Raw genomic sequence first — 224,924 nt, forward strand, 5'->3', positions numbered from 1 at the left:
GGCAAGGGCGGCGGCTTCTGCCTCGCCCGTCCGGCAAACGAAATCGCCATTGGCAATATCATTCGTGCGCTGGACGGCGCCCTCGCCCCCATCGCCTGCGCCAGCAAGACCGATTACCATCCTTGCGAGGATTGCGATGAAGACGAATGCGAAGTGCGGCAGATGATGCTGGATGTGCGTGAGGCCATCGCCAGCGTTCTGGATCATAGAACGCTGGCTGACAGCAAGACAACGGATATGGCTTTGCTATCGAAATAGGCGTCAGGCGGCTGCCGCCGACCATGCCGGGAACGGATCGGTCAATCCCGACCAGCGTTCGGGCATAAAGTCCTCTTCCGCAACGAGACACTGATCCAGTTCGTTAATGAGCGTATCTTCGCGCATCGGATCGACGCCGATGAACACGATTTCCTGTCGCCTGTCGCCCCAGACCTCATGGAAATAGGGTTTCATCGCATCGTGCCAGGCCGGATCCGCGGGCCAATATGGTTTGGGCACCGCCGACCACCAGCGGCCCCTTTTTTCGGTGCGCACCAGCGCGCCTGCCTGACTGATTTCACCGACGAAATCCGGCCGTGTCGCAAGCCAGAAGAAGCCCTTTGCCCGCACGACCCCCGGCCAATCCTTATCGATGAATGCCTGGAACCGCTCAGGATCGAAGGGGCGGCGCGCGCGATAGACGAAAGAACGAACACCATATTCTTCAGTTTCCGGCGTGTGCGAAGCAAAGCCGTAGAGTTCCTTATACCAAAGCGGATGTTCATGCGCCTTGTTGAAATCGAACAGCTTCGTATCGAGAATCGCATCAAGCGATACCTTGCCGAAGTCCACCTCCTTGATGCGGGCATCGGGATTGAGCGAGCGGATGATCTTGCGGGCCAGATCGCGCTCTTCTTTTGAAGCGGCCGAAATCTTGTTCAGCACGACCACGTCGGCGAATTCGATTTGCTCGACCAGAAGATCGACAAGTGTGCGCTCATCCTCCTCGCCAAGCGATTCGCCACGCTCATACAGAAAATCACTCGACGCATAGTCCTTGAGCAGATTGGCGGCATCCACAACCGTCACCATCGTATCGAGCCGCGCAACATCCGAAAGGCTTTTACCCTTCTCGTCGCGAAACTCGAACGTGGCGGCTACGGGCAAAGGTTCGGAAATGCCGGTCGATTCGATCAGCAGATAATCGAATCGACCCTGCGCCGCCAGTAGGGAAATTTCTTTCAGGAGATCATCGCGCAATGTACAGCAGATGCAGCCATTGGTCATTTCGACGAGCTGCTCATCCGTGCGCGAAAGATTGGCGCCGCCGTCACGTATAAGAGCGGCATCTATATTCACCTCACTCATATCATTGACGATCACCGCAACGCGCCGGTTCTCGCGATTATTAAGCACATGATTGAGAAGTGTCGTCTTCCCGGCCCCGAGGAAGCCGGACAAGACGGTAACGGGCAATCTCTTCTTCATAAATCCATTCCTCATGCATATTTGGCGGGATCAGATGGGGCGCGCCTGTCTGGAATGCTTCATGCGCGCTTAATATTTAATGTTATATCATTACATTTTTACTGCTGAAAACAGGCGGACGAAGCCGCCTTGAATTCGCTGGCCCTTGAGAATCAGCCTCAATGCACAAGCTGGGTGCCAATCCGCTCATTCTGGTCTCAAAGTACCGGGCTGGTCTTGAAGTGCCAAGCCCGTCTCGAAGTGCCGGGCCGTTGGCAGGTCGCAGCTCGTGCAATTATTTCGACAGGCAATCTTTCAGCGAAGTGGCAAGATTGCGGATAAGCTGCGGATAAAGGTCAGGACCATCGGTAAGTTCCGCGCCCAGAGGATCGAGAACACCGGTTTTGGCTTCCGTCCCCTCGATAACGGTATTTACAAGCTTCGGCTCGAACTGCGGTTCGGAAAATACGCAGGTTGCACCAAGCGATTTGATCTTATCGTGGATTTCCTTGATGCGGGCCGCGCCGGGGGTCTTTTCCGGACTGACCGTGATCGATCCAGCCGCGCTTATGCCGAATCGGTTTTCAAAATACTGATAGGCATCGTGGAAGACGATAAAGGGCTTGTCTTTGACCGCTTCCAACTCGGTGGCAATATCTTTGGTCAGCGCATCGAGTTTTTCGCCAAGGTCCCGGGCATTTTTCTGATATTGCGCCGCATGTTCGGGGTCGCTCTCGCTCAGCGTCCTGGCAATGTCTGCCGCCAGAACCTTACCGTTCTGCGGATCAAGCCAGAAGTGCAGGTCATATTCGCCATGATCATGATCGTGATCATGGCTATGGTCATGAGAGTGGTTATGTGCGTCGTCGTGCCCGCCCTCTTCATGAGCATGATCATGCGCTTCAAACGGGCCACCTTCACGAAATTTCAGTCTGGTCAGCCCGTCCACATCACCGAGAGCGACAATCTTCGCGCCATCGCCCAACGTATCGAGAGGCTTGTCGAGGAAGGTCTCCATCGATGGTCCGGCCCAGAAGATCACCTTGGCGTTCTCGATCGCTTCTGCATCGGACGGCTTCAGGCTATAGACATGTTCGGAACCCGCGCCCTGAACGATCAGTCTGGGCTCGCCCGCGCCCTGCATGTCCACCCCCTGCATGACTGCGGAAACGATCGAATGAAGCGGCTTGATCGATACGACGACGCCTTCGCGCTCAGCGGCAAACGAGGCATTTGCCATACCGGCTAAACCAGCCATAAGTGCTGAAGCGAGAAGCAGGGAGCGCAGATGTTTCATGGTCTCTCTCTTGTATGATTGGGCCGAAGGCATTATTTAAGTGATATGTTATTTTATTACATAAGTTGCGTTATGCTATAACGTCTGCCATAAGGTGAGGCAACCCCCATTTTGGAAAATTCATACCCGCGACCTTGCAACGAGATGGCGTCGCAACGAACGCTCCAAAAAGCCACCAGCCGTTTCTGGCAAAAATTCGGAGCGGTTTTGCATTAAATAAGGCGTCAAACAAAGAGCTAGATCGGTTCCATGATTCCGCTTTAACTGAAACCGCTCTGGAAAAATCCCGAATCGGCGGATGACCCTGACATCGGGGAAGAACAAACAAGCAGTGAAAGCCGCAAGCAGATGAGCAGGAAAACCGCCCTCCCCGCCAGAACGGCGCGGGAAAAATTGATCGAACTCAAAGATGCCGGCGTCTATCGCGGCGGGCGATGGCTGGTTCGCAATGTCGATCTTTCTCTGCATCGCGGTGAGATCGTAACGCTTATCGGCCCGAATGGCGCGGGAAAAAGCACCACCGCCAAGATGGCGCTGCGTATTCTCAAGCCCGATGAAGGCAATGTGGTCCATGCGCCGGGGCTGCGCATCGGCTATGTGCCGCAGAAAATCAATATCGACCGCACATTGCCGCTTTCGGTCGAACGCCTGATCTCGCTGACCGCCCCTCTCGCCCGCAGGGATATTTACGCGGCCCTGGAAGTGGTCGGCATCCCCCATCTTGCAAAAGCCGAGATCGCAAATCTCTCCGGCGGAGAATTCCAGCGCGCCCTGATGGCGCGCGCCCTTGCGCGCAAACCCGATATTATGGTGCTTGATGAGCCGGTGCAGGGCGTCGACTTTTCCGGAGAAGCCGCCCTTTACGAACTGATTGCAAAGCTGCGCGATGATACCGGCTGCGGTGTTCTGCTGATTTCGCATGACCTGCATCTGGTCATGGCTGCGACCGACCGGGTGATCTGCCTCAACGGGCATGTTTGCTGTAGCGGAAGCCCGCGCGATGTGACCGCCAGCCCTGAATATATGCGGCTGTTCGGCAGCCGGGCGGTCGGCCCCCTTGCCGTTTATGAGCATCACCACGATCATACCCATCTTCCCGACGGGCGGGTGCTGCATGCGGACGGCTCCATCACCGATCATTGTCATGCCGATGACGGTCATCATCACGAAGGAAGCGCGCCCCATGCTTGACGATTTTTTCTCACGCGCGCTTATTGCAGGGATCGGGCTGGCACTGACCACGGGCCCGCTTGGCTGCTTCATCGTCTGGCGGCGCATGGCCTATTTCGGCGATACCATGGCGCATTCGGCGCTTCTTGGCGTTGCATTGGCGCTCATTTTCGACATCAACCTGATGGTGGGCGTATTCGCGGTTGCAGTTGCGATTTCAGCCATTCTGCTGCTCCTGCAACGCCGCCATACATTATCGGCCGACTCCCTGCTGGGCATCCTGTCCCATGCCACGCTCGCGCTCGGCCTTGTGCTGGTCGCCTTCATGACATGGGTGCGTGTCGATCTGTTGTCATTCCTGTTCGGCGACATCCTGGCTGTCTCGCGCGTGGATATTGCCTTCGTCTATGGCGGCGGTGCGCTCGTGCTGGCAATTCTCGCTTGGCTGTGGCGTCCATTTCTTGCTGCAACCGTCAGCGAGGATATTGCCCGCGCGGAGGGAATGAACCCTGCCCTGTCGCGTATCGTCTTCATGCTGCTTCTGGCCATCGTCATCGCCATCGCAATGAAGATTGTCGGGATTTTATTGATAACCTCGCTGCTCATCATTCCGGCAGCAACCGCGCGGCGCTTTGCGGCGACGCCGGAACAGATGGCCATTCTGGCATCCCTGATCGGCGTTTTCGGCGTCATTGGCGGGCTTTACGGCTCCATCCATTTCGACTCGCCATCAGGTCCGTCAATCGTGGTCGCCGCACTGGCTATTTTCATATTGAGCCTTCTGCCCTTACATAGAGGCAATCGTGAACGCCTCTCGACAGAACAAGACATGCAGGCTTCATCCAAACGGAGCATCGGAAAATGAGCAACCATCACCATCATCACGAACCACGCGACCTGACCCGTAATCAGGCTCTCGTTTTCGATGTCCTGTCCAAAGCCGAAGGCCCGGTCAGTGCCTATACGATCCTCGACCAGCTGCGCGAGGACGGTTTTCGCGCACCATTGCAGGTCTACCGCGCGCTGGACAAGCTCCTCGATTACGGGATGATCCATCGTCTCGAAAGCCTGAATGCTTTCGTTGCCTGCGCCCATCCGCAGTGCCACCAGCATGATCTCATTGCCTTTGCCATTTGTGAGAAATGCGGACAGGTCACCGAATTCTCCGATCCGGCAATCGAAAACCTCGTCAGCGCATGGGGGCTGCAAAACGGTTTCAAATCAAAAAAGACCACGCTGGAACTGCGCGGCCTGTGCGAAAAATGTGGAGAACACTAAAGCATGTCGCCCGAAAGTGGGAACCGGTTTCGGGATAACGACATGCGGGGAAAATCTAAAGCGGTAACACTTACGAAAGCGAAACACGCTTAGACCTCATGCAAGGGGAATAGCAGGTAGAGTTTCGCATGGCACGCCACAAATCGTCTAAAGACCGACGCGCAGAGGAAAGACATCGCACAAGGCTACGCTCGGGCAAGATTATCGGCCTTGACGGACGTTTTCTCGTCGAATGCCAATTCAGCGATATAGCGCCACATGGCGCAAAACTAAGAACCGTCGAGGCTTCCAGAGTGCCGGAGCGCTTCTGGCTTTTCGACGATTTTTATGTGCGAGCGCTGCTTGCCCGGATCGTCTGGCGCGGCGGGGCCGAACTGGGTGTGCAATTCATCAGCGATCCCTCGATCCCCCCGCTCGATGACGAGCGCCTGCGCCAGCTTGCAGGAAAATATTATTCCTTATGAATCATGATCGGGCACGGACTCCTTTTCGGTCGCACTCACCCTTTCGCCGCGCCGCATGTTCATGTGGCGAATTTCTTCAGCAGAAATGTAATTGAACTGCTCGACCAAAAGATCCTTGATAAGGGGCGCCGGAAAACGTGCATTAATATCAGCGATCACCGAGGCGCGCACATCCTCGAAACTCACTTTTTCAACCGCCTTCGTGTCTGAATAATTGCCATAGAAGGTGCGGAATATCTCGTCGCTGATGAAATATTCGAGTGGCACGGTAAGCTTGCTGTGTATCTTCGTATCGACCGTATAAACCAGTTGCGCCACGATATAGCCGGCCACCGCGCCTTTGGCGATGATCGGCACGCTCATGACATCGGTTTTCACATAATCCACGCCGCCAAAGCCGCCTGTTACCGCCGCTTCGCCCGATGACGCAGTGTTCTGACGCATGGCAAAATACAGCGAGCCGAACGCGACAGCACATATCCACAGACCTATGGCAATAATGCGGATCATCGGGCGTGACCGAGCCTCGCGCTTTGCATACTATAGGTTCCGTCGGCTTCTTGCGTTTCAAGCGCACCGCGGATGAGATCGGCCAATTCGCCGACCGCGCGCAAATGCAGTTGCAGCGCTTCGCAGTTCTTTTCAAGCTTGTGCTTCAATCCGTCGAGCAAGGGCTGCAAACCCTTCATCGCCGCAGGATCCGCAAGACCGGTTGCCTTCCTGATCGCCTTGTTGAAATCATAAAGGCCGCGACTTTTACGCGTATTGATGTCAACAAGATCCGGATTGCCGCCTTCCAGCAGCAGGCGTGTTTCCGTATCGATAACGTCTTCAAGACGCTGGATTGCCCGCAGGACCGGCCTGAGTGCCGGCTCCTGTTCCAGTTCCCCCACCGGATCAATCGCCTGTGCGATTACCGGCATTTCAGGCTGCGGGCCGGTTTCGGAGCTTGTATCGGTCATTATCAGGTTCCTCGATTATACTCAGTGCGTATCCTCAGCTATGCGAGTCCGCACTGTTGTTATCTTCCAATTGTTGCCGAATGAGCCTTCGTTCGAAGCCGTGGACGATATCCCTGGAAACCGTATCCGCGTGCGCTCCGCTCTCCAGACTGGTCATTACCTCTCCCAAAGCGACCGTTGCCGGCGCGTCAGCCCCCTTGTTTCGCGCGGCCTGTTCTTCGAGCATTCTGGCAACACCGACGCCGCCGGTATCCGCCATTTTATTTGCCATGGCTTCCGCCATCATCGATTTCCAGTATTCGCCAGAAATACCTTTGCCAAAACTCGCCGTCGTATCGCTGGTGAACATCGACTGGACGAAGGACTGCAACATGAAAGCTTCAAACTTACGATAGGCTGGACTGGCAGCACTCCCGCCTTCCGGCCTGACGCTGACACCCGCCGCCAGTTTTTCCGAAAAACTGGCGAAATTATCCCTTGTCAGTCCGGTGCCCGCCGCAGTCGTCCCCATACCGCCCGATATGGATTTCAGACGTTCCGCCGCCGCACGATAAGCGTGCGGATCAGCCGCCCGCGCTACATCCATTACCAGATCTGACGGCGGGTTGATCGCCATGCAATTCCTTCCTTTTCATCTCTTGATTGCACAATAGCGAACCAAACTTGACTGAAGCTTGTGAGTGGAACTGCGTTATTTTACAGAAGGTTCGACATTTTTCCGGCTAATAAATTCCTCTATCAGACCTGCCAGTTCCCGCCTCTCGCGATCATCGTGCAGCATCTTCAGCCTGTCTTCGAGCAATTCCACGCGGCGCTGTTCTTTCAAAAGCGCGCCGCGCTCCGTTTCGAGCCTTTGCTCTATATGCTGCGTTTTCGTTGCGTTCATTCCGAGCCGCTTGATGAGCAGCGATGGATCGATAGTGAAAGCGCAACCATCGTAACGCCGGTCCTGCATGCCAAGAAGTGCTGCGCGTTCCTCGTCCAGTGCCGCCTTGCGGATATTCGTCGAAGCAAGAGCCGATTCAAGCCGGGCTGTGCCGAGCTTTTGCAGTTCGATCAGTTTGTTCAGATTACGAACGTTCGATCGGGTCATGAGAACCTCAGAACAGATTGCGCATTTGCGTTGCCGTTTCACCGATGAAAAAGCGCAGCAGTTCCGGCAAGATGAAATAGGCCAGCAGAAGCCCGCCGCCGAGCACAAACGGCATCGACACGAAATAGACCGGAATAGTCGGCGTCAGCTTGTTGACCAGACCGATGGCGAAATTGACCAGAATGGCAAAGACGATAAAGGGTGCAGCGATGCGCAAGCTCGCAAGGAAGGCCGCAGAAAGCGCATCCGCAAAATCGATCATCGCAGCATCGGGCCGGAACTGCCCGTCGAGCGGTATCGCGGCATAGGAGGTGAGAAGCGCGCGCAGGATTTCCAGATGCAGATCGGAAACGAAGAACAGCAGCAGCGCTCCGAATGTCACGATGGTCGCAAGCGTGGCCTGCGGCTCGGTTTCGGTAATGGCGTCCGCTGGCGCGCCCGAATAGCCCACCGCCATCGCCATCATATTGGCCATGAACTGCAAGGCCCAGAAATAGATTTGCGCCAATATGCCGATCATCGCACCGATGAACATCTCGCTTGCCATAAGCCGCAACAGCGTCCATGGCTGCCCCCCATCAATGAGCGGCGCAATCCTCTCTATCACCAGCGGCAGCACGGCAAAGGAGCAGGCAAGCGCAATGAACAGCCGCACCTGCAAGGGTATGCGTGCACTCGACAGGCCCGGCATCAGCATCAGGCAGGCACCGACGCGGCAGACTGCCAGCATGGCGGCGAACACGATTTCGTTGAGCGGCAATTGCGCGATGGGCAACCGGCTATCCTTTAATCAGGAAATTGCACCAAGCGATTTCACCTCGACACCGCGCGCAATCTCGACATGGGAAAGCACCGGCAGCGTGGCGAAAAGCCGTTCGATAATCATGCGGATATAGGGACGGGCTTCCGGCGAGGAAACGAGCACGAACCGTTCGCCATTGTCGAAATGCTGGCGAATTGCATTCGTCGCCTCGGTGCCGAATTGCTCCAAAAGGCGCGGATCAATGTCGAATTCGACGATCTCGCCCTTGCTGTCACGCTTGAGGCTCTGATGGAACACCAGATCCCACCGGTTGCCCAGACGCAGCACATTCAGCACGCCATTTTCCGAAAGATCGCCGCATATTTGCTGTGCCATGCGCATCCGCACATGTTCGGTAATCATTTCAGGACGCCGCACCAGAGGGGCGATCTCCGCAATGGCTTCGAGGATCAGGTGCAGATTGCGGATGGAAACACGCTCGGCCAGAAGCAGCTTGAGCACGGCCTGCATGCCCGAGTAGGAAATATGCGCGGGGCAGATGTCTTCGAGAAGCTTGCGATATTCCGGTCCGAGGCGGTCGAGAAGAATGCGCATATCCTTGTAGGAAAGAAGCTGCGCCAGATTATTGCGCACGATTTCGCTCAAATGGGTGAGCAGTACAGACAGATTATCGACGGTCATGTAACCTTCGCGGCGCAGATCGGCGGCAAAGGTCTCCGGCACCGAATAGGCGCGCATGCCGAAGGCCGGTTCGCGCACTTCCTCACCCGGAATTGCCGGGATCGGACGCTCGCCCAGCACGACGAGAGTTTCGCCGACGCGCAATTCATGGCTTGCTACGGCAGTACCATGTATCTTTATGCGATAGCTCTTCGGCGGAAGCGAAATATCGTCCGTCACCTTGATTTCAGGAATGACGAACCCGTATTCCTGCGCGAATTTGCGGCGCATCTTGTTGACGCGGTGCGCAAGTTCCTGCTGCGAGGCGATGAGACGCGCCGAAAGCTGCTTGCCCAGGCACAATTCGATCTGCGCCGTTTCAAGCGATGCCTTGACAGAATTACGCTCCTGCTCCGCCGCGTCGCGCAGCTTCGTTTCTTCCGCTGCCGCTTCCGTCTCCCGCTGGCGCGCCTGCCGGCGCGGCACCGCGACGCCGACGAAAGCCATGGCACTGCCAAGCAGGAAGAACGGAAACGCCGGAAGCCCCGGCATGATGCCCAGAACGAACATGAGAAATGAAGCGATGAGAAGCGCTTTCGGATAAGCGCCAAGCTGACCGAAAATCGCCTGATCGGCAGAGCCGCGCGTACCACCCTTGGACACCAGAAGGCCCGCAGCCAGCGAGACGATCAGGGCGGGAATCTGCGTGACGAGGCCGTCGCCGACCGACAGTTTCGTAAAAATATCGGCAGCTTGCGAAATATCCATACCATGGCGGGTCACACCAATAATGATACCGCCGAAAATATTGACGGCAGTAATGATCAGGCCCGCAATCGCATCGCCGCGCACAAATTTTGAAGCGCCGTCCATCGAACCGAAGAAGGAGCTTTCCTCCTCCAGTTCGCGGCGGCGGTGCTGCGCCTGTTTCTCATCGATCAAGCCAGACGAAAGATCAGCATCGATCGCCATCTGTTTTCCGGGAATCGCATCAAGCGTGAAGCGTGCGCCCACTTCCGCAATACGGGTGGCACCCTTGGTGATGACGAGGAAATTGACGATGATGAGGATCGTGAAAACGACAAGCCCGATGACGAAATCGCCGCCCATCACGAATTGCGAAAAGCCATGGATAACATGCCCGGCAGCGAGATAACCTTCATTGCCATGGGTGAGAATCACGCGCGTCGTCGCGATGTTGAGCGACAGGCGCATCATCGTCGCAATCAGCAGGACGGTGGGAAAGGCGGAGAAATCGAGCGGCCGCTGGATCCATAGCGAAACCATCAGGATAAGGACGGAGAACGCAATCGAGAATGCAAGCCCAATGTCGAGAACAACGGCTGGAACCGGCAGGAAAAGCACCGTCAAAATGATAACGATGCCTGCGGCCAGACCGAGATCACTGCCGGTCAGAAGTCCGTTTTTCGCCAATGGCCTGGCTGTCGCCTGCTGCACGCCCGTCTCCCGAAGCGGCCCGTTTGACACAAACACCGCTCTATTATTTGTTTCGAGTATTCGAAGACGGATATTAAATGGCGAAGCTTGCGCGAAGGCTTCGTATCAAAAGCCCTTTTCGATGCGCGAATAGGCAAGCAGCGTGAAAGAATTGATCTGCGCGCCGACGAAGGGTGCTGTAAAGGCCAGCACGACGAAAATGACGATGATCTTCGGCACGAAAGTCAGCGTCATTTCCTGAATTTGCGTCAGCGCCTGAAAAAGCGCAATGCCGATGCCCGCAAGCATCGCGGCCAGCACGGCGGGACCACTGGCCATAAGTACGGTCCAGATGGCCGAATTTATCATGTCGAGCGCATCGGCCTCGTTCACAGGCGTATCCTCAACTGATTTTGACGCCTTCGCCGATCAGCATCGTCTGGCCGTTGTCGAGTTCGGCCAGCATTCCTGATTGCTGAATGGTTACGGATTTGACGATGCCGGTAACACTGCCGTCCGCATTGGTCAGCGTGCGCCCGATCCAGCCCTCCGCCTGCGTCAGCGACGAATTGGCGATCAGCGTTTCGAGCTTGCTGTTTATCTGCACCGATTGTTCGACATTGGAGAAGGTCGCAAGCTGCGCCACATATTGCGTGGCGTCCATCGGTTCCGTCGGGTCCTGATTCTTCATCTGGGCGACAAGAAGCTTGAGAAACGAATCGTAATCGACATTGGCCTTCGCCGCTGCCGCACTGGCACCGGATGTATCGGCTGTCGTATTGGTGGTTGCAGCACCGCCTACCATGGATGTTGTGGTCACAGGCTCGCCTCCGTAGCATTTTGGGTCTTGGCGGACGGCACGGCCATGCCGCGTTCACCCATCAGTTCGGCCTCGCGCGGATAGAGCGCGCGTATCATCTTGAGGGCCTCGAAAACCCGCCCGCAATGCACAAGCTCATCGATGATCTTGAGGGCATTGAGAATTTCCGCATCGGAAAAAGCGGTGATCATGCCCTTGAGCATTTTCATGAAAGTGCTTCTGGCCTGCTCGTGCATCGCCGGCTCAATAAGCATCATCTGGGCGGCAAAATAGAGCTGGCGCAAAGGGGTCGTCGTGTCTTCTGGCTGCAAAACATGGTTTTCAAGCAGGAAGGTCGCATCGTTGAGAAGTTCGAGCGACACTTTCCGGTCAGCCTTCAGGACAGCGCCATTGATATAAATTTTTTCGCCTGCGCGAAGAGAGAGGCGCATGGCCGGCTTGCTGCTGGCGGTCATTTCACAGACCGTCCCGGATAGACTGGGTGACCTCGATAACTGTGTCGTAATCGTCGCTCTCGCCCTGACGAATGCGCTCAATTTCTTTCAGCACGAAAATGCCCACCGAAATGATCGCCGCCTTGAGTTCTTTTGGCAGCGCATTTTCTTCAGAGCCCAGATCATCGATGATCGTGGTCCACAGCTTGGTGGTAAAATAGGCCGCGTCGATCCCCTCGCGCGAATCCGATCCATTTATTTTTGCGGCAGCGAGCATATCGAGCGAGCGGTCGAAAAGCATCCGCTCGCGTTCCTTGGCGCTCGCCATATCGTCGGTCATGACATCCTGATAGCGCAACTGGTACATGAAGTCTCCGCTTTCCGGCACCACAGGTTCAGATAGCCTCATGCTTCCGCCGTGGCGCCGTTTCATCATCGGGGCGGATAGCCGCCCATCCCTGTCCCTGCCAAATTATCGAAGATAGTTGAGCAGGCTCATATTCTGTAACTGAACCGTCAGCGCATAGGAGGTTTCCATCTGCGTCATCAGCGTATTCACGCGCGTCGCCGCTTCATATGGATCGACTTCCTCAAGATTGAGCACGGACTGGTTCAGGATTTTCTGCTGTGCCGTAATCCGGGTCGTGGCATCCGTCGTGCGCGATTGGACAAGGCCGAGCGTCGTCTGCTCCCCGGTAATCTGCGTGATCGCCTGAGTCGTCGTCTGAATAGCGTGACCGGCAAGAGCTTGAAATGCCGAAGCATTCAGACCGATCGTGGCGATTTCGCTCATCATCACATATGACATTGCAGCCGTGCGGAAACCGTCCGCATTGGCACTGATGGAGGTGGCAGCTGTCTCGGTAGGCGAAATACGGCTTTTAACGAGCGTATCGGAAGCATTCGACCAGTTGGCGCTCCAATTCGCATCATTGAACTGATCGGTGAAATCCCCTTCGAGAAAGGCTTGCATCTCGTCGCCGGTGATGTTCGCTACTTGCGGATCGTCGATGCCAAAACCGAAATGATCCTGAAAAGCATTACGAAGCGCGGTCTGCGCGCTGCCGCCTTGCGTATAATCGGCTATCGGCTTCACATCAGTATTCACGCCAGCGAAGATATATTCGCCATTATAGCTGCTGTTGAGAAGCCCGGTTACGGAATCGAGCATCGATTGCGCCGACTTTGCAACTGTGGCGGCGCTATCAGCAGTGTTGTTGGCGCCGGTCAGACTGCCCAGAAAATCCTGCATGTTTTCGATGATCGCGCTTGTTGCAGTCTGCGTCGTCGCCATGCGCTGCTGAACCAGCTTGTTCATGTCCGTCAGGACGGTCAGGCGATCATATTCCTTGCGAAGTGAAATGGTCTGGCCGGACTTGGCGCCGAGCGAAAGCCCCACGTCGAAAACCGTGCCGGTCGTCGCTTCCTGCTGGGCTTTGATAAGCTCCGCCTTGGTCTTTGCAACGAGCGCCTTAAGGGCGGAAGCTGAACCGTAAGTGGAAACCGATTGCGCTTTCATAAGTCTCATACCGCGTTGAGCAAGTCATCGAGCATGGCGTTGACGGTCATCAACACCCGGCTTGATGCTTGAAAGGAATGTTCAAGATCGAGAAGCAGCGCCATTTCCGTGTCCATATCGACACCATTGGCGTTAGAAAGCGCCTGATCAGCCTGCACGGCGACCGTCTGATTATAGGAGAACCCGCTGCTGGCAACCTGCCGTTTGCCTTCGAGCCAGCCTATAGATGAGGTGCTGTAATCCAGAAGGCTCACATTGCTATTGAGCCCAGCCAGTGCTGCAAACCCCATCGGCATCGAGAAAGCTTCGTTCAGCGCCCGCAGGCGGTCGCTGAAGCCTCCTGCATTCTCCGTATTGTAGTTATATTGCGACCCATCGCGCAAAAGAAGCGAACTGCCGCCCTCCGATGCAATGAAATCCGAAGATACCCTGATCGTCCCGGCAATACCCGGCGATGTAGCAGCGCCCGGAACATCTGGTGAGCCGGAATAGCCAAACAGTCCCGTCATATCCGGCCCCGCGCCTGCCGGGTCGCTTTCCGCGAACATAGTCACCAGCCCGCGCGCGATCTCGTCAAGCTGCATCTGATATTGCGGCGCGATCTGGTCGCGCAATTGCAGAAGGCCGCTCAAACGGCCCGTACCATACGGCTGGTCGAACGTATCGTGCGTAAGCGGCACCCCATCCACCAGCACCGGATTGCCGGCAATGCCAGCGGCCAGTCCGCCCGAAGGCTGAAAGCTGACCTGCCGCGGTGCCGTCTCAAAAAGCGTCACGCCGTTTTCGGCGAAGATGACCATGTCATTATCGCCACGTACCATGGTGGTGATGCCGATTTCACCGGAAAGCTGCTTTAAAAGCGCGTCGCGTTGATCAAGCAATTCCGAAACATCATTGCCTGAACGTGTGCCCCCGACAATCTGCTGGTTGACCTTCTCGAACTTCGACAGGACATCGTTGATATTGGCGACAGATGCCGCAATCTCATTATCCGCATCGTCGCGCAGGGCCTGCACCTGCTTCGTGCCCTCATTGAGAGCATTGGCGAGTGCGTCGGCTTTTGAAACAACACTGTCGCCAAGGGACGAATTCGACGGCGCTGCAGCAAAGGTCTGAAGCGCATCGCGCAGATCTGCGATCAGTCCCGAAGGCGAAGCGGAATAATTATCCGCCGAATAGAGCGATGAAAGGCGGTCCAGCCCGCCTGCGAGAACTGACGAAGATGACGCGACGCTGTTGGCCTGTATATAGCGGTTGAACAGCGCCTCATCCGCAGAGCGGCTGATGCCCACATAGAGAGAGCCATAAGGCCCGGATACAAGCGATGCGGTGCGCCGCGAATAATTGGGATCGTTGACCCCCGCAATATTGCGAGAGACAACCGACGTCTGCTTGGACGTTGCCGCAAGCGAGCTTTTGGCCGTCAAGAGAGCAGAACTAAGAGACATCTTTACCCCACCTTCGGATCGTCTTTGTTGCGAAGACGACCCCCATTTTGAGTTCCGCAACTCCCAAAAGGTGGCTGCCTTATGGGAGATGCTGTCTAATTACCTCTTCAAATTGACCAGAACATCCATGAGTTCGGAGCCGGTCTGGAAGACTTTTGAATTGGCCGTATAGCTGCGCTGCGCTTCGATCATGTCGGTAAGTTCCTGCGCAATGTCGGCGTTGGATTCTTCGAGCGCACCAGCGGAAATCTTGCCCATGGACCCGCTTTCAGGAAAACCGAGTTGAATATTGCCGGATTCCGCGCTTGGCGAGAACACATTGCCGCTGATGACCGACATGCGGTCAGGACTGGCGACAGTGCCCAGCGGAAGACGGTAGAGCAGCTTCTGCGAACCGTTCTCGTAGCGGGCGATAACGGAACCGTCATTGCCGATGTCCACCCGTTCGATCGAGGACGGTGCCTGACCATTAATGACCGCTTCCGAAATCGTGTATTCCTTGGCCAACTGTTTGGATGCGCCAAGATCAAGCTCCAGCATCTGCCCGTTATGGGCCTGAAGATTGACAGAAATATTGCCGCCCGACACCAATCCACCGGTCGTCTCGTCAAAAATCAGCGTCGAACCCCCGACTTGCGTACCGTCTGCGGCGTTCCGGATGGAAACGTTCCATTGGTCATAGCCATCCAGCGGCACCATCGGGCTTGTCGGATCATTGGGATCCGACAGGGTCATATCGGCAGCTCTGGTGAAATAGACGTCGAGCGTGATCTTGCCGCCAAGATTGTCATAGGCGATCAGCGATGTCTTGTGATTGAAATCACCTGCCGCCGGAATCTCATCCGTCGAAGGCAGATTGACCGTGAAATTGCCTGCGTCGCTGGGGGTTGCCACCAGATCGGACGGAGTGACGTTGACCTTCTCCAGCCCGTCAAAATCATTAGCGACCGTATTGACGTTGCCATTGGCATCCGCCGGATAGCCCATCAGGTAATAACCAGCTGTGTTGACGAGATTGCCGAACTGGTCGGGCACAAACGAGCCCGCCCGCGTCAGATAGGGCGTGCCATCGGCATTACCCACGACGAAATAGCCGTTGCCGTCGATGGCAAGATCGGTCGCCGACGATGTCGAACGGATGCCGCCCTGATCGGAAATGCCATAGCGGATATTGGTTGTCACGCTGCCGGAATTGTACTGGCCGGAGGTATTTGGCAGAACCAGCGAGGAGAACTGCGCATCGGCGCGCTTGTAGCCCACCGTGCTTGCATTGGCGATATTATCCGCCACCGCTGACAAGCGATTTGCCTGAGCATTCATGCCCGAAATACCGGTCCGCATCATACCGTAAAGGCTCATTGGCAACTCCTGAGAATTTAAGAATCCGCAGATAAGCTAACGAACCACGCTTGCGTGAAACTGTAGCCCTGGAATTTTACACTTTTACAGAGGGACGCGGACAGCTTCTTCGGGAAGGGAATGATACGAATGATCGTATGAAACCGTAAATACCCAAGGGGGAAGCAATCGAACTAAAAGGCGAGGCAGAAACGTCATTCTATATTGATGCAATAGCCAAGAAAACGCTTGGAATCGACAGGATCGAAGCCAAGACGCTCGCGCAGTTTCTTGCGCAATTTGCTGATATGGCTTTCCACGACATTCTCTTCGACTTCGCTATCGAAAATGCCGTAAATGGCGCTGAATATCTGCCCCTTATTGAGACGGCGTCCGCGATTGGCGATCAAATATTCCAAAATGCGACGCTCACGGCGCGGGAGCGGAAAGTCAACGCCATTGATCTGCGGATCGCGCCCATCGGAAAAAACACGAATCGGGCCAAGTTCCGTACCGCTTTCGGTAACACCGACCGATACACCCGCCCGGCGGCGGATTGCATTGATCCGTGCGAGGATTTCACGCACGTGCACGGGCTTGCGCACGACATCGTCAACTCCCGATTGAAACAATTCCAGCGTATGCTCAAGAGTCGGGCGATCATTGACAGCAATCACAGGCGCTTTGCAGCGTTCACGAATTCGCGCGGGAAGACTGTTCTGGGTTGCACATTCGCCGATGAGGAATGCCTCTACAGCCATGACATCCTGCTGCGAGACACTTTCCATCCACTCACCAAAATCGGCAGGCGTGAAACCCGTCGTCGTGATGCCTTCACGACCGAACAAGGACGTATATCCTTCGATCACAATATCCCTGTCATCCACGACGATAATCAACGGCCCGCCTTCCGAATCAATGAGTTAACCCAAGCAAGCAAAGTGGTAACTGGCCGAATGACTCGCAGACAATGGCAAGAAGTTGCTACCAATTAATTGGGAGGCATTTTAGGTATCTCTAAACTATGGGGAATCGCATTGATTGTATTGCGTGTATAACTTTTTATATAGAAACCTTAACTTTCGGTTAACAGATCACGGAGTTTTACGATTCATTACAAGGGCTTAAAAAGCCAACACGAAAAATATCCCTTATGGAAAACACAACTCAAGCGTGTTTACATGATTGTCACGTGCAATCAGTTGCGGGTTGCAACCCGCCATATTCGGAACATATTTGTTCAGCCGAAACAGAAGCTGCGAGCCTGTGGCGTCCAGTTTCCGAAGCCGGTAGCGACCATATTCGTCATGACGCGGCATACATATCGCTTCTGGGCCGGATCGTTATTCGGCCCGGCATGGTAGCGGGCAACCGCCATGGTCCAGTTGCCTTCCCGCTCGCGCAGACGCCTGAGAAAACGGGCGGCATAGTCCACATTCAGGCTCGGCGTGAGCATTGCCGCGACGGAGGAAAATTCCTGGTTGTGGTAATAGTAATTAATCTGCATGCAGCCCAGATCGATCAATCGGGCACCCTCGGCTCGCACCTCTGTAAAACGGCGGAGCGCCTCCACGGGTGAAGACAGGAATTCGGCCCTGCCTTCGATATTCATCGCATAAGGTTGCAACGAATTCTTGCGCCCCGTTTCGGTAAGACCGACCGCATAAAGAATGCCGAGCGGTACATCATGACGGATCGACGCCCTGTGCATCTCCCTTTCACAGATATTTTCGGCCCGAGCCGCCTGCGGATCAGACGACAATGCCGCGATTGCGGCCAGTAACACCAGCAACGGTTTCACGCTCGCCAGCCTCAGCAGCAAGGCGTTCACCGGCATTGTTGCGTCCTGTGTGGCCGGATTCACCATTCTGCCCACCCTCTCCGCTCGTAAATTGCATCTGCGGCTGGTTACGGCCACCGGAATTGTCCTGCATATTGAATGTTTGCTGGCCCGGTTGCTGGCCGCTCGCCTGCTGATGCCCCGCATTCTGGCTCGCTGACGTATATTGTGCGGGATTGGCGGCACCTCGTTCCGTCACCGTGACGCTAATCCGGCCTTCATCCCCGATGCCCGCACTTTTCAACGCCTTCTCAATGACCGTCCGATCAGCAGCAAGTGCCTCAGCCCCATGGGTCTTTTCTGCCACCAGATGCACTTCCACCCCGTCCCCCACCAGACGAATACGCGCGGTTACGGAGCCAAGCTCCACCGGGTCCAGCCGAATTTGCAGGGTTTTCACGCTGCCAAAGCTGCGTTCGGAAACAATCTGCACATCGGCAATACGCGCAGGGGCCGAAGGCTGCGCCGAGGTGGGACCGGGATTGGCCAGGTCAGCATTCCTTGCTCCCTGCTGTGACGGCTGCAAGATAGCACGGCTGGGCTCACCACCATCGACCACCGGCTGGGCGCTTGCAGGCGCATCAGCTTTCAGCAGATTGGCAATATCTGGCTGGACGCCATCAGGCGACGCGCTATTCAATGCGGGGGGCGTGTCATGGCGCGAAGCCGCTTCCGGCTTCGCCACCATAGCGACATTGAGCGCAACAGCGGCACTTACCTTCGGCTTTGGCTGCGGCTCACCATTTTTTGCAGGCATGGCATCATCGGCCAAAGGCTCTACTTCGGCAATAATCTCATCCGTATTTGCCGTTTTGCTTTTCACAGGAACAGGACCGCTGTCTTCCGCCGTCTGATCTGGCTGGTTGGTCGCCAAGGCAAGGAAGCTTTGCGGCAGAACATAGGCTGTCGCATGCTGGGGCGCTGGATTTTCGGTCTTGTCACCCTCGGCAGGCTGTTGCTCTTCCGGCTCCTCGCCTTTTGTGGCTATTTTACCTTGCGGCTTTTCCACAAGTGCGCCGAAAAGCTTTACAGGATCGGAATTTTCCTGCCCCTCATGGGTGGCCTTCACTGCAATATTACCCTGCTGCAGGCGAGAATTTTTGGCGAGAGAGGCCAGCCGCCCGGCGGAATTCAGTAAAATCTCCACGCTCATTGAATGGCCTTTCCCAGCAAAGCATCAATTTCTGCAAGTTTACGGTGCGCCCCGTCTATCGCCTTCTGTAAATCATCATCCGGCAGCGTATAGGCGGGTTTCCAGCGCGCAGATGACGACACCGGCGCAGACCCGGCGGGCATGGAGGACGCATCGGCAACCGGCATGGGAGGAAGGTCTGTTTCCCTTTGCTCTTTTTTGGCTGGCTGCACTGCTTTCGGCTTGCGTGTCACCACGAAACCAACGGCCTCCGCTGCATTGAGAAGCTGCAAGTCACGCTCATGCAAGCGATCGCGGGAAATGCGCGACAGTTCCTGTAGGGCGTTGCCTGCCGCATCGGACGCCACATCGCTTGCTGCAGCATAAAGATTGGCGAGGGTCGGATCGGTTTTCAGCCGCTCGGCAAGTTTTTTCGCTTCCTCCGACATGAAGCGGGCGCGGTCGGTTTCCCCGTTTACAAGCGCTCCGCGCGCGATCTGCAAATAGAGCGAATATTGCATGGCCGGATCGGCAAGGCCGATCAGCGCCGCCAGTTCCGCATTGCCGATACGGTCATTGAGCTTCAGGGCGGCACTTACGAAGTGCTGCATGAAATCGCGCGTGTAGGGCGAGCGCAAGAAACGTTGCAGATAGTTGCGCGAAAGCATCCGCACTTTATCGGCATCGCCCAGCCTCGCGGCAATCGGCAGCGAGCGGCGGATCGCTGCTTCCTCAAAAAGCGTACCCGGCGCCTCAAGCCGCACCTGATCAAGCCGCAGCAACGCGGTGGCAGGATCGAAAGCCGTCATCTGGCCCGCCGTCACCAGAACGATGGACGACTTCAATTCTGCTGGAACCTCCGCCGAAAGCGGCACTGAAAAGAGCTTCACCACTTCCACGCTCCGCCCGGAAGCATAAGCGAGAGCACCTTTGACAAGCTCCTGCGGCACAATATCTGCCTTCAGGCCTGTGAGCACATTGCGCACGGAATCGGGATTGCCTCCATTGAAAAGATAGATGATCGCCGCGTAAATATTCTCCGGCCTGTCCCAGAATTCCTTTGGCGCGCGCTCCATATCCGCACTGACAAAACCAAGAAGCCTGTTCAGCATCACAACCGCTTCCGGCTTTCCCGCGACCACCCGGTCCTGCAACATGCGCAGCGAACGCACGAGCTTATAGGGTTCGAGCACCGGCAAGCTACGGCTTTCCACGTCCGTTTGCGTCTGCGCATGGGCAACGCCTGCCCCGCCCGCCAGGGTGAGGCTTGCTGCAAATGCCAGAAAGGATCGGGCAAGCAAGCGCATCATGGATCGGACTTTAAGAAAATGTCGATGCGACGGTTTTCTGCGGCATTCGGATCGTCAGGATTCTTCGGCTGGCGCTCGGCATAGCCTTCCACACGCAATACGCGCTTTTCATCCAGCCCGCCACGCACCAGCATATAATAAGCCATCTGCGCGCGCGCCGAAGAAAGCCGCCAATTATCATAGGTCGCGCTCCTGAACGGGCGCGCATCCGTGTGCCCGCTGATGATGACCTCGCCCGGCTGGCGGGAAATCACCTGAGCAATGCGCTCAAGCATCTGGACCACGCGCGCGTCCGGCTTGGCCGAACCAATCGCAAACATACCGAAATCCGCCTTGTCGGTGAGCTGGATCATCACCCCGCCCTCAACGGGAACCACCGTGACGTCGGGCATAGGCTCCGCCTTTGCGGCCTTGCCGTCATCCTTTGCCGCTTCGCCTTCCGCAGCCTTTTTGAGTTCGGAAACAAGCTGTTGCTGATTGTCGGCAGGTTTTTCCGCTTCCTCCGGCTTCACTTCCATTTTGGCTTCCGCCGCTTGCGGTTGTGGCGGGGTGGTAGGTGCGGCCACCGGCGGCATCAGCTCTTCAGATGCTTTGCTCGACCAGTAATCCGGGCTGAACGGATCGCGATAGGCATCCCCCCCGTCGGCACCGGTCTGAGGCCCTGCGTCTGAAACACCGCCATCCCCCTTCGATGACAGGTTTTGCAAAACGCCTGTCTCATGTGCAATTTCCGACAGAACCGCATAGGGCTCGCGAAACATCTGCCGTTCTTCCTGTTCGCTTGGCGGAACGACAGTATCGTCATTGATGACTTTGGTGCCGTTTTCCACTGATTGGTCGCTCTCATAGCGAACCTTGCCGTTGTTTGAGTCAATATCCTCCACACCCTTGGGGCTGGAGTGCCGGTCCATCAGCTTGATGGGATTGAAATAACTGGCGACCGCGGCCTTCGTCTCCTCGTTGGCGGCGTTGATAAGCCACATGACAAGGAAGAAAGCCATCATGGCAGTCATGAAATCCGCATAGGCGATCTTCCAGACGCCGCCATGGTGACTGTCATGCTCGCCATGCCCGCCGCGCCGGACGATAATGATTTCGCGCTTGCTTTCCGGATCGACGCTCATTGAACCGCTGCCCTCAATTCTTCCAGAAGCGGCGCAATCCGCGTTTCAAGAACCCGCTCACCAAAGGAAAACGAAAGCTCATCGGATGACGTTTCAACAAAGCGGCAGCCGGATGGCAAGCGATCCGCATGATCACGCAAAGGCTGCAAAAGCTGCGCCGGTCCTGAAATTTCGGGCGCTTCGCCATCAAGGACAAGCGCACCAATCCGCGCCGCAAACTCAGATGCAGCATCGCCCTGCATTTTGCCGGCAAGAAGCGGTGCAAGAATATCCGCGATCTGGGCAGAAAAGTTGCGCTCCAGCGCACCAAGCCCATCGCTCAAGGCACTGGCGAGCAAGACCGCCTGCTCGCGTGAAAATGCGGCACGCAAATTCTCGATTTCAGCCTCATGTTCGCGCTGCAATCTTGCTTTCTCGGCTTCATATAAAGCCTCTGCTTCCCTATGGCCTTCCTCACGCCCTGCTTCGAAGGCCAGGCGCTTTTCTTCTTCCAGCGCAACCATCCGTGCAATCTCGGCCTGCTCATCCGAAGCGGTTTTTTCCGCCTCGGTGCCGGTGTTCGGCTCTGCCTGCGCACGCAAGGGACGCGGCGAAAGCGGCGCAGCGATGATTTCGACCGCATCATCGGCAATGCGATGGGTGGAAAAATCGGGAAGATGGCGGCTAAGGGCAAATGTGCTCATGGTCAGGCCGCTTCAAGCTCCGGCGTGGCGGAACGCTCGGCTGACCCGGTTTCCTGCTTCACCGCGGTTTCGTGAATCCATTGCTTGAGGACGGCGGCGACGCGCTCCTCATCCATCTCGATCATCTGCTCCAGACGCAGTTTGGCCGGCATGCGCATGCGCTGGCGCAGATCGCTGAGGCTCGTCTTCATCTGGTCGGCATAAGCTTCCGGTCCGCCGATCACAGCTTGCGTGCCTTCGCCAGCCGCTTGCGCACCGTCAACGAAATTCGGTGCCGTCACTTCGCCCGCTTCGCGAACCGCCACTTCGGTTCCTGTCTGCCGGGCATTGGGATCGCGCATCAACGGGCGCAGCCCGAACCAGATCAGCAGAGCCACCGCGCCAAGGATCGCCAAGGCGTTGATATAGCTGCCGCTCTGGCGCAGGATCGTTTCAGACCATGGCGTCGAGACTGGCTCCATATCCGTGCCCGCAGGATCAAGGAAATTCACCGCAGTCACGTTGATGACGTCGCCGCGAGCCGTATTCAGCCCGGCGGCGGTTGAGACCAGATCGCGGATTTTGGTGATCTGCTGGTCGACGAAATTGGCAGGCGCGGGTGTCGTGCCTGCGGTTTCGAGCAAGCGCGCCTGATCGATCACCACGGCGATGGACAGCCGTTTGACGGCATAGCCATCGCTGATAGTGGAAACCGTCTTGCTGTTCATTTCGTAATTGGTGAGTTCCTCGCGACGGTCGGTCTTTTCCGTGGAGCTTTCACCATTACGATTCTGGATTTCTTCCTGCGGAATATTCTGTTCGACGCCCGTAGCATTATCATTGCGCGCATTGCGTGAATCGCCGCTCTCCCGCACCACACGAACCGAACGCTCAACGCGCGATTCAGGATCGAATGTGGTTTCATTGATCTGGCGGCGGTCGGTATCGAGGCTCGCCTGAACACTGGTCTGAAAATGGCCCATGCCCAGATAGGGTGCCAGCGCCTTGCGGATGCTCTCATCCACATTATCCGCGACCTGCTGTTCAAGCGAAGCCGTCATGAGGGCTGCGCCATTGGCGGCTTCGCCAGCGGAAGCAAGCAGGCGGCCATTGGTATCGAGAACGGTAACTGCGGAAGCATCAAGCGACGGGACGGCTGCGGCAACGAGCTGGCGGATCGACTGGGCCGATTCAGCAGCAAAGCCGCCTTCAGCGCGAACCACCACCGAGGCCGAAGGCTTCTGGTCGCCGCGGCGGAACGAGCCTTTTTCCGCCAGCACGATATGCACGCGTGCAGCTTTGACGCCGCGAATGGCCTGAATCGTGCGCGCAATTTCGCCTTCAAGCGCACGAACGCGGGTAATTTCCTGCATAAAGGAAGTGAGCCCCAGCGAGCCCATATTGTCGAAAAGCTCGTAACCGGCATTGTTGGAGGTCGGCAGTCCCTTTTCCGCGAGATACATGCGCGACTGCTCGGCCTTGCCGATAGGCACAAGAATGGACGAACCATCGGATTTGACATCGAAGGGGATGCCCGCTTCGCCCAGCGCCAGCCCCATGCGGTTCACATCATCGCGCGAAAGACCGACATAAAGCGTCTCATAGGTCGGGCGGCTCAGATAAAAACTGGAAGAAAGGATCACCGCCATCAGCGCTGCCCCGACAAGCCCCAGAGCAATCAGCTTGCGCGTACCAAGCTTGCCCAGAGTTCCTGAAAGCTGTTCCAGTAATTGCCGAATATTCTGCTGCATCGAGACCACCGCCATCATGATGCGGGCAAAATAGACCGCGAAGCTTGCGCGAGGGTGGCGGCGGCAGGGTTTTTCAAAAAAGAAGGGCGCGGAATGAACCGCGCCCAGACTATTGTCGAAGCATGTCGCCCGATGTCCGGGCTGGCTGCTCGCGCCGCTATTAACGGAACAGCGACAGGATGTTCTGGTTCGACGAGTTGGCGATCGAGAGAGCCTGAACGCCGAGCTGCTGCTGAACCTGGAGAGCCGACAGACGTGCCGATTCCTTGTTCATGTCAGCGTCGATCAACTGGCCAACGCCCTTTTCGATGGAGTCGGACAGACCCGAAAGGAAGCTCTTCTGGCTGTCGATCTGCGACTTGGCCGCACCAAGCGTCGCTGCTCCATTCACGAGTTCTGCAAGAGCCGCTTCCACGGTGTCGAGAAGACCGTTCGAACGTGCGCCGGTGGTCGGATCTGGTGCACCCGCAATCGTATCGTCATCCATAGTCGATGCAAAGAAGCCATCAGCGACGATGGTCGCAACCATGGCGCTCGCATCGGTGTCATCCTTAACGACTTTGATCATATCGATGGTGACGGCCTGTTCCGACCGGTTGTACGACGAGACGATTTCGAGGTCGCCAGCCGCCGAACCATCCAAAAGGTTGGAACCTGCATAATTGGCATTGCTGATCGCCGAATTGATATTCGACACGATCGACTTGATTTCGGCCTCGATCTTAACTTTGTCGTCGGTGCTGGCACCGATCGCCGTCACCAGCTTTTCTTTAATCTGATCAACCGAATCCTTGATCTTGTTGATCGCGGAGTAAGCGGTGTCGACTTTACCGGCACCGAGGCCAAGGGCGTCCTGAACAGCCGAATTGGCCTTGTTGTCAGACTTCATCGAGGTCGCAATCGACCAGTAGGAAGCATTGTCCGAAGCTTCGCCAATACGAAGGCCGGTCGAAATACGGTTCTGCGTCGTTTCCAGCGACTTGTTGGTCGAGGAAAGCGTCTGGAGAGCGGTCAGAGCCGAAGAGTTTGTAAGAATGCTAGCCATTATTTTGCCCCTTGGGAAAAATCAAATGAGGGACAGGCCGGGCTATATACCGGCATAGCGGAGCGGCATCATGCCTGTTTCGTAGAAACCCGCTATAGCAAGTCCTTCTAGGGCCCAATTGTTAACAAATTATTAACGTGCAGAGCGGCTTCCAGATTTCCATCACGCAAATGACCGGATCAGGCTTCCCACAAGGATGTTCCAGCCATCGATCAGCACGAAAAACAAAATCTTGAACGGCAGGGAAATGACCGTGGGCGGCAGCATCATCATGCCCATCGACATGGTGAGCGTCGCAACAACAAGATCAATCACCAGAAACGGCAGCACGATCAGAAAGCCGATCTCGAAACCACGCCGCAATTCCGAAATCATGAAGGCAGGCACCAGCACGCGAAAATCGACGATGCCGTCCTCGCCGGTACGAAAGGCAGGATCGGCCAGATCCTCGAACAGGCGCAAATCCTTGTCGCGCACCTGCCCCATCATGAATTCACGGAAGGGCTGCGAAATTTCGTCAAGGGCCGCGTCCTGCGCGATTTCGTTGCGCATCAAAGGCTGCACGCCATTGTTCCATGCGCGGTCGAATACCGGCGCCATGACATAGAAGGTCATGAAAAGCGCGAGCGAAATCATCACCATGCTGGCAGGCGCGGTCTGCAACCCCAGCCCCGAACGCAACAGCGAGAAAGCAATGGCAAAGCGCGTGAAGCTCGTCACCATGATGAGAAGCCCCGGTGCAATCGACAGCACCGTGAGCAGGCCGAAAAGCTGCACGATCTGCCCGCTTGCGGCCCCGCCGCCCGCAGGCAGCAGGCTGTCGAGCGACAGGGCCTGCGCATTCGCGGCGCTCGTGAAGGCGAGCATCAGGAAAAGGCCGGGACCAAAAGTCTTTTTCATTCCACCACCAGCGCCGAAATGAAAACCCGGTCCACCGCGCCTTCCGAGCGCAGGCGCGCGCGTTCTTCAAGGTCGGCGCGCAGATAGGCAAGCCCGGCCGCACCCTGCAACTGCATGAGATTGACACTGCGCAGGAAGCTCAGGAAATCGTCGGTCACGTTTGCAGCCATTGCCGGAAGGATTTCATGGCCCGGCTTTGCAACCAGCGCAGCTTCAAGCCGCACCCATGTCGTTTGTGGAATGCCCAGATTGGTGATGATGGGTTGCAATAGCACGACATCACCTATAGCGCGCGATTCAAAACTTCCTCGCTTCGGCTTGTCTTCCTTGCCGCTCGCGCTGGCGGATTCCTGTCGCTCAACAGGGATCATTCCACCAAAGTACCAGCCCCCGCCCCCGGCGATGACGGTGAGGATGGCGACAGCAGCCAGCATATCCCTGATGGAGCCTTTTGCCTTGTCGCTCTTGTCTGATGCCGTATCGCTCATGCCTGTCACTCTGAAGCGCATCCCGAAAAGTGTGGAACGGTTTTCGGAAAAGATGCGCGTTAAAACAAAAACCTAAAGTGCAGATATGCTCCTTAGAAAGGAGAAACCTGATCGAGAATCTGCTGGCCATAAGGCGGCTGCTGAACCTCGCTCAGACGCCCGCGACCGCCATAGGAAATACGCGCCTCGGCGATCTTGTCATAGGAAATCGTATTGTTGCCCGAAATGTCGCGCGGGCGAACCACGCCCACCACATTGAGAACCCGCAACTCGTTGTTCACGCGCACTTCCTGCGAGCCGCGAATGACCATATTGCCGTTGGGCAACGTGTCGGTCACGATGGCTGCGACCTGCAGACGGATTTCCTCGCTGCGCTCGATCGTGCCCTTGCCCTTCGACTTGCTGTCTGAATGGGTGTTGACCGATGCATCCATGTCGCCGCCTGCTCCGGCACCGGAAAAGCTGCTGGTCGAAAATGCGCCGCCCGCTCCGTAAATGCCTTTTGAAACGCGCTCGCGATCCGTCTTGTTGTCCAGATTGGCCCGGTCGTTGATCGAGATCACGACCGTCAGCACATCGCCGGGTTCCGCCGCGCGCGGATCCTTGAAAAAATTGGTCGAACGCTGGTTCCACAATGAATAGGAAGCCTGGCCGGGATTGGCGGGATAGCCGCTATATCGCGAATTGTTCTCCAGCCCGAGATTGGCCGCGACCGGCGAAAGCGCGGGCGCACGGCCGATTTCTTCCGGGTGCGTGGCACAGCCTGCGAGAAGAGCCAGCGCTGCGACAGCAAGAAGGGATTTGTCGATATTTTTGCTCATTGCACCGTATTCCCGGTTTCTGCCTGTGCACGCTGGTCTTGATTGGTTGCGGGCCTTGCGGCCGTTCGCTGCGAGCCGACGATGACGCGGGCAAGCCTTGCTGCCTCTTCGGGCGGCATTTCATTGAGAATAACGCTGGAGACGCGAGGATTGAGCTTGAGCAGTAGTGCTGCCGCCGCCTCGTCACCGATAAGGGTCATCTGTGCGGCTGCCGCATCCGGTTTCATCTTGGAAATAATATCGACCAGCGAATCGCGCGCCTTGCTGACGAACTCATCGCGGCGCTTCAGCCAGATCTCATATTCCTTGCGCTTTTCTTCCAGCGCCTGCATCCGCTTCTCGACCTCGACCTTGAGATCGGCAAGCTGCTTGGCCTGAAGCGAATAGCGGGCATCGGCGGCCTGATCGTCGATATTGCCGCAAAAGGTGCGGATTTCATCGAGATTGCCCAATGGGGCAGATGTAGCGCCCCCTTGCGCAAGAGCCGGAAAACCCGTGCACACAAGAAGCGCAAGCACTGAACCGCAACGGATAATTGCTTTGGCTCTCATCATTGCACCACCAGTTCCGCGTGAAGCGCGCCCGATGTCTTGATTGCCTGAAGAATGGCGATGATGCCGGTGGGCTTCACACCGATCTGGTTAAGACCCTTCACCAAATTTTCCAGATTGGCCCCGGTCAATATACCGATCTTGGCATTCTGCTCGGCAATTCCAATCTCGGTATTGGGTTCCATGGCGGTCACGCCATCGCTGAACGGCTCGGGCTGCACGACCATCGGCGTTTCCGTCACCCGCACCGTCAGGCTGCCATGGCTGATCGCGACTTTGGAAATGCGTACTTTTTCTCCGATGACCACGGTGCCGGTGCGCTCGTCCACCACGACGCGCGCCACTTCGTCGGTGGTGATCGGCAGGCCCTCAAGCTCCGCAAGAAAGCGGGCGGCGGAAATGTTATTGGGCTTCACGAGACGGATCGTCTTGGCATCGCGTTCTCTGGCGACACCCTTGCCGTAACGGCGCTTGGCAAAAATATTGATCGTATCGGCCACGCGAACGGCAGTGGTGAAATCGGGATCGCGCAATTCGACTACCAATTCGTTTTTCTTGCCGAAATTGCCTGCAACCTCACGCTCCACCAACGCGCCATTGGGGATGCGCCCCGAAGTGGGCACGCCCTGCGTGACGCTTGCGGCATCACCTTCAGCGGCGAAACCCGAAACGATCATATTGCCCTGCGCCACCGCATAGACCTGATTGTCAGCACCCATCAAGGGCGTCATGACCAGCGTGCCGCCTTGCAGCGATGTTGCATCGCCAAGCGACGAAACCGTAATATCGATGCGCGAACCCGCACCTGCGAACGCAGGCAGATTGGCGGTAACGATGACGGCGGCGGTGTTTTTGGAGCGGGTGGCGTTGCGCGGCGCGCTGATGCCCAGATTATCGAGCATGGCGCGCATGGACTGTTCGGTGAAGGGCGAATTGCGCAGGCTGTCGCCCGTCCCCTTGAGGCCGATCACCAGACCATAGCCGACAAGCTGGTTTTCACGCACGCCCTGAATGGTGGCTATATCCTTGAGGCGCGCGACCGCGCTGCCCCTGCCAAGCTCTGCATAGGCCATTTTGGAAGGATCACCGCCAGCGCCCAGCCAATCGGCATCCGCTTCCACGGCAGAACTGAATTCCTTCGCGTTTTTCGACGACTCGTCGGCAAACCCCGTCACAGGCGAAAGAACGAGGGCCAGAAGAGCAACCAGTGTGACGCATGTTTTTTTCACTGCATCCCCACCTGAATCCGTCCATCGGCCAGCACGGTGCCGGACACGATAATGCCGCTGTCGATGTTGCGTATCTTGATGAAATCGCCCGCAGCACCCGATTCAAGCGGCGTCCCCATGGCGGTAATGGTCAACATGCCCGACGTGAAAACCAGCGGCGCGGGTACGCCGCGCTTGACCAGTGACGGCTCGGCAAGGGCTGAAACGAGGATGGGCTTGCCGGGCAGCAGCGTCTTGCGCGCGACCTTGCCTGCGGCCTGATCGGGCGAGAGCACATATTGGTTTGCCGCTGGCGCATTTATATAGAAGTTCTTTTCCAAAAGCGCGGTATCGCTCACCACCTGCCCCGGATAAACGGTTGCCGAAGGCACGACGAAAGCGATGCGGTCGGCAGCGCCCGCTCCCGAAACCGCAGACAGGACAAGAACAGCGACAAGCGCCCAGCCTTTTTTGTGCAGCAATGGTTTCGCCCGTTTCATCACCATCACCGTCAGCGCAGGTTCTTCGACACGGTAGCGGCCATTTCATCAGCAGCCTGAATGACCTTGGAATTCATCTCGTAGGCGCGCTGCGCCGTGATGAGATCGGTGATCTCCTTGACCGGATCGACATTGGACGCTTCGAGATAGCCCTGTTTGATCGCGCCATAGCCGGGATCGCCCGGCACGCCGACAAGTGGCCCGCCCGACGCTTCGGTTTCGCGGTAAAGATTGCCGCCGAGCGGCTCAAGGCCCGCTTCATTGGTGAAATTGGCAAGAGTAAGCTGCCCCAGATCGACCTGATTGATCTCATCTTGCAACTTGGCGAAAACCTGACCGGTTTCTGTGACTGTCACTTCGATTGCCTCGGGCGGAATAGTGATCGCAGGCTCCACCGGATTGCCATCAAGCGTCACGAGTTGGCCGTCAGCATTCTTGTTGAATGCACCGGCGCGCGTGTAAAGCGTCTCGCCCGTGGGGCTCTGGATCTGGAACCAGCCCCGCCCCGTCAGCGCCACATCGAAGGGATTGCCGGTCTGGTTGAAGCTGCCCTGAAGATGCACGTTGCGTACTGCCGCCGTCTGCACGCCAAGCCCCACCAGCGCGCCTTCCGGAACGATGCTCTGATTGGCCCGATTGGGCACGCCTGCGGTGCGTTCGGACTGATAGAGCAGATCGGTGAACTCCGCGCGCGCGCGCTTGAAGCCGGTGGTGTTGATATTGGCAATATTATTGGCAATCACTTCCAGATTGAGCTGCTGGGCGTTCATGCCGGTGGCGGCGATGGTGAGGGCTTTCATGATGCATCCTTGAACAGTTCAATCAATCAGGCGAACGGTCTGGAATCCTCAGATCGACATGCGGCTGATTTCGAGATAGGCCTGCACGATCTTGTCGCGGATCGCGATTGCCGTCTGGAGCGATTGCTCTGCTTCCATGACGGAGCTGACCACATCACGCACCGGCGCGTCGCCCTTGATGCCCTGAATTGAAGTGGCTTCCGCCGCTTGCAGCTTCTGCCCCACCGAATCCGTCATCTGCGACAGCACTTCGCCAAACGAAGCGCCGGGAGCAGCAGGAACCGCCTGCGGCGCAGCAGTGGAACCCACGCCCTTTTCAGCGACGGTTTCAGACAGACGCGACAGGGCATTGCGCGCCGAAATGCTCATGATCGAGTCGTACATTATGTGCTCCTCAGCATATCGATGGTCATGGAAATCAACTCGCGCGCCTGTTTGACGACCTGCAAATTGGCTTCATAAGAACGGTTTGCTTCGCGCATATCCGCCATTTCAACAATCGTGTTGACGTTGGGATATTTGACATAGCCGCGCTCGTCCGCTGCCGGATGGCTCGGCTCATATTGCTCGATGAAGGGCGCTATATCCTTGCCGACTTCCGCCACCCGCACCTGTGCCGCGCCGGTGGCCTGCTCGACCTCGGTGCGAAACGACACCGTCTTGCGCTGATAGGGATCGGCATCCGCCGTCTTGGCGGTGGATTGGGCATTGGCAAGGTTTTCAGAAACAATGCGCAAGCGGGTCGACTGGGCCGAAAGGCCGGAAGCCGCAATTTTCAACGCGCTTTGCAAAGCGTCAGAAGACATGGCTATCCCTTTGCGACCGACATCATCATGCGGTGAAACGACTTGATGATGCTTGTGTTGAGCGAATATTCGCGGGCAATCTCGCCAGCCTTCATCATCTCCTGCTCCACATCCACCGTATTGCCGGAATGGGTCTGCTCGCTGATGTCTTCGGGGCGCATTCGCACACCGGCAATGCCGTTCGCCTCCGCTTCCAGATGCTGCGGATTGGTCGCCGCCATAGTGAGCTGCGTCTTGTCCAGCACATCCGCAAAGGGCTGGACATCGCGCGCCCTGAAATCGGGCGTATTCGCATTGGCGACATTGCCTGCGACGGTGGCCTGTCTCACCGACAACCACTGCGCCTGCCTTGCAGCCAGATCGAAAAGATGAATGGAGCTCATTGAGTATCCCGCCTTTACACCGGTGAAGCTAAAGGATGGAACTTGCGTCAAGCTTGCGAAGCTGTCCTATCTGCGCATCTCGATCACATCGCCTGACGAGGTTGTGAGCTGCCAAGAGCCTGCTTTGTGCGCAATGGACACCAGATGGCTCCCATCGGGCAGAAGCGAACCCTTTTCCACGAACCAGTAACCGGACGTATCCTCGATCATGGCCATGCCGCCCACCACATCGCGCAGCGCAAAGACCGGCTTTGGAAGAGGCTGGCCATCGCCGCCACCTTCGCTGTCCTTGCCAGCGCCGCTTCCTGGCAGGCCCTCGCCGTTCGACATGACCGATCCGGTCATGGTGTTGTCGATATCCTCGGTTTGGGCCGCCTGATCATTTGGCCGGAACGAAGGAAAGCGCCGCATCGTCTTCTGCTCCGAGCGATCAAGTGGATCTGTGACGCGGCTTTCGCTTTTCTCCACCGGATTGAGATCGACGCGCTGGAGATAGGCGATGAAGGGCAGCATCGCCGAACCCGCAGCCAGCGTGATCGCAGCGGCTTTCAGATAGCGATCTATCTTGCTTTGCGGCTTTTTTTCGCTCGCCACTGCCTCCACCTCGGCGGCCAGTTCGGCAAGAAGCTTCTTCTCGTCCGTCTGATGCGAAGCTTTCCTCATGGGTTTCATGCCTGTTTTTCTCCGCGCAGCGCTACAGCCAGATCATGATAGGGGTCTTCCGAAAGGCCGGTTTCCGGAGACTGTTGCAGGGCGTTATAAATGCGCGGCACAAGGTCAACCGCCTGATCCAGCAACTCGTCATGCCCTCGTTGATAGGCTCCGATGGCGCGCAGGTCGCGCGTCTCCTCGAAACGCGCGATCATGGCCCGCAACTGACCGGCGAGCTTGCGCTGGTCCGCCGTCCAGTTGTGCCGGGCCAGACGCGACACGGAGGCCGGAATATCGACGGCAGGAAAGCGGCCTTGAGCTGCAATGGCGCGATCAAGCACGATATGGCCATCCAATGTGCCGCGAATAGTGTCGGATACCGGGTCGTTATGATCGTCGCCATCGACAAGCACCGAGTAGATGCCAGTAATGCTGCCGCCAGCCTCCGTTATGCCCGGACCGGCGCGTTCAAGCAGGCGCGGCAACTGGCTGAAAACGCTTGGCGGATAACCACGCGAAACCGGCGGCTCCTCGGCGGCAATCGCCACCTCGCGCGCGGCATGGGCAAAGCGGGTCACTGAATCGACGATCAAAAGCACATTCTGGCCAAGATCGCGAAAATATTCAGCAATGGCAGTTGCCGTATTGGGCGCAAGCCGCCGCATCATCGGGCTTTCGTCACCGGTCGCAACCACGGTAACGGTCTTGTCGAGATGCCCTGCCAAAGTCTCTTCGAGCATCTCGCGCACTTCGCGCCCGCGCTCGCCCGTCAGCGCCAGCACCACCGTATCGAAATCGGCGGCGCGCGTCATCATGGCAAGCAGCGTCGATTTTCCCACGCCCGAGCCTGCAAAAATGCCGATGCGCTGCCCGAAGCAAAGCGGCGTGAAAATATCGATCACATTGACGCCGGTGCGCAGGCCCTTGTCCACGCGCGCGCGCCGCAGCGCCGCCGGAGCGAGATTTTCGGAAGCCATCGGCTTTGTTCCGGGCTGCAAGGCGCCCTTGCCATCGACCGCCTGACCGAGCGCATTGATGACCCGCCCTTTCCATTGCGGAGCAGGGCGGATGCGTAACAACCCTTCCTCGAAAACGGCAGCGCCCAGCGATGGAATGATGCGGTCATCGAACGGTTTTACCAGCACCTGATTGTCGGCGACCCGGATGATTTCGGCCAGACTCTGCCGATCTTCGGCCCGGATCGCCACAACATCGCCCAGCCGCGCGTCACGCGACAGCCCGCGCACGGCAATTGCCGAACGCGAGACGTCGCAAACCGTCCCGCCAACGCCCACAATGGGTTTTGGGGCCACTGATTGCTGCCGCGCAAAAGCAGCAAGTCGCGCGAGGGGCAGATCAGGCGTCATCCGTTTCTGGAGCCCAGCGTCTTGATCGCTTCAGCGAGCGTATTTTCCTGCTGTGTCAGCAGATTATTGACCTGCTCGAAGGCGCGGCTGACGCTTATGAGCCGGGTCATCTCGGTCATGCCATCGACATTCGAGCCTTCGATTGCTCCCTGCACGACACCGGCGCTCATATCATCCACCACAGGCATGACGGGCTTGTCGGAGACGACGCCGGAATTACCGGCATAAGTCAGTTCCGCATCGGCGGGGATCGAATAAAGCCCGATTGCGCCGATCTGATTGCCGTTCTGATAGACCGCGCCATCAGAAGAAATTTTGGGCGCACCGCCATCAGGATCGAGCACGATGGGCGCGCCGCCGACATCGAGGATGGCGTTTCCGGAGACAGATACCAGTTCGCCCGTCGGCATCATCTTCATGCGGCCATCGCGCGTATAGACCTGCCCCTGCGGCGTTGCCACGGACATCCAGACATCCCCCTTGACGGCCACATCGAGCGGGTTGCCCGTCTCGATCAGCGGTCCTGCTTCAGTACGGATGAAACTTTTTCCGGCGCTGGCGAAATTCACATTCTCGCTGGCCTTGCCGGAGACGATCGTATCGAACTTGGTTCCTTCGCCGCGAAAGCCGGGCGTGGAAATATTCGCGACATTATGGGCGATCGCATTCATCCGCCGTTCCAGTGTGACCAGCGAGGAAAGCCCTACATAGATGGAATTATTCTGCATCTTTCGCTCAACGTCCGCCCGGCTTGAAATTCTGCAATGTCATCAGGATATTGTCGGAAATGCCCACGCTCGACGCACCGCCCAGCAGCAGCGATGCAATCGAAGAGGGGCTGCTGGCATTCGGATTGTTCATCTCGTACATGGCCGTGAAGCGCGAAATGAGCTTGGACACATAATCGGGATCGGACATCTTGGAAAAATCGATCTTGTCCTCGATCATCTTGGCCTGCTTGTCGATATCGGCATTCGAGATGGAGGATGGCCAGCCGAAAGTCGTCTGCACCATGGCCAGAAGAGCCCTGTCACCCAAGATCTCGTAGGCATTGCTCAGCGTGGATGCCTTGCGCTCGAAATAAAGCGCCAGACGCACGCCTTCATTCTGGCTACCAGCATCAGCCTCAAGCGTCTGGCGAAGATATTTATCGACCACACCCTGCTGCACGGCACTACTTTGCGTGGCTTCCGCGCCTTTGCCGGTAAAGTCGAAGACGGTTGCGAATTCCTTGTAGCGCTTGTCGGCCAGCTTATTTGCCATGGCGTCGTCGCTTGTGACGCCTTCGGTCAGGACCTTGCGGACGAATGCCTTGGCAAAGGCCATATCTTCAAGGCCGAATGCCTTCATCGCATAATTATAAAGCCGCGTATCGGCCATGAAATCATCGACGGATTTCACATTGCCGATATTCTCCTTGTAATAGGCGGTTTCCCGTTCGACCAGCGGCTCCTTCGAGACACGCTGCAACGATCGCGCCATATCGGACGCGATCAGACGATAGCTCGTCATTGTATCGACCATGCGCATAACCCCGCTATTCTTCTGCTTCCTTATGCCGGGCCAAGCTTGTCCGAAGCTGATGCTCCTGCCAGTTCACAGCCATTGCGCCGTGCAAGCTTCGCGCAAGCCGCAGTCTCTAAATGTGCTCAAAGAAATTCTATCCACGGGAGTCTTGCGCTTTGGGCATTATCATCGGCCTCGCCATTACACTGGGCTGCATGCTGGGTGGTTTCATCGCCATGGGCGGCAATGTCAGCGTGCTTATCCAGCCGTGGGAATTCGTCATCATTCTGGGTGCAGCGCTGGGCACGTTTTTCATCGCCAATCCCTTCTCGCTCGTGAAAGATACGGGCCGCGCATGTGTGGAAGCTTTCACCAATGCCGTGCCCAAGCAGCGCGATTATCTCGACGTGCTGGGCCTGCTCTACAGCCTGATGCGCGAATTGCGCGCCAAGTCGCGCAACGAGGTGGAAATCCATATCGACAACCCGACCGAATCTCCAATCTTCCAAGCCTATCCAAGCATCCTCAAAAACGAAGACCTCATGCATTTCATCTGCGATTATTGCCGCCTCATCATCGTCGGCAATGTGCGCCCCTATGAGATCGAGGCGCTGATGGATGAGGAAATCCACACGATTTCGCGCGACAAGCTGAAGCCCTATCAGGCGATGAACACCATCGCCGAAGCCCTGCCCGCGCTTGGCATCGTGGCCGCCGTTCTCGGCGTCATCAAGGCCATGGGCGCGCTCGACCAGTCGCCGGAAGTGCTGGGCCACCTGATCGGGGCCGCGCTGGTCGGCACTTTCGCCGGTATTTTCTTCTCCTATGGCGTGGTGGGCCCCATCGCCGCCAAGATCAAATCCACGCGTGACAAGAAGAACCGTCTCTATGTCGTCGTGAAGCAAACCCTGCTTGCTTATATGAACGGATCGCTGCCGCAGATCGCGCTCGAATATGGCCGCAAGACCATCTCCGCCTATGATCGACCCAGCATCGATGTGGTCGAGCAGGAGACCATGGCGACGACGCCGATCCAGCAGGCAGCCTGACATGGCGAATTTAGAGCAAAACCGTAAGAATGATGTCCTTGCAGAAAACCTGCTGCGGGCAGCCGGGCTTTCCGGCGACGACCTGAAGTCGCTGGCCCATGTCTTCAAGGATGCATCGGCTCATTTTTGCGAGCGGCTCAAACATGGCTGCGCGGCGGCATTCGACGTCGAGGCCGGCGCGGTTGAAAGTGCAGACGACCACGCATTCCAGACAGTTCTCGAACAGGCTGCGATCATCGCGCCGCTCAAGGCCGAACGCTGGGGATGTGCTCTTTATCTGACCGCAGACGCAACGCTGGTCTTTTCTGTGATCGAAGCCATGTTCGGCGCACAGGGAAATCTTGGAAGCGTCGATACGGAACGGCCTTTCGGCATGCTTGAACGCAAGGTTTCAGCGCTTCTGGCCTCCAATCTTGCCCATGCACTGGATCAGGCATTCACCGGCGGCGGACAGGCGCTGTTCACGCCAGATGAATGTGCCGACATGGCCGATTTCGACACGGAATCCTTCGAGCGCTCGCGGCTTTTCATCTGCCGGATCAATGTAATGGCGGCAGGCAAGACGGGTGCTGTCCACCTCCTTTTGCCGCGCAGCAGCCACAAGCCCATGCAGGACGCCGTTGCGGCATTCCTGCGCCGCCCGATGAATCAAACCGATCCGGCCTGGACGAAGAAGCTGCGTCAGGAAGTGAGCCGCGCCCGCATCGAGCTCGAAGGCTTCATCCAGCAGGGCACGATGACACTGGAAGCCCTGTCCAGACTGGAAGTGGGGCAAGTACTTACGCTGCCCGTCGATGCGATGGATCAGGTTCGCCTTCGTGCAGGCCAACAGCAGCTTTTCAAATGCACGCTCGGCAAATCGGGCATCCATTTTACCGTCAAGGTCGGCGATCCGGTCAATCAGGAAGAGGATTTTATCGATGAGCTTGTTGCTGGCTAATGTTCTTTCCACGTTGATGGCCCTCGCCTCGCTTGGCGCGCTGGTGGTGGTGGGCCGCAAGGCCAATGAGACGATCAGGCTTGGCAAGGTTCTGACGCTGCGCGTTGCCGCCGCTTCCAACGGGCTGGAACGGGTGGTCAAGGCGCTGCAAAGCGAGCGTACCGACCTTTCTGACGAAACCATCAGGCTGGAAGCGCGTCTGGCTGAAACCGCGCGCGTCAGGCGCGAGGTGGATGAGGCAGTCGAAGAACTGAACCGTCTGCGCAAGGCGCTGACGCGCGATATGCGTCAGGCGCGCAACATCACGGAAAGCACGGTTCATATCGCCAATAATACGCTCGCTCTCAGCAAAGAGCCCTTGCCACAGGAAAAAAGCGCCTTGCCGGTCTTTGTGCGCCGGACCGTCAAGAAGGCAAATGTTGAAATGGCAGGGCAGGCATGAGCGCCGAAAACGAGGATAATGACATGCAGCATGAGCTGGACGAAGCCATCGAAGAACTGCGCGAAGAGCAGCCGCGCAGTGCACCGAAAGGAGCTTCAAAACCCAATCTCGAACTCATCATGGGCATTCCGGTCGATGTGCAGGTCGTGCTCGGCGGCACGACCATGCCGGTGGCCAACCTGATGAAACTGGGCCGCGGTGCTGTCATCACGCTCGACAAACAGATCGGCGATCCCGTCGACATCGTCGTCAATGGACGGGTGATCGCGCGCGGCGAAGTAATCGTTCTCGAAGACGATTCCTCGCGCTTTGGCGTCAGCCTCACCGAAATTATCGGCAAGTAACGGAGCCGACATGACGGACAGCGCGCAGCAAACCCTCCCTGACGACAATAATTCCGACGAACTGATCGATACGCTCACCGGCCCGCAGAAGGCGGCTGCGATCCTCGTCGCCATAGGCCGTCCATCTGCCGCGCGTCTTCTCAAGCATTTCAACTCGGACGATTTGCGCAAGCTTGCCGGTCATGCGCGCACGCTGGAGCCCATTTCGCCGCTCGATTTCGAGCAACTCGTCAAACAGTTCGAGGATTCCTTCGCTGAAGGCGCGCCTGTTTCGGAAGCTGCCCAGCGTTTCGAGGGCCTGCTGCGCGAAGCGCTGCCGCAGGATGAAGCAGATGCGGTATTTGAAGAGCGCATCCAGCCGCAACTGGTACAGGAATCGGTCTGGGTGCAGATTGCCCGCCTGCCTGTCGATAGCCTGCAAGCCTATCTCGCCGACCAGCATCCACAGATCATTGCCTTTATCGTCTCCAAACTGCCTTCCGATCTCGCCGCGCGCATTTTCGTGGTATTGCCGCCTCAATTGCGCAGCGCGGTCGTCCAGCGCTCGCTGCATATCGGAAATGTCGCCCCGGTCGCAGCCGAACTTCTGGAAGATGTATTGCGGCGCGATCTGCTTGGACGCAGCGATGCGGGTCCGGTCAAGGCGCATCACAGCCAGATCGCCAATATTTTCAACCAGCTCGACAAGCACGAGATGGAAGAACTCATGGGCAGTCTTCAGGATCTCAACCGCGACGACATTGCGCGCATCAAGGCCAAGCTCTTCACGTTCGAGGATATTGGGCGGCTGTCCCAGCGCGCGCGACTGTTGCTTTTTGATGAAGTACAGACCGAACAGATCGCAACCGCCTTGCGCAGTGCCGATGCAACATTACAGGAAATGGTGCTCGCGTCGCTTTCGACACGTGGACGGCGTATGGTCGAAAGCGAACTTGGCGCTGAACAGGGCAACATCACCAGCCAGAACATCACGGACGCTCGCCGCGCCATCGCCCGCATTGCCATCGACCTTGCGGAACGCGGCATTATCAGCCTCGATGCAGGCGAAGCTTCCAGCTAGGTTGTCGGTGAAGCATGTCCGATGATGCTGACAAAGAGAGCAAAACAGAAGACGCGACCGAGAAGAAGATCAGCGATGCTCTCGACAAGGGCAATATGCCCTTCTCCCGTGAAGCGCCGATTCTGGCCGGTGTTGTCTCTTTTCTGGTCATAGCCGTTTTTGCCGCAGCACCTTCGGCAAGCAGGCTCGCGGTTTTTCTGCGCGAACTGATCGACCGACCGGAAGACTGGCTGCTCAACAGCGCCGAGGATGCCAGCCGGCTGTTCGGCGTGCTGGCATTAGCAGTGGGCGCGGCACTGGTGCCGATCTTCATCATCATTCCGCTTGCGGGTATTGCGGCTTCGGTCTTGCAAAATGCACCGCGCATCGTCGGCGAACGCATCCGGCCGCAAGCCTCGCGCATATCACCCTTAAAAGGCTGGCAGCGCATATTCGGCCGCGCCGGTCAGGTCGAATTCCTCAAATCGCTCGCGAAATTCATTGCCGCCAGCATCATCGTGTTTTTCGTATTTTTTCGGGGCAACAGCCTTTTCACCGACGCCATCTCGACCGACCCAAGCGCCCTGCCCGAATTCCTGCGCGAAAACATGGTCCGGCTTCTGGTCGCCAATGTGCTTGCCATCGCGGTCATTGCCGGGTTCGACCTTGTATGGTCGCGTTTCCACTGGCGACAGGAATTGCGCATGACCAAGCAGGAAATAAAGGACGAACACAAGCAGTCCGAAGGCGACCCGCTGGTGAAGGCGCGCCTGCGCTCGCTCGGGCGCGATCGCGCCCGCAGGCGCATGATCGCAGCCGTACCGACCGCGACGCTCATCGTCGCAAATCCGACACATTTTTCCGTGGCACTACGCTATCGACCCAATAAAGACGCGGCTCCAATAGTAGTTGCAAAAGGACAGGATTTGATCGCTCTCAAAATAAAAGAAATCGCCGCTGCCAATTCGATTCCAATCTTCGAAGACGTACAATTGGCGCGTGCGCTCTATAAGCAAGTGAATGTCGACCAGATGATCGCACCGGAATTCTATCAGGCCGTCGCAGAACTTATCCGCGTCATCAATTCACGGCATTCGTCACATTGATAGATTTTACAGTCGTTTTGATCTATTCTGAAATATTATTATCCTGTTCTTCCGGATCGGCGGTGACACGATGAAGAGCCTGCAATTTTCGAACGAACGAGAGGCGATCATTGCCGAGAATATACGCGAAGTCGCGACCGATCTCCGGCTCGTCGACCCTGCCGATTATATCGCCTTCATCCGCTGCGAACTTTTCGCCAATATTGCCGACATCGTCAGTTCCGCCACAGAACTGCACTTTTTCCCCGGCACACTGGAATTCGGGCACGGCGGCGATTTTCACTGCGACTGGCACACCCTGCCATCCATCGTCCTCGACATGGAATTTCGCAACAAGGGCGTTTACGCCTATTTCCGTCTCACGCTCGGCGACAAAACGGCAGGGGTGGAGCTAAACCACATCGTTTTCGAAAATGCCGACGAAGACCCGGCAAAGAATACCGCCCGGCTTGTTGACGCTTTCAACGATGCCCGGCTGCCCCTGCGCAAGATCGCATAGGCTGTGCCTGCCGGAAGCGGAAGGCATCCGGCGGGATTGGCAATTACATAAGATGCTGGACTTCGGGCATATCGATAATGCCAAGCGAAAGCGCCGTCGCCACTGCGGATGTGCGATTGGAGCAGTTGAGTTTGATCTTGGCGTTCTGGAGATAGGTTACGACGGTCCAGCGGGCGATGCTCAGGATTTCGGCGATCTCCCCGTCTGTCTTGCCATTGGCTGCCCAGCGCAGGCAATCGATCTCGCGCGGTGTCAGAAGGGATGCGACGGCGCTCGAATCCTTGCAGCCGCACAGCGTCCCGTGAATGAGGCCGGATATGCTCAGCAGGCGGGGACGCAGCCTGGCGATGAACTGCTCGCGGTCTTCATTCTCGGCGACTTCGAAGCTGAACAGGGTGCAGCCCGGCACGGCTTTCGAATTGCGCGCCGATACGCCGACAAAAAGATTACCCAGGCCGTGTTTTTCGGCATCCTGCAACAGTTCCGCGATTGCGGGGCATTGTTTGGCATCTTCGCCAAGATCACGCACGATACTGCCGGAATCGCTGCGAAAATAGGGGGTGTCTTCTTGAAAGATCGGGTCAACGACAAAATAGTTCTTATGCGCGTAGCGGGTCGCCCAATTGGTGGGCGCCGTCATGACCACAGTCAGATCGGAGGAACCTGCTTTCGTGCATTCACCCACACGTCCGCGAAAAGCATGCAAGATATGGCGGCAGCCGATTTCATCACGAATACGGGTCAGGAGCGCCAGCGTATCGCCCTGAAAGGCGGTTCCGAAGAAAGTTTTCTTGAAATTTGGAAAATGGATCAGATCAAGACTCATTAGAGCAATATCCTTAATAATAAAGTCAGGTGGACCCTGCTTCGTGCCGAAAAAACAGCAGCGAATCGACTTCCATCCGGCTTTCAATCGTTTTTAAGTCACATAAAAAATGGGTACTCTGACAACCCGCAATTAATTGATCGCGGCGACTTACACACAAAAACAGCACGAAATGTGACTTTTCAAAGAAAAACTCAACGGGAATGTGAAATTGAGCGGTTTATGCCCACTGCTGCAAGGCCAGTTGTTCCCTTTAAGAACAACTCACCGCTTCTTCCTTTAAATTGAAACAAAATCATTCACCGATTCTGTCTCCGAGATTCTCCCGGACCTGAAATGAGTGTCGGGCAAGTGATCAAGAACGCTTTAGTTTCAGCCTGACGATCGCCCTGCCGCCACACGATTGCGTACTGTCGCATTGTGACAAGGCGATAATCGCAGTCATATTCACTGTCACAAAATACAAATCCCGTAAACGGATTAATTGCTAAGCTACTGAAAACGTGGTTCACTTCGCGGTGGCGTCATTTATGACAGCGCAGAACTGTCATCCATTCGTCATTGACGGTCGCTAACGGGAACAGACGGACACCGGAATCGGCCGGAGACGTTCGTCCGACTTAAAACAGGGGAGTCAAACAATGCTCACTCATACTGCGCGACTGCTGTCTCTATCGACCGCAATCGCCCTCGCAAGCGTTTCCATTGCTTCCGCGGAACCCTCAGCCGAACTCATCGCGGCGGCTAAAGCGGAAGGCGAACTGACCACGATCGCTCTGCCGCACGACTGGTGCGGCTATGGCGAAATCATCCAGAGCTTCAAGGACAAATACGGCCTGAAGGTGAATGAGCTGAACCCTGATGCGGGTTCGGGCGATGAAATTGAGGCCATCAAGGCCAATAAGGATAATAAAGGCCCGCAGGCGCCTGACGTCATCGACGTGGGCTTCGCCTTCGGCACATCCGCTCAGAAGGAAGGGCTGGTTCAGCCTTACAAGGTTTCGACCTGGGACGAAATTCCCGATAGCGCCAAGGATGCGGACGGCCATTGGTATGGCGACTATTACGGCGTTCTGGCATTTGAAGTGAACAAGGACATCGTCAAGGATATTCCGCAGGATTGGGAAGATCTTCTCAAGAGCGATTACGCCAATGCAGTGGCGCTGGCAGGCGATCCGCGCGTATCGGCGCAGGCCATTCTGAGCGTCCATGCGGCTGGCATTGCCCGCGGCGGTGAGCCGGGCGCGGATGCAGCGAAGAAGGGCCTTGAATTCTACAAGGAACTCAATGCCAACGGCAATTTCGTACCGGTCATCGGCAAGGCCGCATCGCTGGCGCAGGGCTCAACCCCGATCGTCATTCGCTGGGACTATAATTCCCTTGCCGACCGCGATACGCTCAATGGCAATCCGGAAGTCGAGACCGTCATCCCGAAGACGGGCGTGTTCGCTGGCGTCTACGTGCAGGCGATCAGTGCTTACGCCCCGCATCCAAACGCTGCCAAGCTCTGGATGGAGCATCTTTATTCGGATGAAGGCCAGTTGGGCTACCTGAAAGGCTATTGCCACCCGATCCGCTTCAACGCGATGGCGAAGGCCGGCAAGATTCCGCAGGATCTGCTCGACAAGCTGCCTCCGGCTGAAGCCTATGAAAAGGCGATCTTCCCGACGCTTGAACAGATCGAAGCCGCACAGGAAGAGATCACCAAGAATTGGGATAGCGTCGTCGGCGCAAACGTCCAATAAGCGTTTGACCTGACATCCCTGTTTGGGCCTGCGGCGACCAGAAACGGTCGTCGCGGTTCCTGTTCAAGCCAATTGCTGAAGAAAAACGTATGAATTCACCAACAGACACAGCTGCGCCAGACAGCGGGATGCGCAAACGCAGATTGCCGCTATCCTGGCTTGGTGTTGCTCCGTTTTTTCTATTCGCGATTCTTTTTCTTCTATGGCCGACCATGTATCTCGTCGTCGGCGCATTTCAGGATTCATCTGGCAATTTCACACTCCAGAACATCCACGACCTGTTCCAGCCGCAGATTCTGAGCGCTTACTGGGTTTCGATCAAGGTAAGCTTTGCCTCCGCCGTTGGCGGCGCAATCATCGGCTTTTTTCTGGCGTGGTCCGTGGTGCTCGGCAATCTCCCGCGCTGGCTGCGCCCCACGGTGCTGACCTTTTCCGGGGTGGCTTCGAACTTTGCCGGCGTTCCGCTGGCTTTTGCCTTTCTGGCCACTCTGGGCCGCACTGGCTTTGTCACGATCTTGCTGCGCGACTGGTTCGACTTCAATCTCTATTCAACTGGCTTCAACCTGCTCAGCTTCTTCGGGCTGACGATCACCTATCTGTTTTTCCAGATACCGCTGATGGTGCTGATCCTCACGCCCGCGCTCGACGGCCTTAAAAAAGAATGGCGGGAAGCCTCTTCCATTCTGGGCGCGACCACCCTGCAATATTGGCGCATGGTGGCTTTCCCGATCCTCTGGCCAAGCCTGCTGGGTACTACCCTGCTTCTTTTTGCCAATTCATTTGGCGCTGTCGCCACGGCCTATGCGCTGACCGGCTCCTCGCTCAATATTGTGCCGATCCTGCTTTATGCGCAGATTCGCGGCGATGTCCTGCATAACCAGAACCTCGGCTATGCCCTGGCACTGGGCATGATCGTCATCACCGGCCTGTCCAATTTTATCTATATCTGGCTGCGTGCACGCGCCGAAAGGTGGCAGCAATGATAAAGGGCCTAACCGCGCAAAAGATCGGCGCCTGGATCGCATTCCTGATCGGCGCGATTTATTTCATTGTACCGCTGATCGGCACTTTCGAGTTTTCGCTGCGCATGCGGCGCGGAGAATATTCCTTTGACGCCTATCGGGTGGTCTTCAGCGATCCCAATTTTCAGGCAACCTTCGGCTATTCGATCATTCTGGGCTTTCTGACTATCATATTCGGCGTTCTTCTGGTCGTCCCGACCGCTTACTGGGTTCGCCTGCGCCTGCCCCGTCTGCGGCCCGTCATCGAATTCATCACGCTGATGCCGCTGGTCATCCCGGCCATCGTGATCGTGTTTGGCTATTTGCGGATTTATAATTCGTCATCATGGCTGCCGTTTACCTCTTCGACACGGGCGACAGACCTCCTGCTGATGTTCGGCTATGTGACATTGTCGCTGCCCTATATGTATCGCGCTATCGATACGGCCATGCGCACCATTGATGTCCGCACCCTGACGGAAGCAGCGCAAAGTCTTGGCGCAAACTGGGCCACCATCATGTTTCGGGTGATTTTCCCAAATGTAATGTCAGGCGTCATGAGCGGCGCATTCATCACTTTCGCCATTGTCATGGGTGAATTCACCCTCGCATCCTTGCTCAATCGGCCGGCTTTCGGGCCCTATCTTCAGCTCATCGGCGCAAATCGCGCTTATGAACCGTCCGCGCTGGCGATCATCGCCTTTGGCATAACATGGCTGAGCATCATCATGTTGCAGCTTTTCTCGCGTCTCAATAAATTCAAGATAGTGGCCGGGTAAGATTCATGGCATTTCTAAACCTCAGAAACCTGAAAAAAAGCTTCGGCGCAAATACCGTCGTGCATGACTTCGACCTCGCCGTCGAAAAAGGTGAATTCGTCTCCTTTCTCGGGCCTTCGGGCTGCGGCAAGACCACTGTGCTGCGCATGATCGCCGGTTTCGAAACGCCCGACAGCGGCGCCATCGAAATCAACGGCAAGGATATTGTCGATCTCAAGCCCAACCAGCGCAATATCGGCATGGTGTTTCAGGCCTATGCACTGTTTCCCAATATGACGGTTGCGCAGAATGTCTCGTTTGGCCTGCGCGTTTCCGGCAGGCCGAAGGCGGAAATCGATGCCACCGTCAAGGAAATGCTCAGCCTGATCCGGCTGGAACATCTCGAAGACCGCTACCCCTATCAGATGTCGGGCGGCCAGCAGCAGCGCGTGGCGCTGGCTCGCGCGCTGGCCACCAAGCCGCAGGTGCTCCTGCTTGATGAGCCGCTATCGGCTCTCGATGCCAAGATCCGCATTTCCTTGCGACAGGAAATCCGCGCCATTCAGCAAAAACTTGGCATAACCACGGTTTTCGTGACCCACGATCAGGAAGAGGCTCTGTCGATCTCCGACCGCGTGGTGGTGATGCATGAAGGCCGCGCCGACCAGATCGGCACGCCATTCGACATTTACAACCGCCCGGCCTCGCGCTTTGTCGCGTCTTTCGTCGGTACGCTCAATATGCTCGAAGCCGCGGTCAGCGAACCGGAGCAAAACCGCATCGTCCTCGACGGGCACACCATCACCGTACACGAAGAACTCGGTCAATATGCCAAAGGCAAGCCGCTTACGCTGGCTCTGCGCCCTGAAGCGGTGAGCCTCGAAGCGCGCAAAAGCCACGATACGGCGCTGGATGCGACCATCGAAGATGTGCATTTTCTTGGTTCGGTGATCCGTACCCGCGTGGCGCTGGGCAAAAACCGGCTTTCATTCGATGCCTTTAACGACCCGACCCAGCCGCCGCCGCAGCGCGGCGACAAGGTGACGGTGCATTTTGCATCGCACGATCTTCTGGTGCTTATGGATTAGTTCCAGGGACCGTGGAAATCGCCTTCCCGGTCGGTGCGCTTGAAGCCGTGCGAGCCGAAGAAATCGCGCTGGCCCTGAATGAGATTGGCGGTTCCCAGCGACTGGGTGAAGCTGTCGAAATAGCTCAGTGCCGAGCCAAGTGCTGGAAGCGGCAGGCCAGCCAGTGCTGCCTGCGCCACGACTCTGCGCAGCCCCTTTGAAGCCGTGCTCATGCGTTCGACGAAAGCAGGCACCAGCAGAAGGTTTTCAATCTCCTGCCCCTCGAAGGCGCGTGCAATATCATCGAGGAATTGCGAGCGGATGATGCAGCCTTCGCGCCAGATGCGGGCGGTGGTCGCCAGCGGAATGTTCCAGCCATGCTCTTTCGATGCCGCCGCCATGACGGCAAAACCCTGCGCATAGGCTGCGATCTTGCCAGCCAGAAGCCCCTGTTCAAGATCGGCAAGAAAGCCCGCCTGATCATCGATGTGAAGGCGGCGCGGCGCGGGCTGATATGCCTTTTCGGCAGCCAGCCGTTCGCTCTTGAGCGATGAAATCGAGCGGGCGGCAACAGCCGCTTCCATTGCTGTGGCGGGAACGCCGAGCATCTGCGCTTCGATTGCAGCCCAGCGCCCAGTCCCCTTTTGCCCGGCTTCGTCGAGAATCATATCGACCATCGCCTTGCCGGTGTCAGGATCGCTTGCCTTGAGCACCTTTGCCGTGATCTCGATCAGATAGGAATTGAGCGGACCTGAATTCCATTTCTCGAAAACATCGCCGATGGCAGGTGCGGACAGGCCAAGGCCATCGCGCAAAATGCCATAGATTTCAGCAATCATCTGCATATCGGCATATTCGATGCCATTATGGATGGTCTTGACGAAATGACCCGCGCCATCCGGACCCACCAGCGCACAGCAGGGTTCACCCTTGTATTTTGCGGACGCAGCCAGCAGGATCGGCGCGATGCGCTCATAGGCTTCCTGCGTGCCGCCGACCATCATGGACGGGCCGTGACGCGCACCTTCCGCACCGCCTGAAACGCCCATGCCCACGAAGGTCGGATCATTGGGACCGAGCGCCTTGAGACGGCGCATCGTGTCGCGATAATCGGAATTGCCCGCATCGATCATAATATCGCCCTTCTCAAGGAAAGGCTTCAGGCGCGCGGTTTCCGTATCGACCGGGGCACCGGCCTTGATAAGAAAAATGATGGGGCGAGGCGCGCGAATATTGGCTGCGAGGTCTTCAAAGGTCGGGCAGGGAATGATGCGCTCGCGCAGCGCGCCGGCATTTTCAACAAAAGCTTTCAGAACAGGCTCATCGCGATCATAGACGGCTACCCTGTAGCCTTTCTCGGCAATGTTGAGCGCAAGGTTTGAACCCATGACGCCGAGTCCAACCATTCCGATATCCGCTTTTTCCATTTTGCAACCTTGTCATATAAAAGGGGCGGGCAGACGGGCCTGTCGCCGGACAGCGCCAGCTATAGTCTGCGTCCTGTTGTAGATGATCTAGGGCACATGGCGTAATTTTGATAGGGCTCCGGCATGAAAATCCCGTGAATGAAGGGGAAAAACCAATCGCGCCGGGCCGCTCCGCCCAAACCGGCAAGTGCGGCTTTAAACGGATCGTTTGGGGATCGTGGTTCTGGCCGTCAGTTGCAGGCCGAAGGCGGCAAGAACGAGCATGAGCCAGACCGGATCCATACGGCGAAAGAAAAAGCTCTCCAGCATCGCGTTGAGCGTACCGAAAAACATGAACATCAGGAAGAAATCCGCCAGCAGCAGGTTCTCGCGCGTGGGCCTGCACCGCGTATAATTGACAAGCGGCATGACGATGATGACCGCGATTGCACAGATCAGGGCCGGGATCCCCATCGACATTGCCACATCGAGATAACCATTATGGCCGTGTACGATGCCGCGCACGTCCCAATCCAGATGGTAGGGATTGGCGGCTTCTTTGGCCAGGCCCGTGCTCCAGAAGCTTTCATAACCAAAGCCGGTCCATGGGCGGTTTTGCAGCGCATCAATGGCGAAGGACCAGATCGATGTGCGGCCGGTAAAGGTTGAATCAATGCCCAGTTGAAGCACAAACTGGTGCAGCGGTTCAAACAGCACCGTGCCTATCGTAAACAAAGCAAACAGCACCTGAATAGTGAATATCATCAAGGGAGCGAGGGAGCGAAGGCCAAAAATCCCCGGCCCGATCACCATAAGTATTGCAAAGGGAACGAGCGCCACCGTTGTCTTCGATCCGGTATGCGCTACGAAAAACAGCGCCGACAGGGCGATGAGCGCGCCGCTGATGCGCCAGCCGCGCCGCCACAGATAAACGCCTGCGAATGCAAAAGCGGCCATGACAGGCCCGGCAATATTCTTGTGGGTGAAAAGACCCCGCCATAAAAACGAATTCAATGGCTCCACCGCATCGAACCCATGCGTGCCCAGATTGGGTAGCAGAAGCACGCCTGCATAAGACACAATGATGACGATTGCCGCCGTGACAAGCAGCATGGCCGAATAGCTGTCGCCATCCTGCGGCAAGGCAAGAACCGCGAAAATCGCCAGCACGCCGATCAGGGTGAGCATGACGCCGCGTATGGCGACGGATGGATCGGGAGCGCTGAAAACGGATGCCAGCAGAAAGCCGAACATCAACAGCCAGCCCGGACTGATCATGCGCATTACCTTGCGCGGTTCCGCCAGCAGTGCCATTGCGACCAGCGCAATCACCCCGACAAGACCGAAGCCAAGCTGGTTCACCATATCGCCCGTCTGCTGCGCATCAGCGGGAGCCTGCGGCGCGAAGGGGCGAAAGGAAATCAGCAAAATACAAAAAATGATCGTCGCAGCGGCAAGCGCGATCTGCCGCATCAGCGCTTTCCGAGACTTGGACCAGCCGGTATCAGTTTTTGTCCGGATCGCGATATTGTTCATTCAGATAGCCAAAATGGGCCATGACACGGCCCAGCCCGATATGGATGAAATAGGTGCCGACGGGAAAGAAACCGGCAGCAAAGCCTTTCCGCACCGCCTTGATCGGTGAATAGGCCAGCAGCGCCAGACTTTTGAGAAAGACGCGGAGCTGGCCAAAAGGTTCATCCCGGCGCTTGCGCTGTTCGACCAGCGTCGAGAGCGCGCCATTGCGCAAGCCCCGCGCGGTGATCCAGTCGCGCTCCAGCCTGCGCGCGGGCACGGTTTCGCGCACAATGCCTTCCGCGCACCAGGCGATCTTGAAGCCCTTTGCCTTGGAACGGCTGATGAAATCGGCATCGCCGCCGCCGGTGAAGTTGAACTTCACATCCAGAAAAGGATATTCTGCCGCTTCGAGAACCGGACGGGCTATCAGAAGATTACCCGACGAATATATGATCGGGACCACGCCTGTTTTTGTGTAAAAGGGCAGGAATACCGGATGTCGCGCCCATTTTTCAGCACCGGGCTTTTCAAAGACCGGATGCTGCGGGCCTCCCACCAGATCGACATTGAAGCGCTCGGCGGTGGAAACCATATTCTCGATCCAGTCCGGATCGGCCAGTTCATCATCATCGATGACGATGATATATTTGAAATTGAGGAAATATGTCATCGCGGTCAGCCAGCCCGCATTATAGGCATTACAATTTCCGCGCTGTGTTTCGACGATCAGAATGCCCGGATATTTGCCGCTTTCAAACAGCGGTGCGGCCACTTTGGCCCCTTCCCGCTCGCTGGCCTCATTTTCAATGACGACAATGGCAAAGCGCCGTCCGGTCGTCTGCGCATTCAGCGTATCAAGCGTGCGCAGCAAATGTTCGGGCCGGCGAAAGGTTGGCAGTGTAACCACAACCTCAATATCTTCAAAATGAAGATCAGGTGTATTAGCGATTACTTCAATATGCCCTGGTAGTGGCGACATACCTGCCCCGATTTATTGAAAGAATTTATATTACAGGGCGTATATATAAACGTTTAAAGAAAAGTTCACCGCATGACTGTAAACGATGAACAATATCAATCGCCGGTAATGTCAGGAAGCCCGTTGCAGCCATTACATCTTGTCTTCGTAACATCGCTCGTCCCCCACGCGGTTGCATCGACGGGCTATGAGGTGGCCAATGCGGCCGTGATCGATGGCCTGCGCCGCGCAGGCGCGCGCGTTACCGTCATCGGCTTCACCTGGCCCGGCCATCAGGCGGCAGGCGACAGGGACATGGTGGTGCTTGGCGAGGTCGAAGTGCGCACGGACGGCGCGAGCCTGCGGCGCAAGATCGGCTGGGTTCTGAAATCTTTCCTCACCGGGTTGACCGTATCGTCAGTCAAGCTGCGCGTCATCAGCGCTGCCGGCTTGCGCAAGGCGATTGCCGGAATTGGCGATTTCGACGCCTATATCCTCAATGGCGTAACCCTTCCCGGAGCCTTTGAAGAGGTTTTTCGCAACAAGCCGTCGCTGTTCGTCGCCCATAATGTCGAGCATCGCTCTGCCGCAGAAAATGCATTGGACGCGAAAAGCATCGTGCAGAAGCTGCTGTTTCGCCGCGAAGCGCACATATTGCGCAAGCTCGAAAACCGGCTCTGCGCACAGGCGGATTTCATCTTTACCTTTGCGGAAGATGACGGCCCCGCGCTCGGCCTCAATGCCAGCCGCTTTGCCACCGTGCCGCTTGTCATGCCCGGCAGCGCGGCGGATATTGAGCCGCAGAAGGTCGAATATGACCTTGCCCTGATCGGTACATGGACATGGCATCCCAACCGGATCGGCCTTGAATGGTTCTTGCGCGAGGTGAAGCCTCTGCTGCCGCAGGATATTTCGATAGCCATTGCAGGCAGCGCCCCGGCCGATCTCCAGAACGCATGGCCCGGCGTGAATTTCGTGGGCAGGGTCGCCGATGCAACGGCTTTCGTGGAAAGCGGGCGGCTCGTGCCGCTTGTCAGCCGCGCAGGCACTGGCGTGCAGCTCAAGACAATCGAGACATTCGAGCTTGGAATGCCAAGTGTCGCCACCACCCATTCCATCCGCGGCATCGCTAATATTCCTGCCAACTGCACCATTGCCGACAGGCCAGCGGAATTTGCACAGGCAATCCGCCAGCGGATCGAAGCAATTCGCAGCGGAGACGCCCAACGGCTGGAGGGCGAGGCTTTCAGGCAATCGCAGATAGCGGGCATGGATGCGGCCATCGGCAAGGGTCTGGGCGCACTTGCAGCGGCGCTTGGGAGAACGGCGGAGCGGTAATGGATCAGCGGATCGGAAAAGAAGTCGCATATCGAAATATTCTCGGCGTGCGGGTCGCCTGTTTCGACTGGGACGGAGCCTTTGCGTTTTTCGAGAAATGCATCGATGAGCGCCGGTTTCTCAAACTGGGCTGGCTCAACGCCCATGTCGCCAATATCGCCTATACGGATCATGCCTTTAAGACCAGGCTGGAAAATTTCCTGATCCTCCCCGACGGGATCGGCGTCGATATTGCCAGCAAGGCGGCTTACGGAACGAAATTTCCGGCCAATCTCAACGGCACGGATTTCATTCCCGGCCTGTTGCACCATATCAAGCGGCCATTGCGGATCGGGCTTCTGGGCGGCAAGCCCGGCGTGGCGGATGAGGCGCTCGCAACTTTCCGGACGCAATCTCCGCAGCATGATTATCACGTGATTTCAGATGGTTATTTCAAGCCCGGAGACGTTGAGGCCCTGCTGGATCGGCTGGCAGCGCTTCGCCCCGACATATTGCTGGTCGCTATGGGTGTCCCGCGGCAGGAACTGTTCATCGATGAACATATCACGGCGCAGCATTGCACCATTGCAAGCGCTGTCGGAGCATTGCTGGACTTTCAATCCGGGCGCGTCGAGCGCGCGCCGCAATGGGTGCGCATGATGCGCATGGAATGGGTCTATCGCCTGTGGCTTGAACCTGCACGTCTGGCAAAACGCTATCTCGTCGGCAATCCGCTGTTTCTCTGGCGCGTCATCAAACATCGGCTATCGGGAGCGAAAACTTGAAAACCGCTATCGTCACCGCAAGCTACGACAAGGATTTTGAGCGCTGCAAGCTGTTGTGTGAAACCATCGATACCTATGCCAGCGGTTTTACCAACCATTATATTCTTGTCGAAGCACGCGATGTCGCCCTGTTCCGCCAACTTGCGGGGCCGCGCCGCATCATCGTGGACGAGCGGGAATTGCTGCCTTCATGGCTGCGTGCGTTCCCCGATCCAACCACATGGGGCCGCCGCCGCATATGGCTGTCGTTGAAAACGAAACCGTTGCGCGGCTGGCATGTGCAGCAATTGCGCCGCATCGCCATCGCTAACCATGTGCAGGAGGACGCCTTTTTCTATATTGATTCCGATGTGGCCTTCGTCCGCCCGTTCGATTGCAATTCATTATGGCAGAAAGACCGCCTGCGCCTTCTCGTGCGTCCCGGTGCGCTTGGCGGTTCCCAAGCGAGGCAGGAGCATCTCATATGGTCAGCCAATACGGCCCGGCTCCTCGGCCTTGAGGCCAGCACCCATGCGCTTGATGATTATATCGGCACGCTGATCGGCTGGCGCCGGGATGCGATTCTTGGCATGTGCGAGCGCATCGAACAGCAAAACCATATGCATTGGGTTGCCGCCCTCGGCAGGACGCGCCGTTTTTCCGAATGTATGCTTTATGGACGCTATGTCGACGATGTGCTCAAAGGTGCAGGCCATTTTCACGCCACATCCGACCTTTGCCGGGTTTACTGGGTGGCGCCACCACCGACAGAAGATGAATTCCGCACCTTTATCGCCGAACTCGAACCCGAACAGGTCGCCATCGGCATGCAATCTTTTCTCGGATTTCCGCCAGCCGATATACGCCGCATCATCGGCGCGCAGAAATAATATCAGATGCGTTTTGCGGGCAGTCTGATGCTCACATAGGTAAAGGCGGTGGAAAGAAGATAAAGACCGGTAAAGACGGGATTGAGGCCCAACAACCAGTCATTGCTGTCGCCATAATAAAGCAGCAGCAGCCAGACAAGAAGCGCCTTGGCCACAGCCATCAGCAACACGCTCAATGTGCGCAGGCCCGACTGGCCGCGCGCATAAAGAATCTCCGCCTGATATTCGATCAGATTGCGCAGTCCCGGCACGAACAGCACCAGCGGCAGCAATCCGGCAATGACCGCGACATTGGTTCCAAGCGCATTGGGGAAAAATTGCAGGAAGATTATCATAGCGCCCAGACCGGCCACCGAAACCGCGAAAACCGCAAGCTCAAGCCCCGCGCGGATGCGCAGCGATGCCAGCATATCAGGCGTTCGCATGAGCTTTTGCACCAGCATCATATTGAAGGAGCGCACCGGGAGGGCGGTGAGATCGACAAGACGCATAATGATCGCATAAAGACCGGCATTGGCTGGTCCGCCAATACTTAGAACAAGCAGTTTGTCGAGTTCGCTCTGAATATAAAAAAGCAGTTCTGCGCCTGTCACTGCGATGGAATCGGCAATACGACGCAGATAAAGACGCGGCTCGAAACGCAATCTCACACGCGGATAAAAGCGCAGGCTCACAATCAGCGCCACAGCATTGGCCACAGCATACCACCATGCCCAATGCGCAAGATCATGCGCCGATGCGAGCCACATGAACAGGATCGCCGCAATCGCACGGGTCAAGGTTCCGAAGATCACCAGCCCGGCAGCAATTCCAAACCGGCGCAGGCCGTTATTGACGATGATAACGACTTCCGTGCACCGCCACAGCAACGCCTCCGCCACCACCGCGACTATAGCAAAGGGCACAAAGGAAATATCGCGGCTAAAAAAGGCGAAATAAACCAGCCACGATCCGAGCGCCAGCAAGGGCAATGACAGCACCAGAGCGCTCAAATAACCCGCCGTATAAGTACCCAGAAGGCGCGGCTTGACGGTGGCGATCCGATAAAGCGGCGAAGTGAAGCCCAACGAAACGAGGCGAGAGAGCACGACGCCCGCCCCGGAAGCTGTGGCGAAAATGCCAAAATCACTGGTGGGCAAAGTATTGGCGAGCGCAACGAAATAAGCCAGCGAAACAACCAGCCGGCCCACGGAGCCGGAAATCAGCGAAAGATAGTCGCGCAGCACTCCGGCCTTGTCGCCAGCCAGTTTCTGAAGCGCATTCGCCATCACCGGGAGAGCCTCTTTTCGTCGTGCCTGTTGCCTGAAGCGCCATGTTTCATGGCCATAAGCGAAAAGCTAGCCAAAAAGACTTAATTAAAAGCATCGTCCCGTCTATCAGCGCATATTTTAACCATTTGTTCTGCATAAAAAATTATACTCGTAAAAATAGAAGAACTTTCAATTACGGACAGCTTTGACGATGAGCGGCGAAAACAAGCGCAGTAAAGGAAGAGAGGACAAGCCTCTTCTTGCATTTTCAGATGCGCGTGATCGCGACCGCACGCAATCGGGCACGCCGCCATGGACGCCCCCGGCCACGCCGGAAGAGCGAGCCGCGTTTTTTCGCGACCATAAAGCCACCATGCCGCCGCATGACGATCATGACATTCAGGAACTGAACCGGCGTATCGCCTCCGTCAGAAGAGAGCTGGAACGCAAGCTGGAGGAACAGGAACACGCACACTGGCGGCAGAACCGCGACGAGCGCCGGTTTGAGGAAGAAGATGTCGCGCCGCAGCCGGAAGTCGCGCGCAACAGGCATGTCAGCCCCGCAAGCGTGACACATCCCGATACGCAGAACGAGTGGAAGCCCTTGATAGACCCTCGCGTGGTGGTCGACGTCCTCAAGGGATCGCGCCGACTGTTGATCGCAACGACACTTCTGGGCGGCATAGCGGCGGCGGCCTACGCAATGACATTGCCGAAAACCTACGAGGCAACGACCGATCTTCTTGTCGATCCGCGCAATATCAAGACAGTCGGCACGGAACTGACGCCGGGGCCGCTCCCGACCGACGCATCGCTGGCAATTGCCGAAAGTCAGGCGCGCATGATCGATTCGAGCAGCGTTCTGCTCAAGGTCATAGAACAGTCAGAACTGACCAAAGATCCCGAATTCAACGGCAGTCTCGCCCCGGTCGGCATAGCCGGACTGATTGCGCAGATCAGAAGCCTGTTCAAACCGCAAACCGCCGCCGATGAACAGGCGCTTGAGACCCGCGTTCTTTATAATCTCCATAAGAATCTTTTCATCGGGCGGGACGCCAAGACATTCATCTATTCCATCGGGGTGAAGACTTTAGACCCGCAAAAGTCGGCCGATCTCGCCAATACCATCAGCACGGTGTTTCAATCCGAACTTGCTTCTCTGAATTCGGATGCAGCGCGCCGCAATTCTGAAGAACTTGCGCAGCGGCTGAGCGAAATGCGCAGCGGCGTCGAGCAGGCAGAAAAAGCCGTCGCCGATTTTCGCGCCACACATGATCTTGTCGATGTGGATGGCAAGCTCATCAGCGATAATGAGCTGACCCGTCTCAATGATCAGCTGACCAACCAGCGCAATGAAACCATGCGCCTTCAGGCGCGGGTGCAGGTGCTCAACTCCGCTACGCGCGACAGCGTGGTTTCGGGTACGATGCCTGAAGACATGCGCTCCAATACATTGACCGCATTGCGTTCACAATTTGCCGCAGCCAATCAGGCCGCGAATGGAATGGCGACCCGCCTCGGCCCGCGCCACCCTCAACTGATGCAGTTGCAGTCGCAAAAACAGACGCTTCTCAACGATATAGATGCGGAATTGCGGCGCATTCGCGCATCCTTGCAGGTCGAAGTACAGCGCTCTGACCAGCAGGAAAAAGATCTCTCCGCCCGCCTGGCTCAACTCAAGTCACAGCAAGCCAACAGCAATGACGACCGGGTCAGGCTGCGCGAGCTGCAACGCGAGGCGGAAACGCAGCGCTCCGTCTATGAGGCTTTCCTGCTGCGCGCGCGCGAAACAGAGGAGCAGGAGGGAATCACGACGACCAATATTCGTGTGCTTTCCGAGGCCCGCCCCCCGCTTGATCCCTCCGGCCCCCCGCGCAAGTTGATCGTCCTGATGGGACTTGTTCTCGGCCTGCTAACCGGCCTTGGCATCGCAGTCGTCCGCAATTTCGGACGACTGGTCCGCTTTTGAGCGTATCCGATGCGGGCGGGCTTTTCCTGAAGCGCGCAATATACCATGCGCGCCGTCGAGATGGCCGGGCATGATTTCGAGCGCCAGCAGGCGGTGTTTTTCATAGGGGCCGGGCATGGCCAGTTCGCCGGTCTTTTCCGCCGAAAAGCCGAAACGCGCATAATATTCCGGATCGCCGACCAGCAAAATGGCGGCGTGGCCAAGGCGCGCAGCCTCAGCAATGGCATGGCGCATCAAGGCGGAGCCGATGCCGCAACCTTCCATCGAGGGATCGACCGCGAGCGGGCCGAGCAGCAGCGCTGCCACCGGAGAACCCGACGCATCAAGCCCTGCCTGAATGTTCCATAGCCGCACCGTGCCCACAAGCAAGCCTTCGGCACTTTGAGCAATCAGGGCAAGCCCTTTGGCGGGAAGGCGTCCACGGCGCAGTTTTTCGGATGACTTGCGCCGCCGCCCGTCGCCCATGGCGCGGTCGAGCAGAGCTTCACGCGCACCCACATGGCGCGCATTTTCATCGGCAATCGCAAAAAGCGGTGCGAAGGCCGGCGCAATATTGTTCTCAATACCCAGAATTGCATTCATAACGTCTGTCCCTGCAACCATGCAGCCGCAAATCCCGTCCGGCCCTTGCGGCGCCGGACGGATTGAGAATATCTCTTCGTTACGACGAAAAGATCAGATGACGTAGGATCGCAGCGGCTCGAAGCCATTGAAGGCCACCGCCGAATAGGTCGTGGTGTAGGCACCCGTGCCTTCAATGAGCAGTTCGTCGCCAATGGTCAGCGAGATCGGCAGCGGATAGGGCGTCTTTTCATAAAGAACGTCCGCGCTATCGCAGGTCGGGCCAGCCAGAACGCAAGGCTCGGTTTCGCCGCCATCATGCGGCGTGACGATCTGGTAGCGGATCGCCTCATCCATGGTTTCGGCAAGACCGCCGAATTTGCCGATGTCGAGATAGACCCAGCGCACATTGTCATTATCGGCCTTGCGCGAAACCAGCACGACTTCCGTCTTGATCACGCCCGCATTGCCGACCATGCCGCGGCCCGGCTCGATGATGGTTTCGGGAATGCGGTTGCCGAAATGCTTTGACAGCGCATCGAAGATCGACATGCCATAGGCCTGTGCGGTCGGCACATCCTTGAGATAGCGGGTCGGGAAACCGCCGCCCATATTGACCATGCGCAGCATGATGCCTTCGTCAGCCAGCGTGCGGAATACCGAAGCAGCATCGCCCAGCGCGCGATCCCAGGCGCTGAGGTCCGTCTGCTGCGAACCGACATGGAACGACACGCCATAGGCATCGAGGCCGAATACTTTTGCATGGCGCAGCACATCGACAGCCATCGCGGGAACGCAGCCGAATTTGCGCGACAGCGGCCATTCAGCGCCTTCACCATCGGTCAGAACGCGGCAGAACACGCGGGCGCCGGGGGCCGCACGGGCGACTTTTTCGACTTCCTCGACGCAATCAACCGCATAAAGGCGAATGCCCAGTTCGAAAGCGCGCGCAATATCGCGCTCTTTCTTGATGGTGTTGCCATAGGAGATGCGGTCGGGCGTGGCACCGGCGTCCAGCGCCATCTCGATTTCAGCCACCGAAGCCGTATCGAAGCAGGAGCCGAGCGAAGCCAGCAGACGCAGGATTTCCGGTGCCGGATTTGCTTTCACCGCATAGAAGATGCGCGAGTAAGGCAGGGCCTTCTCAAAATTCTGATAGTTTTCGCGCACGACATCGGTATCGACGACGAGGCAAGGGCCATCGGGACGGCGGGTGTTGAGGAAATCAATAATGCGCTGCGTTGCCATGGTCGTTCTCCCACACGGCCTTTATCTGCCGTTTTTCAAAGGGGACAAAGTATGCACGAACGCCTTCGCCGTAAGACCAGCCTTTGGAGATGCTGAAATCACGCGAAAACTCATGCGGCGATGGAACGACGCTTCACTCGCGTCATCCCGCTTTGTCTGCCTTGGATTGGAATTGGAGAACCGCATCCGCACTGCCGGCAATGAAGGTGTGCCTCTTCAGTAATCCCGACTTTTGGACAGCCGGAAGACACTAGAAAGGCCCGCACCGTCGTTGCTTCAAGATGTCCTCGATCTGGCGGTTGGCCAACAGATCGACTGGAGCGGTTAGGTCCAGGTACCGTACCGGGTTCCTCACCATTCGAGGACCGGCGGACACCCACAGGCACGTGCGACTTTGGGCAAGCGTGATATAAGCGCAAACGCCGATCCGTTCAATAAGAAATCCGGCCCCTCGCATGTTTATTTTTTTACGCGGGTTTTAGCACTGCAAGCTTGCCATTGTTCATTAGAAATGAAACAATTTCTGCTAAATCGGCCCTTTCCATGCGGCTTGATGGCGTAAACCTGGAGCAAGACGTGAACAATGAGTTTCTCTGCTTCCTGCGGCACCCTTGCCGCCAAGGCTGAAATATCCTTGCGCGCGCAGCCGAAGTACCCACGCGGGCGCTTTTATCATCCTGGTGATGCACCGGGCGCTGGCATCCATCCTCGTTAAACGAATCACTCCCTACCCGAAAATAACCTCCCATATGCAAGGCTAGATCATGGACACACTGACACGCATGCGCGCATTCATCGATGTGGTCGAAGCGGAAGGCTTCTCTGCCGCCGCGCGCAAGATCGGACGCTCGAAGGCGCTGCTCTCCAAATATGTGCGTGAGCTCGAAGACGAACTGGGTGCGCGACTTCTCAACCGGACGACGCGGCAATTTTCGCTGACCGAAGCGGGCCATACCTATTATCACCGCGCCATCGAAATTATCCGCGATATTGACGCATTGCAGGATGCGGTCAGCGAGACGAGCGCCAATGCACGCGGGCGCGTCAAGCTCTCCGCACCGCGCACTTTTGCCGATGCGGTCATCGGGCAATCGCTGGTCGATTTCTGCCTCGCCCATCCGGAAATCGTATTGGATGTGCGCCTTGACGACCGTTTCGTCGATCTGGTCGAGGAAGGCTTCGATCTGGCGATACGCATAACGCGCCTTCAGGATTCCTCCCTGATCGCCAAGCGGCTTGCTCCGTTCCATACGGTGCTATGCGGAGCGCCGGAACTGATCGCCCGCGTCGGAAAGCCAGAACGCCCCGAAGAATTGTCAGACAAGCCCTGCATCATCGACACCAATTCGCGCTCACGCAATAACTGGCATTTCCGCAACAGCGATGGTTCCATGATGACCGTCAATGTGCGCGGCCCCATCGAGATCAACAGTCCTGTCGCCACCAAACAGGCCGCGATTGCCGGGCTTGGCTTCAGTTCACTTCCCGCCTTCATCGCCGAGGAAGAAATCGCGCGTGGCAGGCTGGTTTCCTGTCTGGAAGATTTCATCGTGAAAGACGGCGGGATCTATGTGGTTTATCCCCATCGCCGCTATCTGCCCGCCAAGACCCGCGCTTTGGTCGATTTCCTCACCAAATGGTTCAAGGAACGGGAAAAAGAGTAGGAACGGCATCGGGCATCCCATTTTTGCCGCCTTCGCGGCTATGGCTTGAATCCTGTCACCTGGGGATCGGACGCATGCGGAATTCGCCGTCACAACTGAAAATTCTTTCTCTGCTGCTTGGCGGCATTCTGGCAGCAATGGCGCCAACGGCAGCCAATGCGCATCCGCATGTTTTCGCCGATGCCCGGCTTGAGCTTACGGTCGCGCCGGATGGTACGGTTGAACAACTCGCCCATGTCTGGCGTTTTGACGATATTTTCTCTTCCACCGTGCTGATGGAATTCGACAAGAACGGCGATCTTCAACTCGACAAGAATGAATTGATCGACCTTTCGCATGTCATCAACAGTTCCATCGCCGAGTTCAAATATTTCCAGAGCGTGCTTGCCGATGGTCAGGAAGTGAAAATGGTCCGCCCCACCGATCTGGCGGCTGACTTCATCGACAATCGCCTGCTGATCGTCTTTTCCAGCAAGCCGGAAGAGCCGATCAAGCTTGAACCCGGCCACACGGTCAGCTTCGGCGTATATGATCCGACCTTCTATACCGCCATCGACTATGTGCATGACAGCGATATGGTCGTCACCGGCTTGCCCAAACAATGTGCCCCGAAAGTGGTGCGTCCTGATCCCGATGAAGCCATAGCGCAAAATCAGGGAACGCTTACGGAAGCGTTTTTCAGCGATCCGACCGGCAATGACATGTCGAAGATTTTCGCCACCCGTCTGGAGATAAATTGCACAGCCAAGGAATAGTCAGATTGATGAGAAGATCAGCCTGTTTCATTTTAACCGCCTGTCTTGTGATGCTGGCCGCCAATGCACTGGCGCAATCATCGCTCGGCATCGGGGCCAATGAAGTGGCCATGAAGCCGACCGGCCCGTTCGCCCATCTCATTTTATGGATCAACGAACAGCAGCGCAGCTTCTATCTCGCCATGACCAATGCTCTCAGGGCAATGCGCGAGGATTCGTGGCAGGCGTGGGGTCTGATCAGCCTGTCTTTCATTTACGGGATTTTTCATGCTGCCGGTCCCGGCCACGGAAAGGCTGTCATATCGTCCTATATGATCGCCAATGAGACGGCCCTGCGCCGCGGCATCATGCTCTCCTTCGTCTCGTCCATGTTGCAGGCCGTCGTCGCTATTGCCATTGTGGGCCTTGCATGGCTGGTGCTGCGCGGCACCGGCATTTCCATGAACCAGACCGCGCGCTATATGGAAATTGCAAGCTTCGCGCTGGTGCTGTTTTTCGGCCTGTGGCTGCTTGTGCGCAAATTGCCGCTCCTGTTCAAAAAGCCGCAACCCGTCGCTGCCGTGGCTTTCACGACCGCGACCCCTGCAATTGCTTTTGCGGGCGAAAGCAGCATTTCACAGACAACACGCGCTGCCGCATCCAAAGGTACGGCACGGCTTCAATACAAACCTGCAAGCGCTGGCACCGACCATGTTTTTATTGGCGACGGTGAAGTCTGCACCGCCTGCGGCAGTGCACATATTGCCGACCCTTCGGCCCTTTCGGGGGAGTTTAGCTGGAAAGCCGCCTGGTCAGCCATTCTGGCGGTCGGCCTGCGGCCCTGTTCGGGCGCGCTGATCGTGCTCACCTTTTCGCTTCTCAACGGGATATTGATCGGCGGGCTGCTCTCGACCTTCGCAATGGCGTTCGGCACCTTCCTGACGGTGGCAGCCCTCGCCACATTGGCGGTGACGGCAAAAAATGCCGCTTTGCGATTTGCCGGACACAATGCTGCATCCGGCAGGCTCAAGGCGGCGATTGAAGTGGCGGCAGCACTTTTCATCACCTTGACCGGCGCATTGCTGCTCAGCGCGGCGTTGAGCTTTTAATCGCGCTTTTTCTGGCTACGGGCGCGCAGCCAGAAAATGGCGAAAAAACCAAGCACGAAGATAATGGGGAAAATGATGGCAAGCACCTGCGAATAACCACCCAGCGCCAGCATGATGGTGGGTACGAAATAACCCAGCACGCCAAAGCCCAGCAGGATAATGAATGCGGCCAGCGCGGCATTACCGCTTTTTTTCGTCTCAACCATGGGTGAAAAATTCCTCAAGCCGTTTGATCTGCTGCCCGTCTTCGGCAAAATTTTCCGGCGCAAGCCATGCCTGATAGGCTTTCTTCAGCGCAGGCCACTCGCTGTCGATGATGGAAAACCACGCCGTGTCACGGTTTTTGCCCTTGGCCACCATATGCTGGCGGAAAACGCCCTCGAACTGAAATCCGAAACGCTCCGCCGCGCGCTTTGATGGCGCATTATCATTATGGCACTTCCATTCATAGCGGCGATAGCCCAACCCATCAAAAACATATTGCATGAACAGAAATTGCGCTTCAGTGGCAGCAGGCTTGCGCGAGACGAGCGGCCCCCAATAGATGCTGCCGATCTCGATGACGCCATGCACCGGATCAATGCGCATGAGTGCCTGACGGCCAGCCACCTTGCCGCTCGCCTTGTCGATGACGGCAAAAAACAGCGGGTCGTTGCTTGCGGCGGCTTTTTCCAGCCATGGCTCAAGTTCTGCGCGGGTTGCAGGCGCAGGCTCAAAAAGCCAGGTAAAGCGCTGATCTGCATCCGCTACCGAAGACGCTGCGAAAAGACCATCGCCGTGTTTTTCCGCATCCAGCGGCTCCAGCCGCACATAGCGGCCTTCCAGCACTTTGCGTTCCGGTCGGGGGCGCGGCGTCCAGTCTTGCAAATCACTCATATACATCTCCCATGTTCTCAAGACAGGAGCATAAAACCGCGCGAGCGGAAACCGGAAAGTTTTGCTTTTCAGCCTTCTCTGATCGCCGCGCGGTCCACCGACACCGCCTTGACAAGAGCAAAGACCTTTTCACCTTCGCGCAAGCCCAGTTCGTCAACCGAACGCCGCGTCAGCCGCGCGCCGAGCCGCCGCCCCTTGAAATCGAGCGCCACGAGAGCATTCGGCCCCCCATCGGCCTCGATTGCCTTAATGGTTACAGGCAGGATATTGCGAATGCTGATCGTATCGGGCACGGCGCGGGCGATGGAGACATCGCGCGCCCGCACGCGCAGGCGCACATGCATATTCTTGCGCAACCCCATATCGCCAAGCTGGAAAATCGCGCCGTCCAGATCGATTTCCGCCAGTTGATAGGCGCTATCATAGGCACAAACCATGCCTTCCAGAAGCACGCCGCCGCGCTCGCCATCCGCATCGATTATCGGGAAGATTTCCGCAGCCGGTCCACTCGCCTGAACCTTACCGCCCGAAAGCAGCACGATTTCATCGGCAAGCCGCGCCACTTCATCGGTCTCATGGCTGACATAGACGATCGGCACATGGCTTTCATCGCGTAGCCGCTCGATGAAGGGCAATATTTCCTGCCGCCTTGCATGATCGAGTGAAGAGAGCGGCTCATCAAGCAATAAAAGCGCAGGATCGGACAAAAGCGCGCGCCCGATGGCAACGCGCTGGCGCTCGCCGCCCGAAAGTGTCGATGGACGCCGCTCAAGCAGATGTTTTATGCCGAGCAGGTCTAGCACTTCGCTAAAATTGCGCCTCGCCTCGCGCCGCCCCGCCCAGCGCGCATAGGTAAGATTGCTTTTGACATTCATATGGGGAAACAGCCGCGCTTCCTGAAAGACATAGCCGATGCGCCGTTTTTCGGGCGGCAGGTTGATGCTTTTCTGTGCGTCGAAAAATGTGAAATCGCCCACGGCAATGCGCCCGCTTTCGGGCCGCAATGTGCCCGCAATCATCTTCAAAAGCGTGGTTTTGCCTGCACCCGAATGACCGAAGAGAGCAGTCACGCCCCAATCGGCGGCAAAATCGGCCTCGACGGCGAATTTACCGTTGCGGCCTGCAATGGAAACCTCAAGCCTGCTCATTTTGCCTCTCCTGCAAGCCTGCGCTGCAACCATTCAGACAGCACCACCGCGAGAATGGAGATGACTGCGCAAATGATAATCAGCCGGAAAGCCTCGGCGTCGCCGGAGGGCGTTTGCAGCAGCGCATAGATGGCCAGCGAAAGGGTCTGCGTTTCGCCCGGAATATTGGAAACGAAAGTGATGGTTGCGCCGAATTCGCCCAGCGCCTTGGCAAAGCCCAGAACGGCCCCGGCCAGAATTCCCGGCAGCAAGGGCGGCAATATCACCGTGCAGAATGCGACGAGCCGACTTGCGCCCAGCGTGCGCGCTGCTTCCTCCAACCCCCGATCCAGCCCCTCGATGGAAAGGCGAATAGGACGAACCAGCAGCGGAAAAGCCATGACGCCGGCGGCAAGTGCGGCCCCCGTCCAGCGAAAGGCAAAGGAAAGCCCCAGCCATTCCTGTAACGGCGCGCCCAGCGCACCCCGTGCGCCAAATGCGACCAGCAGCAAATAGCCCGTGACGACGGGAGGCAGCACCAGCGGCATGGTGACGATAGCCTGCATGAGCGACTTTCCCGGAAATTCAAACCGGGCCAGCACCCACGCAACCGCAAAGGCGACCGGCAGAGCAATGATGATAGCCACTCCGGCAACGCGGAGCGACAGCAGAACGATCTGCCAGACGCCTGCTTCCATCATTACTGCGCGGTCTCCCCGGCTCCGACAAAGCCCTTATCCTTGATGATCGCCTGTCCTGCATCGCTTTCTAGGAAGGCGAGGAATGCCTTGGCCGCATCCGATTCGTTGCTCGCAATCAGAGCCGCCGGATAAAGGATCGGCGCATGGCTCGAAGCCGGGAAGCGATAGGCTTCGGCAAGTTCAGGCGCGGCCATGCGGTCGGAGGCATAGACGATAGACGCCTTCACCTCGCCCCGACTGACATATTGCAGGGCCACGCGCACATTTTCCGTGAAAACGGCATTTTTTTCGACTTCCCTCCAGAGATCGAGTTTTTCGAGCGCCGCCTTGCCATATTTGCCCGCTGGCACATTGGACGGATCGCCCATGGCAAAACGACCAGCACCCAGAAGCGCCTTGGCGTCACCCTGTGGCGTATCTTTTTGTGCTGCGATCACCAGCGCATTGCCTGCAATCACCTTGCGCGAATCCTTGTCGATCAGATTGCGCTCATCGATATAGTCCATCCAGTCGAGATCAGCGGAAATGAAAATCTGCGCCGGTGCACCCGCTTCGATCTGCTTGGCAAGCACGGACGAGGACGCAAATGATGCCACGATTTCCGTGCCGTCCCTGGCGTTGAATTCTTTGGCGGCTTCTTCGATCACGTCTTTCATGCTGGCAGCGGCAAAAACCGTAACCTTTTCGGCAGCATAGGCGACCGAAGCGCCTGCCGTGGCCACGAGCACGAGAAAGGCTGCGACTAATTTCTTCATCTGTTTCTCCATCCCGTCCGCAAAGTGCGGACAAACCTCATCATCCGCCGGAAAATCCGGCGTTGTCACCTGCGATGATGGGTGTGATGGAGGCAAACGCGACCCGGATGCCGTCAGACCCTTGGCTAACAGGGGCGTCCATGCAAGCCGCCCGGAATTTGCAACGAATCCAGATCGTTCCAAAAACGCGGTCACGATAATGCGGCCCGGCTGCTTTGGCTAGCCCTTGTGCGGCATCAGCGCGCCGTCAGCTTCCGATATGTTTATGCGTGCCGCGCTGTTGTGCGAGCTTCACCTGTTTCTGCCGTTCCGCATAACGGGCGCGATCTTCGGGCGTGCGTTCATCATAGCAGCCAGCACAGGAAACGCCTTCCTCATAAAATTGCGAAAGCTTGTCTTCTGCCGTGATCGGGCGGCGGCAGGCGCGGCATAATTCTATATCGCTTTCGATCAGGCCGTGTCCGACCGCCACGCGCTCATCAAAGACGAAACATTCGCCGTTCCAGAGGCTGTTTTCGCGCGGCGTTTCTTCAAGGTATTTCAGGATACCGCCCTTGAGGTGGTAAACATCGTCAAAGCCCAATCCCTTGACGAAGGCAGTGGCCTTTTCGCAGCGGATGCCGCCGGTGCAGAACATCGCGATCTTCTTGCCTTCCAGCTTGTCGCGGTTCTGCTCCACCCATTCCGGAAATTCGCGAAATGTTCTGGTGTTGGGGTCCAGCGCGCGCTCGAAAGTTCCGATCGCCACTTCATAATCGTTGCGCGTATCGACCACGACCGTATTCTCGTCGGCAATCAGTGCATTCCATTCCTGCGGCGCAACATAGGTGCCGACGCTTTTGAGCGGGTCGATCCCTTCCACACCCATGGTGACGATTTCGCGTTTCAGCCGCACCTTCATGCGGTGGAACGGCATCTCACTGGCATAGGAATATTTGAGTTCCGGGTCGGCGAGTTCGGGAATGGCGGTGATAAAGGCAACCAGTTTTTCAATGGCCGCAGCATTTCCCGCCACTGTGCCGTTGATCCCTTCGGCAGCCAGCAGCAGCGTTCCCTTGATGCCATTGGCGCAGCAAAGTTTGGCCAGCGGCTCGCGCAGGCTTTCATATTGCGGCAGCGGCGCAAAGCAATAAAGCGCGGCAACGGTGAAAGGCAGATTACTCATCGGTTCCATCTCTTGCAAATTTACGCCCGAACTATTCTTCCCAAGTGGCAAATTCAAGTCATTTATCCCCCGCTTCGCGAGAGCGGCGATAATCGCGTCTCGACGAGCATTTATGAAAGGAGAAATAATGTTCGATCATGAGACCCGCAATGCACTGATCACCATGGCAATGGATTCCGCCATCGAACCTGCGGCCCTCCTGGCCGTAGCCGAAGTGGAAAGCGGCGGCCACGCGCTGTTCGATGTGGGTGGCCTCAAGGAACCCGCGATCCGCTTTGAGGGGCATTATTTCGACCGCAGACTTTCGGGCCGCCTGCGCGAGCATGCCCGTAAGGCCGGGCTTGCAGCACCGGAAGCCGGAAGAATACCCAATCCCAAATCGCAAAGCGGACGCTGGCTTCTGCTCTCACGCGCCATGGATATTCATCGCAGGGCTGCGCTTGAATCCACCTCATGGGGGCTGGGGCAAGTGATGGGAGCGCATTGGGAATGGCTCGGTTATGAAGGCGTGGAGGCGCTTGTGGAAGAAGCGCGCGGTTCCATCGCCGGTCAGGTGCGGCTGATGCTGCGCTTTATCGAGAAGGCCGGATTGAAAGAGGTTCTTCAGGCGCAGGACTGGCGAAACTTTGCCCGCCGCTATAATGGGCTGGCATTTGCGCGCAACCAGTATGACAGCCGCATGGCTAGCGCCTTTGAAAGATGGAGCAGCGTCCTGAACCGCCTGCCCAAGGCCGCGTGACCCCATCCCTGCGTCGGTTTTGACGCAAAAAGCGGCGGTGGACAAATGGTCAGCGGCATTCTAAACCGATTTATCCTTTCAACATTCAGCAAACGAGCCTCCCATGCCGCAGAAAACCGATCTTCTTGTTCCCGTCCTGCAAGGACAGCCCGTCATTCCGGTTTTGCTGATCGACAAGGCCGAACACGCGGTTCCGCTGGCGCGCGCGCTGGCAAAAGGCGGTCTGCCCGCAATCGAAATCACATTGCGCACCGCAGCCGCACTCGATGCCATCCGCGCGGTCGCGGCGGAAGTTCCGGAAGCCATCGTCGGTGCAGGCACGATCCTCAACGCAAAACACTATGAAGATGCTGCCAAGGCAGGCTCGCGCTTTATCGTCAGCCCCGGCGTGACCAGAAACATACTGGCCGCAGCCGATGATAGCGACGTGCCGCTTCTGCCAGCCGCCATCACGCCGGGCGAAATGCTCTCGCTTCGCGACGAAGGCTATACGCATCTGAAATTCTTCCCCGCCGAACAGGCAGGTGGCGCAGCTTTCCTCAAGGCGCTTTCCTCGCCGCTGGCCGGAACCATCTTCTGCCCCACCGGCGGCATCAGCCTTGCCAATGCCAAGACCTATCTTGCGCTGCCCAATGTGATCTGCGTCGGCGGATCGTGGGTTGCGCCGAAAGAGCTGGTCGAGGCTGCGGACTGGGACGGCATCACCACGCTTGCTCGTGAGGCCGCAAGCCTGAAAGGCTGATCAGCGGTCGCCGCAGGTTTGATACGGATAAGATAAAGGGGCCATTACGGCCCCTTTTTATCAGTTCGTCTCGGAAAACTTGGCGACAGCCAGGAAGGTCACGGCATTGCCGCTAAATTTATGCAGCCGCTCGCGTGGCAGTTCCTGCTGCTGGAAGCCGGTCATATAGACCATGGTCGGCGCGGTGCGCAGCGCATCATTGCGCAGATTAGGATTGGTCGGCGGCACCGTACGCGCAACCGATTGCGTCGACATGGCGATCTCCGAGGCGGGAAGAACAGCAGGCTGCACCACCGGACGCGGACGCGACGGGGCCTTGGCGACATGACGCGCGCCCTTGGCAGTGGTCCGCACACCCGTCTTGACGCCGTTACCGACGGCCTTGATCTGTTGGCGCCTTGCCGGCTCGTTGGCTACGGTTTTCGCCTTTTCCGCAGCGCTGGCATCGGCTGGATCAAGAGAAGCGGTCATTACCGGGGCCAGTTCTTCGGGCTGGACCCTGGCCGGTGCGGACACCGTTGCCGCAACGGGCTGCATATCATAATCATCTTCCGGCGGCCCGATCAGCTCACCGATCTCATCCTTGGGCGATAGCATTGCAAGCTGGGCCTGCGCGCGCGGTGCAGGGGCAGGCGCTGAAGAGATTTCAGCATCCTGAGGCGGTGTTATCGCCGCATCAGCATCAGCCACAACGCTCGCGCCCTCCTCCGCCTGACCGACGATTTCAGCGATTGCATCCTGGGCGCTGGCATTCGCACCCTCACCTTCGGGTCGGGCGGAAGGAACGGCCACGGCCGCCAGCTGGATATTATCCGCCTCATGCTGCGGACGGGTAGCGGGAACCGGGACGAAACCTGTCAGAAGCTGCGCGGTGCCTGCATCTGCGACCTGCGCTGCATCGCCGTCGGAGCCAGCCGCAGCCACGGTTTCCTCCGCCAACTGACCCGCGCTCGCCAAGGCAACCGGATCCTGCGCTGCCACAGCGGGCTTGCTGGCAGGAATTGGAACAGCAAGAGCGACCACAGATGCTTCCGCCGGGGCGGATTGCGCGAGGAGCTGCTGCGCTTCGGCAAGTGCAATTTCAGGACGCGGAGCCGCCATCGGACGAGGCACATCGCGCGTCGGAAGGGCCGCGATCAAGGTTTCAGGCTGCTGGACCGGCGCAGGCGGCGTTGCCGCAGGCGCCTGACGGGCCGGAGCCGCACGGGCAGGACGCGGCGCTGCAGGCGCGACATCATTATTGTCTTCTTCTTCATCCGCACCGCCGCCGAACAGGGCACCGAACAGCGTCTTGCTCTTGCGTGAGGATGAAGAATTGCTGGCCATCAAGACTTCGCCGCCGCCGGCCTTGCGCTTTTCAATCATGGCCAGCGCCTGCTTGTAGCCCGGCAAGGGCTTGCCATCGCTTGGAATATGCGCCGTCTGCCCATCGGGGAACAGGGCCAGCAGTTCACGGCGGCTCATACGCGGCCACGAACGCACATTACCCACATCCATATGCACGAAAGGCGATCCGGAACGCGGATAATAGCCGACACCGCCGATCTGATAACGCATGCCGATGCTGCGCAGCTTGGCGAGCGGAACGCCCGGAATGAAGAAATCCATGGCCCGGCCCAGCGTATGCTGGCTTTTCTTGGCCACACCGCTCGATTTGGAGCGCAACATGTTGTTGGTCGCAGGAGAACGATAAGCGGAAACGACGGTGATATACTGGCTGGAACCAGAGGAGCGATAGACCTGCCAGACCAGGTCGAAAAGGCGCGGATCCATTTTCGTCGGTTCATTGCGGCGCCAGTCGCGCAAGAACACGTTCAGGCGTTTCAGCCCATCGGGAAGAAACCGGCCATTCTTCTTGAACGCGATTTCAGCCTTCTCTCCGGTATGCACATAGTAAAGCTTGAGCGAACGGGTTTCGGCAGCCGCCTGAGAGGATGAAAACGCCGTGATCGCCATGGCCGCGACAAGCGTAGCGACAGTACAGGCCCCCATTCGACCGAGATTGGCAGATATTGCAGTCCGGGCTTTCGCAAAGCGCTCTTTGAGGGTCAATATGCTGCTCATTGAATCGTATCGCCTTACCGTTGTCTGCCCGAGGGCCTCATCAAAGATCATGCATCCGAATATGCTTGAACTCTGATTGTCCGATTTAATGGTTAATGGACGCTTAGTGAACAACAATTGCGGAAACACCATGGCAAAAAAGCCACATATGCGCATCTATTTTCGTTATGGTGAAAAAATTATTAACAATCTTCGAAGCTGCTAACCAACTGCCAAGGCAAACAGGGTTTAGGAAATTTTTATTTGTTTTCAAATATTTAAGTAAATTTTAGCCCTTGGAAACACCCTTCGGCGATGCTGTATGGCGGGATTCGCTTGTCCCCCGACCTCTCCCTTCGGACAGCGCCATATCGATGCCATATTCTTTGAGCTTGCGATAAAGCGTGGTCCTTCCGATGCCCAAACGGCGCGCGACCTCGCTGATCTGCCCATCATAATGAGCAATCGCAAAGCGGATCATTTCTTCTTCTGCTGCCGCGAGCGTCTTGACTTCACCGTCATTGTCAATGCTGCTGAATGCGCCCTTGCCAAACTCTTTCAGGCATTGCGATCCGCATTCCGCATCTTCCGCCCGGATAGGCTCGGCATATTGACTGCCATAAACAAGGCCCGCATGACGGAAATCTCGCGCCGTCAGCGCGTCTTTTTCGCATAAAAGAACCGCCTGATAGATGGCGTTTTTCAGTTCGCGCACATTGCCGGGCCAGTGGTGGTTTTTCAGGAGTTCCAGCGCAAACGGCTTAATTCCCGTTATATGACTCAGGCGTTCTTCTCCGGCAAACTGCACCATGAAGCGATGCGCCAGAATCGGAATATCTTCGGTGCGATGGCGCAATGGCGGAATCTTTATCAGGAAAGATGCAAGCCAGTGATATAATCCGGCATGAAAGCGCCCCAGCTGGACGAGTTCGGACAGGCACTCACTGCTGGACGCAATAATGCGCACATCTGACAGCAGCGATGCACAAGCGCCCTTGATCGCCTTGAAGAGCCGAAGCTGAACGCGATAGGGCATATCCCCGACCTCGTTCAAGAACAGCGTGCCGCCACGCGCCTGCATCAGCTTTCCGGCCGTCTTCGCTGGATCATTTCCAGAATCAGGCACGGACATCGCCGGACAGCCGAAAAGTTCCTCTTCCGCGCTTTGTGGCGTCAAAGACCGACAATCGACCGCGACAAAGGATGCCTGCCAGCGATCGCTGCCGCAGGAAATAGCCCGCGCCAGCGTTTCTTTCCCCGCCCCCGGCTCGCCTTCAATCAGAAGCGGCGCATCAAGAGCGGCGGCGCGGCGCGCAAGAATGGCGACTTTTTCCATTTCGGGGCTTTTGGCGGCCATATCCGAAAGCTGAATATGCCGCTTCAAGGGAAAACGGGTGCGCTGGAGCTCCTGCGTCAATGCATCGAGCTTGAAGGCATTGGCGACAGAAAGCTGCAAACGCTCAAAAGCGGCTGGCTTGGTCAGGAAATCGACAGCGCCGAGCCTGATCGCCCGCATCGCGCCTTGCATATCGTCATTCTGAACCAGCGCAATCACCGGCGGCGTGGCATTTACATGCTGCAATCGGGCAAGAACGCTAAATCCGTCCAGATCCGGCATGGCAAGATCAAGCAGAACGAGGCTTATGTCCTTGCGGCTTCGGATGAAGCCATATGCGCTCAAGCCGCCATCGGCAAGAAGGGTACGGTAGCCCATGCGCAAGATCGACGCCTCAAGATTGCGGCGCTGTACCGGATCGTCATCCGCTATGAGAATACGCGTACCCATGAACCGCTTCATTTACCAGTGGGATCGATGTTCGAACACCCCAATATCTTGCGCATAAGCCTGTATCGGGCTGGACATTTGGAACATGAGCGCTTCCTAAAGCAAGCCCTATTCTTTCGTCTTCATTCCGCATGGCGCGGATGAACCCCTGCCGCTATGCGATCCCTCAACCCCCTTGGCGAGCTTCAAAAGACGTGCGAGAAGAAGGCCAACAGGAGAATGTCATGCACCGTTTTTCACAATCTGTTTCGTCGAGCGCCGCTCTTTTAACGCCTGCCGGAGAGACAGGCGCGGTTTTGAAGACCGATCCGGGCCTTCTGCCCGAATGGGATCTGAGCGATCTCTATCCTTCTGCCGACAGCCCCGCGCTGGCCGCGGATATGGAAAAAGCCGCAAGGGACGCAGTAGATTTTGAAGCGCGCTGGAAAGGCAGGCTCGGCGAGGAAGCGGCAAAAGCCAATGGCGGAAACCTTGCCGAAGCCATCAGGGAATATGAGGCTCTCGCTGAACTCATGGGCCGCATCGGGTCGTTTGCGGGGCTTTATTATTATGGCGATACGACCGATCCCAAACGCATGAAGCTTTTTGGCGACGTGCAGCAGAAACTGACCGATGCCAACACGCCGCTCATTTTCTTCGGCCTTGAGATCAACCGCATCAACGACACCGTTCTGGAAAAGGCAATGACGGCCAACCCGGCCATCGGCCATTATCGGCCATGGCTGGAAGATTTGCGCATGGACAAGCCATATCAGCTTGATGACAAGCTGGAGCAGCTTTTCCACGAAAAATCCGTCACCGGATACAGCGCATGGAACCGGCTGTTCGACGAAACCATGTCCAGTCTGCGTTTTGAAATCGACGGCGAGGAACTGGCCATCGAGCCGACGCTCAATCTATTGCAGGATGCAGACAGCGCGGTGCGCAAAAAAGCTTCCGATGCCCTTGCCAAGACCTTCGGCGCCAATCTGCGTACCTTCACGCTGATCACCAATACGCTGGCCAAGGACAAGGAAATCTCCGACCGCTGGCGCGGCTTTGAAGACATCGCCGACAGCCGCCACCTCGCCAATCGCGTCGAACGCGAGGTGGTGGATGCGCTGGCCAAGGCCGTCGAGGATGCCTATCCGCGCCTGTCACATCGCTATTACGCATTGAAAGCCAAATGGCTCGGTCTGGACAAGCTTGAAAACTGGGATCGCAACGCGCCGCTGCCCGAAACGCCGCAGGCGCTGATTTCGTGGGATGAAGCACGCGAGACCGTGCTTTCAGCCTATGGCAATTTCGCACCCGAAATGGCCGATATTGCAAAGCGCTTCTTCGACAGGAACTGGATCGACGCTCCGGTTCGTCCGGGCAAGGCGCCGGGCGCTTTTGCGCATCCCACCGTGCCTTCAGCCCATCCCTATGTGCTGCTCAACTATATGGGCAAGCCGCGCGACGTGATGACACTCGCCCATGAGCTGGGCCATGGCGTGCATCAGGTATTGGCAGGCGAGCAAGGCGCGCTGATGGCCTCGACGCCATTGACGCTTGCTGAAACCGCTTCTGTGTTTGGCGAAATGCTGACCTTCCGTTCGCTGCTTGAGCGCACGAAGGACAAGCGCGAGCGCAAGGCAATGCTGGCGCAGAAGGCAGAGGACATGATCAATACGGTCGTGCGCCAGATCGCCTTCTACCAGTTTGAACGCCGCGTCCACACCGAACGCCGCGAGGGCGAACTGACCTCGGAGCGCATCGGCGAAATCTGGATGGATGTGCAGCGCGAAAGCCTTGGCGATGCCGTGCGCCTCAACCCCGGCTACGAGACCTTCTGGACCTATATTCCGCACTTCATCCATTCGCCGTTCTATGTCTATGCCTATGCATTCGGCGATTGTCTGGTGAACTCGCTCTATGCGGTCTACCAGAATTCGGAACAGGGCTTTCAGCAGAAATATTTCGACATGCTGAAGGCCGGCGGCACCAGACATCACAAGGAATTGCTCGCCCCCTTCGGCCTCGATGCATCGGATCCAGATTTCTGGAGCAAGGGCCTGTCGGTGATTGAAGGCATCATCGACGAACTGGAAGCCATGGAAGACTGAGACTACTGTGAGACAGCCGTGAGCCTGCCGGGCAAAGACCAGCCGCTTATCCTGTTCCGTGATGACAAGGCGGGCCGTGAAGTGCTTTTCACGGCCCCTTCAACCATTATTCGTGCCGATAATCCGCAGGATTTCGAAGCGGCGTGGATTGCCTTGCAGCAGGCGCATGAAGCTGGAAAATGGCTGGCGGGTTTTTTGTCCTATGAGGCGGGCTATTTGCTTGAAGCCAAGCTTCAGCCGCTTTTGCCGGAAAAGCGTAAAATTCCGCTTTTGTGCTTCGGGGTTTTCGACAGCCCATCGGATGGGAGCCTGCATCACCGCTGCGATGATGAGGCAACATTTCTGCGCAACCCTGTCGCGCAATGGTCGTTCGATGAGTACCAGACGCGGTTTTCGCGATTGCACCGGCATTTACGTGAAGGCGATTGCTATCAGGGCAATCTGACATTTCCGATCCATGCCGAATGGGGCGGCGATCCCTTGACCTTGTTCAACGCCCTCACCAGACGCCAGCCGGTGCGCTACGCCAGTTTCTGCAATCTGGGCGGGCCGGTCGTGCTCTCGCGCTCGCCTGAACTGTTCTTTGAAGTCAATGACGAGGGCTGGATCGAAACGCACCCGATGAAAGGCACCATGCCGCGCGGGGCAACGCCGCAGGAGGACGAGCAGAACCGCGAATTCCTGATGAACGACCCCAAAAATCAGGCCGAAAACCGCATGATCGTCGATCTGTTGCGCAATGACATATCGCTCATCAGCGAGGTCGGAACGCTCGATGTACCGGAGCTTTTCCGGGTGGAAAGCTACCCCACCGTTCATCAGATGATCAGCCGCGTGCGGGCAAAACTCAAATCCGGCCTTTCCCTGCATTCCATATTCCGCGCGCTTTTTCCCTGCGGTTCAATCACCGGCGCGCCGAAAATCAGCGCTATGGAAATCCTGCGTGCTCTGGAAAGCGGTCCGCGCGACATCTATTGCGGTTCGCTGGGCTGGATAGAACCGAACGGGCGCATGCGCTTCAACGTTGCTATCCGCACCATCTCGCTTCATGATGATAATCGTGCGATTTTCAATGTCGGAGGCGGCGTGGTTTTCGATTCCACGGCGCGGGCGGAGTATGACGAATGTCTTCTGAAAGCACGGTTCGCGACGGGAGAAAAACCCGTAGCGAAGAACTGAAACAGCAGCCTGATTATCAGCTTATCGAAACCATGCGCTGGGAGCCCTTTTCGGGCATATTGCGCCTTGGCCTGCATCTGGCGCGGCTTGAAAACTCGGCCCGCACGCTCGGCTTTCATTACGATATGGACACCATCCGCCAAAGCCTTGCCGAAACTGCGACCGGTGAAGACCCGCTTCGCCTGCGTCTCACCCTTGCACCCGACGGCATCGTGGACATCACAACCGCAAGCTACCCGCCGCTTGCGCCCGACAGCATCTGGCGGATTGCCATTGCGCGCACGCGCCTTCGCCATGATGATCGGTTGCTGCGCCACAAGACCACGCAGCGCCAGGCCTATATTGCAGCGCGCGAGGAATATGCCATATCCGAAGTGGACGAAGTGATCCTGCTCAATGAGCGCGACGAGGTCTGCGAAGGCACGATCACCTCGGTTTTCGTGGATATGGACCATCGCGGCTACATAACGCCCGCACTTTCCTGCGGCCTGCTCGATGGCGTGTTGCGTCGGGAGTTTCTCAATAATAATACGGCAGCCGAAGGCATAATCACGCTAGATGATCTGCATAAGGCCCGCGATATTCTTGTCGGCAATTCGCTGCGCGGTACGATCCGCGCCCGCCTCGTGTCGCTATAGTTATATAGGCGCTAAAAGCAGAACGTTTTTTTCTGTTCATCTTTCAGTATTATTATACAGCTTCAGGCAATGCCGGTGACTGCGCTTTTGCAGCGAAAGAGAGAGAAAATGGCGAAAAAGAATTGGCCCGTATATGGCGAGATTACCGGCCCTCTTATCATGATCGGATTCGGATCGATCGGGAGCGGCACCCTGCCGCTGATCGAGCGTCACTTCAAATTCGACAAAGCCCGCATGGTCGTGATCGATCCCAGCGAGAAAAATCGCAAGCTCCTCGATGAGCGCGGCATTCAATTTATACAGCAGGCGATCACAAGGGAAAACTACAAGGATGTCCTCGGGCCGCTGCTGGAAGGCGCTGAAGGACAGCCATTCGTCGTCAATCTCTCCGTCGATACCGGCTCTCTCGATCTGATGCGTTTTTGCCGGGAGCACGACGCGCTTTATATCGATACGGTCGTAGAGCCATGGCTGGGCTTTTATTTCGACGCAACCGCCGATAATGCCGCGCGCACCAATTATGCGCTGCGCGAAACGGTGCGGGCGGAAAAGCGCAAGAACCCCAGCGGGACGACGGCTGTTTCCTGCTGCGGGGCCAATCCGGGCATGGTGTCATGGTTCGTCAAGAAGGCATTGCTGGATCTTGCGCAGGAACTTGAGCTGGATTTCGAAGAGCCTGCTCCCGATGACCGGCGCGGCTGGGCCAAGCTCATGAAGAAAGCAGGCGTCAAGGGCATCCACATTGCCGAGCGCGACACGCAGCGCGCAAAGGCCCCCAAGCCCTTCAACACATTCTGGAACACATGGTCGGTCGAAGGCTTTATCGCCGAGGGGCTGCAACCGGCGGAGCTTGGCTGGGGCAGCCATGAAAAATGGAAGCCCAAAAATGCGCGCAAGCAAAAGAAAGGCAACAAGGCGGCCATTTTCCTCGAACAGCCGGGCGGCAACACGCGCATCCGCACATGGTGTCCGACCCATGGCGCGCAATATGGCCTGCTCGTCACCCATAATGAAGCCATTTCGATTGCCGATTTCTTCACGCTGCGCAACAAGAAGGGCAAGCTGGAATACCGCCCGACCTGCAACTATGCCTATCATCCCTGCAACGACGCCATGCTGGCGCTCGATGAAATGTTTGGCGCTGGCGGCAAGGCGCAAACCGTACAGCATGTGCTCGAAGAATCAGAAATACTCGATGGCATGGATGAACTGGGCGTCCTGCTTTATGGCCATGGCAAAAACGCCTATTGGTACGGCTCGCATCTGAGCATCGAAGAAGCTCGCAAACTCGCGCCCTATCAGAACGCCACCGGCCTGCAGGTTTCCTCCGCCGTGCTTGCGGGCATGGTCTGGGCGCTTGAAAACCCGCAAAGCGGCATCGTTGAAACCGATGAGATGGATTATCGCCGCTGCCTTGAAGTGCAGGCTCCTTATCTGGGCGGTATGGAAGGCCATTACACGGACTGGACGCCGCTTGAAGGCCGCGGCGAACTCTTTGCCGAAGACATCGATACCAATGATCCATGGCAGTTCCGCAATATTCTGGTCCGCTGATGGCAACCGGCAATTGCGGCAGTTTCGCAACAGTTTTGTTATCCTCGCCAAAAGGGCTTGTTTTCGTGTAAATTTCCATACATCACATAAGAAACATTTTATGGAGACGAGCACATGAAACGCTTGCGCATCATTGGCCCCATGGTAGTCGTGCCGCTCGTGCTGGCGGCCTGCGTTGCAACCGGCCCGGGCGGCGGCGGCAACGTCCCGGTCGTATCGCGCGCACCTTCGGGCATCGACGGAAGCTGGGTCGATGCGAACGGCATCTTGTCCTCCTTCAATAATGGCATTTTCGAAACGCGCACGACCGACACCAATGAACGGCTGGCGGAAGGCAATTACCGTTACCGCTCGCCGCAGCTCGTTGAGATCGACCTGCGGTCGATCGTGCGCGGCACCACGTCAAAAGTTAACTGCGCGCTGGTCTCTCCGTCGCAGCTTAATTGCACGACATCCGACGGCTCGCATTTCTCGCTGAATCGCCGCGCGGCAGGTTAAACCGCTACGGAAGGCCGCGCGCTCATTTGTCAGGATTGTAATTTGTCTTTTTTACTCTAGTTTCCGCCTATCAGGAGTCGGACAATGAGTGAGATGGATAAAGCACAGGCTATAAACAGCGCGGTACAGAGTAATATCCCGGCGGCAAAACTGCCGAAAGTCGGCGTTCTTCTGGTCAATCTGGGAACACCGGATGGCACCAGCTATGCGCCGATGCGGCGTTATTTGTCGGAGTTTCTGTCCGATCGCCGTGTCATCGAATGGCCGCGCCTGATCTGGTATCCGATTTTGCAAGGCATCGTGCTGAGCACGCGCCCCTCGCGTTCGGGCAAGCTCTATGACCGTATCTGGAACCATGAGCAGAACGAATCGCCCCTGCGCACCTATACCCGCTCACAAGGCGAAAAGCTGGCGCAGGCGCTCAAGGACCATCCCAATGTGGTTGTGGACTGGGCCATGCGTTACGGCCAGCCGTCAATTGAAACGGTGACTGACCGCCTTTTGCAGCAGGGCTGCGAACGGATCGTGATGTTTCCGCTCTATCCGCAATATTCCGCCACCACCACGGCAACCGTCAATGACAAGTTCTTTGAGGCGCTGATGAAAAAGCGCTTCATGCCCGCCGTGCGTACAGTGCCGTCCTATGAGGTGGAGCCGGTCTATATCGAGGCGCTGGCACGTTCTATCGAGCGGCATCTGGCGACGCTGGATTTCAAGCCGGAAGTCATTCTGGCGTCTTATCACGGCATTCCAAAAAGCTATTCCGACAAGGGCGATCCATACCGCGCCCAATGCCTTGAGACCTCGCGCCTGCTGCGCGCGCGCCTTGGCATGGATGACAAGCAGTTCCGCTCCACATTCCAGTCGCGCTTCGGCCCGGAAGAATGGCTGCAACCCTATACTGACGACACGGTAGAAGAACTCGCGCGGCAGGGCGTGAAATCCATGGCTGTGCTCAATCCGGGGTTCGTGGTTGATTGCCTCGAAACCGTCGATGAAATCGGCAATGAAGCAGCTGAAATATTCCATGAACATGGCGGTGAAAATTTAAGCCATATTCCCTGTCTCAACGATGGTGAAGATGGCATGAAGGTTATCGAAACGCTGGTGCGCCGCGAATTGCAGGGATGGGTATAAGGAAATAGGGGAGCAGGCGAAAACCGCAAAAAAACTTGCTCCCACACTCCCCTACTGCCATGCTCCCCTCTCTCCTGCTAAAGCGGTTGCCTTACCGAAGGGACGCAATCAATGACAGGTTTCGACATCACGCTACTCATTCTTGCGGCACTGGTGCTGGCGACGCTTTTCGCCGGTATCAAGACGGTGCCGCAGGGCTATAATTATACGGTCGAACGCTTTGGCCGTTATACACGCACGCTGATGCCCGGCCTCAATCTGATCGTGCCTTTTTTCGACCGCATCGGCGCACGGCTCAACATGATGGAGCAGGTGCTCGACGTGCCGACACAGGAGGTCATCACCCGCGACAATGCCATTGTCGGCGTCGATGGCGTGGCCTTCTATCAGGTGCTCAATGCAGCACAGGCCGCCTATCAGGTTTCCAATCTGCAATATGCGCTTCTCAACCTGACCATGACAAATATCCGTACCGTCATGGGATCAATGGACCTTGATGAACTGCTTTCCAACCGCGATGCGATCAATGACCGCCTGCTGCGCGTTGTCGATGAAGCCGCGCATCCATGGGGGCTCAAGATGACCCGCGTGGAGATCAAGGACATCAACCCGCCCGAAGACATCGTCAATTCCATGGCCCGCCAGATGAAGGCGGAGCGCGACAAGCGCGCGCAGGTTCTGGAAGCCGAAGGCGACCGCAATGCGCAGATCCTGCGCGCGGAAGGCCAGAAGCAATCACAAATTCTGGAAGCGGAAGGCAAGCTGGAAGCGGCCAAGCGCGAAGCAGAAGCCCGCGAACGACTGGCGGAAGCAGAAGCCAAGGCCACCACCATGGTTTCGGACGCGGTGGCCAATGGCAATGTGCAGGCGCTCAATTATTTCGTGGCACAGAAATATACCGAGGCTATCGGCAATATCGCCAGCGCGAAGAACCAGAAAGTCATCCTCATGCCGCTTGAAGCCAGTTCGCTGATCGGATCGCTTGGCGGCATCGGGGCGATTGCCCGGGAAGTGTTCGGCGATGGCGGCAAACCCGCCGATCCTGCGCCCGACACACCCCCGACGCGCCCGCGCAGCGTGCCTCCGACCAATCGCAATTGACAGGACGCCCGGCATGATCGTGGATTTCCTTTATGAGCTGGGCATCTGGAACTGGATCGTATTCGGGCTGGTTTTGCTCATGCTTGAAATTCTTGCGCCGGGCTTCTTCTTCATCTGGTTCGCGCTTGCGGCATTGGTCACAGGGGCCCTCGCCTTCCTGCTGGGCACGGCTGCGGGTTTCGGCTGGCAGTTGCAGACCGTCATATTCCTCATCCTCGCCGTCATCTTCGTGCTGGCGGGACGCCGCTTTTTCGGCGTAAAGGGCAAGCAGGACGAACCCCTGCTCAATCAGCGCGGCGAACAATTGGTAGGGCAGCGCGCGACCTTGAGCGAACCCATCGTCAATGGCCGCGGCCGCATTCGCATCAATGATACGATGTGGCGCGCCAGAGGGCCGGACCTGCCTGCGGGAACGCAAGTGCGTGTGGTATCCTTCGATCCCGTCAATATGGAAGTCGAAGTCGCGGTTTAGAGCATTTCCAGCAAAAGTGTGAAACGGTTTTGCGTGGGATAATGCGATAAAACAAAGGCTTGAGGCGCGGTTCCGATTCCGTGTTAACCGGAACCGCTCTAGGTAAGCTTCAAGCCGCGCCGATCCGCAGCAGGTCGTGGAAATGCACCAGCCCGACAGGCTTGCCCTCCTCGACCACGATCAGCGCGCTGATGTGATGCTCTTCAAGCAGGCTCATGGCCGCGCCGACCAGCATCTGCGGCGAAATGGTCTTGGGGTTATGCGTCATCACCTCATCGACGGAGAGTTCCGCGAGATTGCGGTGCAGATTGCGCGCCAGATCGCCATCGGTGATGATGCCCGCCAGCTTGCCCTGATCGTCCACGATGCCCACGCAGCCAAAGCGCTTATGGGACTGGACTTTCATGGCCTCCGGCATGGATGTGCCGGTTTTCACCAGCGGCACGCTATCACCGCGATGCATGATCTCGCGAATATGCGTGAGGCTCGCGCCCAGCGATCCGCCGGGATGGAACGTGCGGAAGTCCGTCGGCGTAAAGCCGCGCGCTTCCAGCAATGCGATGGCGAGAGCGTCGCCGATGGCAAGCTGCATCATCGTCGAAGTGGTGGGAGCGAGGCCGTGCGGGCAGGCTTCGGCAGAGCGCGGCAGGATCAGTGCAACGGTTGCAGCGCGCCCCAGAGCGGAACCCTCGCGCGAGGTGATTGCGATCAGCGGAATGCGAAAGCGTTGCGAATAATTGACGATCCCGCGCAATTCGGCTGTTTCACCGGACCATGACAGCGCGACGATCACATCATTGTCGCCGATCATGCCCAGATCGCCATGATTGGCCTCGGCGGCATGAACGAAGAAGGCCGACGTGCCGGTCGAAGCGAAAGTCGCGGCAAGCTTCGCCCCCACATGGCCGCTTTTGCCCAGTCCCGTCAGGATGACCCGCCCCTTTGAAGCGGCAATCACCTTCACAGCTTCCACAAAGGAAGCAGAGAGGTCGTTCTGAAGCGCTTGCTCAAGCGCCAGAAGCCCCGTGTTTTCGGTTTTGATCGTGCGCAGGGCCGAAGCAATCGCCGCTTCCGCACCTTCCGCAGTAAGGGTCTCATCGAGCTTTATCATGGCGCACAGGGTTAGCGCCTTCGGGCCGGGTTGTCCAAACATTTATTGCCCCGGCAAGGGCTGCGTCGAGACCTGTGGCAACCAAGAATTAACCATATCCTTTTACGGTTTATCCACCACGTTGCAACCAATTGAAGAACATATGTTTTTTGCCAGGATCGCTAATAGCGTATCAGCGCCCCTTACCCGCAGGCTGCGCAGCCTTTTGCTGGCGGGTGTGGTTGTGGTTATCGGCACCTGTCCCCTTCATGCACAGGATGCGGAATTGCGCGGCAGCGTTGCCGAGGATGTGCTTGCCGTATCGTCGCCGGAAACACTTGAAAATCACAGGCTTGCGGGAAACGATAGCAATGCGTTACCGGAAAACGAGATACAGGACGAGGATTTCACGCCACCTGTAGAAGAAAATACCGCGCCGCCTGAAAATGACAGGGTTAAACCCGCGACTATCGTTTCAGAGCCGCAATCATCGGTGCATTCATCTTCGGATAATGCGCGCGCCGAAGCGATCAGCCCCGAATCCGAAGGCGGAAACGGACGCGCACGCAGTGAAAACCCGCGTGCACCTGCCGAGCAGGGAGGGCGCATCACAACGCAAAGCGATCCTTTTGCTCCGGTCGGAATTCGTGCAGGCACATTCATCCTGCGGCCTTCGCTTGAACAGGGCATTCGCGCGACTTCAAATGGCGACAACAGTTCGAGCGGCTCAAGCGCGGTGCTTTCGGAAACCACCCTGCGCCTTAATGCCCAGTCTGACTGGTCGCGCCATCAGGCTACGATCGACGCATCCGGCACGCTGAGCAAATCCATCTCCGGCCAGGATGTTTCCGAGCCGCGTCTCGATATTCAGGGCGATCTTCGCTTGGACCTCGACGCGCTCACGACGGTCAATATGCACGGCGGATACAGGATACGACGCGAAAGCGCTTCCAGTCCCAACGGTGTGACGGACGCAATCGAACGCCCGTTGCTGCATACATTCGATGGCAGCCTGGGCATCGAGCGCGATACGGGGCTGCTGTTGGGACGCGCGACCGCCCGTATCCAGCATGATATGTATGGGGACGCCAAGCTGGCTTCGGGCGGCACCGTAAGCCAGAAGGACCGCGACAACAGCTATGCCAGCATCGTCCTGCGCAGCGGCTTTGCTCTTTCGCCTGCGCTAAGACCATTTGCCGAAGTCGAGCTGGGCAAACGCATCTTTGACGAGCGTCTCGACAGCAATGGCTATGAGCGCAGCGGGACGCAATATGCCCTGCGCGGCGGGCTGATGATCGACCGGGGTGAAAAATTCAATGGCGAACTGGCCGCAGGCTTTATGCGGGCCAACAGCGACGATCCCCGTCTTGGCAGCATAAGCGGGCCTTCCATCGCGGCGATGCTCAACTGGTCGCCGCTGCGCGGCACCGATGTCCGCCTTTATGCGCAAACAATGGTGGATGCCTCCACGACGCCCGGCATTGCCGGCTCGCTCATACATTTCGCCAGTCTCGACGTGACGCGGCGGGTGCGTTCCGATCTCAGCCTGAACGGCAGGCTCGATCTGAATATCCGCGACAACAAGGACGGCACCGGCACCGATTATACAATCGGCGCACAGATAGGCGCGACCTACTGGATCAACCGTTTTCTGGGCCTTGATGCGCGGCTGCGTCATGAACGGCAGACAAGCGGGATCGCTGATCGTGAATACAGCTCCAATAGCGTCTATGTCGGCATGAAGCTGCAACGCTGAATATGAAAAACCCGCCTCGTTGGTGAGGCGGGTTTGGGGTTCGGGACGTGAGCCGCCTATTCCGGCTGGATCGTCTTGAGAAGATCGGCAATCGAATGCTCAACCGATGAGCGAATATCCTTGCGCCAGAGCGCAAAGGCGACATTTGCCTCGATGAAGCCCGCTTTGGAGCCGCAATCGAATGTCAGGCCCTGATAGTTGAAGCCATAGAAACTTTGCGCATCCGCCAGCTTCAGCATGGCATCGGTCAACTGGATTTCATTACCGGCGCCTTTTTCCTGCTTGCCCAGAAGCTCGAAAATCTCCGGCTGCAGAATATAACGGCCATTGATATAGAGGTTGGAAGGCGCGGTTCCCTTGGCCGGTTTTTCAACCATTCGGTTGATCTCGAAACCGTTTCCGACGGTCTCGCCCTTGCCGACGATGCCGTATTTATGGGCTTCTTCCGGATCGCATTCCTGCACGGCGATGATATTGCCGCCGGTCTGTTCATAAAGCTCGACCATTTCCGCAAGGCAGCCTTTTTTCGACTGCATCACCATGTCGGGCAGAAGAAGCGCGAAGGGTTCGTTGCCGACCAGTTCGCGCGCGCACCACACCGCATGGCCAAGGCCAAGCGGCACTTGCTGGCGGGTGAAGCTCGTTGTTCCCGGCTGCGGCTGCAAATCCTTCAAATGGTCCAGTTCCGCAGTTTTGCCGCGCTCGGCCAGCGTGGAATAAAGCTCCACCTGCGCATCGAAATAATCCTCGATGACCGCCTTGTTGCGCCCGGTGACAAAAATGAGATGTTCGATCCCCGCTTCGCGTGCTTCATCGACCACGTATTGAATGACGGGCTTGTCAACGACCGTCAGCATTTCTTTCGGAACGGATTTGGTGGCGGGCAGGAAACGGGTGCCAAGTCCTGCGACTGGAAAGACGGCTTTACGTATTTTACGGATCGAACTCATTCCTCTCCTCGATTTTCACTAGAGCATTTCCAGCAACACCGTGAAACGATTTGCCTGGGACAATGCAGCACACAAAGACTTAACCTGATCATTCCGGTTGAACACGTCCGCTCCCAAGCGAACTGCATCAACAGGTTGCAACTGCTGGGCTTTAATTATGGCACCTTTATTAAGGAAGGGCGAAAGCCGGTGGATTGTGCCATCACATTAAATGTCCCCGTCTTAATTCTGTTTGATAGCCCCCTTTTTTATGCGTTCTTTTTCAGATGGTAAACCAAATGCTAACCTGCGGCCAGTAATGTCGGCTCAAGAGTGCCGACCTCAAATTCAACACCGGATAGAATTAACACTCTATCTATCGCAATGAACCAGGGTCCGGTCCAGAGTGCGTTCAGGAAGGTGCTCTGAAAGGAACCTGCCGTTTGAGGATGGCAGAAAGACGCTTGCAGAAGGGAAACACAGAATGCTGCGATTTCCATCCATTCCGGGGCGAGGCATAAGCGCTCGATTCACGGCGACCGTCGCGATGGCGATGCTGCTATCGGGCCTGTCGGTGGGCCATGCCTCGGCCGATGCCAATTTCCGCAAATGGGTTGCCGGTTTCCGCAATACCGCCATCCAGAGCGGGGTGACGCCATCCACCTTCGATCAGGCTTTCCGGGGCGTGAATGCGCCCGATCCGGTCGTTCTGGAGAAGGCGCGCTACCAGCCGGAATTCATCGATCCGATCTGGAGCTATATGGACAATCGGGTCAACGAACAGACCGTCGCCGACGGGCAGAACATGGCGCGCAAATGGGGTCCGTGGCTCAAGCGCATCGAACAGCGCTTCTCGGTCAGCCCCAATATATTGCTGGCCATATGGTCGATGGAAAGCAGCTACGGCGAAGCTCTCAAGCGAGAGGATGTGATGCGCGATGTGGTTCGCTCGCTCGCAACTCTTGCCTATGCCGACAAGCGGCGCGCCAAATTTGGCCGCACCCAGTTGATTGCGGCCATGAAGATCCTCCAGACCCGCGACATCGACCGGGGCCACCTCAGCGGCTCATGGGCAGGCGCAATGGGCCATACGCAGTTCATCCCGACCAGCTATCAGGCCTATGCGGTCGATATGGATGGCAACGGCAAGCGCGACATCTGGAATTCCGTGCCCGATGCGCTTGCCACCGCCGCCAATCTTCTGCACCGCAATGGCTGGCAGCCGGGACGCACATGGGGCTACGAGGTAACACTTCCACCGGGGCGCAAATTCCCTGCCGGGTCGCTTTCCATCGCCCAATGGCGCAAACTCGGGCTTGTGCGCGCCAATGGACGCGCCTTCCCCGATAATAATGAACAGGCTACCCTCAAGGTTCTTGATGGCCGCGAGGGACCGGCATTTCTGATGACCAAGAACTTCTTCGTCATCAAGCGCTATAACAATGCCGATAAATATGCGCTGGCGGTCGGCCTGCTGGCGGATCGTATCGGCGGCTATCAGGGGCTTCAGCGGGACTGGAACCGGCCTTTCACGCCCATTACCGTGACCGAGCGTCTGGAATTGCAGTCGCATCTCAAGGCGCTTGGCTATTATGACGGCAATATAGACGGCAAGATCGGCTCTTCCTCGCGGGCAGCGATCGAGGCGTTTCAGCAGCGCAACGGTTTGCAAAAAGACGGGCATCCGAGCAAGGAAGTGCTCTCGGTTCTGCGTCGGCGCTAAACCCTGCATTAATATCGGGAGCGCATAATCATTCTGCGCTCCCTGTTCTTTTTTGCCGAAAGCGCCCATAATCCCATGGCAGGAAGGCAAGAAATGCAGGCAAAACGGTTTCGGAACAAAACAACATCTGTCGCAGCAGCAATGCTTGCCCTATTTGCCGCGCTTTGCCTGCTGGCTGGGCACGCACAGGCGCAGGAACGACCCCGAACGATTTTTGATCTGCTGTTTGGCCAGCGACGCGCCGAACCGCAGCGCCAGTATGAACAGCCAAGGCAGCAGCGCACCCGGCCTGCAAAGCCCAAACGCTCTTCGAAACCAGCAGCGCCCGCGCGCGCCAAGGCACCCGTCGAAACAAAGCCTGAAATCGAATTTGTCGAAAAGAGCGCCGACGCCAAAAAGGTTCTCGTGGTGGGCGATTTCATCGCTGCCGGGTTGGCGGAAGGACTGGAAATAGCATTTGCAGCCGATCCCGAAATCAGCATCGCCAGCCGCGTCAACGGCTCGTCCGGCTTCGTGCGCGACGATCATTTTGACTGGCCCGCCCATATTTCAAAAATCCTCGAAGAGGAAAAACCCGCCGCGGTCATCGTCATGATCGGCTCCAACGACCGCCAGCCGATCAATATCGGGGGCCAGAATCACGCCGCGCGCTCACCCGAATGGACCACAGAATATCAGCGCCGCGTCTCCAGTTTCACGAAGGATATTGTCGATGAACATTATCCGTTGATCTGGGTGGGACAGCCGCCTTTCCGGCCGCGCGGCATGTCGCAGGATATGCTTGCGCTTAACGAAATCTATCGTACGGCATCGGAAAAGGCGGGCGGGAAATTCGTCGATGTCTGGGATGGCTTTGTCGATGAAGAGGGCAATTTCAGCCAGACCGGCTTCGACATTAATGGCCAGACCGCACGATTACGCGCCAATGACGGCATCAACACCACCTCGGCAGGCAAACGCAAACTCGCCTTTTATGCCGAAAAACCCTTGAAGGCCCTGCTGGGCGACAGCAGGGACAGTGAGCAGCTTCTGCCCGCCGCCGGAGCGCCCGATCCCTCGAAACCCGTCGATCGCATCGCGCCGGTAAGCCTGCGCGACATAGGCCGCGACAATAGCGGCGTATTGCTGGGGAGCAGGCTTGCCATCGGCCAAAAAGAGCCGACTGCGCAGCCGTCCGAACATAAGGCCACACCCGGAAGGGCCGATGATTTCTCATGGCCGCGTAAAAGCCCGGCAAACTGACGCCGGGCTTTTTGTTCATATTTACCCGCGCAAAATCAGCGCGGCAGAACCGACGCGCCCATCAGATCGGCATCGATGGCGTGCGCGGCCTGACGGCCTTCGCGAATGGCCCAGACCACCAGCGACTGGCCGCGCCGTATATCGCCCGCTGCATAGAGCTTGCCGATATTGGTGCGGTAATCCCGGTCATTGGCCTTCACAGAAGTCGCGCCGCGCCGATCCGTGGCGATTTCCAGCCTGTCTGACATTTCATGCAGAACGCTGTTTTCTGCCGGGCCATAAAAGCCGATGGCGATGAAGGCGAGATCGGCCTTGATGAAGAATTCGCTGCCCGCAACGGGCTTGCGCTGCTCATCGACCTGACAGCACTTCACATGGGTAAGCCGTCCGTCCTCGCCGATGAATTCAAGCGTTGCCACCTGAAATTCACGTGAAGCGCCTTCCGCCTGACTGGATGAGGTGCGCATCTTGGTCGCCCAATAGGGCCAGACGCTGAGCTTGTCTTCCTTTTCGGGCGGCTGCGGGCGAATATCGAGTTGAGTGACGTTGACAGCCCCCTGCCGGAAGGCAGTGCCGACGCAATCGGATGCAGTGTCGCCACCGCCGACCACCACGATATGCTTGCCGCCTGCAAGGATAGGCGCGGAGGGCCAGGCGACGGATTCGATATTTTCGCGGCCCACCCGACGGTTTTGCTGCACCAGATAAGGCATGGCGTCATAGACACCTTCAAGATCAGCGCCGGGGATGCCTGCGGGGCGCGGCTTTTCAGAACCGCCGCAATAAAGCACCGCATCATAGGTGTCGAGCAATCCGCGCAGCGGCTTGTCGACGCCGATATTGACGCCGCAGAGAAAACGCACGCCCTCGCCTTCCATCTGTGTGATGCGCCGGTCGATCAGGTGCTTTTCCATCTTGAAATCAGGGATGCCATAGCGCAGCAGCCCGCCGGGGCGGCTTTCGCGCTCATAGACATCGACCATGTGACCAGCGCGGGCGAGTTGCTGCGCGGCTGCAAGCCCCGCCGGGCCAGAGCCGATGATCGCCACCGATTTGCCGGTCTTCTTGGCGGCGGGCTGCGGCACGATATGGCCCAACTCATAGGCTTTGTCCCCCAAAGCCTGCTCGACCGTCTTGATTGCAACCGGCATGTCTTCGAGGTTCAGCGTGCAGGCTTCCTCGCAGGGTGCCGGGCAGATGCGACCGGTGAATTCCGGAAAATTATTGGTCAGATGCAGGTTGCGGATCGCCTGATCCCAGTTGCCGTTATAGACCAGATCGTTCCAATCGGGGATCTGGTTGTGGACCGGGCAGCCCGTCGGACCATGACAGAAGGGAATGCCACAATCCATGCAGCGCGCTGCCTGCTTCTGCACTTCACCATCCGTCATCGGCAGGGTGAATTCATGAAAATGGCGAATGCGATCCGATGCCGGCTGGTATTTTGCCACCTGCCGGTCGATCTCAAGAAAACCAGTTACCTTACCCATAGAAATGCTCTCCCTCGCTGATCGAGGCTGAATCTTGAAACTGCAAGGCGGTCATTCCGCCGCGACACCGATCTGCATGCGCTCCATCTCTTCCAGAGCGCGACGATATTCGACCGGCATGACCTTCACGAATTTGGGGCGATAGCTCTCCCAATTGTCGAGAATATCCTTTGCCCGCGTTGAGCCGGTGTAATGGAGATGATTGGCAATCAATTGCGCCAGACGTTCCTCGTCATGGTGGGTCATGTTGGCGGAAACGTCGACACGGCCCTTATGCATCAGGTCGCCGCCGTGATGGTGCAGTTTTTCGAGAATATCGTCCTCTTCGGGCACCGGCTCCAGTTCGACCATCGCCATATTGCAGCGCTGGGCAAAATCGCCTTCCTCGTCGAGCACATAGGCGACGCCGCCCGACATGCCCGCCGCGAAATTACGCCCGGTCTGGCCAATGACCACGACCACACCGCCGGTCATATATTCGCAGCCGTGATCGCCGACGCCTTCGACAACCGTTACCGCGCCCGAATTGCGCACCGCAAAGCGCTCGCCCGCCACGCCGCGGAAATAGCATTCGCCTTCCAGCGCGCCATAAAGCACGGTATTGCCGACAATGATGGAGTTTTCAGCTGCAATACGCGCGTCTTCCGGTGGCCGCACGATGATGCGTCCGCCCGAAAGCCCTTTGCCGACATAATCATTGCCATCACCGATCAGATCGAACGAGATGCCACGCGCAAGGAATGCCCCAAACGACTGGCCTGCCGTACCGCGCAGGGTAACGGCTATTGTGTCTTCCGGCAGGCCCTTGTGCCGGAAGCGCCTGGCCACTTCGCCCGAAAGCATCGCGCCTGCCGAACGATCCACATTCTTGATGTCGACATCGATCCTGACCGGCTGGCGCTCTTCGAGCGCAGGCATCGCTTCGGCGATCAGCTTGCGATCAAGAACGTCTTCAATCGGATGATGCTGACGTTCGGTCCAGTAAACCGCCTTCCTTTCAGCCTCAGGCTTATGGAGGATGCGGCTGAAATCGAGGCCTCGGGCTTTCCAGTGATCGATCATCGCCTGCTTTTCGAGCAATTCCGTCTGGCCGATAATGTCTTCCAGCCGGGTAAAGCCCATCTGCGCGAGAAGTGCCCGCACTTCTTCCGCAAGATAAAAGAAGAAGTTGATGACATGCTCCGGCGTGCCCTTGAAGCGCTTGCGCAGCACCGGGTCCTGCGTCGCCACGCCCACCGGGCAGGTGTTGAGATGACATTTGCGCATCATGATACAGCCTGCGGCAATCAGCGGCGCGGTCGAGAAGCCGAATTCATCGGCCCCCAACAGCGCCCCGATCACCACGTCGCGCCCGGTGCGCAGCCCGCCATCGACCTGCAAGGCGATGCGCGAACGAAGGCCGTTGAGCACCAGCGTCTGATGGGTTTCGGCAAGGCCGATTTCCCATGGCGAACCCGCATGTTTGAGCGAAGTGAGCGGCGAGGCACCCGTGCCGCCATCATAGCCGGATACAGTAATGTGATCGGCGCGCGCCTTTGCGACGCCAGCCGCAACCGTGCCCACACCCACTTCCGACACCAGCTTGACCGAAATATCGGCAGCCGGATTGACGTTTTTAAGATCGTAAATGAGTTGCGCCAGATCTTCGATGGAATAGATGTCGTGATGCGGCGGCGGCGAAATGAGGCCCACCCCCGGCGTCGAATGCCGGGTCTTGGCGATTGTCGCATCGACCTTGTGGCCCGGAAGCTGGCCACCCTCGCCGGGCTTTGCACCCTGCGCGACCTTGATCTGGATAAGATCGGCATTGACCAGATATTCCGTCGTCACGCCGAACCGGCCCGAGGCCACCTGCTTGATGGCAGAACGCTCCGGGTTAGGCGTCCCGTCGGGCAGCGGATAGAAGCGATCCGGCTCCTCACCACCCTCGCCCGTATTCGACTTGCCGCCAATGGCGTTCATCGCCCGCGCCAGCGTGGTGTGCGCCTCACGCGAGATCGAGCCGAAAGACATGGCCCCCGTCGAGAAACGCTTGACGATTTCAACAGCCGGTTCGACCTCATCGATAGAGATAGGCTCAAAGCCCCGATCCTTTGCAAAACGAATATCGAACAATCCGCGAATGGTCCTTGCCTGCGCCGACTTCGCGTCGAGCATCGCAGTATATTCGCTGAATGTCTGCGGATTGGAGGTGCGCACCGCATGTTGCAGCTTCGCCACCGCATCCGGCGACCACATATGCGCCTCGCCGCGCACGCGATAGGCATATTCGCCGCCGACTTCGAGCGCGGTCAGCAAAACCGGATCATCGCCGAATGCATCCTTGTGACGACGCACGGTTTCCTCGGCGATTTCCTCAAGCCCGACACCCTCGATACTGGTGGCGGTGCCGAAGAAATACTGATCGACGAAGCCTGTCTTCAGCCCCACCGCATCGAAAATCTGCGCGCCGCAATAGGACTGATAAGTCGAAATGCCCATTTTGGACATGACTTTCAATATGCCCTTGCCAATCGACTTGATGTAGCGCTTGACGACTTCATCCGCGTCCACTTCCGGCGGAAATTCGCGGCGGCGATGCATGTCGAGCAGCGTGTCAAAGGCGAGATAGGGATTGATTGCCTCCGCACCATAGCCCGCAAGACAGGCGAAATGATGCACTTCGCGCGGCTCGCCCGATTCGACCACAAGGCCGACCGAGGTGCGCAGGCCCTTGCGGATCAGATGATGGTGGACGGCAGCCGTCGCAAGCAAAGCGGGGATCGGAATGCGATCCGCACCAACCTGACGATCCGACAGGATGACAATGTTGTAACCGCCATGAACGGCGGCTTCCGCACGGTCGCACAGGCGTTCGATGGCGCCATGCATACCCGCAGCACCCTCGCCGACATTATAGGTGATGTCGAGCGTCTTGGTGTCGAAACGGTCTTCGGTGTGGCCGATGGAGCGGATTTTTTCCAGATCGCCATTGGTCAGGATCGGCTGGCGCACTTCCAGCCGCTTGCGGCGCGAGGTGCCCACCAGATCGAAAATGTTCGGGCGCGGACCGATGAAGGAAACAAGGCTCATCACCAGTTCCTCGCGGATCGGATCGATCGGCGGATTGGTGACCTGCGCGAAATTCTGCTTGAAATAGGTGTAAAGCAGCTTCGCCTTGTCGGACATGGCCGAAATCGGCGTATCCGTCCCCATCGAGCCGATGGCTTCCTGTCCGGTCGTGGCCATGGGCGACATCAGAAGCCGGGTGTCTTCCTGGCTGTAGCCAAATGATTGCTGGCGGTCGAGAAGGCTTACATCCTTGCGCAATGCGCGCGGCTCAACCGGATTGAGCTCCTCCAGAATGAGCTGCGTATTGGCGAGCCATTGCTTGTAAGGATGCTTCCGGGCAATCTGCGACTTGATTTCCTCGTCGGAAACAATGCGGCCCTCTTCCATATCGATGAGCAGCATGCGGCCCGGCTGAAGACGCCATTTCTTGACGATCTTCTTTTCCTCGACCGGCAGGACACCCGCTTCGGACGCCAGAATGACGAAATCGTCATCCGTCACGATATAGCGCGCCGGGCGCAAACCATTGCGGTCGAGCGTAGCACCAATCTGGCGGCCATCGGTGAAAGCGACAGCGGCAGGGCCGTCCCACGGCTCCATGAGGGCCGCATGATATTCGTAGAATGCACGGCGCTCGTCCGACATCAGCTTGTTGCCCGACCATGCTTCGGGGATCAGCATCATCATCGCATGAGCGAGGCTGTAGCCGCCCTGATGCAGAAATTCGAGCGCATTGTCGAAGCAGGCCGTATCCGACTGGCCCTCATAGGAGATCGGCCACAGCTTGGAAATATCGTTGCCGAAAAGCTCCGAATCCACCGAAGCCTGACGCGCAGCCATCCAGTTCACATTGCCGCGCAGCGTGTTGATTTCACCATTATGCGCGACCATGCGGTAGGGATGCGCCAGCCGCCATGACGGGAAGGTGTTGGTGGAAAAGCGCTGATGCACCAGCGCCACGGCACTTTCAAAGCGCGGGTCTTTGAGATCGCGATAATAGCTGCCGACCTGATAGGCCAGAAACATGCCCTTATAGACCACCGTACGCGCCGACATGGAGACGATGTAAAAGCCGTTATCGTCGCCGTCATTCTCCTGATAGATACGATTGGAAATGACCTTGCGCAGCACGAACAGACGGCGCTCGAAATCGTCATCCGTTTCCAGTGCCGGATTGCGGCCAATAAAGACCTGCAAGTGAAACGGCTCGGTTGCGGCAATTTCCGGTGCTTTCGACAGCGACGAATTATCGACCGGCACTTCGCGAAAGCCGATGAAGGACTGGCCTTCCGCCGCAATCACTTCCCGGACGATTTCTTCAATATGCGCGCGCAATTCCGCATCGCGCGGCATGAAGAGATAGCCGACGCCATAATGGCCGGGCTGTGGCAGATCGATGCCCTGCCGCGCCATTTCCTCGCGAAAAAAGCGGTCGGGAATCTGTACCAGAATGCCCGCGCCGTCGCCCATCAGGGGATCGGCGCCCACCGCACCGCGATGGGTGAGATTTTCAAGCATGAACAGGCCGTTCTCGATGACCTGATGTGATTTTTTACCCTTCATATGCGCAACAAAGCCAACGCCGCAGGCGTCATGCTCGTTGCGCGGGTCGTAAAGACCTTGCGCTGGCGGAACGCCGCGTGTGTGCCGCGTCGTTTTTCGTGCCGAATCCATGGTGGTTGTCGTGGCAGCCTTGACGTTTTCGTTCTGTATGGTGTGAGACATCACGTGCGATACAGATGGCGTCAAATGCGGCATCGTCATTTCCTCCAATAGGCCCCGGCTGCGGGGCGTCGCGATCAGATACAGGCCGGAACGGCACACCGTTCCGCAATTGCTTTGCATATGTGGAGAGCCTTATCGAAAAGGCGTTGGACGACGTTCCAATGCGTGCGGATAACAGCCGCCGCGGGGAATATTGTTTAAGCGCCTTGTCTTGTCAGGCTCGGACAGGTTGACCCGGCCCGCCAGAACAGGCGCACCAAACTCCCTGTCTAAATCAATGTCCTTTGAACGGGATCCTACCCGCTTGCACGAACATTTTCTTTCTGCGACCGACGAGAACATTCTAACAGATATTCAGCCAATCGCAGTGTTTTATGGGACAGCATCGGTGAACTAGTCAGTATTGCTGTCCTAATTATCTATGGCAGAATTCAAATTCACTCACAAGATGGAAACGCGATTTTTTTCGGCATCTGGCGTAATAAAATGCCACAGCAATGGCAGTCTGCCTCATTTAGTTGCGCTGGCGCCGTGCTCAGGCAACCATACGACGAATGAAATAGCCGGTGCTTCCGATTTTTCGCAAAGACGGGTTACTCCTGCGGCGCTGAGCGGCTATAGACACATTTTACGTTTTTGAAATGACGCATCCTGTTTGCGCCAGCAATTCTTGCCAGCGGAGAGAAACTTGCATTTTGCTTCCGATAACTGGGCCGGGGCCCATCCAAAAATCGCCGAAAGCCTTTCCACTCATGCTGCGGGTTTTGCCGAAGCCTATGGCGCAAGCGAACTCGACAAGCGCGTTGAACAGCGTTTCAATGAATTGTTCGAGCGCGAAGTCGCTGTGTTTTTCGTCGGCACCGGTACGGCGGCCAATTCATTGGCGCTTGCCAGCGTCAACCGTCCCGGCGGCGTTTCTATGGTCCATCGCGAAGCCCATGTGATCGAGGATGAATGCGGCGCACCGGAATATTTTACCGGCGGCGCACGCCTGCACCCAATCGATGGCGCTTTGGGTCGCATGGACCCGGAGCTTCTCAAGCGCGAATTGAAACGCTTCGATCCGGCCTTTGTTCATGCCGGCCAGCCCATGGCGGTGAGCATCACGCAAGCGACCGAAGTCGGCACGATCTATCAGCCCGATCATATAGAAGCGATTGCAAAAATCTGCCATGACAATGGCCTGCCTTTGCATATGGATGGCGCCCGTTTTGCCAATGCGCTGGTCTCGCTGGACATGACGCCTGCCGAAATGACGTGGAAACGGGGCGTCGATATTGTCTCCTTTGGCGGCACCAAGAACGGCTGCTGGTGTGCGGAAGCGCTGGTTTTCATGAAACCCGAACGCGCACGCGACCTGCCTTTCATCCGCAAGCGCGCAGCACAGCTTTTTTCCAAGACCCGTTTCATCGCCGCACAGTTCGACGCCTATCTGGCCGACGGCCTCTGGCTTGAACTGGCGCAACATTCCAATGCGCTGGCCGCCCGTCTGGCGCAGCATATCGAAGCTTCCAACCAGATGCGTCTTGCATGGACGCCCGAAGCCAATGAGGTTTTCGCGATCATGCAACAATCGGTCTATGAGCATTTGCAGGAGAAGGGTGCTGTTTTCTACGACTGGAACCCGCCCCATTCGGAAGTCGATCGCATCAGCGAGGGCGAGATTTTCGCCCGCTTCGTCACCAGCTTCGCCAATAGCGAAGAAGAAGTGGACCGTCTCGGCGCATTGATCGCCTGAAAAACAAAGGCGGCGCTTGAAGCGCCGCCCTCTCATTCATTCCATTGGCAATTAATGGGTGGTTTTCGTCTCGATCTGCTGGCTATCGGCAGACGATGCCGTGCCAACCTCGATCTTGCGCGGTTTCATCTGCTCGGGAATCTCGCGCTTGAGATCGATATGCAGCAAGCCGTTTTGCAGGCTGGCGCCCGCGACCTCGACAAAATCCGCAAGCTGGAAGCGGCGCTCGAAAGCGCGCGAAGCAATGCCGCGATAAAGCACTTCGCCGGTTTCGGAAGTGTCATTTTCCGCCTTTTGGCCCTTGATGGTCAGTTGATTGCGGTGTGCTTCGATCTCCAGTTCGTTTTCCGAAAAACCCGCAACCGCCATGGTGATGCGATAGGCGTTCTCGCCGGTCCGCTCAATATTATAAGGCGGATAGGACTGCGTGCCTTCCGGCGATGCAAGCGTATCGAGCATCGAGAAAAGACGGTCGAAACCAACGGTGGAACGATAAAGCGGAGAAAAATCTACGTGACGCATATGTTAGCCCTCCTTAAGAGCGACAGGATGCATTGACTGGCGGCAGAACTCCCGTTTTGGCGAGCTCTCTCATGCCGGCGATCCCGTTATCGGCGACCGCATTGTTCATTTGGGAATGGATATTTTTGATTTCAAGCCCTTCTGCATGCTGAAACAAATCGTCATTCGCTGAACCAAAAATGAACAATATCTTCGGCGAGCGTTCAGGTGGCTGGGGCTACTGTTCCACTACACGACAACTGACCGATAACAAGTCCCTTTAAGGATCACTACCATGAGAAAATCTGTTCTCGCTTTTGCCGCTCTTGCCACTATCGCTACCGCTTATACGGTACCATCTTTCGCTGCCGGTCACGGTTCTGTCATAGAGATTCAATGGCATGACGGGCATCGCGATCGCCGCCCCGACTGGGGGAATGATCGTCGGCGCGGTGCAATGGGGCCAAGACAGATTGCCCGCTCACTCGAACGGCGCGGCTATGCGGTGGGCGACATGGACCGGCGTCGCGATACCTATCGTATCCGCGCTACCCGTCCGCGCGGCGGACGCGTCATCCTGACGGTCGACGCCTATAGTGGCCGCATTCTCGATGAGCGCCGCGTTGGTCGCGGCCGATAATTTCATGATCTTTTAGAAATTCAGCCGGTTGCAACGTCCCTTGCGCCTGCTGTTTTGGAACCGGAAGTTTGCTTACAAACTTCCGGTTACTTTTTATCATTCTGTTTCATTATAATAGGAGCAATATCAGCCATTCATAGCCGCAGGTCGTGTCCATGCCGGAACTGCTTTTTGAAACCGACGCCAATCCGATCCCTTCGGGGATAAAATCCGGTCTGTTTGAAAGCAGGGACGGCAAAAAGCTTCGCTATGCACTGCTGAAAGCCGATAGCAGGCCGCTCCGCGGAACCGTTGTTCTGCTGCATGGGCGCAATGAATTCATCGAAAAATATTTCGAGACTATGATCGATCTGTCCCGGCGCGGTTTCACCGTCGCCACTTTCGATTGGCGCGGACAGGGCGGCTCGCACAGATTGCTCAAAGACCGGCTGCGCGGCTATGTGGATCGATTCAGTGATTACACCGACGATCTCGATCAGTTCCTGAGCGAAATCGTCCTGCCCGACTGCCCGCCGCCCTTCTATGTGCTCGCACATTCCGCAGGCGCATTGATCGCCTATGCATCGATGCCGAAACTTTCCTCACGCATAACGCGCATGGTGCTCAGCACGCCGCTCATCGGTCTGGGCGATCCGCGATTGAGCGACGACACGATGCGCCGCGCGGCACTGGCCTTGCGCTGGATGGGCCTTGGCCGGATTTATGCCTCCGGCGGGAAAACGCGGCGAAACCGGCCTTTCGCCAACAATCCTCTCACCAGCGATCCCGCCCGTTTCATGCGCAATGGGGCAATATCCCGCGCTCATCCCGAACTGGCGCTTGGAGGCCCGACCGTGCAATGGCTGTGGGGCGCGCTGACCACCGCTTTACGCGTCAGCCAGCCCGAGTTTCAACAGGCCCCTGCCGTGCCGGTCCTCATAATCGCGGCAGGCAATGACCGCGTCGTGTCCACCGCTGCCATTGAACGCTTCGCGGCGCGTACGCGCAATATCTCACTCACCATCATCGACGGCGCGCGCCACGAATTGTTGCAGGAAGCCGATTTTTATCGCGAACAGGCGCTGGCGGCATTCGATGCCTTCATTCCCGGCTCGTCCGAAATTGAAGCGATGCCGCCAAGCATCGAGCCTGCATGATTATCCGTTGAGCAATTCCAGCGCCGCCGCATGCAGGGCTGGCGTTGCCGCGGCCACCACATCGCCGCCCTGCTCCGCCGGGCCGCCATCGCGCCGCGTGATAATGCCGCCTGCCTGCTCGATAATCGGGATAAGCGCAACAATATCATATGGCTGCAAACCCGCCTCCACGACAATATCGACAAAGCCGCCAGCCAGCATGGCAAAAGCGTAGCAATCCACGCCATAGCGCGTCAGGCGCACCGCATTTTTCAGCCGGTCAAAGCCCTTGCCCAATTCGCCCTTGAAATGGCCGGGCGTGGTGGTGAAAAGCGTCGCCTCATCAAGCTTCACATCGCTACGCACCGAAAGGCGCCGTGGTTCGGCGGCCTCGCCCTGCCGCACAAGATAGCTGCCCTCTCCATCGCTGTAAAACAACTCACCGGTAAAGGGCTGCGACATCATCCCCGCATGGGCATCGCCATCGATGGTCAGGCCCACCAAGGTTCCCCATACGGGCAGACCAGAGATAAAGGCGCGCGTGCCATCGACCGGATCGATGACCCAGACATGGCTGCGATCCACATTTTGCGGCCCATATTCTTCTCCAAGAATGCCGTGATCGGGGAAATTGCGCTCGATGACCGCGCGGATTGCACGTTCCGCCGCGCGATCGGCTTCCGTTACGGGATCGAATCCGGAACTGTATTTATTGTCCACCGCATTGAACTGACGGAACCGCGGCAGCGTTTCCGCAGCGGCCACGGCGGCTAATTCGGCAAAAAACGTCCGGTCGATCAACAATCCATTCTCCTGTTTCATGAAGCGATAGGCCCTGCGGGATTATTCGGCAGCAAGCGGAGGCACGCTGAAAAGATCATCAGGCAATGAGGTAAGATCGCTCACGAACTGATAAAGATCCGAACAAAGCGCCTCGAAGCCGGGCAGTTTTTGCAGGCTTTGCTCATCCATATAGAGGCTGCGATTGATCTCGATCTGCAAGGCATAGCAGCCTGTTGCCGGTCTGCCGTAGTGTTCGGTGATAAAACCGCCCGCATAAGGCTTGTTATGCGCCACCGTATATCCAAGCTGCTGAAGCAGTTCGATAGCGGCCTGCGTGAGTTGTTCGCTGCATGAACGCCCGAAACGGTCGCCAATGATAAAATCGGGCCGGGAGCCAATCTCACCGGGCCGGATACCGCCCGGCATGGAGTGGCAATCGATCAGGACAGAATAGCTGAAACGCTGCCGCGTCGCACGCAGCAATTCCTCCAGCGCGGCATGATAGGGCTTGTATATCTGCTCAATCCGATAAAAAGCCTCATCAAGCATTATGCGGCCGGGATAGATAAGTTGTCCCTCGCCCACCAGGCGCGGTATGGTGCCCAGCCCTCCCGCCACACGCGCAGACTGGATATTCACAAAAGGCGGCAGAGGCTCATCGAACATGCGCGGATCGAGTTCGTATGGCTCGCGGTTCACATCAAGAAAAGCACGCGGAAAATGCGCTTTGAGCAGGGGCGCGCCAAGGCGCGGCACGGAAGCGAACAACTCATCGACATAGCAATCTTCGGAATAGCGGATGGCCAACGCATCGAGCCGCGAGGCTTGCAGAAATGATTCGGGATAATAGCGACCGCTATGGGGCGAGTTGAAAACGAAAGGAATGCGCTGCTGGGCAGGCGCGCGCACCTCAAAAGGTGGCACCAGGGGAAAATCGCGTTCCAGACTCATGCTTCAACCCGCCTCAACTACCCTTGAACTCACGGCGCTGTGCTCATTGTGCTTTAAAAGCAGTATCTTATGCAAGATGGGCCGTGTTCAATACCAATATTTGATAACCGGCCTTTCGTCCTGTCGTCCAGCTTTTCTGCCGTTCGTTCCTGTAACACATATCAGCTTGTTGCCAAAGCAGCGCAATAACAATTAACATTTACGCGATCATTCATTTCATATTTACCAAAAAAGCGTTTTCTAGTGTGAAGGCTGAGTCGTGTTAGCGGACACGAACGATCGATGTGAAATTCGGACGGACCAATGAAAAGAATTCTTCTAGCTGAAGACGATAACGATATGCGTCGTTTCCTTGTGAAGGCGCTGGAAAAGGCGGGCTATCACGTCACCCATTTCGATAATGGCGCGAGCGCCTATGAGCGGCTGCGCGAGGAGCCGTTCTCGCTGCTGCTGACCGACATCGTGATGCCGGAAATGGACGGGATCGAACTGGCCCGCCGCGCGACCGAGATCGACCCTGACCTGAAGATCATGTTTATCACCGGTTTTGCGGCTGTCGCGCTCAATCCCGATTCGGACGCACCGCGCGACGCGAAAGTGCTCTCGAAGCCATTTCACCTGCGCGATCTCGTCAATGAAATCGAAAAAATGCTGATCGCCGCCTGAGGCGATCAGCATCTTTGCCGGCTTGCGATAAGTTGTTCGGCATAAAGCCCAAAAAACTTTGGAAAGGGCATTGACGGACGGAACGCGATATGGTGTATGCGCCACATCGAATGGGCGTGTAGCTCAGCGGGAGAGCACTACATTGACATTGTAGGGGTCACAGGTTCAATCCCTGTCACGCCCACCATTCGAACCCTTGATACTCAATGGGTTAAGGCATAATCCCCAAGCGTATAAATAGTTCCCCTTCGGTTCAATGAACCTATAGGCCATTTTACGCAGTCAAAGCGCCCACCCGGTCGCGCTCACTTCTGAAACCAACTCCACATTTTCACAGCGTTTTCATACAGCGCTACAACGCCGATCATGATGGCGAGAATGCCGAGGATCACCCACCGCATAAAGCGGCCAATGGTGCGCATTGATCGAACCAGTTCCAGTCCGTCTTTCATCAGGTCAATATCTTCCTCCCGCAGTTGAGACAGAAATTCCCGCGTCTCGTCGGGAAGCTCGACCATGCGATTTACGGTAGGCGCCTCATTATCCATTGGTGTCACCTTCCACACCCCGCTGCTTTGAAATATGCATTATGCCCCGCGATGCCCTGCCCTGCAGGAACATCGTTCTGCGCCAGATAGACGGCGGTGGTTGGCTTAACGGGGATTGCCTTGAAGCCCGCGCAATTGCTCGCAGTCTGGCTGCAAGCCCCCAAGCTCAATGCAGAGCCGATAGCTATCCATACCGATAATCTTTTCATCGATGTTCGCCCTTTGTGAGATTGCCTTTGCAGTGGCCCTTGCGGCCTCTAGTGCTGCATCCTGCCGCCCGTCACGCTTGCCAAGCTGGTAAAGGCCGATTGCCGCCAAACACGCGCCTATGAGCGCCAGAACGCGCCAATGGGATGTGAAGAAGGCAAGAGCGCTCATCAGTGATGCTCCTGCACTTTATCCATCGGCTCCGGCTTCTCTGGTTTCGGCTCCCTGTTCGGAATAAGCCACACCAGAAATGTCGTGATCCCGCCGACGATGGCCGTAGCGGTCGCGTCATCGATCCCAAGATCAATCCCGAAGTACGAGCGCACCCATGCGACAAAGGCCACGATGAGCGCAGCCCACATTTTGTTGAGACGGGTCATGCCGTTCTCCTTTTGAAGATGGAAGAAATCGCCTTGATGAGAGCGGCCAGCCAGCCGGTGGGTGGCTGCGTTTCCGTTGCGGGTATACCGATTTCGGGCTTATCGGCAGGCGTCACGCCATAGCCTTCTGCCCGGAGTAGATCATCGTACTTTCGGGCATAGCCGGCGATCAGAGCATCTTTGTCCGTCCCGTTGACAATCCGGCGCGCGCTCACAAAGTTGGAATATTGAAGCGTGATGTAATCGCCCAGTTCTTTCCCGGTGAACCAGCCGTCTCGCATCCCGAGCACGATAATTTGAGCGGCAATGTCGGCTTCAAGCGCCAAGGAAGGATTGTTGACCAGATCAACTCCAAACTCGCGCCCTGCCCGTTCATAATTGGCCTTGTGGGTAAGCTGGACGTAGCCCCTGCCGAAATACCCACCCGACCAGTAGTCAGACTTCACCCATGGCAGCTTTCCAGCTTTCCACGCTTTGGTGAGGATTTCCTTTGCTTTCGCATCGGTTTTTGCCAGTGTCTCGCGCACTGGTTTCATCGTGTGCGCCGTTTCGTGATATGCGGTCGCCAGCACGTAAGCTAACTGATTGCGCAACAGGCCGTGCTTTCGGCCCACCTCAATCAAGAGGCGGGTATCGCCAAGATGCATATTCATGTTGGATTTTCCTGATTTTGTGTCAGAATGATGAGGCGTCTAGCGATCAATGATCAGCGGACGCAGCCCCAGTTTACCCCCCCGGTGCCGGGGCTTTTCTTGAGCAACAAAAAGCCGCCTCAAGGGCGGTGCATGTAGTCTGATTGTGGGCTTTTTATAATGTTGATGCAGCAAGCCACATTGCGTCAATCTGTTCGACAGTAAGGCCGAGCGAACCGCCAACCTGTTCGATAAGTGGGTGGTTGCGATCAAACGTAGAAGCGTACTCCCATTCAATCCGCGCAACGTCGCGTTCTTGCTGACTTTCAATCGCATCTATTGTTGCTTCGACCTGCGATAGCAAAATGCCGTTTGAGACAAGCCCGAGACGCAGTTGCCGGGCGGTAAGCGGCTTTATTTCTTCGACTACAGGGGCCTCAACAATCGCCGAACCGTCCCAAATCTTTCCGAGTACAGTATCTTCATTTAACCCGAAATCGGTATCAATCCCTACCATTTCCAGATCGTGAATTTGCAACATGCTTGCATCATCAGTTATAGACACAACATTGCCTTCATCATCGACCGCTATATAAAAATTACTCGGGCTGTCTTTGGTCAGGTCGAGCCAATTCACTCCATCCTTGTCATAATACATCCAGACTTCTATTGGAGAACCGTCCGGCAACTCTAAGGTTGTGCGCTCTCTTGTCATTTTTCCATAATTTTTCATTGAACGCACCTTAGATATTTACCCACGAACCGCCGATGGATATTTGGACGGGCCTATATCTTCCTTGGAAATCACCGCCCGCGAATATCCTAATCCCAAACAGCACGCAGCCTTCTGGAGCGTCTGCATTACTCCCCGGTGATGCAGTCGGCGTAATAGCAGCCGACCCCAGTCTCACATTAGCAACGCGATTAGCTGCAACCGCATCAACGTCCGCCTTACGAGCGGCATGATTGCTCTCGGTCGGCGTTGCCCCGATACGAAAGTGATTTACAGCTAACGTAGTTGCCCCAGAAGCTTCTTGGGTGAGTGTAAAAGTATTGGTAGACGGATTAAACCACAGGCGACCGTAGCCAGCCCCATACGAGTTTAAATTAAACGACCCGATCTCAAGATATCCGCCACCTTCAATATGCTTTAATCTGCCATCTAAAACGCCAGTTACTGTAACCGATCCGCTTACAGTGCCTCCGCTAGTGCTGAAAGCACCGATATTCGCACGAGCTTGTTGTTGTTGAGCGTTGGTTAGCGTCTGCGGCTCATAAGTTAACACGGCTTTCACGCGTTTTATTAAGTCAGATCTCCACGTGGCTGAGAACGGAGACAAAGTCATGCCGAAGCTTCCAGTTGGTCAATACGGTCGGAGAGAGCTTGTATTGCTGCGACAAGCACAGGTGTGGGACGCCCATAATCAACCCCCTGGAATGTTTCACCGTCTTTCTCGCCGGTCACAGCATCAGGGAACACGGCTTGTAGCTCATGGGCTATGAAGCCGATTGTTTGAGGATAATCGGGATTGTCTTTCCAGTTAAAGGAAACGGGACGCATATTCAGAACAGTTTGTAATGCACCTTCTCGGTCTAGCTCTGTCACATTGGTTTTGAGGCGGTAATCAGAAGTTGTATTGAAAGCAGTTCCGGAGGTATTCACTTGAATACTCCCACGCTCTGCCGCGCCATCCATAAAGTTTGCAGCGCGATAAGGAGTGGCGGCTCTCGTCTGAAACCGAGGCGTGGGGCCAGACCAACTGTCGCCTATTATTTGGTTGTTGAGGCCTAGCTCCATCCGTCCCGACACCGCTGAATTGATATTGTTCTGAATAGTGGCGGTGGACCATCCTCCGACAGTATTAGCGTTCCCCGCACTGGTCGCATAGTTCGCGCTTGATGCTGAGCCAACACTGAGATTGCTCGGGGCGACAAGTTCGGCTTCTGACTGGTTACCGCCAAAATGAGCAACAATATGAGACGGTTGACCACTACCAAATGACCAATTGAAGTTTAAATTTCCTCCCCCTACCCTGCGGGGGTAAGCTCGGCCATTCATGCTACCTGCGACGGCATTTGAGATTTGAGAGTTCGTTTCGGTCCTAGTGTAAACCAATGATCGAACATAATAGATCGTATCGAAATAGCCCTTGAGCCAAGCTTTGATGTTGGACCAAAGGACGCGTTTAGATTTGCCGCTATCCGCACTATCGGTGATGACGGCGGTATCTGCATCCACAACCGTCGACTTTGCAGGCGCGTTGTTAATCGCCGTTAGAACAACGGCCTTCATCTGCTCGTAGTTTGTCGGATTAACGAGTATCCACGCGCCAGCCCCTGCATTCGCATTTGCATCATAATGGGCGAGATAAACGCCTTGAGCGACTATATCACCAGCCTCAAGGGCGCGTGCTGAGGCGTCACCCACAAACACCTTACGCAATGGCTTTGAACCACCGCCGTTTAGCGCCAGTGTGGTTGTGCCTGTATTAGTAACGGCAGCACGAAATGCAACTGTCATACCACCTACAGGAACGGTCATAGACGTATTGGTGGTCGGAAGTGATATTGCTGTAGCCGAACCGCCAGCAGTCAAAACTCCCTGATCTTTAATCCACTCAGCAATGCGAGCCATCATTTGACGCGCAGAGTTGTTCACCGTGTCCGGGAACTGCCCCTCTTTCCAGTTGATATCAGCGTCAGCGGTATCGTTATTGGCAGCGATTACGCTCCAATCAAAAATCGTAGCCATGTTTTATGACCTCATACCATGCGGGTTTTGAGAAATTGGGAAATGTAATCAGTCAGTGCAGGCATGGATTGCGGGGCCTGCATGGGCTGCATCATCTGCGGCTGCTGCTGTTCGGGCATCATCTGGCCCATTGCCGCGAAGATCGGATTTGCCTGCGCTGCATCGACGCCGAGGGCAGACAGAAGGCCGGAAGGTGGTTCGGGCTGCGATTGAATGGGCTGTGCCGGGTGCGAAGCCACGTTAATCGGCGGGTCTAGTGGCGGCGCTGGCGTTCCGGGCGCTTGCGGCGGTGATGACGGCTGAGCCGCGATTTGGGAACCTATTGACCCCTTATTTATCCATTTGTTGGCGAACTCACCTGCCGTCATATCCATATCCCCGCCATTCAGGCGGACAGCATCAGCGCCAACAATATCGACAGCCCGTGCTCCGGGGTTCCCCAGCAGCTTTGCCGCGCCTCCTGCCCCTTGCTGATGGGCAAGATAAAGCTCGCCTGCCGAGGGATCGCGGCCTAGCGTTCTAGACAAAATCGATGCGTTATCTCGCGCAAGTCTCGCGGCTGCGTCCGATGCTTGAGCCGGATCAAACCTGTTCTCAAGGCCGTACTGCTTCGCCGTCCCGTCGATGAATTGAAACAGCCCGCCAGCGGATGATTTGGGATTTTTAGCGTTTGGGTTCCCGCCGCTCTCGATTTGCGCAATTCGCATGAGCGCAGCAGGATCAACGCCATATCTGGATGCTGCCTGCATGATTGCCTGCTGCACGTTCGGCTGAAACGCCATTGGCATTCTCCAATAGAAAAAGCCGCCCGAAGGCGGCTTGCTGTCAACGGTTCATCGTCGTATGTTGTTGTCGGCGGTTAAACTTGGGGTCTTTTATGAGAAGCATAGTATTGGTGGCTGTGTGTGCCACAGCGCTTTCAGGCTGCGTTCAAACGCAAGAAATGGCATTAGCCAAGAATGTTTATCAGCTAGAGGTCAGTGGCAGCGGCCTTATTGCCGCCTCGCAAGTTCCGGGCAGTATTCAAAAGAGGGCGGCGGAACTCACGATTTCCAAAGGATATAGTCACTTCCTTATGGGGAATGCCAATTTGCGATCCGGTTCTGAGTTCGCCGGATATATGCCAGGCCAATCCAATACGACCATCAACACGTTTGGAAACTCCGCATACGCAAATACAACCTATTCGCCCGGCTTTGCAATGCGCCGAAGAACGGCCAATGCATCGGTAACGGTTGTGATGTTCAATGCGAAATCAGCGCCATCCAATGCCCTTGACGCAGCGCAGGTGTTAGCATCGTTGAAGAAGAAGTAATGACCCTGATCCACAACGAGAAAACAAAGCTGCTGGCGAATGCGCTGGATAGGGCGTCAACAGCGTGCTTCACGGTTGGCATTGCAACTCCTATCGCCGGGTATCTATATAATGTCGGCAATCTTGGAGCGTCTCTTAGCTCGCTTCGTCTGGCCTTCGGTCTGGTTGGTTGGCTTTTAGCTGCTATTGCATTACACTTGCTCTCAAGACGCGTCCTGAAAGGGCTACGATAATGAATGGATCATGGACACTGGCTTTTGTAATTGCCCCGGCTGCGGTAGTGGCCTTGGCCTATGCCGCTGTGCGCTGGCATGAATACAAAGAGCGCCCCAACAGCCACAAGCCGCGACATTCTCATTGATGAACCAGATGAGTAAGCAAGCGCAGCTTTTCGGGACAGTCGTGGCGATTATATTCACCATCGCGCTTGTGAAGGCGCTTGTATGGATACGCGACACATACCCTCACCACATCCTATTCATCATAGGCGCGATAGCTATTCCTTTATGCGTTGGGATAGGGTTCCTGCTGGATAAGAAGTCTGCGGGCCGGAAAGAGCGCGAATAATACCATCCCGCATGATTGACGTCGCTGCATCCGTCTGACCGATCTTCCCTATAGCGTCATAGACACCCTGCCCCGCACCGCCTTGCTGCGTAAGCAGGCGGGCGATTTCTGCAAAGAGGCCGTCCTCTCTCGCTGCCTGACGCGCTGGCGTTTCCCCGGTGAGTATCTGCATGATGCCCTTAGTCGCATTCACAGGCTCCCCGCGCATGACTGTTCTGACAGGACCGTCCGCCCCGGCCATATCTTTCACGCGCTTACTTATTGCTTGACGACCGTAAGTCCTTGAGTTGGTCGTAACGCCCGCCCTTAATTCGAATGACTGCGCGACCCTATCAAGTTCATCGAACAGCTTTCTCGACGCTTGCTCACCTAAAACCAGTGACGTCTTTTCACGATTGGCCGCGCTGGATAGCTGTTTCAGGGTGTTGAGCGCTGCTCGTGCATCGACATTAGGATCGGTGGCCGTCCTCTGGACGTTTGCCATCACCTCGTCAATCTGCGAGCGGATGCCTTGCGCAACGGCATGTTTTTCTGGCCCTGTCATGCCCCGAACAGCTATAGCCGCCTCATCGCGAGCCATACCACGAGACAGTAGTTTTGAACCGAGTTCAACGGCCTTAGACCGGCGAATAGGATCGGCAGCGGTTTCCAACGCTTGTCCATACTCAGGAACTAGAGATTTAAGATTGTCCCGGATTTCGCGAGAAAGGTTCTGGTATGCACGGCCAAGGGCGTTCTGCCCACCCATTGCGCCTGCACCTTCGCCAGCTTCCGCAAGATCATTCAGTGCACGAGTGATATAATCAAGCTGGCGCACGTCTGGCAGGCGCTCAAAAAGAACAGCGCCATCATCAGAGATATTCGCGAGTATTTGCTGTGACTGATTGCCCTCGGCCCGCATAAGCTGGTTTGCGCGATTGATTGCAGAGCTAGGAACACGGCCTTTTACCAGAGCTTCAATCTGCATAGCCTGCGGATGTGCATAGTCGATAGGCTGCGAATACGCACGATTATACGCAGACTGCCTCGCAGAACTTGAGCCAGTGCGGATGCCTTCTCGTGTTGCAGTGACGCCTTGCGGAGCGCCCAGAGCATCATCAAGAGCGGCAGAAAGCGCCGCGCTATCTCGACCGACACGGGCATCTATGGCTTCTCGAGCAATTTTCGATCCCGGCCCCCCTCGCTGAATCGTCGTATCAAGCACACCCTGCGCAGTTGGGCCAGCGTCAACAAGCATAGCTTCTCGGCCAGCCCGAGACATTGAAGCCTGCCCCTGCGGGCCAAGCGCGCCGTCTGCATCCAAGATGCTGCCAAGCATCCGCGCTGCTTCAGGAGTAATACCGGCGCTTTTAGCGATAGGGGCAGCATTCCGAGAATTGCGGAAAGCCTCATAGGCCTTCCCCACGCCCGATGCGACTAGCGGAAATGCCCCGCCTGCAATACCACCAATAGTTCCGCCCGTAAGCGCACCCATGCCACGGCTACCGTCATCGGCAGCGCCTGCGCCGTAAAGGCTACCAAGGGCCGCCCCCTCTGCGCTGCCCGCTGCTGCGCGGACGCCCAGACCAGCCCCCGCCGCCCGAGCTGACAGACCAGCTTTACCAATCGGCCCGCCTGCCGCCAAAGCCCCACCGACACTACCTACCATGCTGGCGACAGGGTTACTTTCTCTAAGTGCGCTCTGACGGTTGCGAATGGCTTGTGTATCCATGCCCAAGAGACCGGATATTTCATCACCCCAACCGAATGTAAGCGCGTCCCCAACTGCGGATGTTGAAGCGCTAAGTGATCGTGCGATGGGGCCGAGTGGATTGTATTTTCCCGCGTACATTCCAGATGAATAAAAGTCATCAAGCATCCTGCCTGTTTCAGGCTGCTGCGGTTTCGCGGCATCCGGAAATTTCGACGCAATCATATCCCTGATCTGCTCACGGGGCATATCGTCAGGAAACCGCACTTGCGTGCCGTCCGGCATCTTAACTATGGGCATATGGACACCTTATCGGAATCAAAGCATGATCAGAAAAATGGGAGGGGAGTAAATGCCGAAACTTTATACGGACGGTTCAAACAGGGTTACGGAAGTAACTGTTCTATCCTCACAGGCTGCGGCACACCCCATTCACGGGGTAGGAATTTCTTTGACGACAAAGGAAGCGGGAACCATCGTTCTCCGTGTTGATCAACAAAATATTGACGCCCTGAGACGGGATCTACTGGAAGCCGAGACATTCCTTCGCAGACCTTCTGGAACGGCGTAAGTTTTTTCATCATAGCCTCACTGGTTAAAGAAATCGGAGAAGTCGACAACGCCGCCAGCATTGTTCCCAGATAAAGCATTTTCATCGAATAATGGATTAGCCTCTGCCCACTCGCGAACCCGACGATTGAAGCCGGGATCAAGTTGGCCATGCTCCTCAATGTACTCATCAGCGAGCCGTGCAATATCAATCTTACGAGCTTCCATCGCACGGAAAGCAGCAAGCATTTTCCGGTTGCCTTCTGTAGAGCGGTCAATGCCGATCTGGCTGTCTTTCAGGAACTTAATATCGCGATCAGACAATGCGCCTGGCATCCCCATCCCACCATCAGGCGAACGCATGGTAAGAGCCATACGGTTCTGAACAGCGCGGATAAGTTCGCCACCTGCGAGCTTTTCGGGATCTGTATCAACACCCATAGCTGAGCCTAGCTGGCGCAACGTCAATTCGGCTTCTGCTCCCATGCCAGTGCGTACACCACTGTTGAGTGCTTGCTCAGCAAGGTCATACATACCCATCATCTGTTGCGCGTTGGATGCACCAGCCGAAATGTCATCATAGCGCTTAGCAAAGAGTTTGGCGCTTTCCGTACTCCACGCCTTTTCTCCGGCACCAACGCTCACATTCACGCCGCTCTTTGTCCCTTCAAGCACTGCCTGCTGATATTCAGGCGTTCCCGGCTGTAAGCCTGCTGCAGAAAGGTTTTGCATGAGAGTAGTTTGCTCGTTCTTTGAGCCGCCCAAATCCTGCATACTCTGCGGGTTGTTTTTGTCGATCAGAACCTTTTTCGGCCTGCCCTGCTCGTCGTAAATCTCGGTAATCTGCCAATCAGGCTTACCGGCCTTGGCGCGCTCTCCGAACCATGAGCGCATGAGTTCAGGGTCCGAGACGATGACCGCTGCTTCTTCTGGATCAACACCTTGAGATATGAGGTGTTGGACAGTGCGGTTCTGCTGCGCCTGCCCTGCGGCCAGTTTTTGGCGATTTTGGTTTATAGCCATCATTGCCATGCCCATCTGCTGATTGCGCGGATCGATCATGGCTATTGCAGGGGCAAGATTACGCAGGGTATCGCGCATTCCTCCACTAAACAGGCCCCCAGATTGCTGCTGCGGCATCTGCTGCGCCTGCTGTGGCGCTTGCGGCATAGGTGTGCCCTGATAGCTCTCCGGCTGTGCATTCGGCTGCATCTGTGGTGGAGTGGCCTGTCCGCCAAACATGCCAGCCAATACATCGAGAAGACCTGCCATGATGTTCTACCCCTTATAGGATGCTCAGAAGGCCAGCCAGACCGCCAAGAATATTTGCCGGCTGCTGGCTCGTCTGCGTTTGCGTTCCATAATTGCCAGCCGAGCCTTGTGCAGCAGATAGCAGACCACCAAGGCGCGCCCAATCCTCGTTATCGCTTCGCGTCCACTGGTTGATGAGGTCTGTAAGGCCCTGCTGGGTGCGCTGATCAATCGCACCGCCGATCTGCATCTGGCGGTCAGCGTCAAACATCTTGTTGCCCTGAATGGTCGGCAGTTGAGAAATCATGTTGAGCATATTGGACATGCCCTGATTTTCGATATTGGCTGCGCCGACTTGAGAATTGTAATTATTGCCGAAAGCGGACTGCCCAAGTGAACCTAGTGCATTTGCGGCTGATGTACCAAGGCCAGCGCGCGCCTGCTCCGCGCCTTCAAGCGCATTCGCGGCGGCAAGCTGGTTCTGTCGCTCTGTCGCGTAATCCTGATAGCGGAGATTATTGCTGGCATTGGCAATGCTGTCAGACAAAACACCCTGATTTGCGCCTGAACCATAGCGCCCACCTGCTGCAAACATATTGTTCGTTTGCGTGGCTATGTCGTCGGCACCCTTAGAGATGATGCTATCGAGATAGGGATTGCTGCCGCCCAGATAATCGCCGCGCGCGGTCGATGTCAGATATTCATTCGCCGCGCCACCCTGCCCGATAGAGCCAGCAGTGTCGCCAAGGAACGATGCTGCTTGATCCATCCAAGGGTTAGTCCCGTCAGACTGTTGCAGGTTTTTAATCGCATCCTGCGAAGCTTGCCCAAGCCCACCTGATCCAATGGTTTGAACAGCGGCATTCATCGGCAAGGTCTGCAATGCCGTGTTCATATTATTGTAATCGCTCGTTCCCGTCTTTGCCCATTGAGGTAGCGATCCCTGAACCGGGCTGGATGAGGTTTTATTCGTGGAGCTGTTGCTATTTCCCATAATCCCGCCCCTTACCGGCTACCGCGATTTTCAAGCATTTTGTTGCGGAAATTTCGACGTTCCTGCATCGCGGCATCATCGTCGCTCAGGTATTCCCCGGTGCGTTTGTCGAATGGGCGTTGGATGTAATATCCCTCACGACCGGGTCCCATAGCATCGATCCAGATCAGATCACCGCCCCGGTTTGCTGGCGCTTGCGGCTGCTGTCGTCCAGCCATGGCCTGCTGCATAATCGCCATAACGTCCGGAATGCCAGCATTGATGCTCTCGTTAGAGATCGGCGCTCCAGTGAAGCCTGTCGCTGCTAACGCGCTATTCATCCCTGAAAGGGTTGGCGCGCTCAACGCTGCCTGAGTTGGGCCGGTGTAGGTGTTGTATCCAGTCTTGGTGTCGTAAAGCCTCTGGGCTTCGCTGGCACCTTGCTTAAACAGCGGAGCGGCCCATGCAGGCGGTTTGTTTTCCTGAGTGGTTTTGGTGCTTTTGCTGCCCATCTTCACAGACCTTTCGAATAAATTCTTGCTTCGGGCTGATAGCCGTATCGCGGTAGCAGGCGCATCCAGCCGTCGCGGCCAATCAAACGCGCTTTCGTCGCTCCATGCTTACGCTTGGCCCACGATTCTATTTCCTTGAGGCAGGGCATCGCTTCTCGCAGCCGTGAGCCACCAACCTCCGCCAGAACGAGCGTCTTTGCCCCGGTGGCATCGTCCGCCGTGATTTCCGTTATGGGAGTGAGAATGACTCGCCCGACCTCATCTTGAATGATCCAGAGTTGGCGTCTGCCTGATGCACATTGCGCGATAATGTTTGAAACCGTCTCATCCGGGAACCGCGCGACATACTTTTCCAAGCAGGAGATAATATCCGGCCAGAGCGGTGACATTTCATCGGCGCTCATGTCAGAAGTCAGTCTCAGCTTCATCATATAAACCGTCCTGGCACTTCTGCGATGGTCAGGATGACATCGATGGCGTTTGCTGAACCTGCCTGAACACGGATTTCATCGCCATCAATCGGCGCAAAGGCATCTAACGGGAATGTGATTGCACCATTGGCCGGGATTGGGTGCTGATAAATCAGCCTGTATTGGTCGCTGTCCTGAATGGAATACCAACTGATAGTCACCGGCACGTCATTGCTGGTAAGGTTAGCGCAACGAATATCGATGACATGCGGATAGCCGGTGGCCGAATAAATCGTCGTATTGGCGGTTGTGGTGATATGCGCACCAATGGCGCGGCAGTTCTCGCGAGAGAAGTTAGCCATTACTGCTGCCCCTCCGCCTTGCCCACGGGGTCTACACCATGACAGTGTGACCAGTCCTGATCGGCGGGTATGTCGATTTCAAATGCATGAAAGCGGCCGCTGGCGCGCGCCGGGATAAGTCCTGTTCGGTTCGTCGGATAAACAGGCTTCCAGTTCGTTGCCCCGCCCGCACGATCGAGAGCGCCGACACGGCCATTGATCTTTGGCGCGTCGCATAACGGACGCCAGCCTGAAACGAAGGTTCTCCGTCCCTTGGAAAGCTCCACCGCGCCTGTTGCAAGCGTGGCTCCCAACGGCTTACCGCTGAAAAAGCCCATCCTGTATTGCGTATCAAATGCGGCCAGAGATGGCGCGCCTGCTGCCCATGCGCGGCTGTCGAGCGAGAACGGGAGATCATCCAGCGTGTAGCCCAATGCTGTGAGGCTATCGAGCGTGTAGCCCGGTGTTGTCGCCCGGACCAAACCGGTCATGATTGTACCGGGTTTCAACAACGACCATTTGTCGATCCCGTAATGATAGCAGAGCACCTTGTCATACGAATACTCTATCGGATTGCCCTTCGAGCGATACGCCCAATAGACAATCTTGCGAACAGGATCAGCGCTGCCAAACACCTGATAGAGTTCTGAAAGAGCTATATCATCCAGAAAAGTCTCGTCGACACGCTCCACACCAATCGGCGTTGGCGGCGTCCCGTACCGATAGAAGCCATCAAGTGCGAGATAGAAAATCCCGTTGCCTGTCGAAACAATCGACTGTGGAGCTACCGCGCCGTGCGCATCAACCGTCTTGTTGAACGTTGCAACGAGGGGGGATGTGAGCGCCAAAGTCATTTCACGGATGCATTTTTCCTGAAAGATGACCGCACCGCGTTCAAACCCGCATGATCCCATAATCTCGCCACCGTCCGGGAACATCTGGAAGTCAGATGACCTTTGGCGCGGGGTCCAGAATTGAGGCTGGTTAAGCCCCGACCATTGGACAGACTGCTCGCTCGTAGAGAGGTTCATCGCCACCACGAAATCACCGACAACACTGACATGATTTGCAATCGGGGCATCGGCGCTCAGGTCTGCAAAAGTGCCAATCACGCCGGAAATATCGATGTACTGGATTGGATCAATGCCGTTAGAGGCAAGAACCCACGAGCCATAATCAGTAAAGCTCCAGCGGGACGTTGCAGGTGTGGAATATCCGCCAGTCTTCGAGAGATTATCCCACGCCAGTGTACTAGAGTTGAGAACGTAAATCGCGTCCCCGGTGCCCACAAATTGGAGGTACTGACCGTTACTGACATACGCCAGATGCGATCCCTGCGGTCTATCACTTGTTGCAGCAGACAAAGGGACAAATGCTGGGAATGGTCCCCATGAGTTAACATGCGGAAGCACATTCACAAGATTTCTTGATGCAGTGGGATCAAACTTCGACCGGTCGGGCGCATATTCGGCAATTGGGATCATGGCGTTGGTCCTGAGATGCGCATCGCCGCGCCGCGATACATCGAAACCTCGCTGGCATCTTTGAGCGCTTCAATTTGGCTGGTAAACATTGAAGTCATGCCGACTGTGCGCTCAGCATCGCTGATAAAAATGCCAGCGTGCATGCAGGAGCCGTAGAGGTAAATATTGGGGTAGCTGCTCAGCAACCAGTTTGTTGGATTGCTCTCTGTGAGCGCCGGGATCTTCGCAAAATATGAAAAGCGGACCTCGCCGGTGGAACGCGGCCAAACTGTGATTTTGTTGCCATCAATAGTGAAATGCTGCGCTACACCTGCACTGGCGGAAAATTGCGTTTCATAGGGTGGAACGATCAGTTCCAGCTCACACCGAGGATTGGCGGACGAAACCGCTTGCCGCACTGCAAGATAGTCAGACGGAAGATCGGCTTGTCCATTGGCATCGAGCGTCAGGGTGACTGTTGTCAATTGATCTCGCGTGCGCAGATGCTTATTCATGTCTCCTTCGGCCAATGCGATGAAATCACCGCACATCGACGCTAAATCGACTCTGTCCAGCATCCAGCTTTGAATTGATGCGATCAGGTCACCATAGGAAGATAGAGCCATTAGACGCGTCCTTCCTTAGTTCGCCATGCGCGGTTATCACTGTCGTTAAGCCAGCTCGATATGAATTTCTTATCGCCCTGTCGTTCCGCTTCGGCGAGCTGCTCGTGATAGATATTGAGTGGTACGGACGCGATACGATGCCAGTCGCCAGTCCAAGCTTTACCGGCTTCGTTTCGCGCTTTTTCGTTTTCTGCCACTGTCGCGGTGATAGGGTAATCGGTGCGGATCACGGTCTTTTCACCATCAAACATATGCCAGACGGTGCGACCGGTGTGGGCGTCCCACTCAAGCAGGGTCCAGTCGCCGTCCTTAATCATTTGCCAGCCTTTGGAGCACGGCGCAGAGCACCTGTTTCAATACCTTCAAGTGCTGCTTCGACAGGAACTTCTATGCATGTTCCAGCTTCGCAGCGATTGCCGTCTGCGTCCCAAAAATCGCGGACGATTTCCACTTCAATGGTCTGAGCTTTCGGCTGTACTTTTGGATCAGACATTCGGTTTCTCCGTGTTCATAAGAAAAAGGACCAGCACAACGCCAGTCCTTGAGTTTCAGTGTGATGCACCGCTTAGGTCGCGGCGGTAAGTCCGAACAGATCAGCTACAACGCCAATGCCTTTTTCGTTCTTCACCTTGAGGCAACCCTCGCCAAGCAAGACAAATTTCTCAGCATCGCCAGTTTTAGCGACCTTTTTGTCTTCATGGATCTTACGAAGCCACTGCCAAGACAGCATTTCGCGATCAATGGCGAAGGCATTACGTGCAACAGCTGCACTGGTCGCCTGGACGCGGTTCGGAACCACGTTGATCTTGCCGAATGGGCCTTCGTAGATGTCAGCGTTCGAAATAATCGAATTGCTGTTGCCATTGCTCACTGAATGGCGGAACGAAGCGACATTGCTGTCCGACATAAACGTGACGAACACACTTTTGACATAAGGCGAAACAACGAGATCGGAGAAGTTGGCACCGCTGTTGTAGCCCTGCTGCATGACATCATCGAGCAATACCTTGGTGAATGCACGCTGATCGCCATTAGTGGCTGCGACGGTCAAACCGGTAGCCTGACTATAGCCACCATTGGTACCAGTCGCGCCACGGGAAACGTTGGTCGTTACCCACGAAGGCAGGCCACCTGAAACACGGGAAGTGCCGCCGACCGAAGCAACGTTAGAGACTAAGGAGAATTCAACATCCTTCTTGAGTTCCTTGCCGCGCATCAGTTTTTGGTATTTGACCTGTTCAGCCTTACCAGCGTTGTCAACGCTATCCTGTGTGCCGGATACAATACCGGTCTTGCGCATGATCTGGGTGTAGTTCCCCATACGCACGGCAGGCGTCGACGCTGCGAACGTGTATTCATCGCCTTCTGGCACAACGTTTGCAGCGGGCGCATTCAGGTCAATGGTTTCCCATTCAGGGTGAACGCCATTGGCTCCTTCCGTGCCGATTGCTGAATAGATTGGCGTGTCTTCTGGGGTCAGTCGCGACACCACATCGTGGAGCTGTTCGCGATTACCCTTAGCGGAAGTGGTAACGAAGGTATTTGCTAATGCGGCCATCATGGCCTCCTATGAATGAAGTTGGCTATTCGAAATCGATCTGCATTGCATCGTTGATCGATCCGGTTTTGCTCAGCTTCTCCATTCGAGCGCGATTTGCCCTTGCTACTGCTTCGGTTGGGCTTTGGCGCTGACCTGGCACTTGTACCGGGGGCGCATTTCTAGCCTTGTCGAGTGCTTTCGGCTTTTGCGACATAAGCTTTTGATAAGCCATGGCGTCACGAGCCATCAGGAACAGCCTATGGTCCATCACATTACCGATCTCGTCGGGCTTGATGCCATAGCTCTGAACGCTTCTGGACAAATCTGCTTGGAACGATTGAAGTTTTGCGGGGTCTTTAAGTTCTGGCATTGCATCCATGAGAGCTTTCGCCTCATTCAGTGCCATATCCTTGTGCGCCTGCTGTCGTTGCTGGCTTGTCTCGGACAAGTGCTGCTGCTTGGCAGATAAGAGCTGCTGCAACTGCTCTGTACGGGCCTCGTAATCCGCTTTCTGCTGCATAAAAGTGATAGGGTCACTATATGCAAGCGCGGGATCCGGGGCTTGAGGCAAATGAGCCTTGGCAACGTCAATCGCAAAATCGATGTTCTGCTGGAAAAACTGTGCTTGTTGATTGGTGCTCTGCTGACGCGCTTCCAGTTCCTTACGGGTTTCTGCAAGTTCCATCGTCTTTCGAGTGTAATCGGACTGCCGAAGGTTGCCCTTCCGCCATTCTTCGATCTCACTAAGGGTGGCCTCTGTGCCGTCTGCGAGACGGTATTTCGGTTCCTCGGCCTGATCGTCTTCTGACGTTTCATCGTCCGATTGATGCGCTTCGTCCGTAGACGCTGCGGCTTCATCCGATTGCTGCTCGTCTTCTTCATCTTCAAGATGTGCGGCAGCTTCGGCAATCGATCCAAAGACGTCATCCGTGGCTTCTTGGAAGCTGGTCACGTCATTGGCTTCATTCGGGGAGGTATCGGACACGGTTCCGGTCTGTTCCGGATTGTCGGTCATAGTCATGATATAGGCTCCATCGGGCGGATAAACCGCACTGGGTCATGGCGCATCACTGCGCGGGTTTTCAGCGGTCAAACGACCTGCTGAACCTTGGTTGTCACGATCTGGGCTTTTTGCTCAATCGTGGTCCAAAGGTCTCTAATGATCTGCATCCGGTGGATCAGAGCGTCTTTTTCCTGCTCGGACGCCTCGCCTAACTTCAGCGTGATCAATTCCTCGAATGTGTCTTTCTCAACTTCGGCAAAGACAGCTTTAAGCGTTGGGTTTTCCAGAAGCTGGCGAAACTCGGCCGCACGGCGCTCATCATTCATGATTACACCCCTGCCGGTGGCTCGATATTCGTGTCGGGAACTGGAGCACTCACTTGCATTGCCGCTTTGAGCTGATTGGCTTGAGCTGTTAGTTCTGCCTCAAGCAACATTTCCTCTCGTCGTAATTGGGCGCTCACTTCTGCCTTCTCACGATCCAGCTGTAGCTGTGCCGCAGCCTTTTCACGCATCAGGCTCATTTCTAGCTCGCCTCGCTCACGCGCCGCTTGCAATTCCAGTTGCATCCTTTCGCGTTGGGCCTGTATGCCAGCGGCGGCTTTTTGCTGCTCTAGCTCTGCATGAGCCTGCGCCTTCATTTGCTCAAGCTGGATTTGCGCTTGTGCCTTCTGCACTTCGGGGTCAGGCTTCTGCTCTTGCCCCTGCTGCATCGCTTGAAGCTTATCCTGCGTGAGTTCGGTAAAGAAGCTATCTGGATTGCGAATGCCAGCCGTCTCGACAATCTTACGCAACGTGTTAGCGTATTGCTCTAAAGTCACGATGCCATTGCCGGGGCCGCCCTGAGCTATAATTAGCTCTTGCTTAGCAGCGATCTGTTGAAGAATAGCCAAGTCGCGGTCACGTGAGCCGGAGCCAAGCCCGACACTGACAGTCACGTCCATATTCGCATTCCACGAACGCGGGTCCATCTCCACCCACTGATCACGCAAACGAATAGTGCGCGGCCTGTCCTGATGCCGTACAATCAGCTTAAGCAAGCAGCGGAATAAGCGCTTTAGGCCAGTTTCGGCGATATTACGGGCATAGAGTTCGATCTTCGCATAGGCTGCGCTCTGCGCCATCATTTGACCAGCTGCGGTCTGATTTTGCAGCGCGTCCGGATCAAGTGCCATCGACTGACGTGAAACGCCGGTGCGCTTCTCGCTCAGCTCGTCCATATAGCCAAGCATGGGATAGGACTTGTCAGCCACAAACGGAACGGCCAAATCCTGCACGGCGTCCATCGTCTTCATCAAGATCATGCCGCCAAAACTTGGGTTCACAACCTCGTCAAGATTTTCAATCTGATTTTTGATAACTTTTCGCTGCGGTCTGTTGGCGAGATAAAGATTGTCCAGTGTCTGACGCAGTAAAACGGTCTTAACTCTCTGAACGTCTTCTAGCTCGTCGAACAGTGATCGTCCGTTCCAGCGATGCGGCTCAGGAATGGGCACAGCATCCGAAAATGGCACATCGTCCGACCATTCGTCGTTTGCCAGAATTACCCCGCCATCGCCAGAGCCGGCCATAACGACCTTGCGCCATTCAGCATGGCCGTCACCGTCATAATCACACCGAAGATAAACTTCGTGAACTTCGACCTCAACCATAAGTGGGTCAACGCCATCAGCCTTGCTTAGATCTGCGCTCTTCCAACGTGCGGTCTGTTCTTCGCTATCATCCAGATCGGATGATGCTGCAAGCTCCATGACCTTCTGACGGTCATGTCCATCCGCTATGAGGCTTTGCTTTGTCCGCATTGATCGATGATCAAGCAGCGTGGCATCCTCAATCGATTTTGCACCGCTATTAATGAGAAATTCTTCTGGCGGGATTGAGCAAATTTTCAATCGACCAGTACTAATAACCCGCTTAATCTTAACGGCGTGGGTGACAACTTCCTGCTCAACCGGTTGCCCTGTTTCTGGGTCTGTAACAGTCTCAACAGTTATGTCTGCCGTATGCTGCAGCACCTCAACATCATCGTCGGAAACAAGCTGTGTGAATTCAATATCACCCAAACCGGTGTAATCAAGCGTCTCATACTCTACGCTGTGATCCCACCAGTGTTTCCAGATACCGTTGCCAAACAGCAAGCCTTCATGAAAACCTTGGCTTAGGACGCGATAACCATCACATTCGCGCATAAATACGTAGTTGATGTAATCGGTGGCCTGCTTCGCGAATGCATCGTCCTGCGGGTTTTGTGGCTCATAAACAGCAATGGTTTCAGAAGCAGTGAATACCCGCATCAAACCGGGCAGGATCCACCCAATATTGTCGGATAGATCATGCGATGTAACCGATGATCGACCTTCCATGGCCGGAACATCGGACATTTGGCCGCGATAGTACTCTATCGCTCGCGCACGGCGCCCTGACAGTTCTGTGTCGTCATAGGATATCGCACTTGAGATACCGGCACGCACAAGCGAAGCCAGATCGACGTCATCCATCGACTGGTTAGATTTTGCCATGAATTAATGATCCATCTAAGGGACTGTACGTCTCACGACGTTCAAACCACCCATGCCGTTTGCGGCTGTGGCATGCGGTTATTCGTTTTGGGCTGCTCGTAATGAATAGCCATAAGGCCGAACGCATCTGCGCTATGTGACGACCAGTCGTGGTTAGGGCCCAACCCTATGCCGCGCTGTTCGTCTTTCTTTTCGTGATACCATCCGAGAGCATCAAGCCCTGCCGATGTGGTATCTTCATTGAACCACATGGAAGGAAACAGCCGTCTTGCCGCCTCAATACGCATTTTTGCAGCGCCTGAGCCTTGGTTCGGAACCACTTCCGTTTCAAAGCCCGCATCCATTAAAGCGCTTTCAAAGCTCACATCGTGAACCTTATCTTTTGTGGCACCATCATGGGGCAGAACACAGAGCGCGCTTCCATATCCATTATCGCGCAACCATTGTACATGAACCGAGAGCGGCTGGCCCTGCGCTTCGTAATGATCAAGAATGCGGATTTCCCGACCGACAAACTGAGCAACCCAAATAACGGTATGATCCGCCTTAGCGCCGGTGCCACCAATATCCCAATAAGCTCTGAGTGACATGAGCGGGTCTTTAGCCACTCTGCCAATGCGCCCCTCTGATCGAGCCTCAGTCAAATGCTTGGCGTAATAAGCGCCTTCAATGACGGTGACGTAATCGCCTTCCCAGATATGCTCGTATTGATCGGGACGTTCTGCGTAATCGTCCTGCCTGTCACGTTCAAGCTTGGCCGGAAACTTCGGATTGTCGCGCCAATTAAGCTCTGCGCCTTTTATTCGCGGATTATCCGAAAAGCGAAACCGCTTCTCGACCGGGGCATCTTTGCGCAGCGGGTTCCATGTAACCCAAAGCTCTGCATTCCAGTCCTCACCCTCTTCACGCAATGTCGGGATTAGCGTGCGCCATGCTTCATCGGTGACAGGCTCAGCTTCATCAACCCAACATAGAAGCAAGCGACCTTTCGACTTGATACTGGCAATGTTTCGATCGAGTCCGGCAAACGCAAATGATATGCGCCCATCCTTTGATTTGATGTATTTCTCGCCAATCTCATAATAAGCCAAAAGAAATGGCTCATCCTCAATGGCGCGTTTGATTTCCTCTAGCGAGCTATCCGCCAATGAGTTCATAAACTGACGGGCGCACAGGATAATCCCCGATATGCCCTGCATGCCAAACTGATAGCCCCTGACTGCGGCCATCTTGGCAAAGGATCTTGTCTTCCCAGATCCCCGTCCGCCCCATGACGCTCTTACGTCAGCATCACCGGAAAAGACCGGGATCAATTTCGGGGGCAGTTCAATCCTTGCTGTTGTCATTGCCTATCAGCGGGATAAGCTCAATGCGGGTCGGAGGCGTCATACTGCCATCGCTAGACTTGTGATCTATACCCTGCATTGGTCTGCCGTATCCGCGATCCAGAATAGCATTGGCCGCAGATACACGAGCCGCTTCACTTTCACCGGACAAAGCGATATTGACGAGCACCTGCAAAGCCTGCTCTGCGTGCTCTTTTGCCATCTCTGCCAACTCACGCTTTGCCTGGCCGACTTTTCCTTTTTTACGCCCTGCACCGGGGCGCGCACCGCCGTGCTTGCGTGTCATCTTGAATTCCTTGATTGTTTTTCAACTACAGCGGCTAGAGGCCTTGGCTTTCAGCACTACGCGGCGCTTTGGGAGATAGGCCACGCCTTCTCGGTCAATGAGGATGGGCTTGCTTTTCTTTCTTGCCGGTCCACAGAAAGGATGATGCCCGTATTCCCTCATGAAACGAACAACCTGAATATGTCCGATAACGATGATTACGGCGGACAGCACCACAAAAGCGAACACAATGGGGAACTCATCCATCACTTACACCTGCTATCCGTTAGCCAATCTGTTGTGTTGCAGTGGCTCTGATATGGAAGGGCACATGCCGCCAGAACAATGAAGGCAGAGAGAGCGAGAAGCTTGGCGGTCATCTATCCTCATCCCTTACAAAGCCGATTTGATCCATCATGCGAATGATAGGGAAGCCGTCTGCATCAATGATGCCGGTGTCTACCGGCTCCGGGTCAAATACTTCGCGGGAGAGGCTATCGAGCGCGTTAGCTTCACCCCAATCCATCTTCGGACGGCAACGGAGAGAAAAGTACCGTGCCATTTGCTCTCTCCAATGCAAAAGCCCCGCGTGAGCGAGGCTTCATGAAACTTAGTTAATGCGTGCGACATGCTAGCGTAAGGTTGAGTGCATTAAGCACTCAGCTATGAAACACCTGTTGGACTACGCCATTTTCTTTTTTGCGGTGTTAGCAGTTCTTTATACTGCTTATGCAGTCGCTTCTAACGCTTTCGTAAATATCTGAACGAGGGTGAAGTTAGCCCTTATGGCTCGCGCTACCCGGATAAGTGGGGCGTTACTGCATGAGGGCGGATAAGAAGGCCGCCACTTACCCTTGCGCTATCTGGTTGCAAAGGAAGAGGCAGCGGCCATGTCATGTGTGCGAGGCGGATAGTTGACGGGTTTGCCGCAGCATGGACCAGTGAGCGCTATACCGCCTCGCATTCCGTTGAGGCAGTGCCTCGAATCAAAAAGCGGCCCGTAAGCCGCTGTAATCTGGGCGCAACTCTGCACCTTAAAATCTGATGTCATTTATTAAGTGATTTGCTCTTGTTGTCAAGAATGAAGTGCCGATGAAGCGCATTGCACACAAGTCTTGCTGCGCCGAGCATGTGGGGCATCATCTCATCTTGGACGATGATAAACTGCAAAGCGGCCCATAGGTTTTCTGACCGATGCTGATCTTGCGTCTCCTGAACAGCTTTATGGGCTGCGTCATATGATTTTTTTACTCGCTTGCACCATTCTGAATACTGATCAGGATCGGAAGTATCGACGCTTCCATTCGGCTCGAAATATGCACCGGGTGACAAGAGGGACTTCTGATAATCGTTCCGCACGTCCAGATAGCGAAGCGCTGCCTCATACTGGTCTTGGCTCAAGCCGTCTGCACGTCCCATCATAGCAAGCCGCCCGAGGTTTGTTGCCGCCTTCTGGTCCATAGCCTGATCTTTCGTCAAATTGAATATTCTCATTCTGGCATCGATGGCTGCTTTTGCTGGATGCTCCTTTGCGCGGGACCGCCTGCCGTTTGGCTCGCGCATCACGCCTTCCTTCTTCGGCCTCCCTCTGCTCCGCTTAGCTTTTATCTTTGCTGCCTTACTGTAAGCCGCCATGTCGTTCCTCGCTGCCGTGTACTTATGCTGCCTGCTTGCTTGCCGCGTTGAATGGTTCCAAGCCTTGCGCCACTCTGATTTCATCGGCGATGGCAATCAGCTTTGCCATGCCCATCCGCCTTGGTCTGCCTCGCCCTTGACTGACATTCACCATGCCCATAGGTGAGCCTGATACCGTGTAGCCGTACTCCGAAAGAAAGCTTGCCAGATGATGGAAATCCGTAGATTCCCCTTGCTCAAACCGGCGCACACCATGCTTTGAAAGATATTCTTCGATCAGGATGGTTTCGAATTTCATGCCAACTCTCCATGCGGAACGGTGCGGACCTTCCTGCGCTTCTCACTGCTGATTGCCCGGTGGACACGCATGGCAGCGTCCGCTTCTGTGATGCCCATGATTTGAGCGATTTCCAGCGTGTCCTTCCCTTGGCGGAATAGACGCAGCGGCTTGAAAACTTCCCGGTCCTTTTTTGACCAGTAGTACGAGGATTGGGCATCAGGATAAGCGTAGTGGGCTGTGCTGGTCATGCTGCCCTCGCTGGTCCGTAAACTGTCGCGGTTTTAGCGGCCCACAGGGATCCGGGCGGGTAATCATGCTTGGCTCTGGCAACCCATGTTCCGTGATCGATACCAACTGCGAGAATTTCACGTCCCTTCGTATGATCCGTTTTCGTGCGAGACTTGCTGTAAGCAATCGCCTCGGCGCGCGCCTTCTCGACTTCGCGGACATATGCCATGTTATCGAGGATGGGCTTCATTACCCGCTCGCATTCCCGGCGCAGTTCCGGGGGAGACGGCATAAACCCATGCTGGAGGTCTGAATGACCCTGAATGATGTTCTGAACCGCCATTTCAAGGCTATGGCGCGATACGCCATGCAAGGCCCGGAAATACACCTCCTTGAATAGCTTTCGGTCACTTTGAACCCGAGAAGGCAAGGCGGAGAGGATGTACATTGCTTTCGAAATGTCCTCCTCCGTAACCAGCATCGAATACGTTTGATTGGGGGCTATCTGGTTCATCTCGTAAAATTCCTCGTTCGATCAGGTCATCTCGCCAAATGTCGGTTGCGCTCTCACCTCGCTTTGGAGGCGGTTCGCGGCGTTTACCCTGCCGATTGTCGTACCGGCCTTCGAGAATTGCGGCGAAGGACGAGGGCTGGAGCAGGAAATCCAGATCAGCCCTCCACCCCCGGTCGTTGCCACCAGTGCAAAAACTGCTCGCCTCGATCTTGGCAAGCGCCTCCAACCAGACCGACAGGCCATGCTGGCGAACCGTGGCAGCCAGTTTCCGCTTTCGAGTTTCGGTCAAAACCCGAACCGAAGGCAGTCCACAGCGGCCAGCAGTGGCGTGATAGGCTTCGAGAGCTTCCGAATGATCGAAATCTGTGGGGGAAGAGCCCCCTTTAGGGGGCGAAGGGGGATTGATAGGGGTTAGTTTTTTAGGGGGTGTGGGGGACCTTTTTTCAGGGGAAAGGTTTTCACCGTCTGAAACGTCTTGTTCCGTCTTATTAAGACGCTTTTCAGACGCTTTCTTTTCGTAGTAGCGACGATTACGTTCCTGACGCGCCGTACGAGCGGGCTTAATTTCTTGCTCTATTGCTTCGGCAGCTATCAAGGCTTGCTCAATAGTCAATCCAGCTTCAAGCATACGGCGAATGGCGGCGGCAATGCTCATTGCACCACCTCAATATCAATACCGAGGAATGCCTTCACAAGCTTGCTCTTGAGGCGGAAAACGGGTGTTTCAACACCCTTCACATCGATCACGCGAAAGCGGTCTTCTGTGAAATCCCAGAAGGCAAAATCAGCCTTGTATGTCGTGATAAGCTCACCCTTGGGGCCAAGGACGGCAAAAGGACGTTGAAGCTCTACGCCACCAACCTCGCCTGCCTGCTCGCGCAGTTTAAGCTGCACGTAATAGCGAGCCTCTGCCCGACTATCGAAAGTGATGCCATCAACAACAGTTTTCTTCGCGCCGTATTTGTTCGGCTTGGTCTGCTGGCGGAATTCTGCGGCGGTCATTCTCATGCCGCCTCGCTTTCTGCCTTGCGGCGCTCAATCTCGTTTTCAACGAGCTTCACCACTTGCTTGCGATGCTGGAGAATGCGTTCCTGTTGGGCAAACCAGTGCTCAGGGCGCGGCGGCTTTTCACGCCTGCCCTTTTCAATCTGGTCAGTCTTTGACCAGACTTCACCTGTGGCCATATCGAGCATTTCGCGCAGCGTGAGCATATTCACCTCACGCAAGCCGATACGTTTGCGATCCGCCCGGAAACAGGTCGTCGCCGTGCGGAGAAACATAGCCATGCTCGATCAGCCAGCGACCGGACGCAGGCCCGACCGATTTCCCATCGGGTAAGGTGAAATAAACGAAACCGCCGCCCTTTATGGCTTCCTCTGTGAGGGAGACCTCGCGGGCAAGGATTGCCCCCCCCATGCAGGCGACCAAGGGTTGGCTTCACGTAATGCGGTATTTTTTGCGCTTCCATTACACCCTCCATGCGAAATAGAGGCCGATCAGACAGATCAGCAGGATTGTCAGGGAAACCGTAAAGACGGCAGCGATAGCGGCGTGGAGAAGGTTCATTTCTCGTCACTCTCCATGCGTTCGAAGATTTGTTTTCGAAGCTTCCTTCTCTTGACGAACCTTCGCCAAAAGCTGCGAAGCCTCGCCGACCAAATCCTCCATATCAGCATCACTGCTCACCGCTCTTTCGAGTTCCAATTCGTGTTGAAGTTGCGCAATCTGGCGCTCGCAAAAATCGAGATAAGCCGAACGGACGCGACTAAAAACTGACGCTTCCACGGTCTTTGAGCGGCCAATGCGCAGATTGTTTAAAGTCCAATAAGACAAGCCATATCGACGGCTCAGGCGCTTAAGAGCTTGACTGTGATCGCCCCACCCTCTTGCTTCTTTCTCCGTCATGTCGCGGACATACTGTCCGGCTCTATCCACTAGTTCGCAGCTACTCATAACTTTGCGCTCCGAAGCCAATTGATGTTCCATTGACTGAAATTCTTTGCACCCCATGCCAAAAATCCTTCGCTACGTTTCAGGACATGGAGAGCAGCCTGAAACGAAACGAACGCAGGAGAGAAAGCTTGGAGTTGATCGGCTATTACGCTTGGAGAGTTCTGCAAAACGCTCGCAAAGCAGCGATAGCCCGACAGAAAGAAAACGCGGATGCTGAAATGCGTGGACCTGCTTTGTCCAAGGTTGAGAGGGAAGCCCCGCCCACGCGCCGCCAAGGCGCATCCGCTGACACCGAAGAACTTGGCGGACAGGCATTCGCGCCCGGAAGAACGCGCACGTGACGCTCGGTGTGTCTGTGAATTTGAGAATTGGACAGGACAGTTCCTCATCGCCGCCTCAATCCTGTCCAGAAAGGGGAGCCTCACCGCGCTTATTGAAGGCGGTGAGGCTTTTCTCGTCTGCTGCTTGGGAGGCGGAGGAAGCAGACGAAAGGAGATTGCGTAAAGCATGATGACGAGTGCGACCGCTCGCGCCTCGGCCAGTGATCTGGCAAGTCGCAATGAAATTACCGTCTTGTGTGGAATATACGGTCGCGTTCATGGATCAGGCCATTCCCAGAGCATCGCAGTACATTTGAAGCATTGCTTCTTCCTCCTGCCGCTCGTGGTCTTCCTTTTTGCGAAGGCGGATGATCGTGCGGACGACTTTGCTATCGAAGCCAGAGCCTTTCAGTTCCGCGTAAACTTCCTTGATGTCGTCGCCGATGGTCTTCTTTTCTTCTTCAAGGCGTTCAATACGCTCTATGAAGGCGCGAAGCTGGCCGACTGCAATTGTCTGTGCTTCCGATGTGATGTCGTCACTCATAAGGCCATCCTCGTTTTACAAAATGGATCGACGGTGAAACCACACGCGATACGCGCGGCCCGGATTACGTTTCGATTTTTGGAAAATGCGGCGAATGCGGTATTGCCACCACCAACCGCGAATGCGCTTTGTGACACTCATACCGCCACCCCGCTTCTCGCCTCTTTGCGGGGCTTGGGGGATGCATCAAGGGCTAAGCGATCAATGAACGCTTTAGCTGGCCCTCGCGTCGGTAAGCCTTCGTTCTCCCAACGCCATACCGTCGAGAGATTAACCCCGGCCATTTGGGCCAATTGGGTTTGCGTCAACTTTAAAGCACGGCGAATGGCCGGGAGATCGATGTTTGCGTTTTCCATATGCATAGTATGCGTTACGCAAACATAATCGTCAAGTCGAAACGCATACGGATAATGTGCAATATGCAAGAATGACAGAAGACACTCGCCCAGACGCTGCAAAACGGCTTGAACAAGCCCGCATAGCTCGAGGATTCAAAAACGCGCGCCAAGCCGCTGATTATTTCGGCTGGCGTTACGTGACGTACACACAGCACGAAAGCGGGCAGCGAGGCATAGTTCGTGCCGCCAACCAATACGCTAAGGCTTTTCGGGTAAGTGAAGCCTGGCTTCTGACTGGAGAGGGGAAAGGGCCGGACGGCGAAGAATTATCTTTAGAGGTCGATGCCGCGCTATCAAGGTCTAAGCCGAGGCCAAACGCGAGCTTCCCACCGCGCTACCAAGAGTTCCCTCAAGATCATTCAATTCCACTACTTGGCCAAACAGCCGGTGGTCCAAATGGGCGCTTCATTCTGAACGGCACGGAAGTTGGGCGGGTATTTTGCCCCCCTATGCTTGAAGGTGTCGAGGGCGCTTATGCGGTGATGGTTTATGGGACGTCGATGGAGCCACGATATTTTGCCGGGGAGACCGTATGGGTAAATCCGCATTTGCCCGTACGAGCAGGCGATGACGTGATCGCCCAGCTCATTGATGATGGCGAAGATGCGCCGGTCGAAAGCTATATCAAGCGATTCGAATCTCGATCCTCGCGGGTTCTCCGTCTTTACCAATACAATCCGGATGAAGGCGAAGAGCATGAACTTGAATTCGATGCTGCGGACGTGTTTTCAGTTCATAAGATCGTATTCAAAGCCAACCCCTGATCAGGGTCGTCACAGCGCCATGTGGGCCTAATAGTCAAATTTCTCGCGCGCGGCGGCGCTGGTGGACACTCTCCACATCGTATCTTTCGGCAAAGGTCGCGATAGTTTTGCACCCCTAATTCTGCCGCCCGTCGAAGATTGGATAGGTACAGCGTCCGAGAATGCCCGCAATCGTCGCAGGCGACGTAAACGGAGGCTAACTCGATCACGAGGCGGTTACCCTCATCAACAATGGACCCATCGAGCATTAGATGCGCTCCATTTCATCGACTTCTGGCGGCAATTGATTGCCATGCGCAAAGATCAGCTTTGGCGGATCAAAATCGCCTGTGTCTGCATCGCCGGTATTTGTGAAGGCTATGACCATGGGGCTGATCGCCGCCATACGTTCAGCCGTTCGCTTCGCATGCGCTGCATCTTTTGCAATGAAAGGCGTGTCTGGTCGCAAGCCTCCGCCTTTAATTTTGATGTAGCTCTGCACGATATAATTGGTTTGCATGCCCATACTCATTACTCCCTGTACGCTTGTTATGTGCGACAGGATGACTCACAAATGAGAACGAAACAAGAACATTCTTGACGAAGCGTTAACGGCATTTTGCCGCCGCTTTGCGTTGTTGTGGGAATAGAGGGGCAAATTATCGGAGCACTTCAGCGCCCCGGCGTCGCATCACCAACCCGAAACAGCAGCGAGCCAGCGAAAAGTCGGGGGGTTATCTGGCGGGATTGTTGCGCCCCCGTTGCAATTAGGTGCTTTTATGCTTTAATTAGAAGCATCCTGAGGCGAACGATGGCATATTAAAGGGTCTTCTATGGCGAACAGCAATTCATTCGAAGCACTACAGTTCCAAGTTGGGTCAATTTTTACTCCAGGATCACCGGTCAACGAGAGGGATCTTTTTGCAGGTCGCATCAAGCAAATCGGAAGTGTAGCTGATGCTGTTTCGCAGCAGGGCTACCATGCAGTTCTTTATGGAGAACGCGGCGTCGGGAAGACGTCTCTAGCCAACATAATAAAGGATATTCTTCCGGGCTCGTGGATTGTGCCGCGGGTAAACTGTGATGGAACCGATACGTTCTCAAGCCTCTGGAAGAAGGCTTTTAGAGATATAACTTTTACCACTGAAACGCATGGCATCGGCTTTACGGGAGAGAAAAACCTAACCGTTTCATCTATCGTCGACGGTTTACCTGACGTCCTAACTCCCGATTTGGTTAGAAACGTTCTATCACAGATAAGCCGTCAGGCACTTATTCTGATTGCTTTTGATGAGTTTGACCGCCTAGGCGATAAGAACGTGGCGGTGTTGATGGCAGACACTTTGAAGGGGCTTTCGGACTACTCGATTCCTGTAACCGTACTGCTTATCGGTGTTGCGGATTCCGTCGATGGATTGGTCGAGGGTCATCAATCTATTGAGAGGGCTATGATTCAAATCCCCATGCCAAGAATGTCGACAGATGAAATTCGACAGATTGTCACGAAGGGATTGGACCGCCTTAACATGTCGATTGAACCCTCCGCTCTTTCGGAAATAGTAGGTCTATCTCAAGGACTACCTTACATCACCCACCTACTTGCCCTGCATAGTACGAAGGCAACAATAACCAGACGGGCATTGTCTGTTTCTTCTGCCGATGTCGAGATAGGAATCACGGAAGCTCTATCTGGTTGGCAGCAAACAACAACCAAGTCGTATTACGATGCTGTTCAAAGCGCCCAGCCCGGGAACATTTATAAGCAGGTCTTGCTCGCTTGCGCTCTAGCTGAAACAGACGACATGGGATTCTTCTCTGCGTCTGCTGTACGCACACCTCTAAGGACGTTGACATCGCGGGATTACGATATTCCGAACTTTGCTCAACACCTGAAGAACTTCAGTGAGGAAAGCCGTGGGTCAATCCTCTTGAGAACCGGCGAAACGAGACGAATACGCTACCGTTTTGCAAGTCCATTGCACCGACCATTCATCATAATGAAAGGCTTCAAAGACGGCCTTTTAACGCGGCAGCAAATGAAGCAAATGCAAATTTGATATACTCTACCCCGCTCCGGCGGGGTTTCTTTTTGGCTATCTGCCCTATCTTTACTGCCGTGCAGTGTCGAAGGACGTGCGAACCTGAAACCTGCATAGGCCCCGGCTCGTCAGGAGACGCGCCGGGGTTTCTTTTTGGCCGCTGGAAATCCTTCGGGCGTGGGTGGCGGCGAGCGGCTGAGCGCTGGACTCGACTTATGCGCGTGAATCACCAACAATCCTTTTACCTGCCGCTGATGAACCCGCCCCTTGCCGCATCAAAAGCGATAACTTGGGATCGGGTTCACTTCGCGCAGTAGGCCCTTGGCGGGGCTGCTGTTCTCCTTAGCCGGGAGGGCTAGGCGGACACTTCATGGGAGAGCCATGGGTATAACCGCCGAAATCGACCAAACCGATGCTAGCTCGGCACGGTCTAGCGCCAGCAAGGGCGCGATATAAATACTCCGACGCAACCCGTTATGGGCTGCACCGGTGCGGCTCAAAGGGAAACCGGCGATGAAGCCCAAGTTCACTTTGACCGTCAACATCAAGCTGAATGTGGCCCTGTGCCTATTCGGTATAGCAGCCATCATTAAAGCTCTGATGTAGCAGGAAGCCTCCCATCACCGGGAGGCTTCTTGGCCCACTGATTCTACCGCATTGCGGCGGCGGGGCAATGGGGTGTATGCGTTTATGCCGATTATTTTTCGTAATGCATACTTTTTAACTTGACGGATATGTTTGCGTTATGCATACTTCTCTCAACAAACGAGTTGGGAGCCACCGATGCAAACCACCTACCAGATCACCGGAAACGACCTTGCCAGAGAGCCTAGCGGCTCGACAAAGCCAGTGAAGAAAGTCCGCGACACGAGCTTGCAGGCCGAAGTGATGGCCGAGGCCCATTACCGCTACCGCCTTTATCGCGAGCGCAATGCAAAAACCAAGCGCGTGAACGGTCGCTGGATGAATGCGCCAGCAGCATATAGCGCCGCAGATTTTGGTATTTGCCTCGCAATGGCATGGAGCTTCATCAAGGCAAAACGCGCTCGCGACGCTTGGCACCGTGGGGAAACGCAGCGCATCGCAATTGACGAGGCAACGTTCCAATCCTGCCGTTCCGACAGTTCTTTCACATCGCGCAGGGGGATTTAATCATGCCCCTCACCCGCCTTGAAGCCTTAACCCTTCCGATTTTCGCTTTCGCCGTGCCGTTTTTGGCGCTGGCCTATGGAGTACCGTCATGATCGACATGTCATTTCACCGCGTCGCCAAGGTCGAGTTGGTCACGTCTTACGTTGACAACGGCAACTCCCGAACAATCCGCATCACGAACAACAAGGGCGAGGAAACGGAAATCACTCTCTACGGCAACACTGATGCGCTCGACGCCCTGCCAAAGTCAGATGATTTCCGTGCAGTAGAAAGGGTTGCAGCATGACCCCTCGCGGCCAGATTTATCTTTCGTCAGCCCGCAGCCGTCGCAACACCGCCAATTATTGCCGCCGTGTTGCGATCGAGAACGAAGCGAAGCAGCGCGGCGAACTCGCCCGTAAGTGGTGGGATCACTATTGGGAATACCGCGCGAAGGCATGGGGCAATATTGCTACAGCCAAGCAGGAAAGGCTTGCGTCATGAGTGACCGTTACCTGAAATCCGATCTTGCCACCATTCAGGCGCAAATTGCTGAACTCGTATCGGACAATCCAGAACTGGCCGATGATGAAGAACTCCGAGTTGATATGATCGACGGGGAAACCTCTGCGATTGAATTCCTGCACCGTGTCTATCGCCGCCAGAAAAAGGCAGAGGCCCTTGCCGAGGGCGCAAAATCAGAAAAGCAGGACGCAGCAGACCGTCAGTCACGGTTTGAAAAGCAGGCAGAAGGCTACAGGGCGCTTGCTCTTAGCATTCTGAATTCTGCAAATGTTGAAAAGCTTGTGACGCCTTTCGCGACATACAGCGTCACGTCACCGCGCACCAAGGCAGAGGTGATCAACCTCGAAGATATTCCGCAGGGATATTACCGCATCGAAAAGAAAGCGGACCTCAAGGCGATTAAGTCCGCCCTTGAGAACGGCGAGGCTATCCCCGGCGCGCAACTTACCATCGGCGTTCATGGCCTTATGATCAGGAGCAAGTGATGGGCAATCTCGATCTTTGGGAGAAGTTAGGGAAAACCGACCCCGCGCACACAAAATCATTCAAGCGCTCTGGCGGCTTTTCCGGCACCGCAATCAAGCCCATGTGGTCTTACTACCGCATGACGGAAGAATTCGGCCCTGTTGGGCAAGGATGGGGAATTTATGAGCCCTCTTTTCAGGTCATCCCCGGTTCAGATGGCGAAGTGCTGGTCTATTGCACCGTCTCGATTTGGTACGAAAAGCCAGAGCAACGCTCATGGGGCGTTGGCGGAGACAAGGTTGTCGGTAAAAATAAATACGGCCTTTCTGGTGACGATGAAGCGTTCAAGAAGGCATTCACTGACGCCATCACAAATGCTCTCAAACTGATCGGCGTCGGCGCTGACGTACATATGGGGATGTTTGACGACAGCAAGTACGTCAATGGCCTCAAAGCCGAATACGGCCAAACTGCACCAGACAACAACGAGCAGAAACCCTCTCCAAAAAATGGCGAGGCTCGCGCTTTGTTCTCTGCCCTCGAAAAGGATATGCGGAAGATTTCCACCCGCTCCGACCTTGCCGCATGGTGGAAGGATAGCGAGTGTGTTGAAAAGCGCAGACAGCTTCCGAGCGATTGGCAAAAGGACCTCCATGAGGAATTCGTGAGGCATGGCACTTCCTTGCCTGATGATCAGAGGGAGGCCGCATAATGTCCAGCGCTCCAATCACAATGTCATGGGATGGCGAGGCCATGGTGCCGACCTCCCCTTATTGGGCGTCCCGCGCAGATCGCCAGTTTGTCGTTGGTGAAACTTACAAGCTTGTCGAGCATCACGACCGTTCGGAAGCCAGCCACAACCATTATTTCGCTTCCATTGCGAATGCATGGAACACGCTGCCGGATCACCTGCTGGCTGATTACCCGACCGCCGAGCATCTGCGTAAAAAGATGCTGGTCAAGTGCGGTTACGCTGATGAACGCAGCATAGTTTGCGCCAGCAAGGCCGAAGCCGATCGGATAGCCGCTTTCATCAAGCCCATGGATGAATACGCAGTTGTCATTCATCGCGAAGCAGTCGTGAAGGTATTCACCGCTCAAAGCCAGAGCATGAAGGCCATGGGCAAACGTGAGTTTCAAGAAAGCAAAGAAGCCGTTCTCGCCGCGATTGACAAGCTGCTTGGCGTGGAACCCGGAGCAACAGCGAGGGCAGCAGCATGAGCAAGCCCCTCCTTATACCGTCCCATTACCGCAGCAAGCCTTATGACGCTGTGAAGATCAAGAAAACCAAGCAGCTTGAACGCGAGGTTTACGGCCCGTTCGACCGTGAATGCGTTCTTGCCGTCGATATAGCTCTGGCATCCACTGACTTTCCGGAGGTGAGCCATGGCGCGTAAATCCTTCAACGCCAAAGAGCGCGACCGCCTTTTCAAGCTTTATGCTGGCAAGTGCTATCTCTGTGATGGCCAGATCGATCGTAAGAAAGAACGCTTTGAAATCGAGCATGTGATCCCGCTGGCAATCTCGGACGATAACAGCGATGGCAACCTGCGTCTCGCTCATGCAAAATGTCATTTGGCAAAAACAGCAACCGATCTTGCCACTATTGCCAAAGTCAAGCGGCAGGCTGGAAATCATGACGGATCGCGCGTGAAAAAGTCTGCGCTCGCCGCGAAAAACAAGCAGCCCAAACGCCTCACAAAACAACTCCCTCCCCGTAAGCGCGACATATTCGGTCGCCCTGTTAGCGAAGGTATTTCATCATGAAACTGACCCGGATGATTGACTATGAAGACCTGATTTTTCAAGCAAAGTGCCAGCTTGATAACGTGTCCGATTATTTCGATGAAGATGCATCACTGCACCGCTGCGAAGGCAATACGCTGTTTATGATCCTCGATGATGGATCGGAAGCGCGCATTGATCTTGACCCGATCATTGATTTCGTCGCTGCGATGAAGGAGTTGCGGTGATGCAATTTGAACAGAGATATTTGGGCGATGGCGTCTATGCGTCATTCGACGGCTATCAGGTCTGGTTGCACGTCAATCGGCATGATGCTGCCCCGTCAGTTGCGCTCGAACCTGCCGTCATTGATGCGCTCAACGCCTATTACAGAGACGTGACGCGCCCTGTTAGCGAAGGTGTGCGGCCATGACCATTTCAGAACAGGCCGTGAAGGCGGCGCTTGATAAATGGCGCGACCATGAATTTGACGGGACACTAGATACGCCACGGATGCGCGCTGCCCTCACCGCAGCAGCCCCTTATATGCAGGGAGCAGCGCGAGAACAGGCGTTGGACCTATCGGTACTAGAACGCTTGGCGAAAGTCGCTGACGACTATGATGAACCGGATGAGATCGGCCCGTTTCCTGACATTCAGGATGCGATGATAACCGTTCGCGATCTACGGCAAATCCGTAAGCTTCTCGCCGCCCTATCCTCCCCGGACCATGCCGACGCCGGTAAGGTGCATGAATATGTGCAGGGCTACGAGTTCCGGGCCGACAATGGCGGTGGGTACACGCCGACAGACGGCGAACTCGCTATGATCGAAGACGCCATTCAAGGGTTTATTTCCGACGCCGGTAAATCTGTCGAGGGGGATGGGTGGCTGCCGATTGAGACGGCGCCGACAAACAAGGCCATCCAGATTTTTGTCCCGAATGCTGATTATTACGGCAATGAGGGCGTCTACGCTGGAATGCTTGTTGATAGGGGAGCCGGACAACGCTGGACAACGTTCGGATGGGCAGTGGGGCGCGATCTATCGCCCGACACGCAACCTGTTCGCTGGCGTCCTCTCCACTCTGCACCAGCTTCGGAGGGCGCGGAATGAGCAAGCGCGGCGAATTTACACCATTCATCAAATCCAAAATGGAAGCGTTTCTTGGTCGAGAGACGTCCAGAACAGAACTGCGCCTCTTGCCTTACTTGCACTATGTGATGGTCAACGAACAAAGGATCGACCCGAATAAGGTCAATCAGGAAGAGCGATCAATCCTTTCACAGCTTCGAGAAGCTGGACACATCGACGGTGGCGCAGCGGGCATGGCAATTACCCGCGAGTTCTACGACTTCATCTGCGACGTGGTGTTTTACGCCTATGTCGCGCACGAAGAAACGCCTTTTGAAGCCCCATCAGGAGGCGACCGTCATGGCGAGTGAACTGAAGCCATGCGGTGGATGTGGTGCAACCAGTGAGCGAGAGCGTTGCATAGGGTGTCTGCACGACTTCGGAACGCCGGAAAGTGCATGGGTTGCCGCCCGCCCCGCTCCTGCCGCTACAGATACAGGATTGGTGACAGTCGGGTTTGTCCCACCGATGTTCGTTGAAGGCAAAGGTGCGGATTACAACGACATATTCCGTAGTGTCAGCATTGCCGAAAACTATGTCGCTGTCGTCACCCGCTCGCAGGCCGAAGAGCTATTGGCGGCGGAACGGGAAGGAAAGCGCTTTTGGCAAAATGAATACACCCAAAAGAGCAAACTTCTGCTGAAATCAGAAACCGACAACGCGGCAAAGGATGCGCGGATTAAGGAGTTGGAGGCGGATTTCAAAAAGGCTTACGACCACGGGTTTGCGGACGGATGCGGCGACACTTACGGGGATGTTGAAAGAGCAAATGCCCGGTGTGAAGCCCTCGAAGCCAAGCTCGCGGTTGCTGAAAAGGCGCTGGAGCCGTTTGCTAATGCGGCAGATGGGCGGAAGAGCGAGAGCGTCACGGGGTCCGTTTGCTTCTCGCAGCACTATCTTTTGGCAGCCCGAGCCGTGCTGGGAGGGAAGCCGTCATGAACCCCGACCACCTCCCAAATGGCCATACGATACTTGAGCAAGCCGATAGGCTTGATGGTCGAGTGAGCCAAACTGTTCGCGTTGACGCAACTGGCGAGGAATACGAACGCATTGTTCACGCCGACGAAGCTTATGGAGAGGAAGAATGAAAGTTTATGCGCTCTATCAGGGATGGGTGCAGGCTGAAATCGACGGCATCCAGATCAACGGCAAGAACTACAGCGCTTCGCAAATTCTGTCGATGGAAGCCAAACTTGCTGATCGCACTGAAGCGGACCACGCACTTGTCGACAAATACCGCGATCCGAAAACCGGCTCATTCGAATTTCCCGGCGATGTTGCCAAGATAATTCGACGCTTCGAAGCGATTATCGAAGAACAAGAGCGCGACTTGGACCAAGCCCGTTGCCACATATTCGCAGCTATGGAGGCTGGATATTAAATGACTTCCGACCTCATTACCCGTCTCTCCAAGCTAGACGTGCCTGACAGGACGACCGCCGCAACCAAACAGAAAATCCGTGATGCATTCCGCAATACACGTGAGGTTCCCGCTGTTCTTCGCGATGCTATCAACGAAAAGCTATGCCAAGAGCATATTGTTAGGCAGGGGGCGCGGTTTCACGTCCCGTCATGGAGCATGATGTGCGGCAAATGCCCGCCTTACGCTGACTTTTCAGTCCAATGGTGCAGCGAGCCATTCTGCGAAGAAAACAGAGCCGGAGTTATCGCTCTTATCGAACACGGCCACGATGAACGTCCGGTGCCGCAGCCAGCCTTAAAGGAATGGCTAGGTACCCTCTTGCGCGCAAAGGAGGCAAGCCATGAGCCGTTACGATGACCCACCACCGCAGTTCGGCCTAACGTTTGCTGGCATCTATTACGGCACCGATGCTCAAGCGCTATTTTTGCAAGATATTATCCAAGATGCGATGCGCAAACATGCCGGTAAGCCTCAAGAGAAGCTTTTAGCTAAGTGGTTCAACGAAGTTGAATATCAGCGAGGAAACGCAAAGCGCGAGCAATGGCGCGGATGGGAGGCCACCCATGGCAAGTAAGGAACTCATCGAGAAGGTGGAGCGCGCTATTGGGAACAGTGGATACCAAAACTACCCGCTCGCCATGGTACACACGGTTATCGCCAAAGCCGCCATCTCCACCATCTACGCCGCTCTACAGGAGCCGAACGCGAACCAAGAGCAATCTGGTATGCGGGAGATTATGGGCGGCACAGGCTATGTGAACCACGAGATTTACATTGATCCGGAAACACCGTGGCACACATGGCGCGCCATGCTCGCCGCCTCCGCACTTGGGGAGCAGAGCGAATGAAGTGGACTTGGATCACACCTTATGAGTTTCACAAGATGGCAAAAGAAGCTTCCGACGCAGCGCACAAAGCATTCATGGTTGCGCTTCGCCAAGCCCTGAAAGGCGGTGACAATGGCTAAGCTGACACCTGAGTACATCGAAAAACTGATCGATGAAACGGGCCGAGATGCGGTTTTCACAAAAGCGCGGGAACTCGGTTGGTCCGATGGTGGCGCGCCGCTGTTCGTTTGGAATGTCATTTGTCAGGACATTCAACGGGATCGCGCCGCACTGCGGGAAAGGGAGTGAGGGATGAAAGAGATAATATACACGCCCACCACGCTAGCGAAGCGGTGGGACTGCTCCGAGCGGCATATCCGCAACATGATAGATCGGGGCGAATTGCCTGCCTTCCGTCTGGGCGGCAAGCTGCTAAGAATACGCGGGGAAGATGTGGAGGCGCTTGAATGTCAGAATGGCGAATTACCAGATTGCGAGGCAAGTTCGCTCTCACATTCGAGCAAGACGGGAAGCGAAAGCGATACTCGCTCGGAACCGATGACCCGCGCGAGGCTTACCGCATTGCGCCTGCAATCTTTGCCGAGCTAACACGATCTAAGGGAGGGAAGGTTAAAGACTTGTGGCAAGGATACATGAGCGACAAGTCAGGCCACGCGATCATAGAGACCATGAAGTATACATGGCGAGCGCTGGAAGCACGATTTGGAGACATGGACGGGGAAAGAATATCGATTGGTGATTGCCGCGCCCATACCGAAGAAAGAAAGCGCGCAGGAATATCAGATGGGACAATTCACACAGAACTAGGCCATCTGCGCATGGTGCTGGTGTGGGCAGAAAAGCACGGCTTAATCGACAAAGCCCCATATATAGAGCGGCCACAAAAGCCAGAGCCTAAAGATCGATACATGACCAGAGACGAAGCCAAGCGCATAATTAATGAGGCAAGAACGCCTCATTTGCGTTTGGCATTTCATCTAATGCTGGCAACGGCAGCGCGTGTTACCGCCCTGCTGGAACTGACATGGGATCGTGTGGATATGGACCGCCGCCTAATCTATTTGCGCGACCCCAACGACCCGACGCGGAGAAAAGGCCGTGCCATTGTTCCGATCAATGCAACGCTTTTGGCAGCATTGCAGGAAGCGCGCGGCGGCGCGTTGACGGATTACGTCATCGAATGGGCGGGACAACCCGTAAAAAGTTTAAAGAAAGGGATTGCCACTGCGGCGGATAAAGCAGGTCTTGAAGGTATTTCCGCACACGTATTCAGGCATACCGCAGCCGTCTGGATGGTAGAGGCTGGAGTGCCGATGGAGGAAGTGTCGCAATATCTTGGGCATAAAAATGTGAATATAACCCGCAAGGTTTACGCTAAATATTCCCCCACTCATTTACGGCGGGCCGCAGAAGCTTTAGAGATGGGTATATATGAAGTTCCCCCCGGTTCATTTGAACCTGCGAAGAAGAACACAAAATGAACATAGGGCCGGAAATGCCAATTATTAAGTTCCCCCTTCCCCAGAATACCAGCATTTCCGGTCAGGCCGTTTCGTTGACATTGTAGGGGTCACAGGTTCAATCCCTGTCACGCCCACCATTCGAAATCCCCCCTTTTTTTGAAATATCGCAGCAAGATTGAACCAAATCGCCAAAGCAGCGTTTCTTAACCAGTCGTTAACCATAGGGAGGCTGGTATGCTTTGGTATTCGAAAATCGAAAGCGGCGTGGCCGCTGTGTTTCTGGTTACAGTGCCGCTCATTTTGCTGCTGACATAAGCTCACCTGAATGATGGAAAGACGCGGTTACGCCCACTCTCAGGCGCGATATTTGAAACAGCGGAGCCGCGCTTTCTTCCCGCCCTTCTACCTGTCACCTTGTTGGGCTAAGCTTGCCTTTCAACCTGTGAACAGAAATAGGAAATCGTCATGAAATCATCTCTTGCCTTTGCCGTCTCTTTCACTGTTGCAGTGCTCGCAAGTTCGGTTGCACTTGCTGATCGTCACCCGAATGCGGAAGAGCGCCAGAAAATCGATGCGGCACTCACCGCCGCCGGTTATTCTTCATGGGGCGAAGTGGAACTCGACGACAAGGTTTGGGAAGTTGATGATGCGCGGCACTCGGATGGCCAGCGTTATGATCTGAAACTCGATCCCGCAACGCTTGAGATCATCAAGAAGGAACGTGATTAAATCGCGGCAATCGGCGCTGTCGTCAGGCTGGTTCCAGCCAATAGGACCAGACAACCTGCGGAAAGATTTCTCACCTCGCAGGTTGTTTTGGCGCTTCTTTCCCATGCATAGCTGTCTGCGCATTTTGAAAGAGAGTGCCTGGCTCGCCCTTGCCGAAGCAAGATCGCGCTACATATCACTGAATATCCACTAAAAAAGGGAGTATTCAAATGAGTGGTGCAGGTATCGGCTGGATTGCAGCAATCATCATAGGCGGCCTTGCCGGATGGATAGCCTCGAACTTCATGAATAGCGGCACCGGCATATTCATGAATATCATTCTGGGTATTGTCGGCGCGGCGCTGGCCAGCTTTATTTTCGGTTTTCTCGGCGTCTCATTTGGCGGCTGGCTTGGCTATCTGATTGCGGGCTTCATCGGCGCCTGCATCCTCATATGGATCGGGCGCGCCGTCAGCGGTTAAAACCCCAATCAACCAACAAAAAGCCCCGCTTTTCGCGGGGCTTTTTGTTGGGTCTCGAATATATGCCTGTCGGGCAGCTTTATATTTTGCAATGCCTCATCCATTTAACTTGAATATAAAACTCATATTAACTAGGCTCGCATTACCCGTCCTGACCGATTGAAAACTTCGAGTGGAACAGAAATCTTGCCTCATTTTGCATCTTTGCGGCTTCCGCATTCCTATTCGCACGGCCTCATGAAATTTCTTTCTATGCTGATGTGCGTCCTCTGCTTTCAGGCCATCGCCCTGCCCATGGCCTCGGCCCAACAGCAGGGCGGGCAACGTATCGTGGCACTTGGTCCGGATGTGACCGAAATAATCTTTGCGCTGGGTGCGGGCGACAGGATCATCGCCGTGGACCGGAGCAGCAAATATCCCGACGAAACCGCAAGCAAGATCAATGCTGGCTACCGCCGCAGTCTCTCGCCCGAAGGGATATTGGGGCTCAATGCCGATCTTGTCATCGCCTCTGACGACATCGGGCCGCCGGAAGCAACCGACGTGCTCGATCAATCGGGCATTGAGATGTTTTATACTCCGGTCGACAACAGCCGCGAGGGGCTGATACGGAAGATCGAGATGATCGCAGAGCGGCTCGATCTGAAGCAGCAAGGCGACGCGCTGGTCCGCAAGGTCGCTGCCGATTTCGATGCGGCAGTGGCCTATGCCGACAAGATTTCTGCTGGCAAGCGCAAGAAGGTCGTTTTCTTCCACGGTCTGGTCCGGCTGAGCGGCGCGGGCAGCAATACGGCTGGCGATGCGTTCATCCGTTATGCCGGAGGCGTCAATCCGCTATCGGTCTATTCCGGCTTTAAGGCTGTTTCGGAGGAATGGCTGGTGAAAGCCGAACCCGACGTGGTCATGATGGTCTCGGATGGCAAGGGCGGCCCCACGCCGGAAGAGGTATTTTCGGTCAAGGCTTTGCAGCAAACGCCCGCAGCGCGCAATCGGGCCTTGGTCGTGCTGGACGGGCCTTACATGCTGGGCTTTGGACCCAGAACCGCCGAAGCGGTGCGAAAACTGGCAAGTGCGCTCTATGAAGATCAGCAGTGATGCGGAGATATTTCCGTTGGAATGACGTTCGTTTTTCCATCCTGCGGTAGCATTTGGCCCCCGGTTGGGCCACTATCCGGGCTGTCCAGATTGTCCTGCCGGCTTTCCGTCCGGCGCAGCCACGAAAGACGCATGATGAGCGAGACCACCATCCTGACCATTGCCACCCTTCAAGAGCGCGTAGAGGCGATTTTTCGCAAAGCCGGCCTGAATACCGTACAGGCCGGGGCCGTTGCCCGTGTCATCGTCGCCGGCGAGCGCGATCACTGTAAATCGCACGGCATCTATCGTATCGAGGGCGCGCTGCGCACGGTCAAGGCCGGTAAGGTGAAGCCGGACGCAATCCCTGAAATCATCGAGCAGGAAGCCTCGGCCATCGTGCGCGTAAACGCAAATTTTGGCTTTTCTAACCCGGCTTTTGAAATGGGCGTGCCGGTCGTTGCCGAGCGCGCGCGCAAACACGGCGTCGCAGCCCTCGTCATCAATGATTGCACGCATTTCGCAGCCCTCTGGCCGGAAGTGGAAGCGCTGACCGAACAAGGTCTGGCAGCACTCGTCATGTGCCCAAGCTATGCAACCGTTGCCCCCACCGGCGGCAACAAGCCGTTGCTGGGCACCAACCCGTTTGCCTTTGGCTGGCCGCGCAAAAACACCGCGCCTTATGTTTTCGACTTCGCCACATCGGTTGCCGCTCGCGGCGAGATCGAATTGCACCGCCGCGCTGGCAAGCAATTGCCCGAAGGCTGGGCGCTCGACGCCGATGGCAATCCGACCACCGACCCCGAAACAGCCCTTGCCGGAGCCATGCTGCCTTTTGGCGGACATAAAGGGTCTGCCATCAGCACGATGGTCGAACTGCTCGCCGCCATCATGATTGGCGATCTTACCAGCCCGGAAGTACTCGATTTCCTTGGCACCACGACGCTTTCGCCAGTGCATGGGGAATTGATTGTCGCATTTTCGCCGGAAGCATTTTCAGCGGGACGCCCCGGCGATCCGTTCGCGCGCGCCGAAACCCTGTTTGATGCAATCATCGGCCAGGGCGCACGCCTGCCCTCGCAGCGCCGCTTTGCTGCGCGCGCCGAATCCGAAAACGAAGGCATCAAGCTGACCAAAGCGGAAATCGATCAGCTCGATTTCCTGCTCGACAAGGGACTTGATGCCATTTCCTGATCCTGCAAAGCAAAAGGCCCTTCCGGAAGGAAGGGCCTTTTGTTCTCATGTTTGGTGATCAGGCTTTATATTGCTGCACCGCGCCCGGAAGCTTGCTCCATTCGGCATACCAGCTGTTGAACAGCTTAAACTGCGCTTCCGCGTAACCGCGCTGGCTGTCGGAAAGTTCGTCCGTTTCGTTGAAATGCAGCGTGTATTCCTTGTCTCCCTTCAAAACCATCAGATATTTGAAGTAGAGAACCAGATCCGGGCCTTCATCGAAGGAAGAGAGAATGGCAAGTGCCTCTTCGAGTTCCTGCGCGCGCTGACGTGCATCAGCATCGCCCTTCGCGGCTGCTTGCGCCAGATTGCACAGGTGGATGATTTCCTTGGGCAGAACATTGCCGATACCGGTGATCGCGCCTGTCGCGCCACAATTCACGAAACCATGAACCACTGTCGTATCGACGCCGATCATCAGCGTCACGTCATCATCGCGGCTGGTGATGTTCTCGGCCGCATAGCGCATATCGGCGGCACCGCCGAATTCCTTGAAGCCCACAAGGTTCGGGTGCTCGGCGCGCACAGCGAAAAACAGATCCGCACGGGTTGCAAAGCCATAATAGGGGCTGTTGTAAATCACGGCCGGAAGATCGGGAGCCGCCGAAAGAATGGCCTTGAAATGCGCCTTTTGCGCTGCAATCACCGAGCCGCGCGACAAAATACGCGGAATGACCATCAAGCCCTTCGCACCCACCTTCTGCGCATGAGCGGCATGAGCCACGGCTGAAGCCGTATTGACCGCGCCCGTGCCAACAATCACCGGGACACCAGCTTTCACAAGACGTTCGACGCCTTCCATGCGCTGTGCATCCGTCAAAAGCGGCCAGTCGCCCATGGAGCCGCAATAAACGACAGCCGACATGCCATCGGCAATCAGTTCCTTGCCCTTGCGCACCAGCGCATCAAAATCAGGGGTGCGATCATCCTTGCATGGGGTCATCAGAGCCGGAATCACACCGGAAAAAACATTGGCCGCCATTTCAACCTCCTCTCGGTCAGCTTCTTGTCTTGACGCATTTCCAGACCAGAAATCACATCTGGAAAGGGATATTACTCTTTGTATTTTATTTGTCGACAAAAAATCGACAGCCTATAGGCTTATTTCCAGCCGATCCTCGCGCATCACCAGTTTCTGTACCTGCCGCACGATCTGCTCGGAATGCGCGCTCGCCAGTTGCTCTGCCAGTTTTTCGTCGCGCGCGGCGATGGCAGCGATCATTTCGTCATGTTCCTCGACAAAACGTTTCGGCAATCGGTCGTTATAAGACTGATAGTAAAGCCGCAAAATGCGGCGTCCCTCATCCTGAAGCCGCTTGAACAGGCTGGTGAAATACGGATTGCGCCCTGCTTCTGCTATGGCCAGATGCAGCGCTGCATTGGTCGCGATCATTGCCAGCGCGTCCTGCGCCTTCACCGCCGCTGCGAACTCGGCCTGATGCCCGGCGATGATCTCAAGATCGGAAGGACGATGGTTTTTGGCAGCAAGCTGCGTCGTCACGCGATACATCAGCGTCAGCGCGTCGAAATAGGTATGCATATTGAGGAAGTCGATATTCGAAACCATGGTCGAGCGGTTGGGCAGCGCATCGATCAACCCCTCACCCGCCAGCCGCACCAGCGCCTCGCGAATGGGCGTACGCGACATCTGAAAACGCTCGGCCAGATGCACCTCATCGACAGGGCTTCCGGGAGCCAGAACAAGATCGAGGATTTCATCGCGAAGCACGTCATAGACCATTTTCGCGCCGGAACCACGCTTGCGTTCGCTGACGGAGTTCTTGTCGCTATCTGTCATAGGCTCATCCTTCTGTCCTCGCCCGCATGCCGGGAACCGGGGCGTCAGAAAAGGATAAGCTGCTGTACGCAATTTGTCGACAAGATAACGATCATGAGTCCAGACGGATATTCCTGCCTTCACGCGTGCGAATAGAGACAGACAGGCCCGGCAGCTTCTCGGCAACCGCCTTTATTTGGGGGACCTCCATCAGGTTAAAGGCGGTGGCCCACGCGTCGGCGGCTGCGGCGCTGGGCGCCTGCACACTGATATGCTGGTATAGTGCGCTTGAATAGCCGGTCTTCGGATTAAGCAAATGGTTGAAGCGCCCCTTTTCATCGAACTGAAATCCGGCGAAGCTTGAAGTCGCCAGCGCCTGATTGCTTATATCGAGATAGTCCACAGGGTCCCGGTCGCTTTCAAGCTCGGCAATGCCAATGCGCCATGGCTCGCCGTCCGGTTGGGTGCCGATGGCGCGATATTCACCCATATCGACCAGTCCATGTTTGACGCCCCCCTTTTCAAGTACAGATACCACACGATCCGTTATAAACCCCTGCGCAATGCCGTTAAGCGTCAGCGCCATTGCAGGCTGGGCAAAGGCGATGCGCGTTTCATTAAACAGCACATGGCCGAACCCGACCTTTTTCAGCGCCGCATCCCATTGTGCGCGCGTCGGGCCGGAGGGGCTGGGATCAGCTTGCGAAAAATGCTGGTACAAACATTGCCAGAGCGGCTGTATGGTCGGATCGAAGAGGCCGCTGCTCAGCGTCCAATAATCACGGCAGATGGTGAGCAATTCCACCAATTCTGGCGATGGCATTGCCAATGCACCCGCGCGGTTGAGACGCGAAAGTTCGGAATTTGTCTTATAGAGACTGAAAATATTCTCCAGCCGTTCCGCCTCCCGCACAGCTTCACGCAAAAGCCCCTGCGCGCGCTCGCGGTCGGGATGATAGAGGATAATCTTTGCCGGAGCGCCAAGCGCCTGCCCTTTCCAGATCAGCGGCTCCGCTTGCCTGGATGCAAACGCGAAAGGCGGCATTGCCAACACCGCCATAGAACAGGCACTGCCGGCCAGAACCGAGCGGCGGTTAATGCGCATGAGCTTCCCCGAATGACTGCCCATCCTGCGGGGTGTCCTGATCGCCCAATACGTAATCTTGCGGTATTTCGTCGAAACCAACGATCCGCCCGCCCTTGTCGGCAGCGAATTGCTCGGCGGCCTCGCGCGTAGAAAACGGCACAGCCTCCTGTGCGCCCATGCCGCCCACAGCCTTGCTTTCGATCACGAACAGCGCCTTGCGCGCATCGACCCAGTTTTCCGCGCCCGGCTCGTCCCAGTTTGGCGCTTTGGCCATATCCGAAACATAGATCGCCGCGATGCCCTTGGGCTCTTCCGGCAGCATCGTAAAGGCGATTGCGTCGCGCGCCGAAGAAAACCAGACCGGCTCATTAGCGGGCTGGAGGATGATCTGGCCTTTTGGGCCGGGATGTTCGAGCACATTCATGCCGCAATAGCGCCCCATGGCCGAATCCGTCAGCGCAAACGGCATGATGATTTCCTGTTTCTGCTCCTGCGAGCATCCGGCAAGCAAAAGCCCCATCAGCGCGGCAGCGATAAGCAAAGACCTTTTCATAGTTCTTTCCTCGAAAAAACCCACATGGAGAGCCCCAGCGGCAGAAGCGTCCAGATGCCAAGGGCCGTCGTGAGTGCCAGCGGCCCAAGCGTCGCATTGCCAGCCATGCCGGTAAGCGCACCGGCCTGCCCCGTGCCGAAATTGAGCAGCCGGTAAGAATCCGCAGGATTAAGCAGCAGGAAACTATTGAGCGCATTGACGCCGATCATCTGGCCCTGATCGAAAACCAGCAGCGCCAGCAATGCGGCGTCATAAATGAGCACGAAGAACAGCCAGACGCCGATGGCGACGCCCGCCGCCGTGCTGCGCTCGCGCACCAGCGTACTTGCGAGAAATCCGATGGCGATGAAGACCGCGCCAAGCAGCACTGAAGAGCCGACCAGCGTAGCAAAACCATACCAGCTTTCACTTCCCGTCCCCGCGCCCGCAAGAACCAGCGCCAGAGCGGCGATGCCATAGCCGAAGAAGGTCGCAAAGGCGAGGATGGCCAGATGGCCGAGAAATTTGCCGAGCACGACCTGCGTGCGGCTGAGCGGATAGCTTAAAAGCAGCAGCATGGTGCCGCGTTCCATCTCGCCCACGATTGCATCATGCGAAATCAGCAGCGCGATCAGCGGTATGAGAAAGATGGTAAGGCTGGACAGGCTGACGATCACCACATCAAGGCGGCTTGCTGCAACGGAGCTACCCGTTGGTGCGCTGCCCAGAAACGTCATGCTGAGCGCAAGTGCTGCCAGCAGCAGCGTGGTCGCCAGCACCCAGCGATTGCGCAAGCCTTCCTGAATTTCCTTACGCGCAATGATAGCTATGTTTTTCATTCTGCCGCATCCTTTACAACGGCATTTCCGACATTGAGAAAATGCGCATAGAGTTCATCGAGCGTCGGCGGTATGACATCGAGCTCGGAAAGATTGTCATTGGAAGCAATGATGCGCCGGACAAGCTCCATCTTGCCTTCCGCAGGCGCTTCGGTTTCAAAAACATTCGCGCCCAGCCGCTGCCATTGCAGGCTGCTGCGCTCCGCCTCATCGGGCAGTTGCGCTATGCCGTCCACCTGCACACGGATACGCAATGGCAAACGTGAAATCCGGCGCAGGGCCTCGATGGAGCCATCGGCAATGATCCGGCCTTTATTGGCGATGATGACGCGCCCGACCTTGGTTTCGAGTTCTGTCAGCGCATGGGACGACATGAGAATGGTGGTGCCCTCCTGCCGTAAAACTTCCAGAATATCGTAGAAGTTCTGGCGCAATGCGGGGTCCAGCCCGGTCGTCGGCTCATCGAGCAGCAGCACGGCGGGTTTACCCAGAAGCGCCTGCGCAAGCCCCAGCCGCTGCCGCATGCCTTTGGAATAGGTGCCCACCCGTCGCCCCGCCGCATGAGACAGACCGACACGGTCGAGCAGTTCACCAATCTGCCCCAGCGGCACATTTTTCAGGCGTGCGTAAAAGCCGAGCGTTTCAATGCCGGTCAGCGCCATGTTGAAGGAGACATGTTCGGGCAGATAGCCAAGTCGCTGCCGCGCCGCGAAAGCACCCGCTGCCGGGTCCTCGCCCAGCAAGCGGATATTGCCTTTCGTGGGGCGGATCAGGCCAAGCATGAGCTTGATCATCGTCGTCTTGCCGGCCCCATTATGGCCGACCAGCGCGATGGATTCTCCTGCATTGAGGCGGAAGCTCGCATCACTGATGGCATGAAATCCGCCATAGGATTTCGTTACCTGATCAAGAACTACAGTTTCAGTCATTGCTTTTAATCTCCGCTAGGGGCGGCTTCATGAGAGGATGGCTGTCCACAACACCGCCGGGCAGAAGGGCGGGAAACTGCGTTTGCGCCCATCGGATCGTTTCCACCGCAGGGCTGTTGATAAGAATTTTTGCCTGCGGCGCGGTCCACAGAACCTTGTCGATCAGATCATTGGGCCGGTAGGGATTATCGGCGATACCGTCGCCGTTGAGATCGAAAGCAGGATTATCGCTCCAGTAATTGCCGCGGCCTTCAACCGACCAGTCGAGATCGCGCGTACCGACATATTTGACCTGATTGCGGTTGTTGATGAAGGCATTGCCGCTCATGGCATTGCCTTCCGATCCGGCAGTGAAATGAATGCCGATACTGCAATTCTCAAAGCTGTTATCGGTGAACTTGTTCTTGTTGGCGTTGTAGATGAAAACGCATTTTTCCGGCCCAAGGCGCATGGTTTCACCAGTCGCGGCGGCGCTTTCATCCTCGGCGGGCAGGCCGTGCTCGCCCTTTTGCAAACCCGCATCGAGCCAGCGGTCGATCGATTGCATCCGCCCGATGACGCGATTGCCGGAAACCACCGAACTATTGGCATAGTTGAGCAGCAATCCGTGATCGCGGTCGCCCTCGGAGAGATTGTCTGTCACCTTGAGGCGATTGGTATACATGATCGCAAAGCCGACCGAATTATTGCGCGATATATTGCCGGTCACTTCGCTGCTGTTTGTGTACATATAATGGACCGCAAAACGCACATTCTCCATCAGATTGTCGCGAAAGACATTCTTGCGGCTGGCATTGGTATAAATGCCGTCGCGCCCATAGCGGATGATATTGCCAATGACCTTCGCGCCCGGCGCATTCCAGATCGAAATGCCGCTGCCAGTCTGGGTCATGCGCACATTGCGCCGCCCGATCACCTCGTTGCCGGTGGCGATGGAATCGGCAGCGCCATGCAGGTAGATTCCGTAAAGATTGTCGATGAGACGGTTATTCTCAACACGCGTGCCGGTGGCCGTCCGGGAGACGAAAATACCGGCATTGAGTTCGGGAACATTCTCGCCCGAACCATGCACTTCAAGGCCGCGAACGAGGGTGCCGGGCGCATTGACCGTGATGGCATTGCCTGTTCCAAGCCCGTCGAGAACCGCTCCCGGTTCTCCCGTCAGTTCGATGGCCCGATCAATGATGATGGAGCCTTCATGGCGACCTGCGGCCAGCCGGACGACATCGCCCGGCATGGCCCTGTCAATGGCCGCCTGCACGCTTTCGCCCTCGGCCACATCGATCTGCTTTGCTTCTGCCGCCCCCCAGGCGGAGACGGAAAGCACAGCACCCAGACAAAGGGAAAGCGGCAGGCGGGGGATCATCATAGCGTCAGGCTTTCTTTGGTTCCACGAGCATACGACCCTTCATTTCCATGTGCATGGCGTGGCAGAACCACGAGCAGTAATACCACCACACGCCGGGCTTGTTGGCCTTGAAGGTGACAGAGGCCGTTGCCTGCGGCGCGACTTCCATGTTGATGCCGTAATTGATGATCGAGAAGCCATGGGTAAGGTCCTCGATCTCATCAATATTGGTGACATAGACCGTCACTTCGTCGCCCTGCTGGACCGTGAATTCCTCAAGGCCGAAAGCGGGAGCGGCAGAGGTCATGTAGACGCGCACCTTGTTGCCGTCGCGAATGACCTCGTTGGCATCCATCAGGTCTAGTCCATCGGCCTCTGCCTGCTTGACGGCATCGGCGAAAAATGGATCCGCACGGTCCCAGAAGTTGACGGGATTGATCTTGGAACGATGTACGATCGTGGCGTCATGCGGTTCTGCAAAGCTCGGCCCGTCATGGACAATCTCCATTCTCTCGCCGGAAATATCGATGAGCTGGTCATTCTCGGGCTTGAGCGGCCCGACATTGAGATAGCGATCCTTCGAGAATTTATTAAGCGAAATCAGCCATTTACCATCGGCGTCCTTGGTCTGCCCCATGGATGTGTGGTTGTGACCGGGCTGATAATGCACATCGAGCTTCTGGCGGATCGGATCAACCTTCTCGCCCTGGAAGGCACGCTTGGCGTCCTCGATGTTCCATTTGCAGATCTGGCTGTCGATGAACAGCGTGGTATAGGCGTTACCCGCGCCGTCATAGGCTGTATGCAAAGGCCCAAGTCCCAGTTCCGGCTCGGCGACGACCGCATCGCGCGGCTTGATCTTGTCGTCGAACAGATCATCGAACTTGCGCACGTCAAACACGGTGACGGTAGGCGAGAGCTTGCCATTGGCAACCACATGGATGCCGTCGGGCGCCGTGTTGATACCATGCGGGCTGTTGGGCACCGGAATATACCGGGTGAAGGGCGAATTGCCGCGTCCATCGAGAACCGGCACGCCGTTGATCTCCTTGAATTCGCCCTTTGCGACCGCATCCTCGATACGCTTGAGGTTGAAGACGACGATCCAGTCCTGCTCGCTGCTCATCATTTCGGGAAGGGTCAGACCTTCTTCCGAATTGTAGCAGGTGGCGAAGGCATATTTGCCCTGATAATCGCAGTCGACATTATCCAGATTGCCGTCGACCATGATCTGCCAGGCGATTTTCATCGTCTCGCCATCGACGGCGGTGAAGATTGCGCGATACTGATCGGTATCGTTCATATTGGTGCCGTCATTGGGGATCGGCACGCGGTCCTCGCCATTGCAGAAGACATAGCCGGTCTTGGGGTATTTCTGCACGCGCAGACCATGAACCGTATGCTGGTTGGGCAGTTGAATGATCTTGTCGCACTTCATCACGTCAAGGCGAATGCGGCAGACGCGCGTATTGGCCTTGTCGTTGGCATAAAGATAGCGCCCGTCATAGGTTCCGTCAGTGAAGGAAAGATGCGGGTGGTGCAAGTCGCCATTGTGGAAAATACCGCCGCGATCCTGCATGAATTCGCGATCTTCCGGCAACATGCCTTCAGTCAATATCTTCAGGCTCTCATTGGTCTGTCCCCAGCCCGTCGCGCTGTCGCGGTTAAAGACGGGAATACGCATCAATTCGCGCATGGAGGGCAGGCCCAGAATGCGGACCTCGCCCGTCTGGCCGCTGGAGAAAAAGACATAATATTCGTCAAGTTCGCCGGGTGCGACCACAGCATTCGCCCCGCCTTGCGAGCTGCTGGCGGCCAAAGCCTGCGTGCTCGATCCGGCAAACAGCGCGCTGCCGACGCCGCTTGCACCGGCGGCGGCGACAATCGCCGACGTGCCGAGCAATTGCCGTCTGCTGAACTGGGTTTTTCTGGTTTCTTCTGTCATGGTTCTCTCCTTGGGAAGATTCAGGCGGCAGGACCGGAGCCTGTTTGTGCTCCGACCGGCTGGCCCTTGACTGAAATGATGGGTTTGGCTGGGCCGCCGCCGCGTTCGGCTGCTGCCGAAAGAGGCGCGTTGCGGGCGGCGAATTTCTCGCGCTTTACACGCACCTGAATCATGTGCGGGCAGCGCTGGTCGTCGTGATAAAGCTCCTGACAATGCATGCAGTAGATGCATTCATTGACATTGATCTGGCCTTCGGGATGGATCGCCTCGACCGGGCACTCCTTGGCGCAACGCTGGCAGGGCGAGCCGCATTCGGGCCAGCGCTTGAGCCATTCGAACATGCGAATGCGTCCGGGGATGGCAAGCGCTGCACCGAGCGGGCACATATAGCGGCAGTAAAAGCGCTCGATGAACAGCCCCAGGGACAACAGCGTCAGCGCATAGATCACGAATGGCCATTCACGCGAGAATTTGAGGATGATCGACGTTTTGAACGGCTCGACTTCCGCAAACACCTCCGCCAATGCCACCGAATAAAGCGACAGGCCGAACAGTCCGAGGAAGATCATATATTTGATCGGCCACAGGCGTTCATGCAGGCCCCAGGGCAGCGTGACTTGCGGCACTTTGAGCCATTTGGCCAGATTGTTGCTTAGTTCCTGCAAAGCGCCAAAGGGGCAGAGCCAGCCGCAGAACGGGCCGCGTCCCCAGAACAAAAGCCCCGCCGCAACCGAAGCCCACAGGATAAAGATCAGCGGAGAAGTGAGGAAAAATTCCCAGTTGAAGCCGGTTATCAGCGAATTGGTGAAGGTCAGGACATTGACCACCGACAATTGCGCATTGTTGTAAAAGCCCAGCCACACCAGCACGAATAAAAGATAGCTGCGCCGCACCCATGCAAAGACGCGCGGGCGTTTTACAAGGCTGTTCTGGAAGAAGAAAATACCGACAAGAACGATGATGGCGATGGCGGTGATGACCACATTGATGCGGTTCATCTCCCACATTTTCACCCAGAGCGGATTGTCCTCGCCGAATATATCCGCCGCCATGCCTTCCCCGACAGGCTGCGGCTGGCGGGGCGCATCGGCAGCAGCCGAGGCAGAAGCCGGCTGCGACGGCGCAGGTTCGGGCTGTGCGAGCAGATATTGTTCGGGCAGCTTATAGCCCAGATCATAGTTGATATTGGCCTTGTCGCGTGCACCGAAGCCGCGCTGCACGAGCAGTTGCAACTCCCATGGCTGGGCAACGTCGAACGCGAAGCCTTCGGGCACGCGGAAGACGGAAATCTCGCGCAGGCGCGGCGCGCCCTCGGCCATGATGTCGCCTATGCGGGTATGGCCCTTGTCACGAAAGCGCACGCCCTGACCGTTCTGCAACAGTTCGATGCGGTCGAAGATGCCGCCGCGCACATAGCCCGATCCCTTGAAGGAATAAGCGCCATCGCCCGCCACAAGGATGGCCTGCTGGCCCGGCTTGAGCTGCTTTTCCAGCCGCTCATAGCCGCTCTTGCCAAGCAGGCTGATGCCGATGGAAGGCACGGAAACGGGCGCGGCATAAAGCTCGATGAAATCGTCTTCGGGATTGCCGGTTTCAGGATTGGCCGCCGCCTCCTCCTGTCTGGCATCGCGGAAGGCCTGCGTGACCTCACCGACGCTGAGCTTGAGGCTGCGCACCGAGCCGTCTCCGACAAGGGTCTGCCAATCCTGCACGTCGCGCATATCGGGATTGAGTTGACGTACTTCTGCAACGCCAGCGGCTGCAATCGGCGCATTGCCGAGCCGCCCGCTGCGGATAAGGCCAACCGCCGAGCGCACCACACTGTCGCCCATCACGAGAACGGTAACAGTTGCGCCGCTGACGATCTCGACCTGTGGCGGTCGCGCTTTTCCCGCAGCAACGGCGCTCAGATCGCTATTGACCAGAGAATTCAATGCGGCAACGACCTTGGGTTCGGGAATGCCGATCAGCACGATCGGCTCTTTATGATCCACAAGCTTGATGCTGCGAATAATGCCCTTGGTGTCGATGCCGACCAGAATATGAATCGGCTTGCCGGAATAACCGATGGAACTGGTGAAGTCAGAGTTGAGATAGACATATCCCAGCAGCTCATCGCCCTTCATCACCGGCGCGATGGGCGGCTCGCCCTGCGGCGCGCCGATGCTGTCGGCTCCCTCGAAAATCGCCCCTGCTTCCAGTTGCGGCAGGTATTTTTCCAATTCGCCCGCGCTCGCCGGAAGAAGACTGGCAACAGCCAGCAAAAACACGATCGCCAGCGTGCAGATTCTTCCGAGGAAAAAGCGGATCACACCGGCAATGATCCGGCGAAGGCCTGTCCGGGCAAGTGCCTGACGGGAAAAAAGGGGCAGATGGCTAGAGAAGTCGCTCGTCACTTTCAACCTACTTTACCTTGCCGTCTCAGGCGCGGTTTATCTTTCGGTTGAGAGCCTATCTGAATGGGTAAGGCGTTCTTTGCTTTGGAGCAACTTCATGCACATTCATTTCATCGGGCAAAACATCGCTATGAAAATAATGACAGAATCAAAAGCGGGCCAAGGACGCGCGCCCTTGCTACGGCTTCTTTAGAGCGCATTTCGATCTGACTGAATCAGATCGGCGCTCTAACTGTTTGTCTTTACCGCGCATCTTGTCCGAAAACCGTTTCACACTTTTCGGGACGCGCTCTAGAAAAGGGGAGCAGCAAAACGCGCCTGCGCTTCGGCGCTTGCCATTTCGGGTTGCCATTCAGGCTCGTAAGTCAGCTCGACATTTGCTTTTTCTACGCCTGCCACGCCTTCGGCACAGGCCTGAACGGCCTGCGTCAAAAAACCCGCCGCAGGACAGCCGCGGGTGGTCGTGGTCATCAATATATCGACAACCCCGTCTTCACTCGCAATGACCCCATAGATCATGCCCAGATCGACGATATTAACGCCGAGTTCCGGGTCCAGCACAATACGCAGCGCCTCTATGACTGCTTGTTCGAGGGCCACTTGCTCTTGCCGTTTCATGGCTGGATCCTCATGCCTGTCCGACGCGGATCATGATGCGATATTTCTGTCCGCTCTCGTCGAAATTTCCCACCCATTGGTGGCCGCGTGTCTCAAGCTCGGGGAAGAGAAACAGTGGCTCACGATGCAACAGCGCAAACAGCACTTCCCCTTCCGACATGTTTTCGATTTCACTCAGGATACGAACCATCGGCTCCGGCGGTTCCATATCGGAACAGTCCAGATAACTGGAGGGCTCAGGCCATATCGAAGGAGAACCGGCATTGTCAGAAACCTGCACTTGCGGCGCAGCTTGATCGACGGGTGAAAACAGCACCTGCCAGTCATTCTCGCCAATCGGCTCTGCTTTCGCCGAAAAGCCCTTGCGTTCCATGACCCCGAACAAAGGCAGCGGCTTGAAAGGCGCAATGAGCAACAGGCTTTGTCCCGGAGCGAGATTTTCGACGGCGCTCATGATCGTCTGAAACGGCTCGATGCCCTCTTTCAGCAGGGGGCGCACATCAAGCTCATGCGGAATGAGCGGGTAAGCATTCGATGTCATCTTGTTCTCCTCGATACGGGTCTCGCAGCATAGAGCAGATGCGGGATATTGACTTGATCGGGCAGGCGCACAGTCTGCGGAACATCTGTCAGCCGTCTTGCGCGAATGTAGTGAATGACAAGTGCGCCGATCGCAACCAGATTAAGGGTGGACGCCAGCCGGAAGGCAGCGGGATAATTGGCAAGCAGCGCCAGGGTCGCAAGAGCCACACCACCATAATAAAGGCCGAACCAGACGCGCGCGCGGCTTTCATCGACAAAATCCTGCACGCGAGGGGCCTGCATCCGGCCCATGACGGGACCATAGCATTCCAGCCATGTCAGGAATGGCACGATCTTGTAGAGTTGCGCCAGCCCAAGTCCCGTGAGCCATCCAAAAGCGACGAGATAGACAAAGGCTGCAACGATTGCGTCGCTCGCGCCACGCCATGCCATCAGCACAGCCAGCAGCAAAACCAGAAACAGGGCGGCGAAGGCCGGAATGCTCGCCTTGGAGTTGAGTTCAATCGCCTTGCGCTTTCGCTGCCTGTAGATCGCGCGCACATCCCAGATATATAAGGCAATGCTCGCCAGCCCCGGCACCAATGCCGCCAGCAACAGCAGCTCAAGCGAGCCGTAGCCCAAGACGACAAGAACCAGCGAGACGGCAAGCGATGCGAGCGCCCCGGCCCCGCTCCACCATATAGTGCGGGCGACAGGGCCATGATTGTCCGGCGAAAGAATAAACATGCCCAGCAGGCGATAGCTGACGCCCATCGCCGTAAAGCTCATCCAGCCGCCCAGTCCCAAAGCAGCATGAATTGAAACACCGTTTCCAGCAAGCGCAAGCCAGACAGTGTTGCGCAGCACCCCCGACAGGGACAAGGAGAAAAGCCCTCCCAAGGCCGCCACGCAGATCAGGCAGACAAGACCGACACAGACAAAGCGGGCAGGCAAGGAGAGCGGCCTGGCATTCCACAGGGTTACACCCAGCATCAGCGCGATAATTATAAAGCCGCAGATCAGAAGCAAGGCGGATAACGGCATGAGCCAGACAGGCGCGGATATAATTCCAGCCAGTCCGGCAAAACCGCCAAGCAGGCCCAGCAAGCCGATGAGCAGAAGAAGCAGCGCCGGCAAGGCGGCAGCGCTGCCCCACAGGGGCTTGGCGGCCAATACCGGCACAAATTGTAAGAGGGCTCCGCACATGAGCAATGCAAGCCAGCCGATAGCCACCATATGCACGATGATCAGTGTTTCCGCAGCCCTGATTTCCGCAGACGGGTATCCAAAGCCCGACACCATCAGACCTGTCGCCATGAGCAGGAAAAAAAGCGAGGCCATGAAATAGGATAAGGTCCAACGGGAAAGCGAGACACCGAACATTTTTGACCTTCAAATCCGAGTGTTCAGTTTTGGCAGGGTAATGCGTAAAGACAAATGGCTGGAGCGGTTTCGGCGCTTCCGTTTAAAACGGAACCGCTCCCGCCGTCCGTTCCTGTCAAAGGATGACGACAGCCATTTCATCACGGCTCACCCTATAGCGGAACGCGGACGGGACGTTTGCTGCATCTCAAATAAAATGAAAATAATCAAAGCGCGGGAGGCACCATGGCAACCCGCCGCCGACAGCATAGTTACCTCTACGAGCGTATCCTGAACCGCTCGATCGCCGTTTCGATAATGCGGGCGGGTGCATCCTTGCGCGCGAACACCAGATCCACATCGAGTACGGCCAGTCGGCGCAGAAACTCTTCTGGCGCGCTGGTCATCGTTGAAAGCCTTGCATGATCTTTCGCAGTCGTGATCAGCCCGATGCCGCGCTCGTTTGCAGCCTGTTGCAACGCGCTGAGCTCTTCAGGCCGATAATTGTGGTGATCGGCAAATGCGCGCGTCTCCACCACTTCGCCTCCGGCCTGCCGCACGCTTGCGAAAAATTTCTCCGGATTGCCGATCCCGGCAAAGGCCAGCCATTTTCCGCCGGCCACCTGCATGGCCGAAGACGGCACAAGCTGGGCCTCATAGATTGCACGTCCGGCGCGCGATGCACGGCGCACGACAAAATCTGCTTCCGCCCCTTGCCCTATACGCAGCACGGCATCGGTCCTGCGCATCTGGTCTGTCAGCGGCGCGCGCAATGGTCCCGCAGGAATGACCCGCCCATTGCCGATGCCGCGCATGGAATCGACCACGAGCAAGGCAAAATCCATATGCAGGCGCGCGCTTTGAAAGCCGTCATCCATGATGATGAAATCGCAACCATTTTCCATGAGGCGCATGGCTGCCCTATGCCGGTCGGGGCAAAGGGCAACCGGGGCATGGTTTGCGAGCAAAAACGGCTCGTCACCGACATAGCGCGCGCTGTCGCGTCCGGGGTCCACCACATGAAGACCGGTATAGGTGCCGCCATAGCCGCGCGAGACGATTCCGGGATTATGGCCCAGAACTTTTGCAGCCCTGGTGAGCGCGATCGCGGTCGGCGTCTTGCCCGCCCCGCCGACGGTGAAATTGCCGATGCACAAGACCGGTGCGGAAATCCGGGGCGGTTCCGACTTCAAAAGCCGCCGACCGGCCACCGCACCATAAATCCACGCAGCCGGAGCAAGCGCCATCGCGCGCCAATCGGGCTTCTCCCACCAGAAGGGCGGAGCCTCGCTCGCCATATCAGTCCCGGTCCGTTACGAGGGCCGCCCCGTTGCGATTGCCCGGCAATTGGGCTTGCAGGATCAAAGGCTGAATAAAAGGCTCAAGCGCGCTCAGGGTCCGATCCAGCGCACCGCGCATATCCCTGACCGTATTTGCACCCGCATTAATCATCGTGCGCAGATGCTGCGGATTATTGAACAGGAAGTTGATCGCGCCTGCGAGCATATTGCGATCCTTGACCACGCGCGCGCCGCCATTCTTGATAAGGCGCTGGAAGGCTTCGCGGAAATTCTGCACATTGCGGCCAGTCAGAACCGCCGTCCCCATCATGGCTGGCTCCAGCGGATTATGCCCGCCCGACTTGGTCAGCGAATTGCCGATAAAGGCAATATCGGTGAGCTGGAGATAGAGGCCCATTTCACCGATCGTATCGCCAAGCAGGACATTGGTGTCCGCTTCGATCGTATCGCCACGGCTTCTTGCCGCCACCTTCAATCCCTTTTCAACAAGCATCGCCTCGATTTCGGGCGCGCGATGCGGATGGCGCGGCACGATGATCGTGAGGAGCTGCGGATAACGCACGCTCAGCATCTGGTGCACTTCGGCGGCGATTTCCTCCTCGCCGTCATGGGTGGAGATAGCAGCCCATGTGCGTCGCCCGGCAATCTGCCGCTGCAAGGCGGAAAGAGCCTGCGGGTCAGCCGGGGCGGGGGCCGTATCCACCTTCAGATTGCCTGAAACACTGACGGGCCGCGCGCCAAGCTTGCGAAAGCGCTCGCCATCCAGCTCCGACTGCGCGATCACATGCGCGAAGTTTTCAAATAATGCTTCCGCCAGCGCAGGGCGTTTCTCCCACGCCGCAAAAGAACGATCCGACAGCCTGCCATTCACCAGGACATGCGGGATATGCCGCGCGCTGAGCGACAATACCGTGGCAGGCCAGATTTCAGACTCACAGCCAATCACAAGATCCGGTTTCCAGTGATCCAGAAACCGGTTGACCGCCGGTTGCAGGTCGAGCGGCGCATATTGATGGATGACCATCGAACCCAGCTGATCGGCCACCAGCCTGGCGGATGTCACGGTTCCCGTGGTCATGACGACGTGAATTCCCGTCGCAGCAATGCTCTCGACCAGCGGAATGATCGCCACCGATTCGCCCACGCTTGCCGCATGCGCCCAGACGACCGGCCCCTGCGGTCGCGCGATAGCTGTCTTGCCGTAGCGTTCGCTGCGCCGACCGCGCTCTTCCTTGCCGCGCGAGGTACGATAGGCGATATAGGTTCCGATGAATGGATAGGCGGTAGAGCCAAGCAGACGATAGGCCGACAACAGATTTCGTGCCCAGCGCTCACTCATTTCGCTTTCTCCAATGCGGCATATGCTTTTGTCGTGGCGTCATTGAGCTGGCGCGTCAATTCCATACGCTTTTCTTCCAGTTGTGCCTCATCGGCATCAGCATCTACCCAGACCGGCTCTCCGCAGACAATCATAGAACGGCCGAATGGCAAAGGAATAGTGGTCTTATCCCATGTTTTTTGCAGAATATGATTGCGCGAGAAAGCGTAAGCAAATGGCAGTATCGGCCGTCCCGACAGTTTTGCCAGCAGAACAACCCCCTGCCCGGCCTCGCGTGCCCTGCCATGGGCTATGTCAGCAATCATCGAGGCCGACTGCCCTTTTTTCAAGGCATTCTTCAAGGTCAGCAGCGCTCGCGCCCCACCCTTTTCCGGCGATTGCTGCGCGCGGCGCCCACCCGAGCCGCGAACGGTTATAAAGCCGAATTTCTCGGCCACGCGCGCATTGAGTTCGGCATCGTTGCTGCGCGAGAACATCGCCACGACCGCAAGATCATCCGGTCGAGCCGTGGGCGCCATTATATGCTGGCCATGCCAGAAGGTGATGATGGACGGGCTGAACCTGCGCAAAATAGCTTCAAGATCCGCAGATTCTTCAAGCGGCGGATTGGTCGCACGCACGAGCTTGAGATAGCCCGCAATAAGCTGCACCAGTGCGGATTTGACGAAAGCAGAGCGCGCAAGCGGCCCGCGGATGCGCCGCCACAAATTCTTGGCGAAGCCATCCGTCCGCTTGCGTTCTGCGGTCATTGCCGGGCTGTTCCTGTCATTGTGCATAATGGATCGCTGCCGGAACCTGTCCGGCAAAGTCTTACTCGGCCTGCGTCTCGATGCTTCCCGGATCGAGCAGGCGGTGCATGTGAACGATGAAATAGCGCATATGCGCATTGTCGACCGTCTGCTGGGCCTTGGCCTTCCAGGCTGTTTTCGCCGTCTCGTAATTCGGATAGACGCCGACAATATCGAGCTTGTCGAGATCGCGGAACTCGACACTTCCAAGTTTTTTCAGTTCACCGCCAAATACCAGATGAAGAAGCTGTTTCTTGTCGCCTTCGACACTCATGACAATAACTCCTGAATAAGATCGGTTGCGGCATGATTAGCCCAACGGCCACTCCGCGACAACACTCAACATCTCCTGAAGGAGATTTCCACTGGCTGCAACGAGGGTGCCGTGCGACAGCGTCGGCCCCCCATAGACCAGCGCTGAAGCGTCGCAGCCAAGAATGGCTCCGCCCGACTCGCTGAGAATGAGATCGGCGGCGGCCAGATCCCAATCATGCGAATTGGGCCGAATGAAGGTGCCTGCGATGTCACCCCGCGCCACCATGGCGATGCGATAGGCAAGCGAGGGCACATAAGGATGCAGGGCGACGCGCTCGCGCCACAGTTCAGGCAGGGCATCGACCATCGACCTTGCCGATGCGATGGCCATTTTTTCGCCCGCGGGCGGCACATGCACCCGGATCGGCATTCCGTTCTGTGATGCTCCAAGCCCCTTGCCCGCCTCGATGACCTCACCGCGCGCCGGACATTGCAGCACGCCGGCCAGCGGCTTGCCGTTCTCGACGATGGCGATGCTGATGCACCATTGGTCCTGCCCGCCAATATAGGCGCGGGTTCCGTCAATCGGGTCGACAATGAAAGTGCGGTCTCTCGGTGCGACGGCCCTTTCATCGATGGTTTCCTCGGAAATCCAGCCGTAATCGGGGCGGGCTTCCAGAAGGACTTCGCGCAGGTAGTGGTCGACCGCCATGTCGGCTTCGCTGACCGGCGAGCGGCCGTCCTTCAGCCACACTTCCGGCGACTGGCCAAAATAACGCATGGCAATGCGCCCGGCTTCACGCGCAGCATGACGCAGCAATTCAAGCTCGGCGTGTATATCCTGGCGTCGCTTAATTTCCGGCAAGGGTCATGCCTTCGATTACAAGTGTGGGCGCCGCCATGCCGAAATTGCGGTCAATATCGGAAGCGGGGGTCATGTTGAGGAACATGTCCTTGAGATTGGAGGCTATCGTCACCTCACTCACCGGATAGGCCAATTCACCGTTTTCGATCCAGAAACCGGACGCACCGCGACTGTATTGGCCGGTGATCATGTCCACACCCTGACCGAAAAGTTCCGTCACATAAAAACCGGTTCCAAGCGCGCGGATGAGTTCTTCCGGCGTCTGTGTGCCGGGTTCGATGGCGAAATTGGTCGATGCGGGCGACACGCCGGAGCCTGATCGCACGCCGCGCCCATTGCTGCTCAATCCCAGTTCGCGCGCGCTCGAACCCGAAAGCAGCCAATGCTGCAAAACGCCATCCTCGATCATCGATAAAGGCTGGCCTTCAATCCCCTCGCCGTCAAAAGGGCGCGAGGAAGAGCCGCGACGCCGCAGGGGATCATCGGTGACTTGCAGTCCCTTTTTGAGAATCTGCCTGCCCATGCTGTCACGCAGGAAGCTTGTCTTGCGCGCAACCGATGCGCCGTTGATGGCGCTGGCAAGATGGGCTGCGATACCGCGCGCCACGCGCGGGTCATAAACGACATTCACCGGTCCGGTCTTTGCCTGCCTTGCGCCAAGCCTGCGCACGGCACGCTCCCCAGCGCGCCTGCCAACGGTCTCAGGCGTATCGAGATCGGTAAAATGCAGCCGCGAACTGAAATCATAGTCGCGTTCCATCTTCGTCCCCTCGCCCGCAATCGCCGAGACGGAACGGCCAAAACGCGTCGTGGCATAATGGCCGGAAAAGCCGGTCGATGTCACCAGAACAAGGCCGCCCATGCTGGCACTCGCACCCGCGCCGCCCGAATTCGTCACACCCTGCACAGCGCGCGCAGCCGCTTCCGCAGCAAGCGCATCTTCGGTCAGGCGAACCGTATCGATCCGGGTCGGATCAAAAAGATCGAGATCGCGCGGCGACCTTACAAGCAATTGCGGGTCGGCCAGTTGCTCATAGGGATCTTCGGGAGCGACCCTTGCCATGGCGACCGCGCGTTCGGCAAGCTGGTCGGGATCGCTGCCGGCATTGGCCGAAACGCTGGCGATGCGCCGCCCGACGAAGACGCGCAGTGCGAAATCGTCACTTTCCGACGATTCGGTGCCTTCCACCTTTCCAAGCCTGACAGAGACACTCAATGAACGGGCGCGGATTACGACCGCATCCGCTTCATCCGCGCCAGCGTGCTTTGCCGCGGCAACCAGCGAAGCAGCGAAGTCGACCAGTTTGCTCGCTGAATTCTCTGAAATCATTATATATTCCAAACCTGCTGAGTAAAATTTTGAACCGGACACTGTTCAGGATGACACGGTATCACCAGTGATTACCGCATCCAATGCCCGCTTGAGTTCATCGCGCACACCCGCACTTTGTTCGAATATCTGTTCAAAACGGGTGAAATCGAGCAGCCCGATCCGGTCCACATTGGGACGAAGGAAAATATGCGGCGCGCAACAGCGGAACTTGTTCTCGATGATCGAGCACATGGTAAGCTGGTTGGCCCCCATTATCGCCTCGAATGTCGAGGGCATGTGGTCATCCGGCCCGACAGGCGCGCCCACCACATCGATGCCGATCACAATATCGGCTTTGTCAAAAAGCAGATCAAACGGCACGGGATTGATCAACCCGCCATCGACCAAAATCCTGCCGTCGCGCCGGACAGGCGCAAAAACCGGCGGTATGGCGCAGGATGCCGCAATCGCCGAACGCAGATCACCGCTTTCGATCGTCAATTCCTGCGCCGCATGAAAATCCGAGGCCGTTATGCTCATCGGGATTTTCAGATCTTCGATATTGTCCGGCAATTCCGAGGGCAGGAACACGTCCAGAATCTTCTCGATATTGAACTGGCTGACGCGAAAGCCGCCCTTGAGGATTTCACTCCAGCTTTCAGGCCGCGTCCGCCATATGCGGCGCGCGATCTCGGCACGATGGGTAAAGATCATCCCCATATATTCGTGCAGTTCCTTGCCGCTCATGCCATTGGCCATGCCGGTGCCGATGATGGAACCGATGGAGGAACCGGCTATGGCAACGGGCCGGATGCCCAGTTCGTCCAGCACATCGACAATATGGATATGCGCAATACCGCGCGCGCCGCCACCGCCAAAAGCAACGCCGATGCGGGGGCTTGATGGCACGACTATATCCATGTGGCTGTCCTCATCGCTTGCTCTTTCAGGACTGGGCCGGTCCATAAATCAGGATTGCCGGCTCCGTCTGCAACAGCTTTTTGGCGATGGCCTTGACCTGATCCAGCGTGACCGCATCGATCAGTTCAGCGCGCTTGTCGATATAATCGCGCGGCAGTTCGGCTTCCTGCAATCCGACCAGAGTATCGGCTATCGCCACGGAGGAATCGAGATTGTTGACCGCATAAGAGCCCTTCAAGAAGCTTCTTGCGGCGGCAAGCTCGGCTTCCGTCGGGCCGTCATTGGCCATGGCCGCAACCTGCTCGCGAATGATTTTCAGCGATTCCTGCGCCTTTTCGGGCCGGGTCGCGGTCGCGATCATCAGCGCCGATACATGATCGCGCAGCAGCAGCATGGACGAAACGGAATAGGCCAGTCCGCGCTTTTCGCGCACTTCCGCATAAAGGCGGGAGGTGAAGCCGCCGCCCAGAATGTGGTTCATCAGATAGGCTGCGAAAAATTCCGGATCCTTGCGCGGGATGGCCGGATAGACGAAGCTGATCGACGTTTGCGGCACATCAAAACTGAGGCTGGTTGTCGTGCCAAGCGCCAGTTTCGCGTCAGGCACCGGCACCAGTTCTGCCATGGCGGGCAGATCGCCGAAAACCCGGTCCAGCATTTCGCCCAGTTCCTGCGCATTGATCGAACCGACGACGCCGATGGTCAAATGATCGCGGGCAAAATTCTTGCGATGAAAATTCACCAGATCGTCACGGCTGATGGATTGCAGCGACTTCACCGTGCCTTCATCGGGGCGGCCATAGGTATGGTCGCCATAAAGCACTTCGGCAAACTTACGCGAGGCGATGGTCGAGGGATTGCGCTGGGAAGCCTCGATGCCCGCCACGATCTGGTGACGAATGCGGTCGATTGCCGATTGATCGAAGCGCGGATTATTGACCGCAAGCGTCAATAGTTTCGTGACCGCGTCGCGATTCTCAGCCAGCATGCGAATCTTGCCCGAGACAGAATCAGCAGAAGCGGAAAAACTCATTTCCGCGCCCAGATTGTCGATCTGTTCCTGAAAGCTGTCGGAATCGAGATCGCCCGCACCTTCATCGAAAAGACCGGTCATCAAGTTGGCAAGGCCTTCCTTGCCGGACGGATCCTGCGAGGTGCCGCCCTTGAACGAAAACCGCATGGAAACGAGCGGCACGGAGGAATCTTCAACCAGCCATGCGCGAATGCCCTTCGGCGAGACGACTTCCTGTATTTCGATGGCGTTTGCAGGCAGGCTGTACACCATCAGCACAATGACGGTCACAAGGGCAGCAAGAGTGATACGTGCAAAGGCAAAGCCGCGCATAATCAGAATATTCACTGGATTGCCCCTCCATCATCATTGGCGCCTGGCTCTTGCAGCGAGATACCGGGATTTTCACGGGCGTTTTCCGGATCGGTATCCGGTGGAAGCAAATAGCTCGTCACTGACTGATCCTCAACGAGATAGCGGCCGGCGGCATCCTTGATCTGGGCAACGGTCACGGACTTGATCAGTTCCGGCCATTTCTGGATGTCCTCGATCGACTGCCCGACAGAGAGGGTCGAGCCGTAAATACGTGCCATCCCGGATTGGCTGTCACGCGCAAAAATCACCGCTTTCAGGAAGCGGTTGCGCGCCTGATCCAGTTCCTCCTGCGTAACGCCGTCCCTGACGATGCGCGCGACTTCGTCCCTCACCGCCTTTTCCACTTCGGCAAGCGTCTTGCCATTCTGCGGCGATCCATAAACCGAGAATTCGCCATCATCGAGCGCATCTCCGCTATAATTTGCGCCGGTACTGGCGGCGATGCCCTGCTTGACGATCAGTTCCTGATAGAGCCGTGAGCGCAGCGAGCCGCCCAATATTTCACCCAGCAGATCGAGCGCAGGTGCATCGCCCTGCTCGACGCCCGGATAGCGCTTTTCATTGGCATAGGAGGGCACCAGCCATGAAATGCGGAAGGAGGGGGTACTGACGCGTTCATCATGCAGGGTCACGACGCGCGCCGCATGTTTGACCGGCTCCTGCGGGCGCTCACGCGGCAAAACTTCCGCGCGTTTGGGCACCTGTCCCCATGTCTTCATCGCAAGCTCGCGCACCCGTTCCGGCGTAACGTCTCCGGTGATCACCAGCGTCGCATTGTTGGGCGTATAATATTGCCGGTAGAAATCCACCGCATCCTTCAGGCTGAGCTTTTCCATTTCCTGCCGCCAGCCGATGACCGGCACGCGATAGGGGTGGTTGTAGAAAAGCACCGCGTCGGTGTTTTCCATCAGCATTGCCGCAGGATTGGAATCCACCCGCATGCGCCGTTCTTCCAGAATAACCTCGCGTTCGGTGGTTACCTCTTCCTCGCCAAGCACCAGATTGGCCATGCGGTCGGACTCATAGCCCATCACCATTTCCAGCGCCTCGGGTGCAACGCGCTGGAAATAGGCCGTATAATCATAGGAGGTAAAAGCGTTTTCCTGACCGCCGATTGCCGCGATCTGCGCGGAGAACTCACCCGCCGGATGGTTCTTGGTGCCCTTGAACATCAGGTGTTCGAGAAAATGCGCAATGCCCGATTTTCCCGGCGCCTCATCGGCGGAGCCGACATGATACCAGATCATCTGCGTGACAACCGGAGCGCGATGATCGGGGATGACCACGACCTTCAGCCCGTTATCGAGCGTGAAGCTTGCCACATCTTCCGACAAGGTGATGTCCGGCTGCGCGGCCTGGGGCTTTGGGGCTTCCACCTTGGTGGCGGCGGCTGGAGCCGGGGCTGCTTCCTGCGCCTGCGCGCCAATTGCACCCATCGGCATGGCCAGCGCAAAGCCAAGGGCCGTGGACAATAAGATACGCCGGAGTGAGGGGTTAGACACCAAACGACATCTCCAATCCGTTTTTCCCGCACCATTATGCGGGGACATAAATTGCATCAATCAGACTGCCAGCTCAATTATCATGCTTCAACTGTATGAAGCGGATAATCGTGCCGCCATAATTTCGTTCTTCCAGCACAACGAAGCGCTCATCGAGCGCAAGCGATGCCTGCATATCCTCTTCAAGCACCAGAAGTGCGTCAGGATTAAGCCAGCCGCCTTCGAGCGCCGATATAAATGCCTTCTCGCCCATGAGACGCCCATAAGGCGGATCGGCGAAAACCAGATCAAACGGTTCTATCGTCCCCGCCTCACCCAGACGACACGCATCGCGGCGCAGTATCTTGGAATGCCCCTGCAAGGCGAACGCCTCGACATTCTGCCGGAGAATACCGCGTCCTTCCGCCGATTCCTCGACGAAAATCGCATAGCGCGCACCGCGCGACAAGGCTTCCAGACCCAGAGCGCCCGTCCCCGCGAAAAGATCGAGAACGCGCGCGCCCTCGACTTTGTGCGGAAAACTATGCGCCAGAATATTGAAAAGGCTCTCGCGCGTGCGGTCGGTGGTCGGGCGAATAGCGCTGGTGGCAGGCGTCACCAGTGCGCGCCCGCGAAACTTACCGCCGACGATCCGCACCGCCGCCTCCCGGTCTGCCCCGTGGCTTTCCGCCGTCCGGTCGTCCGCCTGAACCGTTCCGATCGGGTCCACCACGATCCGAACCGCTGCGGTTCGGGCCCTTGCCAGCACCCTTTGGCCCCTTTGCCGGACCACTCTTGGCAGGACCGCTCTTGAAACCACCGCTTCTTGCAGGCCCCTTCCCGGCAGCGCCGCGATCAAACTTGCCGCCTTCACGCGGTTCCTCGCCGCGCAATTGCGCTGCGCGCTCCCGCTTGCCCAGACGTTTCGGGCGCTGCTCGCCGCCTTCTTCGGAACGCGGGGCGCTGCGCGGATGCTCATTGCGCCTGCGTTCGTTGCGAGGCTGCTGCTCATCCTCTTCAGACCGGCGCGGACGCAATGGCATATCCCCGCTCACCCTGGCCGGACGATGGGGCGATTGCGGCTCGAAACGCGCCGCGCGCTTGGCCTCGCTTTGCGCTGCGGCCTTCTCGCCCTTGGGGCGCGCACCGGGCGCCATCCAGACATTGGCATTTCCGCGGCGGCGCGGCTCCACCCGTTCGGCGGATTTATCATCGCGGCCCTTGCGGCGCACCGGACTGCTTGAAATCCATTCCCGCTCGCGCGGCGCGCGGCAGCGCTCGCCTTCCGGTTCGGGCTCCTCCATCTCGCGGCGCGTACGACCCTGCACACTGGCATTGGAAAATTCATTCTGGATCGGCGCATCGAAATCCGCGCCCGATTCCTCGACCAGCTTTTCGCCAAGCTGATCGCGCAGGATGCGACCGCGAATTTCGCGAACCGCGCCCTCCTCCAGATCGCCAAGCTGGAAAGGGCCGAAGGAAACGCGGATCAGCCGGGAAACGGTCAGGCCAAGCGCGCCGAGAATATTCTTCACTTCGCGGTTCTTGCCTTCACGCAGACCGATTGAAATCCAGACATTTGCGCCCTGCTCGCGCTCAAGCGTTGCTTCAACGCTGCCGTAAAAGACGCCGTCGACGGCAATGCCGTTTTTAAGCTCGTCAAGCTGGGCCTGAGTGACCTTGCCATGCGCGCGCACCCGATAGCGGCGCAGCCAGCCGGTCGAAGGCAGTTCCAGCACACGCGACAGGCCGCCATCATTGGTCAGCAGCAACAGCCCTTCGGTATTGATGTCGAGCCGGCCAACTGAAAGCACACGCGGCATTTCCGGCGGCAAGGCATCGAATACGGTCGGACGCCCTTCCGGGTCGCGATTGGTCGTCACCAGACCTGCGGGCTTATGATAGAGCCAGAGCCGTGTCCGCTCCGCCGGTTTGACAGGCTTGCCATCCACAGTGATGGTATCGGTGCGTCTGACATTGACGGCCGGGCTGTCAAGCACCTTGCCATTTACCGCTATACGCCCGGCGGCAATCATCATTTCCGCGTCGCGTCGCGAGGCGATACCGGCCCGCGCCAGCCTTTTTGCGATACGCTCCGCCGTTTCCGTTTCGCCTTCGATCCTGGGGGATGCCGGTCTTGCAGATTTGCGCGGCTTGTCAAATCCGCGCTGATCTCCACCACCAGCGCCTCCCTTAGAGCCATGTCCGCGGCCTCCCCCTTCACCTCGCCCGCGAGGAGGACGTTTGCCGCCCTTGTTGTCGTCTTCTTTACTCATTTGGTGTTGGCCTCTCAGCAGCGTTACCCTGTCATCTTAGTCGGTCAATGCGAGCAAGATCGTCAGCGCCGTATAAATTCATTCGCAAATCGGTTTCGATTTCGAGACTTATGCAGTAACAAATCACTCAAAGGCTTGCGAGCGAAATTTCCCTCTACGGGCACGAAATGAGGTTCTATTGGAAAAGGCGGCAGGAATTTCATCGACCGGATCGACGTCCCCGATGGACGCAGCGCTCGAAGAAGCAGCCGCTGCGGGCGCACGCGGCGAGGTGCCGATCGGTGCCGTGATCGTGCATCGGGGCAATATTATCGCCCGCGCAGGCAACCGCACCCGCGAGAACAATGATGTCACCGCGCATGCCGAAATACTCGTTATCCGGCAGGCCAGCGAAGTGCTCCAGTCCGAGCGCCTGCCGGAATGCGATCTCCATGTCACGCTCGAACCATGCGCCATGTGCGCCGCTGCAATTTCCTTCGCCCGCATAAGGCGGCTTTATTACGGCGCGCCCGATCCCAAGGGCGGCGGCGTCGATCATGGTCCACGCTTTTATACGCAGCCCACCTGCCATCACGCACCGGAAATCTATGCAGGCTTTTCCGAAGCAAGAGCGCAGAAACTGCTCAGGGATTTTTTCCGCGACAAACGTTAACAGGCAAAAAAGCCCGGAAATTCTGGGGCGAAATTCCGGGCTTTTCTCGATTACATCAATTCCAGGGCAGATAGTCGCGCCAGCCCTTGCTGCCGGTCGCGGCCTTTTTGCGCTCACGTTCTTTCTGCGCTTCATCCTTGCCCAGCTCGCCCACTGCAGCCGTTTGCGCCGGGGCGCGATAGGTCAAAGGCGGCTCGCTAAGATAGCGGCGCGTTGTCGAAGAACCCCTGGTCTGTTCCTCTCTCGCTTTTTTCAGAGCGCTGACCCGTGCAGGGTCCGCAGTCGGCGTGCGCGACGCATAATCTTCGCGACGGCTGCTTCCGCTTGGAAGCGCCACATTCAGATTGGAAGCGACCGAAATGTCCTGCTCGATCGGCGAGACATAGTTCGGATTGTCGCGATTTGCAGTAATTTCATCGCGCAGACGCTTGCGGCGCTGTTCCGGCGATTCCGGCCATGACGGATCGCCAGCGCTCGCCACGCTTTGCTGCGGCGGGGGCAATGCCGCTCTTTCGCCTTCACCCGGACGCACAAGATCAGGACGCGGCTTGTAATCAATCCGCTCTTTATTCTTGCCCTGGCCGAAGCTTGCCAGATTCGACATGTCGTCGAGGAACTGCGCGCTCGCCGTCTTGTCGGTTCCATAGGTCGGCGATGACACGCAGCCAGACAATGCAAGGCCCGCAACCGCCGTCATCAATACCAGAACTCGTCCTTCAGTCTTCATCAGCGCCACTTCTTTTACGCCTGCCACATTTCACCAGCAAAGGCTTGTCGGCCACCCTTGCCGCAAGAAACAGGCAACTCCAAGGCAGATTGCAAGTTAATCCAAGGGAGCTTTCTACAGCAGAGCATCCCTTGCGGCAATCGCGTTATTATCCTCATTTGACCATGTCCATGCCCGTCAGGGCAAGTCCCGGCGCAAAGAAACGGGCGCAGGATGCGCCCGTTTGATCTTCAAGCGGCAGCAAGCCTGCCGAGCGCCTTCAGTTCCCGCAATGCGGCTGCGTCCCGCGCGCTGACCTCGGGGAACTCCGGATCAGAGCCCACATCGGTGGTATAACGCCAGGAACGGGCGCATTTTTGCCCTTCGGCGCGCACCGGCACAACCGCCACTCCCTTGACGTCATCAAGGATGAAGGCTGTTTCGGGTGCGGCACCCGCAACCACTTCGATGCCGCTGGTGATGCAGATTTCCGCAAAATCCAGCCCATCGAGCGAATCGCTCAGGCTCTTGTCTGCGATATAGACGCGAGGTGCGGCCTCCAGCGAAGAGCCTATTCTCTTATCCGCCCGCTCCAGCTCCAGCGCCCCGGTGACGACACGGCGGACATTGCGCACCTTGCGCCATTTTTCCGCCAGCACATCATCGCGCCATTCGGCAGGCGTCGGGCGGAACTGCTCAAGATGCACCGATGAAGAATCCGGGTAACGATCGAGCCAGGCTTCTTCCATGGTGAAGGGCAGCATCGGCGCAAGCCAGGTTGCGACGCGATCGAAAATTGCGCGCACGGTCTGCAAAGCGGCCTTGCGGCGCAGACTCGACGGCGCATCGCAATAAAGCGCATCCTTGCGAATATCGAAATAGAATGCCGACAGTTCGACATTCATGAAATCGATCAATGTGCGCGAAATACGCTTGAAGTCGAAAGCGTCATAGCCTGAGCGCACCACCTCATCGAGTTCTGCAAGCCGATGCAGCATCAGCCGCTCCAGTTCCGGCAGATCGGCATAGGCGACCGTTTCGCCTGCATCATGGGCGAGCGTGCCCAGCATCCAGCGAATGGTGTTGCGCAGCTTGCGATAGGCGTCGATATTGGTCTGGATGATGCTTTTGCCCAGACGCTGATCTTCCCAATAATCCGTCGTCATGACCCAGAGGCGCAGAATATCCGCGCCCGAATCCTTGATCACATCCTGCGGCGTCACCGTGTTGCCGAGCGATTTCGACATTTTCTTGCCGTGCTCGTCCATCGTGAAACCGTGGGTGATGACGGCATCGTAAGGCGCGCGACCCCGCGTGCCGCAGCTTTCGAGCAGCGAGGAATGGAACCAGCCGCGATGCTGGTCGGACCCTTCAAGATAGACATCCGCAGGCCATTTCATATCGGGGCGGTCTTCCAGCGTGAAAGTATGCGTCGAGCCGGAATCGAACCACACATCGAGAATGTCGCGAACCTGCACCCAGCCTTCCGCAGCGCGCTCGCCAAGGAAACGTTCGCGCGCGCCCTCTGTGAACCACGCATCCGCACCTTCGGCCTCGAAGGCATCCAGAATGCGCTTGTTGACGCCATCATCATTGAGAATATTGCCATCCTCATCCACGAAGACGCAGATCGGCACGCCCCATGCGCGCTGGCGCGAAAGCACCCAGTCGGGGCGGCTTTCGATCATGGCGCGCAGACGCGTCTGGCCGGCGCCGGGCACAAAACGCGTATCGTCGATGGCCTTGAGCGCGCGCGAGCGAAGCGTGGTGCCGTCGCCCAGTTTCTTGTCCATATAGACGAACCATTGCGGCGTATTGCGGAAAATGACCGGCTTCTTGGAGCGCCAGGAATGCGGGTAGGAATGTTTCAGGCGCCCACGGGCAAAAAGCCTGTCATGAGCGATAAGCTGGGCAATCACGGATTTGTTGGCATCGCCCGACTTGCCGTTATCATCGATCACGCGCGCAGGACTGCCTTCACGGTCGGGGCCAAAGCCCGGCGCGTCCTTGGTGTAGAAACCGGCATCATCGACCGGAAAAGGAATGGTCGGGTCAATGCCGCGCGCTTCAAGCTCACGCGCATGGTCCGTCCATGCTTCAAAGTCTTCGCGGCCATGGCTCGGCGCGGTATGAACGAAGCCCGTACCGGCATCGTCGGTCACATGATTGCCCGCAATCAGCGGCACGGTGAATTCATAACCGCCGCCAAAACCCTTGAGCGGGTGCGCCAGAACGCTCCTTGCAAGCTCGTCCGCCAAAACGTCGCGCAGGCGTTTGAATTCGAGCTTCGCTTTCTTCCCGCATTCTTCGGCCAGATTGTCAGCAAAAACAAGCTTTTCGCCGGGCTGAGGTCCAAACTCGTTCTCAGCGGCAACGACCTCGTAAAGACCATAAGCAATACGAGGGGAATAAGCCACGGCGCGGTTGCCGGGAATGGTCCATGGTGTCGTCGTCCAGATGACGACGAAACTGCCCGAGAGCTCGCCCGCAGTAGCGACGGGGAACTTGACCCAGATCATATCCGATTCGACATCGTGATATTCGACTTCCGCCTCGGCGAGCGCCGTGCGCTCGACCACCGACCACATGACCGGCTTGGAACCGCGATAAAGCTGGCCGGAGCTTGCAAATTTGAGCAATTCACCGGCAATGCGTGCCTCGGCATGGAAATTCATGGTGGTGTAAGGATTTTCGAAATCGCCGCAAATGGCGAGCCGCTTGAATTCCTCGGTCTGGACCCCGATCCAGTGACTGGCGAATTCACGACATTCCCTGCGGAACTCGTTGATCTCGACTTCGTCCTTGTTCTTGCCCTGCGCGCGATATTTTTCTTCGATCTTCCACTCGATCGGCAAGCCGTGGCAATCCCAGCCCGGCACATAATTCGAGTTGAAACCGCGCATCTGGAAGGAACGGGTGATTACGTCCTTGAGGATCTTGTTGAGCGCATGGCCGATATGGATATTGCCGTTGGCATAGGGCGGGCCATCATGCAGCACATAAAGCGGACGGTCCCTGGCGTCTTCGCGCAGCTTCTTGTAGAGGTTCATCTCTTCCCAGCGCTGCACGAAAAGCGGTTCGCGCGCAGGCAGGCCAGCGCGCATGGGAAACTCGGTCTGCGGCAGATTGAGGGTCTTGGAATAATCGATCTTGGCGGTCGTTTCGGTCATTTTATGATTTGCCTGTAACCCCGCGCAACAGATGGCGGGCGAATAGTCTGAAAATTCAGGGGACTGTGAGACACAGCCGTTCGATCCCGGACCTTCCTGCCACGCACCGCAACCAGGCAGTGCTATTGAGGCTTATGGAAAGGCCGGGCCAATAATTCGTATGCCCGTAAAGACTCGCCGAATATGCATCATCATGGGCATGCTTTTAGCAATCCGCCGGGGAGGAATAAAGAGGCCGAACGCAATAAACTTGATCCCGCAAATGGTTTGCCTCTGGCTGAAAGCCGCTACTGCGCGGGAAAGGACAGAAGACGGTCCAGCTGCGATAATGGCTGCGCGGCTGCGAGAATGGCACGCGCTTCCTGTTCGTCGCGCTTCATTTGCTCGATCAGCGGATCGAGCCCGTCGAACTTTACCTCGCCGCGCAAGAATCCGAAAAATGAGACTGTTCCGGTTTCGCCGTAAAGATCGCCGGAAAAATCAAAAAGGAACGTTTCCAGCAAGGGCGTGCCGTCGCTATCGACGGTAGGGCGACGACCAAGGCTTGCAACACCATCATAGAGCGTGCCGTCAGCACGGCGAAAGCGCACGGCATAGATCCCGTGTTTCAGGCTCACATGGCCATCGACCGACATATTCGCCGTCGGAAATCCGAGTGTTCTTCCAAGTTTCCTGCCATGGATGACCTCGCCACTCACGCGGTAGCGATAGCCCAGCAGCCCTGCGGCCTGCGCCACATCACCAGCACACAAAAGCGCCCGGATGCGCGTCGACGAGACGAGATTGCCGCCCTCATCGTCAAAGGCTTCCACCAGCGATACGCCGAAGCCGGCCTGATTTCCCGCTGCCTGCAAAAATTGCGGGGTTCCATAGCGCCCCTTCCCGAAATGGAAGTCATAGCCGGTCACAACACAATTCGCATGCAGCCTGTCGATGAGAATATGCTGCACGAAATCCTCTGCCGACTGCTCGGAAAATGCCGCCGTGAAAGGCTGCTCGATGACGGCGCTGAAACCCAGAAACTTGAGCACCTGCGCTTTTTCGCCTGCGTCGGTGAGGCGCTCGACCGGCTCGTCCGGCCTGAAGAAACTGCGCGGATGCGGCTCGAAAGTAAGCACGACCGCTGGCAAGCCCCTTTTTCGCGCCAGTTCCAGCGCGCGTTCGAGAACAGCCTGATGTCCGCGATGAACGCCATCGAAATTACCAATGGCCACCACGCAATCATGCAGCGATTCGGGCACCGAATCTGTTCCGGAAAGACGCTGGAATGAGGTTTCTGTCATGGCCGGGAATTCAACTCGCAGCAAGGATCAGACAAGTGCATGCAGGGAAGCGATGGGCGAATGGCCGTGCTTTTGCAAAAATGCGTCCATTCTGGCGAGATCCACACTGCCGTCAGCGGTATAATCGGCCGCATGCACTCCGCCCGAAATATAGAGCACATCCGTTCCGTAATCGGCCGCGCCCTTCACATCCGTCAACACGCCGTCGCCGATGGCAAGGATGCGATTGCGTGCGACCGCCTGCCCCCGGACTTCCTCGACCGCTCTTGAGGCGGCTTCATAAATGGGGCGATGCGGCTTTCCGGCAATCAGCATGCGTCCGCCCAGCTGGCCATAGTCGCGCGCCAGCGCCCCCGCGCACCAGACAAGGCGCGATCCGCGTTCGACCATAATGTCGGGATTGGCGCAGATGAAAGGCAGATTGCGCGAACGCAGGCGCTGCAACAATTCGGCATAATCCTCGGGCGTTTCCGTTTCGTCATCGTAAAGTCCGGTACAGACGACCCCGGACGCCTCGAATTCTTCGACCAGTTCCACATCGAGGCCATCATAAATGGCCAGTTCGCGCTCATTGCCAATATGGAAAACCTGACGTGGACCTTCGGCGATGAGATCACGCGTCACGTCACCCGAGGTCACGATGCGGTCATAGGCATCTTCGGGCACCCCAAGCAAGGTCAGCTGCGCTGCAACGCTTGGGAAAGGGCGCGGTGCGTTGGTCACCAGAACAACGCTCAGGCCCTTGGCGCGAGCGCGCTGCAAGGCAGCGATTGCAGCCGGAAAGGAAGATACGCCATTATGCAGGACGCCCCAAACATCACAGAAGAGCGCGTCATACCCATCTGTCAACTCGTCTAGACACTCTGGCAATTTCATCACTGTCCTCTGCATGCTGGTCCGGTTATGTCCGGCGAAAGCGAAAACGGCCTCGCAAACGGGTAATTGGCGGGCCGGGGCAAGCTGCTATACGCACCGTCGCGTTTCATCTACCCCAAGGAGGCTGATCTGTCACCACGCTTAGAACCGCATGCGTCCAAATGATCATGATTAAAGACCCGCCCGCTTTTCATATATCGTTAACCAGGCCAGCCATTTTCTGTCCGCAAGGCGGATGAAATTCATATTGTTCGACGGGCTTGTTGTAAGGGACACCAATCCCCACATGCACCTTGCCTCCGGATCGGGCTTTTTCACCTTGTTACCGGACTTTGATGCAACCCTGTCAAAAAACACGGGTCAATCTTGACAAAGATCAGCGGCGCTTCTATCTCAAATGGCGTGTTAGCACTCTATACACAGGAGTGCTAACGGCGTGAGCCGGTCGGCTCGCTGAAACAGGTTCAACATCTACAACACCAAGGGTTATACCATGGCTGAGATCAAGTTCCGTCCGCTCCACGACCGCGTTGTCGTGCGTCGCGTAGAATCGGAAGCAAAGACTGCTGGCGGCATCATTATCCCTGACACCGCCAAGGAAAAGCCGCAGGAAGGCGAAATCGTTGCTGTTGGCGCAGGCGCGCGTGATGAAGCCGGCAAGCTGATCGCACTGGACGTCAAGGCTGGCGACAAGATTCTTTTCGGCAAGTGGTCGGGCACCGAAGTCAAGATCGGCGGCGAAGACCTGCTGATCATGAAGGAATCCGATATTCTGGGTATCGTCGGCTGATAGCCCCCACCTTACCAATCAATCACCATAATATCTGACCGGGAACTTCCCAGGAGAGTAAAATGGCTGCTAAAGACGTAAAATTCGGTCGTACTGCGCGCGAAAAGATGCTGCGCGGCGTCGACATCCTCGCAGATGCTGTCAAGGTGACGCTCGGCCCGAAGGGTCGTAACGTTGTCATCGACAAGTCCTTCGGCGCTCCACGCATCACCAAGGACGGCGTTTCCGTCGCCAAGGAAATCGAACTTGAAGACAAGTTCGAAAACATGGGCGCGCAGATGCTGCGCGAAGTAGCTTCCAAGACCAACGACACCGCAGGCGACGGCACCACCACCGCCACCGTTCTTGGTCAGGCTATCGTTCAGGAAGGCGCCAAGGCTGTTGCTGCCGGCATGAACCCGATGGACCTCAAGCGCGGCATCGATCTGGCCGTCAACGAAGTTGTCGCCGAACTGGTCAAGAAGGCCACCAAGATCAAGACTTCGGAAGAAGTTGCGCAGGTCGGCACGATCTCCGCTAACGGCGAAGCCGAAATCGGCAAGATGATCGCTGAAGCGATGCAGAAGGTCGGCAATGAAGGCGTGATCACGGTTGAAGAAGCCAAGACCGCCGAAACCGAACTCGAAGTCGTCGAAGGCATGCAGTTCGACCGCGGCTACCTGTCGCCATACTTCGTCACCAACCCCGACAAGATGGTTGCTGACCTCGAAGACGCCTATATCCTTCTGCACGAAAAGAAGCTTTCCAACCTTCAGGCTCTCCTGCCGGTTCTCGAAGCTGTCGTCCAGACCTCCAAGCCGCTCGTCATCATCGCTGAAGACGTTGAAGGCGAAGCCCTTGCAACGCTGGTCGTCAACAAGCTGCGCGGCGGCCTGAAGATTGCTGCCGTCAAGGCTCCCGGCTTCGGCGATCGCCGCAAGGCCATGCTCGAAGACATCGCAATCCTCACCGGCGGTCAGGTCATTTCCGAAGATCTCGGCATCAAGCTCGAAAGCGTCACGCTCGACATGCTCGGCCGCGCCAAGAAGGTGTCGATCAACAAGGAAAACACCACCATCGTTGATGGCGCCGGTCAGAAGGCTGAAATCGATGCCCGCGTTGGCCAGATCAAGCAGCAGATCGAAGAAACCACGTCGGACTACGATCGTGAAAAGCTTCAGGAACGCCTTGCCAAGCTCGCTGGCGGCGTAGCAGTCATCCGCGTCGGCGGTGCGACTGAAGTTGAAGTGAAGGAAAAGAAGGACCGCGTTGACGACGCCCTGAACGCAACCCGCGCTGCGGTTGAAGAAGGCATCGTTGCTGGCGGCGGCACGGCTCTGCTCCGCGCTTCCGTGAAGGTCACTGCCAAGGGTGCGAACCCTGATCAGGAAGCCGGCATCAACATCGTTCGCCGCGCACTTCAGGCCCCGGCCCGTCAGATCACGACCAATGCTGGCGAAGAAGCTTCGATCATCGTAGGCAAGATCCTCGAAAATGCTTCGGAAACCTATGGCTACAACACGGCCAATGGCGAATATGGCGATCTGATCGCTCTGGGCATCGTCGATCCGGTCAAGGTCGTCCGCACCGCCCTGCAGAACGCAGCTTCGGTTGCCGGCCTGCTGATCACCACGGAAGCCATGATTGCCGAACTGCCCAAGAAGGATGCAGCTCCGGCTGGCATGCCGGGCGGCATGGGTGGCATGGGCGGGATGGACTTCTAAGAAGTCCACGCACAAAACATCCGTTTTATGGGAAGGCGGCCCTTTGGCCGCCTTTCTTACATTGTGTAACCAATTGTGATTTATAGAAAATTTACCCAGAGCCCAATATGCTGGGGCTAATATACCTATTTGAGCATTTTCTCATTTACATCCTTTTCTATTCGTGATCAGTCGCAGATGCAATTGAGATGGACTTCCATTTGCCCCCCGCTTCGGAAGTCCTGTCTCAGGCGACAGGAAAGGCAGGCCTCGGCCTGCCTTTCCACTTTTATAAGTTCTTTCATCCCTGCTTGCCCTTCTGCGCCCCCGCGCTATTCTGCTAAATATAGCAAGACAGGAGAGGCTCATGCGCAAGGAATTGCCGATAGACACGGCCCCAAGGGACGGCAGCAAGATCACCGTCATCTGGATGGATGAGGACGACCAGCGCAACGAATCCATTGCCCAATACCGCTCATTGGAGCGCTTGCGCGCAAGCGGCGGAGACTGGGACGAAACCGATGCCGGCTGGTGGGTATTCATCGACAGTAAGAGGCAGCAGAAAATCGACCCGATCCTGTGGGTTTCCGAAACGGAAGATGACGAAGAAAGCGACTGATATTCCTGCTCGAATACCAGCCAATAAAATTTGACTTCTCTACTCATATTTATTCATATGAGCCTGCCAGCCAGCTTGCGAGAACAATGCACCGCATTATCCGACAATGGCTGTTCATGACATTATAATCGCCCAGGACAAGCCGGAGATTGAGAATGACCGCCACGCGCACCGAAACGGACACTTTCGGACCGATTGAAGTTCCAGCCGACCGCTACTGGGGTGCGCAAACGCAGCGTTCCTTGCAGAATTTCAAGATCGGTGGCGAACGCATGCCTTTGCCGCTGGTTCACGCTCTGGGCATCGTCAAGCGTGCAGCGGCGGAAACCAATGTCGCCTTGGGCAAGCTCGATCCGGTACTGGGGCAGGTGATCGCCGTTGCGGCATCCGAAGTTATCGAAGGTAAGCTCGACGATCATTTTCCGCTTGTCGTCTGGCAGACCGGCTCCGGTACGCAGTCCAACATGAATGCCAATGAAGTCATTTCCAATCGCGCCATAGAAATGCTTGGCGGGGAGCTTGGCAGCAAGAAGCCGGTTCATCCCAATGATCACGTCAATATGGGCCAGTCATCCAATGACAGCTTCCCGACGGCTATTCACATCGCCACGGCAGTGGAAGCGGTCAACCGGCTCTATCCCGCGCTGGAACATCTCACAAAGGCGCTCAAGGCCAAGGAAGAAGCCTTCAGGGACATCATCAAGATCGGGCGCACGCACACGCAGGATGCCACTCCCATCACATTGGGCCAGGAATTTTCGGGCTATCGCGCAGCACTCGAATATGGGCGCCAGCGCATCGAGCAGTCGCTGGGCGATGTCTTCCTGCTCGCACAGGGCGGAACTGCGGTCGGTACGGGACTGAATGCGCCCAAGGGCTTCGATACCGGCTTTGCCGATGCCGTAAGCGCGATCACCGGCCTTGCCTTCAAGACCGCGCCCAACAAGTTTGAAGCACTGGCAAGCCATGGCGCGCTTGCAAATTTCCATGGCAGTCTCAATGCGCTGGCAACCGACTTGTTCAAGATCGCCAATGATATTCGTTTCCTCGGCTCCGGTCCCCGTTCCGGACTTGGCGAATTATCGCTGCCGGAAAACGAACCCGGTTCCTCCATCATGCCCGGCAAGGTCAACCCGACGCAGGCAGAGGCCATGACCATGGTCGCCACACAGGTCTTCGGCAATCATGCCGCCGTGACGTTTGCCGCAAGTCAGGGCCATTTCGAACTGAATGTCTTCAAGCCGGTCATTGCCTATAACGTCTTGCAGTCGATCCGTATTCTCAGTGATGCCATGGTCTCTTTCGCCGATCATTGTGTCGAAGGAATTGAGGCAAACGAAGACCGTATCAAGGACCTGCTGGAACGGTCGCTGATGCTGGTGACAGCGCTCGCACCGGCCATCGGTTACGACAATGCGGCCAGGATCGCCAAGACAGCGCACAAGAACGGCACGACCTTGCGCGAGGAAGCGCTAAATAGCGGACTGGTTACGCAAGAGGATTATCAGCGGCTGGTCCGTGCGGAAAGAATGATTGCCCCGGAGTAATTGTTCGTTCCTAATGAACAATCTATCTCTGAATACCAGTCTTTCGTGGACACTATATCAGGTTTAATTGCAGGACAGTTCAATTGGAGATAGATATTCAATGTCAACCATAACCCCACAGACCAATGGAGCGGTGACGCTCCTCTCCCGCATTCTGCTCTCGATCCTGTTCATCCCCGCCGGCTATGCCAAGCTGGTGGCGCTGGGCGGCACTTCCGAATATTTTGCCAGCATCGGGCTTCCCATGCCCTATGTGACGGCAATTATCGTCGCCCTGCTTGAATTTGTCGGCGGCATTGCCGTACTGGTCGGCTTTCAGACCCGTATCGCAGCCGTTCTTCTCGGCCTGTTCACCATCGGCGCGGCCATGATCGGTCATATGATCCCGTTCGACCAGACCGGCTTCCTCAAGAACCTTGCTGTTGCTGGCGGCTTCTTCGTGCTTGCCCTGCATGGCGCGGGCTCGCTCTCGGTCGACGCCAAGCGCGGCTGATCATAGCCTGTAGAAAAGAAAAAAGCCGCGCTCCATAATAGGGGACGCGGCTTTTTTTATAAGCTTGCGATGAATCAGGCTTTCAGCCCCGCATGAACGCGTTCGATGATTTCGCGCACACGCACATCGACCCGGCTGCCGCGCGCCGAAACCAGACAGGCCTGCGAGCGCAGAATAACACCATCTTCAAGTACCTTGAGGCGGTTGGCTTTCAGGGTCGAGCCGGTCGAGGTAATATCGACGATCATATCGGCGGAACCCGCAGCCGGAGCGCCTTCAGTCGCGCCCAGACTCTCGACGATGCGATAGACCTGAATTCCGTGTTTTTGCGAGAAGAATTGCTGCGTCAGCCGCCAGTATTTGGTGGCAATGCGCAGGCGACGGCCATGGCGCTGGCGAAAATCAGCCGCAACATCATCGAGGTCCGCCATGGTGATGACATCGTGCCAGACTTCCGGCACGGCTACGACTACATCGGCATGGCCGAAGCCCAGTTGCGCTTCGATTGCAACGCGCTCATCGGCACGCGACAGGGTTTCGCGCACCAGATCTTCGCCGGTCACGCCAAGATCGACGCTGCCATAACCCAGTTCGCGCGCGATTTCCGAAGCTGACAGGAACAATATGTCAAGATCGGGTTCGCCCTCGATCCGGGCGCGATAATTACGCTCGTCATCGGGCAAAATGACCTTGTATCCGGCCTTTTCCAAAACGGCGAGCGTCTGCGCCTTCAGCCGCCCTTTCGAGGGCAGCGCCAGTGTCACACTCATGATGGATCTCCTGCCAGCGCAGCAAGCCGGTCGAGCCAGATTGAAAAACCCACACCGGGAATATTTTCGGCGGCGCCCAGCATGGTCAGCAGCCGATCATAACGACCGCCACCTGCCAGAACCGTCTCGCTCCCGTCGCCTGCCCGCCGGATTTCATAGACCAGGCCGGTGTAATAATCGAGCGGACGGCCAAAAGATGCCTTGTAGGTAACATCCTCGATGGCAATGCCCGACGCTGCCATAGCATCCACGCGGGTCTCGAATTTCTGCAAGACAGCGCCCAGATCCAGCGCATTATCCGCCGCAAAAGCCCGCATCGTGATGGAGGCTGTATCGAGCGTCACCCGGATGGCGAGAAAGCGTTTGAGCGCATCAAGCGCTGCGGTTGGAAAGCGCGCAGCCGCCAGCTTTTCTTTTTCGATCAGGCGATGGGCGATTTCCGCAGGCGTACGCCCGGCACCGGGCGAAATACCGGAAGCCAGCATTTCCGCCTCCAGCACATGCCCCAGCGCCACCGCATCCCCCGCCGCGACATGCGAAGCAAGAGCTTCCGGCAACGGGCTGCTGCGTTGTTCACCGGTTAAATCGGCGAAGGCAGCTTCCATCGAGCGGGCATCGCCAAATGCACGCAGCAATTTTCCGCGCCATCCCTGCGGCAGGCCCAGCGCCTTGAGCACGCCGGCAAAAACCGATTGATCGCCCAGAATGATTTCAAGCTTGATGCCGGGTGTCGCCGTCTTCACGCAGGCCAGCGCATCGGCGATGGAGCGGGCGTCGGACGCGGCTTCGTCCGCCGCACCGAGATCTTCAATCCCGGCCTGAAGAAATTCCGCAGCGCCGTCACGATGCTGGCGAAACACCTCGCCAATATAGGCATAGCGCTTGGGCGTTGCCGCATTGAGCGCAATATGATTGCGACAGACCGGAATGGTGAATTCGGGCCGCAGGCAAAGACTGTCGCCATTTTCGTTTTCGGTCAGGAAGATGCGGCGGCGCAAATCCTCGCCTGCCATATCCAGAAACGGATCGGCTGGCTGGATCAGGGGAATTTGCACCAGTTTTGCTTCGCTGGCCGCAAACTGCGCGCGCAGCCTGTCAAAAAGCGGCACATTTCGTTGTCCCGTCATGTGTCCATCACTTCGCCTGTTCGGCGCGATCGAGCGCCTGAGCGTCAAGGATTGCGCGAATGGCTTCGACAAGCCCGCCTTCCGCGACGGTGATTTGCGCCGGGCGGCTTTCGCGCCACGTCACATTGTCTTCGATTTCGGCGGAAAGGCGCTTGCCTTCGATCAGATCCTTGATCTGCACTTCGCCCGCCTCCCGCTCCTGCGAGCCCTGAATGACGACGCAGGGCGCATTGCGGCGATCGGCATATTTCATCTGCGCCTTCATGCCGGAACCGCCGACATACATTTCCGCGCGAATACCTGCCTGCCGCAGATCCGAAACCATTTTCTGATAACCGCCAAGGCTGGCTGCGTCCTTGTCCATGACCAGCACCACGACGGGGCCGAGCGTGTCGGAAACATCCAGCTTGCCAAGATTCTTGAGCGCCGTCATCAGGCGGGAAACGCCGATGGAGAAACCCGTTGCCGGAACCGGCTCGCCGCGAAAGCGCGATACGAGACCGTCATAGCGTCCGCCGCCGCCGACCGAGCCGAACACCACCTTCTGGCCATCCTCATTGGTGACATCGAACAGCAGTTCGGCCTCGAAAACCGGCCCGGTATAATATTCCAGACCGCGCACCACCGACGGGTCGATCCTTACGCGGCCCTCATAGCCGCTTGCGTTAAACAGCGTCTGCATTTCCGCAAGCTCCGCCACGCCCTCTTCGCCCTTGGCGTTACCCGCCACAACGGCCTGCAAGTTGGCTGCGGTTTCTGCGCCCGTCGCACCGCCTGCGGCAGTGAAGGCCAGAACTTTTTCAATTGCCGTATCCGGCAATTCCGCGCCCTTGGTGAAATCGCCGCTTTCGTCGAGACGTCCCTTGCCGAGCAGGAGGCGCACGCCTTCCGGGCCGAACTTGTCGAGCTTGTCGATCGCGCGCAAGACATTGAGGCGGCTGACGGCATTGCCCTCGCCATCGAGGCCGATCGCATCGAGCACACCGTCAAGCACCTTGCGGTTATTGACGCGGATCACGTAATCGCCGCGCTGAATGCCCAGCCGTTCCAGCGTGTCGGCCATCATCATGCACATTTCGGCATCGGCAGAGACATTCGGCGCGCCGACCGTGTCGGCATCGAACTGCATGAACTGGCGGAAACGGCCCGGACCGGGCTTTTCATTGCGAAAGACCCAGCCATTGCGATAGCTGCGATAGGGCTTTGGCAGGCTCTCGTAATTTTCCGCAACATAACGCGCAAGCGGCGCGGTCAGGTCGTAACGCAGCGACAGCCATTGCTCGTCATCGTCCTGAAACGAGAACACGCCTTCATTGGGGCGATCCTGATCCGGCAAGAATTTGCCCAGCGCATCCGTATATTCGATGAGCGGCGTTTCCACCGGCTCAAAGCCGTAAAGGTCATAGACTTCACGGATGGTCGCCATCATTTTTTCGGCGGCGCGCAGATCGTCCGGTACCCGATCGACAAACCCGCGCGGCAGCCGCGCTTTCATCTTGTCCGCTTTATCGGCCATTTTTCCTGCCTGATCACTGATTTTGTTCATGTTACGCCGGAAGAGTCCGGCAAATCCGTTGCCGGTTTCCTAACGCATCAAATCCGGTGCGGCAAGTGCAGCCGATGCGATCAGCGTGCGGCAATGGCGACCGCAGCCCCTGCCATCATTCCCGCGCTGGTGCGGTTGGCGATACGCATGGAGCGCGGGCTGCGCAAAAGCCGCCGCGCCTGCGCTGCCAGCAGCACCCAGCCGGTATCCACCGCGGCCAGCACGGCGAACATGACCAGCAGCAACTCCGCCCAGCCGACCAGCGATACATGGGTAATATTAATGACGGTCGGCAGGATCGCCATGTAGAAAACCATGATTTTCGGATTGCCGAGCGTCACGGCAAGCGCGCTCATGAACAGCTTGCGTGCCTCACCCGCAGGCGGAATGGCGGCTTCCGCAACCGATTCCTCGACCGGCGCAAACCACATCTTCCATGCCAGATAGAACAGATAGGCCACACCGGCATATTTGAGCGCCAGAAAAACCATGTAAAAGCTTTGTGCGAGTGCGGCCAGACCCCAGACGGCCAGCGTCAGCCACACGGCGTCCCCCACCCACAACCCGAACATGAAGGGAAAGACGCCCTTATGGCCCCGGCTGATGACGCGCGCCACCAGCGCACCGACATTCGGCCCCGGCGTGCCAGCCGCAACGATCAGGATACCGGCGAAAACCACAAGCGAGGTCAGTTCCATTATGTGCCTGTTCAATCATTGTCTGAAGTCAATCGGCCCGGTCTTGAAAATGACGCGCGCAATTTCTCGACATGCGCGCGGCAATGGCAACCTTCTATATGGTCGTTTACCAGCCCCATCGCCTGCATGAAAGCATAAACCGTCGTCGGCCCCACGAAAGACCAGCCGCGTTTCTTGAGGTCTTTGGAAATGCGCGTGGATATGGCGGTTTTTGGATTGGCGATGAGCGTTGGATAATCAACAAGGGCCGGGCGCTCGTCGGATCGCGGCTCAAACGACCAGAAATAGGCGGCAAGCGACCCCTTTTCATCGACCAGTTCAAGAGCGCGCGCCGCATTATTGATCACGGATTCAATCTTGCCGCGATGGCGCACAATGCCCTTGTCGGCCAGCAAACGCTCGACATCGGTTTCATCATAACGGGCGACACGATGAAAATCGAAACCATCAAAGCCCCGGCGAAAGTTTTCACGCTTGCGCAAAATCGTCAGCCAGGAGAGGCCGGACTGGAAGCCTTCGAGACATATTTTCTCGAAAAGGCGATAATCATCAGCCACCGGCACGCCCCATTCTTCGTCGTGATAGGCGACATAGTCAGGCAGTTCGCCGGGCCAGAAACAGCGCACTGTCCCCCCCGCATCGCGGATCAATCCGGTCTTTTCCAATCCTGCATCGTTCATTTTCGCACTCCCGGCTTCATGCAATTTTAAGCATATCGCGCAATGGCCTGCTAACCACAACTCTAATTTGCGTGCCATTACGAGCAAACCCGCATCGGCGTTTACCTTTATGATTCTATTGCTCCCCACAATATCCACATGAATTTTACAGCAGCCCTCCTGACGCAGCCTGTCAGGAGACACCACAGGCAACCGCGTCAGCGTGAACGCCAGCGCGCGCGAGAGACGGATTGGATTGGAAGCCATGAAACCACGCCATCTTCTTTTGATCGGGTCGCTTGCCGCGATTGCTGTTTCCGTTGTCAGCACCGGCATGGCATTCGCCAATGATCGTTACGCCACCCAGCCGCCGGTCAAGGTGAGCCGGCAAGCAGCAGCGCCCTGGGTGGCGCAGCTGCAAAGTCCGACAAGCCGGATCGACCCGCAGACCAGACCTGCGCTACGCCAGAAGCCTGCTACCCTGCGTCAAAAGCAGCAGCCCAGGGCGCGCTACCAGAATGTCAGCCAGCAGCGCCCGGCAGCAAATCCGGTCAAGACCGTCCGCAAGAAGCAGCTGCAAATGGACCCCGTCTATCTGCCGCAGACCGTTTCCTATAGCGGCAGGGAAAAGCCGGGCACGATCGTCATCGATACGAACAAGCGCTTTCTCTATCTGGTGGAAGGCAACGGGCAGGCGCGCCGCTATGGCGTCGGCGTCGGCAAGCAGGGTTTTGGCTGGAAAGGCACGCAGCGCGTCAGCCGCAAGGCGGAATGGCCCACCTGGACGCCGCCCAAAGCCATGATCGAGCGCGAACGCAAGAAGGGCCGCATCCTGCCCGCCCAGATGAAGGGCGGCGCGAACAATCCGCTGGGCGCACGCGCGCTCTATCTTGGCTCCACCCTTTACCGTATCCACGGCACCAACCAGCCCTGGACCATCGGCAAGGCAATGTCTTCCGGTTGCTTCCGCATGCGCAACGAGGATGTCACCGATCTTTATAACCGGGTCGGCGTCGGCACCCATGTCGTGGTGCGCTGAACCTTTCATATAACTGCAATCGACAGGCCGTTATGATCGCCCGATCATAACGGCCTTTTTGATGCCGACGTCATCGAAGGGTGACAAAGCTGTCGAAAGGGCTTTTCCTTTTTTTAAGAACACCCGTATGCTGCCGAAAGAGAAGCATTCGATTCAGAGGAAAGGGTACAAGATGAGCGTACCGGCGGTAAAACTTAACGATGGCAATCGCATCCCGCAGCTTGGCTACGGCGTCTGGCGGATCGACAATGACGATACCGCGGCAGCAGTCGGCGAAGCCCTGAAAATCGGCTATCGCCATATCGACACCGCCGCCATCTACGGCAATGAGGAAGCCGTCGGCAAGGCGATCCGCGAATCCGGCATTGCGCGCGGCGATATTTTCCTCACCACCAAACTCTGGAACTCTGAACAGGGTTACGATTCCACCCTCAAGGCCTTCGATGCCAGCCTGGAAAAACTGGGCACCGATTATGTCGATCTTTATCTGATCCACTGGCCGATGCCTTCCAAGGATCTGTTCATGGAAACATGGCGGGCCTTTGCACAGATCAAGGAAAGCGGCCGGGCGAAATCCATCGGCCTGTCGAATTTCCGCACCGCCGATCTTGAGCGTATCCTCAAGGAAAGCGACGTTGCGCCCGTAATCAACCAGATCGAACTGCATCCGCAATTCCAGCAGGATGAATTGCGGCTCTTCCACGGCAAGCACAATATCGCAACCGAAGCCTGGAGCCCACTCGGACAGGGCCAGATTCTGGAAAACGAGACGCTGAAAGCCATCGCCCGGGCGCACGGAAAATCGGTAGCTCAGGTGATCCTGCGCTGGCATATCGAAACCGGCAATATCGTGATTCCAAAATCCGTAACACCGGCCCGCATCAGGGAAAATTTCGAAATCTTCGATTTCCAGCTCAACGGCACGGACCACGATGCGATCACCGAACTGGATCGCGCCGACGGACGCATCGGGCGCGATCCGACGACCGTCGCCCTGTAATATGGCCGATCAATGGCGCGTGATTGCTGACAGCGCGGCGGGCTTCGGCCCGCCATAGGCCCAGTCGATCAGCTCCACCGTATGAACGATGGGCAGGCCGGTGCCCGCCCCGATCTGCGTCATGCAGCCAATATTGCCGGTCGCAATCAGATCGGCCCCCGTGGCCTCGATATTCTTCACCTTGCGATCACGCAGCTTCACGGCAATGTCGGACTGCATGATATTATAAGTTCCCGCCGAGCCGCAGCATAAATGCCCCTCCAGCGGCTCGCGGACGCTAAAGCCCGCACGCGTCAGCAGGTCTTTGGGCTGGCGGACGATCTTCTGCCCATGCTGCATGGAACAGGCCGAGTGATAGGCAACCGTCAGCGTGCCGGATTGCTGCGGTTCAGGCATTTCGATCGATGCGAGATATTCGGTCACGTCCTTGGCAAGAGCCGAAACCCGCGCCGCCTTGTCTTTATAGGCAGGGTCGAGACGCAGCATGTAACCATAATCCTTGATCGTCGTGCCGCAGCCCGATGCCGTAACGATGATCGCATCGAGCCCGCCTGTTTCGATCTCGCGCATCCACAGATCGACATTGTGCCGTGCCTGTTCGAGCGCGCGTTCCTCATGGCCCATATGATGCACCAGCGAACCGCAGCAGCCTTCTTTGGCGGGCATGATCACCTCGACGCCAAGACGGTTAAGCAGGCGTATCGCGGCCTCGTTGATACCGGGATTGAGAACCGGCTGCACACAGCCATCAAGCATCGCCACCCGCCCGCGCCCTGCACTTGCAGGCGCGCTGTCGGCAGGTGGACTTTTTGCGGTGGGCAGGCGCTGCGGCGCAATGTCGAGCATTGCCGCCACCGGCTTTAACGTCTCACTCTTGCGAAACAGCGAGGCCAGCGGACGCGCAAATTTCGCCAGCGTCAAAGCCACACGAAAGCGCGCCGGATAAGGCAGAACCTGCGCCAGAATATTGCGCAGCAGCCGGTCCATGAACGGGCGCTTATAGGTTTTTTCGATATGCGCGCGCGCATGGTCGACCAGATGCATGTAATTGACGCCCGAAGGGCAGGTCGTCATGCAGGACAGGCAGGACAGACAGCGATCGACATGGCGCACCACTTCCTCGTCTGCCGGGCGGCCGTTTTCCAGCATATCCTTGATGAGATAGATACGCCCGCGCGGGCTGTCGAGCTCATTGCCGAGCGTCACATAGGTCGGACAGGTTGCGGTGCAGAAACCGCAATGCACGCATTTGCGCAGGATTTTTTCGGCTTCATTGACGCCGGGATCGCGCAATTGTTCGGCGCTGAAATTGGTTTGCATGGCTCACACTCCAGCCGGATATTCATACATGCGCCCCGGATTGAGAATATTTTCCGGGTCAAATTGCTGCTTGAGACGGTGCGAAAGGGCCGCGAGCGCCGGTGCTTGCGGCTCGAATATATCGGTGCTTGCCCGCACATTTTCATCGCCGCGAACCAAAGTCGCATGTCCGCCGCCATGTCTGGCGATCAATGCGCGCAGAATCTTAGCTTCCGGTGCGGCTTCCATCCGCAACCAGATCAAGCCGCCCTGCCAGTCATAATAGGCGTCCACGCCCGCATGGCGTCGAAACTCATCGACCATCCGCCATCCCGCCATAGGCGGCATCGATACGCGCCAGATCGCGCGCTGGTCGCCTTTTTTAACGAAAGGCAGCACATCGCGCACTTCCCGCCATATCTGCCGCGATTGCGCTTCATCGAGAATATCCTGCCTGACCGCGCTGCCGAAGCGTGCCTGCAATTGTGCGATGCGATGCCTGACGGAAGGCGCAAATCCTTCGATCCGCAGGATTGTCGCTGCCTCGCCGCCCAGATTGCCATCCAGAAAACGCCAGGCCACACTTGGCGGCAGATGGGCTGCGGAAGCGACTTCCTCGCGCGATCCCATCGCCAGCGCCATGGCCCGCGCCGCCATCTCGTCATCGAGACCGCGCAAGGCCAGCGTGTTGAGCGTTTCGGCGGCGGGCAGCACCTTGAAGGTCAGTTCGGTGGCGACGCCCAGCGTCCCCCAGCTATTCGCCATGCCCTTGGAAAGATCATAGCCGGTGACATTCTTGACGACGCGCCCGCCCGATTTGAACAACTCGCCGCGCCCCGACACCACGCGCACGCCCAGCACATGATCGCGCGCAGCCCCCGCCTTGATGCGGCGTGGACCGGCGAGATTTGCCGCCAGCATACCGCCGATCGTGCCGCTCCCGCTCTCGCCTGAAAGCAGCGGGCCGTAATCCATCGGCTCGAACTGAAAGCACTGGCCATGATCGGCAAGCAGCTTTTCGATTTCTGCGAGCGGCGTTCCCGCCCTCGCCGACAAGACCAGTTCGTCCGGCTCATAAAGCGTGACGCCGGAAAGAGCGGAGAGGTCGAGCACATGGCTTGCCTCGACCGGTCGGCCTATGCCGCGCTTGGAGCCGTGACCGACGATTTCAAGCGCCTCGCCCTTGCCAAGCGCCCATTGCACCGTTTCCACGACGTCCGCTTCATCCCGCGGCTTGATTATATGTCCATTCATCATGATCAGAACCGTGGAATATCCGGGAAGGCCAGTTCACCGCGATGCACATGCATGCGGCCAAGCTCGGCGCAGCGGCGCAATTGTGGAAACACCTTGCCGGGATTGAGCAGATGTTTGGCGTCGAAAGCGCATTTGACGCGCATCTGCTGATCGAGATCGATCTCATTGAACATTTCCGGCATCAGGTCGCGCTTTTCGATGCCCACCCCATGCTCGCCGGTCAGAACACCGCCCACCTTGACGCAGAGACGCAGAATATCCGCTCCGAAATCTTCCGCCGCACGCAGCTGGCCGGGAATATTTGCGTCATACAGAATGAGCGGATGCAGATTGCCGTCGCCTGCATGAAAGACATTTGCCACGCGCAATCCGTATTTTTCCGAAAGATCGCGCATCCCCGCAAGAACATGCGGCAATTCCTTTCGCGGTATGGTTCCATCCATGCAGAGATAATCCGGCGAAATACGCCCCACCGCCGGAAAAGCCGCCTTGCGTCCGGCCCAGAACGCCAGGCGCTCTTCTTCCGATTGCGAAAGCGTGCAGGTGGTCGAGCCATTCTTAAGCGCGATGGCTTCTACCTGAGCGATCAGATAATCCACCTCCACCGGCGGGCCATCGAGTTCGACGATCAAAAGCGCCTCGACATCAAGCGGATAGCCCACACGCACGAAATCCTCCGCCGCATGGATGGCAGGCCGGTCCATCATTTCCATGCCACCCGGAATAATGCCCGCGCCGATAATATCCGCCACGCATTGCCCCGCCTGCTCGCTCGACGGAAAGCCGACCATGACGGCGCGCGCGGTTTCAGGCTTTTGCAATATGCGGACGGTCACTTCCGTCACCACCCCCAGCAGGCCCTCCGAGCCGGTCATCAGCCCCAGAAGATCATAGGCTTCGCCATCAAGATGCTTGCCGCCCAGCCGCAGCACCTCGCCGCTGATCAGCACCATTTCGATGCCGAGAACATTATTGGCCGTCAGGCCATATTTGAGGCAATGCACGCCGCCGGCATTTTCGGCGACATTGCCGCCGATGGAGCAAGCGATCTGCGAGGACGGATCGGGCGCATAGTAAAAGCCTTCATGTTCAACGGCTTTGGTGATACCCAGATTGGTGACACCCGGCTGCACCACGGCGACGCGATTGGGATAATCGATTTCCAGAATACGGTTGAAGCGCGACATGACGAGCAGCACGGCGTCTTCGAGCGGTATCGCCCCGCCCGAAAGGGACGTGCCTGCGCCACGCGGCACGACGCGGATTTCATGCTCAAAGCAATAGCGAAGAACCTGCGAAACCTGCTCCACCGTCTCGGGCAGCACCACAACAAGCGGCAATTGCCGATGCGCGGTCAGCCCATCGGTCTCGAATACCCGCATGGCGTTGGTCGTATCGACCACGCCTTCCCCCGGCACGATGCGCCGCAGATCGGCCACGATATGCTCGCGCCGCCCAAGCACCGAAGCATCCGGCTCCGGCATGATCAATCCGCTCATGGTTTCCTCTTGAACTCCTCCGCTTCTAAAGTGCATCAGGCGCCCTTTGCGTCAAGTGGTAATATCGATTGACCACTTGGCGGATATGGTAAAACTGTTTACACCTTGCGGCAGCAATGCGTCTGCTCGCGGGAGGATGAAGCTGGCATGATGAGCAGTCTGGCCGACATGGAGATTTTCGCACGCGTTGTCGCAACCGGCAGCATGTCGGCGGCGGCGCGCGATCTTGCGCTCTCTCCGGCGGTGGTTTCAAAGCGCATGGGGCGGCTGGAAGAGCGCCTCGGCACGCGGCTGTTGCAGCGCACGACACGCCGCATCGCGCTCACCGAGGCGGGACAGGGCTATTATGAGCGGGTGCTTGAAATTCTTGCGCATATAGAAGAAGCCGAAGCCTTTCTGGCGCGCAAGTCAGCGGATGCGCGCGGGACGCTCAGGATCTCCGCGCCCACCACATTCGGGCGCATGCATATAGCGCCCTATCTGGTGCCCTTCATGCGGCGCAATTGCGACCTCACCGTCAATATGCAGCTTTCCGACGAGATGGTGGATATTGTCGGCGAGGGCTATGATCTGGCGATCCGTATCGGCGAATTGCCTGATTCATCGCTGGTCGCGCGGCGGCTGGCACCGGTGCGGCGTATTCTGGTTGCAGCTCCCGTCTATATTGAAGAACGCGGCATTCCGCGGCGTATCGAGGATTTGCAGAAACATATCTGCGTTGCGCCGCATAATAACGATCCCTGGCGGCTCGAAGGCCCGGACGGGCCGATCACCATCCGCCCGGCAGGGCCGTTACAGACAAATTCCAGCGAAGTCGTGCGTGAAGCCGTTCTGGCGGGGCTTGGCATCGCCCTGCGCTCGACATGGGATATAGGCCCCGATCTTGCGGCAGGCAGACTCGTGCATATCCTGCCGGATTATTCCGCCTCCCGCCATGTCGCCATTCATGCGGTCTATCCCTCGCGGCAGTTTCTGCCCGCGAAAATACGCATTTTTATCGATTATCTGAGCGAACTTTATGGTCCCGTTCCCTATTGGGAGAGCGGCGATCAGCCGCCACTCTGACTGGAGGCACGAACCCATGTCCGAAACCGTTTTCGCGCGCATTCAGGCAAGCCGCACGGCGGATGACGTCATCCGCCAGATCGAGAGCCTGATTCTTGAAGGGGTCTTGCGCGGGGGCGACCGGCTCCCCGGTGAACGGGAACTGGCGCGCCAGTTCGATATATCCCGCCCCATTCTGCGCGAGGCGCTCAAGCACCTTGAAAATGCCGGGCTGCTCATATCGCGGCATGGTGGTGGAACATTCGTCGCCGATGTCATCGGACAGGTTTTCAGTGCGCCCGTGGTCAAGCTCTTTGCCAGCCATGGCAAGGCCACCAGCGACTATCTCGAATATCGCCGCGAAATCGAGAGCATTGCCGCGGAATTTGCGGCCCTGCGCGCAACTCCCGCCGACAAGGCACTGCTTGCCGAAATCATCGCCGCAATGGAAGCTGCCCATAAGAGCAATGATTTTGACAAGGGCGCGCAACTCGATGTCGAATTCCACAATGCGATCGGCGAGGCGGCGCACAATATCGTGCTGCTGCACACATTGCGCTCCTGCTATCAGCTTTTAAAGGATGGCGTCTTTTATAATCGCAGCCTGATTTACAGCTATCCCGGCGTAGCCGACATGTTTTTGGCGCAGCACCGCGCTATTCATGATGCCGTGATCGCCGGCAATCCGCAAGCTGCGCGCGATGCCGTTCAGAAACATATTCGTTTCGTCGAACAGGCGACCCATGAACGGCAGCTCAACGACGAGCGTGAACGCGTTGCGCAATTGCGCTATCGTCAGCGGGCGGGAAAAGATGGCAAGGAAGGCAAAGCCCCGTGAGGCAATCGGGATTCACCCCAGCCGGGTCAATCAGTAATGCGCGCTGGAAATGCCGTAGCCATCCGTCGAAGTCATGTGGTCGCCCGCATCGACGGCATAGATGCCCACTGCCATAAATGCGATTGCGGAAATCATCAGGACAGTCAGAAGAGCGGCATGCTTAGCAGGCATAATGGGGGACTCTTTCGCAGAGGTTACCGGTTGAAACGAGGGCCGGGATTCACCACCCCGGAGACGGCTCAGTTACACATGAAAAAAGTTACCTGCAACTGAACGGCAGGCTTTCCAACACTCCTTTAGCGCGTAAAACCGTAAATCCTGAACGGCTGTGACAAAGCAGCAACGCCGTAGCGGCTCTTGGGTTCCAAAGGTTGCATGCACAAGGCGGCGTGGCTTGTGAGAAGTCCCTTGACCTTGGCCCCTGCCCTCTGCCATCGATGCAATCATGCGCGCAAATTACAAGATGTTCAGACTTTATATCGAAGCCGCACTCGGCGAAGGCGCTCACGTGGAAACGGCCGCGCAGGCCGCCCATTATCTCACCCATGTGCTGCGCCTCAAGGAAGACGATGAAATCCTCGCCTTCAACGGGCGGGACGGCGAATGGAAAATGCGGCTGCGGCCTGAAGGCAAGAAGCGGCTTTTTATCGAAGCCGTCGAACAAACCCGTCCACAATCGCAGCCCTGTGATTTGATCTATTGTTTCGCGCCGCTCAAACAGGGACGGCTCGACTATATGGTGCAAAAAGCCGTTGAAATGGGCGCGGGCATTTTGCAACCGGTCATCACGCAGCATACGCAGCTATCGAAACTCGGCACAGATCGCATCGGGGCCAATGCCATCGAAGCAGCCGAGCAATGCGGCGTCCTTTCCATTCCCGAATGCCGCGAGGCAGTGCGATTCGATAGGTTTCTCGAACAGTGGGACACGTCCCGCCGTCTGATATTCTGCGATGAAGGCCATGAAGCCGACGATCCGCTGACCATTCTCGGCCAGTTGCAGCCGGGGCCTTATGGCATTCTGATCGGCCCTGAAGGCGGATTTTCAGAAGAGGAGCGGCGGGTTTTGCGCTCGCTGCCCTTTGTGAGCGCGATACCGCTTGGCCCGCGTATCCTGCGCGCCGATACGGCGGCGGTCGCGGCCCTCACTCTGGTACAGGCCGTGCTTGGAGACTGGAAAAGCCGCGGATAAGGGCACAAAATCCAATCTTCAATGAAATTGACTTGCGTGTTTGGACATTTTTGTCCAATCACGCTGAGAAGTAAAAGTTGACTGAGGATAGATGCATGGCGCGCGATACGACGGACGAAACAGCACTGACGGGCGTTGAGGAACTTGCAGCCTATCTTGCAGAAGGCTGCAAACCCAAGGATGCATGGCGCATCGGCACGGAACACGAAAAATTCCCCTTTTATGTCGCCGATAACAGCCCCGTTCCTTATGACGGCCCGCGCGGCATCAAGGCGATTCTCGACGGTATGCAGGCCCGGCTCGGCTGGGAGCCGATCATGGATGAGGGCAACATTATCGGGCTGGTCGAACCGACCGGACAGGGCGCGATTTCGCTTGAGCCCGGTGGCCAGTTCGAGCTTTCGGGCGCACCGCTCTCCACCATTCATCAGACCTGCCGCGAGGTAAACGCGCATCTCAGCCAGGTGCGTGAGATTGCCGAACCGCTGGGCATTCGTTTTCTGGGGCTTGGCGGCAGTCCGAAATGGACGCTGGCTGAAACGCCGATCATGCCCAAATCGCGCTACAACATCATGACCGACTACATGCCCAAGGTCGGGCATGAAGGCCTGGACATGATGTATCGCACCTCGACCGTGCAGGTTAATCTCGATTTCGCTTCCGAAACCGATATGCGCCGCAAGATGCAGGTTTCCATGAAGCTGCAATCGGTGGCAACCGCACTTTTCGCCAGTTCGCCCTTTACCGAAGGCAAGCCCAACGGCCTGCTTTCATGGCGCTCCAATATCTGGCGCGACACGGATAATCAGCGCGCGGGCGTTCTGCCTTTCGTCTTCTCCGAAAATTTCGGCTTCATGGATTATGTCGAATGGGCGCTGGACGTGCCGATGTATTTCATCCTGCGCGATGGCCGCTATCATAATTGCACGCATGTCACCTTCCGCCAGTTCATGAATGGCGCGCTCAAGGGCGAGGTGAGCGATCCGGTGCCCAATATGGGCGACTGGACCAATCATCTGTCAACGCTCTTTCCCGAAGTGCGTCTCAAGCGTTTCCTTGAAATGCGCGGCGCCGATGGTGGTCCATGGCGACGCATTTGCGCCCTCCCCGCCTATTGGGTCGGTTTGCTTTACGATGATGAGGCGCTGGATGCAGCGGAAGCGCTGACCCGCGACTGGAGCTATGAAGAAGTTCTCGCCCTGCGCAACGAAGTGCCCGTCAAGGCGCTCAATGCGACTTTCCGCGGCAAGCCGGTGGCGCAGATTGCGCGTGAAACCCTGCGGATTTCACGCCTTGGCCTTCTCAATCGCAACAGGCTCAACAGCGACGGCTTTGATGAAAGCCATTTCCTCGCTCCGCTCGAAGAAATTGTTGCCGCAGGCGTGACGGATGCAGAACGCATGCTCAACGCCTATAACAGCGTTTGGGGCAGATCGATCGAACCGATCTTCCTCGAATATGCTTATTAAAAAGCGCGACAAGAAAACCTTCCTATGCGCGGTTGACGCAGAAGTCCTGATTTGCGACTTATTGCCGATATGGCTCATTTAGCAATCGATCAGGACTATCTGACGCAAAAGCTGGCCGAATTGCTGGCAATCCCCAGCCCAACCGGCTTTACCGACGAGGCCGTGCATTATGTTGCGCGTGAACTGGAACGACTCGGCCTCGATGTCGTGCTTACAAGGCGCGGGGCGATAAGGGCGCGGCGGCGTGGCGAAAGCAGACGTCCCGCCCGCGCCATCGTCTCGCATCTCGACACGCTCGGCGCACAGGTCAAATATCTCAAGCAGAACGGCAGGCTGGAACTCGTTCCCATCGGCAACTGGTCGGCACGGTTTGCCGAAGGCGCGCGCGTTTCCATCTTTTCATCCAAAGGCATCTATCGCGGCTCCATTCTGCCGCTGAAGGCTTCCGGGCATACATTCAACGAGGAAGTTGACACCCAGCCGGTGGGCTGGCCCTTTGTCGAGCTTCGCGTCGATGCGCTGGCACGCAACAAGGACGACCTGATCGAGCTTGGCATAGATGTCGGCGATATTGTCGCCATCGACCCTGCCCCGGAATTTATCGATAACGGGTTTATCGTTTCACGCCATCTAGACGACAAAGCCGGTGTTGCAATCATGCTGGCCGCGCTCAAAGCCATGCAGAAGGCAAATGTGACAACGCCGGTCGATACCTACTGGCTTTTCACCATTGCGGAAGAAACCGGCGTCGGCGCTTCCGCCGTTGTCGTGCCGGACATTGCCTCGCTGGTCGCAATCGATAATGGCACCACCGCGCCGGGGCAGAATTCTTCCGAATTCGGCGTCACCCTCGCCATGGCCGACCAGACAGGCCCCTTCGACTATCATCTTTCCAAAAAACTGTTCGAGCTATGCCATGAGCACGACATCGCGGTGCAGAAGGACGTTTTCCGCTATTACCGCTCGGACGCTGCTTCCGCCGTCGAGGCTGGTCATGATGTGCGCACGGCGCTACTGACATTTGGCGTCGACGCCTCACACGGTTATGAACGCATTCATCTGAGCGCTCTTACATCGATTGCCCGGCTCGTGGTGCATTACGCGATGAGCGAAGTGCAGATTGAACGCGATGCCGAAGAACTCGCCAAAGGCGTCAAAGGCTTCACCCATCAGACCGCGTCCGAAGCGGAACAGGATTTGAAGCCCGACGATACGCCAGCCGAAAACGGATAATTTGGGAACCATCCGGGCGCTGGCGCATTTACATCAGGCATATCCAAAAAAGTGCGCATGAAGCCGCCGCCATATTCCAAGCGACGGCTTTTTTAGTTAACGACGACAATGGAGGTTTCGACCCTTTTTATGTGTGGAATTTGCGGAGAAGTGAGGTTCGATGGCGGTACGCCCTCGATTTCGGCAATCTCGAAAATGGCAGACATACTTGCCCCACGCGGACCGGATGCATCCGGCATCGTAATACGGGGCAATGTCGGTTTTGGTCACAGACGATTGAGAATCCTCGATCTTTCCGAAAAATCGCAGCAACCGATGATCGATGCCGATCTCGGCCTCAGCATCGTTTTCAATGGCTGCATCTATAATTTCCGGGAATTGCGCGCCGAACTGGAACAGAAGGGCTATCGCTTCTTTTCCGATGGCGACACGGAAGTCATTCTCAAGGCATGGCATGCATGGGGCGAAGAATGCGTTTCGCGTTTTCACGGCATGTTTGCCTTCGCCATTCATGAGCGCGATAGCGGCAGGCTCATCATGGCGCGTGACCGCTTCGGCATCAAGCCGCTCTATCTGGCGCAGGTATCGGGCGCATTGCGCTTTGCCTCCTCGCTTCCGGCGCTGGTGAAAGCTGGCGGCGTCGATACATCCATCGACCGCGCAGCACTCCATCATTATATGAGTTTCCATGCCGTGGTGCCGCCGCCGCACACCATTTATAACGGTGTTCGCAAGCTTGGCCCGGCGACGATCCGCATTTATGAGGCCAATGGTCGTTTCACCGATCGCCTCTACTGGCAGCCGCCCTATAGCCGCAGGCCGGGCGACAGCGCGATAAGCCGCGAAGAATGGCAGGAACAATTGCTCGATACGCTGCGCCTGGCCGTCAAACGCCGCACGATTTCCGATGTGCCGGTCGGCGTCCTGCTTTCAGGCGGGGTGGATTCGAGCATGATTGTCGCCTTGCTCGCAGAAGCGGGCCAGACGGGCCTCATGAGTTTTTCAGTCGGATTTGAGGAAGCCAATGGCGAGAAAGGAGACGAATTCATCTATTCCGATCTGATCGCCGAACATTTTGGCACCGAGCATCACAAGATTTTCGTGCCCTCCGCCGATCTGATGAACGCGCTGCCGGGAACGATCGCCGCCATGTCGGAGCCTATGGTTTCCTATGATAATGTCGGCTTCTACCTGCTCTCCAAGGAAGTCTCGAAACATATCAAGGTCGTGCAATCAGGTCAGGGCGCAGACGAGGTGTTCGGAGGCTATCACTGGTATCCGCCGCTGGTTGATTCCAATGATGTCGTCAGCGATTACGCCAAGGCCTTTTGCGACCGCTCGCATGACGTGCTCGCAACACAGCTTGCACCCGAATGGCTATCCGAGCGTGATTACAGCCGTGAATTTCTGAACGAGCAATTGTTGCGTGACGGCGCGGATACGCCGGTGGATCGCGCCCTGCGCCTCGATAGCAACGTCATGCTGGTCGACGATCCCGTCAAGCGGGTCGACAACATGACCATGGCCTGGGGGCTTGAAGCGCGTGTTCCATTTCTCGACCATGAACTGGTGGAGCTTGCCGCGCGCATTCCGCCGGAAGAAAAGCTGCGCGATGGCGGCAAGGGCATTCTCAAGGATGTCGCGCGCAAGATCGTGCCTGCCGCGGTGATCGACCGCAAGAAAGGCTATTTCCCCGTACCACAGCTGAAATATATCGCTGGCCCCTATCTCGACATGCTGCGCGACGCGCTGACATCGCAAAGAGCGCGTGAACGCGGTCTGTTCCAGAAGGACTATCTCGACAGGCTCTTTGCCAATCCGTCCGACCATATCACGCCGCTGCGCGGCTCGGAACTCTGGCAGGCGGGACTGCTGGAAATGTGGCTCCAGACGCAGGAGGCCTGACATGAAGAAATCAGACAAGGCGGACATGGTTCGGCAGAAGACAAGGGGAACGAAAGCCTTCTCCCACCGGCTGACCCGGCTGCGCTCGCCTGCGGAGGCAGGATCCTATCAGGAACATCTGCACGGCCAGGGCCAGGAAGACAAATCCGATAAAAACCGCAATGTCGTCTTCGATTGCGGCTGGGGCCGTCTTCTTTTTGCGCAGACTTTCGATAGCAACGAAGCAATTGTCGATGCCTTGCGTGCAGAAGCGCCGGAAAGCCGCGATATTGTGTTCTATGTCAGCGACCCGCATGTTCTGCTTTCGCTGGCCCCGCAGGAAATCTTTCTCGATCCCTCGCACACATACCGGCTGGAACTGGCCACCTATCGCGCAGGCGGCAGGCGCACGCGCGGCATTACCATTCGCCGCGCCGTCTCCGAGCTTGATGCGGACGGCATCAACGCGGTCTATGCGGCGTGCGGAATGGTTCAGTTGCGCCCCGATTTCTTTTCCGCCGAACGGGATAATCGCGCCGTTACCTATTTCGTGGCGCAGGACGATACGACGGGCGATATTGTCGGCACGGTCACGGGCATCAATCACGAGCGCCTTTTCGATGATCCCGACAAGGGGGCATCGCTGTGGTGTCTTGCGGTTCATCCGCAGGCACGCCAGCCAGGCATCGGCGAGAAGCTGGTGCGCAAGCTTGCCGAGCATTTTCAGGCACGCGGCCTCAACCATGTGGACCTGTCTGTCCTCCATGATAATGACAATGCGATCCGGCTTTACGACAAACTGAAGTTTCGCCGTGTTCCCTTCTTTGCCATCAAGCGCAAGAATGCGATCAACGAGAAATTCTTCGCGTCCCCCATCAATTCGCTTGATGCGCTCAACCCCTATGCGCGCCTCATCGTCGATGAGGCGCTGCGGCGCGGCATTCATGTCGATATAACGGATGCGGAGGGCGGTTTTTTCCGCCTTTCCCATGGAGGCCGTTCCATTCATTGCCGCGAAAGCCTCTCGGAAATGACATCGGGCGTGGCCATGTCTATCTGTGACGACAAGGCGGTGACAACGCGCACCGTAGCGAAAGCAGGGCTTGTCGTGCCGGAGCAGATTGCGGCCAGCAGCAGCGATGAAATGCTGGAAGCTTTCCTCGAAAAGCATGGCAAGCTGGTCGTGAAACCAGCGCGCGGCGAGCAGGGACGCGGCATTTCGGTCGGTATTTCAACGATGAAAGACCTGCGGGCTGCAATCAGGCAGGCGCGGGACGTTTGCGATCAGGTCTTGCTTGAATCCTGCTTCGAAGGCGAAGATCTGCGTCTCGTCATCATCGATTACAAACTGGTGGCGGCGGCAATCCGCCGTCCGCCACGCGTCATCGGCGACGGGAAAACAACGATCCGCAAACTCATAGAAACTCAATCGCGCCGCCGCGCTGCCGCTACAGGCGGCGAAAGCCGTATTCCCATCGATGCCGAAACAAAACGCTGTCTGGCCCAGCAGGAACTCACGCTGGACGACATATTGGAAGATCGCCGCGAGATTACTGTGCGCAAGGCCGCCAACCTGCATCAGGGCGGCACAATCCATGACGTGACCGCAACGGTCAACAAGACGCTTGTCGATGCAGCTTGTGAGGCAGCCCGCGTGATCAATATTCCGGTCGTCGGCATTGATTTCATGGTGAAGTCGCCCGAAGGGGCGGAATATGTCTTCATTGAAGCCAATGAACGACCGGGGCTGGCCAATCATGAGCCGCAGCCCACAGCGGCGCGTTTCGTGGAATGCCTCTTCCCGCAATTGAAAACCAATGCCTACCCCGCAGAACGACGGGCCGGATAAGCAGGATTTTCGGTCAACGCCGTTTGGCAGGCCGATCGGACAGGATGACGCCATGACGGCGCGCAAGCTCGGCAGTGACCATCTCGATCTCCTGCATCTTGCGCGCGCTATTCCAGCCGAGTTCCCGCGCGGCAATATCGGCTATTGCCTGCACATTGGCGATTGAAAGCGCACCATCGATCGCCAGTGTCGTGCGCCGCAGCACAATATCGGCCAGATGCACGATCATTTCATTGCGCGCGATCCACGCGATTTCGGCTTCGCTCACCGTATCCGTATCAGGCAGGAGGCTTGCGCCGTCACGGGCCTCCTGCGCGATTATCGCGGCGGCAATCGTCCCGTAACGCTCCAGCAATATCTCGATGCGCGCCGCAGCCAGACCGCTTTTCTCGACATGCCTTGCTACCCAGATGGCACGCGCATGGGGGTCAGCCGGGTAATCCTTGCCGCCGCCAATCGACAGGTTGCGGGTGGATTTGACGCGTTCGCGCGCAAGACGCGAGAGCACCATATCCGCCACTTCCTCGGCAAAGCCGCGAAAAGTCGTCCACTTGCCGCCGACCAGCGATATGATCGCAAAAGGCCGTTTGGCATCCGGTTCGATAACCGGCGCGGAATGATCGCGGCTGATAAGCCCCGGTTCGGAAGCGTTCGACGCGGGCAGCGGTCGAATACCGCTATAGGCATAGACGATCTGCTTGCGGTCGAATTGCAGTTTCGGCAGCAATGAACGCAGGCTTTCGATGAAATAATCGATCTCAGGTTCTTCAGCGCGCACATTGTCGGGGTCGGCACAGGGAATATCGGTCGAGCCGACCAGCGCCAGACCATGATAATCATAGACAAGGCAGATGCGCCCGTCATCCGCCTCGAAATAGATCATGCGGCCATTCAGGCTTTCGACGAGTTGCGGATGATCAATAAGAATATGTGATCCCTTGGTGCCGCCAATCATCTTCGTCGGCCTGTCCAATGCCTCATTTACGTGATCGATCCATGGCCCGGCTGCATTGATGACCAGTTTCGGTTTAACGTCAAATGCCTCGCCGTCAGGGCCTTCAAAACTGACGATGCCGTCTTTGGCGGAAATGAGGGTCGTAAAATTACTGGCCGCACTTGCCGGGTTGGCGGCAAGGCCGTCACTTACCAGTTCATAGACGAGACGTTCGGGCTGGCTGACCTTGGCATCGTGATAAATGCCGCCCGCGACGATAGAAGGCGTAATATAGGGCATTTCCCTTATTGCGCGGTTTCTGAACACAAAGCGATGGCGCGGCATGACGCGCTCGCGCGCACCGAAATAATCATAAAGGGCAAGGCCGATCTTGATGAGAACCGCGCCACGGCTGCGTGGTGCGGTGGTCGATCCCATCAGCGTGCGCAAGGACGCCCACACACCCCGCGTCCACGAAAATACCGGGATGAAAGTCGGCAGCGGCTCCACATTATGCGGCGCATTCTTCAAAAGCAGATTGCGCTCCAGCGTGGATTGCGCGACAAGCCCGAACTCGCCCGTCTCCAGATATTTCAACCCGCCATGGATGAGGCGCGACGGCGCGGCACTCGTACCCGAACCGAAATCGGCCTTGTCGATGATCAGGCAATTGACGCCCTGCTCGCTCAGATCGCGAAACAATCCCGCGCCGTTGATCCCTGCCCCCAAGATGAGAACATCGGCACCCTGCGCCTGCAATTGCCTGATGCGCTGGCTTGCATTGATATTATCGGGCTTGCTCATATCATCGTCTCTTCGATTTTCGGCCATAAAGGACCAAGCGCTGCGGCCATTTCACAAAAGAGCGCATAACGCTTTTCATATTGCGCATGGCGTGATGCGTCGGGGCTATAGCTTGTCGCAATCGCATCCAGATCGCGCGGGTCGCTATAAACGTCGCTGAAGACGCCCACGCCCTTGCCCGCGCACAGAGCCGCTCCCCATGCGGCGGCTTCATCCGTATCCGTCACCGTGACCGGCATGCCAAGCACATTGGCGAACATCTGCGCGAAGGCCGGACTGCGCGACACGCCGCCGGTCAGCCGCGCGCGCGAAATCGCAAAGCCCCCCTTGAGATGATCGACATGAATGCGGTGATTGAAGGCGATGCCTTCCCATACCGCGCGCAGCATGTCGCCGCGATCCTGCCATCCGCGCAGGCCGAAAAACGCTCCGCTTGCCAGCGCGCCATAGGGCGAGCCGAAAAGATAGGGATGAAACATCGCCGTGGAGGGCCGCGCCAGCGCGGCATCGATTTCCGGTCGCAATATATCGTGGATGGAACGGCCCACCCGCTCCGCCTCGCCGCGTTCCGCAGCGCAAAGCTTGTCGAGAAACCAGTCGTAATTTGCCGTCGAGGCAGGTGAGATCGACATATTGTTCCATTCGCCGGGCGCAATGCCATTGCGGCAGAACCAGCTTTCATGAACACGCGGTTCAGAAAAAAGCGTTTCGTTGATCGAATAGGTTCCCGCAACCACGGCCACCGTGCCGGTTGCAAGCCCGCCCACGCCAAGAGCCGAAGCGGTCACATCGTGCAGACCGGCGACCACCGGCGTTCCGGCAACCAGTCCGGTGCGCTCGGAACAGGCCCGCGAGACTCGCCCCACGATCTCATCGGAACGCGACATGGGAGGCAAGGCCGTCCAAAGTTCTTCCAGCCTGAACAGCGCAAGCGCTTCCTTGGAGAATTCCTGCGTGTTCACATCGGTAAAGGACGTCGAGGCTTCAGTGCGGTCCGTGCCCACTTCACCGGTCAGGCAAAATCGCAGCCAGTCCTTGGCCGCAAGAACATGGCCAATGCGTGCATAGCGTTCCGGCTCGTTTTCCTTCACCCATGCCAGAATGGCGGATGGAGCCGAAGCATGGGGCAATTGTCCGGTAATGGCGATGGATTGCTCTGCAATCGGGCTTTTGACCCAGCGCTCCGCTATATCGACCGCCCGGCTATCCAGCGACAAAATGCCGGCACCCAGCGGATGCCGGTCGTGGTCGAGCAAATAGATGCCGTCCCCATGAGCGGTCGCGGCTACTGCCAGAATATCGGATACAGAGCGCCCGCTCTTTGAGATCGCTTCTGCGATTGCATCCGCCGTCGCATTCCAGAATTCGTCCATATCGCGTTCGACATGGCGGGCATGGGGAAAGGATTGTGTCACCCGACGGCGCGCGACGGAAAGCGGCGTGCCATCGATGTCGAACAATACGGCTTTGGTGACGGTCAGTCCGCTATCAATTCCCAGCAGGCAAGGCATGAAACGATATTCCCGATAGAGAGGCGAAGGCTGCATAGCCTCCGCTCTTGTTTACGTGTCGGTCGAAGCCGGACGCGCAATAACGACATTGATGCCTTGCGCCTGCATGCGCTCGATATGCGCAAATGGCGTGCGCTCATCGACGATCACCACATCAAAATCGCTTAAGGCCCCAAAGCCATGCAGCGCCCGGCGCTCGAACTTGGTGTGATCGACCAGCAGCACGCGTTTTGCGGCGCTTTCAAGCATGGCCCGCTTGGTCTCGACCATTTCCGGTGATTGATGAAACAGGAGATCGTCGGTAATCGCAGCAATCGAAATGAACGCAACATCGGCGCGCAGGCGACGGATTTCGCTGGTGGTCATGCCGCCCACGAAAGCGTTGCACCAGTTGTAGAGCTGCCCGCCCAGTCCCAGAAGCGTTATGTCGGTCATATCGCGGGTTTCGTTCATCAATGTCAGCGAATTGGTGATGATGGTCAGCGGCGTCTTGGCCGACAGATGCGGCACCATCTGGAGAACGGTCGTGGAATCGTCAAAAAAGATCGCCTGCCCCGGCTCGACGAACTGCATCGCCGCAGCCGCGATCAGCTTCTTTTCCTCGGCCTGTCGGGTGACGCGATAAATATCGCTTGCTTCGATAAGGCTTGTGGGCGCTGCCGAAACAATGCCGCGCGTCTTGCGGCACAGCCCACGGCTGACCAGTTCGTCCACATCGCGATGGGCGGTCATGAGGCTGATGCCGAAGCGCTCGGTAATGTCCTCGATCCGCATGGACCCTTCAGACATCACGGCTTCTGCGATTTTCTGACGGCGAACCAGTTGACGCGCATGCCGGCTGTCGTTCGGCACCTGCTCCGTCATAAGATTGTCAATCGCTGCCTTGCTGCTCACTGCCAACTTACCGCCTCATGCGCAGATGGGGCGCGAAGATACTTCCGCGCCCCATGCCTGCTGCTTCTTACTGTTCAAGAACGAATGGCGACGTGTATTTGTCAACATTATCCTTGGTGATCAGGATGCAGTCGAAAAGCTGCTTTTCCTGTTCTACGCCGGTCTCACCCGTCTTGATGAAGTTATCGGCCTGCTTGACGGCCGCTTCCGAGAAGACAGCGACCGGCTGGAGGACGGTGTACTGAAGTTCACCGGCCTTGATTGCTGCAACAGCGTCGGGCGAACCGTCGAAACCGCCAACCTTGACCTGATCGAGCTTGCCGGCCTTCTTGAGAGCTGCAATCGCGCCCAGCGCCATTTCGTCATTACCGGAGATCACGCCGATAATATCGGGATTGGCCTGAAGCAGCGCCTGCATCTTGTCGTGGCCCTGCGTGCGGTCCCAGTTGGCGACATCCTGTCCGGCCTTCACCAGATCGGGATATTGTGACAGGACGGTTTCATAGCCATTCGAGCGCGTGGCGGCATTGTTGTCCGACGGAGCGCCGAACAATTCAACATATTTGCCTTCCTCACCCACGCTTTCGACCCATTGCGTCGCGCCAAGGGCTGCACCCTGCGCATTGTTGGAGACGAGCTGCGCCTTGGCCAGACCTTCCTGATTGATCTCGGCATTCACGAGGAAGACCGGGATATTGGCGGCGATTGCACGCTTGACCGCGCCGATCGAACCGTCGGCATTGGCCGGATCGAGAATGATCGCCACCGATTTATTGGTGATCGCCGTGTCGATCAGGTTGCTTTCCGTGTTGGTGTCGCCCTTGTGACCGCCGACGACAGCCGTATAGCCGAGGCCTTCAGCGGTCTTCTTGGCGATTTCACCTTCGGTATACCAGTAAGGATTGGACGGATCGTTGACGATGATCGTCATCAGACCTTCAGCCCATGCCGAACCGGCGATGAGCGGCAATGCTGCTGCCGCAGCAAACAGAACCCGCATTCCCTTCTTGAACATTTCTCTCTCCCGTAACAATGATCGTTTCAATGATGCCGGTTGCCCGGCGGTACTCTTTCCGGGGGCGGTGCGCAAGGCCTGCCGCCATCCTGGAAACCGTTCGATACGCCCGCATATGGTCCTGCCCGCAGAGCGCGCCGGACCCTCTCCTGCTAACGCCGGGCGTATTGAATGCTGTTGAGCAGAACCGCGAGCACGATCACCGCGCCGGTGAAGACGGTCTGCCAGTAGGACGATACGCCGATGATCACCAGACCATCCGACAAAAAGCCGATCACGAAAGCGCCAAGCATTGTGCCCAGGATCGTACCGCGCCCGCCCGTCAATGCCGCGCCCCCGATCACCACCGCGGCGATTGCCGTCAATTCATAGGTGTTGCCTGCCGTCGGCCCTGCCGAGGTGAGCTGCGATGACAGAACCAGTCCGGCGATTGCCGCGCAGATGCCCGAAATGACATAGACGGAGACCTTGACGCGCTTGACGGGAACGCCCGAAAGCTCTGCGGCGCGTTCATTGCCGCCCGACGCGTAAAGCCAGCGGCCAAAGGCCGTGCGGTTGAGGACCACCGCGCAGATGATCGCAAGCACCGCCAGAACCAGCACGCCGATCGGAACGCCGAACAGCTTGTTGAAACCCAGCCAGTCGAAGCCCGTATTGCCCAGTTCGGGACGCCCGCCCAGATTGTTGTAGGTGAGGCCGTTGGTCATCAGAAGTGCTACGCCGCGCGCGCAATAAAGCACGCCAAGCGTCGCCACGAAGGCAGGAACGCGCAAATAGGCGATCAGCACGCCATTGACTGCGCCGACGAAGGCGCCAAGCGCACAGGTGATGAGCACGACGGCCCAGACGGGGAAATAGAGGATGATGCCCAGAGGTTCCAGCGTCACGCCCTGCATCAGAAAGCCTGCAAATACACCCGAAAGGCCCAGCGTCGACCCCACCGACAGGTCGATGCCGCCATTGAGGATGACCAGCAGCATGCCGATGGCCAGCAGGCCGAAAATAGCGACATGCGACGACATGATCAGGAAATTGTCGACGGTAAAATAATACGGCGAAAGAAAGGAGAAGACGGCGATGATCGCAATCAATGCGAAGAACGCGCGGCCTTCGAGCAGCAGCTGCACGATGCTGGTTTTGTGCTTTGCGCCTTGCGGAGCCGCCGCCTTTTCTTTGGTGCTCGTGACTGACATTCTATCAGTGCTCCATAACCAGAGCATTCAACGCCCCGACTTCGTCGGGCCTTATGCTCTATCCTTTTGTTTTAACGCATTATCCGACGCAAAACCGCTTCGCACTTTTGCTGGAAATGCTTTAGTGACTGACCATGGCCTCGCCGGAGGCGGCCATGATCTTCTCCTTGGACACGTCCGAGCCGAATTCGGCAGAAACGCGCCCGCGGTGCATAACGATGATACGATGGGCGATACTCAGGCATTCGCCGACTTCCGAGGTTGTGTAGACGACCGCCAGCCCCTGCCGCGCCTTTTCAGCGAGCAGCTTGAAAACTTCCGCCTTCGCGCCGATGTCGATGCCCCGGCTGGGCTCGTCCAGCAAAACCACCTGCGGGTCCGTGGCCAGCATCTTGCCGATGACGACCTTTTGCTGGTTGCCGCCCGAAAGCGAGCCGATCGTCGCCTCGCCGCCATCGGTCTTGATATGGACCTTGCTGATCGCATTGGCGACGAGCTGCTTTTCTCGCTTGCGTGAAGTGAAAAGCCCCTTGGTGATCGTGCCGATACTGGCAAGGGAAAGATTGCCGCCAACCGTCATGGTCTGCACCAGACCGTCGCGCTGGCGATCCTCCGGCACAAGAACCAGCCCGTGATCAATACGCTGCGCAATCGTCAGTGCCGATACATCCTGCCCGTTGAGCAATATGCGTCCGCCGCTTGCCTTCAGCCGGCCCGCAATGGTTTCGAGCAATTCCGTGCGCCCCGCACCCATGAGACCATAGATGCAGACGATTTCGCCAGCGCGCACATCAAGCGACATATGGTCGACCACCGAGAAACCGGCTCCGGCGGGATCGGGCACGGTGAGTTCTTCTACAGAAAGAGCCACATCGCCCCATTCATAGCCGGTTGGCGGAGAACCAAGATCAAAATTTTCGCCAACCATGTTGCGCACGATCCATTCCAGATCGATTTTTGCGCGCGGCGCATAGGCCGTCATCGCACCGTCGCGCAGCACGACCGCATGATCGGTGATCTGCAAGGCTTCTTCCAGATGGTGCGAAATATAAACGATGGCGACGCCGCGCGCGGTAAGATCGCGAATGACCTTGAACAGCACTTCCACTTCCGAGGCGCTCAGCGCCGAAGTCGGCTCATCCATGATGAGAATGCGCGAATTGACCGAAAGCGCGCGTGCGATTTCGACGATCTGCTGCTGGCCCAGCCGCAAATCCTCGACCAGCGTCAGCGGATCAATATCTTCCTCAAGCTCTTCGAGCAGCGCGCGCGTGAGCCGTTCTTCCTGTGCGAAATCAACGCCGGTGGACGTGCGGATTTCGCGACCCATGAAAATATTGTCGCGCACATTGAGGTTCGGCGCGAGGCTCAACTCCTGATGGATGATTGAAATGCCGCGATCGCGCGCGTCGGAGGACGAGTTGAAAACCACCGGCTCGCCATCGAGAATGATTGTGCCGGAGCTGGGCTGGATGACACCGGAAAGCACCTTCATCAGCGTCGATTTACCGGCGCCATTCTCGCCGAACAGCGTCGTGACCTGTCCGCGCCTGATCTCGAAATTCACGCCCTTGAGCGCATGAATCCGGCCATAGGCCTTGGCAATATTCTGCGCGGCAAGGACAACCTCGCCGTGCTTGCCCTCGATTTTATTTTCCGGCTTCATTTGACTTCAAATCCCACCGGCGTAACGAGCCAGTTCTTCGGATTGACCAGCTTGAAAACCCCGACGACGGATACCGTCTGCCCCACCAGATTGTTGGCATCCACGCCTTCCAGTATCTGCTTTTTCATCTCGTTATTGAGCGCGGAACCGGCATTCTGGTATTCGATCTGGTTCTTGAACTGGCCAAATTCCACGGTGCCCGTGGCGTCGCGCAGGTCGGTGCCGTTAATGGCCGGGCCGGTCTGGACGCGAATAGTCATGCCTTCGGGAAAACCATCGATCTTGACGACATTATAATTGGATTTGCGCTCTTCGACAGAGCCGGTAAACTTCACCGGAATGACGGGATTGACGTTGCCCACGCCATATTTCTTGCCCGCCGCATCTTTGTCGGCGACGACGGCCTGCGCCACCTCAACCGCATCGACGGCGCGGCTTTCCACATCCGCCTTGGTCTTTGGAAATTGTTCAGCACCATAGGTTTCGGGCGAGAAGACCTGCTGGCGGACATCGGCATCGGAGCCAATCTTCACCACCGTGGTATCAAATCCGATTGCACCGATAACCACCACCGCAGCCACAGCGCTCCACACAAGCGCACGATTGGACCTGGCGGGCTTCTGCGATACTTGATCAGCCTGTACACTCATATCAAACGCCCTGAGCAATTTCTGCTGCCGCGCCATATGCTATGATAGCGGCGTGTTATCAATTTCAATAATCATGTTATAAACACCAATATCTGTCAATCGGATGTTTTCAGATTATGGCGCGGCTTACGCAATTCATGGCCCGCCATTTCCCGAAGAGCCTGACATTTTTAAATGAAACTCGTTGCCGGGCCATGCCGCGCCGCATGATAAAGCCAGCCTGTATTCATCGTCGGAATAATAATTTTATCTTTAATAACAGTATCTTGAACTTATGCCCTTCATCACGGCAGCACGAGACACATCCAGAACGCCTGTTCGCAAAAGACGGTATTGAACGGGAGTTTTACTCATGCCGTCACCCTGTGTAAAAAAATGCGGCATGGTAAAAATTTTACAGACACACCTGCGCGCTTATGTTATCTCAATCATAGGCCATAGCCCGTTTTTGTTGAAACTGGCATCGTGAGCGCCATATTCTTCGCGGAGGAATTCAGATGTCCGTGAATAATTACTGTGGGAAAGCGTATCTCGGTCATGCGTGCTAAGGGTGATATAATCATCGGCATCGATGCCGGCACATCTGTCGTCAAGGCGGTCGCGTTCGACCTCAAAGGCCAGCAACTCGAATCGGCTGCCGTTCGCAATCAATATGAAACCGGCGAACATGGCGCCGTCACGCAATCCCTCACCCAGACATGGGAAGATTGCGCAAGCGCGCTGCGCAAGCTTTCGGAAAAACTCCTGGACCTGCCCGAGCGCACTGCCGCCATATCCGTCACCGGCCAGGGCGACGGCACATGGCTGGTCGGTCGTGACGACAAGCCGGTGGGAGACGCATGGATATGGCTTGATGCCCGCGCAGCAACGAGTGTGACGCGGCTTGCGGCAAGCCCGATGAACCGTGCGCGCTTTGAAGCGAGCGGGACGGGCCTGAACACCTGCCAGCAAGGCGCGCAAATGGCGCATATGGAGCGTATCGCGCCCGAATTGCTCGACAATGCGCAAGTTGCGCTTCATTGCAAGGACTGGCTCTATCTCAACCTGACCGGCGTGCGGGCGACCGATCCATCCGAAGCGAGCTTCACCTTCGGCAATTTCCGCACCCGCCAATATGACGACACGGTCATTGAAGCGCTCGGCCTCACCGGACGCCGCAATCTGCTTCCGCAAATCATTGACGGCACGCAAATCACCCATCCTTTAAGCGAGCAAGCGGCTCGGGCCACCGGCCTGCGGGCGGGAACGCCGGTGAGCCTCGGCTATGTCGATATGGTCATGACCGCGCTGGGTGCGGGTGTCTATTGCGGCACAGAGGATGCTGGCTGCTCAACCATCGGATCGACGGGCGTTCATATGCGCGCCAAGAAGGTTGCCGATATTCACCTCAACGATGAAGGCACCGGCTATGTGATTGCGCTGCCGGTCCCCGGCATCGTCACGCAGGTGCAAACCAATATGGGCGCAACCATCAATATCGACTGGATATTGCAGCTTGCCGCCGATGTCATGTCGATGGCGGGCAGCGAAGTCACGCTTGGCGATCTGCTTCCGCGCCTTGATGAATGGTTCAATGCAAGCAGGCCCGGTGCACTGCTTTATCACCCCTATATATCGGAGGCCGGTGAGCGCGGCCCATTTGTAAATGCTTATGCGCGCGCTGGCTTTATCGGCCTTTCCAGCCGCGACCGTTTTCCCGAACTGGTTCGTGCGGTGGTCGAGGGCCTCGGCATGGCGACACGCGATTGCTATGCGGCAATGGGCGAGATGCCCGGCGAGCTTCGCTTGACGGGTGGTGCCGCGCGCTCACGCGCGCTGCGCAATACGCTTGGCGCAGCGGTCAATGCGCCGGTGCGCATTTCCGCACGCGAGGAAGCGGGCGCGGCAGGTGCTGCCATGATGGCGGCAGTCGCCATCGGCGCCTATGCGAATATGGATGAATGTATCGCGGAATGGGTGGCCCCGCTGCTTGGCCCGGCGGAAGCGCCTGACGAGGCGGAAGCGCGCCGCTACGACGCGCTTTTTGCCGCCTATAAACAGGCGCGGCTGGCGCTGGCGCCTGTCTGGGACAGGCTTGCCGCCCAATAGCTGGTTTGAAAATTTATGACATCGCCGCAAGCGCGGCATCCGAAGGAGCACGAAATGGCTGAACCGGAAATCTACGATCTGCTCGTTATAGGCGGCGGTATTAACGGCGCGGGCGTTGCACGCGACGCCGCCGGGCGCGGCCTTTCGGTCGTGCTTTGCGAGAAGGACGATCTGGCGGAAGGCACTTCATCGCGCTCAGGCAAGCTGGTGCATGGCGGGCTGCGCTATCTGGAATATTATGAGTTCCGGCTGGTGCGCGAAGCGCTGATCGAACGCGAAGTGCTGCTCAACGCCGCCCCGCACATCATCTGGCCGATGCGCTTTGTCCTGCCGCACAGTCCGCAGGACCGTCCCGCATGGCTGGTGCGGCTCGGTCTGTTTCTCTACGATCATCTTGGCGGGCGCAAGAAGCTGCCCGGCACGCGCACGCTTGATCTGAAGCGCGACCCTGAAGGCACGCCGATTCTGGATCAATATAGCAAGGGCTTTGAATATTCCGACTGCTGGGTGGATGATGCCCGTCTGGTCGTCCTCAATGCATTGGGGGCCGCAGAAAAAGGCGCAACCATCCTGACCCGCACGCCGGTTGTTGCCGCCAGACGCGAAAAGGACGGCTGGCTCGTGGAAACGAAAAACCGCGACACGGGCGAAGTGCGCAGCTTCCGCGCCCGCTGCATCGTCAATTGCGCGGGGCCATGGGTGACGAATGTCATTACCAATGTGGCAGGTTCGAAATCGACCCGCAATGTGCGCCTGGTCAAAGGCAGCCATATCATCGTGCCGAAATTCTGGGCTGGTGCGAATGCCTATCTGGTGCAGAACCACGACAAGCGCGTCATCTTCATCAATCCCTATGAGGGCGACAAGGCGCTGATCGGCACCACCGATATTGCCTATGAGGGCCGCGCCGAAGATGTTGTGGCGGACGAGGCGGAAATCGAATATCTGCTGACTGCCGTAAACCGCTATTTCAAGGAAAAGCTGCGGCGCGAAGATGTGCTGCACAGCTTCTCGGGCGTGCGTCCGCTCTTCGATGACGGCAAGGGCAATCCTTCCGCCGTCACACGCGATTATGTCTTCGACCTCGACGAGACCGACGACGCGCCGCTGATGAATGTGTTTGGCGGCAAGATCACCACCTTCCGCGAGCTTGCCGAGCGCGGCATGCATCGTCTCAAGCATATTTTCCCGAATATGGGCGGCGACTGGACCCATGATGCGCCGCTGCCGGGCGGTGAAATTCCCAATGCCGATTATGAAAGCTTCGCCAACAGCCTGCGCGACAGCTACCCTTGGATGCCGCGCAAGCTCGTCCATCATTATGGCCGCCTTTATGGCGCCCGCACGAAGGATGTGGTCGCCGGTGCTACTAACCTTGCCGGGCTTGGGCAGCACTTTGGCGGCAATCTCTATGAGGCCGAAGCCCGCTATCTGATGGCAAGGGAATGGGCAAAGACGGCGGAAGATATTCTCCATCGCCGCACCAAGCACTATCTCCATCTGACAGAAGCCGAACGCGCCGCCTTCGTCGCGTGGTTCGACAATGCACATATTACCGCCTGAGGACAGCATGGCCCTTACGCTCTCGCTCAATACCAATCCGCTGGTCAACCGCTTTGCCGAACCGGACGATCTGATTGAAACCGTCGCGCGCGATCTGCGCCTGCGCGATCTTCAACTGACGCATGAATTCATCAATCCAAGCTGGCAGGCTTCGACTATCCGCCGCCTGACCCGCGACATGGACAAGGCATTGCAGCGCACCGGCGTTCGCGTGACCTCCGGCATGACCGGACCCTATGGCCGCCTCAATCATTTCGGCCATCCCGATGCCGATGTTCGCCGCTATTATATCGACTGGTTCAAAACCTTTGCCGACATTATCGGCGATCTGGGCGGCAAGTCGGTCGGCACGCAGTTTGCGATCTTCACCTATAAGGATTTTGACGATCCGGCGCGCCGTGAAGACCTCATCAAGATCGCCATCGATTGCTGGACGGAAGTGGCGGAACACGCGGCAGGCGCAGGTCTTGACTATGTGTTCTGGGAGCCGATGAGCATTGGCCGCGAATTTGGCGAAACCATCGCGGAATGCCTGAAGCTTCAGGACCGCCTGACGGCTGCCAATATGGCTATCCCCATGTGGATGATGGCCGACATCGACCATGGCGACGTAACGTCCTCCAACCCCGATGATTTCGACCCTTACGCATGGGCGCGCGCCGTGCCGAAAGTTTCGCCGATTATCCACATCAAGCAAAGCCTGATGGATAAGGGCGGGCATCGGCCATTTACGGCGGAGTTCAACGCCAAAGGCCGCATCCAGCCGGAACCGCTGCTCAAGGCTTTTGCCGAAGGCGGGGCGAAAGACAATGAAATCTGCCTCGAACTGTCGTTCAAGGAACGCGAGCCGAATGACCGCGAAGTCATTCCGCAGATCGCGGAAAGCATTGCATTCTGGGCTCCCCATATCGATACGGGCGTTGCAGACCTGAAAATATAACAGCGACTGAAAGATCACGAACCATGGCGGACCCCGATGATTCCCTTGCCCTTCGCGCAGCATGGCTTCATTTCGTAGCCGGCATGACGCAGTCGGCGGTTGCAAAACGTCTCGGCCTGCCCTCCGTGAAGGCGCATCGGCTCATTGCCAAGGCGGTTGCCGATGGTGCGGTCAAGGTAACGATCGATGGCGACATCACCGAATGCATCGATCTCGAAAACCGCCTCGGCGAGCTTTACGAGCTTGAATATTGCGAAGTGGCGCCTGATCTGGGCGAAGAGGGTCTGCCCCTGATGGCGCTGGGAAATGCCGGTGCCGAATTTCTCCGCCGCGAGATCGAGCATGGCGATCATGAAGTGATCGGCCTTGGTCATGGACGCACGCTTTCCGCCGCCGTCAATCATATGCCGCGTGTCAGCGCCCGGGATCTGCAATTCGTCTCGCTGCTTGGTGGCCTGACACGGGATTTCGCCGCCAATCCGCATGATGTGATGCACCGCATTGCCGAAAAAACCGGCATGCGCGCCTATGTGATGCCCGTCCCGTTCTTTGCCAATACGGCAGAGGACCGCGAGGTGCTTCTTGCGCAAAAGGGCGTCACCAGCATATTCGAAATGGGGTGCCGCGCCGAGTTGAAGATCGTGGGTATCGGCACGGTCGACGCGCAGGCGCAGCTTGTGACATCTGGCGTCATCGAGCTTGCGGAAGCCGAGGAAATCGCCAATCTGGGCGGGGTCGGCGAAATGCTTGGCCACTTTTTCGATGCCGAGGGGCGGGCACTGGAAACCGCCCTCACCGCGCGCACCATCGCAGCTTCGGTCGAGAACGCCGATATGAGCCGCATCATCGGCCTTGCCGGCGGCATGTCAAAAGTGGAAGCCATCCGCGCGGTGCTGAAAAGCGGACGGCTTTACGGCCTCATCACCGATGAACGCACCGCAAAGGCACTGGTTGAGACCTGAACCCGACCTGTGAAGACCCTCTGGATAAAAGATCGTAAAAGATCACAAAATAACATTTTAATGGATTTTTTTGTGATTTTGTGATTTAGCTTTGCTTAACGAAGGCTCGTGACGCAGATCGGAAAAATAGTGAAGCGCGAAGACAGAAGGCAGGCGATCATCAATCTGCTGATTGAAAACCACGCCGTCGATCTGGATCATCTGGCAGAGCGTTTCGCCGTTTCCAAAATGACCATTCACCGCGATCTCGATGCACTGGAACATGCCGGCGTTCTGCGCAAGATGCGCGGCGGGGCCACCATCGACACCGGTACGCAGTTTGAGAGCGATTTCCGCTTTCGCGAAACGCAGGACAATGCCGCAAAGCTGCAAATGGCGCGCACGGCGCTGGAGCTGATCGAACCCGGCATGACGGTGATGATCAATGACGGCTCGACCGCAGCGGTTCTGGGCAATCTGCTGCGTGAAAAGCGCCCGCTGACCATCATCACCAATAATGCGGTGATCATCGACAATCTCAAGGGCGAGAACAGCATCAATCTTATCGCGCTGGGCGGCGTATATTCGCCCAAGTTCAATGCCTATTTCGGATTGCTGACTGAAGAAGCGCTGTCGCGCCTAAGTGCCGACATCGCCTTCATTTCAGCGCCCGCCGTCAATGGCAGGCTGGTCTATCACATGGATGAAAGCGTCGTGCGCACCAAACGCGCCATGACCTCTTCGTCGGTCCGCTCCTGCCTGCTGATCAATCACCGGCGCTTTGGGCGACCGGCGCTGCATGTCATGGCGGATCTTGCGGATTTCGATGCAATCATCACCGACAAATCTCCCGCAGAGGAATTTGTGGCGCCGCTGGAGCAGGCCGGGATCAAACTCACGATAGCAGAAGAGTAGGAAGAACAGTCATGTCTAAATTCTGGGTCGGAACGAGCTGGAAAATGAACAAGACGCTGGCCGAAGCACGCATTTTTGCCGAAGCGCTCAAAGCTGCCGATGAAGGCCGCTCGCCCCATATCCGGCGCTTCGTCATTCCGCCTTTCACCGCTGTTCGCGAAGTAAAGGAAATCCTCTCCGATACATCCGTCAAGGTCGGCGCGCAGAACATGCATTGGGCCGATCAGGGCGCATGGACCGGCGAAATCTCGCCGCTCATGCTCAAAGACTGCAATCTCGACATCGTGGAACTGGGGCATTCCGAACGCCGCGAGCATTTTGGTGAAACCAACGAGACCGTGGGCCTCAAAGTCGAGGCTGCCGTGCGCCATGGATTGATTCCGCTTATCTGTATCGGCGAGACGCTCGAAGACCGCGAAAGCGGACGCGCGGGAGAAGTGCTTGCGGGAGAAGTGCGCGGCGCGCTTGCAAGGCTTTCCGGCGCGCAGAAACAGGCCGAAATCCTGCTGGCCTATGAGCCGGTCTGGGCCATCGGTGAGAACGGCATTCCCGCGACAGCAGATTATGCCGATGCGCGGCAGGCCGAAATCATCGCGGTTGCCGAAGAGATATTGGGCCGTCGCATAGCCTGCCTTTATGGCGGTTCGGTCAATCCGGGCAATTGCGAAGAGCTGATCGCCTGCCCACATATTGATGGATTGTTCATCGGTCGTTCGGCGTGGAATGTGGAAGGTTATCTCGACATTCTGGATAAATGCGCCGCAAAGATTCAGGAAAGCCAAGGAGTATAGTCATGAAAATCGCAGTAGCAGGCGACAGCGCCGGTGAAGGTCTGGCCAAGGTTCTCGCGGACCACCTCAAGGACCGTTTCGAGGTTTCGGAAATATCGCGCACCGATGCGGGCGCCGATGCTTTCTACGCCAATCTCTCCGACCGTGTGGCTTCCGCCGTTCTCGACGGCACCTATGACCGCGCCATTCTGGTCTGCGGCACGGGCATTGGCGTTTGCATCGCCGCCAACAAGGTTCCCGGCATTCGCGCAGCATTGACCCACGACACCTATTCGGCGGAACGCGCGGCCCTTTCCAATAATGCGCAGATCATCACCATGGGCGCGCGCGTGATCGGTTCGGAAGTGGCAAAGACCATTGCCGACGCTTTCCTTGCCGAGACATTCGATGAAAATGGCCGCTCAGCCGGCAATGTGAAGGCCATCGACGACGTCGACGCCAAATATAACAAGCGCTGATTTCAACGTATGGAATCAAAAACGGGCGGAAATTTTCCGCCCGTTTTTATTTGCATCTATTGATTTAGCTGAACTTCGGGTCCAGCGAACCATCGCGATAACGCTTGGCCATTTCCGAAACCGGCAGCGGGCGAATTGACCCTGCATGACCGGCGGTGCCGAACTGCTCGAAGCGTTCCTTGCAGAGTTTCGTCATCGCAGCCATTGCGGGCTTGAGATATTTGCGCGGATCGAATTCGCTCGGATCTTCCTGAAGAACGCGGCGGATCTGCCCGGTCAGCGCCATGCGGTTATCGGTATCGATATTGATCTTGCGCACGCCGTTCTTGATGCCGCGCTGGATTTCCTCGACCGGCACGCCCCAGGTCGGCTTCATCTGGCCGCCATATTTATTGATGATTTCCTGAAGCTCTTCGGGCACCGAAGACGAACCATGCATGACCAGATGCGTATTGGGCAGCTTGCGATGGATTTCCTCGATCACATGCATGGCCAGCACCGAACCATCTGGCTTGCGGCTGAACTTGTATGCACCGTGCGACGTGCCCATGGCGATCGCGAGCGCATCGACCTTGGTTTCACGCACGAATTTCACCGCTTCATCCGGATCGGTCAGAAGCTGTTCCTGCGACAGCTTGCCTTCCGCGCCATGGCCGTCTTCCGCGTCACCCATGCCCGTTTCAAGCGAGCCAAGAACACCCAGTTCACCTTCCACGGAAATTCCGCCCAGATGCGCCATCTCGCTGACCTGCCGCGTGACGGAAACATTATAGTCCCAGTCTGCCGGGGTCTTGCCATCGGCCATGAGCGAGCCGTCCATCATGACGGACGTGAAGCCCGACTGAATGGCGGTCATGCATGTGCCGGGCTCATTGCCATGGTCGAGATGCACGCAGACCGGAATATGCGGATAGATTTCCGTTACCGCATCCATCATATGCTTGAGCATGATGTCATTGGCATAGGCGCGCGCGCCGCGCGATGCCTGCAGGATCACCGGCGCATCGGTGGCATCCGCTGCCTCCATGATGGCCAATGCCTGTTCCATATTATTGATATTGAAGGCGGGAACACCGTAGCCTTTTTCAGCGGCGTGATCGAGCAATTGCCGCAGCGTAATGCGCGCCATTTTCAACTCCCATGGTTATCTTGCGAAATATTCGCCAAGTAGATCAACTTCTTCGGCCACGCCGAACACCAGTCCGCTGCGCTCATGATAGGCTTGCGGAACAATATCGAGGACAGGCATACGCCCGTTGCTTGCCTTGCCGCCTGCCTGCTGGCAGAGGAAGGCAATCGGATTTGCTTCGTAAACGAGGCGCAGGCGCCCGTTTTCATAGCCCGGGCGGCTGTCGTTCACATAGAAAAACAGGCCCCCGCGCTGCAGGATGCGATGCAGATCACCCACGGCCGCGCCAAGCCAGCGCATGTTGAAATTGCGCCCGCGCGGTCCGTCCTTGCCGCTGAAGGCATCATCGATATAGGCTCTCATGCCATCCGACAAATACCGGTAGACCGAGGCATTGAATGCAAGCTCGGAAGCGCGCTCAGGCAGTTTCAGATCGCGGCGCATAATCAGGAAAGCACCGCTCACAGGATCGAAGGTCGCAAGGATCAGGCCGTCGCCGACCGAAAATCCAAGATCGACAGAATTGCCATAGGAGACATAACCCGCAGCAATCTGGCGATTGCCCGGTTGCAGGAATGGTTCATCCGTATCGGCGGGCATGATCGAGAAAATGGTGCCAAGCGGCGCGCCCAGCCCCACATTGCCGGAGCCGTCGAGCGGATCGATAGCCACAGCCACCAGACCATCTGCATTGCCTGCTATCGGCAGCTCCGCTTCTTCGGAAAGAATGGAGGCGGCACCCGCCGCAACCAGCAATTCGACAAAAAGATTGTGCGAGCCGACATCGATGCTCTTCTGCTGGTCCTGATCGCTGTTGACGCCGACGAGCTTGCCCGGATCACCCGGAACCGAACCGCGCGCGATGCGGCCTGCAAGCCTGCCCGCGCCTGCCAGAATAGCTTTGATCACATTGACCGTCGCCAGACGCAGCGCATCCTGACCGGCCCAGCCGTCGAGATAGTCCTCGACCTGCCCGGCTTCGACATGGTCGCTATCGCCCGCAAGAACAAGCGGGGCAGCATGATGTGCAATGTTTGGGTAATCAGAGTCCGGCGACGCAGCAGACGCAGATGAAGCAGAACCCATAGACCGTAATCCCTTTGCCGGTATTTCAAGCATCGCCCATAAATGAGGGCAAGGCGTGCCTAACACCATTTTCAAAACATCACAATGTGGCTGAAAAATTATAACGATTTAACTGTTATATTATGTTCGAAAACAAGGGTTTTAAGCGTGTTCCCGCCCTGTCGCTGTGGATTGCGGGGGGATTGCACTCCACCCTTCCAATCACGGCGAATGCTGCGCCGCGCACGCGCACGGCGCTACCTTGCGACACATGATTGCGATGTCATCCAAATGTCGCAGCACTGTTGCTTGCACGTCATGGAGGCCTTGTAAATGCCATCGCACAGCCAGCAGACAGAGACAGGGTGAGCTTTCATGCTCCGGCTCCAGATGCAGCCCTCCCCCAGTCCGGAAGAACGAACGGGAAGAATGGCAAGAAACGAATCATACAAGGAGCGTAACCGTGCGGATCATCCAGATCACCGACACCCATCTGAGCCCTCTCAAGCCGCACTTCAATCGCAACTGGCAACCGCTTGTTGCATGGATCGAGGAGCAGAAACCGGACCTCATCATCCATACCGGCGATGTGAGCGTTGACGGCGCGGATATTGAAGCGGATCTCGAATTCTGCCGTTCCTGCCTCGATGAACTTTCCGCCCCCACTCTGGTGCTGCCCGGCAATCACGACATCGGGCATCTGCCCGAAAGCCACCAGCCCGCCAATTCCGAACGGCTGGCGCGCTGGAACAGGCATTTCGGAGCAGACCGCTGGGCTCAGGAACACGGCGGCTGGACGCTGATCGGCCTCAACAGCCTGATCATCGGCTCGGGCGAGGCCGCGGAAGAAGAGCAGTTTGAATGGCTTGAAGGCGAGCTTGCGAATAGCTCCGGCAAGCCGGTTGCGGTGTTCGCGCACAAGCCGCTTTTCGTCGACAGTCCCGATGAGGGCGACAGCGGCTACTGGGGCATCCGCCCTGCCGCGCGTCAACGGCTTTACGATCTTTTCGCCGCGCATAATGTGAAGCTTCACGCCAGCGGACACCTGCATCGCGCCTGGTCATGCGATGGAGTGGGCTTCAACTGCATCTGGGCGCCCGCAGCGGCCTTCATCGTGGGGCCGATGGAGCGCGACCTGCCGGGCGATCGCATTCTGGGCGCAGCCATCCACGATCTGGGCGAAACCGTGCAAAGCGAGATCGTCCATCTTGAGGAACTCACGCCCTATGTCATCGATGACGTCGTGCATGAAGTCTATCCAAAACACACTGGTGACGGACAGCCGGTGGCTGCGGAGGCAAGCCAGTGAGCACACTCGTCCTTACCGACATCAGCAAGTCCTACGGCAGCAACCAGATTCTGAACGGTATTTCCATTGATGTCGCGGAAGGCGAGTTCATCGCGCTGGTCGGTCCGTCCGGTTGCGGCAAGAGCACGCTTTTGCGCATTCTGGCCGGTCTTGACCATGCCGATGAAGGCAGCATCGCCATAGCGGGCCGCGATATTACCGCAGCCCACCCCGCCGACCGCAACATGGCGATGGTGTTTCAGTCCTATGCGCTCTATCCGCATCTGACCGCCGCGCAGAATATCGCGGTGCCGCTCGCCATGCGCGATATGTCGACGGCGGAGCGCCTGCCGCTCATCGGAGCGGCCATTCCGGGACAGAAAGCAAAACGCACCGCCATACAAAAGCAGGTCCGGCTCACCGCGACCAGCCTCAAGATCGATCATCTGCTCGACCGCAAGCCGGGCCAGATGTCGGGCGGACAGCGCCAGCGCGTCGCGCTTGCACGCGCGCTTGTGCGCCAGCCCGGCGCGTTCCTGATGGATGAGCCCCTCTCCAATCTCGATGCGAACCTGCGCGTGCATACCCGTGCGGAGATCGTCGAGCTGCACCGCCGCGCGGGCGTCCCCACGATCTACGTCACGCATGATCAGGCCGAAGCGCTCAGCATGGCCGACCGCGTTGCGGTGATGATGGGCGGCAAGCTGCTGCAAATCGATACGCCCACGGCGATATATAATGATCCCAAACATATCGAGGTCGCGCAGTTTATCGGCACGCCGCGCATCAATATTCTCGACGGGCTGGTAAGCGATCAGGGCACCGTTCATTTCGCCGGTCGGGCGATCCTGCAGGACATTGCGGCTTATTCGGGCACCAATATCCGCATCGGCATCCGCCCGGAACATTTCCGCCTCGTACCGCACGACAAGACGGGCATTGCCGCTACCATAAACAGAATCGAATTTCTCGGCTCCGAGGTTCTCGTCTATCTGAGCGCCCCCGGATCCGAGCATGATCTTACCGTCAAGCTGGACCCCGAAGCTGGCCGCGACCTGGCGCCGGGTCTGGCCGTCGGCCTGCATTTTGCAGCCGAGAATGCTCATCTCTTTGGTGAGGACGGTGCACGGCTGCGCCAGCCCGCCGGTCATGCTCCCCAAATCGCAACTCAGGAAAAGGCTTCCGCTCATGTCTGAAGCCGTCTTGCATCCCGCGCCAAAGAGCATTGCCCGCACCGCCGCGGAAAAGGCGCGCCGCCGCGAGGAAATGCTTGCCTGGAAACTCTCCGCGCCCGCAATTGTGATGAGCCTGCTGCTCATCCTGCTGCCGACCGCGACCGTATTGATCTGGAGCCTGACAAATTTCGAACTGGGCTATGATGGCGTCGAGTTTGTCGGTCTGGAAAACTACATCGAAATTTTCAATGACCGTACATTTCTGGTTTCTCTGAAGAATACAGCTATCTATACGGTGATCGTCGCCCCGGCTTCGGTATTTCTGGGCCTGGGTGCTGCCTTGCTCATTGAAAGTGAAGCGCGCGGCAAGTCCTTCTTTCGCACAGTCTATTTCCTGCCCGTCGCCTCGCTCCTCGTCGCCATGGCGACAGTCTGGCAATATCTGCTTCACCCCACGCTCGGCCCCGTCAATGCCATGCTCGGCATGGTCGGCATAGAAGGCCCCAACTGGCTTGGATCGAGCGATACCGTGCTGCTCAGTCTGGCGCTTATAGGCATCTGGCAGAGCGTCGGCTTCAACATGGTGTTGTTTCTGGCCGGTTTGACCGCAATCCCGCGCGAGCTTTATTCGGCGGCGGAAGTCGATGGCGTCAAAAGCAGCTGGGAGCGTTTTCGCCTCGTCACCTGGCCGCTGCTCGGTCCCACGACGCTTTTCGTGACCACAATCAGCATCATCAATGCCGTCAAGGTATTCGAGACCGTCAAGACCCTGACCGAAGGCGGGCCGAACAAGGCATCCGAAGTGCTGCTGTGGACGATCTATCAGGAAGGTTTCCTCTATCTGCGAGTCGGCTACGCCTCCGCGATGACCGTCATCTTCCTTGCCGTGCTGATCGTTCTGATGCTGCTGCAATTCCGCGTGCTGGATCGCCGGACCCACTATTGAGGAAACAGCCATGACCCTTTCCCGCTCATTCCGTCTGGCGCTGCTTTCGCTGGGCGCGTTGATCTTCCTCGCGCCTTACATTTTCATGCTCTCGACGGCGGCAAAATCGCAGCAGGATATTTTTACGTCCTCGCTTAATCTCATTCCACAGAACTGGGCGCTGTGGGAAAATCTCGGCAAGGCGCTGACCCGCGTGCCGATGGGGCTGCTGCTTTTCAATGGCGTGATCGTCTGCGCGATCATCCTGTTTTTTCAGGTGGTGATCGCCATTCCCTGCGCCTATGCCATGGCGAAGCTCAAATTTCGCGGCCAGCGCATCATGATGACGATGGTCATGATGGGTCTTCTGGTGCCCATCCACGCCACCGCGCTGCCTTTCTATGTCGGCTTCAACAAGCTCGGCGTGCTCAACAGCTATTTCGCGCTGAGCGCGCCCTTCTTCATCTCCGTCTTCGGCATTTTCCTGTTTCTGCAATTCTTCCGCGCGCTGCCTGACGATCTCATCAGCGCCGCGCGGCTCGACGGCATGTCGGAAACCGGCATCGTCATGCGGGTGATCGTGCCCAATGCATGGCCCGCCATCACGGCCTTTTCGATCTTTTCAGTCGTCGCGCACTGGAACGATCTGTTCTGGCCGCTAATCGTCATCAACGGCATGGAGCGGGCAACACCGCCGCTGGGACTGCTTTATTTCCGCGCCGCGGAAGCCGGTGACGACTATGGCGCGCTCATGGCGGCAACGCTCGTCATCACCCTTCCCCTGCTGCTGGCATTTCTCGCCGCGCAGCGCCGTTTCATCGAAGGCATCACGCTAACCGGCCTCAAAGGCTGAAACCTCCCACCTCCCACCTCCCAAGGAGACATTATGAGACCCCTCTCCCGCGCTTTCGCAGCCCTTATGCTGGCCACCGGCATCAGCTCGCCTGCCCTGGCTGACACGACCCTCAACGTGCATTATCCGATGCCCGGCTTCTTCAAGGACGTGATGGCGGATATTTCCACCAAGTTCATGGAAGAAAATCCGGACATCAAGATCAATTTCGTCAGCCCTTCGGCCACTTATGAAGAAGGCATCCAGACGATCATGCGGCAGGTCGGCACGTCGGAAATGCCCGACCTGACCTTTACCGGCCTCAACCGCCTGCGCATGCTGGCCGAGCGCAATGTCGGCGTGGACATGAAGCCGCTGGTCGACAAGGAAGCGGATATGGAAGCGCAGGGCTTCACGGACCGTATCCTGCAACTGGGCCGCGTCGGCGATCGCCAGGTCGGACTTGCTTTTGCGACCTCCAACCCGATCATGTATTACAATGCCGATCTGGTGCGCGCTGCTGGCGGCAATCCCGACACGCCGCCCACCACATGGGACGAAGTGATCGAAATGGGCGGCAAGATCAAGGCGCTCGGCGACGGCAATGAAGGCATCGACTTCCGCTGGCAGGGCGACGACTGGATGTTCTCCGCCCTTTTGTTTGGTGCTGGCGGCACCATGCTTTCGGAAGATGAAAAGAACATCGCCTTCGACGGACCGGAAGGGCTTGCTGCCATGCAGCTACTCGACCGCATGGTCAAGGAAGGCGGCTTGCCGGTTCTGACCAAGGCTGCCGGCGAGCAGTCCTTTGCCGCAGGCAAGGTCGGCTTCGCTTTCCAGAGCACCGCCGGACTGCGCAACATGATCAAGAATGTCGGCGACAAGTTCGATCTGCGCACCGCAAAGATTCCGCTGATCGACGCGGAAAACGGTCGCCTGCCGACCGGCGGCAATGCCGTCGTTATCCTCTCGGAAGACCCTGCCAAGCTTGACGCCGCATGGAAATTCGCCAAATTCGCCGCTGGCCCTTACGGCGCTTCGGTCGTCGTTCCGGGCACCGGCTACGTACCCAATAACGAACTGGCCGCCAAGTCGGATGAATATCTGGGCAAGTTTTACGACGAAAATCCGCTCTTCAACGCCGGTCTGAGCCAGATGTCGCTGATGGTGCCGTGGTACGCATTCCCCGGTGCAAACGGCGTGAAGGTGACGCAGACCATCGTGGACAATTCTTCGCGTGTGGTTGAGCAGAGCGCTACACCGGAAGAGGCACTTGCCGATACGGCCAAGGAAGTAAAGCGCCTGCTGCCACGCAGCTAAAACGCCATGATAAGAACAGCCGCGCCATCACGATAATGGCGCGGCTGTTTTATTTTAACGCGTATCTTTCCCGAAAACCGTTTCACACTTTTCGGGGCACATTCTAAAAATCCCAGTCCTCGTCTTCGGTCGCGATCGCCTTGCCGATCACATAGGATGAGCCGGAGCCGGAGAAGAAGTCATGGTTCTCGTCGGCATTGGGTGAAAGTGCCGACAGGATCGCCGGATTGACCTTGCAGGCCTCCGCCGGAAACAGCGCTTCATAGCCAAGGTTCATCAGCGCCTTGTTGGCGTTATAGTGAAGGAATTTCTTCACATCTTCCGTCAACCCCACCCCATCATAAAGCGCTTCGGTATAGCGGACCTCATTATCGTAAAGCTCCAGCAGCAGATCGAAGGCAAAGTCCTTGATTTCCTGCTTTTGCTTTTCATCCAGATGCTCAAGAGCGCGCTGGTATTTATAGCCGATATAATAGCCATGCACCGCCTCGTCGCGGATGATAAGCCGGATCAGGTCGGCAGTATTGGTGAGCTTGGCGCGGCTTGACCAGTACATCGGCAAATAGAAGCCCGAATAGAACAGAAAGCTTTCGAGAAAGACGCTGGCGATCTTTTTCTTCAGCGGATCGCCGCAATGATAGTTCTGGAGAATGAGCGCGGATTTCTTTTGCAGAAACTCGTTTTCTTCCGACCAGCGGTAAGCGTCGTCCACGTCCGGCGTCAGGCAGAGCGTGGAGAATATCGATGAATAGGAACGTGCATGCACCGCTTCCATGAAGGAGATGTTCGATAGCACCGCTTCTTCATGCGGTGTCGCCGCGTCGTCCATGAGCGTGACCGCACCAACGGCATTCTGGATGGTATCAAGCAGCGTCAGCCCCGTGAACACGCGGATGGTGAGCTGTTTTTCTGCCGGTTTGAGCGTCTCCCATGACTGGATGTCATTGGAAAGCGGAACCTTTTCCGGCAGCCAGAAATTTCCGGTCAGCCGGTTCCAGACCTCCAGATCCTTGTCGTCTTCGATGCGGTTCCAGTTGATGGCGCGCACGAGACCGGGCTTTTTTTCATTGCCGGGCGTAAATTGCATATTCATGAGATTCCCTCGGTCACAATGTGCAGGAGACGCAGCCTTCGACCTGCGTTCCTTCCAGCGCCATCTGGCGCAGGCGGATGTAATAAATGGTCTTGATGCCTTTCTTCCACGCATAGATTTGCGCACGGTTGATGTCGCGCGTGGTCGCCGTGTCGCGGAAGAACAGTGTCAGCGACAGGCCCTGATCGACGTGCTGCGTTGCCGCCGCATAGGTGTCGATGATCTTTTCCGGGCCGATTTCATAGGCATCCTGATAATATTCAAGATTGTCATTGCTCATGAAAGCAGCCGGATAATAGACGCGGCCGATCTTGCCCTCCTTGCGGATTTCGATTTTCGAAACGATCGGATGGATCGAGGAGGTCGAGTGGTTGATATAGGAGATCGAGCCGGTCGGCGGCACGGCTTGCAGGTTCTGGTTATAAAGCCCGCCTTCCATGACCGATTTTTTGAGTGCGCGCCAATCGTCCTGCGTCGGGATCGCAATGCCCGCATCCGCGAAAAGCTCTCTGACCCTTTCGGTCGCCGGCTCCCAAAGCTGCTCGGTATATTTGTCGAAATATTCGCCGGAAGCATATTTCGATTTTTCAAAACCCTTGAAGCTGCGCCCGGCTTCGACCGCCAGCCGGTTCGAGGCGCGGATCGCATGATAGGTCACCGTGTAGAAATAGATATTGGTGAAGTCGATGCCCTCTTCCGAGCCGTAGAAAATGCGCTCGCGAGCAAGATAGCCATGCAGGTTCATCTGGCCCAGCCCGATGGCATGGCTCTCGTCATTGCCGCGCGCAATCGATGGAACCGAGCCGATATTGCTCATATCGGAAACGGCGCTCAGCGCACGGATCGAAGTCTCGATGGTCCTGCCAAAATCGGAACTGTCCATTGCCGCTGCAATATTGAGCGACCCCAGATTGCAGGAAATATCCTTGCCCAGATGTTCATAGGACAGGTCTTCGTTGAACAGGCTTGCCTCGCTGACCTGAAGAATTTCCGAGCAGAGATTGCTCATGGTGATGCGTCCGTCAATCGGATTGGCGCGGTTCACCGTGTCCTCGAACATAATATAGGGATAGCCGGACTCGAACTGGATTTCGGCCAGCACCTGAAAGAACTCGCGGGCCTTGATCTTCTTTTTGGTGATGCGCGCATCATTCACCATTTCGCGGTATTTTTCCGTAACCGAGATTTCGGTGAACGGCACGCCATAGACGCACTCCACATCATAGGGCGAGAACAGATACATATCCTCGCCATTCTTCGCCAGTTCGAAGGTGATGTCGGGAACCACCACGCCCAGCGACA

General features: G+C 56.9%; 239 protein-coding genes and 1 tRNA gene (2 of these 240 running past the window's edge). 97 read left to right on the top strand and 143 right to left on the bottom strand.

What is annotated here, in order from left to right; all coding sequences use genetic code 11:
• On the top strand, positions 1 to 258 hold the 3' portion of the coding sequence (locus DKP76_RS10925; protein WP_109706592.1) for an RrF2 family transcriptional regulator. 174 nt of this gene lie to the left of the window's left edge; only the last 258 of its 432 coding nucleotides appear in the window; its start codon lies off the left edge, out of view; its stop codon occupies positions 256 to 258.
• A gap of 3 nt (positions 259 to 261) precedes the next feature.
• Here DKP76_RS10925 and zigA read toward each other — a convergent pair whose 3' ends face one another.
• The gene (gene zigA / locus DKP76_RS10930) at positions 262 to 1,467 is read right to left on the bottom strand and encodes a zinc metallochaperone GTPase ZigA (RefSeq protein ID WP_109706594.1); all 1,206 of its coding nucleotides are present in this window, start codon (positions 1,465 to 1,467) and stop codon (positions 262 to 264) included.
• 274 nt (positions 1,468 to 1,741) lie between these two features.
• On the bottom strand, positions 1,742 to 2,743 hold the full coding sequence (gene znuA, locus DKP76_RS10935) for a zinc ABC transporter substrate-binding protein ZnuA (protein WP_109706595.1): 1,002 nt from the start codon (positions 2,741 to 2,743) through the stop codon (positions 1,742 to 1,744).
• Between the two features lie 348 nt (positions 2,744 to 3,091).
• On the opposite strand from znuA, the gene DKP76_RS10940 reads away from it, so the two are divergent.
• The 4 genes from DKP76_RS10940 (at position 3,092) to DKP76_RS10955 (ending at position 5,655) form a co-directional block, all read left to right on the top strand.
• Positions 3,092 to 3,934, top strand: coding sequence for an ATP-binding cassette domain-containing protein (locus tag DKP76_RS10940; RefSeq protein WP_109706597.1), 843 nt, complete (start codon positions 3,092 to 3,094; stop codon positions 3,932 to 3,934).
• Positions 3,888 to 4,778, top strand: a complete 891-nt coding sequence (locus DKP76_RS10945) for a metal ABC transporter permease (protein WP_109706599.1) — start codon at positions 3,888 to 3,890, stop codon at positions 4,776 to 4,778. Before DKP76_RS10940 ends, DKP76_RS10945 begins: the two co-directional genes overlap by 47 nt.
• The gene (locus DKP76_RS10950; RefSeq protein ID WP_109706601.1) at positions 4,775 to 5,191 is read left to right on the top strand and encodes a Fur family transcriptional regulator; all 417 of its coding nucleotides are present in this window, start codon (positions 4,775 to 4,777) and stop codon (positions 5,189 to 5,191) included. Before DKP76_RS10945 ends, DKP76_RS10950 begins: the two co-directional genes overlap by 4 nt.
• A gap of 128 nt (positions 5,192 to 5,319) precedes the next feature.
• Positions 5,320 to 5,655, top strand: coding sequence for a PilZ domain-containing protein (locus DKP76_RS10955; protein ID WP_109706603.1), 336 nt, complete (start codon positions 5,320 to 5,322; stop codon positions 5,653 to 5,655).
• Here DKP76_RS10955 and DKP76_RS10960 read toward each other — a convergent pair.
• From DKP76_RS10960 to DKP76_RS11130, 35 genes are all read right to left on the bottom strand, one after another.
• Positions 5,650 to 6,165 (bottom strand): hypothetical protein, encoded by a 516-nt coding sequence (locus tag DKP76_RS10960; RefSeq protein WP_109706605.1) that lies wholly within the window; start codon positions 6,163 to 6,165, stop codon positions 5,650 to 5,652. The genes DKP76_RS10955 and DKP76_RS10960 overlap by 6 nt on opposite strands.
• Complete coding sequence (locus DKP76_RS10965) at positions 6,162 to 6,617, bottom strand: flagellar protein FlgN (protein WP_109706606.1); 456 nt, start codon at positions 6,615 to 6,617, stop codon at positions 6,162 to 6,164. Before DKP76_RS10965 ends, DKP76_RS10960 begins: the two co-directional genes overlap by 4 nt.
• Positions 6,618 to 6,651: 34 nt before the next feature.
• A complete protein-coding gene (locus DKP76_RS10970; RefSeq protein ID WP_109706608.1) occupies positions 6,652 to 7,233 on the bottom strand; it encodes a rod-binding protein in 582 nt (193 codons plus the stop codon).
• Between the two features lie 75 nt (positions 7,234 to 7,308).
• The gene (locus tag DKP76_RS10975) at positions 7,309 to 7,710 is read right to left on the bottom strand and encodes a hypothetical protein (RefSeq protein ID WP_109706610.1); all 402 of its coding nucleotides are present in this window, start codon (positions 7,708 to 7,710) and stop codon (positions 7,309 to 7,311) included.
• A gap of 7 nt (positions 7,711 to 7,717) precedes the next feature.
• A complete protein-coding gene (fliR, locus tag DKP76_RS10980; protein WP_109706612.1) occupies positions 7,718 to 8,485 on the bottom strand; it encodes a flagellar biosynthetic protein FliR in 768 nt (255 codons plus the stop codon).
• Positions 8,486 to 8,500: 15 nt separating this feature from the next.
• Entirely contained in the window at positions 8,501 to 10,591 is a 2,091-nt protein-coding gene (gene flhA, locus DKP76_RS10985; RefSeq protein WP_109706614.1) for a flagellar biosynthesis protein FlhA, read from the bottom strand.
• Between the two features lie 105 nt (positions 10,592 to 10,696).
• Positions 10,697 to 10,963, bottom strand: coding sequence for a flagellar biosynthesis protein FliQ (fliQ, locus tag DKP76_RS10990; RefSeq protein WP_109706615.1), 267 nt, complete (start codon positions 10,961 to 10,963; stop codon positions 10,697 to 10,699).
• A 10-nt stretch (positions 10,964 to 10,973) separates the two neighbouring features.
• Entirely contained in the window at positions 10,974 to 11,390 is a 417-nt protein-coding gene (gene flgD, locus DKP76_RS10995; protein ID WP_109706617.1) for a flagellar hook assembly protein FlgD, read from the bottom strand.
• Positions 11,387 to 11,845 carry a flagellar biosynthesis repressor FlbT gene (gene flbT / locus DKP76_RS11000; RefSeq protein ID WP_109706618.1) on the bottom strand — a complete coding sequence of 153 codons (459 nt, stop codon included), beginning with the start codon at positions 11,843 to 11,845 and terminating at the stop codon, positions 11,387 to 11,389. Before flbT ends, flgD begins: the two co-directional genes overlap by 4 nt.
• A gap of 1 nt (position 11,846) precedes the next feature.
• Positions 11,847 to 12,191, bottom strand: coding sequence for a flagellar biosynthesis regulator FlaF (flaF, locus tag DKP76_RS11005; RefSeq protein ID WP_109706619.1), 345 nt, complete (start codon positions 12,189 to 12,191; stop codon positions 11,847 to 11,849).
• Positions 12,192 to 12,296: 105 nt separating this feature from the next.
• Entirely contained in the window at positions 12,297 to 13,343 is a 1,047-nt protein-coding gene (locus DKP76_RS11010; RefSeq protein ID WP_109706620.1) for a flagellar hook-associated family protein, read from the bottom strand.
• Positions 13,344 to 13,348: 5 nt separating this feature from the next.
• Positions 13,349 to 14,791 carry a flagellar hook-associated protein FlgK gene (gene flgK / locus DKP76_RS11015; RefSeq protein ID WP_109706621.1) on the bottom strand — a complete coding sequence of 481 codons (1,443 nt, stop codon included), beginning with the start codon at positions 14,789 to 14,791 and terminating at the stop codon, positions 13,349 to 13,351.
• A gap of 99 nt (positions 14,792 to 14,890) precedes the next feature.
• Positions 14,891 to 16,150 (bottom strand): flagellar hook protein FlgE, encoded by a 1,260-nt coding sequence (locus tag DKP76_RS11020; protein WP_109706623.1) that lies wholly within the window; start codon positions 16,148 to 16,150, stop codon positions 14,891 to 14,893.
• A gap of 194 nt (positions 16,151 to 16,344) precedes the next feature.
• Positions 16,345 to 17,028, bottom strand: a complete 684-nt coding sequence (ftcR, locus tag DKP76_RS11025; RefSeq protein ID WP_109706625.1) for a flagellar transcriptional regulator FtcR — start codon at positions 17,026 to 17,028, stop codon at positions 16,345 to 16,347.
• Positions 17,029 to 17,369: 341 nt separating this feature from the next.
• A complete protein-coding gene (locus tag DKP76_RS11030; protein WP_425349396.1) occupies positions 17,370 to 17,840 on the bottom strand; it encodes a transglycosylase SLT domain-containing protein in 471 nt (156 codons plus the stop codon).
• Between the two features lie 40 nt (positions 17,841 to 17,880).
• Positions 17,881 to 19,122 carry a flagellar hook-length control protein FliK gene (locus DKP76_RS19605; RefSeq protein ID WP_245410211.1) on the bottom strand — a complete coding sequence of 414 codons (1,242 nt, stop codon included), beginning with the start codon at positions 19,120 to 19,122 and terminating at the stop codon, positions 17,881 to 17,883.
• Positions 19,119 to 20,411, bottom strand: coding sequence for a chemotaxis protein (locus DKP76_RS11040; RefSeq protein ID WP_109706629.1), 1,293 nt, complete (start codon positions 20,409 to 20,411; stop codon positions 19,119 to 19,121). Before DKP76_RS11040 ends, DKP76_RS19605 begins: the two co-directional genes overlap by 4 nt.
• Complete coding sequence (locus DKP76_RS11045) at positions 20,408 to 21,535, bottom strand: flagellar motor protein MotB (RefSeq protein WP_109706631.1); 1,128 nt, start codon at positions 21,533 to 21,535, stop codon at positions 20,408 to 20,410. The genes DKP76_RS11040 and DKP76_RS11045 overlap by 4 nt, the downstream gene beginning before the upstream one ends.
• A complete protein-coding gene (locus DKP76_RS11050) occupies positions 21,532 to 22,218 on the bottom strand; it encodes a hypothetical protein (RefSeq protein WP_109706632.1) in 687 nt (228 codons plus the stop codon). The genes DKP76_RS11045 and DKP76_RS11050 overlap by 4 nt, the downstream gene beginning before the upstream one ends.
• A gap of 2 nt (positions 22,219 to 22,220) precedes the next feature.
• Positions 22,221 to 23,963 (bottom strand): flagellar basal-body MS-ring/collar protein FliF, encoded by a 1,743-nt coding sequence (fliF, locus tag DKP76_RS11055; protein ID WP_109707201.1) that lies wholly within the window; start codon positions 23,961 to 23,963, stop codon positions 22,221 to 22,223.
• Positions 23,964 to 24,108: 145 nt separating this feature from the next.
• Entirely contained in the window at positions 24,109 to 24,993 is an 885-nt protein-coding gene (locus DKP76_RS11060; RefSeq protein ID WP_109706634.1) for a flagellin N-terminal helical domain-containing protein, read from the bottom strand.
• A gap of 162 nt (positions 24,994 to 25,155) precedes the next feature.
• Positions 25,156 to 25,893, bottom strand: a complete 738-nt coding sequence (gene fliP, locus DKP76_RS11065) for a flagellar type III secretion system pore protein FliP (protein ID WP_109706636.1) — start codon at positions 25,891 to 25,893, stop codon at positions 25,156 to 25,158.
• Positions 25,890 to 26,381, bottom strand: coding sequence for a flagellar basal body-associated FliL family protein (locus tag DKP76_RS11070; protein WP_109706638.1), 492 nt, complete (start codon positions 26,379 to 26,381; stop codon positions 25,890 to 25,892). Before DKP76_RS11070 ends, fliP begins: the two co-directional genes overlap by 4 nt.
• Before the next feature lie 92 nt (positions 26,382 to 26,473).
• Positions 26,474 to 27,202, bottom strand: a complete 729-nt coding sequence (gene flgH, locus DKP76_RS11075; RefSeq protein WP_109706640.1) for a flagellar basal body L-ring protein FlgH — start codon at positions 27,200 to 27,202, stop codon at positions 26,474 to 26,476.
• Positions 27,199 to 27,756 (bottom strand): MotE family protein, encoded by a 558-nt coding sequence (locus tag DKP76_RS11080; RefSeq protein WP_109706643.1) that lies wholly within the window; start codon positions 27,754 to 27,756, stop codon positions 27,199 to 27,201. The genes flgH and DKP76_RS11080 overlap by 4 nt, the downstream gene beginning before the upstream one ends.
• The gene (locus tag DKP76_RS11085) at positions 27,753 to 28,982 is read right to left on the bottom strand and encodes a flagellar basal body P-ring protein FlgI (protein ID WP_109706645.1); all 1,230 of its coding nucleotides are present in this window, start codon (positions 28,980 to 28,982) and stop codon (positions 27,753 to 27,755) included. The genes DKP76_RS11080 and DKP76_RS11085 overlap by 4 nt, the downstream gene beginning before the upstream one ends.
• A complete protein-coding gene (gene flgA / locus DKP76_RS11090; protein ID WP_109707202.1) occupies positions 28,979 to 29,461 on the bottom strand; it encodes a flagellar basal body P-ring formation chaperone FlgA in 483 nt (160 codons plus the stop codon). Before flgA ends, DKP76_RS11085 begins: the two co-directional genes overlap by 4 nt.
• 11 nt (positions 29,462 to 29,472) lie before the next feature.
• Positions 29,473 to 30,261 (bottom strand): flagellar basal-body rod protein FlgG, encoded by a 789-nt coding sequence (gene flgG, locus DKP76_RS11095; protein ID WP_109706647.1) that lies wholly within the window; start codon positions 30,259 to 30,261, stop codon positions 29,473 to 29,475.
• 48 nt (positions 30,262 to 30,309) lie between these two features.
• Positions 30,310 to 30,645 (bottom strand): flagellar hook-basal body complex protein FliE, encoded by a 336-nt coding sequence (gene fliE / locus DKP76_RS11100; RefSeq protein ID WP_109706649.1) that lies wholly within the window; start codon positions 30,643 to 30,645, stop codon positions 30,310 to 30,312.
• A complete protein-coding gene (gene flgC / locus DKP76_RS11105; protein WP_109706651.1) occupies positions 30,645 to 31,067 on the bottom strand; it encodes a flagellar basal body rod protein FlgC in 423 nt (140 codons plus the stop codon). Before flgC ends, fliE begins: the two co-directional genes overlap by 1 nt.
• A gap of 2 nt (positions 31,068 to 31,069) precedes the next feature.
• The gene (gene flgB, locus DKP76_RS11110; RefSeq protein WP_109706653.1) at positions 31,070 to 31,450 is read right to left on the bottom strand and encodes a flagellar basal body rod protein FlgB; all 381 of its coding nucleotides are present in this window, start codon (positions 31,448 to 31,450) and stop codon (positions 31,070 to 31,072) included.
• A gap of 66 nt (positions 31,451 to 31,516) precedes the next feature.
• On the bottom strand, positions 31,517 to 32,113 hold the full coding sequence (locus DKP76_RS11115) for a hypothetical protein (protein WP_425349393.1): 597 nt from the start codon (positions 32,111 to 32,113) through the stop codon (positions 31,517 to 31,519).
• A gap of 5 nt (positions 32,114 to 32,118) precedes the next feature.
• Positions 32,119 to 33,468 carry a flagellar protein export ATPase FliI gene (fliI, locus tag DKP76_RS11120; RefSeq protein WP_109706655.1) on the bottom strand — a complete coding sequence of 450 codons (1,350 nt, stop codon included), beginning with the start codon at positions 33,466 to 33,468 and terminating at the stop codon, positions 32,119 to 32,121.
• Positions 33,465 to 34,196: a flagellar basal-body rod protein FlgF gene (gene flgF / locus DKP76_RS11125; protein ID WP_109706657.1), complete on the bottom strand. Its 732-nt coding sequence runs from the start codon at positions 34,194 to 34,196 to the stop codon at positions 33,465 to 33,467. The genes fliI and flgF overlap by 4 nt, the downstream gene beginning before the upstream one ends.
• A 7-nt stretch (positions 34,197 to 34,203) precedes the next feature.
• Positions 34,204 to 34,992: a DUF1217 domain-containing protein gene (locus DKP76_RS11130; RefSeq protein ID WP_109707204.1), complete on the bottom strand. Its 789-nt coding sequence runs from the start codon at positions 34,990 to 34,992 to the stop codon at positions 34,204 to 34,206.
• A 158-nt stretch (positions 34,993 to 35,150) separates the two neighbouring features.
• On the opposite strand from DKP76_RS11130, the gene motA reads away from it, so the two are divergent.
• The 7 genes from motA to DKP76_RS11165 all read left to right on the top strand — a co-directional run bounded on the left by motA (position 35,151) and on the right by DKP76_RS11165 (position 40,393).
• Positions 35,151 to 36,023 (top strand): flagellar motor stator protein MotA, encoded by an 873-nt coding sequence (motA, locus tag DKP76_RS11135; RefSeq protein ID WP_109706659.1) that lies wholly within the window; start codon positions 35,151 to 35,153, stop codon positions 36,021 to 36,023.
• A 1-nt stretch (position 36,024) separates the two neighbouring features.
• Entirely contained in the window at positions 36,025 to 36,963 is a 939-nt protein-coding gene (locus DKP76_RS11140) for a FliM/FliN family flagellar motor switch protein (protein ID WP_109706661.1), read from the top strand.
• On the top strand, positions 36,944 to 37,405 hold the full coding sequence (locus tag DKP76_RS11145) for a BAB2_0123 family type IV secretion system effector (RefSeq protein WP_109706663.1): 462 nt from the start codon (positions 36,944 to 36,946) through the stop codon (positions 37,403 to 37,405). Before DKP76_RS11140 ends, DKP76_RS11145 begins: the two co-directional genes overlap by 20 nt.
• Positions 37,402 to 37,749: a flagellar motor switch protein FliN gene (gene fliN / locus DKP76_RS11150; protein ID WP_109706669.1), complete on the top strand. Its 348-nt coding sequence runs from the start codon at positions 37,402 to 37,404 to the stop codon at positions 37,747 to 37,749. Before DKP76_RS11145 ends, fliN begins: the two co-directional genes overlap by 4 nt.
• Positions 37,750 to 37,759: 10 nt before the next feature.
• Positions 37,760 to 38,809: a flagellar motor switch protein FliG gene (locus tag DKP76_RS11155; protein WP_109706671.1), complete on the top strand. Its 1,050-nt coding sequence runs from the start codon at positions 37,760 to 37,762 to the stop codon at positions 38,807 to 38,809.
• Between the two features lie 14 nt (positions 38,810 to 38,823).
• Entirely contained in the window at positions 38,824 to 39,894 is a 1,071-nt protein-coding gene (gene flhB / locus DKP76_RS11160) for a flagellar type III secretion system protein FlhB (protein WP_109706673.1), read from the top strand.
• A gap of 70 nt (positions 39,895 to 39,964) precedes the next feature.
• On the top strand, positions 39,965 to 40,393 hold the full coding sequence (locus DKP76_RS11165) for a hypothetical protein (RefSeq protein WP_109706675.1): 429 nt from the start codon (positions 39,965 to 39,967) through the stop codon (positions 40,391 to 40,393).
• A gap of 43 nt (positions 40,394 to 40,436) precedes the next feature.
• Here the strand turns inward: DKP76_RS11165 and DKP76_RS11170 are convergent, their stop codons facing one another.
• On the bottom strand, positions 40,437 to 41,219 hold the full coding sequence (locus DKP76_RS11170) for a helix-turn-helix transcriptional regulator (RefSeq protein WP_109706677.1): 783 nt from the start codon (positions 41,217 to 41,219) through the stop codon (positions 40,437 to 40,439).
• A gap of 641 nt (positions 41,220 to 41,860) precedes the next feature.
• Here DKP76_RS11170 and DKP76_RS11175 point away from each other — a divergent pair.
• The 4 genes from DKP76_RS11175 (at position 41,861) to DKP76_RS11190 (ending at position 45,811) form a co-directional block, all read left to right on the top strand.
• Positions 41,861 to 42,964, top strand: coding sequence for an ABC transporter substrate-binding protein (locus DKP76_RS11175; RefSeq protein WP_109706679.1), 1,104 nt, complete (start codon positions 41,861 to 41,863; stop codon positions 42,962 to 42,964).
• Positions 42,965 to 43,053: 89 nt separating this feature from the next.
• The gene (locus DKP76_RS11180; protein ID WP_109706681.1) at positions 43,054 to 43,947 is read left to right on the top strand and encodes an ABC transporter permease; all 894 of its coding nucleotides are present in this window, start codon (positions 43,054 to 43,056) and stop codon (positions 43,945 to 43,947) included.
• The gene (locus DKP76_RS11185) at positions 43,944 to 44,744 is read left to right on the top strand and encodes an ABC transporter permease (protein WP_109706683.1); all 801 of its coding nucleotides are present in this window, start codon (positions 43,944 to 43,946) and stop codon (positions 44,742 to 44,744) included. Before DKP76_RS11180 ends, DKP76_RS11185 begins: the two co-directional genes overlap by 4 nt.
• 5 nt (positions 44,745 to 44,749) lie before the next feature.
• Entirely contained in the window at positions 44,750 to 45,811 is a 1,062-nt protein-coding gene (locus DKP76_RS11190) for an ABC transporter ATP-binding protein (protein ID WP_109706685.1), read from the top strand.
• Here DKP76_RS11190 and gndA read toward each other — a convergent pair.
• The 3 genes from gndA to DKP76_RS11205 form a co-directional block, all read right to left on the bottom strand.
• Complete coding sequence (gndA, locus tag DKP76_RS11195; protein WP_109706687.1) at positions 45,808 to 47,217, bottom strand: NADP-dependent phosphogluconate dehydrogenase; 1,410 nt, start codon at positions 47,215 to 47,217, stop codon at positions 45,808 to 45,810. The two genes, DKP76_RS11190 and gndA, sit on opposite strands and share 4 nt — an antisense overlap.
• A 195-nt stretch (positions 47,218 to 47,412) precedes the next feature.
• A complete protein-coding gene (locus DKP76_RS11200; RefSeq protein WP_109706689.1) occupies positions 47,413 to 48,732 on the bottom strand; it encodes an O-antigen ligase family protein in 1,320 nt (439 codons plus the stop codon).
• Complete coding sequence (locus tag DKP76_RS11205; RefSeq protein ID WP_109706691.1) at positions 48,701 to 49,693, bottom strand: glycosyltransferase family 2 protein; 993 nt, start codon at positions 49,691 to 49,693, stop codon at positions 48,701 to 48,703. The genes DKP76_RS11200 and DKP76_RS11205 overlap by 32 nt, the downstream gene beginning before the upstream one ends.
• A gap of 123 nt (positions 49,694 to 49,816) precedes the next feature.
• Here DKP76_RS11205 and DKP76_RS11210 point away from each other — a divergent pair, with 123 nt between their 5' ends.
• From DKP76_RS11210 to DKP76_RS11220, 3 genes are read left to right on the top strand one after another with little or no spacing between them, the layout of a single operon-like run.
• Positions 49,817 to 51,010 (top strand): glycosyltransferase, encoded by a 1,194-nt coding sequence (locus DKP76_RS11210; protein ID WP_109706692.1) that lies wholly within the window; start codon positions 49,817 to 49,819, stop codon positions 51,008 to 51,010.
• On the top strand, positions 51,010 to 51,774 hold the full coding sequence (locus DKP76_RS11215; RefSeq protein WP_109706694.1) for a WecB/TagA/CpsF family glycosyltransferase: 765 nt from the start codon (positions 51,010 to 51,012) through the stop codon (positions 51,772 to 51,774). The genes DKP76_RS11210 and DKP76_RS11215 overlap by 1 nt, the downstream gene beginning before the upstream one ends.
• Positions 51,771 to 52,643: a DUF6492 family protein gene (locus tag DKP76_RS11220; RefSeq protein ID WP_109706696.1), complete on the top strand. Its 873-nt coding sequence runs from the start codon at positions 51,771 to 51,773 to the stop codon at positions 52,641 to 52,643. Before DKP76_RS11215 ends, DKP76_RS11220 begins: the two co-directional genes overlap by 4 nt.
• A 2-nt stretch (positions 52,644 to 52,645) precedes the next feature.
• On the opposite strand, the gene DKP76_RS11225 is transcribed toward DKP76_RS11220, so the two are convergent.
• The gene (locus DKP76_RS11225; RefSeq protein ID WP_109706698.1) at positions 52,646 to 53,914 is read right to left on the bottom strand and encodes a lipopolysaccharide biosynthesis protein; all 1,269 of its coding nucleotides are present in this window, start codon (positions 53,912 to 53,914) and stop codon (positions 52,646 to 52,648) included.
• A 190-nt stretch (positions 53,915 to 54,104) separates the two neighbouring features.
• On the opposite strand from DKP76_RS11225, the gene DKP76_RS11230 reads away from it, so the two are divergent.
• Positions 54,105 to 55,862, top strand: coding sequence for a GumC family protein (locus DKP76_RS11230; protein WP_109706700.1), 1,758 nt, complete (start codon positions 54,105 to 54,107; stop codon positions 55,860 to 55,862).
• Here the strand turns inward: DKP76_RS11230 and DKP76_RS11235 are convergent.
• Positions 55,806 to 56,444 carry a GNAT family N-acetyltransferase gene (locus tag DKP76_RS11235; RefSeq protein WP_109706702.1) on the bottom strand — a complete coding sequence of 213 codons (639 nt, stop codon included), beginning with the start codon at positions 56,442 to 56,444 and terminating at the stop codon, positions 55,806 to 55,808. The two genes, DKP76_RS11230 and DKP76_RS11235, sit on opposite strands and share 57 nt — an antisense overlap.
• A gap of 93 nt (positions 56,445 to 56,537) precedes the next feature.
• Positions 56,538 to 57,671, bottom strand: coding sequence for an ornithine/lysine decarboxylase (gene odc2 / locus DKP76_RS11240; RefSeq protein WP_109706704.1), 1,134 nt, complete (start codon positions 57,669 to 57,671; stop codon positions 56,538 to 56,540).
• Between the two features lie 764 nt (positions 57,672 to 58,435).
• Here odc2 and DKP76_RS11250 point away from each other — a divergent pair.
• From DKP76_RS11250 to DKP76_RS11260, 3 genes are all read left to right on the top strand, one after another.
• The gene (locus DKP76_RS11250; RefSeq protein ID WP_109706708.1) at positions 58,436 to 59,335 is read left to right on the top strand and encodes a LysR family transcriptional regulator; all 900 of its coding nucleotides are present in this window, start codon (positions 58,436 to 58,438) and stop codon (positions 59,333 to 59,335) included.
• 74 nt (positions 59,336 to 59,409) lie between these two features.
• Entirely contained in the window at positions 59,410 to 60,090 is a 681-nt protein-coding gene (locus DKP76_RS11255; RefSeq protein ID WP_109706710.1) for a DUF1007 family protein, read from the top strand.
• A gap of 8 nt (positions 60,091 to 60,098) precedes the next feature.
• Positions 60,099 to 61,178, top strand: a complete 1,080-nt coding sequence (locus tag DKP76_RS11260; protein ID WP_109706712.1) for a nickel/cobalt transporter — start codon at positions 60,099 to 60,101, stop codon at positions 61,176 to 61,178.
• Here DKP76_RS11260 and DKP76_RS11265 read toward each other — a convergent pair.
• The 6 genes from DKP76_RS11265 to trhO all read right to left on the bottom strand — a co-directional run bounded on the left by DKP76_RS11265 (position 61,175) and on the right by trhO (position 65,802).
• Positions 61,175 to 61,384 carry a hypothetical protein gene (locus DKP76_RS11265; RefSeq protein WP_109706714.1) on the bottom strand — a complete coding sequence of 70 codons (210 nt, stop codon included), beginning with the start codon at positions 61,382 to 61,384 and terminating at the stop codon, positions 61,175 to 61,177. The genes DKP76_RS11260 and DKP76_RS11265 overlap by 4 nt on opposite strands.
• On the bottom strand, positions 61,377 to 62,054 hold the full coding sequence (locus DKP76_RS11270; protein WP_109707205.1) for a GNAT family N-acetyltransferase: 678 nt from the start codon (positions 62,052 to 62,054) through the stop codon (positions 61,377 to 61,379). The genes DKP76_RS11265 and DKP76_RS11270 overlap by 8 nt, the downstream gene beginning before the upstream one ends.
• Before the next feature lie 68 nt (positions 62,055 to 62,122).
• Positions 62,123 to 63,202: a molybdenum ABC transporter ATP-binding protein gene (modC, locus tag DKP76_RS11275; RefSeq protein ID WP_109706716.1), complete on the bottom strand. Its 1,080-nt coding sequence runs from the start codon at positions 63,200 to 63,202 to the stop codon at positions 62,123 to 62,125.
• Positions 63,199 to 63,882 carry a molybdate ABC transporter permease subunit gene (modB, locus tag DKP76_RS11280; RefSeq protein ID WP_109706718.1) on the bottom strand — a complete coding sequence of 228 codons (684 nt, stop codon included), beginning with the start codon at positions 63,880 to 63,882 and terminating at the stop codon, positions 63,199 to 63,201. The genes modC and modB overlap by 4 nt, the downstream gene beginning before the upstream one ends.
• Positions 63,882 to 64,637: a molybdate ABC transporter substrate-binding protein gene (gene modA / locus DKP76_RS11285; RefSeq protein ID WP_109706720.1), complete on the bottom strand. Its 756-nt coding sequence runs from the start codon at positions 64,635 to 64,637 to the stop codon at positions 63,882 to 63,884. Before modA ends, modB begins: the two co-directional genes overlap by 1 nt.
• A 247-nt stretch (positions 64,638 to 64,884) precedes the next feature.
• On the bottom strand, positions 64,885 to 65,802 hold the full coding sequence (gene trhO, locus DKP76_RS11290; protein WP_109707206.1) for an oxygen-dependent tRNA uridine(34) hydroxylase TrhO: 918 nt from the start codon (positions 65,800 to 65,802) through the stop codon (positions 64,885 to 64,887).
• A gap of 127 nt (positions 65,803 to 65,929) precedes the next feature.
• Here trhO and DKP76_RS11295 point away from each other — a divergent pair, with 127 nt between their 5' ends.
• Positions 65,930 to 66,541, top strand: coding sequence for an N-acetylmuramidase family protein (locus DKP76_RS11295; protein ID WP_109706722.1), 612 nt, complete (start codon positions 65,930 to 65,932; stop codon positions 66,539 to 66,541).
• 103 nt (positions 66,542 to 66,644) lie between these two features.
• Positions 66,645 to 67,283 (top strand): 2-dehydro-3-deoxy-phosphogluconate aldolase, encoded by a 639-nt coding sequence (locus DKP76_RS11300; protein ID WP_109706724.1) that lies wholly within the window; start codon positions 66,645 to 66,647, stop codon positions 67,281 to 67,283.
• 60 nt (positions 67,284 to 67,343) lie between these two features.
• Here the strand turns inward: DKP76_RS11300 and DKP76_RS11305 are convergent, their stop codons facing one another.
• Both DKP76_RS11305 and DKP76_RS11310 read right to left on the bottom strand, forming a co-directional pair.
• Positions 67,344 to 69,347: a peptidoglycan L,D-endopeptidase MepK gene (locus DKP76_RS11305; protein ID WP_109706726.1), complete on the bottom strand. Its 2,004-nt coding sequence runs from the start codon at positions 69,345 to 69,347 to the stop codon at positions 67,344 to 67,346.
• Positions 69,348 to 69,615: 268 nt separating this feature from the next.
• Positions 69,616 to 71,112, bottom strand: a complete 1,497-nt coding sequence (locus tag DKP76_RS11310) for a sigma-54-dependent transcriptional regulator (RefSeq protein ID WP_109706728.1) — start codon at positions 71,110 to 71,112, stop codon at positions 69,616 to 69,618.
• A gap of 224 nt (positions 71,113 to 71,336) precedes the next feature.
• Here DKP76_RS11310 and DKP76_RS11315 point away from each other — a divergent pair, with 224 nt between their 5' ends.
• From DKP76_RS11315 to DKP76_RS11350, 8 genes are all read left to right on the top strand, one after another.
• Positions 71,337 to 73,199 (top strand): M3 family oligoendopeptidase, encoded by a 1,863-nt coding sequence (locus tag DKP76_RS11315; RefSeq protein ID WP_109706730.1) that lies wholly within the window; start codon positions 71,337 to 71,339, stop codon positions 73,197 to 73,199.
• A gap of 24 nt (positions 73,200 to 73,223) precedes the next feature.
• Positions 73,224 to 74,378, top strand: coding sequence for an aminodeoxychorismate synthase component I (locus tag DKP76_RS11320; protein WP_425349398.1), 1,155 nt, complete (start codon positions 73,224 to 73,226; stop codon positions 74,376 to 74,378).
• Positions 74,324 to 75,016: an aminotransferase class IV family protein gene (locus tag DKP76_RS11325; RefSeq protein WP_109706732.1), complete on the top strand. Its 693-nt coding sequence runs from the start codon at positions 74,324 to 74,326 to the stop codon at positions 75,014 to 75,016. The genes DKP76_RS11320 and DKP76_RS11325 overlap by 55 nt, the downstream gene beginning before the upstream one ends.
• Before the next feature lie 108 nt (positions 75,017 to 75,124).
• Complete coding sequence (locus DKP76_RS11330) at positions 75,125 to 76,570, top strand: homospermidine synthase (RefSeq protein ID WP_109706733.1); 1,446 nt, start codon at positions 75,125 to 75,127, stop codon at positions 76,568 to 76,570.
• A gap of 114 nt (positions 76,571 to 76,684) precedes the next feature.
• Positions 76,685 to 77,068, top strand: coding sequence for an outer membrane lipoprotein Omp10 (omp10, locus tag DKP76_RS11335; protein ID WP_109706735.1), 384 nt, complete (start codon positions 76,685 to 76,687; stop codon positions 77,066 to 77,068).
• 84 nt (positions 77,069 to 77,152) lie between these two features.
• Positions 77,153 to 78,205 carry a ferrochelatase gene (gene hemH, locus DKP76_RS11340; protein WP_109706737.1) on the top strand — a complete coding sequence of 351 codons (1,053 nt, stop codon included), beginning with the start codon at positions 77,153 to 77,155 and terminating at the stop codon, positions 78,203 to 78,205.
• A gap of 111 nt (positions 78,206 to 78,316) precedes the next feature.
• Positions 78,317 to 79,306, top strand: coding sequence for an SPFH domain-containing protein (locus DKP76_RS11345; protein ID WP_109706739.1), 990 nt, complete (start codon positions 78,317 to 78,319; stop codon positions 79,304 to 79,306).
• Between the two features lie 13 nt (positions 79,307 to 79,319).
• A complete protein-coding gene (locus tag DKP76_RS11350; protein ID WP_109706741.1) occupies positions 79,320 to 79,778 on the top strand; it encodes an NfeD family protein in 459 nt (152 codons plus the stop codon).
• 109 nt (positions 79,779 to 79,887) lie between these two features.
• Here the strand turns inward: DKP76_RS11350 and DKP76_RS11355 are convergent, their stop codons facing one another.
• Positions 79,888 to 80,889 (bottom strand): KpsF/GutQ family sugar-phosphate isomerase, encoded by a 1,002-nt coding sequence (locus DKP76_RS11355; RefSeq protein WP_109706743.1) that lies wholly within the window; start codon positions 80,887 to 80,889, stop codon positions 79,888 to 79,890.
• A gap of 142 nt (positions 80,890 to 81,031) precedes the next feature.
• Between DKP76_RS11355 and DKP76_RS11360 the strand changes: the two genes are divergently transcribed.
• Positions 81,032 to 82,624 (top strand): outer membrane beta-barrel protein, encoded by a 1,593-nt coding sequence (locus DKP76_RS11360; RefSeq protein WP_109706745.1) that lies wholly within the window; start codon positions 81,032 to 81,034, stop codon positions 82,622 to 82,624.
• Positions 82,625 to 82,680: 56 nt separating this feature from the next.
• Here the strand turns inward: DKP76_RS11360 and galU are convergent, their stop codons facing one another.
• Entirely contained in the window at positions 82,681 to 83,574 is an 894-nt protein-coding gene (galU, locus tag DKP76_RS11365; protein ID WP_109706747.1) for a UTP--glucose-1-phosphate uridylyltransferase GalU, read from the bottom strand.
• A gap of 463 nt (positions 83,575 to 84,037) precedes the next feature.
• Here galU and DKP76_RS11370 point away from each other — a divergent pair, with 463 nt between their 5' ends.
• The gene (locus DKP76_RS11370) at positions 84,038 to 85,276 is read left to right on the top strand and encodes a lytic murein transglycosylase (protein ID WP_109706748.1); all 1,239 of its coding nucleotides are present in this window, start codon (positions 84,038 to 84,040) and stop codon (positions 85,274 to 85,276) included.
• A gap of 93 nt (positions 85,277 to 85,369) precedes the next feature.
• A complete protein-coding gene (locus DKP76_RS11375; RefSeq protein WP_109706749.1) occupies positions 85,370 to 86,518 on the top strand; it encodes an SGNH/GDSL hydrolase family protein in 1,149 nt (382 codons plus the stop codon).
• 35 nt (positions 86,519 to 86,553) lie between these two features.
• Here the strand turns inward: DKP76_RS11375 and DKP76_RS11380 are convergent, their stop codons facing one another.
• Positions 86,554 to 88,008, bottom strand: a complete 1,455-nt coding sequence (locus DKP76_RS11380; protein WP_109706751.1) for a glutamate synthase subunit beta — start codon at positions 88,006 to 88,008, stop codon at positions 86,554 to 86,556.
• A 51-nt stretch (positions 88,009 to 88,059) separates the two neighbouring features.
• Positions 88,060 to 92,817, bottom strand: coding sequence for a glutamate synthase large subunit (gltB, locus tag DKP76_RS11385; protein ID WP_109706752.1), 4,758 nt, complete (start codon positions 92,815 to 92,817; stop codon positions 88,060 to 88,062).
• A 655-nt stretch (positions 92,818 to 93,472) separates the two neighbouring features.
• On the opposite strand from gltB, the gene DKP76_RS11390 reads away from it, so the two are divergent.
• On the top strand, positions 93,473 to 94,522 hold the full coding sequence (locus DKP76_RS11390; protein WP_109706753.1) for a threonine aldolase family protein: 1,050 nt from the start codon (positions 93,473 to 93,475) through the stop codon (positions 94,520 to 94,522).
• A gap of 51 nt (positions 94,523 to 94,573) precedes the next feature.
• On the opposite strand, the gene DKP76_RS11395 is transcribed toward DKP76_RS11390, so the two are convergent.
• A complete protein-coding gene (locus DKP76_RS11395; RefSeq protein ID WP_109706755.1) occupies positions 94,574 to 95,044 on the bottom strand; it encodes an Hsp20 family protein in 471 nt (156 codons plus the stop codon).
• A 274-nt stretch (positions 95,045 to 95,318) separates the two neighbouring features.
• Between DKP76_RS11395 and DKP76_RS11400 the strand changes: the two genes are divergently transcribed.
• Both DKP76_RS11400 and DKP76_RS11405 read left to right on the top strand, forming a co-directional pair.
• Entirely contained in the window at positions 95,319 to 95,663 is a 345-nt protein-coding gene (locus DKP76_RS11400) for a PepSY domain-containing protein (protein ID WP_109706756.1), read from the top strand.
• Between the two features lie 155 nt (positions 95,664 to 95,818).
• On the top strand, positions 95,819 to 96,799 hold the full coding sequence (locus DKP76_RS11405) for an alpha/beta fold hydrolase (protein ID WP_109706758.1): 981 nt from the start codon (positions 95,819 to 95,821) through the stop codon (positions 96,797 to 96,799).
• Here DKP76_RS11405 and hisN read toward each other — a convergent pair whose 3' ends face one another.
• Together hisN and DKP76_RS11415 are read right to left on the bottom strand one after the other, a co-directional pair.
• Positions 96,800 to 97,582: a histidinol-phosphatase gene (gene hisN, locus DKP76_RS11410; RefSeq protein WP_109706759.1), complete on the bottom strand. Its 783-nt coding sequence runs from the start codon at positions 97,580 to 97,582 to the stop codon at positions 96,800 to 96,802.
• A gap of 39 nt (positions 97,583 to 97,621) precedes the next feature.
• Positions 97,622 to 98,512, bottom strand: coding sequence for an N-formylglutamate amidohydrolase (locus DKP76_RS11415; protein ID WP_109706761.1), 891 nt, complete (start codon positions 98,510 to 98,512; stop codon positions 97,622 to 97,624).
• Between the two features lie 303 nt (positions 98,513 to 98,815).
• On the opposite strand from DKP76_RS11415, the gene cpdR reads away from it, so the two are divergent.
• Both cpdR and DKP76_RS11425 read left to right on the top strand, forming a co-directional pair.
• Positions 98,816 to 99,178, top strand: a complete 363-nt coding sequence (gene cpdR, locus DKP76_RS11420) for a cell cycle two-component system response regulator CpdR (RefSeq protein ID WP_007877205.1) — start codon at positions 98,816 to 98,818, stop codon at positions 99,176 to 99,178.
• Positions 99,179 to 99,290: 112 nt separating this feature from the next.
• Positions 99,291 to 99,365 (top strand) — tRNA-Val (locus DKP76_RS11425).
• A gap of 118 nt (positions 99,366 to 99,483) precedes the next feature.
• Here the strand turns inward: DKP76_RS11425 and DKP76_RS11430 are convergent.
• From DKP76_RS11430 to DKP76_RS11460, 8 genes are all read right to left on the bottom strand, one after another.
• On the bottom strand, positions 99,484 to 99,726 hold the full coding sequence (locus DKP76_RS11430) for a hypothetical protein (protein WP_109706762.1): 243 nt from the start codon (positions 99,724 to 99,726) through the stop codon (positions 99,484 to 99,486).
• Positions 99,727 to 99,831: 105 nt separating this feature from the next.
• The gene (locus DKP76_RS19205) at positions 99,832 to 100,104 is read right to left on the bottom strand and encodes a hypothetical protein (RefSeq protein ID WP_158279435.1); all 273 of its coding nucleotides are present in this window, start codon (positions 100,102 to 100,104) and stop codon (positions 99,832 to 99,834) included.
• Entirely contained in the window at positions 100,104 to 100,313 is a 210-nt protein-coding gene (locus tag DKP76_RS11435) for a hypothetical protein (protein ID WP_109706764.1), read from the bottom strand. The genes DKP76_RS19205 and DKP76_RS11435 overlap by 1 nt, the downstream gene beginning before the upstream one ends.
• Entirely contained in the window at positions 100,310 to 100,966 is a 657-nt protein-coding gene (locus tag DKP76_RS11440) for a glycoside hydrolase family 19 protein (protein ID WP_245410214.1), read from the bottom strand. Before DKP76_RS11440 ends, DKP76_RS11435 begins: the two co-directional genes overlap by 4 nt.
• 154 nt (positions 100,967 to 101,120) lie before the next feature.
• Complete coding sequence (locus DKP76_RS11445) at positions 101,121 to 101,678, bottom strand: hypothetical protein (protein ID WP_146198922.1); 558 nt, start codon at positions 101,676 to 101,678, stop codon at positions 101,121 to 101,123.
• 10 nt (positions 101,679 to 101,688) lie between these two features.
• Complete coding sequence (locus DKP76_RS11450) at positions 101,689 to 102,291, bottom strand: hypothetical protein (protein ID WP_109706768.1); 603 nt, start codon at positions 102,289 to 102,291, stop codon at positions 101,689 to 101,691.
• On the bottom strand, positions 102,288 to 103,697 hold the full coding sequence (locus DKP76_RS11455) for a tail fiber domain-containing protein (protein ID WP_109706770.1): 1,410 nt from the start codon (positions 103,695 to 103,697) through the stop codon (positions 102,288 to 102,290). The genes DKP76_RS11450 and DKP76_RS11455 overlap by 4 nt, the downstream gene beginning before the upstream one ends.
• 11 nt (positions 103,698 to 103,708) lie before the next feature.
• Positions 103,709 to 104,485: a transglycosylase SLT domain-containing protein gene (locus tag DKP76_RS11460; RefSeq protein ID WP_109706772.1), complete on the bottom strand. Its 777-nt coding sequence runs from the start codon at positions 104,483 to 104,485 to the stop codon at positions 103,709 to 103,711.
• An 89-nt stretch (positions 104,486 to 104,574) separates the two neighbouring features.
• On the opposite strand from DKP76_RS11460, the gene DKP76_RS11465 reads away from it, so the two are divergent.
• On the top strand, positions 104,575 to 105,012 hold the full coding sequence (locus DKP76_RS11465; RefSeq protein WP_146198923.1) for a hypothetical protein: 438 nt from the start codon (positions 104,575 to 104,577) through the stop codon (positions 105,010 to 105,012).
• A complete protein-coding gene (locus tag DKP76_RS11470) occupies positions 105,012 to 105,245 on the top strand; it encodes a hypothetical protein (RefSeq protein ID WP_109706776.1) in 234 nt (77 codons plus the stop codon). Before DKP76_RS11465 ends, DKP76_RS11470 begins: the two co-directional genes overlap by 1 nt.
• A 263-nt stretch (positions 105,246 to 105,508) precedes the next feature.
• Here DKP76_RS11470 and DKP76_RS11475 read toward each other — a convergent pair whose 3' ends face one another.
• The 26 genes from DKP76_RS11475 to DKP76_RS11600 form a co-directional block, all read right to left on the bottom strand.
• Entirely contained in the window at positions 105,509 to 107,494 is a 1,986-nt protein-coding gene (locus DKP76_RS11475; RefSeq protein ID WP_146198924.1) for a hypothetical protein, read from the bottom strand.
• A gap of 363 nt (positions 107,495 to 107,857) precedes the next feature.
• Complete coding sequence (locus tag DKP76_RS11480; protein WP_109706780.1) at positions 107,858 to 109,090, bottom strand: hypothetical protein; 1,233 nt, start codon at positions 109,088 to 109,090, stop codon at positions 107,858 to 107,860.
• A gap of 13 nt (positions 109,091 to 109,103) precedes the next feature.
• Positions 109,104 to 109,838 carry a hypothetical protein gene (locus DKP76_RS11485; protein ID WP_109706782.1) on the bottom strand — a complete coding sequence of 245 codons (735 nt, stop codon included), beginning with the start codon at positions 109,836 to 109,838 and terminating at the stop codon, positions 109,104 to 109,106.
• Between the two features lie 236 nt (positions 109,839 to 110,074).
• Positions 110,075 to 110,554, bottom strand: a complete 480-nt coding sequence (locus DKP76_RS11490) for a hypothetical protein (protein ID WP_109706784.1) — start codon at positions 110,552 to 110,554, stop codon at positions 110,075 to 110,077.
• Between the two features lie 2 nt (positions 110,555 to 110,556).
• Positions 110,557 to 110,958, bottom strand: a complete 402-nt coding sequence (locus DKP76_RS11495) for a hypothetical protein (RefSeq protein ID WP_109706786.1) — start codon at positions 110,956 to 110,958, stop codon at positions 110,557 to 110,559.
• Between the two features lie 23 nt (positions 110,959 to 110,981).
• Complete coding sequence (locus tag DKP76_RS11500; RefSeq protein WP_109706788.1) at positions 110,982 to 111,326, bottom strand: hypothetical protein; 345 nt, start codon at positions 111,324 to 111,326, stop codon at positions 110,982 to 110,984.
• On the bottom strand, positions 111,326 to 112,789 hold the full coding sequence (locus DKP76_RS19030) for a hypothetical protein (RefSeq protein ID WP_146198925.1): 1,464 nt from the start codon (positions 112,787 to 112,789) through the stop codon (positions 111,326 to 111,328). The genes DKP76_RS11500 and DKP76_RS19030 overlap by 1 nt, the downstream gene beginning before the upstream one ends.
• A complete protein-coding gene (locus DKP76_RS11510; protein ID WP_109706792.1) occupies positions 112,786 to 113,394 on the bottom strand; it encodes a phage adaptor protein in 609 nt (202 codons plus the stop codon). Before DKP76_RS11510 ends, DKP76_RS19030 begins: the two co-directional genes overlap by 4 nt.
• Positions 113,394 to 113,711, bottom strand: coding sequence for a hypothetical protein (locus DKP76_RS11515; protein WP_109706794.1), 318 nt, complete (start codon positions 113,709 to 113,711; stop codon positions 113,394 to 113,396). Before DKP76_RS11515 ends, DKP76_RS11510 begins: the two co-directional genes overlap by 1 nt.
• Positions 113,708 to 113,887, bottom strand: coding sequence for a hypothetical protein (locus tag DKP76_RS11520; RefSeq protein WP_109706796.1), 180 nt, complete (start codon positions 113,885 to 113,887; stop codon positions 113,708 to 113,710). Before DKP76_RS11520 ends, DKP76_RS11515 begins: the two co-directional genes overlap by 4 nt.
• Positions 113,888 to 113,959: 72 nt before the next feature.
• Complete coding sequence (locus DKP76_RS11525; RefSeq protein ID WP_109706798.1) at positions 113,960 to 114,952, bottom strand: DUF5309 domain-containing protein; 993 nt, start codon at positions 114,950 to 114,952, stop codon at positions 113,960 to 113,962.
• Between the two features lie 25 nt (positions 114,953 to 114,977).
• Positions 114,978 to 115,955, bottom strand: a complete 978-nt coding sequence (locus DKP76_RS11530; RefSeq protein ID WP_109706800.1) for a hypothetical protein — start codon at positions 115,953 to 115,955, stop codon at positions 114,978 to 114,980.
• Between the two features lie 68 nt (positions 115,956 to 116,023).
• Complete coding sequence (locus DKP76_RS11535; protein ID WP_109706802.1) at positions 116,024 to 116,263, bottom strand: hypothetical protein; 240 nt, start codon at positions 116,261 to 116,263, stop codon at positions 116,024 to 116,026.
• Positions 116,264 to 116,265: 2 nt separating this feature from the next.
• Entirely contained in the window at positions 116,266 to 118,455 is a 2,190-nt protein-coding gene (locus tag DKP76_RS11540) for a portal protein (RefSeq protein ID WP_109706804.1), read from the bottom strand.
• A 41-nt stretch (positions 118,456 to 118,496) separates the two neighbouring features.
• The gene (locus DKP76_RS11545) at positions 118,497 to 119,801 is read right to left on the bottom strand and encodes a phage terminase large subunit (protein WP_109706805.1); all 1,305 of its coding nucleotides are present in this window, start codon (positions 119,799 to 119,801) and stop codon (positions 118,497 to 118,499) included.
• Positions 119,782 to 120,087 (bottom strand): hypothetical protein, encoded by a 306-nt coding sequence (locus DKP76_RS11550; RefSeq protein WP_109706807.1) that lies wholly within the window; start codon positions 120,085 to 120,087, stop codon positions 119,782 to 119,784. The genes DKP76_RS11545 and DKP76_RS11550 overlap by 20 nt, the downstream gene beginning before the upstream one ends.
• Before the next feature lie 21 nt (positions 120,088 to 120,108).
• Positions 120,109 to 120,333 carry a hypothetical protein gene (locus DKP76_RS11555; protein WP_109706809.1) on the bottom strand — a complete coding sequence of 75 codons (225 nt, stop codon included), beginning with the start codon at positions 120,331 to 120,333 and terminating at the stop codon, positions 120,109 to 120,111.
• 109 nt (positions 120,334 to 120,442) lie between these two features.
• Complete coding sequence (locus DKP76_RS11560; RefSeq protein ID WP_109706811.1) at positions 120,443 to 120,628, bottom strand: hypothetical protein; 186 nt, start codon at positions 120,626 to 120,628, stop codon at positions 120,443 to 120,445.
• 485 nt (positions 120,629 to 121,113) lie between these two features.
• The gene (locus DKP76_RS11565; RefSeq protein ID WP_245410215.1) at positions 121,114 to 121,629 is read right to left on the bottom strand and encodes a hypothetical protein; all 516 of its coding nucleotides are present in this window, start codon (positions 121,627 to 121,629) and stop codon (positions 121,114 to 121,116) included.
• A 94-nt stretch (positions 121,630 to 121,723) separates the two neighbouring features.
• Positions 121,724 to 121,999: a hypothetical protein gene (locus tag DKP76_RS11570; protein WP_109706815.1), complete on the bottom strand. Its 276-nt coding sequence runs from the start codon at positions 121,997 to 121,999 to the stop codon at positions 121,724 to 121,726.
• Positions 121,996 to 122,229 carry an RNA polymerase sigma factor gene (locus DKP76_RS11575; RefSeq protein ID WP_109706817.1) on the bottom strand — a complete coding sequence of 78 codons (234 nt, stop codon included), beginning with the start codon at positions 122,227 to 122,229 and terminating at the stop codon, positions 121,996 to 121,998. The genes DKP76_RS11570 and DKP76_RS11575 overlap by 4 nt, the downstream gene beginning before the upstream one ends.
• The gene (locus DKP76_RS11580; RefSeq protein WP_109706819.1) at positions 122,226 to 122,723 is read right to left on the bottom strand and encodes a hypothetical protein; all 498 of its coding nucleotides are present in this window, start codon (positions 122,721 to 122,723) and stop codon (positions 122,226 to 122,228) included. The genes DKP76_RS11575 and DKP76_RS11580 overlap by 4 nt, the downstream gene beginning before the upstream one ends.
• Positions 122,617 to 123,378 (bottom strand): DNA replication protein, encoded by a 762-nt coding sequence (locus DKP76_RS19035; RefSeq protein WP_146198926.1) that lies wholly within the window; start codon positions 123,376 to 123,378, stop codon positions 122,617 to 122,619. Before DKP76_RS19035 ends, DKP76_RS11580 begins: the two co-directional genes overlap by 107 nt.
• On the bottom strand, positions 123,375 to 123,725 hold the full coding sequence (locus DKP76_RS11585) for a DUF1064 domain-containing protein (RefSeq protein WP_245410216.1): 351 nt from the start codon (positions 123,723 to 123,725) through the stop codon (positions 123,375 to 123,377). Before DKP76_RS11585 ends, DKP76_RS19035 begins: the two co-directional genes overlap by 4 nt.
• Before the next feature lie 2 nt (positions 123,726 to 123,727).
• Complete coding sequence (locus DKP76_RS11590) at positions 123,728 to 124,009, bottom strand: hypothetical protein (RefSeq protein ID WP_146198927.1); 282 nt, start codon at positions 124,007 to 124,009, stop codon at positions 123,728 to 123,730.
• A 286-nt stretch (positions 124,010 to 124,295) separates the two neighbouring features.
• Positions 124,296 to 124,709 (bottom strand): hypothetical protein, encoded by a 414-nt coding sequence (locus tag DKP76_RS11600; protein ID WP_245410217.1) that lies wholly within the window; start codon positions 124,707 to 124,709, stop codon positions 124,296 to 124,298.
• Between the two features lie 185 nt (positions 124,710 to 124,894).
• Between DKP76_RS11600 and DKP76_RS19755 the strand changes: the two genes are divergently transcribed.
• Complete coding sequence (locus DKP76_RS19755) at positions 124,895 to 125,017, top strand: hypothetical protein (RefSeq protein ID WP_256448766.1); 123 nt, start codon at positions 124,895 to 124,897, stop codon at positions 125,015 to 125,017.
• A gap of 262 nt (positions 125,018 to 125,279) precedes the next feature.
• Here the strand turns inward: DKP76_RS19755 and DKP76_RS11610 are convergent, their stop codons facing one another.
• Both DKP76_RS11610 and DKP76_RS19835 read right to left on the bottom strand, forming a co-directional pair.
• Positions 125,280 to 125,540: a DUF2312 domain-containing protein gene (locus tag DKP76_RS11610; RefSeq protein WP_109706829.1), complete on the bottom strand. Its 261-nt coding sequence runs from the start codon at positions 125,538 to 125,540 to the stop codon at positions 125,280 to 125,282.
• Between the two features lie 137 nt (positions 125,541 to 125,677).
• Positions 125,678 to 125,902: a helix-turn-helix domain-containing protein gene (locus DKP76_RS19835; RefSeq protein ID WP_109706830.1), complete on the bottom strand. Its 225-nt coding sequence runs from the start codon at positions 125,900 to 125,902 to the stop codon at positions 125,678 to 125,680.
• 65 nt (positions 125,903 to 125,967) lie between these two features.
• Between DKP76_RS19835 and DKP76_RS11620 the strand changes: the two genes are divergently transcribed.
• Complete coding sequence (locus DKP76_RS11620) at positions 125,968 to 126,702, top strand: XRE family transcriptional regulator (protein ID WP_109706832.1); 735 nt, start codon at positions 125,968 to 125,970, stop codon at positions 126,700 to 126,702.
• A gap of 247 nt (positions 126,703 to 126,949) precedes the next feature.
• Here DKP76_RS11620 and DKP76_RS11630 read toward each other — a convergent pair whose 3' ends face one another.
• Positions 126,950 to 127,201 (bottom strand): hypothetical protein, encoded by a 252-nt coding sequence (locus tag DKP76_RS11630; protein ID WP_245410218.1) that lies wholly within the window; start codon positions 127,199 to 127,201, stop codon positions 126,950 to 126,952.
• 313 nt (positions 127,202 to 127,514) lie between these two features.
• Between DKP76_RS11630 and DKP76_RS11635 the strand changes: the two genes are divergently transcribed.
• The 25 genes from DKP76_RS11635 to DKP76_RS11745 all read left to right on the top strand — a co-directional run bounded on the left by DKP76_RS11635 (position 127,515) and on the right by DKP76_RS11745 (position 140,892).
• A complete protein-coding gene (locus DKP76_RS11635) occupies positions 127,515 to 128,738 on the top strand; it encodes an AAA family ATPase (RefSeq protein ID WP_109706838.1) in 1,224 nt (407 codons plus the stop codon).
• A 765-nt stretch (positions 128,739 to 129,503) separates the two neighbouring features.
• Positions 129,504 to 129,872 (top strand): hypothetical protein, encoded by a 369-nt coding sequence (locus DKP76_RS11640; RefSeq protein ID WP_109706839.1) that lies wholly within the window; start codon positions 129,504 to 129,506, stop codon positions 129,870 to 129,872.
• An 88-nt stretch (positions 129,873 to 129,960) separates the two neighbouring features.
• Complete coding sequence (locus DKP76_RS11645) at positions 129,961 to 130,158, top strand: hypothetical protein (RefSeq protein WP_109706841.1); 198 nt, start codon at positions 129,961 to 129,963, stop codon at positions 130,156 to 130,158.
• Positions 130,155 to 130,355 (top strand): hypothetical protein, encoded by a 201-nt coding sequence (locus DKP76_RS19040; protein ID WP_146198928.1) that lies wholly within the window; start codon positions 130,155 to 130,157, stop codon positions 130,353 to 130,355. Before DKP76_RS11645 ends, DKP76_RS19040 begins: the two co-directional genes overlap by 4 nt.
• Positions 130,352 to 130,861 carry a siphovirus Gp157 family protein gene (locus tag DKP76_RS11650; RefSeq protein ID WP_158279437.1) on the top strand — a complete coding sequence of 170 codons (510 nt, stop codon included), beginning with the start codon at positions 130,352 to 130,354 and terminating at the stop codon, positions 130,859 to 130,861. Before DKP76_RS19040 ends, DKP76_RS11650 begins: the two co-directional genes overlap by 4 nt.
• The gene (locus DKP76_RS11655) at positions 130,861 to 131,553 is read left to right on the top strand and encodes a hypothetical protein (RefSeq protein ID WP_109706845.1); all 693 of its coding nucleotides are present in this window, start codon (positions 130,861 to 130,863) and stop codon (positions 131,551 to 131,553) included. The genes DKP76_RS11650 and DKP76_RS11655 overlap by 1 nt, the downstream gene beginning before the upstream one ends.
• A complete protein-coding gene (locus DKP76_RS11660; protein WP_199224799.1) occupies positions 131,553 to 132,062 on the top strand; it encodes a hypothetical protein in 510 nt (169 codons plus the stop codon). The genes DKP76_RS11655 and DKP76_RS11660 overlap by 1 nt, the downstream gene beginning before the upstream one ends.
• Entirely contained in the window at positions 132,059 to 132,238 is a 180-nt protein-coding gene (locus tag DKP76_RS11665; RefSeq protein WP_109706847.1) for a hypothetical protein, read from the top strand. The genes DKP76_RS11660 and DKP76_RS11665 overlap by 4 nt, the downstream gene beginning before the upstream one ends.
• On the top strand, positions 132,228 to 132,608 hold the full coding sequence (locus tag DKP76_RS11670; protein ID WP_109706849.1) for an HNH endonuclease: 381 nt from the start codon (positions 132,228 to 132,230) through the stop codon (positions 132,606 to 132,608). Before DKP76_RS11665 ends, DKP76_RS11670 begins: the two co-directional genes overlap by 11 nt.
• On the top strand, positions 132,605 to 132,814 hold the full coding sequence (locus tag DKP76_RS11675) for a hypothetical protein (RefSeq protein ID WP_146198930.1): 210 nt from the start codon (positions 132,605 to 132,607) through the stop codon (positions 132,812 to 132,814). Before DKP76_RS11670 ends, DKP76_RS11675 begins: the two co-directional genes overlap by 4 nt.
• Entirely contained in the window at positions 132,814 to 132,999 is a 186-nt protein-coding gene (locus tag DKP76_RS11680; protein ID WP_109706853.1) for a hypothetical protein, read from the top strand. Before DKP76_RS11675 ends, DKP76_RS11680 begins: the two co-directional genes overlap by 1 nt.
• Positions 132,996 to 133,682 (top strand): hypothetical protein, encoded by a 687-nt coding sequence (locus DKP76_RS11685; RefSeq protein WP_109706855.1) that lies wholly within the window; start codon positions 132,996 to 132,998, stop codon positions 133,680 to 133,682. The genes DKP76_RS11680 and DKP76_RS11685 overlap by 4 nt, the downstream gene beginning before the upstream one ends.
• Positions 133,679 to 134,011: a hypothetical protein gene (locus DKP76_RS11690; RefSeq protein ID WP_109706857.1), complete on the top strand. Its 333-nt coding sequence runs from the start codon at positions 133,679 to 133,681 to the stop codon at positions 134,009 to 134,011. The genes DKP76_RS11685 and DKP76_RS11690 overlap by 4 nt, the downstream gene beginning before the upstream one ends.
• Positions 134,001 to 134,639, top strand: coding sequence for a hypothetical protein (locus DKP76_RS11695; RefSeq protein WP_109706859.1), 639 nt, complete (start codon positions 134,001 to 134,003; stop codon positions 134,637 to 134,639). The genes DKP76_RS11690 and DKP76_RS11695 overlap by 11 nt, the downstream gene beginning before the upstream one ends.
• Positions 134,636 to 134,788 carry a hypothetical protein gene (locus tag DKP76_RS19210; RefSeq protein WP_158279438.1) on the top strand — a complete coding sequence of 51 codons (153 nt, stop codon included), beginning with the start codon at positions 134,636 to 134,638 and terminating at the stop codon, positions 134,786 to 134,788. The genes DKP76_RS11695 and DKP76_RS19210 overlap by 4 nt, the downstream gene beginning before the upstream one ends.
• Positions 134,785 to 135,081 carry a hypothetical protein gene (locus DKP76_RS11700; protein WP_109706861.1) on the top strand — a complete coding sequence of 99 codons (297 nt, stop codon included), beginning with the start codon at positions 134,785 to 134,787 and terminating at the stop codon, positions 135,079 to 135,081. The genes DKP76_RS19210 and DKP76_RS11700 overlap by 4 nt, the downstream gene beginning before the upstream one ends.
• Positions 135,082 to 135,463: 382 nt before the next feature.
• A complete protein-coding gene (locus DKP76_RS11710; protein ID WP_109706865.1) occupies positions 135,464 to 135,697 on the top strand; it encodes a hypothetical protein in 234 nt (77 codons plus the stop codon).
• Complete coding sequence (locus DKP76_RS11715) at positions 135,687 to 135,971, top strand: hypothetical protein (protein ID WP_109706867.1); 285 nt, start codon at positions 135,687 to 135,689, stop codon at positions 135,969 to 135,971. Before DKP76_RS11710 ends, DKP76_RS11715 begins: the two co-directional genes overlap by 11 nt.
• A gap of 111 nt (positions 135,972 to 136,082) precedes the next feature.
• Positions 136,083 to 136,259: a hypothetical protein gene (locus DKP76_RS19215; protein WP_158279439.1), complete on the top strand. Its 177-nt coding sequence runs from the start codon at positions 136,083 to 136,085 to the stop codon at positions 136,257 to 136,259.
• A 3-nt stretch (positions 136,260 to 136,262) separates the two neighbouring features.
• The gene (locus DKP76_RS19610) at positions 136,263 to 136,559 is read left to right on the top strand and encodes a helix-turn-helix domain-containing protein (protein ID WP_109706869.1); all 297 of its coding nucleotides are present in this window, start codon (positions 136,263 to 136,265) and stop codon (positions 136,557 to 136,559) included.
• Positions 136,560 to 136,603: 44 nt separating this feature from the next.
• Entirely contained in the window at positions 136,604 to 137,452 is an 849-nt protein-coding gene (locus DKP76_RS11725; protein ID WP_245410219.1) for a tyrosine-type recombinase/integrase, read from the top strand.
• A gap of 447 nt (positions 137,453 to 137,899) precedes the next feature.
• Positions 137,900 to 138,163 (top strand): PepSY domain-containing protein, encoded by a 264-nt coding sequence (locus DKP76_RS11730; protein WP_109706873.1) that lies wholly within the window; start codon positions 137,900 to 137,902, stop codon positions 138,161 to 138,163.
• A 209-nt stretch (positions 138,164 to 138,372) separates the two neighbouring features.
• Positions 138,373 to 138,624 carry a GlsB/YeaQ/YmgE family stress response membrane protein gene (locus tag DKP76_RS11735; protein ID WP_109706875.1) on the top strand — a complete coding sequence of 84 codons (252 nt, stop codon included), beginning with the start codon at positions 138,373 to 138,375 and terminating at the stop codon, positions 138,622 to 138,624.
• Positions 138,625 to 138,861: 237 nt separating this feature from the next.
• Positions 138,862 to 139,719 (top strand): heme/hemin ABC transporter substrate-binding protein, encoded by an 858-nt coding sequence (locus DKP76_RS11740; RefSeq protein ID WP_109707210.1) that lies wholly within the window; start codon positions 138,862 to 138,864, stop codon positions 139,717 to 139,719.
• A 135-nt stretch (positions 139,720 to 139,854) separates the two neighbouring features.
• Positions 139,855 to 140,892 (top strand): Ldh family oxidoreductase, encoded by a 1,038-nt coding sequence (locus DKP76_RS11745; protein ID WP_109707211.1) that lies wholly within the window; start codon positions 139,855 to 139,857, stop codon positions 140,890 to 140,892.
• A gap of 58 nt (positions 140,893 to 140,950) precedes the next feature.
• Here the strand turns inward: DKP76_RS11745 and DKP76_RS11750 are convergent, their stop codons facing one another.
• The 23 genes from DKP76_RS11750 to DKP76_RS11860 all read right to left on the bottom strand — a co-directional run bounded on the left by DKP76_RS11750 (position 140,951) and on the right by DKP76_RS11860 (position 166,211).
• On the bottom strand, positions 140,951 to 141,913 hold the full coding sequence (locus DKP76_RS11750; RefSeq protein ID WP_109706877.1) for a dihydrodipicolinate synthase family protein: 963 nt from the start codon (positions 141,911 to 141,913) through the stop codon (positions 140,951 to 140,953).
• 111 nt (positions 141,914 to 142,024) lie between these two features.
• The gene (locus tag DKP76_RS11755) at positions 142,025 to 142,729 is read right to left on the bottom strand and encodes a GntR family transcriptional regulator (RefSeq protein WP_109706878.1); all 705 of its coding nucleotides are present in this window, start codon (positions 142,727 to 142,729) and stop codon (positions 142,025 to 142,027) included.
• A gap of 91 nt (positions 142,730 to 142,820) precedes the next feature.
• On the bottom strand, positions 142,821 to 143,813 hold the full coding sequence (locus tag DKP76_RS11760) for an FAD:protein FMN transferase (RefSeq protein ID WP_109706880.1): 993 nt from the start codon (positions 143,811 to 143,813) through the stop codon (positions 142,821 to 142,823).
• Positions 143,803 to 144,348, bottom strand: coding sequence for a nitrous oxide reductase accessory protein NosL (locus DKP76_RS11765; protein WP_109706882.1), 546 nt, complete (start codon positions 144,346 to 144,348; stop codon positions 143,803 to 143,805). The genes DKP76_RS11760 and DKP76_RS11765 overlap by 11 nt, the downstream gene beginning before the upstream one ends.
• On the bottom strand, positions 144,345 to 145,166 hold the full coding sequence (locus DKP76_RS11770) for an ABC transporter permease subunit (RefSeq protein WP_109706884.1): 822 nt from the start codon (positions 145,164 to 145,166) through the stop codon (positions 144,345 to 144,347). The genes DKP76_RS11765 and DKP76_RS11770 overlap by 4 nt, the downstream gene beginning before the upstream one ends.
• Positions 145,163 to 146,095 carry an ABC transporter ATP-binding protein gene (locus DKP76_RS11775; RefSeq protein WP_109706886.1) on the bottom strand — a complete coding sequence of 311 codons (933 nt, stop codon included), beginning with the start codon at positions 146,093 to 146,095 and terminating at the stop codon, positions 145,163 to 145,165. The genes DKP76_RS11770 and DKP76_RS11775 overlap by 4 nt, the downstream gene beginning before the upstream one ends.
• Positions 146,088 to 147,464, bottom strand: coding sequence for a nitrous oxide reductase family maturation protein NosD (locus DKP76_RS11780; protein WP_109706888.1), 1,377 nt, complete (start codon positions 147,462 to 147,464; stop codon positions 146,088 to 146,090). The genes DKP76_RS11775 and DKP76_RS11780 overlap by 8 nt, the downstream gene beginning before the upstream one ends.
• A gap of 4 nt (positions 147,465 to 147,468) precedes the next feature.
• Positions 147,469 to 149,388, bottom strand: a complete 1,920-nt coding sequence (gene nosZ / locus DKP76_RS11785; protein ID WP_109706890.1) for a TAT-dependent nitrous-oxide reductase — start codon at positions 149,386 to 149,388, stop codon at positions 147,469 to 147,471.
• A 20-nt stretch (positions 149,389 to 149,408) separates the two neighbouring features.
• On the bottom strand, positions 149,409 to 151,676 hold the full coding sequence (locus DKP76_RS11790) for a 4Fe-4S binding protein (RefSeq protein ID WP_425349399.1): 2,268 nt from the start codon (positions 151,674 to 151,676) through the stop codon (positions 149,409 to 149,411).
• A 399-nt stretch (positions 151,677 to 152,075) separates the two neighbouring features.
• The gene (locus tag DKP76_RS11795) at positions 152,076 to 152,402 is read right to left on the bottom strand and encodes a metal-sulfur cluster assembly factor (RefSeq protein ID WP_109706892.1); all 327 of its coding nucleotides are present in this window, start codon (positions 152,400 to 152,402) and stop codon (positions 152,076 to 152,078) included.
• A gap of 10 nt (positions 152,403 to 152,412) precedes the next feature.
• On the bottom strand, positions 152,413 to 152,943 hold the full coding sequence (locus tag DKP76_RS11800; RefSeq protein WP_109706894.1) for a DUF2249 domain-containing protein: 531 nt from the start codon (positions 152,941 to 152,943) through the stop codon (positions 152,413 to 152,415).
• On the bottom strand, positions 152,940 to 154,307 hold the full coding sequence (locus tag DKP76_RS11805; protein WP_109706896.1) for a hypothetical protein: 1,368 nt from the start codon (positions 154,305 to 154,307) through the stop codon (positions 152,940 to 152,942). Before DKP76_RS11805 ends, DKP76_RS11800 begins: the two co-directional genes overlap by 4 nt.
• 257 nt (positions 154,308 to 154,564) lie before the next feature.
• Positions 154,565 to 155,584: a tetraacyldisaccharide 4'-kinase gene (gene lpxK, locus DKP76_RS11810; protein WP_109706898.1), complete on the bottom strand. Its 1,020-nt coding sequence runs from the start codon at positions 155,582 to 155,584 to the stop codon at positions 154,565 to 154,567.
• A gap of 1 nt (position 155,585) precedes the next feature.
• Entirely contained in the window at positions 155,586 to 156,926 is a 1,341-nt protein-coding gene (waaA, locus tag DKP76_RS11815; protein ID WP_109706900.1) for a lipid IV(A) 3-deoxy-D-manno-octulosonic acid transferase, read from the bottom strand.
• Complete coding sequence (locus DKP76_RS11820; protein WP_245410220.1) at positions 156,923 to 157,675, bottom strand: lysophospholipid acyltransferase family protein; 753 nt, start codon at positions 157,673 to 157,675, stop codon at positions 156,923 to 156,925. Before DKP76_RS11820 ends, waaA begins: the two co-directional genes overlap by 4 nt.
• A 61-nt stretch (positions 157,676 to 157,736) precedes the next feature.
• On the bottom strand, positions 157,737 to 157,988 hold the full coding sequence (locus DKP76_RS11825; protein ID WP_109706904.1) for a DUF4170 domain-containing protein: 252 nt from the start codon (positions 157,986 to 157,988) through the stop codon (positions 157,737 to 157,739).
• Positions 157,989 to 158,024: 36 nt separating this feature from the next.
• A complete protein-coding gene (locus DKP76_RS11830; protein ID WP_109706906.1) occupies positions 158,025 to 158,834 on the bottom strand; it encodes a 3'(2'),5'-bisphosphate nucleotidase CysQ in 810 nt (269 codons plus the stop codon).
• Positions 158,821 to 160,164: a TldD/PmbA family protein gene (locus DKP76_RS11835; protein ID WP_109706908.1), complete on the bottom strand. Its 1,344-nt coding sequence runs from the start codon at positions 160,162 to 160,164 to the stop codon at positions 158,821 to 158,823. The genes DKP76_RS11830 and DKP76_RS11835 overlap by 14 nt, the downstream gene beginning before the upstream one ends.
• A gap of 45 nt (positions 160,165 to 160,209) precedes the next feature.
• Positions 160,210 to 161,067, bottom strand: coding sequence for a patatin-like phospholipase family protein (locus tag DKP76_RS11840; RefSeq protein ID WP_109706910.1), 858 nt, complete (start codon positions 161,065 to 161,067; stop codon positions 160,210 to 160,212).
• Positions 161,068 to 161,092: 25 nt separating this feature from the next.
• Positions 161,093 to 162,352 (bottom strand): M16 family metallopeptidase, encoded by a 1,260-nt coding sequence (locus tag DKP76_RS11845; protein WP_425349400.1) that lies wholly within the window; start codon positions 162,350 to 162,352, stop codon positions 161,093 to 161,095.
• A gap of 71 nt (positions 162,353 to 162,423) precedes the next feature.
• Entirely contained in the window at positions 162,424 to 163,956 is a 1,533-nt protein-coding gene (locus DKP76_RS11850; RefSeq protein WP_109707214.1) for a M16 family metallopeptidase, read from the bottom strand.
• 73 nt (positions 163,957 to 164,029) lie between these two features.
• Complete coding sequence (gene rsmD, locus DKP76_RS11855) at positions 164,030 to 164,593, bottom strand: 16S rRNA (guanine(966)-N(2))-methyltransferase RsmD (protein WP_109706912.1); 564 nt, start codon at positions 164,591 to 164,593, stop codon at positions 164,030 to 164,032.
• On the bottom strand, positions 164,574 to 166,211 hold the full coding sequence (locus DKP76_RS11860; protein WP_109706913.1) for a pseudouridine synthase: 1,638 nt from the start codon (positions 166,209 to 166,211) through the stop codon (positions 164,574 to 164,576). Before DKP76_RS11860 ends, rsmD begins: the two co-directional genes overlap by 20 nt.
• Positions 166,212 to 166,389: 178 nt before the next feature.
• On the opposite strand from DKP76_RS11860, the gene DKP76_RS11865 reads away from it, so the two are divergent.
• Entirely contained in the window at positions 166,390 to 166,863 is a 474-nt protein-coding gene (locus tag DKP76_RS11865) for a nucleoside deaminase (protein ID WP_109706914.1), read from the top strand.
• Between the two features lie 55 nt (positions 166,864 to 166,918).
• Here DKP76_RS11865 and DKP76_RS11870 read toward each other — a convergent pair whose 3' ends face one another.
• From DKP76_RS11870 to DKP76_RS11885, 4 genes are all read right to left on the bottom strand, one after another.
• Positions 166,919 to 167,590, bottom strand: coding sequence for a hypothetical protein (locus DKP76_RS11870; protein WP_109707215.1), 672 nt, complete (start codon positions 167,588 to 167,590; stop codon positions 166,919 to 166,921).
• Between the two features lie 230 nt (positions 167,591 to 167,820).
• Positions 167,821 to 170,739 (bottom strand): isoleucine--tRNA ligase, encoded by a 2,919-nt coding sequence (gene ileS, locus DKP76_RS11875; RefSeq protein ID WP_109706915.1) that lies wholly within the window; start codon positions 170,737 to 170,739, stop codon positions 167,821 to 167,823.
• Between the two features lie 287 nt (positions 170,740 to 171,026).
• Complete coding sequence (locus DKP76_RS11880) at positions 171,027 to 172,022, bottom strand: bifunctional riboflavin kinase/FAD synthetase (protein WP_109706917.1); 996 nt, start codon at positions 172,020 to 172,022, stop codon at positions 171,027 to 171,029.
• A 27-nt stretch (positions 172,023 to 172,049) separates the two neighbouring features.
• Entirely contained in the window at positions 172,050 to 172,898 is an 849-nt protein-coding gene (locus DKP76_RS11885; RefSeq protein ID WP_109706919.1) for a TIGR01459 family HAD-type hydrolase, read from the bottom strand.
• 493 nt (positions 172,899 to 173,391) lie between these two features.
• Here DKP76_RS11885 and groES point away from each other — a divergent pair, with 493 nt between their 5' ends.
• From groES to DKP76_RS11910, 5 genes are all read left to right on the top strand, one after another.
• Positions 173,392 to 173,688 (top strand): co-chaperone GroES, encoded by a 297-nt coding sequence (gene groES, locus DKP76_RS11890; RefSeq protein WP_109706921.1) that lies wholly within the window; start codon positions 173,392 to 173,394, stop codon positions 173,686 to 173,688.
• A 62-nt stretch (positions 173,689 to 173,750) separates the two neighbouring features.
• Positions 173,751 to 175,391: a chaperonin GroEL gene (gene groL, locus DKP76_RS11895; protein WP_109706923.1), complete on the top strand. Its 1,641-nt coding sequence runs from the start codon at positions 173,751 to 173,753 to the stop codon at positions 175,389 to 175,391.
• A gap of 346 nt (positions 175,392 to 175,737) precedes the next feature.
• The gene (locus DKP76_RS11900; protein ID WP_109706925.1) at positions 175,738 to 175,989 is read left to right on the top strand and encodes a hypothetical protein; all 252 of its coding nucleotides are present in this window, start codon (positions 175,738 to 175,740) and stop codon (positions 175,987 to 175,989) included.
• Between the two features lie 155 nt (positions 175,990 to 176,144).
• On the top strand, positions 176,145 to 177,536 hold the full coding sequence (gene fumC / locus DKP76_RS11905) for a class II fumarate hydratase (protein ID WP_109706927.1): 1,392 nt from the start codon (positions 176,145 to 176,147) through the stop codon (positions 177,534 to 177,536).
• 100 nt (positions 177,537 to 177,636) lie between these two features.
• Complete coding sequence (locus DKP76_RS11910) at positions 177,637 to 178,029, top strand: DoxX family protein (protein WP_109706929.1); 393 nt, start codon at positions 177,637 to 177,639, stop codon at positions 178,027 to 178,029.
• Between the two features lie 74 nt (positions 178,030 to 178,103).
• Here DKP76_RS11910 and hisG read toward each other — a convergent pair whose 3' ends face one another.
• The 5 genes from hisG to DKP76_RS11935 form a co-directional block, all read right to left on the bottom strand.
• Positions 178,104 to 178,799: an ATP phosphoribosyltransferase gene (gene hisG, locus DKP76_RS11915; RefSeq protein WP_109706931.1), complete on the bottom strand. Its 696-nt coding sequence runs from the start codon at positions 178,797 to 178,799 to the stop codon at positions 178,104 to 178,106.
• Entirely contained in the window at positions 178,796 to 179,926 is a 1,131-nt protein-coding gene (locus DKP76_RS11920) for an ATP phosphoribosyltransferase regulatory subunit (RefSeq protein WP_109706933.1), read from the bottom strand. The genes hisG and DKP76_RS11920 overlap by 4 nt, the downstream gene beginning before the upstream one ends.
• 7 nt (positions 179,927 to 179,933) lie before the next feature.
• On the bottom strand, positions 179,934 to 181,442 hold the full coding sequence (gene hisS / locus DKP76_RS11925) for a histidine--tRNA ligase (protein WP_109706934.1): 1,509 nt from the start codon (positions 181,440 to 181,442) through the stop codon (positions 179,934 to 179,936).
• A 110-nt stretch (positions 181,443 to 181,552) separates the two neighbouring features.
• On the bottom strand, positions 181,553 to 182,170 hold the full coding sequence (locus tag DKP76_RS11930) for a LysE family translocator (RefSeq protein WP_109706936.1): 618 nt from the start codon (positions 182,168 to 182,170) through the stop codon (positions 181,553 to 181,555).
• A gap of 11 nt (positions 182,171 to 182,181) precedes the next feature.
• The gene (locus DKP76_RS11935; RefSeq protein WP_109706938.1) at positions 182,182 to 182,850 is read right to left on the bottom strand and encodes a DNA-3-methyladenine glycosylase I; all 669 of its coding nucleotides are present in this window, start codon (positions 182,848 to 182,850) and stop codon (positions 182,182 to 182,184) included.
• A gap of 244 nt (positions 182,851 to 183,094) precedes the next feature.
• On the opposite strand from DKP76_RS11935, the gene DKP76_RS11940 reads away from it, so the two are divergent.
• The gene (locus tag DKP76_RS11940) at positions 183,095 to 183,868 is read left to right on the top strand and encodes a L,D-transpeptidase (RefSeq protein ID WP_109706940.1); all 774 of its coding nucleotides are present in this window, start codon (positions 183,095 to 183,097) and stop codon (positions 183,866 to 183,868) included.
• 172 nt (positions 183,869 to 184,040) lie between these two features.
• Complete coding sequence (locus DKP76_RS11945) at positions 184,041 to 184,868, top strand: aldo/keto reductase (RefSeq protein WP_109706942.1); 828 nt, start codon at positions 184,041 to 184,043, stop codon at positions 184,866 to 184,868.
• A 9-nt stretch (positions 184,869 to 184,877) separates the two neighbouring features.
• Here the strand turns inward: DKP76_RS11945 and glcF are convergent, their stop codons facing one another.
• The 3 genes from glcF to DKP76_RS11960 are packed head-to-tail and all read right to left on the bottom strand — an operon-like array spanning position 184,878 to position 188,923.
• On the bottom strand, positions 184,878 to 186,188 hold the full coding sequence (glcF, locus tag DKP76_RS11950; protein ID WP_109706944.1) for a glycolate oxidase subunit GlcF: 1,311 nt from the start codon (positions 186,186 to 186,188) through the stop codon (positions 184,878 to 184,880).
• 3 nt (positions 186,189 to 186,191) lie between these two features.
• A complete protein-coding gene (gene glcE, locus DKP76_RS11955) occupies positions 186,192 to 187,424 on the bottom strand; it encodes a glycolate oxidase subunit GlcE (RefSeq protein ID WP_109706946.1) in 1,233 nt (410 codons plus the stop codon).
• A 2-nt stretch (positions 187,425 to 187,426) separates the two neighbouring features.
• On the bottom strand, positions 187,427 to 188,923 hold the full coding sequence (locus DKP76_RS11960; RefSeq protein WP_109706948.1) for an FAD-linked oxidase C-terminal domain-containing protein: 1,497 nt from the start codon (positions 188,921 to 188,923) through the stop codon (positions 187,427 to 187,429).
• A 147-nt stretch (positions 188,924 to 189,070) separates the two neighbouring features.
• Here DKP76_RS11960 and DKP76_RS11965 point away from each other — a divergent pair, with 147 nt between their 5' ends.
• Together DKP76_RS11965 and DKP76_RS11970 are read left to right on the top strand one after the other, a co-directional pair.
• Positions 189,071 to 189,988 (top strand): LysR family transcriptional regulator, encoded by a 918-nt coding sequence (locus tag DKP76_RS11965; RefSeq protein WP_109706950.1) that lies wholly within the window; start codon positions 189,071 to 189,073, stop codon positions 189,986 to 189,988.
• A 16-nt stretch (positions 189,989 to 190,004) separates the two neighbouring features.
• Positions 190,005 to 190,805, top strand: a complete 801-nt coding sequence (locus tag DKP76_RS11970; protein ID WP_109706952.1) for an FCD domain-containing protein — start codon at positions 190,005 to 190,007, stop codon at positions 190,803 to 190,805.
• Positions 190,806 to 190,835: 30 nt separating this feature from the next.
• On the opposite strand, the gene DKP76_RS19385 is transcribed toward DKP76_RS11970, so the two are convergent.
• On the bottom strand, positions 190,836 to 190,976 hold the full coding sequence (locus tag DKP76_RS19385) for a hypothetical protein (RefSeq protein WP_199224800.1): 141 nt from the start codon (positions 190,974 to 190,976) through the stop codon (positions 190,836 to 190,838).
• A gap of 274 nt (positions 190,977 to 191,250) precedes the next feature.
• Between DKP76_RS19385 and DKP76_RS11975 the strand changes: the two genes are divergently transcribed.
• From DKP76_RS11975 to ngg, 5 genes are all read left to right on the top strand, one after another.
• Positions 191,251 to 191,997 (top strand): 16S rRNA (uracil(1498)-N(3))-methyltransferase, encoded by a 747-nt coding sequence (locus tag DKP76_RS11975; protein ID WP_109706953.1) that lies wholly within the window; start codon positions 191,251 to 191,253, stop codon positions 191,995 to 191,997.
• Between the two features lie 95 nt (positions 191,998 to 192,092).
• Complete coding sequence (locus tag DKP76_RS11980; RefSeq protein ID WP_109706955.1) at positions 192,093 to 193,466, top strand: glutamate--cysteine ligase; 1,374 nt, start codon at positions 192,093 to 192,095, stop codon at positions 193,464 to 193,466.
• A 69-nt stretch (positions 193,467 to 193,535) separates the two neighbouring features.
• Positions 193,536 to 194,699 (top strand): osmoprotectant NAGGN system M42 family peptidase, encoded by a 1,164-nt coding sequence (locus DKP76_RS11985; RefSeq protein ID WP_109706957.1) that lies wholly within the window; start codon positions 193,536 to 193,538, stop codon positions 194,697 to 194,699.
• Positions 194,700 to 194,828: 129 nt separating this feature from the next.
• On the top strand, positions 194,829 to 196,604 hold the full coding sequence (locus tag DKP76_RS11990) for an N-acetylglutaminylglutamine amidotransferase (protein ID WP_109706959.1): 1,776 nt from the start codon (positions 194,829 to 194,831) through the stop codon (positions 196,602 to 196,604).
• Between the two features lies 1 nt (position 196,605).
• Positions 196,606 to 198,432, top strand: a complete 1,827-nt coding sequence (gene ngg / locus DKP76_RS11995; RefSeq protein WP_109706961.1) for an N-acetylglutaminylglutamine synthetase — start codon at positions 196,606 to 196,608, stop codon at positions 198,430 to 198,432.
• 13 nt (positions 198,433 to 198,445) lie between these two features.
• Here ngg and DKP76_RS12000 read toward each other — a convergent pair whose 3' ends face one another.
• The 7 genes from DKP76_RS12000 to DKP76_RS12030 all read right to left on the bottom strand — a co-directional run bounded on the left by DKP76_RS12000 (position 198,446) and on the right by DKP76_RS12030 (position 207,099).
• Positions 198,446 to 200,170, bottom strand: coding sequence for a glycerol-3-phosphate dehydrogenase/oxidase (locus DKP76_RS12000; protein WP_109707216.1), 1,725 nt, complete (start codon positions 200,168 to 200,170; stop codon positions 198,446 to 198,448).
• Positions 200,167 to 201,681, bottom strand: coding sequence for an FGGY-family carbohydrate kinase (locus DKP76_RS12005; protein WP_109707217.1), 1,515 nt, complete (start codon positions 201,679 to 201,681; stop codon positions 200,167 to 200,169). Before DKP76_RS12005 ends, DKP76_RS12000 begins: the two co-directional genes overlap by 4 nt.
• Before the next feature lie 51 nt (positions 201,682 to 201,732).
• Positions 201,733 to 202,581: a DeoR/GlpR family DNA-binding transcription regulator gene (locus tag DKP76_RS12010; protein ID WP_342587838.1), complete on the bottom strand. Its 849-nt coding sequence runs from the start codon at positions 202,579 to 202,581 to the stop codon at positions 201,733 to 201,735.
• Positions 202,582 to 202,642: 61 nt separating this feature from the next.
• The gene (locus tag DKP76_RS12015) at positions 202,643 to 203,590 is read right to left on the bottom strand and encodes a D-ribose ABC transporter substrate-binding protein (RefSeq protein WP_109706963.1); all 948 of its coding nucleotides are present in this window, start codon (positions 203,588 to 203,590) and stop codon (positions 202,643 to 202,645) included.
• Between the two features lie 152 nt (positions 203,591 to 203,742).
• A complete protein-coding gene (locus DKP76_RS12020) occupies positions 203,743 to 204,783 on the bottom strand; it encodes an ABC transporter permease (RefSeq protein ID WP_109706965.1) in 1,041 nt (346 codons plus the stop codon).
• 121 nt (positions 204,784 to 204,904) lie between these two features.
• Complete coding sequence (locus tag DKP76_RS12025; RefSeq protein ID WP_109706967.1) at positions 204,905 to 206,449, bottom strand: sugar ABC transporter ATP-binding protein; 1,545 nt, start codon at positions 206,447 to 206,449, stop codon at positions 204,905 to 204,907.
• Positions 206,446 to 207,099, bottom strand: coding sequence for a DUF2291 family protein (locus DKP76_RS12030; RefSeq protein WP_109707219.1), 654 nt, complete (start codon positions 207,097 to 207,099; stop codon positions 206,446 to 206,448). The genes DKP76_RS12025 and DKP76_RS12030 overlap by 4 nt, the downstream gene beginning before the upstream one ends.
• A 537-nt stretch (positions 207,100 to 207,636) precedes the next feature.
• Between DKP76_RS12030 and DKP76_RS12035 the strand changes: the two genes are divergently transcribed.
• The 7 genes from DKP76_RS12035 (at position 207,637) to derI (ending at position 214,795) form a co-directional block, all read left to right on the top strand.
• Complete coding sequence (locus tag DKP76_RS12035; protein ID WP_109706969.1) at positions 207,637 to 209,187, top strand: FGGY-family carbohydrate kinase; 1,551 nt, start codon at positions 207,637 to 207,639, stop codon at positions 209,185 to 209,187.
• Positions 209,188 to 209,241: 54 nt separating this feature from the next.
• Entirely contained in the window at positions 209,242 to 210,750 is a 1,509-nt protein-coding gene (locus DKP76_RS12040) for a glycerol-3-phosphate dehydrogenase (protein WP_109707220.1), read from the top strand.
• Positions 210,751 to 210,757: 7 nt separating this feature from the next.
• The gene (locus tag DKP76_RS12045; RefSeq protein WP_109706970.1) at positions 210,758 to 211,690 is read left to right on the top strand and encodes a TIM barrel protein; all 933 of its coding nucleotides are present in this window, start codon (positions 210,758 to 210,760) and stop codon (positions 211,688 to 211,690) included.
• Positions 211,691 to 211,713: 23 nt separating this feature from the next.
• Entirely contained in the window at positions 211,714 to 212,652 is a 939-nt protein-coding gene (locus DKP76_RS12050) for a sugar-binding transcriptional regulator (protein ID WP_109706973.1), read from the top strand.
• 129 nt (positions 212,653 to 212,781) lie between these two features.
• Positions 212,782 to 213,546, top strand: a complete 765-nt coding sequence (locus DKP76_RS12055) for a DeoR/GlpR family DNA-binding transcription regulator (RefSeq protein WP_109706974.1) — start codon at positions 212,782 to 212,784, stop codon at positions 213,544 to 213,546.
• Between the two features lie 11 nt (positions 213,547 to 213,557).
• Complete coding sequence (locus DKP76_RS12060) at positions 213,558 to 214,337, top strand: triose-phosphate isomerase (RefSeq protein WP_109706975.1); 780 nt, start codon at positions 213,558 to 213,560, stop codon at positions 214,335 to 214,337.
• Positions 214,338 to 214,339: 2 nt separating this feature from the next.
• On the top strand, positions 214,340 to 214,795 hold the full coding sequence (gene derI, locus DKP76_RS12065; RefSeq protein WP_109706976.1) for a D-erythrulose-4-phosphate isomerase: 456 nt from the start codon (positions 214,340 to 214,342) through the stop codon (positions 214,793 to 214,795).
• Between the two features lie 64 nt (positions 214,796 to 214,859).
• On the opposite strand, the gene fba is transcribed toward derI, so the two are convergent.
• Both fba and DKP76_RS12075 read right to left on the bottom strand, forming a co-directional pair.
• Positions 214,860 to 215,924: a class II fructose-bisphosphate aldolase gene (gene fba / locus DKP76_RS12070; protein WP_109706978.1), complete on the bottom strand. Its 1,065-nt coding sequence runs from the start codon at positions 215,922 to 215,924 to the stop codon at positions 214,860 to 214,862.
• A 15-nt stretch (positions 215,925 to 215,939) separates the two neighbouring features.
• Positions 215,940 to 217,010, bottom strand: coding sequence for a class 1 fructose-bisphosphatase (locus DKP76_RS12075; protein WP_109706980.1), 1,071 nt, complete (start codon positions 217,008 to 217,010; stop codon positions 215,940 to 215,942).
• Positions 217,011 to 217,452: 442 nt separating this feature from the next.
• On the opposite strand from DKP76_RS12075, the gene DKP76_RS12080 reads away from it, so the two are divergent.
• Genes DKP76_RS12080 through DKP76_RS12100 form a run of 5 tightly spaced genes read left to right on the top strand, consistent with a single transcriptional unit; the run spans position 217,453 to position 222,529 of the window.
• Complete coding sequence (locus tag DKP76_RS12080) at positions 217,453 to 218,298, top strand: metallophosphoesterase family protein (RefSeq protein WP_109706982.1); 846 nt, start codon at positions 217,453 to 217,455, stop codon at positions 218,296 to 218,298.
• On the top strand, positions 218,295 to 219,473 hold the full coding sequence (locus DKP76_RS12085; RefSeq protein ID WP_109706984.1) for an ABC transporter ATP-binding protein: 1,179 nt from the start codon (positions 218,295 to 218,297) through the stop codon (positions 219,471 to 219,473). Before DKP76_RS12080 ends, DKP76_RS12085 begins: the two co-directional genes overlap by 4 nt.
• The gene (locus DKP76_RS12090) at positions 219,466 to 220,398 is read left to right on the top strand and encodes a carbohydrate ABC transporter permease (RefSeq protein ID WP_109706986.1); all 933 of its coding nucleotides are present in this window, start codon (positions 219,466 to 219,468) and stop codon (positions 220,396 to 220,398) included. Before DKP76_RS12085 ends, DKP76_RS12090 begins: the two co-directional genes overlap by 8 nt.
• 10 nt (positions 220,399 to 220,408) lie before the next feature.
• Positions 220,409 to 221,230 carry a carbohydrate ABC transporter permease gene (locus DKP76_RS12095; protein WP_109706988.1) on the top strand — a complete coding sequence of 274 codons (822 nt, stop codon included), beginning with the start codon at positions 220,409 to 220,411 and terminating at the stop codon, positions 221,228 to 221,230.
• Positions 221,231 to 221,263: 33 nt separating this feature from the next.
• The gene (locus DKP76_RS12100) at positions 221,264 to 222,529 is read left to right on the top strand and encodes an ABC transporter substrate-binding protein (RefSeq protein WP_109706990.1); all 1,266 of its coding nucleotides are present in this window, start codon (positions 221,264 to 221,266) and stop codon (positions 222,527 to 222,529) included.
• Between the two features lie 103 nt (positions 222,530 to 222,632).
• Here the strand turns inward: DKP76_RS12100 and nrdF are convergent, their stop codons facing one another.
• Together nrdF and nrdE are read right to left on the bottom strand one after the other, a co-directional pair.
• The gene (gene nrdF, locus DKP76_RS12105; protein ID WP_109706992.1) at positions 222,633 to 223,622 is read right to left on the bottom strand and encodes a class 1b ribonucleoside-diphosphate reductase subunit beta; all 990 of its coding nucleotides are present in this window, start codon (positions 223,620 to 223,622) and stop codon (positions 222,633 to 222,635) included.
• A 13-nt stretch (positions 223,623 to 223,635) separates the two neighbouring features.
• Positions 223,636 to 224,924, bottom strand: the 3' portion of a protein-coding gene (gene nrdE, locus DKP76_RS12110) for a class 1b ribonucleoside-diphosphate reductase subunit alpha (protein WP_425349394.1). It continues 1,015 nt past the right edge of the window; 1,289 of the gene's 2,304 nt are visible here — the last part of the coding sequence; its start codon lies off the right edge, out of view; the stop codon is at positions 223,636 to 223,638.

It is taken from the genome of Falsochrobactrum shanghaiense (assembly GCF_003149535.1).
Taxonomy (GTDB): Bacteria; Pseudomonadota; Alphaproteobacteria; order Rhizobiales; family Rhizobiaceae; genus Brucella; species Brucella shanghaiense.

Bases quoted from the DNA above. Each gene is read 5' to 3' on its own strand.
- DKP76_RS11435 (WP_109706764.1), bottom strand. From the start codon at position 100,313: ATGACCCGTCTCAACAAAATGTGGGCTGCGCTCATCGTGGCCTTTGTC.
- DKP76_RS11520 (WP_109706796.1), bottom strand. From the start codon at position 113,887: ATGTCTGATCCAAAAGTACAGCCGAAAGCTCAGACCATTGAAGTGGAA.
- DKP76_RS11315 (WP_109706730.1), top strand. From the start codon at position 71,337: ATGCACCGTTTTTCACAATCTGTTTCGTCGAGCGCCGCTCTTTTAACG.
- DKP76_RS11500 (WP_109706788.1), bottom strand. From the start codon at position 111,326: ATGGCTAACTTCTCTCGCGAGAACTGCCGCGCCATTGGTGCGCATATC.
- DKP76_RS19035 (WP_146198926.1), bottom strand. From the start codon at position 123,378: ATGAGCATTGCCGCCGCCATTCGCCGTATGCTTGAAGCTGGATTGACT.
- fumC (WP_109706927.1), top strand. From the start codon at position 176,145: ATGACCGCCACGCGCACCGAAACGGACACTTTCGGACCGATTGAAGTT.
- DKP76_RS11300 (WP_109706724.1), top strand. From the start codon at position 66,645: ATGCCGCAGAAAACCGATCTTCTTGTTCCCGTCCTGCAAGGACAGCCC.
- DKP76_RS11070 (WP_109706638.1), bottom strand. From the start codon at position 26,381: ATGAGCGATACGGCATCAGACAAGAGCGACAAGGCAAAAGGCTCCATC.
- DKP76_RS11610 (WP_109706829.1), bottom strand. From the start codon at position 125,540: ATGAGTGACGACATCACATCGGAAGCACAGACAATTGCAGTCGGCCAG.
- DKP76_RS11840 (WP_109706910.1), bottom strand. From the start codon at position 161,067: ATGGATATAGTCGTGCCATCAAGCCCCCGCATCGGCGTTGCTTTTGGC.
- hemH (WP_109706737.1), top strand. From the start codon at position 77,153: ATGAGTGAGATGGATAAAGCACAGGCTATAAACAGCGCGGTACAGAGT.
- DKP76_RS11010 (WP_109706620.1), bottom strand. From the start codon at position 13,343: ATGAAAGCGCAATCGGTTTCCACTTACGGTTCAGCTTCCGCCCTTAAG.
- DKP76_RS11655 (WP_109706845.1), top strand. From the start codon at position 130,861: ATGGGCAATCTCGATCTTTGGGAGAAGTTAGGGAAAACCGACCCCGCG.
- fba (WP_109706978.1), bottom strand. From the start codon at position 215,924: ATGGCGCGCATTACGCTGCGGCAATTGCTCGATCACGCCGCTGAAAAA.
- DKP76_RS11765 (WP_109706882.1), bottom strand. From the start codon at position 144,348: ATGAAAAGGTCTTTGCTTATCGCTGCCGCGCTGATGGGGCTTTTGCTT.
- DKP76_RS11745 (WP_109707211.1), top strand. From the start codon at position 139,855: ATGAGCGAGACCACCATCCTGACCATTGCCACCCTTCAAGAGCGCGTA.
- DKP76_RS11200 (WP_109706689.1), bottom strand. From the start codon at position 48,732: ATGAACAATATCGCGATCCGGACAAAAACTGATACCGGCTGGTCCAAG.
- flgG (WP_109706647.1), bottom strand. From the start codon at position 30,261: ATGAAAGCCCTCACCATCGCCGCCACCGGCATGAACGCCCAGCAGCTC.
- DKP76_RS11600 (WP_245410217.1), bottom strand. From the start codon at position 124,709: ATGGAACATCAATTGGCTTCGGAGCGCAAAGTTATGAGTAGCTGCGAA.
- DKP76_RS11755 (WP_109706878.1), bottom strand. From the start codon at position 142,729: ATGACAGATAGCGACAAGAACTCCGTCAGCGAACGCAAGCGTGGTTCC.
- DKP76_RS11540 (WP_109706804.1), bottom strand. From the start codon at position 118,455: ATGGCAAAATCTAACCAGTCGATGGATGACGTCGATCTGGCTTCGCTT.
- DKP76_RS11820 (WP_245410220.1), bottom strand. From the start codon at position 157,675: ATGACCGCAGAACGCAAGCGGACGGATGGCTTCGCCAAGAATTTGTGG.
- DKP76_RS11700 (WP_109706861.1), top strand. From the start codon at position 134,785: ATGAAAGTTTATGCGCTCTATCAGGGATGGGTGCAGGCTGAAATCGAC.
- DKP76_RS19755 (WP_256448766.1), top strand. From the start codon at position 124,895: ATGCGTGGACCTGCTTTGTCCAAGGTTGAGAGGGAAGCCCCGCCCACG.
- DKP76_RS10960 (WP_109706605.1), bottom strand. From the start codon at position 6,165: ATGATCCGCATTATTGCCATAGGTCTGTGGATATGTGCTGTCGCGTTC.
- DKP76_RS11530 (WP_109706800.1), bottom strand. From the start codon at position 115,955: ATGACTATGACCGACAATCCGGAACAGACCGGAACCGTGTCCGATACC.
- DKP76_RS12005 (WP_109707217.1), bottom strand. From the start codon at position 201,681: ATGCCTTGCCTGCTGGGAATTGATAGCGGACTGACCGTCACCAAAGCC.
- DKP76_RS11270 (WP_109707205.1), bottom strand. From the start codon at position 62,054: ATGAGTGATTTGCAAGACTGGACGCCGCGCCCCCGACCGGAACGCAAA.
- flgF (WP_109706657.1), bottom strand. From the start codon at position 34,196: ATGCAGAATAATTCCATCTATGTAGGGCTTTCCTCGCTGGTCACACTG.
- DKP76_RS11920 (WP_109706933.1), bottom strand. From the start codon at position 179,926: ATGACGGGACAACGAAATGTGCCGCTTTTTGACAGGCTGCGCGCGCAG.
- DKP76_RS11650 (WP_158279437.1), top strand. From the start codon at position 130,352: ATGAGTGACCGTTACCTGAAATCCGATCTTGCCACCATTCAGGCGCAA.
- DKP76_RS12075 (WP_109706980.1), bottom strand. From the start codon at position 217,010: ATGGGTTCTGCTTCATCTGCGTCTGCTGCGTCGCCGGACTCTGATTAC.
- flgK (WP_109706621.1), bottom strand. From the start codon at position 14,791: ATGTCTCTTAGTTCTGCTCTCTTGACGGCCAAAAGCTCGCTTGCGGCA.
- DKP76_RS11930 (WP_109706936.1), bottom strand. From the start codon at position 182,170: ATGGAACTGACCTCGCTTGTGGTTTTCGCCGGTATCCTGATCGTTGCG.
- fliP (WP_109706636.1), bottom strand. From the start codon at position 25,893: ATGAAAAAGACTTTTGGTCCCGGCCTTTTCCTGATGCTCGCCTTCACG.
- galU (WP_109706747.1), bottom strand. From the start codon at position 83,574: ATGAGTTCGATCCGTAAAATACGTAAAGCCGTCTTTCCAGTCGCAGGA.
- DKP76_RS11845 (WP_425349400.1), bottom strand. From the start codon at position 162,352: ATGGTGTACAGCCTGCCTGCAAACGCCATCGAAATACAGGAAGTCGTC.
- DKP76_RS10950 (WP_109706601.1), top strand. From the start codon at position 4,775: ATGAGCAACCATCACCATCATCACGAACCACGCGACCTGACCCGTAAT.
- DKP76_RS11980 (WP_109706955.1), top strand. From the start codon at position 192,093: ATGGCGCGCGATACGACGGACGAAACAGCACTGACGGGCGTTGAGGAA.
- DKP76_RS11660 (WP_199224799.1), top strand. From the start codon at position 131,553: ATGTCCAGCGCTCCAATCACAATGTCATGGGATGGCGAGGCCATGGTG.
- DKP76_RS11970 (WP_109706952.1), top strand. From the start codon at position 190,005: ATGTCCGAAACCGTTTTCGCGCGCATTCAGGCAAGCCGCACGGCGGAT.
- DKP76_RS11750 (WP_109706877.1), bottom strand. From the start codon at position 141,913: ATGGCGGCCAATGTTTTTTCCGGTGTGATTCCGGCTCTGATGACCCCA.
- DKP76_RS11730 (WP_109706873.1), top strand. From the start codon at position 137,900: ATGAAATCATCTCTTGCCTTTGCCGTCTCTTTCACTGTTGCAGTGCTC.
- DKP76_RS11640 (WP_109706839.1), top strand. From the start codon at position 129,504: ATGCAAACCACCTACCAGATCACCGGAAACGACCTTGCCAGAGAGCCT.
- DKP76_RS11180 (WP_109706681.1), top strand. From the start codon at position 43,054: ATGAATTCACCAACAGACACAGCTGCGCCAGACAGCGGGATGCGCAAA.
- DKP76_RS11375 (WP_109706749.1), top strand. From the start codon at position 85,370: ATGCAGGCAAAACGGTTTCGGAACAAAACAACATCTGTCGCAGCAGCA.
- DKP76_RS11735 (WP_109706875.1), top strand. From the start codon at position 138,373: ATGAGTGGTGCAGGTATCGGCTGGATTGCAGCAATCATCATAGGCGGC.
- DKP76_RS11585 (WP_245410216.1), bottom strand. From the start codon at position 123,725: ATGACCGCCGCAGAATTCCGCCAGCAGACCAAGCCGAACAAATACGGC.
- DKP76_RS11305 (WP_109706726.1), bottom strand. From the start codon at position 69,347: ATGAGCAGCATATTGACCCTCAAAGAGCGCTTTGCGAAAGCCCGGACT.
- DKP76_RS12045 (WP_109706970.1), top strand. From the start codon at position 210,758: ATGGCCCTTACGCTCTCGCTCAATACCAATCCGCTGGTCAACCGCTTT.
- DKP76_RS11265 (WP_109706714.1), bottom strand. From the start codon at position 61,384: ATGGTTGAGACGAAAAAAAGCGGTAATGCCGCGCTGGCCGCATTCATT.
- glcE (WP_109706946.1), bottom strand. From the start codon at position 187,424: ATGATGAATGGACATATAATCAAGCCGCGGGATGAAGCGGACGTCGTG.
- DKP76_RS10955 (WP_109706603.1), top strand. From the start codon at position 5,320: ATGGCACGCCACAAATCGTCTAAAGACCGACGCGCAGAGGAAAGACAT.
- DKP76_RS11380 (WP_109706751.1), bottom strand. From the start codon at position 88,008: ATGGGTAAGGTAACTGGTTTTCTTGAGATCGACCGGCAGGTGGCAAAA.
- DKP76_RS11665 (WP_109706847.1), top strand. From the start codon at position 132,059: ATGAGCAAGCCCCTCCTTATACCGTCCCATTACCGCAGCAAGCCTTAT.
- DKP76_RS11485 (WP_109706782.1), bottom strand. From the start codon at position 109,838: ATGGATCAAGCAGCATCGTTCCTTGGCGACACTGCTGGCTCTATCGGG.
- DKP76_RS11130 (WP_109707204.1), bottom strand. From the start codon at position 34,992: ATGGTCGATACAATGACGAGCTATCGTCTGATCGCGTCCGATATGGCG.
- DKP76_RS11230 (WP_109706700.1), top strand. From the start codon at position 54,105: ATGAGCGGCGAAAACAAGCGCAGTAAAGGAAGAGAGGACAAGCCTCTT.
- DKP76_RS12090 (WP_109706986.1), top strand. From the start codon at position 219,466: ATGTCTGAAGCCGTCTTGCATCCCGCGCCAAAGAGCATTGCCCGCACC.
- DKP76_RS11680 (WP_109706853.1), top strand. From the start codon at position 132,814: ATGCAATTTGAACAGAGATATTTGGGCGATGGCGTCTATGCGTCATTC.
- DKP76_RS12060 (WP_109706975.1), top strand. From the start codon at position 213,558: ATGTCTAAATTCTGGGTCGGAACGAGCTGGAAAATGAACAAGACGCTG.
- DKP76_RS11570 (WP_109706815.1), bottom strand. From the start codon at position 121,999: ATGAAATTCGAAACCATCCTGATCGAAGAATATCTTTCAAAGCATGGT.
- DKP76_RS11400 (WP_109706756.1), top strand. From the start codon at position 95,319: ATGAGAAAATCTGTTCTCGCTTTTGCCGCTCTTGCCACTATCGCTACC.
- groES (WP_109706921.1), top strand. From the start codon at position 173,392: ATGGCTGAGATCAAGTTCCGTCCGCTCCACGACCGCGTTGTCGTGCGT.
- flgH (WP_109706640.1), bottom strand. From the start codon at position 27,202: ATGAGCAAAAATATCGACAAATCCCTTCTTGCTGTCGCAGCGCTGGCT.
- DKP76_RS11760 (WP_109706880.1), bottom strand. From the start codon at position 143,813: ATGCGCATTAACCGCCGCTCGGTTCTGGCCGGCAGTGCCTGTTCTATG.
- DKP76_RS11780 (WP_109706888.1), bottom strand. From the start codon at position 147,464: ATGATGATCCCCCGCCTGCCGCTTTCCCTTTGTCTGGGTGCTGTGCTT.
- DKP76_RS11345 (WP_109706739.1), top strand. From the start codon at position 78,317: ATGACAGGTTTCGACATCACGCTACTCATTCTTGCGGCACTGGTGCTG.
- DKP76_RS12035 (WP_109706969.1), top strand. From the start codon at position 207,637: ATGCGTGCTAAGGGTGATATAATCATCGGCATCGATGCCGGCACATCT.
- DKP76_RS12050 (WP_109706973.1), top strand. From the start codon at position 211,714: ATGGCGGACCCCGATGATTCCCTTGCCCTTCGCGCAGCATGGCTTCAT.
- derI (WP_109706976.1), top strand. From the start codon at position 214,340: ATGAAAATCGCAGTAGCAGGCGACAGCGCCGGTGAAGGTCTGGCCAAG.
- DKP76_RS19835 (WP_109706830.1), bottom strand. From the start codon at position 125,902: ATGCATATGGAAAACGCAAACATCGATCTCCCGGCCATTCGCCGTGCT.
- DKP76_RS11045 (WP_109706631.1), bottom strand. From the start codon at position 21,535: ATGAGCGTCGATCCGGAAAGCAAGCGCGAAATCATTATCGTCCGGCGC.
- DKP76_RS11985 (WP_109706957.1), top strand. From the start codon at position 193,536: ATGGCTCATTTAGCAATCGATCAGGACTATCTGACGCAAAAGCTGGCC.
- DKP76_RS11450 (WP_109706768.1), bottom strand. From the start codon at position 102,291: ATGACTTTGTCTCCGTTCTCAGCCACGTGGAGATCTGACTTAATAAAA.
- DKP76_RS12040 (WP_109707220.1), top strand. From the start codon at position 209,242: ATGGCTGAACCGGAAATCTACGATCTGCTCGTTATAGGCGGCGGTATT.
- DKP76_RS11560 (WP_109706811.1), bottom strand. From the start codon at position 120,628: ATGGCACGGTACTTTTCTCTCCGTTGCCGTCCGAAGATGGATTGGGGT.
- DKP76_RS11565 (WP_245410215.1), bottom strand. From the start codon at position 121,629: ATGCGCGAGCCAAACGGCAGGCGGTCCCGCGCAAAGGAGCATCCAGCA.
- DKP76_RS11580 (WP_109706819.1), bottom strand. From the start codon at position 122,723: ATGAACCAGATAGCCCCCAATCAAACGTATTCGATGCTGGTTACGGAG.
- fliN (WP_109706669.1), top strand. From the start codon at position 37,402: ATGAGCGCCGAAAACGAGGATAATGACATGCAGCATGAGCTGGACGAA.
- DKP76_RS11490 (WP_109706784.1), bottom strand. From the start codon at position 110,554: ATGGGCAGCAAAAGCACCAAAACCACTCAGGAAAACAAACCGCCTGCA.
- DKP76_RS11675 (WP_146198930.1), top strand. From the start codon at position 132,605: ATGAAACTGACCCGGATGATTGACTATGAAGACCTGATTTTTCAAGCA.
- DKP76_RS11885 (WP_109706919.1), bottom strand. From the start codon at position 172,898: ATGAAATTGCCAGAGTGTCTAGACGAGTTGACAGATGGGTATGACGCG.
- DKP76_RS11770 (WP_109706884.1), bottom strand. From the start codon at position 145,166: ATGAAAAACATAGCTATCATTGCGCGTAAGGAAATTCAGGAAGGCTTG.
- DKP76_RS10945 (WP_109706599.1), top strand. From the start codon at position 3,888: ATGCCGATGACGGTCATCATCACGAAGGAAGCGCGCCCCATGCTTGAC.
- DKP76_RS11470 (WP_109706776.1), top strand. From the start codon at position 105,012: ATGACCCTGATCCACAACGAGAAAACAAAGCTGCTGGCGAATGCGCTG.
- DKP76_RS11350 (WP_109706741.1), top strand. From the start codon at position 79,320: ATGATCGTGGATTTCCTTTATGAGCTGGGCATCTGGAACTGGATCGTA.
- DKP76_RS11430 (WP_109706762.1), bottom strand. From the start codon at position 99,726: ATGGATAATGAGGCGCCTACCGTAAATCGCATGGTCGAGCTTCCCGAC.
- fliI (WP_109706655.1), bottom strand. From the start codon at position 33,468: ATGACGCCTGATCTGCCCCTCGCGCGACTTGCTGCTTTTGCGCGGCAG.
- DKP76_RS11575 (WP_109706817.1), bottom strand. From the start codon at position 122,229: ATGACCAGCACAGCCCACTACGCTTATCCTGATGCCCAATCCTCGTAC.
- DKP76_RS12015 (WP_109706963.1), bottom strand. From the start codon at position 203,590: ATGTTCAAGAAGGGAATGCGGGTTCTGTTTGCTGCGGCAGCAGCATTG.
- DKP76_RS11590 (WP_146198927.1), bottom strand. From the start codon at position 124,009: ATGGCTATGTTTCTCCGCACGGCGACGACCTGTTTCCGGGCGGATCGC.
- DKP76_RS11710 (WP_109706865.1), top strand. From the start codon at position 135,464: ATGAGCCGTTACGATGACCCACCACCGCAGTTCGGCCTAACGTTTGCT.
- DKP76_RS12000 (WP_109707216.1), bottom strand. From the start codon at position 200,170: ATGAGCAAGCCCGATAATATCAATGCAAGCCAGCGCATCAGGCAATTG.
- DKP76_RS19210 (WP_158279438.1), top strand. From the start codon at position 134,636: ATGAACCCCGACCACCTCCCAAATGGCCATACGATACTTGAGCAAGCC.
- nrdF (WP_109706992.1), bottom strand. From the start codon at position 223,622: ATGAATATGCAATTTACGCCCGGCAATGAAAAAAAGCCCGGTCTCGTG.
- flgA (WP_109707202.1), bottom strand. From the start codon at position 29,461: ATGAAACGGGCGAAACCATTGCTGCACAAAAAAGGCTGGGCGCTTGTC.
- DKP76_RS19205 (WP_158279435.1), bottom strand. From the start codon at position 100,104: ATGAGCGCTCTTGCCTTCTTCACATCCCATTGGCGCGTTCTGGCGCTC.
- fliF (WP_109707201.1), bottom strand. From the start codon at position 23,963: ATGGCGGTGGTCTCGATGCAGCAGAATATTCGGCAATTACTGGAACAG.
- DKP76_RS11870 (WP_109707215.1), bottom strand. From the start codon at position 167,590: ATGAAGACTGAAGGACGAGTTCTGGTATTGATGACGGCGGTTGCGGGC.
- DKP76_RS11190 (WP_109706685.1), top strand. From the start codon at position 44,750: ATGGCATTTCTAAACCTCAGAAACCTGAAAAAAAGCTTCGGCGCAAAT.
- DKP76_RS11050 (WP_109706632.1), bottom strand. From the start codon at position 22,218: ATGAGCACATTTGCCCTTAGCCGCCATCTTCCCGATTTTTCCACCCAT.
- DKP76_RS11115 (WP_425349393.1), bottom strand. From the start codon at position 32,113: ATGAGGAAAGCTTCGCATCAGACGGACGAGAAGAAGCTTCTTGCCGAA.
- DKP76_RS11310 (WP_109706728.1), bottom strand. From the start codon at position 71,112: ATGGGTACGCGTATTCTCATAGCGGATGACGATCCGGTACAGCGCCGC.
- DKP76_RS11185 (WP_109706683.1), top strand. From the start codon at position 43,944: ATGATAAAGGGCCTAACCGCGCAAAAGATCGGCGCCTGGATCGCATTC.
- DKP76_RS11495 (WP_109706786.1), bottom strand. From the start codon at position 110,958: ATGAGCGCCGATGAAATGTCACCGCTCTGGCCGGATATTATCTCCTGC.
- DKP76_RS11295 (WP_109706722.1), top strand. From the start codon at position 65,930: ATGTTCGATCATGAGACCCGCAATGCACTGATCACCATGGCAATGGAT.
- gndA (WP_109706687.1), bottom strand. From the start codon at position 47,217: ATGGAAAAAGCGGATATCGGAATGGTTGGACTCGGCGTCATGGGTTCA.
- flhB (WP_109706673.1), top strand. From the start codon at position 38,824: ATGTCCGATGATGCTGACAAAGAGAGCAAAACAGAAGACGCGACCGAG.
- DKP76_RS19610 (WP_109706869.1), top strand. From the start codon at position 136,263: ATGAAAGAGATAATATACACGCCCACCACGCTAGCGAAGCGGTGGGAC.
- DKP76_RS11145 (WP_109706663.1), top strand. From the start codon at position 36,944: ATGAGCTTGTTGCTGGCTAATGTTCTTTCCACGTTGATGGCCCTCGCC.
- DKP76_RS11250 (WP_109706708.1), top strand. From the start codon at position 58,436: ATGGACACACTGACACGCATGCGCGCATTCATCGATGTGGTCGAAGCG.
- DKP76_RS19385 (WP_199224800.1), bottom strand. From the start codon at position 190,976: ATGCCTGCTAAGCATGCCGCTCTTCTGACTGTCCTGATGATTTCCGCA.
- DKP76_RS11440 (WP_245410214.1), bottom strand. From the start codon at position 100,966: ATGAATATGCATCTTGGCGATACCCGCCTCTTGATTGAGGTGGGCCGA.
- DKP76_RS11040 (WP_109706629.1), bottom strand. From the start codon at position 20,411: ATGATGCGCTTGCTTGCCCGATCCTTTCTGGCATTTGCAGCAAGCCTC.
- DKP76_RS11155 (WP_109706671.1), top strand. From the start codon at position 37,760: ATGACGGACAGCGCGCAGCAAACCCTCCCTGACGACAATAATTCCGAC.
- DKP76_RS11510 (WP_109706792.1), bottom strand. From the start codon at position 113,394: ATGGCTCTATCTTCCTATGGTGACCTGATCGCATCAATTCAAAGCTGG.
- DKP76_RS11630 (WP_245410218.1), bottom strand. From the start codon at position 127,201: ATGCAAACCAATTATATCGTGCAGAGCTACATCAAAATTAAAGGCGGA.
- DKP76_RS11825 (WP_109706904.1), bottom strand. From the start codon at position 157,988: ATGAGTGTCGAAGGCGACAAGAAACAGCTTCTTCATCTGGTATTTGGC.
- DKP76_RS11960 (WP_109706948.1), bottom strand. From the start codon at position 188,923: ATGAGCGGATTGATCATGCCGGAGCCGGATGCTTCGGTGCTTGGGCGG.
- DKP76_RS11990 (WP_109706959.1), top strand. From the start codon at position 194,829: ATGTGTGGAATTTGCGGAGAAGTGAGGTTCGATGGCGGTACGCCCTCG.
- DKP76_RS10965 (WP_109706606.1), bottom strand. From the start codon at position 6,617: ATGACCGATACAAGCTCCGAAACCGGCCCGCAGCCTGAAATGCCGGTA.
- ileS (WP_109706915.1), bottom strand. From the start codon at position 170,739: ATGACCGAAACGACCGCCAAGATCGATTATTCCAAGACCCTCAATCTG.
- DKP76_RS11165 (WP_109706675.1), top strand. From the start codon at position 39,965: ATGAAGAGCCTGCAATTTTCGAACGAACGAGAGGCGATCATTGCCGAG.
- DKP76_RS11170 (WP_109706677.1), bottom strand. From the start codon at position 41,219: ATGAGTCTTGATCTGATCCATTTTCCAAATTTCAAGAAAACTTTCTTC.
- DKP76_RS10940 (WP_109706597.1), top strand. From the start codon at position 3,092: ATGAGCAGGAAAACCGCCCTCCCCGCCAGAACGGCGCGGGAAAAATTG.
- DKP76_RS12025 (WP_109706967.1), bottom strand. From the start codon at position 206,449: ATGAAGCCGGAAAATAAAATCGAGGGCAAGCACGGCGAGGTTGTCCTT.
- DKP76_RS11255 (WP_109706710.1), top strand. From the start codon at position 59,410: ATGCGGAATTCGCCGTCACAACTGAAAATTCTTTCTCTGCTGCTTGGC.
- cpdR (WP_007877205.1), top strand. From the start codon at position 98,816: ATGAAAAGAATTCTTCTAGCTGAAGACGATAACGATATGCGTCGTTTC.
- hisS (WP_109706934.1), bottom strand. From the start codon at position 181,442: ATGGCCGATAAAGCGGACAAGATGAAAGCGCGGCTGCCGCGCGGGTTT.
- DKP76_RS12020 (WP_109706965.1), bottom strand. From the start codon at position 204,783: ATGTCAGTCACGAGCACCAAAGAAAAGGCGGCGGCTCCGCAAGGCGCA.
- DKP76_RS11205 (WP_109706691.1), bottom strand. From the start codon at position 49,693: ATGTCGCCACTACCAGGGCATATTGAAGTAATCGCTAATACACCTGAT.
- modC (WP_109706716.1), bottom strand. From the start codon at position 63,202: ATGAGCAGGCTTGAGGTTTCCATTGCAGGCCGCAACGGTAAATTCGCC.
- DKP76_RS19040 (WP_146198928.1), top strand. From the start codon at position 130,155: ATGACCCCTCGCGGCCAGATTTATCTTTCGTCAGCCCGCAGCCGTCGC.
- DKP76_RS11945 (WP_109706942.1), top strand. From the start codon at position 184,041: ATGAGCGTACCGGCGGTAAAACTTAACGATGGCAATCGCATCCCGCAG.
- DKP76_RS11140 (WP_109706661.1), top strand. From the start codon at position 36,025: ATGGCGAATTTAGAGCAAAACCGTAAGAATGATGTCCTTGCAGAAAAC.
- DKP76_RS11080 (WP_109706643.1), bottom strand. From the start codon at position 27,756: ATGATGAGAGCCAAAGCAATTATCCGTTGCGGTTCAGTGCTTGCGCTT.
- hisG (WP_109706931.1), bottom strand. From the start codon at position 178,799: ATGAGTGTGACACTGGCGCTGCCCTCGAAAGGGCGGCTGAAGGCGCAG.
- DKP76_RS11260 (WP_109706712.1), top strand. From the start codon at position 60,099: ATGAGAAGATCAGCCTGTTTCATTTTAACCGCCTGTCTTGTGATGCTG.
- DKP76_RS11355 (WP_109706743.1), bottom strand. From the start codon at position 80,889: ATGATAAAGCTCGATGAGACCCTTACTGCGGAAGGTGCGGAAGCGGCG.
- DKP76_RS11175 (WP_109706679.1), top strand. From the start codon at position 41,861: ATGCTCACTCATACTGCGCGACTGCTGTCTCTATCGACCGCAATCGCC.
- glcF (WP_109706944.1), bottom strand. From the start codon at position 186,188: ATGCAAACCAATTTCAGCGCCGAACAATTGCGCGATCCCGGCGTCAAT.
- ngg (WP_109706961.1), top strand. From the start codon at position 196,606: ATGAAGAAATCAGACAAGGCGGACATGGTTCGGCAGAAGACAAGGGGA.
- DKP76_RS11550 (WP_109706807.1), bottom strand. From the start codon at position 120,087: ATGACACGCAAGCACGGCGGTGCGCGCCCCGGTGCAGGGCGTAAAAAA.
- flaF (WP_109706619.1), bottom strand. From the start codon at position 12,191: ATGTACCAGTTGCGCTATCAGGATGTCATGACCGACGATATGGCGAGC.
- DKP76_RS11020 (WP_109706623.1), bottom strand. From the start codon at position 16,150: ATGAGCCTTTACGGTATGATGCGGACCGGTATTTCGGGCATGAATGCT.
- DKP76_RS19215 (WP_158279439.1), top strand. From the start codon at position 136,083: ATGGCTAAGCTGACACCTGAGTACATCGAAAAACTGATCGATGAAACG.
- DKP76_RS11690 (WP_109706857.1), top strand. From the start codon at position 133,679: ATGAGCAAGCGCGGCGAATTTACACCATTCATCAAATCCAAAATGGAA.
- omp10 (WP_109706735.1), top strand. From the start codon at position 76,685: ATGAAACGCTTGCGCATCATTGGCCCCATGGTAGTCGTGCCGCTCGTG.
- DKP76_RS11325 (WP_109706732.1), top strand. From the start codon at position 74,324: ATGTCTTCTGAAAGCACGGTTCGCGACGGGAGAAAAACCCGTAGCGAA.
- DKP76_RS11455 (WP_109706770.1), bottom strand. From the start codon at position 103,697: ATGGCTACGATTTTTGATTGGAGCGTAATCGCTGCCAATAACGATACC.
- DKP76_RS10970 (WP_109706608.1), bottom strand. From the start codon at position 7,233: ATGGCGATCAACCCGCCGTCAGATCTGGTAATGGATGTAGCGCGGGCG.
- flbT (WP_109706618.1), bottom strand. From the start codon at position 11,845: ATGACCGCCAGCAGCAAGCCGGCCATGCGCCTCTCTCTTCGCGCAGGC.
- DKP76_RS11525 (WP_109706798.1), bottom strand. From the start codon at position 114,952: ATGGCCGCATTAGCAAATACCTTCGTTACCACTTCCGCTAAGGGTAAT.
- DKP76_RS11795 (WP_109706892.1), bottom strand. From the start codon at position 152,402: ATGAAACGGCAAGAGCAAGTGGCCCTCGAACAAGCAGTCATAGAGGCG.
- trhO (WP_109707206.1), bottom strand. From the start codon at position 65,802: ATGAGTAATCTGCCTTTCACCGTTGCCGCGCTTTATTGCTTTGCGCCG.
- DKP76_RS11975 (WP_109706953.1), top strand. From the start codon at position 191,251: ATGCGCGCAAATTACAAGATGTTCAGACTTTATATCGAAGCCGCACTC.
- DKP76_RS11460 (WP_109706772.1), bottom strand. From the start codon at position 104,485: ATGCCAATGGCGTTTCAGCCGAACGTGCAGCAGGCAATCATGCAGGCA.
- DKP76_RS19030 (WP_146198925.1), bottom strand. From the start codon at position 112,789: ATGATCCCAATTGCCGAATATGCGCCCGACCGGTCGAAGTTTGATCCC.
- DKP76_RS11900 (WP_109706925.1), top strand. From the start codon at position 175,738: ATGCGCAAGGAATTGCCGATAGACACGGCCCCAAGGGACGGCAGCAAG.
- DKP76_RS11330 (WP_109706733.1), top strand. From the start codon at position 75,125: ATGGCGAAAAAGAATTGGCCCGTATATGGCGAGATTACCGGCCCTCTT.
- DKP76_RS11910 (WP_109706929.1), top strand. From the start codon at position 177,637: ATGTCAACCATAACCCCACAGACCAATGGAGCGGTGACGCTCCTCTCC.
- znuA (WP_109706595.1), bottom strand. From the start codon at position 2,743: ATGAAACATCTGCGCTCCCTGCTTCTCGCTTCAGCACTTATGGCTGGT.
- DKP76_RS11715 (WP_109706867.1), top strand. From the start codon at position 135,687: ATGGCAAGTAAGGAACTCATCGAGAAGGTGGAGCGCGCTATTGGGAAC.
- DKP76_RS11405 (WP_109706758.1), top strand. From the start codon at position 95,819: ATGCCGGAACTGCTTTTTGAAACCGACGCCAATCCGATCCCTTCGGGG.
- DKP76_RS11360 (WP_109706745.1), top strand. From the start codon at position 81,032: ATGTTTTTTGCCAGGATCGCTAATAGCGTATCAGCGCCCCTTACCCGC.
- DKP76_RS11370 (WP_109706748.1), top strand. From the start codon at position 84,038: ATGCTGCGATTTCCATCCATTCCGGGGCGAGGCATAAGCGCTCGATTC.
- DKP76_RS11215 (WP_109706694.1), top strand. From the start codon at position 51,010: ATGGATCAGCGGATCGGAAAAGAAGTCGCATATCGAAATATTCTCGGC.
- zigA (WP_109706594.1), bottom strand. From the start codon at position 1,467: ATGAAGAAGAGATTGCCCGTTACCGTCTTGTCCGGCTTCCTCGGGGCC.
- DKP76_RS12095 (WP_109706988.1), top strand. From the start codon at position 220,409: ATGACCCTTTCCCGCTCATTCCGTCTGGCGCTGCTTTCGCTGGGCGCG.
- DKP76_RS11935 (WP_109706938.1), bottom strand. From the start codon at position 182,850: ATGAACGATGCAGGATTGGAAAAGACCGGATTGATCCGCGATGCGGGG.
- modB (WP_109706718.1), bottom strand. From the start codon at position 63,882: ATGATGGAAGCAGGCGTCTGGCAGATCGTTCTGCTGTCGCTCCGCGTT.
- DKP76_RS10975 (WP_109706610.1), bottom strand. From the start codon at position 7,710: ATGACCCGATCGAACGTTCGTAATCTGAACAAACTGATCGAACTGCAA.
- DKP76_RS11800 (WP_109706894.1), bottom strand. From the start codon at position 152,943: ATGACATCGAATGCTTACCCGCTCATTCCGCATGAGCTTGATGTGCGC.
- DKP76_RS11965 (WP_109706950.1), top strand. From the start codon at position 189,071: ATGATGAGCAGTCTGGCCGACATGGAGATTTTCGCACGCGTTGTCGCA.
- DKP76_RS11775 (WP_109706886.1), bottom strand. From the start codon at position 146,095: ATGACTGAAACTGTAGTTCTTGATCAGGTAACGAAATCCTATGGCGGA.
- DKP76_RS11465 (WP_146198923.1), top strand. From the start codon at position 104,575: ATGAGAAGCATAGTATTGGTGGCTGTGTGTGCCACAGCGCTTTCAGGC.
- DKP76_RS12030 (WP_109707219.1), bottom strand. From the start codon at position 207,099: ATGAGTGTACAGGCTGATCAAGTATCGCAGAAGCCCGCCAGGTCCAAT.
- groL (WP_109706923.1), top strand. From the start codon at position 173,751: ATGGCTGCTAAAGACGTAAAATTCGGTCGTACTGCGCGCGAAAAGATG.
- flgC (WP_109706651.1), bottom strand. From the start codon at position 31,067: ATGTCTTCTGACGCTTTGCAAAGCGCGTTGAAAATTGCGGCTTCCGGC.
- DKP76_RS11445 (WP_146198922.1), bottom strand. From the start codon at position 101,678: ATGAAAAATTATGGAAAAATGACAAGAGAGCGCACAACCTTAGAGTTG.
- DKP76_RS11535 (WP_109706802.1), bottom strand. From the start codon at position 116,263: ATGAATGATGAGCGCCGTGCGGCCGAGTTTCGCCAGCTTCTGGAAAAC.
- DKP76_RS11515 (WP_109706794.1), bottom strand. From the start codon at position 113,711: ATGATTAAGGACGGCGACTGGACCCTGCTTGAGTGGGACGCCCACACC.
- fliE (WP_109706649.1), bottom strand. From the start codon at position 30,645: ATGTACGACTCGATCATGAGCATTTCGGCGCGCAATGCCCTGTCGCGT.
- DKP76_RS11480 (WP_109706780.1), bottom strand. From the start codon at position 109,090: ATGGCAGGTCTTCTCGATGTATTGGCTGGCATGTTTGGCGGACAGGCC.
- lpxK (WP_109706898.1), bottom strand. From the start codon at position 155,584: ATGGCGAGCGAGGCTCCGCCCTTCTGGTGGGAGAAGCCCGATTGGCGC.
- DKP76_RS11395 (WP_109706755.1), bottom strand. From the start codon at position 95,044: ATGCGTCACGTAGATTTTTCTCCGCTTTATCGTTCCACCGTTGGTTTC.
- flgB (WP_109706653.1), bottom strand. From the start codon at position 31,450: ATGAGCTCCATTCATCTTTTCGATCTGGCTGCAAGGCAGGCGCAGTGG.
- DKP76_RS11555 (WP_109706809.1), bottom strand. From the start codon at position 120,333: ATGGATGAGTTCCCCATTGTGTTCGCTTTTGTGGTGCTGTCCGCCGTA.
- waaA (WP_109706900.1), bottom strand. From the start codon at position 156,926: ATGAGTGAGCGCTGGGCACGAAATCTGTTGTCGGCCTATCGTCTGCTT.
- DKP76_RS11695 (WP_109706859.1), top strand. From the start codon at position 134,001: ATGGCGAGTGAACTGAAGCCATGCGGTGGATGTGGTGCAACCAGTGAG.
- DKP76_RS11685 (WP_109706855.1), top strand. From the start codon at position 132,996: ATGACCATTTCAGAACAGGCCGTGAAGGCGGCGCTTGATAAATGGCGC.
- DKP76_RS11620 (WP_109706832.1), top strand. From the start codon at position 125,968: ATGACAGAAGACACTCGCCCAGACGCTGCAAAACGGCTTGAACAAGCC.
- DKP76_RS11670 (WP_109706849.1), top strand. From the start codon at position 132,228: ATGGCGCGTAAATCCTTCAACGCCAAAGAGCGCGACCGCCTTTTCAAG.
- odc2 (WP_109706704.1), bottom strand. From the start codon at position 57,671: ATGGCAACGCAGCGCATTATTGATTTCCTCAACACCCGCCGTCCCGAT.
- DKP76_RS11475 (WP_146198924.1), bottom strand. From the start codon at position 107,494: ATGATTGCGTCGAAATTTCCGGATGCCGCGAAACCGCAGCAGCCTGAA.
- DKP76_RS11635 (WP_109706838.1), top strand. From the start codon at position 127,515: ATGGCGAACAGCAATTCATTCGAAGCACTACAGTTCCAAGTTGGGTCA.
- DKP76_RS11880 (WP_109706917.1), bottom strand. From the start codon at position 172,022: ATGACAGAAACCTCATTCCAGCGTCTTTCCGGAACAGATTCGGTGCCC.
- DKP76_RS11940 (WP_109706940.1), top strand. From the start codon at position 183,095: ATGAAACCACGCCATCTTCTTTTGATCGGGTCGCTTGCCGCGATTGCT.
- gltB (WP_109706752.1), bottom strand. From the start codon at position 92,817: ATGCCGCATTTGACGCCATCTGTATCGCACGTGATGTCTCACACCATA.
- DKP76_RS12100 (WP_109706990.1), top strand. From the start codon at position 221,264: ATGAGACCCCTCTCCCGCGCTTTCGCAGCCCTTATGCTGGCCACCGGC.
- DKP76_RS11415 (WP_109706761.1), bottom strand. From the start codon at position 98,512: ATGAGTCTGGAACGCGATTTTCCCCTGGTGCCACCTTTTGAGGTGCGC.
- nosZ (WP_109706890.1), bottom strand. From the start codon at position 149,388: ATGACAGAAGAAACCAGAAAAACCCAGTTCAGCAGACGGCAATTGCTC.
- DKP76_RS19605 (WP_245410211.1), bottom strand. From the start codon at position 19,122: ATGAGCGTGGAGATTTTACTGAATTCCGCCGGGCGGCTGGCCTCTCTC.
- DKP76_RS11060 (WP_109706634.1), bottom strand. From the start codon at position 24,993: ATGGCTAGCATTCTTACAAACTCTTCGGCTCTGACCGCTCTCCAGACG.
- DKP76_RS11725 (WP_245410219.1), top strand. From the start codon at position 136,604: ATGAGCGACAAGTCAGGCCACGCGATCATAGAGACCATGAAGTATACA.
- DKP76_RS11835 (WP_109706908.1), bottom strand. From the start codon at position 160,164: ATGATTTCAGAGAATTCAGCGAGCAAACTGGTCGACTTCGCTGCTTCG.
- DKP76_RS11030 (WP_425349396.1), bottom strand. From the start codon at position 17,840: ATGCACAGGGCGTCGATCCGTCATGATGTACCGCTCGGCATTCTTTAT.
- DKP76_RS11645 (WP_109706841.1), top strand. From the start codon at position 129,961: ATGATCGACATGTCATTTCACCGCGTCGCCAAGGTCGAGTTGGTCACG.
- DKP76_RS11545 (WP_109706805.1), bottom strand. From the start codon at position 119,801: ATGACAACAGCAAGGATTGAACTGCCCCCGAAATTGATCCCGGTCTTT.
- DKP76_RS11805 (WP_109706896.1), bottom strand. From the start codon at position 154,307: ATGTTCGGTGTCTCGCTTTCCCGTTGGACCTTATCCTATTTCATGGCC.
- DKP76_RS11235 (WP_109706702.1), bottom strand. From the start codon at position 56,444: ATGAATGCAATTCTGGGTATTGAGAACAATATTGCGCCGGCCTTCGCA.
- DKP76_RS11740 (WP_109707210.1), top strand. From the start codon at position 138,862: ATGAAATTTCTTTCTATGCTGATGTGCGTCCTCTGCTTTCAGGCCATC.
- DKP76_RS11860 (WP_109706913.1), bottom strand. From the start codon at position 166,211: ATGAGTAAAGAAGACGACAACAAGGGCGGCAAACGTCCTCCTCGCGGG.
- modA (WP_109706720.1), bottom strand. From the start codon at position 64,637: ATGAAGAAATTAGTCGCAGCCTTTCTCGTGCTCGTGGCCACGGCAGGC.